208 protein-coding genes, 6 tRNA genes, 7 pseudogenes, 3 riboswitches and 2 other annotated features (2 of these 226 only partly in view) are annotated in these 230686 nt (G+C 36.8%); of the genes and pseudogenes, 164 read left to right on the forward strand and 57 right to left on the reverse strand.

Annotated features, from left to right (window positions below; genetic code table 11):
* Both D9782_RS23940 and D9782_RS06090 read right to left on the reverse strand, forming a co-directional pair.
* Positions 1-203, reverse strand: the 5' portion of a protein-coding gene (locus D9782_RS23940; RefSeq protein ID WP_026682884.1) for a thiol-disulfide oxidoreductase DCC family protein. The gene continues 181 nt to the left of window position 1, outside the view; the window shows 203 of its 384 coding nt (coding positions 1-203); the start codon lies at positions 201-203; its stop codon lies off the left edge, out of view.
* A complete protein-coding gene (locus D9782_RS06090; protein ID WP_026682885.1) occupies positions 203-460 on the reverse strand; it encodes a hypothetical protein in 258 nt (85 codons plus the stop codon). Before D9782_RS06090 ends, D9782_RS23940 begins: the two co-directional genes overlap by 1 nt.
* Before the next feature lie 421 nt (positions 461-881).
* Between D9782_RS06090 and D9782_RS06095 the strand changes: the two genes are divergently transcribed.
* Positions 882-1097, forward strand: coding sequence for a WYL domain-containing protein (locus tag D9782_RS06095; protein WP_026682886.1), 216 nt, complete (start codon positions 882-884; stop codon positions 1095-1097).
* Entirely contained in the window at positions 1097-1414 is a 318-nt protein-coding gene (locus D9782_RS06100) for a YolD-like family protein (protein WP_034679767.1), read from the forward strand. The genes D9782_RS06095 and D9782_RS06100 overlap by 1 nt, the downstream gene beginning before the upstream one ends.
* Positions 1415-1416: 2 nt before the next feature.
* Here the strand turns inward: D9782_RS06100 and D9782_RS06105 are convergent, their stop codons facing one another.
* Positions 1417-2103, reverse strand: a complete 687-nt coding sequence (locus tag D9782_RS06105) for a DUF421 domain-containing protein (RefSeq protein WP_026682887.1) — start codon at positions 2101-2103, stop codon at positions 1417-1419.
* 176 nt (positions 2104-2279) lie between these two features.
* Between D9782_RS06105 and D9782_RS06110 the strand changes: the two genes are divergently transcribed.
* Positions 2280-3464 carry a Ger(x)C family spore germination protein gene (locus D9782_RS06110; protein WP_121604321.1) on the forward strand — a complete coding sequence of 395 codons (1185 nt, stop codon included), beginning with the start codon at positions 2280-2282 and terminating at the stop codon, positions 3462-3464.
* Between the two features lie 330 nt (positions 3465-3794).
* Positions 3795-4010: a hypothetical protein gene (locus D9782_RS06115; protein ID WP_121604322.1), complete on the forward strand. Its 216-nt coding sequence runs from the start codon at positions 3795-3797 to the stop codon at positions 4008-4010.
* Between the two features lie 78 nt (positions 4011-4088).
* Here the strand turns inward: D9782_RS06115 and D9782_RS06120 are convergent, their stop codons facing one another.
* Both D9782_RS06120 and D9782_RS06125 read right to left on the reverse strand, forming a co-directional pair.
* Positions 4089-4538: an ImmA/IrrE family metallo-endopeptidase gene (locus tag D9782_RS06120; protein ID WP_034679274.1), complete on the reverse strand. Its 450-nt coding sequence runs from the start codon at positions 4536-4538 to the stop codon at positions 4089-4091.
* Between the two features lie 181 nt (positions 4539-4719).
* Positions 4720-5070, reverse strand: coding sequence for a helix-turn-helix domain-containing protein (locus tag D9782_RS06125; RefSeq protein ID WP_026681893.1), 351 nt, complete (start codon positions 5068-5070; stop codon positions 4720-4722).
* Between the two features lie 317 nt (positions 5071-5387).
* Here D9782_RS06125 and D9782_RS06130 point away from each other — a divergent pair, with 317 nt between their 5' ends.
* The 11 genes from D9782_RS06130 to D9782_RS06175 all read left to right on the forward strand — a co-directional run bounded on the left by D9782_RS06130 (position 5388) and on the right by D9782_RS06175 (position 14584).
* Positions 5388-5804, forward strand: a complete 417-nt coding sequence (locus tag D9782_RS06130) for a helix-turn-helix transcriptional regulator (protein ID WP_026681894.1) — start codon at positions 5388-5390, stop codon at positions 5802-5804.
* Between the two features lie 288 nt (positions 5805-6092).
* The gene (locus D9782_RS06135) at positions 6093-6614 is read left to right on the forward strand and encodes a phage major tail protein, TP901-1 family (RefSeq protein WP_026681895.1); all 522 of its coding nucleotides are present in this window, start codon (positions 6093-6095) and stop codon (positions 6612-6614) included.
* Positions 6615-6709: 95 nt separating this feature from the next.
* Positions 6710-7072 carry a tail assembly chaperone gene (locus tag D9782_RS06140; RefSeq protein WP_026681896.1) on the forward strand — a complete coding sequence of 121 codons (363 nt, stop codon included), beginning with the start codon at positions 6710-6712 and terminating at the stop codon, positions 7070-7072.
* A gap of 50 nt (positions 7073-7122) precedes the next feature.
* On the forward strand, positions 7123-7428 hold the full coding sequence (locus D9782_RS06145; RefSeq protein WP_034679276.1) for a hypothetical protein: 306 nt from the start codon (positions 7123-7125) through the stop codon (positions 7426-7428).
* A gap of 30 nt (positions 7429-7458) precedes the next feature.
* Complete coding sequence (locus D9782_RS06150) at positions 7459-9009, forward strand: phage tail protein (RefSeq protein WP_162986338.1); 1551 nt, start codon at positions 7459-7461, stop codon at positions 9007-9009.
* 12 nt (positions 9010-9021) lie between these two features.
* Positions 9022-10518, forward strand: a complete 1497-nt coding sequence (locus D9782_RS06155) for a distal tail protein Dit (protein WP_121604324.1) — start codon at positions 9022-9024, stop codon at positions 10516-10518.
* On the forward strand, positions 10515-12902 hold the full coding sequence (locus tag D9782_RS06160) for a phage tail spike protein (RefSeq protein WP_121604325.1): 2388 nt from the start codon (positions 10515-10517) through the stop codon (positions 12900-12902). Before D9782_RS06155 ends, D9782_RS06160 begins: the two co-directional genes overlap by 4 nt.
* On the forward strand, positions 12902-13072 hold the full coding sequence (locus tag D9782_RS22735; RefSeq protein WP_161629278.1) for a hypothetical protein: 171 nt from the start codon (positions 12902-12904) through the stop codon (positions 13070-13072). The genes D9782_RS06160 and D9782_RS22735 overlap by 1 nt, the downstream gene beginning before the upstream one ends.
* A 153-nt stretch (positions 13073-13225) precedes the next feature.
* Positions 13226-13501, forward strand: coding sequence for a hypothetical protein (locus D9782_RS06165; RefSeq protein ID WP_026681900.1), 276 nt, complete (start codon positions 13226-13228; stop codon positions 13499-13501).
* Between the two features lie 15 nt (positions 13502-13516).
* A complete protein-coding gene (locus D9782_RS06170; RefSeq protein ID WP_026681901.1) occupies positions 13517-13750 on the forward strand; it encodes a phage holin in 234 nt (77 codons plus the stop codon).
* Between the two features lie 66 nt (positions 13751-13816).
* The gene (locus tag D9782_RS06175; RefSeq protein ID WP_026681902.1) at positions 13817-14584 is read left to right on the forward strand and encodes an N-acetylmuramoyl-L-alanine amidase; all 768 of its coding nucleotides are present in this window, start codon (positions 13817-13819) and stop codon (positions 14582-14584) included.
* 601 nt (positions 14585-15185) lie between these two features.
* Here the strand turns inward: D9782_RS06175 and D9782_RS06180 are convergent.
* Both D9782_RS06180 and fabI read right to left on the reverse strand, forming a co-directional pair.
* Positions 15186-15857, reverse strand: coding sequence for a cupin domain-containing protein (locus D9782_RS06180; protein WP_121604326.1), 672 nt, complete (start codon positions 15855-15857; stop codon positions 15186-15188).
* 337 nt (positions 15858-16194) lie between these two features.
* On the reverse strand, positions 16195-16971 hold the full coding sequence (gene fabI, locus D9782_RS06185) for an enoyl-ACP reductase FabI (protein WP_121604327.1): 777 nt from the start codon (positions 16969-16971) through the stop codon (positions 16195-16197).
* 254 nt (positions 16972-17225) lie between these two features.
* Between fabI and D9782_RS06190 the strand changes: the two genes are divergently transcribed.
* From D9782_RS06190 to rocF, 19 genes are all read left to right on the forward strand, one after another.
* Positions 17226-17300: transfer RNA gene (locus D9782_RS06190), tRNA-Glu, on the forward strand.
* 27 nt (positions 17301-17327) lie between these two features.
* Positions 17328-17403: transfer RNA gene (locus tag D9782_RS06195), tRNA-Val, on the forward strand.
* Positions 17404-17407: 4 nt separating this feature from the next.
* A tRNA-Thr gene (locus tag D9782_RS06200) sits at positions 17408-17483 on the forward strand.
* Positions 17484-17528: 45 nt separating this feature from the next.
* Positions 17529-17613: transfer RNA gene (locus tag D9782_RS06205), tRNA-Tyr, on the forward strand.
* A gap of 10 nt (positions 17614-17623) precedes the next feature.
* Positions 17624-17698 (forward strand) — tRNA-Gln (locus tag D9782_RS06210).
* 213 nt (positions 17699-17911) lie between these two features.
* A tRNA-Lys gene (locus D9782_RS06215) sits at positions 17912-17984 on the forward strand.
* A gap of 299 nt (positions 17985-18283) precedes the next feature.
* Entirely contained in the window at positions 18284-19573 is a 1290-nt protein-coding gene (locus D9782_RS06220) for a hydroxymethylglutaryl-CoA reductase, degradative (protein WP_026681905.1), read from the forward strand.
* Positions 19570-20538, forward strand: a complete 969-nt coding sequence (gene mvk, locus D9782_RS06225; protein ID WP_121604328.1) for a mevalonate kinase — start codon at positions 19570-19572, stop codon at positions 20536-20538. Before D9782_RS06220 ends, mvk begins: the two co-directional genes overlap by 4 nt.
* 22 nt (positions 20539-20560) lie before the next feature.
* Entirely contained in the window at positions 20561-21535 is a 975-nt protein-coding gene (mvaD, locus tag D9782_RS06230; protein ID WP_026681907.1) for a diphosphomevalonate decarboxylase, read from the forward strand.
* Positions 21536-21547: 12 nt separating this feature from the next.
* On the forward strand, positions 21548-22651 hold the full coding sequence (locus tag D9782_RS06235) for a phosphomevalonate kinase (protein ID WP_121604329.1): 1104 nt from the start codon (positions 21548-21550) through the stop codon (positions 22649-22651).
* Positions 22652-23241: 590 nt separating this feature from the next.
* The gene (locus tag D9782_RS06240) at positions 23242-23439 is read left to right on the forward strand and encodes a hypothetical protein (RefSeq protein ID WP_121604330.1); all 198 of its coding nucleotides are present in this window, start codon (positions 23242-23244) and stop codon (positions 23437-23439) included.
* A 546-nt stretch (positions 23440-23985) separates the two neighbouring features.
* Entirely contained in the window at positions 23986-24810 is an 825-nt protein-coding gene (locus D9782_RS06245; protein ID WP_121604331.1) for a PHP domain-containing protein, read from the forward strand.
* Positions 24807-25601 carry a sugar phosphate isomerase/epimerase family protein gene (locus tag D9782_RS06250; RefSeq protein WP_051388220.1) on the forward strand — a complete coding sequence of 265 codons (795 nt, stop codon included), beginning with the start codon at positions 24807-24809 and terminating at the stop codon, positions 25599-25601. Before D9782_RS06245 ends, D9782_RS06250 begins: the two co-directional genes overlap by 4 nt.
* Positions 25598-26383 carry a 5'/3'-nucleotidase SurE gene (gene surE, locus D9782_RS06255; RefSeq protein WP_026679639.1) on the forward strand — a complete coding sequence of 262 codons (786 nt, stop codon included), beginning with the start codon at positions 25598-25600 and terminating at the stop codon, positions 26381-26383. Before D9782_RS06250 ends, surE begins: the two co-directional genes overlap by 4 nt.
* Positions 26384-27430: an ABC transporter substrate-binding protein gene (locus D9782_RS06260; protein ID WP_026679638.1), complete on the forward strand. Its 1047-nt coding sequence runs from the start codon at positions 26384-26386 to the stop codon at positions 27428-27430. It begins immediately after the preceding gene.
* Between the two features lie 25 nt (positions 27431-27455).
* Positions 27456-29195, forward strand: a complete 1740-nt coding sequence (locus D9782_RS06265; RefSeq protein ID WP_240455814.1) for an ABC transporter permease — start codon at positions 27456-27458, stop codon at positions 29193-29195.
* Positions 29192-30229 (forward strand): ABC transporter ATP-binding protein, encoded by a 1038-nt coding sequence (locus tag D9782_RS06270; protein ID WP_121604332.1) that lies wholly within the window; start codon positions 29192-29194, stop codon positions 30227-30229. The genes D9782_RS06265 and D9782_RS06270 overlap by 4 nt, the downstream gene beginning before the upstream one ends.
* A gap of 394 nt (positions 30230-30623) precedes the next feature.
* The gene (locus D9782_RS06275) at positions 30624-30821 is read left to right on the forward strand and encodes a hypothetical protein (RefSeq protein WP_121603754.1); all 198 of its coding nucleotides are present in this window, start codon (positions 30624-30626) and stop codon (positions 30819-30821) included.
* 318 nt (positions 30822-31139) lie between these two features.
* Entirely contained in the window at positions 31140-32042 is a 903-nt protein-coding gene (gene rocF, locus D9782_RS06280; RefSeq protein WP_026679754.1) for an arginase, read from the forward strand.
* 138 nt (positions 32043-32180) lie between these two features.
* On the opposite strand, the gene D9782_RS06285 is transcribed toward rocF, so the two are convergent.
* Complete coding sequence (locus D9782_RS06285; protein WP_080668607.1) at positions 32181-32333, reverse strand: aspartyl-phosphate phosphatase Spo0E family protein; 153 nt, start codon at positions 32331-32333, stop codon at positions 32181-32183.
* A gap of 148 nt (positions 32334-32481) precedes the next feature.
* Between D9782_RS06285 and sigW the strand changes: the two genes are divergently transcribed.
* The 11 genes from sigW to D9782_RS06340 all read left to right on the forward strand — a co-directional run bounded on the left by sigW (position 32482) and on the right by D9782_RS06340 (position 42739).
* On the forward strand, positions 32482-33045 hold the full coding sequence (gene sigW / locus D9782_RS06290) for an RNA polymerase sigma factor SigW (protein WP_026679755.1): 564 nt from the start codon (positions 32482-32484) through the stop codon (positions 33043-33045).
* A 6-nt stretch (positions 33046-33051) separates the two neighbouring features.
* The gene (locus tag D9782_RS06295) at positions 33052-33693 is read left to right on the forward strand and encodes a zf-HC2 domain-containing protein (RefSeq protein WP_345739469.1); all 642 of its coding nucleotides are present in this window, start codon (positions 33052-33054) and stop codon (positions 33691-33693) included.
* A gap of 190 nt (positions 33694-33883) precedes the next feature.
* Positions 33884-34705, forward strand: coding sequence for a diadenylate cyclase CdaA (cdaA, locus tag D9782_RS06300; RefSeq protein WP_026679757.1), 822 nt, complete (start codon positions 33884-33886; stop codon positions 34703-34705).
* Entirely contained in the window at positions 34698-35936 is a 1239-nt protein-coding gene (locus tag D9782_RS06305; protein WP_026679758.1) for a CdaR family protein, read from the forward strand. Before cdaA ends, D9782_RS06305 begins: the two co-directional genes overlap by 8 nt.
* 57 nt (positions 35937-35993) lie before the next feature.
* Positions 35994-37340, forward strand: a complete 1347-nt coding sequence (gene glmM, locus D9782_RS06310) for a phosphoglucosamine mutase (protein WP_026679759.1) — start codon at positions 35994-35996, stop codon at positions 37338-37340.
* A gap of 154 nt (positions 37341-37494) precedes the next feature.
* A complete protein-coding gene (locus D9782_RS06315; RefSeq protein WP_026679760.1) occupies positions 37495-38088 on the forward strand; it encodes a TetR/AcrR family transcriptional regulator in 594 nt (197 codons plus the stop codon).
* A 17-nt stretch (positions 38089-38105) separates the two neighbouring features.
* Positions 38106-38789: a YqeB family protein gene (locus tag D9782_RS06320; RefSeq protein ID WP_026679761.1), complete on the forward strand. Its 684-nt coding sequence runs from the start codon at positions 38106-38108 to the stop codon at positions 38787-38789.
* 123 nt (positions 38790-38912) lie between these two features.
* Entirely contained in the window at positions 38913-39602 is a 690-nt protein-coding gene (locus D9782_RS06325; RefSeq protein WP_026679762.1) for a response regulator transcription factor, read from the forward strand.
* Positions 39602-40975 carry a sensor histidine kinase gene (locus D9782_RS06330; RefSeq protein WP_026679763.1) on the forward strand — a complete coding sequence of 458 codons (1374 nt, stop codon included), beginning with the start codon at positions 39602-39604 and terminating at the stop codon, positions 40973-40975. Before D9782_RS06325 ends, D9782_RS06330 begins: the two co-directional genes overlap by 1 nt.
* Positions 40976-41042: 67 nt before the next feature.
* A complete protein-coding gene (locus tag D9782_RS06335; protein WP_026679764.1) occupies positions 41043-42080 on the forward strand; it encodes an ABC transporter permease in 1038 nt (345 codons plus the stop codon).
* Positions 42080-42739, forward strand: coding sequence for an ABC transporter ATP-binding protein (locus D9782_RS06340; protein ID WP_026679765.1), 660 nt, complete (start codon positions 42080-42082; stop codon positions 42737-42739). The genes D9782_RS06335 and D9782_RS06340 overlap by 1 nt, the downstream gene beginning before the upstream one ends.
* A gap of 529 nt (positions 42740-43268) precedes the next feature.
* Here the strand turns inward: D9782_RS06340 and D9782_RS06345 are convergent.
* Together D9782_RS06345 and D9782_RS06350 are read right to left on the reverse strand one after the other, a co-directional pair.
* Positions 43269-44405 (reverse strand): FAD-dependent oxidoreductase, encoded by a 1137-nt coding sequence (locus D9782_RS06345; RefSeq protein ID WP_121604333.1) that lies wholly within the window; start codon positions 44403-44405, stop codon positions 43269-43271.
* 318 nt (positions 44406-44723) lie between these two features.
* Positions 44724-44910, reverse strand: a pseudogene (locus D9782_RS06350) (recombinase family protein); the annotation flags it as partial.
* 394 nt (positions 44911-45304) lie between these two features.
* Here D9782_RS06350 and D9782_RS06355 point away from each other — a divergent pair.
* Together D9782_RS06355 and D9782_RS06360 are read left to right on the forward strand one after the other, a co-directional pair.
* Positions 45305-47285 (forward strand): annotated as a pseudogene (locus D9782_RS06355) (prolyl oligopeptidase family serine peptidase).
* A 515-nt stretch (positions 47286-47800) separates the two neighbouring features.
* A complete protein-coding gene (locus D9782_RS06360; RefSeq protein ID WP_121604334.1) occupies positions 47801-49591 on the forward strand; it encodes a S9 family peptidase in 1791 nt (596 codons plus the stop codon).
* Positions 49592-49732: 141 nt separating this feature from the next.
* Here the strand turns inward: D9782_RS06360 and D9782_RS23760 are convergent, their stop codons facing one another.
* Positions 49733-49855: a hypothetical protein gene (locus D9782_RS23760; protein WP_256365765.1), complete on the reverse strand. Its 123-nt coding sequence runs from the start codon at positions 49853-49855 to the stop codon at positions 49733-49735.
* Positions 49856-49993: 138 nt separating this feature from the next.
* Between D9782_RS23760 and D9782_RS06365 the strand changes: the two genes are divergently transcribed.
* The 3 genes from D9782_RS06365 to D9782_RS22740 are packed head-to-tail and all read left to right on the forward strand — an operon-like array spanning position 49994 to position 51794.
* Positions 49994-50323 (forward strand): PadR family transcriptional regulator, encoded by a 330-nt coding sequence (locus D9782_RS06365; RefSeq protein WP_026679704.1) that lies wholly within the window; start codon positions 49994-49996, stop codon positions 50321-50323.
* On the forward strand, positions 50320-51474 hold the full coding sequence (locus tag D9782_RS06370) for a DUF2812 domain-containing protein (protein WP_026679703.1): 1155 nt from the start codon (positions 50320-50322) through the stop codon (positions 51472-51474). The genes D9782_RS06365 and D9782_RS06370 overlap by 4 nt, the downstream gene beginning before the upstream one ends.
* Positions 51475-51509: 35 nt before the next feature.
* Entirely contained in the window at positions 51510-51794 is a 285-nt protein-coding gene (locus D9782_RS22740) for a DUF3953 domain-containing protein (RefSeq protein WP_152525392.1), read from the forward strand.
* Between the two features lie 46 nt (positions 51795-51840).
* On the opposite strand, the gene D9782_RS06380 is transcribed toward D9782_RS22740, so the two are convergent.
* On the reverse strand, positions 51841-52302 hold the full coding sequence (locus D9782_RS06380) for a carboxymuconolactone decarboxylase family protein (protein ID WP_026679702.1): 462 nt from the start codon (positions 52300-52302) through the stop codon (positions 51841-51843).
* Positions 52303-52403: 101 nt separating this feature from the next.
* Complete coding sequence (locus D9782_RS06385) at positions 52404-53279, reverse strand: RNA polymerase sigma-70 factor (protein WP_026679701.1); 876 nt, start codon at positions 53277-53279, stop codon at positions 52404-52406.
* Between the two features lie 341 nt (positions 53280-53620).
* Between D9782_RS06385 and D9782_RS06390 the strand changes: the two genes are divergently transcribed.
* The 9 genes and pseudogenes from D9782_RS06390 (at position 53621) to D9782_RS06425 (ending at position 64747) form a co-directional block, all read left to right on the forward strand.
* Positions 53621-54166, forward strand: coding sequence for a DUF2812 domain-containing protein (locus tag D9782_RS06390; protein ID WP_051388224.1), 546 nt, complete (start codon positions 53621-53623; stop codon positions 54164-54166).
* 504 nt (positions 54167-54670) lie between these two features.
* On the forward strand, positions 54671-56473 hold the full coding sequence (glmS, locus tag D9782_RS06395) for a glutamine--fructose-6-phosphate transaminase (isomerizing) (RefSeq protein ID WP_121604335.1): 1803 nt from the start codon (positions 54671-54673) through the stop codon (positions 56471-56473).
* Positions 56474-56830: 357 nt separating this feature from the next.
* A pseudogene (locus D9782_RS06400) lies at positions 56831-58519 on the forward strand (IS1182 family transposase).
* Between the two features lie 44 nt (positions 58520-58563).
* Positions 58564-59394, forward strand: coding sequence for a TnsA endonuclease N-terminal domain-containing protein (locus tag D9782_RS06405; RefSeq protein WP_121604337.1), 831 nt, complete (start codon positions 58564-58566; stop codon positions 59392-59394).
* Positions 59375-61414, forward strand: coding sequence for an IS91 family transposase (locus D9782_RS23525; protein ID WP_240455815.1), 2040 nt, complete (start codon positions 59375-59377; stop codon positions 61412-61414). Before D9782_RS06405 ends, D9782_RS23525 begins: the two co-directional genes overlap by 20 nt.
* Positions 61404-61580 carry a hypothetical protein gene (locus D9782_RS23305; protein ID WP_205388397.1) on the forward strand — a complete coding sequence of 59 codons (177 nt, stop codon included), beginning with the start codon at positions 61404-61406 and terminating at the stop codon, positions 61578-61580. The genes D9782_RS23525 and D9782_RS23305 overlap by 11 nt, the downstream gene beginning before the upstream one ends.
* A 2-nt stretch (positions 61581-61582) precedes the next feature.
* Complete coding sequence (locus tag D9782_RS06415; protein WP_121604338.1) at positions 61583-62575, forward strand: DDE-type integrase/transposase/recombinase; 993 nt, start codon at positions 61583-61585, stop codon at positions 62573-62575.
* Positions 62565-63149: a hypothetical protein gene (locus D9782_RS06420; protein ID WP_121604339.1), complete on the forward strand. Its 585-nt coding sequence runs from the start codon at positions 62565-62567 to the stop codon at positions 63147-63149. Before D9782_RS06415 ends, D9782_RS06420 begins: the two co-directional genes overlap by 11 nt.
* Positions 63146-64747: an ATP-binding protein gene (locus D9782_RS06425; RefSeq protein ID WP_121604340.1), complete on the forward strand. Its 1602-nt coding sequence runs from the start codon at positions 63146-63148 to the stop codon at positions 64745-64747. Before D9782_RS06420 ends, D9782_RS06425 begins: the two co-directional genes overlap by 4 nt.
* Here D9782_RS06425 and D9782_RS06430 read toward each other — a convergent pair.
* Entirely contained in the window at positions 64744-66099 is a 1356-nt protein-coding gene (locus D9782_RS06430) for an IS1182 family transposase (protein ID WP_121604341.1), read from the reverse strand. The genes D9782_RS06425 and D9782_RS06430 overlap by 4 nt on opposite strands.
* A gap of 112 nt (positions 66100-66211) precedes the next feature.
* Here D9782_RS06430 and D9782_RS06435 point away from each other — a divergent pair, with 112 nt between their 5' ends.
* From D9782_RS06435 to D9782_RS06495, 13 genes are all read left to right on the forward strand, one after another.
* Complete coding sequence (locus tag D9782_RS06435) at positions 66212-66403, forward strand: hypothetical protein (RefSeq protein ID WP_162986339.1); 192 nt, start codon at positions 66212-66214, stop codon at positions 66401-66403.
* Positions 66404-66421: 18 nt separating this feature from the next.
* On the forward strand, positions 66422-68284 hold the full coding sequence (locus tag D9782_RS06440) for a TnsD family Tn7-like transposition protein (RefSeq protein ID WP_162986340.1): 1863 nt from the start codon (positions 66422-66424) through the stop codon (positions 68282-68284).
* Between the two features lie 25 nt (positions 68285-68309).
* The gene (locus tag D9782_RS06445; RefSeq protein ID WP_026679818.1) at positions 68310-70151 is read left to right on the forward strand and encodes a TnsD family Tn7-like transposition protein; all 1842 of its coding nucleotides are present in this window, start codon (positions 68310-68312) and stop codon (positions 70149-70151) included.
* Between the two features lie 112 nt (positions 70152-70263).
* Positions 70264-71730, forward strand: a complete 1467-nt coding sequence (locus D9782_RS06450) for a type I restriction-modification system subunit M (RefSeq protein WP_026679819.1) — start codon at positions 70264-70266, stop codon at positions 71728-71730.
* Positions 71727-72878, forward strand: coding sequence for a restriction endonuclease subunit S (locus D9782_RS06455; RefSeq protein ID WP_051388238.1), 1152 nt, complete (start codon positions 71727-71729; stop codon positions 72876-72878). The genes D9782_RS06450 and D9782_RS06455 overlap by 4 nt, the downstream gene beginning before the upstream one ends.
* A 35-nt stretch (positions 72879-72913) precedes the next feature.
* Entirely contained in the window at positions 72914-76255 is a 3342-nt protein-coding gene (locus D9782_RS06460; RefSeq protein ID WP_121604344.1) for a DEAD/DEAH box helicase family protein, read from the forward strand.
* 79 nt (positions 76256-76334) lie between these two features.
* Positions 76335-77153: a Hachiman antiphage defense system protein HamA gene (locus tag D9782_RS06465; protein WP_026679821.1), complete on the forward strand. Its 819-nt coding sequence runs from the start codon at positions 76335-76337 to the stop codon at positions 77151-77153.
* On the forward strand, positions 77143-80262 hold the full coding sequence (locus D9782_RS06470; protein ID WP_121604345.1) for a DEAD/DEAH box helicase: 3120 nt from the start codon (positions 77143-77145) through the stop codon (positions 80260-80262). Before D9782_RS06465 ends, D9782_RS06470 begins: the two co-directional genes overlap by 11 nt.
* 314 nt (positions 80263-80576) lie before the next feature.
* Positions 80577-80960 carry a helix-turn-helix domain-containing protein gene (locus D9782_RS06475; protein WP_026679823.1) on the forward strand — a complete coding sequence of 128 codons (384 nt, stop codon included), beginning with the start codon at positions 80577-80579 and terminating at the stop codon, positions 80958-80960.
* A 14-nt stretch (positions 80961-80974) separates the two neighbouring features.
* Positions 80975-81745 (forward strand): ImmA/IrrE family metallo-endopeptidase, encoded by a 771-nt coding sequence (locus D9782_RS06480; protein ID WP_026679824.1) that lies wholly within the window; start codon positions 80975-80977, stop codon positions 81743-81745.
* Positions 81746-81794: 49 nt separating this feature from the next.
* The gene (locus tag D9782_RS06485; protein ID WP_240455816.1) at positions 81795-82364 is read left to right on the forward strand and encodes a hypothetical protein; all 570 of its coding nucleotides are present in this window, start codon (positions 81795-81797) and stop codon (positions 82362-82364) included.
* Between the two features lie 503 nt (positions 82365-82867).
* Entirely contained in the window at positions 82868-84223 is a 1356-nt protein-coding gene (locus D9782_RS06490; protein ID WP_121604341.1) for an IS1182 family transposase, read from the forward strand.
* 551 nt (positions 84224-84774) lie between these two features.
* Positions 84775-84990, forward strand: a complete 216-nt coding sequence (locus tag D9782_RS06495) for a hypothetical protein (RefSeq protein WP_121603973.1) — start codon at positions 84775-84777, stop codon at positions 84988-84990.
* A 195-nt stretch (positions 84991-85185) separates the two neighbouring features.
* Here D9782_RS06495 and D9782_RS06500 read toward each other — a convergent pair whose 3' ends face one another.
* Positions 85186-86544 (reverse strand): transposase, encoded by a 1359-nt coding sequence (locus D9782_RS06500; RefSeq protein ID WP_121604346.1) that lies wholly within the window; start codon positions 86542-86544, stop codon positions 85186-85188.
* Between the two features lie 402 nt (positions 86545-86946).
* Here D9782_RS06500 and D9782_RS06505 point away from each other — a divergent pair, with 402 nt between their 5' ends.
* The 5 genes from D9782_RS06505 (at position 86947) to D9782_RS06525 (ending at position 91366) form a co-directional block, all read left to right on the forward strand.
* Positions 86947-87324 carry a GntR family transcriptional regulator gene (locus tag D9782_RS06505; RefSeq protein WP_121604347.1) on the forward strand — a complete coding sequence of 126 codons (378 nt, stop codon included), beginning with the start codon at positions 86947-86949 and terminating at the stop codon, positions 87322-87324.
* Complete coding sequence (locus tag D9782_RS06510) at positions 87324-88205, forward strand: ABC transporter ATP-binding protein (RefSeq protein ID WP_026682095.1); 882 nt, start codon at positions 87324-87326, stop codon at positions 88203-88205. Before D9782_RS06505 ends, D9782_RS06510 begins: the two co-directional genes overlap by 1 nt.
* A complete protein-coding gene (locus tag D9782_RS06515; RefSeq protein ID WP_121604348.1) occupies positions 88186-88794 on the forward strand; it encodes an ABC-2 transporter permease in 609 nt (202 codons plus the stop codon). Before D9782_RS06510 ends, D9782_RS06515 begins: the two co-directional genes overlap by 20 nt.
* A 356-nt stretch (positions 88795-89150) precedes the next feature.
* Positions 89151-89738 carry a TetR/AcrR family transcriptional regulator gene (locus tag D9782_RS06520; RefSeq protein ID WP_026682097.1) on the forward strand — a complete coding sequence of 196 codons (588 nt, stop codon included), beginning with the start codon at positions 89151-89153 and terminating at the stop codon, positions 89736-89738.
* A gap of 146 nt (positions 89739-89884) precedes the next feature.
* Positions 89885-91366 carry an MFS transporter gene (locus D9782_RS06525; protein ID WP_205601751.1) on the forward strand — a complete coding sequence of 494 codons (1482 nt, stop codon included), beginning with the start codon at positions 89885-89887 and terminating at the stop codon, positions 91364-91366.
* Positions 91367-91730: 364 nt separating this feature from the next.
* Here D9782_RS06525 and blaI read toward each other — a convergent pair whose 3' ends face one another.
* From blaI to D9782_RS06540, 3 genes and pseudogenes are all read right to left on the reverse strand, one after another.
* On the reverse strand, positions 91731-92123 hold the full coding sequence (gene blaI, locus D9782_RS06530) for a penicillinase repressor BlaI (protein ID WP_026682098.1): 393 nt from the start codon (positions 92121-92123) through the stop codon (positions 91731-91733).
* Between the two features lie 95 nt (positions 92124-92218).
* A complete protein-coding gene (locus D9782_RS06535; protein WP_121604350.1) occupies positions 92219-93988 on the reverse strand; it encodes a BlaR1 family beta-lactam sensor/signal transducer in 1770 nt (589 codons plus the stop codon).
* 336 nt (positions 93989-94324) lie between these two features.
* Positions 94325-94474 (reverse strand): annotated as a pseudogene (locus tag D9782_RS06540) (IS110 family transposase); the annotation flags it as partial.
* 77 nt (positions 94475-94551) lie between these two features.
* Here D9782_RS06540 and D9782_RS23765 point away from each other — a divergent pair.
* The 3 genes from D9782_RS23765 (at position 94552) to bla (ending at position 97947) form a co-directional block, all read left to right on the forward strand.
* A complete protein-coding gene (locus D9782_RS23765) occupies positions 94552-94683 on the forward strand; it encodes a hypothetical protein (RefSeq protein WP_255637589.1) in 132 nt (43 codons plus the stop codon).
* 57 nt (positions 94684-94740) lie between these two features.
* A complete protein-coding gene (locus D9782_RS06545) occupies positions 94741-96816 on the forward strand; it encodes a peptidoglycan D,D-transpeptidase FtsI family protein (protein WP_121604351.1) in 2076 nt (691 codons plus the stop codon).
* A gap of 201 nt (positions 96817-97017) precedes the next feature.
* Positions 97018-97947, forward strand: coding sequence for a class A beta-lactamase (gene bla, locus D9782_RS06550; protein WP_026682102.1), 930 nt, complete (start codon positions 97018-97020; stop codon positions 97945-97947).
* A gap of 422 nt (positions 97948-98369) precedes the next feature.
* Here bla and D9782_RS06555 read toward each other — a convergent pair whose 3' ends face one another.
* Complete coding sequence (locus D9782_RS06555; protein WP_121604352.1) at positions 98370-99248, reverse strand: LysR family transcriptional regulator; 879 nt, start codon at positions 99246-99248, stop codon at positions 98370-98372.
* 101 nt (positions 99249-99349) lie between these two features.
* Between D9782_RS06555 and D9782_RS06560 the strand changes: the two genes are divergently transcribed.
* Positions 99350-100531, forward strand: a complete 1182-nt coding sequence (locus D9782_RS06560) for an MFS transporter (protein ID WP_026682104.1) — start codon at positions 99350-99352, stop codon at positions 100529-100531.
* A gap of 149 nt (positions 100532-100680) precedes the next feature.
* Here D9782_RS06560 and D9782_RS06565 read toward each other — a convergent pair whose 3' ends face one another.
* Positions 100681-101436: a metal-binding protein ZinT gene (locus D9782_RS06565; protein ID WP_121604353.1), complete on the reverse strand. Its 756-nt coding sequence runs from the start codon at positions 101434-101436 to the stop codon at positions 100681-100683.
* Positions 101437-101879: 443 nt separating this feature from the next.
* Between D9782_RS06565 and D9782_RS06570 the strand changes: the two genes are divergently transcribed.
* From D9782_RS06570 to D9782_RS06595, 6 genes are all read left to right on the forward strand, one after another.
* The gene (locus D9782_RS06570) at positions 101880-103058 is read left to right on the forward strand and encodes a multidrug effflux MFS transporter (RefSeq protein WP_121604354.1); all 1179 of its coding nucleotides are present in this window, start codon (positions 101880-101882) and stop codon (positions 103056-103058) included.
* 400 nt (positions 103059-103458) lie between these two features.
* Positions 103459-107658 carry an endo-alpha-N-acetylgalactosaminidase family protein gene (locus D9782_RS06575; protein WP_121604355.1) on the forward strand — a complete coding sequence of 1400 codons (4200 nt, stop codon included), beginning with the start codon at positions 103459-103461 and terminating at the stop codon, positions 107656-107658.
* Positions 107659-108026: 368 nt separating this feature from the next.
* A complete protein-coding gene (locus D9782_RS06580; protein WP_121604356.1) occupies positions 108027-108587 on the forward strand; it encodes a GNAT family N-acetyltransferase in 561 nt (186 codons plus the stop codon).
* Between the two features lie 83 nt (positions 108588-108670).
* Positions 108671-109594, forward strand: a complete 924-nt coding sequence (locus D9782_RS06585; protein WP_121604357.1) for a bifunctional helix-turn-helix transcriptional regulator/GNAT family N-acetyltransferase — start codon at positions 108671-108673, stop codon at positions 109592-109594.
* Between the two features lie 20 nt (positions 109595-109614).
* Positions 109615-110868, forward strand: coding sequence for an MFS transporter (locus D9782_RS06590; protein WP_121604358.1), 1254 nt, complete (start codon positions 109615-109617; stop codon positions 110866-110868).
* Positions 110869-111260: 392 nt separating this feature from the next.
* Positions 111261-111449 (forward strand): hypothetical protein, encoded by a 189-nt coding sequence (locus D9782_RS06595; RefSeq protein ID WP_026682110.1) that lies wholly within the window; start codon positions 111261-111263, stop codon positions 111447-111449.
* Between the two features lie 481 nt (positions 111450-111930).
* On the opposite strand, the gene D9782_RS06600 is transcribed toward D9782_RS06595, so the two are convergent.
* Positions 111931-112407 (reverse strand): GNAT family N-acetyltransferase, encoded by a 477-nt coding sequence (locus D9782_RS06600; protein ID WP_121604359.1) that lies wholly within the window; start codon positions 112405-112407, stop codon positions 111931-111933.
* A 144-nt stretch (positions 112408-112551) separates the two neighbouring features.
* On the opposite strand from D9782_RS06600, the gene D9782_RS06605 reads away from it, so the two are divergent.
* From D9782_RS06605 to D9782_RS23530, 4 genes and pseudogenes are all read left to right on the forward strand, one after another.
* Positions 112552-112986, forward strand: a complete 435-nt coding sequence (locus tag D9782_RS06605) for a MarR family winged helix-turn-helix transcriptional regulator (protein ID WP_026682112.1) — start codon at positions 112552-112554, stop codon at positions 112984-112986.
* Between the two features lie 15 nt (positions 112987-113001).
* Positions 113002-113136, forward strand: coding sequence for a hypothetical protein (locus tag D9782_RS23770; protein ID WP_255637590.1), 135 nt, complete (start codon positions 113002-113004; stop codon positions 113134-113136).
* Positions 113133-113516, forward strand: coding sequence for a VOC family protein (locus D9782_RS06610; protein ID WP_121604360.1), 384 nt, complete (start codon positions 113133-113135; stop codon positions 113514-113516). Before D9782_RS23770 ends, D9782_RS06610 begins: the two co-directional genes overlap by 4 nt.
* A 50-nt stretch (positions 113517-113566) precedes the next feature.
* Positions 113567-113965: pseudogene (locus D9782_RS23530) on the forward strand (zinc ribbon domain-containing protein); the annotation flags it as partial.
* Between the two features lie 187 nt (positions 113966-114152).
* Here the strand turns inward: D9782_RS23530 and D9782_RS06620 are convergent.
* Positions 114153-114596, reverse strand: a complete 444-nt coding sequence (locus D9782_RS06620; protein WP_026682114.1) for a VOC family protein — start codon at positions 114594-114596, stop codon at positions 114153-114155.
* Between the two features lie 80 nt (positions 114597-114676).
* Here D9782_RS06620 and D9782_RS06625 point away from each other — a divergent pair, with 80 nt between their 5' ends.
* Positions 114677-115615: a helix-turn-helix transcriptional regulator gene (locus D9782_RS06625; protein WP_026682115.1), complete on the forward strand. Its 939-nt coding sequence runs from the start codon at positions 114677-114679 to the stop codon at positions 115613-115615.
* Positions 115616-115653: 38 nt separating this feature from the next.
* Here the strand turns inward: D9782_RS06625 and D9782_RS06630 are convergent, their stop codons facing one another.
* Genes D9782_RS06630 through D9782_RS06640 form a run of 3 tightly spaced genes read right to left on the reverse strand, consistent with a single transcriptional unit; the run spans position 115654 to position 118743 of the window.
* The gene (locus D9782_RS06630) at positions 115654-116874 is read right to left on the reverse strand and encodes an amidohydrolase (protein ID WP_026682116.1); all 1221 of its coding nucleotides are present in this window, start codon (positions 116872-116874) and stop codon (positions 115654-115656) included.
* A 27-nt stretch (positions 116875-116901) separates the two neighbouring features.
* Positions 116902-118122 carry an amidohydrolase family protein gene (locus D9782_RS06635; RefSeq protein WP_121604361.1) on the reverse strand — a complete coding sequence of 407 codons (1221 nt, stop codon included), beginning with the start codon at positions 118120-118122 and terminating at the stop codon, positions 116902-116904.
* 24 nt (positions 118123-118146) lie between these two features.
* The gene (locus tag D9782_RS06640; RefSeq protein WP_121605834.1) at positions 118147-118743 is read right to left on the reverse strand and encodes an ankyrin repeat domain-containing protein; all 597 of its coding nucleotides are present in this window, start codon (positions 118741-118743) and stop codon (positions 118147-118149) included.
* A 296-nt stretch (positions 118744-119039) separates the two neighbouring features.
* Between D9782_RS06640 and D9782_RS06645 the strand changes: the two genes are divergently transcribed.
* The 5 genes from D9782_RS06645 to D9782_RS06665 all read left to right on the forward strand — a co-directional run bounded on the left by D9782_RS06645 (position 119040) and on the right by D9782_RS06665 (position 121938).
* Positions 119040-119936 (forward strand): LysR family transcriptional regulator, encoded by an 897-nt coding sequence (locus D9782_RS06645; protein ID WP_121604362.1) that lies wholly within the window; start codon positions 119040-119042, stop codon positions 119934-119936.
* A gap of 14 nt (positions 119937-119950) precedes the next feature.
* Positions 119951-120283, forward strand: coding sequence for a hypothetical protein (locus D9782_RS06650; protein ID WP_026682120.1), 333 nt, complete (start codon positions 119951-119953; stop codon positions 120281-120283).
* A 227-nt stretch (positions 120284-120510) separates the two neighbouring features.
* Entirely contained in the window at positions 120511-120696 is a 186-nt protein-coding gene (locus tag D9782_RS06655; RefSeq protein ID WP_026682121.1) for a hypothetical protein, read from the forward strand.
* 10 nt (positions 120697-120706) lie between these two features.
* Positions 120707-120961 carry a spore coat protein gene (locus D9782_RS06660; RefSeq protein ID WP_026682122.1) on the forward strand — a complete coding sequence of 85 codons (255 nt, stop codon included), beginning with the start codon at positions 120707-120709 and terminating at the stop codon, positions 120959-120961.
* Between the two features lie 122 nt (positions 120962-121083).
* Positions 121084-121938 carry a DUF72 domain-containing protein gene (locus tag D9782_RS06665; RefSeq protein ID WP_026682123.1) on the forward strand — a complete coding sequence of 285 codons (855 nt, stop codon included), beginning with the start codon at positions 121084-121086 and terminating at the stop codon, positions 121936-121938.
* 131 nt (positions 121939-122069) lie between these two features.
* Here the strand turns inward: D9782_RS06665 and D9782_RS06670 are convergent, their stop codons facing one another.
* The gene (locus tag D9782_RS06670) at positions 122070-122882 is read right to left on the reverse strand and encodes a C40 family peptidase (RefSeq protein WP_026682124.1); all 813 of its coding nucleotides are present in this window, start codon (positions 122880-122882) and stop codon (positions 122070-122072) included.
* 1607 nt (positions 122883-124489) lie between these two features.
* On the opposite strand from D9782_RS06670, the gene D9782_RS06675 reads away from it, so the two are divergent.
* The 4 genes from D9782_RS06675 to D9782_RS06690 all read left to right on the forward strand — a co-directional run bounded on the left by D9782_RS06675 (position 124490) and on the right by D9782_RS06690 (position 130958).
* On the forward strand, positions 124490-125773 hold the full coding sequence (locus tag D9782_RS06675; RefSeq protein WP_121603878.1) for an IS110 family RNA-guided transposase: 1284 nt from the start codon (positions 124490-124492) through the stop codon (positions 125771-125773).
* A gap of 409 nt (positions 125774-126182) precedes the next feature.
* Complete coding sequence (gene thrS / locus D9782_RS06680; RefSeq protein WP_121604363.1) at positions 126183-128099, forward strand: threonine--tRNA ligase; 1917 nt, start codon at positions 126183-126185, stop codon at positions 128097-128099.
* A gap of 253 nt (positions 128100-128352) precedes the next feature.
* Positions 128353-129684, forward strand: coding sequence for an NAD(P)/FAD-dependent oxidoreductase (locus tag D9782_RS06685; RefSeq protein WP_121604364.1), 1332 nt, complete (start codon positions 128353-128355; stop codon positions 129682-129684).
* A 260-nt stretch (positions 129685-129944) separates the two neighbouring features.
* Positions 129945-130958: a serine hydrolase domain-containing protein gene (locus tag D9782_RS06690; protein ID WP_026682127.1), complete on the forward strand. Its 1014-nt coding sequence runs from the start codon at positions 129945-129947 to the stop codon at positions 130956-130958.
* A gap of 169 nt (positions 130959-131127) precedes the next feature.
* On the opposite strand, the gene D9782_RS06695 is transcribed toward D9782_RS06690, so the two are convergent.
* From D9782_RS06695 to D9782_RS06720, 7 genes are all read right to left on the reverse strand, one after another.
* Positions 131128-132735, reverse strand: a complete 1608-nt coding sequence (locus tag D9782_RS06695; RefSeq protein WP_051388371.1) for a polyamine aminopropyltransferase — start codon at positions 132733-132735, stop codon at positions 131128-131130.
* 688 nt (positions 132736-133423) lie between these two features.
* Entirely contained in the window at positions 133424-133819 is a 396-nt protein-coding gene (locus D9782_RS06700) for a DUF350 domain-containing protein (protein ID WP_026682130.1), read from the reverse strand.
* A 50-nt stretch (positions 133820-133869) separates the two neighbouring features.
* Complete coding sequence (locus tag D9782_RS06705; protein WP_051388372.1) at positions 133870-134475, reverse strand: DUF4247 domain-containing protein; 606 nt, start codon at positions 134473-134475, stop codon at positions 133870-133872.
* A gap of 103 nt (positions 134476-134578) precedes the next feature.
* Positions 134579-135247 carry a PspA/IM30 family protein gene (locus D9782_RS06710; protein ID WP_026682132.1) on the reverse strand — a complete coding sequence of 223 codons (669 nt, stop codon included), beginning with the start codon at positions 135245-135247 and terminating at the stop codon, positions 134579-134581.
* 28 nt (positions 135248-135275) lie between these two features.
* Positions 135276-135785: a DUF4178 domain-containing protein gene (locus tag D9782_RS06715; RefSeq protein ID WP_121604365.1), complete on the reverse strand. Its 510-nt coding sequence runs from the start codon at positions 135783-135785 to the stop codon at positions 135276-135278.
* Positions 135786-136273: 488 nt separating this feature from the next.
* The gene (locus D9782_RS22750; protein ID WP_162986341.1) at positions 136274-136447 is read right to left on the reverse strand and encodes a hypothetical protein; all 174 of its coding nucleotides are present in this window, start codon (positions 136445-136447) and stop codon (positions 136274-136276) included.
* A gap of 67 nt (positions 136448-136514) precedes the next feature.
* A complete protein-coding gene (locus D9782_RS06720) occupies positions 136515-136862 on the reverse strand; it encodes a hypothetical protein (protein WP_152525439.1) in 348 nt (115 codons plus the stop codon).
* 449 nt (positions 136863-137311) lie between these two features.
* Between D9782_RS06720 and D9782_RS06725 the strand changes: the two genes are divergently transcribed.
* The 3 genes from D9782_RS06725 to D9782_RS06735 are packed head-to-tail and all read left to right on the forward strand — an operon-like array spanning position 137312 to position 138730.
* On the forward strand, positions 137312-137725 hold the full coding sequence (locus D9782_RS06725; RefSeq protein WP_121604366.1) for a VOC family protein: 414 nt from the start codon (positions 137312-137314) through the stop codon (positions 137723-137725).
* Positions 137726-137750: 25 nt separating this feature from the next.
* On the forward strand, positions 137751-138392 hold the full coding sequence (locus D9782_RS06730) for a pentapeptide repeat-containing protein (protein WP_162986342.1): 642 nt from the start codon (positions 137751-137753) through the stop codon (positions 138390-138392).
* A 26-nt stretch (positions 138393-138418) separates the two neighbouring features.
* Positions 138419-138730: a CHY zinc finger protein gene (locus D9782_RS06735; protein WP_026682137.1), complete on the forward strand. Its 312-nt coding sequence runs from the start codon at positions 138419-138421 to the stop codon at positions 138728-138730.
* A 300-nt stretch (positions 138731-139030) separates the two neighbouring features.
* Here D9782_RS06735 and D9782_RS06740 read toward each other — a convergent pair whose 3' ends face one another.
* The 5 genes from D9782_RS06740 to D9782_RS06760 all read right to left on the reverse strand — a co-directional run bounded on the left by D9782_RS06740 (position 139031) and on the right by D9782_RS06760 (position 144146).
* Positions 139031-139816 carry an energy-coupling factor transporter transmembrane component T family protein gene (locus tag D9782_RS06740; protein ID WP_026682138.1) on the reverse strand — a complete coding sequence of 262 codons (786 nt, stop codon included), beginning with the start codon at positions 139814-139816 and terminating at the stop codon, positions 139031-139033.
* Positions 139791-141455, reverse strand: a complete 1665-nt coding sequence (locus D9782_RS06745) for an ABC transporter ATP-binding protein (protein WP_121604368.1) — start codon at positions 141453-141455, stop codon at positions 139791-139793. Before D9782_RS06745 ends, D9782_RS06740 begins: the two co-directional genes overlap by 26 nt.
* On the reverse strand, positions 141452-142033 hold the full coding sequence (locus D9782_RS06750; RefSeq protein WP_026682140.1) for an ECF transporter S component: 582 nt from the start codon (positions 142031-142033) through the stop codon (positions 141452-141454). Before D9782_RS06750 ends, D9782_RS06745 begins: the two co-directional genes overlap by 4 nt.
* On the reverse strand, positions 142030-142638 hold the full coding sequence (locus D9782_RS06755) for a YkoF family thiamine/hydroxymethylpyrimidine-binding protein (RefSeq protein WP_026682141.1): 609 nt from the start codon (positions 142636-142638) through the stop codon (positions 142030-142032). Before D9782_RS06755 ends, D9782_RS06750 begins: the two co-directional genes overlap by 4 nt.
* A 116-nt stretch (positions 142639-142754) precedes the next feature.
* Positions 142755-142857: riboswitch (TPP riboswitch) on the reverse strand.
* A gap of 224 nt (positions 142858-143081) precedes the next feature.
* Positions 143082-144146: a DctP family TRAP transporter solute-binding subunit gene (locus tag D9782_RS06760; protein ID WP_026682142.1), complete on the reverse strand. Its 1065-nt coding sequence runs from the start codon at positions 144144-144146 to the stop codon at positions 143082-143084.
* Between the two features lie 449 nt (positions 144147-144595).
* Between D9782_RS06760 and D9782_RS06765 the strand changes: the two genes are divergently transcribed.
* The 12 genes from D9782_RS06765 (at position 144596) to D9782_RS06815 (ending at position 157168) form a co-directional block, all read left to right on the forward strand.
* The gene (locus tag D9782_RS06765) at positions 144596-146230 is read left to right on the forward strand and encodes an ATP-binding protein (protein ID WP_051388376.1); all 1635 of its coding nucleotides are present in this window, start codon (positions 144596-144598) and stop codon (positions 146228-146230) included.
* Positions 146193-146822 carry a response regulator gene (locus D9782_RS06770; RefSeq protein WP_371413991.1) on the forward strand — a complete coding sequence of 210 codons (630 nt, stop codon included), beginning with the start codon at positions 146193-146195 and terminating at the stop codon, positions 146820-146822. Before D9782_RS06765 ends, D9782_RS06770 begins: the two co-directional genes overlap by 38 nt.
* 111 nt (positions 146823-146933) lie before the next feature.
* Positions 146934-147926 carry a TAXI family TRAP transporter solute-binding subunit gene (locus tag D9782_RS06775; RefSeq protein ID WP_026682144.1) on the forward strand — a complete coding sequence of 331 codons (993 nt, stop codon included), beginning with the start codon at positions 146934-146936 and terminating at the stop codon, positions 147924-147926.
* A 17-nt stretch (positions 147927-147943) separates the two neighbouring features.
* Complete coding sequence (locus D9782_RS06780; protein WP_080668723.1) at positions 147944-148426, forward strand: DUF1850 domain-containing protein; 483 nt, start codon at positions 147944-147946, stop codon at positions 148424-148426.
* A 3-nt stretch (positions 148427-148429) separates the two neighbouring features.
* A complete protein-coding gene (locus D9782_RS06785) occupies positions 148430-150580 on the forward strand; it encodes a TRAP transporter permease (RefSeq protein ID WP_121604369.1) in 2151 nt (716 codons plus the stop codon).
* A gap of 407 nt (positions 150581-150987) precedes the next feature.
* On the forward strand, positions 150988-151353 hold the full coding sequence (locus D9782_RS22755) for a hypothetical protein (protein ID WP_162986343.1): 366 nt from the start codon (positions 150988-150990) through the stop codon (positions 151351-151353).
* Positions 151308-152075 (forward strand): membrane protein insertase YidC, encoded by a 768-nt coding sequence (gene yidC, locus D9782_RS06790; RefSeq protein WP_121604370.1) that lies wholly within the window; start codon positions 151308-151310, stop codon positions 152073-152075. The genes D9782_RS22755 and yidC overlap by 46 nt, the downstream gene beginning before the upstream one ends.
* 70 nt (positions 152076-152145) lie before the next feature.
* A riboswitch (PreQ1 riboswitch) is annotated at positions 152146-152192 on the forward strand.
* Positions 152193-152523: 331 nt separating this feature from the next.
* Positions 152524-153021: a preQ(1) synthase gene (queF, locus tag D9782_RS06795; RefSeq protein WP_026682147.1), complete on the forward strand. Its 498-nt coding sequence runs from the start codon at positions 152524-152526 to the stop codon at positions 153019-153021.
* Positions 153022-153144: 123 nt separating this feature from the next.
* The gene (locus tag D9782_RS06800) at positions 153145-153753 is read left to right on the forward strand and encodes a queuosine precursor transporter (protein WP_121604371.1); all 609 of its coding nucleotides are present in this window, start codon (positions 153145-153147) and stop codon (positions 153751-153753) included.
* Between the two features lie 316 nt (positions 153754-154069).
* Entirely contained in the window at positions 154070-155479 is a 1410-nt protein-coding gene (locus D9782_RS06805; protein WP_026682149.1) for an APC family permease, read from the forward strand.
* A gap of 558 nt (positions 155480-156037) precedes the next feature.
* Positions 156038-156235, forward strand: a complete 198-nt coding sequence (locus D9782_RS06810) for a hypothetical protein (protein ID WP_121603754.1) — start codon at positions 156038-156040, stop codon at positions 156233-156235.
* 150 nt (positions 156236-156385) lie between these two features.
* A complete protein-coding gene (locus tag D9782_RS06815) occupies positions 156386-157168 on the forward strand; it encodes an IS91 family transposase (RefSeq protein ID WP_240455817.1) in 783 nt (260 codons plus the stop codon).
* A 109-nt stretch (positions 157169-157277) separates the two neighbouring features.
* On the opposite strand, the gene D9782_RS06820 is transcribed toward D9782_RS06815, so the two are convergent.
* A complete protein-coding gene (locus D9782_RS06820; RefSeq protein ID WP_121604372.1) occupies positions 157278-158624 on the reverse strand; it encodes an IS4 family transposase in 1347 nt (448 codons plus the stop codon).
* Positions 158625-158890: 266 nt separating this feature from the next.
* Between D9782_RS06820 and D9782_RS06825 the strand changes: the two genes are divergently transcribed.
* From D9782_RS06825 to D9782_RS06860, 8 genes are all read left to right on the forward strand, one after another.
* Positions 158891-159088 carry a hypothetical protein gene (locus D9782_RS06825; RefSeq protein ID WP_121603754.1) on the forward strand — a complete coding sequence of 66 codons (198 nt, stop codon included), beginning with the start codon at positions 158891-158893 and terminating at the stop codon, positions 159086-159088.
* 187 nt (positions 159089-159275) lie between these two features.
* A complete protein-coding gene (locus D9782_RS06830) occupies positions 159276-159926 on the forward strand; it encodes a GntR family transcriptional regulator (RefSeq protein WP_034678521.1) in 651 nt (216 codons plus the stop codon).
* A 386-nt stretch (positions 159927-160312) separates the two neighbouring features.
* Positions 160313-160705, forward strand: coding sequence for a thioesterase family protein (locus D9782_RS06835; RefSeq protein ID WP_121604373.1), 393 nt, complete (start codon positions 160313-160315; stop codon positions 160703-160705).
* Positions 160706-160734: 29 nt separating this feature from the next.
* Positions 160735-161874, forward strand: a complete 1140-nt coding sequence (locus D9782_RS06840; RefSeq protein WP_026680045.1) for a Leu/Phe/Val dehydrogenase — start codon at positions 160735-160737, stop codon at positions 161872-161874.
* A 56-nt stretch (positions 161875-161930) separates the two neighbouring features.
* The gene (gene pdhA / locus D9782_RS06845) at positions 161931-162995 is read left to right on the forward strand and encodes a pyruvate dehydrogenase (acetyl-transferring) E1 component subunit alpha (protein ID WP_026680046.1); all 1065 of its coding nucleotides are present in this window, start codon (positions 161931-161933) and stop codon (positions 162993-162995) included.
* Positions 162996-162997: 2 nt separating this feature from the next.
* On the forward strand, positions 162998-164017 hold the full coding sequence (locus D9782_RS06850; RefSeq protein WP_026680047.1) for an alpha-ketoacid dehydrogenase subunit beta: 1020 nt from the start codon (positions 162998-163000) through the stop codon (positions 164015-164017).
* 11 nt (positions 164018-164028) lie between these two features.
* Positions 164029-165240 (forward strand): dihydrolipoamide acetyltransferase family protein, encoded by a 1212-nt coding sequence (locus D9782_RS06855; RefSeq protein ID WP_026680048.1) that lies wholly within the window; start codon positions 164029-164031, stop codon positions 165238-165240.
* Positions 165241-166674: a dihydrolipoyl dehydrogenase family protein gene (locus D9782_RS06860; protein ID WP_121604374.1), complete on the forward strand. Its 1434-nt coding sequence runs from the start codon at positions 165241-165243 to the stop codon at positions 166672-166674.
* A gap of 175 nt (positions 166675-166849) precedes the next feature.
* Here the strand turns inward: D9782_RS06860 and D9782_RS22760 are convergent, their stop codons facing one another.
* Positions 166850-167002 (reverse strand): hypothetical protein, encoded by a 153-nt coding sequence (locus D9782_RS22760; RefSeq protein WP_162986344.1) that lies wholly within the window; start codon positions 167000-167002, stop codon positions 166850-166852.
* 373 nt (positions 167003-167375) lie between these two features.
* On the opposite strand from D9782_RS22760, the gene D9782_RS06870 reads away from it, so the two are divergent.
* The gene (locus D9782_RS06870) at positions 167376-168143 is read left to right on the forward strand and encodes a GNAT family N-acetyltransferase (RefSeq protein WP_121604376.1); all 768 of its coding nucleotides are present in this window, start codon (positions 167376-167378) and stop codon (positions 168141-168143) included.
* A 19-nt stretch (positions 168144-168162) separates the two neighbouring features.
* Positions 168163-168711 (forward strand): Rossmann-fold NAD(P)-binding domain-containing protein, encoded by a 549-nt coding sequence (locus D9782_RS06875; protein WP_162986346.1) that lies wholly within the window; start codon positions 168163-168165, stop codon positions 168709-168711.
* A gap of 570 nt (positions 168712-169281) precedes the next feature.
* Here D9782_RS06875 and D9782_RS06880 read toward each other — a convergent pair.
* Positions 169282-170826 carry an ABC-F family ATP-binding cassette domain-containing protein gene (locus D9782_RS06880; protein WP_026680052.1) on the reverse strand — a complete coding sequence of 515 codons (1545 nt, stop codon included), beginning with the start codon at positions 170824-170826 and terminating at the stop codon, positions 169282-169284.
* Positions 170827-171310: 484 nt separating this feature from the next.
* On the opposite strand from D9782_RS06880, the gene D9782_RS06885 reads away from it, so the two are divergent.
* The 3 genes from D9782_RS06885 to D9782_RS06895 all read left to right on the forward strand — a co-directional run bounded on the left by D9782_RS06885 (position 171311) and on the right by D9782_RS06895 (position 173941).
* A complete protein-coding gene (locus tag D9782_RS06885; RefSeq protein WP_026680053.1) occupies positions 171311-171772 on the forward strand; it encodes a MarR family winged helix-turn-helix transcriptional regulator in 462 nt (153 codons plus the stop codon).
* A 149-nt stretch (positions 171773-171921) separates the two neighbouring features.
* A complete protein-coding gene (locus D9782_RS06890; RefSeq protein ID WP_026680054.1) occupies positions 171922-172830 on the forward strand; it encodes a DMT family transporter in 909 nt (302 codons plus the stop codon).
* 31 nt (positions 172831-172861) lie between these two features.
* Positions 172862-173941: a saccharopine dehydrogenase family protein gene (locus tag D9782_RS06895; RefSeq protein ID WP_026680055.1), complete on the forward strand. Its 1080-nt coding sequence runs from the start codon at positions 172862-172864 to the stop codon at positions 173939-173941.
* A gap of 420 nt (positions 173942-174361) precedes the next feature.
* Here D9782_RS06895 and D9782_RS06900 read toward each other — a convergent pair whose 3' ends face one another.
* Genes D9782_RS06900 through D9782_RS06910 form a run of 3 tightly spaced genes read right to left on the reverse strand, consistent with a single transcriptional unit; the run spans position 174362 to position 177727 of the window.
* Complete coding sequence (locus D9782_RS06900; RefSeq protein WP_026680056.1) at positions 174362-175570, reverse strand: DUF4129 domain-containing protein; 1209 nt, start codon at positions 175568-175570, stop codon at positions 174362-174364.
* 13 nt (positions 175571-175583) lie between these two features.
* Positions 175584-176783: a DUF58 domain-containing protein gene (locus D9782_RS06905; protein WP_026680057.1), complete on the reverse strand. Its 1200-nt coding sequence runs from the start codon at positions 176781-176783 to the stop codon at positions 175584-175586.
* 2 nt (positions 176784-176785) lie between these two features.
* Positions 176786-177727, reverse strand: a complete 942-nt coding sequence (locus tag D9782_RS06910) for an AAA family ATPase (protein ID WP_026680058.1) — start codon at positions 177725-177727, stop codon at positions 176786-176788.
* A gap of 139 nt (positions 177728-177866) precedes the next feature.
* Between D9782_RS06910 and D9782_RS06915 the strand changes: the two genes are divergently transcribed.
* A complete protein-coding gene (locus D9782_RS06915) occupies positions 177867-178733 on the forward strand; it encodes an aminoglycoside 6-adenylyltransferase (RefSeq protein WP_121604378.1) in 867 nt (288 codons plus the stop codon).
* A 76-nt stretch (positions 178734-178809) separates the two neighbouring features.
* Here the strand turns inward: D9782_RS06915 and D9782_RS06920 are convergent, their stop codons facing one another.
* The 3 genes from D9782_RS06920 to D9782_RS06930 all read right to left on the reverse strand — a co-directional run bounded on the left by D9782_RS06920 (position 178810) and on the right by D9782_RS06930 (position 181261).
* Positions 178810-179244: a VOC family protein gene (locus D9782_RS06920; RefSeq protein ID WP_026680060.1), complete on the reverse strand. Its 435-nt coding sequence runs from the start codon at positions 179242-179244 to the stop codon at positions 178810-178812.
* 21 nt (positions 179245-179265) lie between these two features.
* Positions 179266-180180, reverse strand: coding sequence for a hypothetical protein (locus D9782_RS06925; RefSeq protein WP_121605836.1), 915 nt, complete (start codon positions 180178-180180; stop codon positions 179266-179268).
* A 271-nt stretch (positions 180181-180451) separates the two neighbouring features.
* The gene (locus tag D9782_RS06930) at positions 180452-181261 is read right to left on the reverse strand and encodes a helix-turn-helix transcriptional regulator (RefSeq protein WP_026680062.1); all 810 of its coding nucleotides are present in this window, start codon (positions 181259-181261) and stop codon (positions 180452-180454) included.
* A 331-nt stretch (positions 181262-181592) separates the two neighbouring features.
* On the opposite strand from D9782_RS06930, the gene qoxA reads away from it, so the two are divergent.
* The 5 genes and pseudogenes from qoxA to D9782_RS06955 all read left to right on the forward strand — a co-directional run bounded on the left by qoxA (position 181593) and on the right by D9782_RS06955 (position 187404).
* The gene (qoxA, locus tag D9782_RS06935; RefSeq protein ID WP_034678523.1) at positions 181593-182567 is read left to right on the forward strand and encodes a cytochrome aa3 quinol oxidase subunit II; all 975 of its coding nucleotides are present in this window, start codon (positions 181593-181595) and stop codon (positions 182565-182567) included.
* A gap of 39 nt (positions 182568-182606) precedes the next feature.
* Positions 182607-184559, forward strand: coding sequence for a cytochrome aa3 quinol oxidase subunit I (qoxB, locus tag D9782_RS06940; protein ID WP_026680063.1), 1953 nt, complete (start codon positions 182607-182609; stop codon positions 184557-184559).
* Positions 184552-185148 (forward strand): cytochrome aa3 quinol oxidase subunit III, encoded by a 597-nt coding sequence (gene qoxC, locus D9782_RS06945; RefSeq protein WP_026680064.1) that lies wholly within the window; start codon positions 184552-184554, stop codon positions 185146-185148. Before qoxB ends, qoxC begins: the two co-directional genes overlap by 8 nt.
* Positions 185149-185433: a cytochrome aa3 quinol oxidase subunit IV gene (gene qoxD, locus D9782_RS06950; RefSeq protein ID WP_026680065.1), complete on the forward strand. Its 285-nt coding sequence runs from the start codon at positions 185149-185151 to the stop codon at positions 185431-185433. It begins immediately after the preceding gene.
* A gap of 226 nt (positions 185434-185659) precedes the next feature.
* Positions 185660-187404, forward strand: a pseudogene (locus tag D9782_RS06955) (IS1182 family transposase).
* On the opposite strand, the gene D9782_RS06960 reads toward D9782_RS06955, so the two are convergent.
* On the reverse strand, positions 187318-187563 hold the full coding sequence (locus tag D9782_RS06960; protein ID WP_026680066.1) for a hypothetical protein: 246 nt from the start codon (positions 187561-187563) through the stop codon (positions 187318-187320). The pseudogene D9782_RS06955 and the gene D9782_RS06960 overlap by 87 nt on opposite strands.
* Positions 187564-187719: 156 nt before the next feature.
* Here D9782_RS06960 and D9782_RS06965 point away from each other — a divergent pair, with 156 nt between their 5' ends.
* From D9782_RS06965 to D9782_RS06990, 6 genes are all read left to right on the forward strand, one after another.
* Positions 187720-188106, forward strand: coding sequence for an ArsR/SmtB family transcription factor (locus D9782_RS06965; RefSeq protein WP_121604379.1), 387 nt, complete (start codon positions 187720-187722; stop codon positions 188104-188106).
* A complete protein-coding gene (locus D9782_RS06970) occupies positions 188075-190192 on the forward strand; it encodes a heavy metal translocating P-type ATPase (protein ID WP_121605837.1) in 2118 nt (705 codons plus the stop codon). The genes D9782_RS06965 and D9782_RS06970 overlap by 32 nt, the downstream gene beginning before the upstream one ends.
* Positions 190193-190353: 161 nt before the next feature.
* A riboswitch (cyclic di-AMP (ydaO/yuaA leader) is annotated at positions 190354-190498 on the forward strand.
* Positions 190499-190728: 230 nt separating this feature from the next.
* A complete protein-coding gene (locus D9782_RS06975) occupies positions 190729-191391 on the forward strand; it encodes a potassium channel family protein (RefSeq protein WP_121604380.1) in 663 nt (220 codons plus the stop codon).
* A gap of 3 nt (positions 191392-191394) precedes the next feature.
* Positions 191395-192750: a TrkH family potassium uptake protein gene (locus D9782_RS06980; RefSeq protein WP_121604381.1), complete on the forward strand. Its 1356-nt coding sequence runs from the start codon at positions 191395-191397 to the stop codon at positions 192748-192750.
* A 192-nt stretch (positions 192751-192942) separates the two neighbouring features.
* Positions 192943-193233: a binding site (T-box leader), on the forward strand.
* Between the two features lie 142 nt (positions 193234-193375).
* Positions 193376-194608: an MFS transporter gene (locus D9782_RS06985; protein ID WP_026680071.1), complete on the forward strand. Its 1233-nt coding sequence runs from the start codon at positions 193376-193378 to the stop codon at positions 194606-194608.
* 121 nt (positions 194609-194729) lie between these two features.
* Positions 194730-194939: a hypothetical protein gene (locus D9782_RS06990; RefSeq protein WP_026680072.1), complete on the forward strand. Its 210-nt coding sequence runs from the start codon at positions 194730-194732 to the stop codon at positions 194937-194939.
* 86 nt (positions 194940-195025) lie between these two features.
* Here the strand turns inward: D9782_RS06990 and D9782_RS06995 are convergent, their stop codons facing one another.
* Positions 195026-195610, reverse strand: coding sequence for a YdhK family protein (locus D9782_RS06995; protein ID WP_026680073.1), 585 nt, complete (start codon positions 195608-195610; stop codon positions 195026-195028).
* Between the two features lie 361 nt (positions 195611-195971).
* Between D9782_RS06995 and D9782_RS07000 the strand changes: the two genes are divergently transcribed.
* Together D9782_RS07000 and D9782_RS07005 are read left to right on the forward strand one after the other, a co-directional pair.
* Positions 195972-197291, forward strand: a complete 1320-nt coding sequence (locus tag D9782_RS07000) for a sensor histidine kinase (RefSeq protein ID WP_240455818.1) — start codon at positions 195972-195974, stop codon at positions 197289-197291.
* Positions 197266-197941 (forward strand): annotated as a pseudogene (locus D9782_RS07005) (response regulator transcription factor). The gene D9782_RS07000 and the pseudogene D9782_RS07005 overlap by 26 nt, the downstream one beginning before the upstream one ends.
* A gap of 311 nt (positions 197942-198252) precedes the next feature.
* On the opposite strand, the gene D9782_RS07010 reads toward D9782_RS07005, so the two are convergent.
* Positions 198253-198576 carry a four-helix bundle copper-binding protein gene (locus D9782_RS07010; protein WP_026680076.1) on the reverse strand — a complete coding sequence of 108 codons (324 nt, stop codon included), beginning with the start codon at positions 198574-198576 and terminating at the stop codon, positions 198253-198255.
* 190 nt (positions 198577-198766) lie between these two features.
* On the opposite strand from D9782_RS07010, the gene D9782_RS07015 reads away from it, so the two are divergent.
* From D9782_RS07015 to D9782_RS07030, 5 genes are all read left to right on the forward strand, one after another.
* Complete coding sequence (locus D9782_RS07015) at positions 198767-199384, forward strand: NUDIX hydrolase (protein ID WP_121604382.1); 618 nt, start codon at positions 198767-198769, stop codon at positions 199382-199384.
* Between the two features lie 81 nt (positions 199385-199465).
* Complete coding sequence (locus D9782_RS07020) at positions 199466-199717, forward strand: hypothetical protein (protein WP_026683054.1); 252 nt, start codon at positions 199466-199468, stop codon at positions 199715-199717.
* A 102-nt stretch (positions 199718-199819) separates the two neighbouring features.
* The gene (locus D9782_RS22770; RefSeq protein ID WP_162986347.1) at positions 199820-199993 is read left to right on the forward strand and encodes a hypothetical protein; all 174 of its coding nucleotides are present in this window, start codon (positions 199820-199822) and stop codon (positions 199991-199993) included.
* A 346-nt stretch (positions 199994-200339) separates the two neighbouring features.
* Positions 200340-201851 carry an FAD-dependent monooxygenase gene (locus tag D9782_RS07025; protein WP_121604383.1) on the forward strand — a complete coding sequence of 504 codons (1512 nt, stop codon included), beginning with the start codon at positions 200340-200342 and terminating at the stop codon, positions 201849-201851.
* Between the two features lie 139 nt (positions 201852-201990).
* A complete protein-coding gene (locus tag D9782_RS07030; protein ID WP_162986348.1) occupies positions 201991-204054 on the forward strand; it encodes a heavy metal translocating P-type ATPase in 2064 nt (687 codons plus the stop codon).
* Between the two features lie 370 nt (positions 204055-204424).
* Here D9782_RS07030 and D9782_RS07035 read toward each other — a convergent pair whose 3' ends face one another.
* Positions 204425-205006: an ATP-dependent Clp protease proteolytic subunit gene (locus D9782_RS07035; RefSeq protein WP_121604384.1), complete on the reverse strand. Its 582-nt coding sequence runs from the start codon at positions 205004-205006 to the stop codon at positions 204425-204427.
* A 74-nt stretch (positions 205007-205080) separates the two neighbouring features.
* Positions 205081-205743 (reverse strand): RNA polymerase sigma factor, encoded by a 663-nt coding sequence (locus D9782_RS07040; protein ID WP_026683058.1) that lies wholly within the window; start codon positions 205741-205743, stop codon positions 205081-205083.
* A 301-nt stretch (positions 205744-206044) separates the two neighbouring features.
* On the opposite strand from D9782_RS07040, the gene helD reads away from it, so the two are divergent.
* The 8 genes from helD to ileS all read left to right on the forward strand — a co-directional run bounded on the left by helD (position 206045) and on the right by ileS (position 217718).
* On the forward strand, positions 206045-208339 hold the full coding sequence (gene helD / locus D9782_RS07045) for an RNA polymerase recycling motor HelD (RefSeq protein WP_121604385.1): 2295 nt from the start codon (positions 206045-206047) through the stop codon (positions 208337-208339).
* 443 nt (positions 208340-208782) lie between these two features.
* On the forward strand, positions 208783-209388 hold the full coding sequence (locus D9782_RS07050) for a hypothetical protein (RefSeq protein ID WP_121604386.1): 606 nt from the start codon (positions 208783-208785) through the stop codon (positions 209386-209388).
* 407 nt (positions 209389-209795) lie between these two features.
* Positions 209796-209993: a hypothetical protein gene (locus tag D9782_RS07055; protein ID WP_121603754.1), complete on the forward strand. Its 198-nt coding sequence runs from the start codon at positions 209796-209798 to the stop codon at positions 209991-209993.
* A 340-nt stretch (positions 209994-210333) separates the two neighbouring features.
* The gene (locus D9782_RS07060) at positions 210334-211341 is read left to right on the forward strand and encodes a FecCD family ABC transporter permease (protein WP_026680298.1); all 1008 of its coding nucleotides are present in this window, start codon (positions 210334-210336) and stop codon (positions 211339-211341) included.
* Positions 211334-212356, forward strand: a complete 1023-nt coding sequence (locus D9782_RS07065) for a FecCD family ABC transporter permease (RefSeq protein WP_026680299.1) — start codon at positions 211334-211336, stop codon at positions 212354-212356. Before D9782_RS07060 ends, D9782_RS07065 begins: the two co-directional genes overlap by 8 nt.
* A gap of 14 nt (positions 212357-212370) precedes the next feature.
* A complete protein-coding gene (locus D9782_RS07070; RefSeq protein ID WP_121604387.1) occupies positions 212371-213159 on the forward strand; it encodes an ABC transporter ATP-binding protein in 789 nt (262 codons plus the stop codon).
* Between the two features lie 76 nt (positions 213160-213235).
* The gene (locus D9782_RS07075; protein WP_121605839.1) at positions 213236-213994 is read left to right on the forward strand and encodes an alpha/beta hydrolase; all 759 of its coding nucleotides are present in this window, start codon (positions 213236-213238) and stop codon (positions 213992-213994) included.
* Positions 213995-214287: 293 nt separating this feature from the next.
* Positions 214288-214540: a binding site (T-box leader), on the forward strand.
* Positions 214541-214619: 79 nt separating this feature from the next.
* Positions 214620-217718, forward strand: coding sequence for an isoleucine--tRNA ligase (gene ileS, locus D9782_RS07080; RefSeq protein WP_121604388.1), 3099 nt, complete (start codon positions 214620-214622; stop codon positions 217716-217718).
* A 163-nt stretch (positions 217719-217881) separates the two neighbouring features.
* Here ileS and pdxK read toward each other — a convergent pair whose 3' ends face one another.
* The gene (gene pdxK, locus D9782_RS07085) at positions 217882-218679 is read right to left on the reverse strand and encodes a pyridoxine/pyridoxal/pyridoxamine kinase (RefSeq protein WP_026680303.1); all 798 of its coding nucleotides are present in this window, start codon (positions 218677-218679) and stop codon (positions 217882-217884) included.
* 152 nt (positions 218680-218831) lie between these two features.
* Here pdxK and D9782_RS07090 point away from each other — a divergent pair, with 152 nt between their 5' ends.
* From D9782_RS07090 to cydC, 5 genes are all read left to right on the forward strand, one after another.
* Positions 218832-219926, forward strand: coding sequence for a glycosyltransferase family 2 protein (locus D9782_RS07090; protein WP_121604389.1), 1095 nt, complete (start codon positions 218832-218834; stop codon positions 219924-219926).
* Positions 219927-220257: 331 nt separating this feature from the next.
* On the forward strand, positions 220258-221610 hold the full coding sequence (locus D9782_RS07095; RefSeq protein ID WP_034678641.1) for a cytochrome ubiquinol oxidase subunit I: 1353 nt from the start codon (positions 220258-220260) through the stop codon (positions 221608-221610).
* Positions 221607-222620 carry a cytochrome d ubiquinol oxidase subunit II gene (locus D9782_RS07100; RefSeq protein WP_026680306.1) on the forward strand — a complete coding sequence of 338 codons (1014 nt, stop codon included), beginning with the start codon at positions 221607-221609 and terminating at the stop codon, positions 222618-222620. The genes D9782_RS07095 and D9782_RS07100 overlap by 4 nt, the downstream gene beginning before the upstream one ends.
* Before the next feature lie 37 nt (positions 222621-222657).
* Positions 222658-224391 carry a thiol reductant ABC exporter subunit CydD gene (gene cydD / locus D9782_RS07105; protein ID WP_026680307.1) on the forward strand — a complete coding sequence of 578 codons (1734 nt, stop codon included), beginning with the start codon at positions 222658-222660 and terminating at the stop codon, positions 224389-224391.
* On the forward strand, positions 224388-226100 hold the full coding sequence (cydC, locus tag D9782_RS07110; RefSeq protein ID WP_121604390.1) for a thiol reductant ABC exporter subunit CydC: 1713 nt from the start codon (positions 224388-224390) through the stop codon (positions 226098-226100). Before cydD ends, cydC begins: the two co-directional genes overlap by 4 nt.
* 140 nt (positions 226101-226240) lie before the next feature.
* Here cydC and D9782_RS07115 read toward each other — a convergent pair whose 3' ends face one another.
* From D9782_RS07115 to D9782_RS07130, 4 genes are all read right to left on the reverse strand, one after another.
* Positions 226241-226636, reverse strand: a complete 396-nt coding sequence (locus D9782_RS07115) for a RidA family protein (protein WP_026680308.1) — start codon at positions 226634-226636, stop codon at positions 226241-226243.
* Positions 226637-226950: 314 nt separating this feature from the next.
* The gene (locus D9782_RS07120; RefSeq protein WP_026680309.1) at positions 226951-227523 is read right to left on the reverse strand and encodes a 5' nucleotidase, NT5C type; all 573 of its coding nucleotides are present in this window, start codon (positions 227521-227523) and stop codon (positions 226951-226953) included.
* Positions 227523-228629 carry a bifunctional diaminohydroxyphosphoribosylaminopyrimidine deaminase/5-amino-6-(5-phosphoribosylamino)uracil reductase RibD gene (ribD, locus tag D9782_RS07125; RefSeq protein ID WP_121604391.1) on the reverse strand — a complete coding sequence of 369 codons (1107 nt, stop codon included), beginning with the start codon at positions 228627-228629 and terminating at the stop codon, positions 227523-227525. Before ribD ends, D9782_RS07120 begins: the two co-directional genes overlap by 1 nt.
* A complete protein-coding gene (locus tag D9782_RS07130) occupies positions 228622-229377 on the reverse strand; it encodes a GTP cyclohydrolase II (RefSeq protein WP_026680311.1) in 756 nt (251 codons plus the stop codon). Before D9782_RS07130 ends, ribD begins: the two co-directional genes overlap by 8 nt.
* A gap of 316 nt (positions 229378-229693) precedes the next feature.
* Here D9782_RS07130 and D9782_RS07135 point away from each other — a divergent pair, with 316 nt between their 5' ends.
* The 3 genes from D9782_RS07135 to D9782_RS07140 all read left to right on the forward strand — a co-directional run.
* Complete coding sequence (locus tag D9782_RS07135; protein WP_121604392.1) at positions 229694-230128, forward strand: VOC family protein; 435 nt, start codon at positions 229694-229696, stop codon at positions 230126-230128.
* A gap of 280 nt (positions 230129-230408) precedes the next feature.
* Entirely contained in the window at positions 230409-230582 is a 174-nt protein-coding gene (locus D9782_RS22775; RefSeq protein ID WP_162986349.1) for a hypothetical protein, read from the forward strand.
* Positions 230579-230686, forward strand: the 5' portion of a protein-coding gene (locus D9782_RS07140; protein ID WP_026680313.1) for a TetR/AcrR family transcriptional regulator. Its footprint extends 492 nt past the window's final position; 108 of the gene's 600 nt are visible here — the first part of the coding sequence; it begins with the start codon at positions 230579-230581; its stop codon lies off the right edge, out of view. Before D9782_RS22775 ends, D9782_RS07140 begins: the two co-directional genes overlap by 4 nt.

Here is a 230686-nt window from a genome sequence, read left to right on the forward strand (position 1 = left end):
TCTGAGTATATATACATTTTATTAGAATTAATTAATATTATGCTATCCACGTTATCTCTAATTTGGTTTTCCATTTTAAAATCATTGTACCATTTGCTATTAAAACTTGTAATCCTTAGCGATTTGTTCTTGTTTATTTTTAAAAGAAATTTAATAAAGTTACTACAAAAGTTGCATTCTCCATCATAAACTAGAATCACCATTAAATTTCCTTCTCCTCTCTTTGAATACCTATATATTTCAAATTAGTAACTTTATCTTTAATATACTTAAAGCGATGGCTATATTCTCTATCACTCATAAATTGCAAGTCTAAAACAATCATAATAGCACCAAATGAACTAGACCCATAAAAACAATAATACTTAGATGAAACAGGATTGAGCCAAGTAAGCTTAAATAAGCGAGTATATTTATTGAACACAAAAAAAGGAAAGAATAACTGTGTGAATATAGCCAAATAAGCTCCTAATGTCAGTAATAATGGAGAATTCAATATTAAGTGCTTCAAACCTTCAAACTAATTCATGCTAAAGGCACCTATATTTAGAATATAATACAACGCTGTTCCATCGGAGTTGTTCTTATTAATCTAAAATTTATGTTTCTGATGAATTCTATATAGTAAATGGTTCAACGGATAATAGGGATTGTACCAATGAAAAGCGAAAACATACGCTAAGGAACTGTTCAGAAAACCAGAATTTCCAGCGTAATCCTTATATTTCTCCTTGTCTTATGCTCCTACTTCTCTAGTTTTTTTAATTACCAATCTTTTTCTATTTTCCATCATTCTGGGATAAATTGTCACTAAATAATACGTATATATGTTCGTTTTTTATGATATAATAAGAACAAACGTTCTTGGTGGTGACCTTATTATGAAAGGATTGCTGAATCGTTCTGTCAAAAGTAAGCAAAAAATAATTATTATTTATTTGGATAGCAATAATAATGTAACTGAGCGTTATATCCGTGTTCTAGAAATACGCGAAAAGAGTATTTTGGCTTATTGCTTCTATCGGAAAAAGGTGAGAACATTTACGCTAAAGAATATTCTTTCAGCAGGATTAGTTAGAAAGCGAGTGGGTGCGTAATGAGTGTAAATGATCGAGGAAGTATTAAATGGACCGCAATGATGATGCCGGAGCATATAGAGTTATTGAAGCAAACATGGCAAGAACAAGAGCGCAAACAAAAACCTATTATAGATGAACAAAAACAAGAGGAAATTAACTTGAAGCTGCAAATGGCAGTGAAAAATGAGCTAACCATCGATTTAAAGTATTTTTTGAATCACGATTTTTATAAAGCTAAAGGGAAAGTAGTCAGTATTGATAGACAGAACAGGTATATAAAAGTGGCAGGCCAATATTTACCTATAGAAAGTATTATTGATGCCTGGATTGATTAAATTTACTTTTTACTAGCAATATATAGTGCGCCATTTTGTTGAATTTCAGCATAAAAGACATCCGATATGGAAGGTACTCCCCTTAATTGAAGTTGCTTTTCTAACCAATGCTTATTTAGGTTTAAGGCAATTAAGTTATTTGTATTAATCTTTCCGTCAGCAATTACAGTCGTTGAGGTAGGTGGAATGCTATTCGTGGCTGGAGGAATGTTCATATCTTTTTTGGTTAACGATTGTTTCGCCTCTTTCTTCATGACGGATAGACTGCCATCTGTTTCAAATATTGCATATTCGACATCCGAGACAGCGAAAACGTTTTTCTTCCTCAATAAAAGGTTTAAATCGTCAATATCTAATCTACTTTTCCGAAGCTCATCCTCCACAATTTCTCCTTTTCGAATAAGAATAATTGGTTCCCCTTCAATAACGTAACGAACGCGTTGTGATTTTATATCTAAAAAACCAAGAAATATGGTAAAAGCACTCCAGCATAGTAATGATAATATTCCATGGAATAGACTGAGTGTAGGGTCAACTGCAAATGAAGCAGCTAATGTACCGATTGAAATAGCAGAGACAAAGTTAAAGAAGGTAAGCTTAGAAATTTCTTTTCTTCCCATAATTCTTGTTAATGCAAGTAAGATAGTAAAGGAAACAGCTAACCTTAGTACTAATTCGATAGTGGACATAATAAGCCTCCATAAACAAAAGGTGTTTTTAGTATTGTTCCAAACATTGGAATTAAAATGTATGAATTAGGATAATTAAAAGGTTGCAGTATAAACAAATAAGAGAAAATTATAGGTACCATCATCGACAGTTCGATACATCACTATTTGGCGATTGACAATTGGAAGGGAAGCAAATGAAGAAATATTATCTCTATATTTTTATTAGCTTGAGTATGTGCTTGTTTTTAACGGGATGCTGGGACCGCGTGGAGATTGAGAATCGAGGCTTTACCGTTGGTTCAGCGATTGATCTAGTTGAAAAAAAAGAAGATGGTACGTTTGAACTAATGCTTACCAACCAAATGGTTGTCCCCTCTGGATTAGGGTCTCCTTTACAGGGAGGTAGTGGTGAGCAAAAAGCATATAAAAATATAACTGCAACGGGCGAAAGTATTTTTGAGATTACCCGAGAAATGTCGACATTATCAAGCAAGACTCCTTTTTTCCAACATATGAAGGTATTAGTTGTTTCAGAAGACATCGTTAGAGAACCACATCTATTTGGAAATATACTAGATGTTCATATTCGCGATCATGAAATGCGTAGAGGGATAAGACTTGTCATAGTAGAAGGAAAAGCAAAAGAGGCGTTAAATATCCTACCCATAGATGAAAAAGTACCTGCACTATATATTGAGTCTTTGATGGAGAACAACTATAAAAATGCAAGCTCACTACAGCCAGTTCATATAGGACAAGTTCAAGAGTTACTGCTAAGTAAAAACAGCTACACGATTCCAGAATTACAGATTGTTAACGATCATTCCGTTAAGTACAAAGGAGCTGCTGTATTTCAAGGTGATACCAATCACATGATATACTCCTTATCTGATGATGAAACCATGGGGCTAAGCTTTTTGACTGATACGAAACAAAATGGACCGATAAAAATCAAGGTAAATGGACATATGGTTGTCATAGAACTAACAGATGTTAAACAAGATATATACTTTAAAAATAAGAAAAAGGAAAACTTACAGGTCGATATAAATATTGATGTTAAAGGGAATATTGGTGAGAGATATGGACTTACTAGTGTATTTAGTAAAAGCTATATAAATAAGGTGAAAGCGGCAACAGAGCGAAAGGTGCGGGCACTGGTTGAAGGAACTATCAACAAGGTGCAAAAAGACTTAAAAGTGGATGTGCTGGGGATTGGTGACAAGCTGTATCGGCGACATTATGATTTCTGGAATACGGTCAAAGACGATTGGGAGAAAGGAGAAAATTATTACTCCCAAAGTAATATTCGTGTGAATGTAAATGTGAAAATTAAAATGGTAGGCTCCTCAGACAAAGTAGAAACGATCAATAAATAAAAAAAACATGCATCCCAATAGCTGTTTGGGGAAGCATGTTTTTTTGTAAGTTAAGAAAGTATAAAATCAGTGCAATGACTGCGTTAAGCCAAGTAGTTATTTTGAAATGTTAGATGTATATTGGCAATGCTCCGACGAATTACTTCGCTTTCCGCGGGCACGGCCTCAACTAACTTTGCAAAGAAGAACACGTTGCAAAGTGGATTTTCGGCTCGTGCTAATCCCGCAGGAGTCTACGTAATTCGTCTCCGCTATGAGAAGGTGCACCAATTCTTGTCATAAGTAATAGGTTGACTTTTTTTACAATGGGTAAAGTGAAAATCGCTATCCGTGCGTATAAAAGCAGCTGTGTTACTTCATGCTAGCGTTGTAGAGCCTGATAATAGCGAAGGCCGGATACTTCAACTCCTGTGGGAAATGTTTGACCTGAAGATCCACTTTTTTGAGCGGGTTTTGCTAAAAAAGTTAGCTGAAGGACAAACCCCACGGAAAGGGAAGTGGGCAGCCGGAGTGGTGGTCAAGCAAGCAGTAGCTATTATTCCATAATAGCTACTAGAGAAAGCGTAAATCTGAGCATTTAGTGATAAGGATTGAGCGAATTTTGCTCAGTCTTTTTTGCAATTTTTATATAAATTTATTTTTATACATCTCTAATCGCTTGCATGCAAACTCGTATTCTACATTGAATAGGTGCATAATTTGATATGGGGATGCCTTAGGAATGCGTTGTAGCATGAACGTAGGTACACATAAGTGGTAGCTAAAATAATTTGCTTGCCACTCTTGCAGTTCAATGAAGGCTTGAGGTAAATATTCCTGACGACCAGCATGCCATAGGTTATGTGCTATTTCATGGGCAAATTCCTGCCATTGAACTTGTTCGTTATTAGTGGCATTTAAAAAAATAATGCATTTACCATTCTTGTACACAGTTTCGCTGCTAAATTCCCAAAAGTATACGGGTATTTTTAAGGAGTTAGATATATTCTCGATTCTTAGCTCAGTAGGGATCTTTATGTTAATTTTTGCTAATAAATGTTGGATGTAGTCTTCTGTCCTTGAATATAAATACATAGTAGCCCCCTTAATGGAATGTATGTTCGTTTTTGGTGTAAAATAGATGGTGCACAATGTTGTACACCTAGTATATTTCATGTATATGTGGAATCAGAAAAGGGTATATTTAGTGACCATGTAACTAAAGCTTACCAATTAATAATGCTCATACTCAATTAAAATATGATGAACTAAAAAATCATGTCTGATCCTCTTCTTTAAAGGCCTCCCAGATTCTTTTAAGTCTACGGAGGTCTTCTTCTTTATTTTTTGGTAATTCTTTATACCATCTCTCTAAAGATGGGTCATTACGAAAGGCTGCAAACGCTTCTTCTTCCGAAAGCCTAGGATCATCAGATCGCCCTAGTAAATAATCTGTTGTACTAGATAATACAGTTGCCAACCGATCCAATTCATGATCTTTGATCGGTCTATCTCCTAGTTCAATTCTGTTCATAACACTCACATTTAAATGAACACGTTTGGCAAGTTCGCGTTGACTCCAATTTCTACTTTCCCTTAACTCAATAATTCTTTTTCCTATATTCAACGTAAACACCACTTTCTATATCAGCAACTAAATCATATCATAATTTCCAAAAAAGAAACAATTCATTTCTTAAACAGAAATACTTTTTTTGACATTTCTAATATAGCAATGTATGATAAGAACACATGTTCTATTAATTAAAAATGAATGGCTGGGAGGAAGTAACATGTGTTCAAACAAAAATAGGAGTGTAAGGAACAACAATTGTGTTAAATGGGTAGTCAATGAATATAGGCGAGATAAGCGAACCGGTCCACTATCACCAATATCAAGAAGTAATTATGCGCAGCTTTTATTTGAAAAGGGGGCGGGCTTCCATGAACAAGGAACAAATCGAGAGTACGTTAAAAGATTATCATTGGATGATTAAAGAAATAAATCGACAACGTAAGCTTTTAAATGAGGATATTGGTACAAGGTTGGTAGCTCCTTCAGGGATAGAATCATCACTCCCAAAAGCACAGGGAACCGTAAGCGATCCAGTAGCACAGGAAGTAATAAGGCGGGATAAGAAGAGTTCTTGGATTGTTAAACTAGAGAAGAAAGTGTTATTTATTCAAGAAAGATTGCCAGCTATCAAAGACCCTAGAGAGGCTACGGTTTTAGAATGCATGCTTGATGGGATGACAATAAGTGCTATAAGTCAGCATATGGGACTTTCAAGAAGGCATATTTATAACATTAAAGAATCAATTGTAGACAAAATTTCACAGTTTACACACTCTTCTCAGTAAATGACAAGTTAGAATAGCTTGATGTAGACTAGAGTCAAGCAAGATAAATCAACAACGATTTCTCACAGATGCATGTCCGAAATGACGTAAAACTAAACATTTCTTAGCTATCGATAGATATTAAAAAGTCGTGAATGCGCCAATGCGTGTTTAGGGCTTTTTTTTATTGAAATGGTAGTGAAGAAAAAGGAGGTGAAATTCAAGAGAAGATGAATAGTGGTTTGTAGTTGCATTAAGGAAGTAGGAGAGGAAGTACTTACTATTTTATTTAAATTCGGAGGGAACAAAATGGCAGATAATCAAATTAAAATGCAAGAAGGAAAAAACAAAATATTATTATTTCGTTTGCTAGAAAATCAAAGTGAAGAAGCAGCAAAGTTAGTATTTCAAACAGAACATACGTTTAGCTACTCTCGTGAGTTAGAAAGGATTATAACAAAGGATGGTTCCTTAATTAATGTCGGAGAATTAGAGTCAGAAGTTAGCATTGAAGCAATTCAGGCAATGGGTGATCCAGTAGGTGATATGCTTCGCCAATCTGTTATTAAAGGACAAAAGCTTGAACTATGGGAAGTAACAGTAGATGAGGAATTAAAAACACCAGATAATAAGTATCCAGCTATCTATGCTCAAGGTTATTTAGACTCTTGGGAAGACCCGGCAAATGCTGAAGAAAATGCTACAATATCTAGTAACTTTACAGTAGAAATGGAGCCACAATTTGGCGAAGCTACGTTGACAGATGAGCAGCAAGCTGCAGTACAGTACGCTTTCCAGGATACGACAGTCGAAGCACCAATTGGAGAATAAAAACGTATAAGATGAAGCATATGAATTCGTCATAATAGGTGAATTCATATGCTATTTTTATCAATAAATTCAAACACATGGAAGGTGGAAAAATAATGGAATTTGTAATTAATGGAAAAAAACATGATTTAAAATTTGGAATTAAATTTATTCGAGAACTAGATAAGGAATATGAGGTGGATTACCAAGGAATGAAATTTGGTATGGGCGTAAATATGGCATTTATGAATCTACAACAGTTTAATCCAGTGGTCATACATTCTGTAATGAAGGCAGCTACTTCATATTTAGCTACACCACCAACGAATCAGCAGATAGAAATAGCTATTGAAAATTATGCGCAGGAGAATGACGGATTACATGACCTTTTTCTGTCATTGAAAGATGAATTGGGGAAGTCACCGGTCATGAAGGACACAATCAAACATTTTCAGAAGACAGCAAAAGTGAACAAATAGTAGATTCGGAACAAACATATGAGGAAATTATTATAAATTGCTTTCGATACTTGGCTTTTACCAGTCTCTATCACATTGAAGTTCTAACGTTACGGGAATATTTATTAAGACTACATGCATTTCAGTTACAGCAAATAGATAGAGAATATAACATGCATAAGCAGGCTTGGTTGAACCATCAAGTGACGCTAACAAAAGAACAAGGTAAAAAACAGGTTCCTATTTATAAGCGATTTAAAGACTTCTTCGATTATGAAAAATATTTGAAGGAGTTGAGAAAGCCGAAAATACGTTTAAACAATCAAATGAAGCGTATGGCAACTATTGCAAAACAAGTTAATTCTAAAAAGGGGTGAGAAAAATCTATGGAAAATCCTAAATCGTACATGGAAAGTTTTATGACAGACATGGGTACATTAAAGGATGTTAGTGGATCATTTACTACACTACAAGAAACTATTGATCCAGTAGTAACTCAACTATCTGAAATGGAACAATCACTTTCGTTTATACCAGATGTATCAGAAGGGATTACACAAGTGCAATCTGTTCTTGAGCCATTTCTGGGTGTTCTTGGTGGAACAGCTAATACTTTAAATACGATATCTTCTGCTGTAACAGGGTTTATGCCAATGATGCAGGAGCTACAGTCCATATTTAGTGGGTTATTTACCACTTTACTCAACAACCCGTTTGTTTTAGTTATTACATTAATTACCTTATTAGCAGCCACGTTTTTGTATTTATGGAGTACCAGTGAGACTTTTAGGGATATTGTAATTGGAGTTTGGGAATCTATTAAGGCATTTATGATGCCTATTATTCAGGAGATAGTTGGATTTGTAATGACTATATGGGGTTCCTTGACGACCTGGTGGATAGAGAATCAAGCCTTGATAATGCAGACATTTAAGACAATTTGGTCAGCTATTCGTACCGTCATAACTACGGTTATTGGGTTTTTACTCCCTTATTTAACAACAGCATGGCAGCTCATTTCAACTGCAATTACGAATGTTTGGAATGTCATAAAAACAACTATAACGATTGCTATGGAGATCATTAAAGGCGTAATTACAACGATTATGAAGGTGATTACAGGCGATTGGTCTGGTGCCTGGGAAACAATAAAATCTATGTTTTCTAATGTATGGGAGATTATGAAGTCGTTTGTTGTTATGAAAGCTACAGAAATCTGGCAGATGATAAAAAATAAATTCACTCAAATTAAAGACACGATTTCATCGTTAATGTCTAATGCCAAAAATGCGGTAGTCCAAGGGTTTATTACAATGGTGACAAATGCTATGACAAAGGCTCAGGAAATAGTATCAGCAGTGCGACAAAAATTTCAAGAAGTATTTCAAGCGGTTAGAACAAAGCTTGCAGCAGCAGTTGTAGAAGTAGGAACACAAATTGCAAAAATGCCAGGAAAAGTACTAGAGCTGGCTGGAAGAATGGTTTCAGCTGGTAAGGATCTCATTATGGGATTAATTAATGGTATTAAGGAAAAAGCAACAGGTGTAGCAACAGCAGCTCTTGATGCAGCAAAGAAAGCGGTAAACGGTGTATTAAGCTTTTTGGGAATTAAGTCACCATCTCGTTTATTTAGAACTATTGGTGATGATACGATGGCTGGGTTTGCTATGGGTATCGATCATATGTCTAAGAAGGTAGTCGATTCTGCAGTTGCTGTTTCAGACAAGGTGCAGGATTCGTTCAATCCACAATTTTCTATGCCAAATATCTCAGGACAGATTAGTAATGTAAATCGAGCGGCCAATCAAAGGATGGAAAATCATATGACAAATGAATGGGTTCATAAACAGCCAGCACATGTAAATGTAGCTATCGGTGGACAACAATTTAGTGCTTTTGTAGAGGACATAACGAAAGTACAAGGACGGCAGAGATTAATAAAAAAGAATTTTGAATAGAGGTGGTGTTTTATGTATAAATTTGTTAATCCAACTGATACTAACACAATTCAAAATGTAACTTCACTTCAAACATTATTCAATGGTAATAATCTAGATAAGGAGTTAAGTGATGATACAGGTAGTTTTGTAACATTAACAGTAAGTGGTCGATCAAATTTAAATCAGCGAATTAATACCATTGATGTACCTGGGTTAGATGGAACAAATGAGTATAGTAATCCAACTTTTGATATAAGAGAAATAACTATTAAATATAAGCTCACTGATCAAACGAAAGAAGGATTTAGGCAGCGTTATAATCGACTTAATTCTTTATTAGACGGTTCAAAGAAAGAACTCGCTTTTACAGATGAAGACGCTGTTTTTTATGCAACATTACAAACAAATGAGGTACCAGAAGAAGAAACGAATAGTGTTATTGGAAACTTAATCTTCTTATGCTCTGATCCTTTTAAATATGGTCCAGAACAACAAATCAACTTTACTGATAATGTAGCAACAGTTGTAAATGATGGTACAGTTGATACAAGCCCAATATTCCAGTTGGAAGTACTTTCTCCAATAACATTTGCCATGATTCAAAATCAAAACGGAGATTATATGATGATTGGTAAACCTTATGATATTGAGGGAATGGAGCCTACCGAACCTTATACAGAAATATATAATAATAAACTAAACAGTTTTACAGGATGGTCTAAGATTCCTGGTGGATATATATTTGATGATGACTTGTTAGGAGGAGTTGTGGATGGTTCATTAGCGATTGGGAATGGTCAATGGTATGTTAAAGATTATGGGAGTAATCCAAATGGTTGGCATGGACCAAGTAGAAAAACATCATTTGAAAAATCGATTCAGAACTTCCAAGTTAAACATTATATAACAAGTCTAAGCTATACTGGGCAACTTGGAAAGAATGCTTTATTTTTACTGGACGACAATAATAATATTGTTGCATCAATGGGTGTAGTTGATCAAACTATTTCTAAGTGGAATAATCATGTTGTGTTTAATCTTGCAGGAAACAAACAAATATTTAAATTTCAAGGTTTTAATAATACTCAGATGTGGCTAAGGTTAACAAGAAAAGATACATTATTCACAGCGGAAGTATATCAACTAGATAAGAATGGCAATGTGCATAATAAAGTAAGTAGAGTATTTGAAGATTTAAATGGTCAGTATCAAGCACCTATTACACAAGCCGCAGTTTACGTTTCTAATTATAAGGATTATTTTGCTATTCCGATGTATGTAAATCAACTACAAGTTAATCAAGTAAACAATATATCAGAAAATCAAATCCCTTTTATAGCTAAACAAGGAGACGTTATTACCTTTGATCATGATAAACAAAATCTATTAATAAATGGTGAAAGTAGAAAAGACCTTAAGGATTTCGGGGGAAGCTATTTTCGGTTATTAACTGGTCATAATGAATTATTTTCTTATCCAAAAGGATCTATTCAATCAATTTGTAATTATAGGAAGAAATTTTTATGACAGTAATTCATATCTTAGACCATAATACAGATAAAATCTTAGGGGACTCTACTACTTATTATGATGAAAATCATGTGGAGAATCTTAAAAGAGAAGAAACTTTGTACTTTATAGAACCTCCTAATAGTAAAATAACTTCATTCCTCAATAAAAAAAATCGTGTAGTAGTTCCTGTTGATAATGGTTTTTATCGTGAATTTATTATTGAAGAAGTAACTGGAGCTGAGGAAAAAGAAGTGTATTGCAGTGCATCACACATTGAGTTAAAGAACTTTAGACCGATATCACCAACGGTTTTAAACGGAGCAACAGTAAATACATCTTTAGATTATATTCTTAAGGATACGGGATGGAAAAGAGGAATTACAGATTATAGAGGAACGTGTAATGTTGTTTTTGATGAGTATATAACTCCGTATGATGCATTATTGCACATTTCTAATTTAGATATATATGATTTAGAGTTACAGTTTAGAATTGAAGTAGCTAATGGAAGAGTTTCGTCCCGATATGTAGATATGGTTAATAAGCGAGGTAAGTGGCGTGGGCGAGAAATTGAGTCAAAAAGGGATTTGATTAGCGCAAAACGGACCGAAATTACACGTGACGTAGTTACAGCACTTTATGGTATTGGACCAGAAAAGGAAGATGGTACTAGAGAAGTTGTTATTGTTGAAGATGATGAAGCCAGACAGGTGTGGGGGAGGAAGGTTAATGGAGTTATACATCACATTTGGGGTATATATATCCCCCCAAACTCCCAAGAAATAACCAAAGAAAGATTAAAAGAATTAGCAGAAAAAGAATTGGAAAAGAGGATTAATTCTGTAATTCAATATGAGGTTCAGGGAATAGATATTGAACAAATATTTGATATAGCAGAAGAGAAGGTAGAATTAGGTGATTATATTAGGATTAAGGCAACTGAGTATAATCCCCCTCTATTTCTTGAAAGCAGAATTATTTCTATAGAAGGTCCTATACGTAATAGATCACAGAAAAAATATACACTGGGGGAATTTATTGAATATACCGAAAGAGAGGTTAAGTATAATTGGGAAAACTTAAAAAATAAAATAAGTGAAAAAGTTAGTTTAATGCAATTAAAGAATTTTTCGGAGCCCAAAAAAATAATTAGCGATAAACCGCCTGTTAATGCACATGATGTAGTATGGGTGGACACTTCTCAAAATCCTTATGTGCCAAAAGTGTATAATTTAGGTATGTGGGAAAAAATGACACCTACTGTGGCGAAAGAAATAGGGGCTTATAATAAAACACAAGTTGATGATATTACAAGTGATGCAGATCGATTAACTAAGGGTATTATAGACGTTAGTGCAGTGACGTTGCGTACTTCAAGTGATGGTGCTCGTGTAGAATGGGACGGTTCGAAAGGATTAGTTCAATATAATTCAAACAATATTGCTACTTCATGGTTGGATTTAGAAGGAAATGCACATTTTGAGAATGGTTATTTTAATGGAGAAATACATGCAGAAAGTGGAACTTTTAAGGGAATATTATCAGGTGCGACTGGAACATTCTCAGGGAAGGTTGAAACCTCTCAATTAATTGTAGATAATCCAAATATTGAACAAGATGGAATGGTTGGATTACGGTTACAAACAGCAGCATGGCAAGCTAACGAACAACAACCTTTTCGAAAAACAGGTCATTTAGAATTTAACACATTAAACGATGCGTTGGAAATTTATAAAATAAACCTAAGTGGTGATGAAGTTCCTCTTGATGGCTTTAGAATTAATGTAAAACGGTCTGAATTTATTGGTGATGTAATTGCAAGTGAGAGTTTATATGCAAATAGATTGTTTACTAAGACAATTTACAGCAGTTGGGATCAAAGTAAATTTATTTTAAATGATTATCAAAATGGGAGTATTTCGATAAACGCTTTAGGTAACAACTTGTACTTGGGATATGTAAATACGTCAGAAGTAGTTTCCAATCGCCCTTTTCGAACGGTAGATTTATATGTTAACTCTATTAGAGCAAATACCTCAAGTAATGTTTATTTAAGGGTTCCGGATTCTGGAGGAGAAGTAGTTGTATCTTCTAGCACATCAACTGCTGATTATAAACCTATTCGAGCAAGTGACTTTATAAATTCATCAAGTGAAATGTTTAAAACCAAAATCCATAAATACAAAGGTAGTGCGTTGGAATTATTTAATCAAGCAGTTATTTATCAATATCTTAAAAACGGAGAAACAGAATATGGATTTATAACAGAAAGAGAGACACCGAAAGAAGTTATTAGAGGTAATGGGGTTAGTAGTTATTCAATTCAGGGATTAATAGTAAAAGCTATACAGGAATTGTTTGAGCAAATGAATCAAATGAAAGGGAGGTTGGGAATGTAATGAAAAAAATAAACGGAGATCGTCTATCTGAAATTCAAGCAATTGAATCAGCAAAAATAATAGCACAATTGCAAAGAGAAAAAGTTTATTTAATTGCTGAATTGGAAGAATACAAGAAAATGGAAATCCAAGAACAACAAGATAGCAATACAGAGAATAAAACTTATTAAGTGTTGTTTTTATTTCATAAAAAAATGAATTTGCATATTCTAGCTTTTTAAATGCTAATTTCACAATTTAATTGCTTAATTAAACATTATCGTTGCATTCTAATTTGTGTAGAAATAGGGGGGATAATAATAGTACAGCCAAAGGTAAGGGAAATGGAGAATAGTGAAAGGTTGGCGATAGTAGAAACAGAGTTAAAGCAACTTAATAAAACGATTACTGCCATGAATGAGAAACTGGATATTTGGAATCAAAGTTATCTTCCTAGAAATGAGATTTACATGATGTTTGAAGTACGTGATAAGGAAATCAAGGCAATTCAACAAAATATTTTATTGGAAGAAGAAAGTAAATGGAGTTTACGTCGCTTATGGCCAGCCTGGTTAGGTGTGGTTATAGCGGCTTTTTCATGGCTAGAAAAATTGTATTAACGGGGGCAGACAAACGTGGACAAAGGCACGATCATTCGTACGCTAGTATTGGCATTGGCGTTGCTTAATCAATTTTTGATAATTGCTAATCTAAACCCTATACCTGGAACAATGGAGACGTGGGGCGAAGCAATCTCTATTATATTTACTGCTACAGCAAGTACATGGGCTTGGTTTAAAAATAACTATATTACGTCAAAAGGTAATGAACAAAGGAAAGTATTACAGCAATCTAATCTGACAAGATAGTCAAGCGGCTAGTCCAAACGGGCAAGTCGCTTTTTTAATATAAAAATAATGAAGGAGGAATTTTTTATGACAAAAATTTTTATTGATGCAGGACATGGTGGTAGTGATCCAGGAGCAACTGGAAATGGATTACAGGAGAAGGATGTTACGTTGGCCATTGCTTTAAAGCTACGTGATATTTTAAACAGTGATTATGAAGGACATTCGGTTATGCTTTCGCGGACAACGGATCAAACATTATCCTTATCACAACGTACGAATATGGCTAATAGCTGGGGGGCAGATTATCTCGTTTCTGTTCATATTAATGCAGGTGGAGGTACTGGATTCGAATCCTACACTTACAATGGTAGCTATTCAGGCAAGGCTGAAACGAATCGATTACGTGCTATTGTGCATAATGCCATTGTGAATGAAACAGAGTTTAGGGATCGTGGAAAGAAGGAAGCAAACTTCCACATGGTAAGAGAATCTGCTATGCCAGCTGTGCTTACGGAGAATGGTTTTATTGACAATGCTGCAGATGCAGCAGCATTGAAGTCGGATGCTTTCCTAAATAAAATTGCTCGTGGTCATGCAGAAGGTTTAGCAAGTGCATTAGGTCTTACCCTTAAAGATGTAAATGATGGGCAAGGATATATTGAAGTAGTTGTTGATTCATTATGGACTTATAATACGGCAAATTGGAATGATAAGGCAGTTATAGTAAATCAAGGGGAAGTCTTTACTGTCATTAGGGACAAGTTCCCAGTAGATGGAGGTTATATGTATCAAATTAAGAGCGGATTGTATATTACTGCAAATCCAACCTATGTAAGGTATTATACGAAATAAAAAATCCGCTAAGGGTGTTGAATCCCCAAAGGTTACTAGATAAAAAAGATTAACCTTTGGGGTTCACCTCACTGTGAGGGAGGATCTTTAACTTTTGCTTATTCAAAATAAAGATCAAAACCTTCAAGTATTTCTCTAGCAGTTTTATTTTTTGCTTAATTGCTTTAAACCTCCACCATAGAAATTTTATCCCGCATATAACTGACAGTAAAACCCTCACTGATTGAAGTTTCACTTTATATAGGGTTGGGCGCCTCTGTTAGTCTGTCAAGGTGCTTATGATCGAACCCAGTTTTCCTTTTATGCACATTACTAGCTACATATTTATGTTCAAAAAGTTAATATGGAAATTGGAAACCAATATGATGCTTATGAGCTCCCGATATCTAAGCCAAAATATACCAATTCACATAGTATAATTAAAATTACTATTAACTTAAAAACAATCCTCAGTTCGTACTAATTTTTCCATTAATACCTTTTTAAAATATTTATGTTTAAGAAAATCTACTATAATTAAATTAAGAGGAAGAAGAATTCATAGTACTTGTCTAATGGTAAGGCTTTCTTTGTTATTTTTTGAATAGAGTTGGAAGTTTCCTTAACAATTGTAGCCAGGATAATAGCCAGGGTGGGGATGGCTGTATACATATTGCATCGGGTTATAAGGGTGTGGTAGCGGCATGTTTGGATAATGAACTGAAGTATAACCTTGGTTGTTATTTTTTGATTTGCGACTACATTCATCCGTTGGTCCAATAATAATGGTTTCGTTTTTTATCGGTGCAACGGCCTCTTTCCATGCTTCTGGATCTAAGCAATACGTATGAGCTATAACGTCTACAGGAGTTTTTGTCAAGATATCTGACCCTAAGATATATTCAGGATATGGCGCGTCAAAAATGGCTAGTAAATGTGTGTTGTTCTCTGACGCTTCTTCCCAATGCCACCATCCCTGAGGTATATTTGCAACTTGGTCTGGTGTGATTGGTATATTTTTAACTTCGTTATTGAAAGGGTTCATAAAGGAAACGACAGCTGAACCACTAATACAATACACCAATTCTGCTGCGTTTTGATGATAATGTGGCTCAACAACATGACCCTTGCTTAAATAGATATCAAGTATCGATACATTACTTAATGTATTTAATACATCTCTTCCTAACCGGTTAATATAATTCTCGGAATTCCTTGTAAATAATCGATTCGTATTTAAATCCGAGAAATATTCCACGTCAGGCTTCGTGTAATCCATGTAAGAAGTTACCATAAGCTTTTCTCAACTCCATATATTTAAAGTTATTCACATCATATCTTATGAAAAGCTATGGAAAGTGTGACAAATGCCTATATTGCTTACAACTAAAATTATGAGAAGCTTGCGAGAAAGAATACAAATGACATAGCGTTATGATGAATTAACGAAAGTATGGAACGTGATAGGGTGGCTATAGAAGTAATTCAAGCTAACAGGTAGGAATAAGTTTGATATAGTAGCCTAGCCATCGGTGTTCGTTTAGAAGGTAAATGACCATGTCTATAGGGTGATTGTTAATAATTTTTCTTTTGACATAAACAAAGGACGTACACGAATGCACGTCCCACTACTAACCGCCAATAATATGGTATCCAGAATCAACATGAAGAACTTCTCCGGTAATACCTCGGGAAAGTTCACTCATAAAGAATAGTGTAGCATCTCCAACTTGATCCTGATCCACATTTTTTCGAAGAGGAGCTTTTTCTTCGATCATCCCTAATTTTTCGTTGAAACCAGACACTCCTTTGGCTGATAGTGTACGAATTGGTCCGGCAGATACTGCATTAACTCGAACACCATATTTACCCATATCTTCAGCTAAATATCGCACGCTTGCTTCTAGAGAGGCCTTGGCAACACCCATAACATTATAGTTTGGAATAACCCTTTCTGCACCAAGATAAGTTTGTGTAACAATACTTCCACCCTCTGTCATTAGGTCCTTTGCGGCTTTTGTTACAGCTACTAAGGAATAAGCACTAATTTCCTGAGCTAGTAAAAAGCCATCTCGTGATGTGTCTGCATACTCACCTTGTAATTCCTCTCTGTTAGCAAAGGCTACTGAATGAACGACTCCATGAATGGTTCCAATCTTTTCTTTTATGGTAGAAAAAGCTTCAGTAATACTCTCGTCATTAGCTACATCACAGGATACAATCAACTTAGCTGTAATATCATGCTTATCAAGAAGCTTTGTCAATTTCTTGTAAGAACGATCTTGTCTATATGTAAATATTAGATTTGCTCCTGCTTTATGTAAGGATGATGTTATTCCCCATGCGATGCTTCGTTCACTTGCAACACCCATGATAACAATGTTTTTTCCTTCTAATAAATTCGTCATCAAAGTACCTCCATAATAATTCTTTTGTACATTATAACCTATCCCATAAATTGAAAGAAAGTCTTATCTATTGTATCATAGGACACTTCGTAATAAATCGCATCAAACCTTTGATCTTGTAGGGGTTGAAACGAAAAAATAAAAAAAATTAAATTCCCCCTTTACAAACCATTCATATCTGGGTATAATAAAATTCGTTGGTTTACGACAGAGTTTAACAAAATTCGTTGTAACATATGGCCAAATAAATGTTTGGCCCGTTGGTCAAGTGGTTAAGACACCGCCCTTTCACGGCGGTAACACGGGTTCGAATCCCGTACGGGTCACCAATATTATTTTAATATACGAGTGGTTTTGGAGGATTAGCTCAGCTGGGAGAGCACTTGCCTTACAAGCAAGGGGTCGCAGGTTCGAGCCCTGCATCCTCCACCATAAAGCCGGCCTAGCTCAACTGGTAGAGCAACTGACTTGTAATCAGTAGGTTGGGGGTTCAAGTCCTCTGGCCGGCACCATTTTTTACAAACCATGAATAAATTATAATATATAGTTAACAATATGGAGGGGTAGCGAAGTGGCTAAACGCGGCGGACTGTAAATCCGCTCCCTCAGGGTTCGGCAGTTCGAATCTGCCCCCCTCCACCATTTTTATTGTTGGGCTATAGCCAAGCGGTAAGGCATCGGGTTTTGATCCCGTGTACCCCAGGTTCGAATCCTGGTAGCCCAGCCATTTTTTTATTTATGGGTCTTTTTTTAAGAAGAGCCCTATTTTTTTGATGAATGAATTTTTCAACACGAGCCATTAGCTGGCCGCAAGCATCAGCGAATTAACTACTAGATGCAGGCCTGCGAGGAGTGTGGCATCAGCGAGTTGTCATTCAACACGGCGAGCACCATTTTTTGTCAAGCTAAAGCTTAACGTATAAATTATTATTTTCAACACGAGCCATTAGCTCAGTCGGTAGAGCATCTGACTTTTAATCAGAGGGTCGGAGGTTCGAATCCTCCATGGCTCATTTATATTAATAGTATAGAAACGTCATATAAAAGGTGGGATAAACAAGGTCGTTATGGAATGTAGCAGCCTTGTTTATTTGCATTTTAGAGTGATTTTTTACATAATAGTAACAGTTATTTTTTTATACATAGCATGGTATTATGATATCATGTTTTCTTGAGTGAAAGTCCTTAAAGAGAGACAACATTTTCTAATGAAAAATGGTACAATCGTGATATAATTTTACTATAGATAATGCCTGATAATAATTTATTCCGTACGAATTTCTATATACAACAATTAAAAGGATGATAGGCAATGGAGACCTCCAGAATTCCTGGTTTTTATAAGAAGTCGGTGGAAGAACGCAGAGATTTGCTGAGAGACATGCATGGGTTGACAGATCAAGATATAAATACCTTAGCTGAGAAGGAAGCGTTATCCCCTGATACAGCTGATAAGATGATTGAAAACGTTATTGGTACTTTTCCCCTTCCGTTAGGATTAGGATTGAATTTCTTAATTAATGGGAAAGAATATGTAGTACCAATGGCGATTGAAGAACCTTCTGTTGTTGCTTCTGCTAGCCATATTGGGAAAGTAGTGAGAGAAGCAGGAGGTTTTACAACTGAAGCAACAGAGAGAGTCATGATCGGACAAATTCAGGTTGTTGGATGCCCAGATTTGCAACAAGCTAAAGATAAATTGGTAGCAAAGAAAGATGTACTAATTGAAAATGCTAATGCTGCTTACCCAAGTATTGTGGCAAGAGGCGGTGGTGCAGAAGACCTTGAAGTACGCATACTAAATGAAGAATCCAACTCAGCTTATCAGCAAATGCTTATATTGCATTTATATATTAATACATGTGATGCAATGGGAGCGAATATTATAAATACCATGGTTGAATCGTTAGCTCCGATGGTTGAAGAATTAACACAGGGCAAAGTTTATTTGCGTATTTTGTCTAATTTTGCGGATAAATGCTTAGCACGCGCAAAGTGTGTTATTCCTCCTGAGCTTTTAAGAACTGGTGATTTTTCTGGTGAGGTAGTAAGAGATGGTATAGTAAGCGCCTATGAGTTTGCTGCTTCTGATCCCTACCGAGCAGTAACGCATAATAAAGGAATTATGAACGGTATCGATCCAATTGTAATTGCAACCGGAAATGATTGGCGGGCTGTCGAAGCTGGCGCTCATGCTTATGCGTCTCGAAATGGCCAATATGGTTCAATGACAACGTGGTCGGTTGATAAGTCTGGAAACCTTGTCGGTGACTTAGAATTGCCAATGTCAGTAGGAACGGTAGGAGGATCTATTCGTGTTCATCCTATTGCAAAAATTGCCCATAATATCTTAAATGTTGAATCTGCCCAAGAACTAGCACAGGTAATAGTAGCCGTTGGTTTGGCACAGAATCTAGGTGCGCTAAAAGCATTAGTTACAGATGGTATACAAAAAGGCCATATGGCTTTACATTCTCGTTCTGTTGCTATTGCAGCAGGAGCTACTGGGGAGTTGATCGATATCGTATCTGAGAAATTAGTAGAAATGAAGGAAATCCGTGTCGGAAAAGCTAAAGAATTGGTGGAAGAATATACAAAATGAGTGCAGAAAAGGCAACAACAACAGAAAAAACAGCTATTGGAATAGCTCATAGTAAACTAATTTTAATCGGAGAGCATGCAGTTGTACACGGACAACCTGCTATTGCTATTCCGTTTCCATTAGTAGGTGTAGAGTCCGTTGTGGAACAAGTACCAGGTACAGTGAAAATTGATACTACTTTCTACCATGGTCCACTTACGTTGGCACCAGAATCATTACATGGTATTGTGCAATGTATTCAAGGAACCTTAGAGTATTTAAATATGCCTTGTCAGGACTTGTTAATTCGCATTAAATCCTCTATTCCACCTGGAAAAGGACTTGGGTCAAGTGCTTCAGTGGCTATTTCGGTAGTCCGTTCATTATTTGCTTATTTTAATGAGGACTATACGGATGAGGATTTATTACGATTGGCTAATATAGCAGAAACCTTTGCACACGGTGCTCCAAGTGGTATTGACACGTTGACAATTACATCCCAATCCCCTGTTTGGTATGAAAAAGAGCATCCTATTGACTTTATAGAACTAAGTGATGATTTTCATTTTGTAGTCGCGGATTCCGGACGGATCGGCGATACTCGTTTGGCTGTTGAATCCGTTGCTCATCTAGTAAAGATGGCTCCAAAGAAAATTCATCGTAAATTGGAGCGCATTGGTAAATTAACACATCATGCAAAGCAAGCGTTGGAAAAAAAGGGTAAACATATTTTGGGACATATGTTAAATGAAGCCCAAAAAGAACTAGAGGCGTTAGGAGTAAGTGATGCTGGCTTAAATCGCTTAATTAATTTTGCCCGAAAAGAAGGAGCATTAGGTGCGAAACTAACAGGTGGCGGTAATGGAGGTTGCATTATTGCTCTTGCCCAAAATGAGGTACACTCCAGACAGCTCGCTGATAAATTAAGAAAATTTGGCGCTCATGCTGTTTGGCCATTTGTTCTAAAAGGAAATAAGGACAAATAATAGCATAGAAGGAGACTCATGCATGAAAGCAACTGCTAAGGCACATACAAATATTGCCTTAATTAAATACTGGGGAAAGCGAAATGAATCCATTATACTACCAACAAATAATAGCCTATCACTTACCTTAGACGGCTTTTATACAACAACAACCGTAGCGTTTGATGATTCTCTTTCTGAAGATCGATTTAAATTAGATAACCAACTGATAGCAGGTGATCAGTATAATCGTGTTACAGCATTTCTTGAACTGATAAGAAAAATGGCAGGGAAGCACATTTATGCAGATGTTGAATCGGTAAACGATGTTCCGACTGCGGCAGGCTTTGCTTCATCAGCATCTGGTTTTGCTGCATTGGCTGCTGCTGGTACGAAAGCAATTGGATTGAATTTAACCAATCAAGAGCTTTCTCAATTAACACGTCAGGGCTCTGGATCTGCTTGTCGTTCTATATATGGAGGCTTTGCGGAATGGGAAATGGGAACGAAAGAAGACGGTTCAGATTCATATGCTGTACCGATCGCACCAGCTGACCATTGGGATATCCGAGTCGCCGCGGTAGTGTTATCATCTACCAAGAAAAAGGTGTCAAGTCGTACAGGTATGAAGCGGACGGTAGAGACGTCGCCATTTTTCCAAGGGTGGATTGATAGTATCCCAAATGATTTAACACAGATTAAACATGGCATTCAAGATCGTGATTTTCAAAAAGTCGGGGAAATTGCTGAAGCGAATTGCTTGAAAATGCATGCAACAACTTTAGGTGCTAATCCGCCATTTACTTACTGGCATGATACTACACTAGCCGTCATGCAAACAATTCAAGAAATGCGTGCTCAAGGTATTCCAGCTTATTTTACAATTGATGCAGGACCAAATGTTAAAGTTCTCTATTTACCTGAGCATGAAAAAAATGTCGAACAGACACTTATAAATTTACCTGGTGTATCAGATATACGATTAAGTAAACCGGGTCAAGGAGTAACCTATTTGTAGGGGTTGAACGATTTGTCACAAACATCAATGACTATAAAAGTACCAGGAAAATTAATGATGGCTGGAGAGTTTGCCGTATTACAACCAAATAACCATTTGGTTGTAATGGCTGTTGATCGTTATGTATTTACGACAATCCAGCTAAAGGATACTAACAAGATTAGTTTAATGGATTTTCAATTAACGAATCTATCATGGAAATATAGCGATGGGAAAGCTGTCATTGCCTCTGATGATCCGCGAACCCGTTTTGTAGAAGAAGCTATGACAATTGCCATCACTTATTTGAATGAAAAACAAATTTCACCAGCACCTTTTCAACTAACTATCAATAGTGAGCTAGATGATGAATCTGGTGTAAAATATGGGCTAGGCTCTAGTGCTGCTGTAGTAACCTCAGTTATTGCTGCTATTTTAAAACAATTCCTCCCATTTGACCCTACTGCTCAACTAATATTCAAACTTGCATCGATCTCACATGTTATTACACAAGGAAATGGATCGGGTGCTGATGTAGCGGCATCTTCATATGGAGGTTTTCTTGAATATTCCTCTTTTCAAGCAGAATGGTTAAGAAAAGCTCATAAAGATGCTAAATCTCTAACTGAACTTTTGCAATGTGACTGGATATATTTTTCGTTAGAGCCGGTTCAATTGCCGAAAAATGTCTATATGTGTATTGGTTGGACAGGTAGCCCTGCATCCACACCGAAACTTGTCGATAAGATTTTACAATTGAAATCGGATAATTTGACACAATTTAACCATTTTCTCTCGGAAAGTGAAAAGGCGGTTTCGAAGATTTTAACCGGAATGAAGCAGAATAATGTAGAATCCCTGTTCGATGGTGTTAAGCAAAATCGACACGCGTTGGCAACGGTTGGACAACATGCAAAAATAGCTATTGAAACACCTCTTCTTTCTAAACTATGTGACTTGGCAGAAGCTTGTGGAGGTGCTGGTAAACCTTCCGGCGCAGGGGGTGGCGATTGTGGAATTGCTTTTATGCCCTCACAAGAACAAGCGCAGCAACTAATGGAGATGTGGGAAAAAGCAGGAATAAAACCACTGTCACTAAACCCAAGTCCATTTGGTGCAAAAATAGCTGAATCATGATGAATATATGGATGTTACCATAAGGTAGTATCTTTAGCTTAAAATGCAAGCAGTCTCTGGCTTATTTGCCGGGGATGCGGATATACAGAACAAAGTGAGACTCCCCTTTATCTGAAGGAGAGTTTTTTTATAGTTTAGAAAATTACATGTTGATAAATATGGGCGCTTTGAGTCGCGCCCAGAAACGAGGCGACTTCACGAATTCCTACGATAAGTCATCATCGACTCGCAAGCACTCCTTGATTCCTTTATCTCCGTTGATGCGCTCCAGTTGCTACATTTCTATCGGGAGCTTCCGCTTTTGTTCTAAGTTAAGAAAGTATAAAATCGGTGCAATGACTGCGTTAAGCCAAGTAGTTATTTTGAAATGTTTGATGTATATTGGCAATGCTCCGACTAATTACTTCGCTTTCCGTGGGCACGGCCTCAACTAACTTTGCAAAGAAGAACACGTTGCAAAGTGGATTTTCGGCTCGCGCTAATCCCGCAGGAGTCTACGTAATTAGTCTCCGCTATGCGAAGGTGCAACAATTTTGTCATAAGTAATAGGTTGACTTTTTTTACAATGGGTAAAGTGAAAATCGTTATCCGTGAGTATAAAAGCAGCTGTGTTACTTCATGCTAGCGTTGTAGAGCCTGATAATAGCGAAGGCCGGCCACTTCAACTCCTGTGGGAAATGTTTGACCTGAAGATCCACTTTTTTGAGCGGGTTTTGCTAAAAAAGTTAGCTGAAGGACAAACCCCACGGAAAGGGAAGTGGGTAGCCGGAGTGGTGGTCAAGCAGTAGCTATTATTCCATAATAGCTACTAGAGGAAGCGTAAATCTGAGCATTTAGTGATAAGGACTGAGCGAATTTTGCTCCGTTTTTTTTATGTTTTGCTGCTGTTAAAGGGCGCTTACCCCTTGTTTGTAGACTTCCTATTTAAAAACTCCTCTTATGATTAGAAAAAAGCTCCTACAATTTAAGCTTTAGTTAATAAGTACGCTCCATTTATTAACGGCTAGTAGCCTCTGTTTCCTTTTGTTACACAGACAACTCAAATTTACAATAATTTTAAATATAGCTCCTACATGAACTAGATGGTATTAATATAACGTAAATAATTTACTTCCCCTTTACAATTTAAGCTGACTATGACCATCCCTCTCCCTGTTAGAGCTTAAAACATCAGCATTTCTAATAACTTTCCATATATTGGGGTAAAAATAGATGATTAACTTTCATTTACAAAAAAACAGCTTTTATTTAATTATGGCTTTAATCTTCCTTTACATTTGGCTACTACAATAAAGTTAGACATCGAAATAAGTGTGTTGGAAAGGAGGATCTTGATGACTAAAACAGAATTACACATTCATTCGACATTTTCCGATGGAGGTTATAATCCAGCAGAAATAATAAACAAAGCAGCAGCAACAGGTATACAAATTCTTTCTTTTACGGATCATGACGCTATTGGTGCTTATGATGCAGCTTTACGCCATGCGGAAGCGAATCATATTACGTTAATTCCAGGGATAGAGCTCAATACAGATGGGGAAGACGGAGAGCTACACATCCTTGGGTATTTTTTTGATCCTCACCATAGGAAAATGTTTGAGTATACATTATGGCGCAAACAGGAGCGTACTATATGGACCAAAAAGATAAATACGCTGTTAAATCAGCTTGGTTATCTGATTACGTTTGAAGGTGTAACGCAGCATGTCCCTGGAGAGATTATCGTACGTACACATATAGCGGAAGCACTTGCAAAAGAAAAATATTTTACAACGGCAAGAGAAGCTTATGAGGAATTATTAATTAAAGGTAAGCCAGCATTTGTGGAGCGTGCTGCTTTTTCTGCAAAAGACGCAATTGCGTTAATTCATGACTGTGGTGGGGAGGCTTATTTAGCACACCCCGGAACGTATTCCTCTCCAGTTCCGATAGATAATTTAATATCGTATGGGATAGATGGGATAGAGGTATACCATTCTAAACATAGCGAGGAAGATATCCATCATTGGTTAGCGTATGCCAAAAAACATGAGCTGCTCGTTTCCGGTGGTTCTGATTATCACGGAACGGAAGCAAGGAATTCTGTTGCAATAGGAAGTGTGCAGTTGGATGAACAATCCAAACAACATTGGATGAAACGAGTTGATCAATTATGAAATTTTTTATATCTTCCTCTTTATGTTGGGATTACCACCCGAAAGAAGTAATAACACTTGCTAAGAAGTTTTGTTTTTCAGGTGTAGAAATGTGGGCTGAACATATCTACCATCATGATGCTAATGCTAAGGTATTGCGTGATTATGCTAAAGAAGAGGGTATTGCTTTAACATTACATGCGTCCAGCTGGGATCTCAATATTTGTTCCATTAATAAGGGGATACAGGAGCAATCAGTGAAAGAACTAAAAAAATCAATTGATTTAGCGTCACAATTACAAGTGTTACACATGACGTTTCATCCGGGCAGATTTACGGTGAAAGATTATCTTTGGGAATATCATCAGGATCGCTTAATTGAAAATACGCAGGAATTATTAGCGTACGCTGCCGATAAGCAGGTAACACTGTCGCAAGAGTTAATGGAACCTATTGCTAAAGAGATTTTAACCCAACCAAAACATATGAATGTGTTTCAAGATAAAGTGGGTACAGAGCTTCCGGTTACTTTGGATATTGCACATGTTCCTTTGCATGAAAGCTCGATTCAATATTTGGAGCAATTAAGGTTTGTAAATAGTATTCACCTTAGTGATTCTAGTAAAGAACAATATCATGTTCCTTTAGGTGAAGGAGAGGTAGAGCTTCAGCACATATTAGAAGTTCTATCTACTATGGATGTTCCAATTGTACTAGAAGGTATGGACACGTCACGTGAATTAACTTTTTTAAAAAAGCATATTCAATTTCTTTATAACCATAAGTGGATCGAGAGGAAGGTATCTATTTGAAAATATTAATTACAAATGATGATGGCATTTTTGCACCTGGTGTGCAGGCGTTGGCAGATTTGCTTTCCCATTTTGGTGAAGTAACCGTCGTTTGCCCTGAAACAGAAAAAAGTGCCTATAGCCATAAAATAACGTTAAGACAACCATTGAAGTTAAAAAAAGTTGATTTTGCCTCACATGCAGAAGCCTTTGCTGTCAACGGTTCACCGGCAGATTGTGTCAAGCTTGGTATGGAGGTCTTACTTCCAGAAAAACCGGATATTGTTTTTTCTGGAATTAATATCGGACCGAATGTTGGTCGTGATTTGTACTATTCTGGAACAATTGCTGCTGCGCAAGAAGCAATGCTCTATCAGGTTCCTTCTGTTTCTGTGTCTTTAGAAACATTTGATAGCCGAAAAATAAAATTTGATATCGTGAAACAATTACTTTATCAAGTTGTGGAGGTGATTGTACAGAATAAAATCCCCAAAAATTTAATGCTTAATGTGAACTTACCTTACACGTCAAAAGAGCTCTGTAAAGGTGTTCGGGTGGTTCCGATGGATTTATCGGTATCACGCTATAACTTTGCTGGATTAAATGATCCCCACGGTCACATTTATTACTGGCTGAAGGATCACTATCATGAATTAGAGCTAAATGAAGGAACAGATTATCATTTGCTACGAGAAGGATATGTTACTATCTCGCCTATTGAATTAGTGCACACACGAAAGAGAAGAATTGATCAATTAACACGCTGGTTTTATCAATATACAAATTTACAGGAGGAAAAATAAATGAAAAGAATGGTTCTTTTTATGACATTATCATTGCTTTTAATATTTCTTGCGGCTTGCGGTGAAAGTGGAACTAATTCGAATGAATCTGATAAAGATAAGGATTCGAATGCGAGTGCAGCTAGTGATATGAGTGGTGAAATAGAGTTTTACACTTCCCAGCCTGATGTAGATGCGGAGAAGCTGGTGGATGCATTTAATCAAGAATATCCAGATGTTAAGGTAAACATATTCCGCTCAGGAACAGAAGAAGTAATCAGTAAAATTAACGCAGAAAATCAAGCTGGAGAAGTACAAGCTGATGTTTTACTAGTAGCAGATGCTGTAACCTTTGAAGGTTTAAAGAAAGAAAATATGCTAATGAATTATATGTCTCCAGAAGCTGAATCCATTCCGAACGATTTTGTTGATCCGGACGGTATGTACACGGGTACAAAAATAATGGCTACTGGTCTGATTGTAAATACAGATAAGGTTTCCGCAGCACCAACCTCATGGCAGGCGTTAACATCAGAAGATGCAAGCGACCAAATAGTCATGCCAAGTCCATTGTACTCTGGTGCAGCAGCATATAATTTGAGCGTATTGACCCGTAATCAAGCATTTGGCTGGGATTTTTATGAAGCTGTACAAAAGAATAGTCCAATGATTACGGAAGGAAATGGAGCAGTAATGGAAAACGTATCATCCGGTCAAAAATCATATGGGATGGTCGTAGACTATTTAGCTGCTCGTGCGGCAAATGACGGTTCTCCAGTTCAATTAGTTTATCCAGAAGAGGGTGTACCTGTCATTACAGAACCAGTTGGCATCATGGCAGATACCGATCAAGAGGAAGTAGCGAAGGCTTTTGTTGATTTTATCTTGTCTGAAAAAGGGCAAAAAATGCAAGCAAAGATTGGATATACTCCGATTCGTGAAGGAGTTGAACCACCAAAGGGTTTAAAATCGCTTGATGAAATTAAGGTATTACAAGCTCCGATAGAGGAGTTATATGAAAGCCGTGCATCAGATAAAGAGAAATTTGATGAACTGTTCTCCAAATAAGGATTACTAATTGTAGGTGATTGTATTGAATAATAAGGATTGGAATACTTTAACTAAAATAGAAGGGATGCGCAGAGGCGCATTTCCTTCTAGGTTATTTAACATATCATTGAAAACAGTTGGCATTATACTGGTAGCTATATTTTTTATCGTTCCTATCATTCGATTGGTGATGATGAGCTTTACAACGGAAGAAGGATTTTCATTACAGTATTATCAAGAGATTTTGCAGGATCAGCGAACATGGCAAGTGTTAAAAAATACGTTGATAATTGTAACTGGATCTACCATCATTGCTTTTATACTGGGTACGTTTTTTGCTTGGATTGTAGCATATACAGATATTCGTATGAAACGCCTGGTACAATTGTTTGTTTTTTTACCTTTTGTTATTCCTTCCTATATCACCTCGTTGGCATGGGTTCAATTTTTTGGCCCTGGTGGATTAATGGAGCGTATGGTGGCTTTCTTATCATTACCGAGCCTTTCCTGGGATTTGTATAGTATGTCTGGAATTATCTTTGTCATGGGGATTAGTCATTTTCCACTCGTTTATTTATTTTCTATCCATGTATTTCGAAAAATACCTCGAGAAATGGAGCTGGCTGCCCAAATATCTGGATCAACGCGATGGAATACGTTTAAAAAGATCATTCTGCCTATGGCACTTCCTGGCATTGTAGGTGGTTCATTTATTGCATTTTTAGGAAGTTTAGACAATTTTGGAATACCTGCTTTCTTAGGTACACCTGCTGATATCCCTGTATTATCCACATATATTTATCAACAAGTGATTGGCTTTGGTACATCCGCATTTAATCATGCTGCGGTATTATCAATGATACTAGGGGGCGTGGCGGTGACTGGTCTATTCGTCCAATGGCTGTTATTAAGGAAATCGAAACAAGTAGAAACAACCAAATTAGATTATACGCCTCGTTATACTTTGGGGAAAAAGCGAATTGTTGTTGAAAGTATGATGTGGCTGTTCTTTGCTGTTACAAGTATTTTTCCATTAATTTCAATGGCAATGCTTTCGTTTTTACGTGCATATGGTCTTGATTTCCTTCCAGAAAATTTCTCGCTGAAAAATTATCAATACATTCTAACGAGTAATTCTACGATAGATGCTATTTTTACTAGTATGAAACTAGCTAGTGTGACTGCTGTTATAGGAATAATCGCAGGAACCATATTTGCTTATTTGCGTATTCGTAAAACGAACACCACGATAAAAGTGATGGAAACGGCAATTACAGTTCCTTATGCATTACCTGGGATGGTTTTAGCGTTAGCGATGATATTTGCATGGATGGAACCAATTAAAGGTTGGAACCCAGGTATCTATGGATCTGCCATCATCTTATATATTGCCTATATTACGAGATTTTTAATTTTACAGATAAGGAGTGGTGTGACAGCATTTCAGCAAATAGATATTCAGATTGAAGAGGCGGCACGAGTTAGTGGAACAAATGGTATAGGTAAGTGGAAGAAAATCTTGATTCCTTTAATTACACCAGGGATTTTAGGTGGAGCATTGTTAGTGTTTCTTAGTGCTTTATCAGAGCTTACTGTTTCTTCTCTACTATACGCTTCGACATCTGAGACGATTGGTGTGTCTATATTAAGCTTTCAGCAATCGGGCTATTCTTTATATGCTACGGCCTTCTCTAGTATTATTGTAGCTTTAATTGTGCTTGGATATTTAGTGCTATTTGCTGTACAGCGTTTTTGGAGCAGAAAGGTGGATAAAAGTAAATGAGTACAACTGTACAAAACGTAACCAAAAAATTTGGAAGTTATCAAGCACTTCATCGTATTAATCTATCCATTCAAGAAGGGGAATTTCTTGCGATTCTCGGTCCATCTGGATGTGGGAAAACAACACTATTACGCTTATTGGCAGGGTTTGAGTCACCTACCGATGGAAGTATTTTATTGGATGGTATAGAGGTAGCAAATGCGAAAACAGCTACTCCTCCAGAGCAAAGAAACGTAAGTATGGTATTCCAATCATTTGCCTTATGGCCGCATATGAATGTAAAGGAGCATATTCAATTTCCCTTACAGCATCACCGTTTTGCTGATAAAGCAATAAAGCAAGATGCCAATCAGCGAATTCAGGAGGTGTTGGAGATTGTTAACTTAACAAACTTTTCTGACCGAATGCCTGGTGAATTATCAGGTGGTCAGAAACAGCGTGTTTCACTTGCTAGAGCGATTGCTCCGAAGCCGAAATTATTGCTAATGGATGAACCTCTAAGTAATCTTGATGCAGAGTTACGTATGGAGATGCGACGGGAAATTCAAAACCTCCACCAATTAACCAAGGCATCTATAGTGTATGTTACGCATGATCAAGGAGAAGCTCTGGCAATGGCAGATCGAATTGTTGTGATGAATAATGGAGAGATAGAACAAATTGGTACGCCTGAAGAGATTTATTATCATCCAGAGACGCCGTTTGTTGCAAAATTTGTGGGAAAAGCTAATTTGTTCGAGGGTAGTTGGGAAGGAGATTCCTTTACCCTTAAGCATAGCAATGTGAAGTGGAAGGATTGGGGCATCTCCAATAAATTAAAGGAAAAGAGTATCTATCCATTGCGACCAGAGCAAATTACATTATCAAGAAAAGAGCACGGGGAGCTTACCGGTACTATTAAAACAAAACAGTTTCAAGGAAGGGATTATCACTATTCCGTAGCTGTGAATGATCAAGTTATTATCGGACATATACCGCTTAGTAAACCATTTGAAGTTGGTGAAAACGTCTCGGTTATCCCAATAGAAGGTTAGGTTGGGCATCATGCAGTTATTCTACGTAGATTTTTGGAGAATGGATGTGATCTGGATATCATATTATGTCAAAATCTTAAATAGTATGATCTATAGCGACTAATGCTTTAAATATAAGTCAAATACAGCCATTGGCTGTATTTTTTTTAAGCGAAGTAGTTATTTTGAAATGTTTGATGTATATTGGCAATGCTCCGACTAATTACTTCGCTTTCCGTGGGCACGGCCTCAACTAACTTTGCAAAGAAGAACACGTTGCAAAGTGGATTTTCGGCTCGCGCTAATCCCGCAGGAGTCTACGTAATTAGTCTCCGCTATGAGAAGGTGCAACAATTCTTGTCATAAGTAATAGGTTGACTTTTTTTTACAATGGGTAAAGTGAAAATCGCTATCCGTGAGTATAAAAGCAGCTGTGTTACTTCATGCTAGCGTTGTAGAGCCTGATAATAGCGAAGGCCGGCCACTTCAACTCCTGTGGGAAATGTTTGACCTGAAGATCCACTTTTTTGAGCGGGTTTTGCTAAAAAAGTTAGCGGAAGGACAAACCCCACGGAAAGGGAAGTGGGCAGCCGGAGTGGTGGTCAAGCAGTAGCTATTATGGAATAATAGCTACTAGAGGGAGCGTAAATCTGAGCATTTAGTGATAAGGACTGAGCGAATTTTGCTCCGTTTTTTTAGGTTTGCCCATTATGGCGTGGTGGGCTCCAATGGGGTGAAAGTCTCTCAGTACGACCTAGTAGTGATAAGTACATAGCCAAAAGCAAGGGTGTCCATGCTGCTGAAGGATCCAGTACTAGATAAGGGTGTAGGAAATATGACGTTATATTTGAGTATGCATATATATACAATCTAATGTCGAGTTGAGTCATCTTGTTTTTTCTGTCTACAATAGAGTAAAGGGGGCGCTTACATGAAGAACAAAATATCAATTATTGGTGTACCAATGGATTTAGGTCAAAGCCGCCGTGGAGTGGATATGGGGCCTAGTGCTATGCGCTACGCAGGCGCTATTGAAAAATTAGAAGAATTAGATTATCAAATCCATGATCTCGGTGATATCCCGATTAATCGTCCGGATAAACCTACGACGGATAATAGTAGTAATTTAAAAAATTTAGCTCAAGTGGTTGAGGCAAATCAAAAGCTAGCAGAAATGGTAGATAAAGAAATAGAAAAGAGACATTTTCCTTTAATATTCGGCGGAGATCATAGTATTGCAATTGGTAGTTTAGCCGGGATATCCAAGCATTATGAAAATCTTGGTGTGATATGGTATGATGCACATGGTGATTTAAACTCTGGAGAAACTTCACCATCAGGTAATATCCATGGTATGCCGCTAGCTGTTAGTTTAGGAATTGGTCATGAAAAGCTAACAAATATTTTAGGGTTTGCGCCAAAGATTAAACCAGAGAATATTGTGATTATTGGTGCACGCTCACTCGATCCTGGCGAAAGAGAGTTGATTCGCGACAGGGGGATCAAGGTCTATACGATGCATGAACTAGATCGAATGGGAATGCCAAAGGTTATGGAAGAAACGATTTCTTATTTGAAAGAACGTACGGATGGAGTGCATTTAAGCTTGGACCTTGACGGGCTTGATCCATCAGAAGCTCCAGGAGTAGGAACACCAGTTATAGGTGGTATTACTTATAGAGAAAGTCATCTGGCAATGGAAATGCTTGAAGAATCAAAACTACTGACGTCTGCAGAGTTTGTCGAAGTCAATCCAATTTTGGATGAAAAAAATAAAACTGCTACTGTTGCTGTCGGATTAATGGGATCACTTTTTGGAGAAAAATTGAAATAATAAAATGAATAGCAGTGGTGAAATTTTCGATCAATAAAAAAGACATTAAATTTCAAACTGGAAATTTGATGTCTTTTTTTACCCTAATTTCTCTATTTTTATTGTGTTGTAACGTGATGTTTTGTGAATACATACATATTATTTACTGTTATGAAGATATTCATTAATGAGCTGGTCTAGCTTCATACTAGAAGAGATGACAGCTTCGGAAGTTAATGCATGTGAGTTACTCAGAGATATCATTTCTTCTCGACATTTTTCGATTTTTTCCAATAAAACATAATTACTCACAAAACTATCCTCCTATCTAGTATACTATAATAGGAGAGTAGCCAAATTTTTGCAATCATAAACATAGATAATTTTTCTGTTATTTTTTGAAACCTTTTCGAGGAGTTATTCGTAACATGAATACCGCATAGTTGGCGGAGGTACCAATATGGATGAAATGATAAGAGAGAGAATAAAACAAGTGAAAAAAGGAGATCAATCAGCTTTTGAGGATGTGGTCTCATTCTTTCAAAACAAGATTTATCAGCATTGCTATCGAATGCTTGGTAATGCACACGAGGCGGAAGATATAGCGCAGGAAGCTTTTATTCGTGCATATGTAAATATCCATTCGTTTGATGACCGCAGGAAGTTTTCAACATGGTTATATCGTATTGCTACAAACCTAACGATTGACCGTATTCGAAAACGGAAGCCGGATCATTACCTTGATGCAGAAGTAAAGGGGACAGAAGGATTAAATATGTACTCTCAATTGGCTGATAACGGCCGTCTGCCAGAGGAAGAGGTGGAAGGGTTAGAGCTACAACGCTATATTCAACAGGAGATCATACAGCTTCCTCCGAAATATCGAAGTATCATTATGCTTCGGTATATTGAAGAATTTTCCCTTCAGGAGATAAGTGAAATCCTAGACATCCCTTTAGGAACGGTAAAAACCCGAATCCACCGAGGAAGGGAAGCTTTACGGAAAAAGCTTCGTCACGTGTAAAGGAGTGTGACTCACTTGAAATGTAATAATGAAGCTGTAGAATTAATGCATAAATATTTAGACGGTGATATTACCAAAGAGCAAGAGCAAACACTTAGTCAGCATTTAGAGAGCTGCGATGCATGCCAAAGGCATTTTCATGAGTTAAAACGAACCATTACGTTTATTCAAAGTGCAGAACAAATAAAAGCACCAGCGAATTTCACAGCTACTGTTATGGAAAAGCTTCCTACAGAAAAGAAACGAATAAAATATACAAGGTGGTTTAAGGCTCATCCAATGCTTACAGCAGCAGCCATCTTTTTCGTATTTATGCTAAGTGGAATGCTTTCCGTTTGGAATCAGGATAGTGAGCTAGTTGTTTCCAAACAGGAGGACTTGGTCATTAATGGGGATACAGTTATTGTGCCGCAGGATGTGACCGTAGATGGAGACTTACTAGTAAAAAATGGAAATCTCATTATAAATGGTACCATTGATGGAAATGTGACACTCATCAACGGTAAGCTGATAGAAGAACCAATTGAAGGTGAAGGACTGATGGCTTCAGTTGGAGAGGTAAACGGAGAATTAAAGCACGTTGATCAAGTTTTTGAATGGATATGGTACTCAATTAAACAACTGTTTCAAAGTGTTTTTGCATTATGAGGCTACAATAGATTAGTCTGAATATCGGCATTCCGATTTCAGGCTTTTTCTTATACCGTCAAAGTAGTTGATTACTTGCTTACTTTAGAGTGATATCATACATGTTACTGGTAAAATTATGTTATAATAATAACGTTATGGTCACAATGAAACTAGTGTTTAGAAATTTTTCGTAGAAGGATGTGTAATCATGCTTGATGGGGGATTCGACCTGATACAGCTCCTAAGGATAGGCGTAGATATTGCTCTCGTCTGGTATGTTATATATAAATTAATCATGCTAATCAGAGGAACGAAGGCAATCCAGCTTTTAAAAGGAATTGCTGTAGTATTGGCTGTATGGCTTATTAGTATTGTTTTAAATTTACAAACCGTTCAATATTTTACCAATCAGATAATTGAATGGGGACTTATTGTCATCATTATTCTGTTCCAGCCTGAACTGAGAAGAGCGCTAGAACAACTGGGTAGGGGTAATATATTTGGACGAAGCTCACGCTCAGAAGAAGAAATAATTGAACAAAATATTGAAGCGATTATTCAGTCTTGTAATTATATGGCAAAACGACGGATTGGTGCTCTCATCTCGATTGAACGCGAGACAGGCATTGGCGATTATGCGGAGACAGGTATCCCAATTGATGGCAAGCTGACACATCAGCTTCTTACAAATATATTCACTCCAAACACACCATTACATGATGGTGCGGTGATCTTAAAAGGAGATATTATCACTGCCGCAGCATGTTATCTACCATTATCGGAAAGTCCTTTTATTTCCAAAGAACTTGGTACTAGACACCGTGCTGCAATGGGAATTAGTGAAGTTACTGACGCTTTAACTATAGTTGTATCGGAGGAAACAGGTAATATTTCATGTACAAAAAATGGTGAGCTACATAGAGAGCTTGACCAAGAAGGTCTTCGTACATTATTACGAGAGAATTTGTCATTAAGCTTAAAAGCCCCTAGTAAAAAGTCAAAAAAGAGGAGGGGAAACAAAAATGGATAATTGGTTTAGAAGTAAATGGTTTGTCCGTGTCGTTTCCTTGGCCTTTGCGGTGTTGTTTTATGTCTTTGTGTCTGTAGAAGTACAAAATAGACCAAATAATGATGGCTTAACGTTTCCATCGGGGGACAGCTCTCAAGAATTACAGACTTTAGATGATGTGCCAGTAAATATTAAAATTGATAACGAAAAATATGTGGTTAGTGGTGTTCCTGAATACGTATCTGTTTCCATGGAAGGGTCTGCTGGCTTCCTCACTCCTACAATTAAAAATAGGAATTTCAACGTATATGTTGATTTACAAGGATTAAAAGCTGGAGAACATACCGTGGAATTACAACATGATATTTCTAGCGAATTAGATGTTTATATTGAACCAAAGCGGATTGATGTAACCATTGAAGAGAAAGCAACGAAAGAATTCAATGTCATGGTTGACTTCTTAAATGAAAGTCAAATTGCTGAAGGTTATGAGCTAGGTGATTACGAAGTTAATCCTAAAACCGTAACGATTACCAGTGCCAAAAGCGTAATTGATAAGATTGGTATTGTAAAAGCATATGTCGATTTATCTAATTTGGATAAGCCAATTAATAATCGGGAAGTACCTGTTAATGTTTATGATAATCAAGGTAGTGAATTAAACGTGAATGTTGAACCAGGGAATGTTATCATTTCTGCGGATATAGATAATCCGAGCAAGAAAGTACCACTAAGTTTAAAGACGAGTGGGAAGTTGCCGGAGGGCTATGCATTATCATCGATTTCTGCTAATGTAGAGGAAGTGGAAGTGTTTGCAAGCAATAGCTTGCTCCAAAATATTGACGAGATTACAACGGAAGACATCGATTTGTCGAAGATTGAACAATCAGGTACAATCGAGGCGAAGTTAGCCTTACCAGAGGGAGCAAGCGCACCTGGAGTAGAGAATATTAAAGTGGATGTAGAAATAGAACAAACGAAAACCATTAAAGCTTTACCAATTAATGTAGAATCTCTGGGAGATGGACAAGAAGTATCCTTTATCGATCCATCCAATGCAGAGTTAGACATCACAGTTACTGGAAATCAAGCAGACATTGCAAAGCTAAAAGCTGATGATTTCCAAGCATCAATAAATGTGGAAGGTCTGGACGTTGGGGAGCATGATGTCCCAATAACGATTGAAGGACCCGATGGAGTAACCGTTGAAGCTGAATTCGAACAAGCTACGATTGAAATAAGTGAATCTTAATATAGGATTGCTCTCGCTTGATAAACGGTGAAAAGGATATAAAGGAGAGAAACTCACATGGGAAATTATTTTGGAACAGATGGAGTACGCGGAGTAGCAAATAAGGATCTTACTCCAGAATTAGCCTTTAAGTTAGGGCGTATTGGTGGTTACGTATTAACAAAAGAAACGCAGCGACCTAAGATCATCATTGGTCGTGATACGCGGATATCTGGCCATATGCTTGAGGGAGCACTGGTAGCCGGATTACTTTCTATCGGTGCAGAAGTAATGAGACTAGGTGTTATTTCCACTCCAGGTGTTGCGTATTTAACCAAAGCAACTAGTTCACAAGCTGGTGTAATGATCTCAGCCTCTCACAATCCTGTTGAAGATAATGGAATTAAATTCTTTGGTCCAGACGGCTTTAAACTAACAGATGATCAAGAAAATGAAATTGAAGCGCTTATGGACGGAGAAGACGAGTTACCACGTCCGATTGGTGCCGATGTTGGGAGCGTCAACGACTATTTTGAAGGCGGTCAAAAGTATCTATCCTTCTTAAAAGATACGGTTGATAATGATTTTGGCGGATTAAAAATAGCTTTTGACTGTGCACACGGTGCTACATCAAGTTTGGCTACACATTTATTTGCTGATTTAGAAGCGGATATCTATTCTATCGGCTCATCTCCAGACGGATTGAATATTAATGATGGTGTTGGGTCTACACATCCGGAGAAGCTTCAAGCTTTTGTGAAAGAGAAAGATGCTGATATTGGTCTAGCATTTGATGGCGATGGTGACCGATTAATTGCTGTTGATGAAAAAGGAAATCTTGTAGATGGCGATCAAATCATGTTTATATGTGCTAAATATATGAATGAAAAAGGAGCCCTTCGTCATAATACGGTCGTTTCTACGGTAATGAGTAATATCGGTTTTTATAAAGCATTGGAAGAGAATGGCATGCGTAGTGATAAAACAGCAGTAGGGGATCGCTATGTGATGGAGGAAATGCGAAAAGGTGGATACAATCTTGGTGGTGAACAATCTGGACATATTATCTTTCTAGATTATAACACTACGGGAGATGGCATGCTGTCAGCGTTACAATTAGTAAATGTAATGACGGAAACTGGTAAGCCGCTGTCAGAGTTAGCAGAAGAAATGACCATTTATCCGCAAATACTTAAAAATGTAAGAGTCTCTGACAAGAAAGAAGCATTAAATCATCCAGAAATAAAGAAAGAGATTGCAGCAGTAGAAGAGGAACTTGGAGAACAAGGACGTGTCTTAGTAAGACCATCTGGTACCGAACCACTGGTGCGGGTAATGGTTGAATCACCAACGAAAGAAGAATGTGAGAAATATGTTAATCAAGTCGTAGCTGTAATTGAAAGACTGCTTGGAACAAATCATTAATTTTAAATAGTAACTACTAAAAGCCGCCGCTTAATGGGCGGCTTTTAGTATGTATGGATAGTAACTTTTCAATGTTCTTGACAACCATTTTTGTTCCTACTATAATTTGGTTGCTCAATCAAAAAAATGATCAATTGATCAGGAGTTGTGATATATGAATGATAGACAATCCTTTATTGCTGAAGCTAGAAGAGAACAAATTATAAAGGCAGCAATTGAAGTTCTTGAAGAGATTGGTTATGTAAGTGCCAGTTTATCTAAAATAGCTAAAAAAGCAAACATTAGTACTGGCCTTATTTCGTATCATTTCTCGGGAAAAGAAGATTTGATGAATAGTACGCTTGGTTATCTGATTCAGAACGAATTTTTATTCATTCGTAAAAGGGTAGAGCAAAATAGTAAAGCGGAGGAAAGATTAGCAGCTTATATAGATGCAAGTTTAGATTATCAGTTGAAGCATCTTTCAAATAATATTGCTCTAATAGAAATTGTTTTTCATGCACGCACAGATGAATATGTACCTTATTATCTGTTAGAGGAAGAAGAGGGAGATCCAATAACGATATTATTAAAGGATATCTTACAAATGGGACAGACGAATAATGATTTTGCTAAATTTTCCGTTAAAACAGTAGTAACTATTATACGAGGAGCTATTTCAGAGTTTATGCTATCCAATGATTCTAAACAAAGTACGGAACAATATGGAGAAGAATTAAAAAACATGGTATTTAAAATGGTGAAGTAGTGGAGGGAGGAAACAACATGCTAAATGAAGAGACAGTCTTAGGATTAAAGCGATTCGATAAGTTGTTTATCATTGTCATTTCTATTACCGTTGGTGGGCTGCTTGGCTGGTTTATTCCTGTCATCATTGATTGGGTATTAGAGCTGCCATTTGTACCGATGGAAGGTATTATTTCTATAATTGATTCATTAAATCATTTTTGGGTTTCGGTTGTTGCTACAATTGTAGGCGTTATTGCAGGTATCGCTTTTATAGTTTATGTCTTTCATGTAACGCTGAAGGTGAAGGTATCCGATAAACAGATTACTTTAATTCTTGGAGAGATGAGAAGGGATATTCATAAGCAGGCTATTTCTGCAATTTTTATGGAAAATAAAACCTTGATTATTCTTGGAGAAAATAGTAAAGAAATTTTCCGAGAAGACTTGGAGGTTAAAAAGGAAGAGGCAAAGGAAGCCTTTTTATATTATGGTTACCCTTGGAAGAACGAAGACCCTTTTATAAAGGATTATCAACGCTGGGAATTGGGTAATAATCAATATCCTTCCGATATTAATTCTATTCTATACGCTAGAGAACGAGCATTAAAGGAGGATAATGAGGAGGAAGCAAAGCAATTACGTGAAGATTTGGCCAAGCTAGGTGTAGTAATCCAAGATAAACAAAAAGCACAGTATATTCGTTTAATAAAACAGGGGTGAATAAATTCGTGCACCCCACAATGCATTCCAATTTTAGATAGAATCTACATGCTATTTAGCCCCACAATCTGTTCATCTTTCTATAATAGAGAAGAACAAAATGAAGACAGGAGGTAGTAAGCATTGATAACAATCTTAACCGTCGATGATGATGCACATATCCGTGAACTGCTTCGATTCTATTTACAAAAGGAAGGATATCAAATTATTGAGGCCGAAGATGGTCAAGCAGCATTGAAGCAATTAGCGAAGCGACAAGTTCATTTGGCAATTGTAGATATCATGATGCCGCAAATCGATGGATATCAGCTTTGTAAAGAAATTCGTACCGATTATGATATCCCTGTTCTGATGCTTACCGCAAAAGGTGAACTGACAGATAAGGAGAAAGCATATATGGCTGGTACAGATGATTATATTGTAAAGCCGTTTGAACCAAAGGAAGTTTTGTTTCGAATTAAAGCATTGCTCCGCAGGTTCCAAATGCAACATAATGAAAAAATACAACTTGGCAATACAGTGATTGATCGAAAAAGCTATGAGGTTCATACACAAGGGAAGACAATCATACTCCCATTAAAGGAATTTGAACTGTTGGCACAATTGGCGAGTTATCCGAATCGAATATTTTCTAGAGAACAGTTGATTGAATTGGTATGGGGATCAGATTATCCAGGTAATGACCGAACAGTAGATGTACATATTAAGCGACTTCGCGAGAGATTTACCTCAGTGCAGAACGACTTTTCCATTCAAACCATTCGAGGGCTTGGTTATAAATTAGAATTCATTCGTGATGCAGGTGTTCACTAATGCGGACACTTTATGTACGAATTATTGTTACAACGATGGCTATCATGATTACTAGCTCCATTATCGCATTTATTGCTAGTAACGTTTACTACCAGCATGTATTAAAACCAGAAAATGATAAAAAGGTTACTCATATGGCTAACAATATTGTTGATCTTTACAATGGTAGTGATCAATCGATTGGTCATTTTTTAAGGGATATGGCAGATTTAGGATACTCCTTTTATTTAATTGATAATGATGGCCAGAGCAAGACATTTGGCAAACCATTTGATACAACAGAATTGCAATCATCGGTTGTACAGGATGTCTTAAGCGGTAACATATACCACGGCATTGCAAATTATCCTTGGCAGCCCTTTGTAACCGGATTTTTTGATCATGCACTTTCAAATACCATTGGCTTGCCGATAAATGCTAATGACGATAGCTTTGCCTTATTTGTTCGACCAAATTCCGTGCAGCAATTTGGTGAAATGCGTATCTTTTTTGCAGTTATTATTGGACTTGCCTTGTTTTTTAGCTTCTTGTTTGTGCTTTTTAGTACACGCTGGATTGTAAACCCAATTCAGTCATTAACAGTGGCTACGAAAAAAATTGCAGCAGGTAATTATCATATAAAATTAGCTGTTAACCGTAAGGATGAGATTGGACGCTTGGCAAGAAATTTTTCAACCATGAGTGAGAGTTTACAAAAAACAGAAGAAAAAAGACAGGAATTTGTTGCAAGCGTCTCCCATGAAATTCAATCTCCACTTACATCAATTCAAGGGTTTTCACAAGCCCTTCAGGAGGAGAACCTTTCCAACGAAGAACGCATTCATTATCTATCCATTATTGAAAAAGAGAGCAAACGATTATCTGTACTTAGCAGGCAACTGCTTACCTTATCTCAGCTGGATCAAGGCAATAATGAGCTGGAGCGTATTCCATTTGATCTATCGGAGCAGATGAAGGAAATATTATTTACACTTGAATGGCAGTGGCGCCAAAAAAATCTATCGATAGAATGGGATGCTAAGCCAACGGTTATTAACGGCGATCCTAAATTATTACATCAAGTATGGATGAATGTTATAACAAATGCCATTCGTTATACATTGAAAGAAGGAAAGATATCAATAACTGTAAAAAAAGGGAAAGCGAATGTTGAAGTTATTATTACGGACACAGGTATTGGAATTTCTCAAGAAGATATCCCTCAAATCTTTGATCGGTTTTATAAAGCTGATAAAGCTAGAACGCGAAAAGCAGGTGGAACAGGTCTGGGATTAGCCATTACAAAGAAAATTGTAGAATTACATGCTGGAACAATCATGGTTAAGAGTGAAGAAGGGCAAGGAACAGCGATTATTATAACGCTACCGCAATAGTAACGAATCGTTCATCTTCTGTTCATACAAAAGGTCTATATTAGAAGCAGAAGAGGAGGGAAGTGCAATGTTTCTTGCAATTCGAGAGTTACTATTTGCGAAAACTAGATATATATTAATTGGTCTCATTATGGTTTTAACGGCTAGTCTAATCTTTATTATTTCGGGGTTAGCTCAAGGTCTATCTGCTGATAATGCGTCCTCGATTCAAGAGCTGCAAGCGGATTTGTTAATCTTAACAAAGGATGCAGAGGGAGAACTTACAAAATCCTTTATTCCAATGGGCGAGGCGCAAGAGATTGTAGACAATCAAGGTGATGAGCATGCTAGTACTTTAGCCATTCGGATGATGAATGCCACCAGAAATAACAGTCAACAGCAACTAGATATTGCAATGTTTGCAACAGAACCTGATAGTATGCTGATGCCAAAAATAACGGAAGGAGTTTCTCCAACAAATCAAAAACAAGTAGTAGCCGACACTACATTAAAGCAGGAGGGTGTAAAGCTTGGCGATAAATTGACAATTGGGGAAGCCTCTTACATTGTGTCAGCTTTTACATCAGGTCAACGATACAGTCATACTCCCGTTGTGTTTATTCATAATCAAGGCTTAGATCAAGTGAATGCAATTGCTGTACAAGGCGACGCCCATGTAGAAGGGTCATTTGATGTAATGACAAAAGAAGATGCACTTCAGGGGATTCCTAGCTATTCGCAGGAACAGGCATCGCTAAATATGATGATCATTTTCTTATATGTCATTGCTGCATTTGTGCTGGCTGTGTTTTTCTATGTCATCACACTACAAAAAAGGGAACAGTTTGGGGTGTTAAAAGCATTAGGTGCTAATAACAGCTACTTGATTCAGGGGTTAATGGGGCAAGTAGTATTACTTGCCGTTGTATGTATCGCATTAGGAGCAGCGATTACGGTTGGAATAGGTGCGTTATTCCCTAGTGATATGCCATTTCACCTCGAATTAGTTACAATGCTTAAGCCAGCCATTATTATGATGATTGTCTCCTTTATTGGAGCACTGTTATCCCTTTATCAAGTAACGCGAATTGATCCAATTGAAGCAATTGAGGGGGCTGCTGCATAATGACACTTATTTTAGATCATGTTACGAAAACTTATACAGATGGTCCAAATCGCTTTAACGCTTTGGATGAAGTATCCTTAGAAGTAAAATCAGGTGAATTTATTGCGATAGTTGGTCCTTCTGGATCAGGAAAAAGTACGATGTTATCAATTGCCGGGGCACTACTTTCTCCAACAAGTGGGAACGTGCTGTTGGCTGGAGAGAATATTACTGGATTATCATCGAAAGAAATAACGAAAAGACGGCTTGAAAAGATTGGGTTTGTGTTTCAAGCTGCTCATTTAGTTCCATATCTCAAGGTAAAAGATCAGTTGAATATTATTCAAGTGCTTGCCAAGAAACGAGTTAAACATGGGAGTGATTTACTTACTCATTTTGGCTTGCAGCATCGGTTGAATAATTATCCCAATGAGCTGTCAGGAGGTCAGCGTCAGCGAGTAGCAATTGCTCGTGCACTAATGAACGATCCGCAAATAATTCTTGCTGATGAACCTACTGCAAGCCTTGACTCCAAGCGAGGTCAGGATGTTGTAAAACTTTTGGCAGGCGAAATTAAAGATCGAAACAAGGCCGGAATTATGGTAACGCATGATGAGCGCGTACTTAGCTATGCAGATCGAATTGTAACGATTCGCGACGGAAAAATAGTAAAGGATTAAATAGTAAGAACTGCTCAGCAATAAAAACAACCACTCATATAATAAAAGAACGACCACAGTTCCAGCTATGGTCGATAGATACCCATCCTTATGATAGGGATTGGCGTTATCTAATTTAGAAAGAAAAAATAGCCCATACCCCTTTGTGGAACAGGTGGCTATTTTTTTGCGTTAAGAATAGCTACAACAACTGAATTAGCGTTACGATCATGCGTTTTATCAATACTATAATGAGTAAGTGTTAATGTATTTAACGTTACTATCTACTCTACTTTTGTCCCGTATATAACTGGCAGTAATCCCCCCACTGATTGAAGTTTCACTTTACATCTAACTGTTCTTTTAAAGCAGTAATTGATTGGATGTTCAAGAAATGGTTGAAGAACTTACAAAGGTGATGGCATATTTGGCTTAGATAAAAAGAGATGAGTATATGTAGAAAAAGAACGTGAAGAAAGTAGTTTACTTCTCTTTTGGATTGGTATCAACTACAAATTCTCCACGCTTTAGTTGATTTTGCAATAGATCCTCAAATAATATTTACAAGATCCTTTTTTGCTTTCTCTTTAACATTTAATCCATTAATCATTTCCAGAACCTGTAACGCACATCCCCATGAAAAAGTGATTCCAGAGCCACCATGTCCATAGTTATGTATAATGGATGAGTTAGGTACTCTTTCTAAACGAACACTTTTTTCACGGAAAGGCCTTAAACCAGTACGCACAGGTTCATAGGAATCAATAATTGCTTTTTCAAGCGGAGGGAAGAACGATTTACAACGATTATACATCTCTTCAATTGGTTGATAATTTTCTAAATTAACTTCTAAATCCCATTTATTAAGTTCAGCTAAACCTCCTAAAAGTAACATGTTTTCCCCTCTAGGAAGGATAAAAATAAAGCCAGGATCTTCACTAATTCCATCATGAGAAATACAATAAGCTTCATCTAATTTAGAGAATTGTTGCCCATCATTCACAACTCTAACTAATGCACCACGTAACGGGGTCATGTCATCATCAGTCAATTCAATAGCACCTAAACCTGTACAGTTTACAATTACATCCACTTGGTATTCCGCTTTTAAATTTTTTTCTTGTTGTTCTAAATTTCCTACAATTTTTTTCATTATAATATCACAATTTGATTTTTCAACCTTTTCTTGTAGCCACTTCATGTAGATATCCGTATCAATCATAGGAGCTAACAGCGTATATGCGTCTTTAATACCCATTTCTGGATTAACTCCTTTTTCTTCAATCAGTGATACACTATGGCGGAAACTACGAACATGTCTTTTTAATTCGTTCATTTTTTTTAAATCTTTAGAGTTATCCTTTATTAAATTTTTAAAAAAGAAAGTAACATCACGCATGTATACTCCACTTTCTTTGTTTTTAGATAAATCCGAGAATATATTATAAGAGAGTAATGACCATTCTTTTGATATCTTAATTGAAGCTTCATCTTGGTGGTTTCCACAAACAGCCGGAGGCCACTCCCACAATGCACCTGCGACTACGGAAGTAACTTCAGGAGCGAGCTTTTCTGTAACTATTTTGACTTGATGTCCTTCATTTTGTAAAATCAATGCTGTAGTTAGCCCTACTACCCCACCACCTATAACTAAAACTTTACTTTTTTCACTATGATTTATATTCACAACATCACTTCCTTATAATTTGTTTAACTATTAGAACAATTTGTCACAAAATTATATAACATAGCCCTTTCTAAAATATTGAAGTCTACCAATGGGTTTTCTGATAATAGTTCTGCATATTCTGATTTTTGTTGTTATTTTGATTCAAAACGATCGTCTACTACAGAATTGATGTATGAATCAAAATCTCCTTCTCTCAAAGAATTCAATGAGTCTTTTAGTGATTCTTCAGCCGACTTTAAAGAAGCGCTTACATAGTAAATAAATGCCATCAGTAAAGCTAACGCAGTGATAGAAACTAAAAACAATTTGCGTGATAACACTCATTTCTTCTAACCGTTGAATAATATTGAGGATATCCACCGTTCTAAACGGGAGATGCTCTCCACTACAACTGTATCGCCTTGCCTGATGACATTAAAAAGTTGATGAAGTCCTTTTCGATCTTTAATCGTACCTGTAAACTTCTTCTTAACTATTTTTTACAATCATATTGATTAAACATACCAATTTGCCGATCTAAGTTTTGATCAATAGTAGACACCCGAGCCGAGCATAATCAATTATCATTTGTAACCTTCAGTAAACCTATATATTTTTATTTTACTAGAAGGACTCTTATTGTAAAGGTATTTTTTGGTAATTAATAAATCTTAATAAAATCAAAGTTTAGTAGGATGAAAGAAAGCGTTACAAAAATACTGGTTTATGGTAATGGCATGTATTAACATGGAGATAAGTTCTAAATCAATCTGGCCAGATTGTTGTATAACATTTTCAAGTACAATACATAAATTAGGATATTAGTGAGATTAAATTCTGGTATTAGTCCTAACCTATGTGGTCAAACAATAGGTTTTACAATTTTGACAATAGTAACATTACGAGGTGGTTTATTAATGAAAAAGAATGAAAAAACATATCTAAGTATAGAAGAAATTATTTCATTACCAACCTTATCAGGTACAAACATAAGTGATAATGGCAAAAACGTAGCATTTGTCAAAAAGACAGCTAACTGGAAAGACAATAAATATCGGAACCATGTATGGATATATGAAAAAGAAAAGGGGCAGTGTTACCCATTAACAACTGGTGAAATAGATAGTACATACCCATTATGGTCTCCAGATTCTAGGAATATTGCATACCTTTAGCCCAGTTGGTGATGAGGAGAATAAGACAAATCAAATCTTTGTTAAGTCGATAGATGGTTATGACGGGGTTCAAATTACTAATGAGAAAGAAGGAGTCAGTAAATTCCAATGGGAGCCTAATGGCAAGGGTTTTTATTATGTTGCGCAGTTAAAAGAATGCGAGGAGATAAGGAAACGTAAGGAACTGTATGGAGATTTCCGTCATGTAGGTAATGAATATCAGAATAATTGTTTATGTTACATTGAAATAGATAAAGTGATACAAAATGATAAATATGAACACAAAAATAGCGTTGTTTATCAACTAACTGATGGTAAGGATTTTCATATCCATGAATTTGATTTGATATTTCAGATGATGGGAAAAAGGTTGTATTTATAGCTACACCAAGCCCAAATATGGAAGAGTATCTGAATGGAGATCTATACATATTAGATATTAAAGCGGAAGAGCTACAAAAGATGCATATAGATAAGTTGTTGGGAGGGAGTGTTTGCTTTTCTCCTGAAGGCAACAAAATATGTTACGCAGCAAGCATAAGGGAGAAGGATTACTATAAGACCCATATACAAGATATTAATTTAGAAATATATGATATTAATAATGGAGAGCTCATTCAACCTTTTAGCAAATTTTGATAGTACGGTAGTTCCATTACGCTGGACAACTAAAGGAATTTTAATTAGATGGTAGAATAAAACTAATTATCTTATTGGGTTACTAGCTGAGGATGGCACTGTGGAAATGTTAAGCGAAAAAGTAGATAGTTTTATAATGGATGCTTCTATAACAAGGGATGAAAATCATATATCCTATAATAAGGCTATAACAAATGAAATCTTTGAAATCTATTTAGACGATACAAAAATAACGAATGAAAATAGCTTTCTCAAAGGAAGGCTTAAATGTAACAGGGAAATAATTTCATGGATAAATAGTGATGGTCTTGAAATAGAGGGAGTTTTATCAACCCCAGTAGAGTTTGACACAAATGAAAAGTATCCCTTATTAGTGGTAATCCATGGTGGTCCAGCTTGGGCATCCTTTCCAATATTTTCAGATTGTTTTAATGAGAAATATCCTATTGAACAGTTTATTGGAAAAGGCTTTATCGTTTTAGAACCAAACTACAGGGGAAGTTCTGGTTATGGTAATGAATTCTTGAAAGCTAACTATAGAAAGCTGGGAATTGTTAATTACGATAATGTCATATCTGGAGTAGATAATCTAGTTGACAAAGGGATTGCAGATAAAGATAGAGTAGGGGTTATGGGATGGAGCAACGGAGGATATATATCAGCCTTCTGTTCAACATTTAGTAGTAGATTTGTGGCTATTTCAGTTGGAGGTGGAATTACTAATTGGAGTACCCATTATGTAAATACAGATATACCTTACTTTATTAGTATGTATTTAGGAAATAATCCATGGAATGATCCAGGGATATATACGAAAACATCACCAATGACATATATTAAAACTGCCTGTACTCCCACTTTAATCCAACATGGCGAAAAGGATGTAAGAGTTCCAACTCCAAATGCATATGAGCTATATCAAGGGTTAAGGGATATGGAAGTTGATACAGAATTAATTATATTTAAAGGAATGGGATATAGTTCAGACCAACCAGGAATTAATGTGGCTATTATGAAGCAGAATTTGATGTGGTTTTCACACTATATTCTTGGAGAAAGTATGAAAGATTTTAGGGTTCTATAATGGATATCCTCAAAGGATACATAAGGATGAATTTCTAATTTAAGTCGACTTTTAGTCTTTATTGTTTTCGTATCAATCACAGGTTTTTTTATACAAATAGATAAGATTTGGAACTATTGATGCAGTTTCTATATTATATAGAAGCTATATCTTTCGGGCGAAATCCTTTGTATCGAATCAGATGCACGTTGGCTAATTTCTTCGATTACAAAATCCTATGCAGTCGAATCGATGGGTTGCTGCATGGAGTTTCTTGCTCCCTTCTTTAATATGATTTAAATTATATGTTACTTGGGCATCTTCACTTCTTGATATGTTGGATTAACATCTCACTGCTCCTTCTCCTTCTAAAGGCTGAGAAGATTCTACTTCTCCTGACTGTGTTACAACAAACTGCTACGTGCTACTATTGGTATAGAAATACTATCGACCCTCATACAGATACGTTATACTACATATAAGTATTAATTTTCTAATAACTTAGAATGTAGGTGAAAAAAGATAGGAGGAGAGTAATGTTAAATTTTCCAAAGCCAACGGTGGAGCAGTTTTTTCGTACCTATACGATCACAAATTTTACAGTTAGCGTTGATGAGAAGCGGTTAATATTTACCTCGAATTTAAATGGTAAGATGAATTTATGGGCAATGGATCTACCAGACACATTTCCTTATTTATTTGCCCATCATGATGAAGCTTGTAGCTTTATCAAGGTTGATCCGAACAATCGATTTGTACTAGCAGGATTTGATAAAGATGGTGATGAAAACCACCATATATATGCATTGCCTGCTGAGGGAGGTCTGCCACAACCTTTAGTAACAGGAGAGGCATCGGAAAAATATTTCTTTTCGCATTTAAGTGAAGATGGGGAGCGATTATACTATATGACGTCTGAAGATAATCCCTCTTTTTTGAATGCGAGAGTCCGAGATCTTCGAACAGATACGGATCAACTTATACATGAAGGGGAGGAATCGCTTACAGAGCTAGCCGCTGTTTCCAAGGATGAAGAAGCATACGTGTATTTATGTTCGTTCGCAAACACCTATGTAACAGGGTATGTAAAATCTGGAGAGAATAAAAATTACCTCACACCAAATCCTGATAAAGTCCATGTTGTATTTGATCCGATATTTACAGATAATCAAACCATCTATTTTTTAACAGATTATGAGAGTGAATATAGTTATCTTGCAAAATTTGATTTGGGTTCGAAACAGTTTTCAAAAGTTTTAACGATTGAGAACGAGAGTATACAACTTTTAAAATGGCATAAAGAGAATCAATGCTTTTATTTGATAACGGAAAAAGGCGTTACGGATGTGATGTATCGCTATGAAGTAGCAAGCGGTAAGCTCCATACGTTAAAGTCTCCAGTAGATGTAATTGATCAATGTCATGTTACAACATCTGGTTCCATCTTTTTATTAGGACGAAGCGCTACAGTGCCTAGTAATATTTTTCAATCCGTGGATGGTGGGGATTGGCAGCAACTTACGAATAATGGAGTACTTGGTGTAAAAAATGAAGATATGGTTGAACCGGAAATTGTAAACTATTCCTCCTATGATGGGATGGAAATAGAAGCCTTGTTATTTAAAGCCCACCCAGAATATGATAACGGTCATACTATTTTTTGGCCACATGGTGGACCACAGGCTTCCGAGCGAAAGATGTTTCGTTCAATGTTCCAATGCTTCTTAAATCGTGGTTATTCAATATTTGCTCCTAATTTCCGAGGCAGCACAGGATACGGCGCCTCTTTTGTAAAAATGGTGGAGCAGGATTGGGGTGAAGGACCACGATTGGATTGTGTAGCAGGAGTAGAGTGGCTAGTTAACAACAAAATTAGCACTCGAGAGAAGCTCTTTTTAGTAGGGGGCAGCTATGGGGGATACATGGCGCTATTATTACATGGACGTCATTCTGAATATTTTAAAGCAGTTGTTGACATATTTGGTCCTTCTGATTTATTTACTTTTGTTAATTCAGTTCCTCCGCATTGGAAGCCGCTGATGGAACGTTGGTTAGGTGATCCAATTAGGGATGAAGAACGATTTACTAAAGATTCTCCAGTGACTTATTTGGACGGAATGACGAAGCCCATGCTAGTCATTCAAGGAGCAAAGGATCCCCGCGTTGTAAAAGAAGAATCGGATCAAATTGTTGCCAAGCTTAAGAAACAAGGGCGTGATGTGGAATATTTAGTATTGGAGGACGAAGGGCATGGCTTCGCAAAAAAAGAAAATGAAATAAACGTATATAAGCGGATGCTTGATTTTCTAGATCAACATCAATCCTAAGAAAACACAGCTTGTAGTGAGCTAGGAGACTCGCTACAAGCTTTTTTCGTAATCGAATAAAACTTACCCGCTTTTCACAGACATACACCCGACTCCAATCATCAAAAGCCATCTTAGCGTTTTTTACGCTGAAGTTCTGTACTATACATCCTCTTTATCCCGCATATAACTGGCAGTAAGCCCCCAACCAAGCAATAAAGTGAAGTCAATATGGAGAAGAGTGGGAACAACTGCCAGTAAATGTCCGATTGGTTCAACTATCAATCCGAAGCCCCGCGGATTGAAGTTTCACTTTATTCATAGTAGAAGAACATGGTGCATCCTTTATATCATCGTTGACCGATATGTCACGATGCGATATAGTCGAGTTGTGACATATCAAGTAGATAGTAGGTGGATGTGATGAAGCGTGAGAAACTGCTGAAAAGTTACATACCAATGACAGAGACAGCTTTTTATATTCTTATTTCTTTAATTGAACCAAGACATGGCTATGGAATCATTAAGCATGTCGAAGAAATAACCAATTATCGAATTCGTCTCGGGTCTGGAACAGTTTACGGTACGTTGACTAAGATGCACCGAGATGGGTTGATTAGTGTTTATTCAGACAGTAAACGCAAGAAGATCTATGAAATTACCCAGAAAGGTCAGAATTTATTACAGATAGAAATACAACGGTTAAAAGAATTGCATGCTAACGCAATAAAGTATGGGGAGGAGCTATTATGATTAGCGTATTCCGTCCATTTTGGAGTTATGATGTAAATGCGACAGAGAATTGGTTAACATATATGGCACAGCAGGGTTATCACTTTGTGAAGTTCAATCGGTTAACAAGACGGTTTTATTTTGAAAAAGCAGGTACAATCATGCAAACACCAACATATTGGATAGAACACGAGAAAAGGGGTAAAGCTGATCTATCGAAAGCATTACAGGAGGATGGCTGGAGACAAATTTATGCAGAGCGAAATTGGCATGTACTGCGTAACGAAAAAACATTACATGATATTACAACACTTCCAGCTAGGGAAGGAATGATACGGAGAAACGATACCCTTAGAAAGTTATTTTTCATACTATTACTCGCCTTGATATTCACTGCCCTTCCCCCCGTTTTGTTACTGGGAGTTTCGTTAGTAATGGCTGGTGTGCCACCATCTGTAGAGGGAGGGCCAGGATGGCTATTCACAGCATTAATCGGCTTATCGCTATGGATGTATATTCCATATTCTTTTTTCAAATTAAATCAATCGGTAAAGCAATTAGAAGCGTGCGACGTGTTAGAAAACAAACAGAGGTTGTCGCAAGAAAAGTATACGTCAGACTTTGTAAAATGGAGGTTAGGATGGATATATGCACCTGATAAGTTAGAGAAATGGTTAGAAGCGATGGCTAAGCAGGGGAAGCAGCTTGTAGCAGTTCGTACATTTGGAATAAGATTTTATTTCAAAGATAGTAGGCCGCAGCATATTCGATATTGTGTGGACTACCAGAAAGAGTTAAATCGCGCTTACTTTGATATGCACCTTGGTGCTGGATGGAGGCTAATGCATGCATCAAAAGGATTTATGAATAAATGGTCGATTTGGTCTATGGCCTATGAAGAGGGTGAAGAGTTGCCGCAATTATATAACGATACAGTCCATATGTTAGATCATGCTAAGCGAATTGCATTTTCTCATCTTTTCATGATGCTTCCGATGACTAGCATGTACGTGGTGCTTTTTTCAATGCAGTGGTCAGCGGATATGGGCAAAATGGATTGGTTTATGCTAATTGTTTTTGGTATAGCGGTTATTGAGTTTGCTACCTTTTCGCTTCAATCAGGTCTTTATTATCAACGGATTAGAAAAAGAGTTTCAAAGTTTTTCCCGTGAAGTCTTTACGTATAAAGGATTAACATCTAATCTTCGTGAAATGGAATTACGCATTTAGGGAAGTGGTTATCATCAGAGTTAGTAGAAGAAGCTTACAGTTAACGATTATCGTGTTATCAGGTTATCAACTTTTAACAGGAGATTTGCGTTTCATGCCATTAACTATTTTATTATTAGGATTGTTATTCATCGTAATGGGAATAAACGAAGTGAGAAAAGATAAATTGAATATATGGGGTTATGTTAGCTTCATTACAGCAGCATTTTTGTTTTTCGTAACATTACAGCTGCTACTTAACGTGAATACTTTAAACAAGTAGAGCAAGTACCTATACTTGTTGATAGAATACTTGCTCTGGTATCAAGCTATTTTGCGGTAACAGGGCTGTAATTTCCAGGTACATTATTAACGGAAATAGACAAACGATTCCAGCAATTGATGGTAATAATAAGGGCTACAAGATCAATATATTGCTTTTCATCAAAGTACATGCGTGTCTGTTTATATAGTTTATCAGGCACACCATTTACTGAGATAGCAGTCACAGCTTCTGCTAATGCTAAAGCTGCACGCTCGGTTTCTGTATAAAATGGTGCCTCACGCCAAGCTTGTAAACAATATATCCTTTGCTCGGTTTCTCCTATTGCCCGCGCATCCTTCGTATGCATGTCGATACAAAAAGCACAGCCATTCATCTGTGATACGCGAATTTTAATTAATTCGATTAATTTCAGATCAAACGCTGTTTTTTTCTTGTATTCCTCAAGCTGCACTAGTAATTTGACAATTTCAGGTGACGTCTTCTGATAATTGATTCGTTGTTCCATTCAAAATCACTCCTTTTAAATATTGGCCCTTCACTATATAGACAAAATAGCTAGCTGTTTTGTGACAAAAAAGAGAGAGCTGTGTGTGTGCTCTCTCATTATCAGTGTCTAGGTATTGAAATCCGGTTTAATTTATCCGGATTAGAAACAATATAAATGCGACTTATATTCTTTTGACTTCTATCTAAAGCAAAGGTAATGATTTTTACTGGACGACCATCTTTAACTTGTAAAATACCTTGTTGACCATTGACGATGACAGCGTAAAGTTTCCCACTAAAACTCCCCTTAGAGAAAATTCCTTTAAGGAAAGCTGATACACGGCGCTTATTTAGAATTGGATAGATGGCAGCAAGTACTTTCCCGCCCCCATCTGTAACTAGAACAACATCCTCTGTAAGCACATGAATAAATTCATCAAAATCACCTGTAGTTGTAGCATCAAGGAATGATTTTGTAAGGTTCTCGGCACGATCAGCGTGGTTTGTGTGGGCGGAAAATAAGTCGTTTTGTAATTTTTTCTTAGCACGACTATATATTTTCCTAGTGTTTACTTCTGTTTTATTTATGATATTAGCAATTTCAACATAATGATAGGCCATTGCTTCCTTTAAAACGAACACAGCTCTTTCTGTCGGAGTTAATTGCTCCATTAAAACTAAAAATGCATATGAGATTGCCTCATCTGTAATTACCTTGTCTAATGGCTGCTTGATAAAATGAACTTGTGGTTCAGGTAACCAGGTGCCAGTGTAGGTTTCCCTTTGTGTACGTGCAGATTTTAAAAAGTTAATACAATGATTGGTCGTTGTTTTCGCAAGGTACGATTTGAGATCTTTTATATGAGCCGTTTTTTGGTTCATTTGTAATAAGGAATCATGAACAATATCCTCTGCGTCTGTAACGGAGCCCAGCATTCGATACGCTATGGAAAATAGATAGGGCTGATATTCTTTATACATCTTCTTGAATTCCATTGGAACCTCCCCTTTTTTGTTGGATATAACAGGCAGTAGGATTCCACTTCAAGCGATATAAGTGGGGGAACGACTGACAGTAAATATCCAATTGGTTTAAAGGTCTTTAGGTCATACTGTTGTAGTATTTAGAGGATAAACAAAACCCCCAACTGATTGAAGTTCACTTTAATGATTTTCTATAGTTTACCGCAGGTTTTTGAGTAGTAAAACCCCAATATTTATTTTACGTTAAGAAGAACATCGTAAAAAAATGTAATAAATGGTCAATGGTAGCGTAATTATGAAATAAGGGGGTTCAAATAACTTCATGAAATAGGCTCAGAGGGAGGGTTAGTCCAATGAGAAAAAAATGGAAGCCATTTTGGAGTTATGATATAAGAAAAATGGAGAACTGGTTGCATGATATGGCATTAGCGGGTTATCGACTGACGAAGATCAGAACGAATAAGCGATTATTTATCTTTGAGGAAGCGCAACATCCTCAAAGGATTCACTATCATATTGTATATGATAAATCAATGGATTACCACCTGTCTGAAGCTATACAGAGTGAGGGCTGGAAGGAAGTGTGTCACCAAGGAAATTGGTATGTGCTTGCTAATGAAAAACCAGCAGAAGAACTAAGATGTTATCCAGTACGTGATGGTATTATTAAGCGAAATCGTAATATTTTATATTTTTATGGTGGAATATTTATTTACCTGCTTCTCACCTCCTTATTATTTTTAGTATTAAGCTGTATTACCATATTTTATTTCGGCGGTGTATTAACATTTGAGGAGAAGCCATTTTGGATAGCCACCCTTATCTTCGGAGGTATTCTATGGTTACTCGCTCCGTTTTCAACGATTCGGTTATATAAAACAAATAAACAGTTTTGGTAAAAGAGGTACTTCATACATGGTGCCTCTTTTCTTCTGCTAAGGACATGTAAATGGGAAGATTTTTAGAAGCATATTAGTCACATTGTATGAACAATGCCAATTTGTAATCATATAGTAATATAGCATCACAAAAAAATGATTGACGCAAATCAGAGAATAAGGTTAAAATGTGGTGTATCCTATTAGTAGGAAATTACGTTTTATTCTAGAAAAGAAAGGAGCATTAAAGAACGCTTTTATATGTTTTACAAAGCGCCAGGACTATTCTTTCCGAGCGATGGAAGATAGTTGACGAGGTTGGAGGTTATCGAATTGTTCGGCGGGTGCCTCCCGATTGCTCACCTCCATTGTAACGCTTTTTCTCAAAACAACAAGGTAACTTGTTGGCCAAAGGAAAAAAGCAAGGTGACATACAACAATCACGAGAAAGGGGCAGCACAACGCCCCTGTAACAATAAATTATTGGTTCGTTTGTCTGCCCCTTTATATAAGGAGGCCACAAACATGTGTGGAATTGTAGGTTATATTGGACAAAATGACACGAAGGAAATTTTATTAAACGGACTTGAAAAACTGGAATATCGAGGGTACGACTCTGCTGGTATTGCAATGCTTAATGATAATGGAATTAATCTTTTTAAAGTAAAAGGACGTATTGCCGCGTTAAGACAACGTGTAGATAGCTCTGTTCATGCAACTATGGGAATCGGCCATACCCGCTGGGCAACACATGGTGTGCCAAGTGAAGAGAATGCACACCCACACCAAAGCGCGTCTGGAAGGTTTACACTAGTTCATAATGGGGTTATTGAGAATTATCAGGATATAAAAAGAGAATACCTACAAGCTGTTGATTTTGTTAGTGAAACGGATACGGAAGTCATTGTTCAGCTTGTTGAACAATTTTTTGCAGAAACAAACGATACAGCAAAAAGTTTTCGTAAAGCAATGAGTCTATTAAAGGGGTCATATGCGATTGGCCTGATTGATAATGAAGACCATGATACGCTATACGTTGCAAAAAATAAAAGTCCTTTATTAGTTGGTTTGGGCGATGGTTTTAATGTTGTTGCAAGTGATGCAATGGCAACGTTAAAAGAAACAAATCAATACTTGGAGATTCATGATCAGGAAATCGTACTGGTTAATCGGAATTTTGTAGAGGTACAGAACCTGAACGGTAAGGTCCTTGAGCGTCAACCATTTACAACAAAAATTGATGCAAGTGACATCGAAAAGGGAACTTATTCTCATTTCATGTTGAAGGAAATAGATGAACAGCCATTTGTCATGCGCAAAATTATTCATGAATATCAAACAGAGAACAATGAATTAAAGCTTGATGCAAATGTACGTCAGGCTATGAAGGTTTGCGATCGTATTTATATCATTGCAGCCGGTACCAGCTATCATGCCGGACTAGTCGGCAAAGAGTTTATTGAAAAATTAGCGCATATTCCAGTAGAAGTCCATATTGCTAGTGAATTTTCCTATAACATGCCATTACTATCTGAAAAGCCATTGTTTATTTTCATTTCCCAAAGTGGTGAAACAGCAGATAGTCGTGCTGTGTTAGTAAAGATAAAAGAATTGGGACATCCAGCATTGACGATAACCAATGTACCAGGATCCACCCTTTCTCGTGAAGCAGACTATACGTTAAATCTATATGCAGGTCCGGAAATTGCCGTAGCATCCACAAAAGCGTATACGGCACAGCTAGCAGTCTTAGCTATTTTAGCTGTAGATACTGCAAAGGCAAAAGGATTGGATTTAGACTTTGATCCATTACAAGAACTTGCCATTGTTGCAAATGCGATGGAAGTATTAACAGATCAAAAAGAGGCAATTGAAGATTTAGTCCGTGAATATCTAGGAACAACACGGAATGCCTTCTTCATTGGCCGTAGTACCGATTATCATGTATGTATAGAAGGTGCATTAAAACTGAAGGAAATCTCTTATATTCAGGCAGAAGGCTTTGCTGGAGGAGAATTAAAACATGGCACCATTGCTTTAATCGAAGAGGGTACACCAGTTATTGCCCTTGCTTCACAAGATAATGTGAACTATTCCATCCGTGGAAACGTGCAAGAAGTAGTTGCTCGTGGAGCCAATGCATTAGTGATTAGCATGAAGGGACTTGAGCAGGATACGGATGCTTTTGTTATCCCACATGTACATGAATTATTGACACCACTTGTTAGTGTCGTACCTTTGCAGCTATTGGCATACTATGCTGCACTTCATCGAGACTGTGACGTGGATAAACCACGTAACTTAGCGAAGAGTGTTACAGTTGAATAAGTGAAGGTAAGATATCTAATATAAGTGTTAAAGACAAATAAAGTAGGAAACTAACAAAAAAAGATAGAAATTAACAAAAAAAGTTGGGAATTATACGTTTGTGGTTATTTTCACACTAACTGCTAATACTAAAGAAAATTACAAAGGATAATTGGTGAGAACATGAGTAATCGAATATTTACCCAAATAGTTAAATATGGTTTTAAAAAGGGGCTGGGACAAAACCCAGTAAAATTAAAAGTGGTACTCGCCAATAATTTGGTGAGTACCACTTTTTTTGAGATTTATGTACGCAAAAGGGATACCTTCTGGTAAAGTTAAAGTAATCACACCCAAACAGAACCGGAGGTATCCCTTATGTTTAAACATTATACCATGAATCAAGTCGTTTTGCCTTTAGATTTTGAAATGAAATTACAAGAAAATGATATCGCCTATGCAGTTAACCATATTGTAGAACATATCCCAGAGGAATCATTTGTGGGATTTTTGCGCGAAACAGGTTGTCCTGCATACCATCCTCGAATGATGATGAAGATTATCTTATGTGCCTATACCCAATCTGTTTTTTCTGGCAGAAAAATAGAAGGCTTACTTAAAGATAGTGTACGGATGATGTGGTTAGCACAGGGGTATGAGCCGAGCTATCGTACCATCAATCGATTCCGTGTTCATCCCGAAGTAAAAGAGTTACTACGCCAATGTTTTGTCCTATTTCGCTGTCAACTTGTTGAAGAGAAGGCAATTGAAGAAGAGGCCATTTTTATTGACGGCACGAAATTAGAAGCGAATGCCAATAAGTTCACTTTTGTATGGAAAAAATCCATTGAAAAATACAGCTCCGATTTAGTAGAGAAGTCGAATCAAATGTATGAGGAATTACTGGAAAAAGAAATTATCCCTGAAATAGAAAGGGAAAGTTCCGATGAACTTTCAAAGGAAGAACTCAGTGAAGTGGTTAAAAACCTAGATGAAAAAGTGAAGAAATACGATCAAGAAATCGAGGAAAGTGAAAAAGCAAAAGATCGCAAACAACTCCGTTCTATGCGAAAAGAACCCAAGCAATACCGTAAACAATTCCAAGACTATGTAATTCGTAAACAGAAATATCAAAATGATATGGAGATCTTTGGCAACCGCAATAGTTATTCTAAGACGGATCATGATGCCACTTTTATGAGAATGAAAGATGACTATATGAAAAATGGCCAACTTAAGGCGGGTTATAATGTACAAATTGCGACCGAAGGCCAGTACACATTAGCTTATGATGTATTTCCAAATCCTACGGATACTCGCACGTTTATTCCTTTTCTCAATAATATTGAAGAAAGGTACTTCAAGTTACCCAAGTATATTGTCGCTGACGCCGGTTATGGTAGTGAACAAAATTATAGTGAGGTATTACATCGAAATAGAACTCCACTCATTACGTATAATACCTATCGGAAAGAAAAGAAAAAGAAATATAAAGAAAATCTTTTTTATGTGTCAAACTGGGACTATGATTCAGACAACGACTTCTTTACTTGCCCAAACGGAAAGAAGGTACCTTTTCAATATCTATCGAATCGAACAGATAAAGCCGGATTTAAACGAACCTTTCGTGTCTATGAATGCGAAGATTGTTCGGGATGTCCATTACGCGTTCATTGTACCAAAGCTAAAGGAAATCGTAAGATTTTCTACAATGCCCATTGGGAACAGCAAAAAGCATATATAAGAGAGCAGCTTTCAAAAGAAGAAACGGGAGAAATCTATGGAAAACGTAAAATAGATGTAGAACCTGTCTTCGGATTTTTGAAGGCTAATTTGCGTTTCACTCGTATGTCAGTGAGAGGCAAATCGAAAGTGGAAAATGAATTAGGATTCGCCTTTATGGCGGTGAATTTAAGAAAGTACACCGCCTTCAGGTAAAATACAACCCTAAATTATAACAAAAAAGATTCCAGCTATCATTTTTTGATAACTGGAATCTTTTTTAACTTCATAAGGGCTAGTTATGTCCCAGTCCCTTTTTGCCTTACTTGGTTACATAAACTTTAAATAAGTCGTAAATAAAAAAAATGATAACAGGGAGATAAATAATCATGGCAAAGAGAAATCGATCAACTACTGCTGTAAAGATTGAAAAATGGATTAAAGAAGGTAGGGGAACTGGTGAAGGTGCAGATTATAAACCGTGGCTAACTATTCGGGATGTTCCTTCGAGAGGTATTGCAACAAGAAATAAAGGTTGGAAGACTAAACGAATACACCAACTAATGTCAAAGTTAGAGTTAAATTACCTTTATACCCTTGAATGGTCTGATGCAGTTATTGACATAAGAGAACAATATCCACTACTACCATTGGAAAGGACATTAGAGATAGCAGATGACTTCGGAATTAAGCATCCTACTGATCCTCAAACTAATGAAGAAACTGTGATGACAACTGATTTTTTAATCACAATTGCAACATCCAATGGTCTTGCGTTAAGAGCTAGAACAATAAAACCATCATCTGATTTGAATAAAAGGACTATTGAAAAATTTGCTATAGAGCAACAGTTCTATAAAGAGCAAGATATAGATTGGGGAATTGTAACAGAAAAAGATAAATCGGAGCAGTTCATACGTAATATTGATTTTTTGTATAACGCAAGATACATAGAAAATATTCCAGGTGTAACAGAAGAAAGACTGAAAAGTATTTCTTCTTGGCTATTACTGGAAATAACGAATAGTAGTGACCCTTTATCTGTAGTAGCACTAAATTGTGATGAGAGACTTGGATATAAGCTAGGTACTTGTTTGTTTATCGTCAAATATATGATTGCAAATAAAAATTGGTTAATTAATATTTATGAAGAAATTGATCCCCTGAAGAAAATTGACATAAAACCACGAGGTGATAAAAATGAACAACATATTCGTTAACTCAGTAATTGAGTGGTGTGACCAAGAAAATAACTTACTGTCCATAGAAAGAGTATTATGGGTTTCACCACAAACAAATGACGTTGTATTAATTAGGATTGATGAAGAACAGAAATCACTACCGTTCTTTAGAGACTACGCAGAAGTATTAGACGCATTAGAAACGCCGTATGTTAAAAAGTTAAATAAGGATCCTTTACGGGACTTATTAAATATTTGCGATGAATTTATTAATAAACATAGAGATAAGAGGGATAAGGCTTGGATGATTATTAAAGATTTAGTGGAGTTAGAACCATTTATATATGTAAAAGAAGAAAGAGGAGAATTAATAAGTGATTGTATAAAAAAGCATGGCGTAAGAAGTAAGTATATTTATAAAAAGCTTAAACAGTATTGGGTTGGTGGAAAAACTAAAAATTCTCTACTTCCATTATATAAAAATAGTGGGGGAGCAGGAAAAAATAAGAGGCTGGGCAAGAAAAAAGTAGGACGCCCATCTAATTTATCTAGAGAGTATCCCAGTATGATCGGAGTGAACGTTACCGATGAGGACAAAAAGGTTTTTAGAGCAGCTATTAAAGCGTATTATGTAAAATCAGATGCACCTGAACTGAAGGATACATACGATAAAATGATTAAATCCTTTTATCAAAAGATAAGAAAGTATAAAAATTTGGCTATACCAGAGTGTTTCTTACTGTGGTATTTTAAGTATATGGAAAAAAACATCTTGAAACGAATCTTTTTTGATAAACATCAACATTGGGAAGCATTTAAGAAGAAACATGGAGAGCGAATTCGTCCAATTGTCATTAAAGAGGTGGAAAAATTTCGTGACTGTGGAGATCCCAAAAATGGATTCAAACTCTATGTTTGTGAAGGATGCCATGACGTTCGACATGTCCCTTTTCGATGTAAAGGGCGTTTTTGTACAACGTGTTCTGTAGGAGAAAGTGAAGAATGGGGTCGCGTCCTTACAGAAGATATAGTACAAGTGAACCATCGGCATGTAATCTTTACGATAGATGAAAAATTACGGGCTATATTTCTATGGCATCGAGAGCTTTTGAAACCCCTTATGGATGAAGCTGCGAAGCTAATCACGGGTTATTTTCGAAAGAAGGCAAAAGTGAAACCGGGGATAATTGCCGGATTACATACATTTGGGTCAAGAGTGAATTTCAATCCCCATGTTCATATGTTAGTGACAATGGGAGGAGTTACGAAAAAAGGAGAATGGAAAGCGTACGACTATATACCGTTTACGATGCTTCGAAAGCAATGGCAGACGGTGGTGTTAAAATTCATTCGTAACCACTTGTCAAATAAGGAAAAGAAAAGAATTCAACCAAGATTACAACAGGCTTTTTCTAATAATGGGGAAGGCTTCTATGTGTATGCCCCAAAACAAAGAGGAAAGGTGAAGGACCAACTGCGTTATATTGGCCGCTATATTCGTCGACCAGCGATTGGGAACAATCGTATCGAGGAATATGATGGTCAACATGTGACATTCAAATATATGGATAAAGTAGACGGTAAAGAAAAACATGAGACCGTAACGGTAGAAGAATTTATTATTCGATTAATACGTCATATTCCTAATGAACAGTTCAAGACAATTCGTCACTATGGGGTGTATTCTAGAAGGAGTAAGAGCTTAAGCAAAAAGCTATTAGCTACATGGCAACAAGGTACAAGGAAATGGATAGTAAAAGTGAAGAAGACATTACGCCGCCAAACCTGGAGAGAGCGTATTATTTCTAGTGGTCAAAAAGATCCCCTTGTGTGCTCGCATTGCGACAATTACTATGAATACAAGGGAGAAGTGTGTCTAGAGAATGGGAAATTAGAAATAAAGATTGCATTCACAAAAGAAGCAAGGAATGATTTAGAAAGGTTGATTCACTATCGCACAGACCAACAAACGACGCAAAAAAGGGAAGAAGAAAAAAGGAACCGACCACTTACGTCCAAAGAAGACCTACGTCAACTATCATTGTTTCATGTGTCATGAAGAAGAAAAGATACCGTATAACGTAGTAGAAGAGTTTGATTTGATGGATGGCGGAGACCCAACTACGCCACCAAGATTCAGCTGTGAACAATGTGGAGGAGAAATGTATCCGGAGTATTATAAAGGAGTACAAGGACACGAATACAAACTATCGGATGTGCTCTAGCTATGGCAAACAGGAAAGGACCGGGCTGGTTTTTGCCCGGTTTTTCTTATGAAGGTTATTACTTTACTAAAAACGGAATTAAAGCACCGATACTCCCTAAGAGTGAAGATGTACCGACATATAGACAATTTAAATATTGGTATAACAATGAACACAATTCAAAGGAAAAGTACTTGAAGAAGGAAGGGGAAAGGAAGTACCAATTAAAAGCAAAACCAAACGTTGGTGAGGCTTCTAGAAGAGCAGTTGGACCAGGATCAATTTTTGAAATTGATGCAACCATCGCTGATGTATATCTTGTTAGTTCGTTATCACGTGACAGAATTATTGGACGTCCTGTTGTTTATATTGTAAAAGACGTTTTTTCAAGACTAGTAACTGGGCTTTATGTAGGATTAGAGGGCCCTTCATGGTTGAGTGCGATGCTTGTATTAGAAAATACCAGTTTGAATAAAAAAGAGTACTGTAAAGAATTAAACATAAATATTGAAGAGTGGGAATGGCCTGCTCATCACATGCCCACAGTAATTGCAGCAGATAGGGGAGAGATGGAAGGGTATAATGCAGAAAGCTTAATCGACTTACTTGGGATTATGGTTTACAATATGCCGCCATATAGGGCCGATTTAAAAGGAATTGTAGAGCAACATTTTCGAACAATAAACACAAAAATTAAAAAGTGGGCACCAGGAGCTGTTCACAAAGACTACCATGAAAGAGGCGGAAAAGATTATCGTTTAGATGCAAAGTTGACCTTAAAAGCATTTGAAAGAATCATTGTATTATCTATTTTAGAACACAATAGAAAGATCATTTCTAACTATCCTTTAACAAGCGGAATGATTGAACATAAGCTAATACCAACACCTATTGAACTTTGGGAGTGGGGGATTAAGCATAAACATGGTTATTTACAGGAAATTGATAGTGACTTAATTAGATTAGCTTTAATGCCGTCTAAACAAGCCTCTATTACAAGAGAAGGTGTGTACTAAGCGGTACTATTCTTCTGATTACGCAATAGAGCAGGGTTGGTTTGAAGAACCAGTTATAAAAGGTAGAAAAAAGATAAATGTGTCGTATGATCCAAGAAGCATTAATTATATATTTATTCGCAAAGAAAAAGGTGAATATGAAAAATTTAATATGCTAAATAAATTAATTGCTGATGGAGAACTTGAACCCCGAATTGAAGATTATGAAGAATACAGCTATGCGCGAAGTATTTCAGAAGAATTTATAAAAAGTGAACAAAGGCAAATATCCTCAGATGCAGACACACACATAGAACAAATAATTGCAGATGAAACTCATAAAACCAATGAGTTAAAAATACCTGGACAAAGTAAGTCAAGTCAAACAAAAGCAATAAAACAAAATCGAAAAGAAGAAAAGGAATCAATGCGAGAAAGTGAAAATTGGGATAACACTCTAGGTGGAACAAATGAAGATGGACAAGCTGATTTGTTAGAGTTTGATATGGAGCAAAGTAAAGACAATAGTGAAGGAAAGGATTCTCTTATAAATATGTTAAAACAGCAAAGTAAAGTAAGGAGATCGGCAAAATGAAAAAAGATATTGCTTTTGACGGGAGTATTATCTCTGTTCTGATGGGAAAGCAAATAACTGCAAAATATAATGAACAGGAGATACCGAAGTATAGAAAGAATCCTTTAATTGAAGCTTTACCTGCTATCAATTCACAAATTGATGTAGGAGAGCGATTATTAAATTTTCCAGACTACTATGCCGAAGATAGACAAAAGCCTCCTGAAATTAGGTTGCATTATATAGAGCAAGTTCGAGATTATATGCAACCGTTATTGGTTCACTTACAAATTGAGTCCAACCTTTCCATAATGATAAGAAGAGGTTATGTTAGCAGAAATCCTTTATCTCCATTTTATGCTAAACAGTTTGCAGTAGGAATAAAGGAGATACTTAATGTTGATTTGGATGAGGATGGTAAGAATATTATAGGAAATCAGTCTACAGCCAAGTCATACACAATAATTGGAATTAGCGGAATTGGTAAAACAACTGCTATTGAAAAAATATTGTTAATGTACCCCCAGGTTATAATTCACTCAGATTATAAATATAACGGGTTAGAATTAGGATATTTAAAACAAATAGTTTGGATTAAATTGGAATGTCCGTTTAATGGATCAAGAAAGTCTCTTTGTCAGCAATTCTTTTTAACTGTCGATCAAATTCTCCAAACAAACTATTATAAAAAGTTTGTTAAATCTAGAATTAATGAGGAAGATCTTATTATAGCAATGTCTCATGTTTGTTCACTCCATTGTGTTGGTGTTCTAGTAATAGATGAAATTCAAAGGATGAAAAAGGGAGAAGCAGGGCAACTAATGTTGGATTTTTTTGTTGATTTAAGCAATAAACTAGGTGTCCCCTTAGTCTATATTGGAACTTATAAAGCAATCCCTCTATTTAATAAATTGTTAGCTAATGGTCGTAGGGCAAGTGGTATGGGTTCTGAATTCTTAGATCCAATGACAAAAGAAGATGAATGGGATTTGTTCTTAAGTAATTTGTGGGAGTATCAATGGACGGAGAAAAAGGTGCCTTTAACAGAAGAGTTAAGTAATGCAATGTATGAGTTAACTCAAGGCGTTACGGATTTTGTAATAAATCTATTTATAAAGTCACAACAATACGCTATTGCCTATGGTCAGGAAGAATTATCAGTAAGGTTGTTAAAGACGGTTGCTAAACAAAATTTGAAATTAGTTCAAGGTGTGATAGATGCTTTACGCATAGGAGATAAAGAAAAAATTAAACAGTATGATGATATTAAACCTGGTTGGAATGAAACTAATGAGTACGTCAAGGCATTAGGAAATAGACTAGGGTTACATGGAAAAGTTAATTCTGAACATAAACGAGCAATAAATAAAAATAAATATGAGAAAAACTTCGAAATACTATTAAATTTCGCATTAAACTTTGATTTATCAGAAAAAGAGGCTAGAACTATAGTTGAAGATGCTATGAATTCTAATAAAGGAATGAAGGCTTTACATGAACAGCAAACAATTATTACACAAATGATAAAAAGTAGAGAAGTGACTCAATTTCATAATTACTTTTTTAATAAAATCAAAGAGCTGCAGAATTCTCAAAAATATTTTTTAAAATTAATCTAAGCAGCTATATTTTGATGAAGCATTGAATTAATACGATCACTGGCTAGTTTTGATGCATTATAAATAAGCGTTACGATGTCAAAATGAACCTTCGCTCGTTTTCCAGTACGGTAACGGATATTGTCTAGTTGATAATATTCCTTGAGATAAGCATTCACACGTTCTACAGCAGTACGCCGTTTAAAAATGGATTTCCATGCTTTTGACCCTCGTGCAGGTGCTGTATATCTTCGAAGGTTGGTAGTTATTTTCACCTTGTAAATCTTTTGACATAGACCTTCGGTTGCTAGCGGACAATCCTTACATTCCTTTGGTCGTGTGTATTTCAAGGTTTCATATTTGGTATCAAAGCTATCATAACGATAAGAATGTTCTCGAAAACAGGTAGGTGCAAAGTGTTTATCGAATCCAATGGGATCAGATTCATTTCGCTTATTGTAAGCTATTACTGATTGTTGCCCCATACGGTTTACTTGGACATAAATAGGATCATAATCATAACCAGCATCCATTGTTTGATAACGTAAAGATGAAAGAGATAGACGTTCATGAATGCCCTTCAATAAAGGAATGGCTGCTTTTCCATCATTTAAACTGCCTGAAGAAAACAAAGACTGCAAAATGTATTGACTTGATGTGCCAACTGCTAGATGTCCTTTATAGCCATACCAGAACACATTTTTACCTTCACTGTTTTTCTTTATGCCCCATTTCGGATCTTGAGGAACTTCGTTCCTCAGTTCTGTTAGTGGTACAGGTAACTGAGCTTCAATCTTTTTTTCGTAAAGTGGAAGGCTTGCTTCCTTTTTAGCTTGTTCTTCCAACCATTGTTCTCGTTCTGCCTTTGATTTACGACCACGTTTTTTCGGTTCTGTCTTTGTTTTTTCTTCTTTAGCTGGAGCTTGATCACGTGCTTCAAAATGAGTTGCATCGATTGCAACGGTATCATCGATAATGAAACCTTCTGCAATCGCTTGAAATAAAACTGTCTCTTGTGCTAATTCAAGTGTATTAGAATCACTGAGTTTAGTGATCAATCGAGAATAAGCAGCCTCCGAAGGAGTCTCATCAGATACAAGAAATCCGCAGTTCCATTTGAACAGTGGGTCGTCTTTCAGACGTTTAATCAAGTCTTTAATTGTTGGAATACGTTCAATTATACGAACGCATAATGAGATAATCATTGCGGCATAGTTGAGCTTGACCGGTGCTCCAAGCCTTGATTTCTTGTTCACTTGATATAAGATTGCGTCCACATCTATTTCTGAAATGATTGCTTCATAACGTTGGGTAGGTTCCATTTCCAATAAGTCATAGATGTCAAATAAGCTCTCTTGTCGTATAATAGACATAGGGAGTCCCTCCAGTCTTTTGGTTAGTTTGGTCACTTACCATTATACTAGACTTGGGGAGGTACTCCATTTTTTATGTCTTAAACCCATTGAGCCGCAAAGGCTCATAATTATGAAATTCACTAAAGTAAATAAAGATAATAAACTCAATAAAAAGTTAGTTCAAAGTAAAACAGTTAATCACTTTTCAAACAAGAATGATATTCGTCTAATTGCTGAAAATGCGAAGAAACAAAAAGTAGCCCTTGAAGAAGCGTTAAGAGATGCAAATATAGTTAAATCATTTGATGAATTTTTAAATTAAAGTAAAGTGGTGAGACATTTGTTAAGTTTTTTTCCAAGTCCTTATAAAGATGAACTTCTGTATAGTTGGTTGGCTAGGTATCACCGCAGAAGTGGAAATAAGAGTTTTAAACAAACCTTGGTTGATTTATACGGCGTAGAAACAAAGGTCCCAATAACTGATTTGCCAGGGAACCTAATGGATATTTGTAATCGTATTAACAACATTTATACTTCAAACTACCTCTTGGCAAAGCATACTTTATTTCATTACTATTCACCATTCCTACCTAAAGATAGGGAGAATATGTTAAAAAAAACAATGATTAATAGTGATGCGAGTGGTGTCCACATGTTTACAGGTATAACCGCAAGTGGGATAAAATATCCTAGATTTTTAAGATACTGTATAAAGTGCTATCAAGAAGAAGTTACAAAATACGGAGAAGCCTATTGGCATAGATCTCATCAATTATCCGGAGTTTTCATATGCCCGTTTCACCTGCAATCGTTAAATGAATCCAATATTCCTTTTAAAGTACCAATGAATAAACAAAGATTTTATGATTTAAATGAAATTGAAATAAATGATAAAGGAAAGGCGAAGTTGTTACAAAGTTCATGGAATCACTTAGAGTTTATTTCAAAACAATCACTTACAATTCTTGAACTGGAAATTTCCCCCTTAGGTTTAGAAAAGATTAGAGATTATTATGTGTATAAGTTACGAGAAAAAGGCTTTGTTACAGTATCATCTAGAATCAGGTTCAGGGATTTTTTACCTGAGTTTATTAAATATATAGGGAGTGAATTATTAAGTAAACTTGACAGTGATATAGATAAAAATGCTGAGGACACATGGATACATAAACTATTACGAAAACCCCGTGTTTCCTGCCACCCTCTAAGGCATCTTTTATTAATCAGGTTTTTAGATGAAGATATCGCAACATTAAATAATATAAAAGGAAATCATCTTCAATATGAACCTTTTGGCTCCCCACCTTATCCATGTTTAAACAAAACTGCAAATCATTATTTGGATAGCGTAATGACCAGACTTGAAATTACTAATTGTTACGAAACTGGAAAGCCGGTAGGAACTTTCACTTGTGGCTGTGGGTTTGTTTATTCTAGAAGAGGTCCGGATCAATTGGAAGAAGACCGATTTAAAGTGGGCAGAATAAAAAACTATGGGGAATTATGGGAAAATAAATTGAGAGAGCTTTATCAGAAGAAAGTACCGTTAGTAAAGATAGCAGAGAAGATAGGGGCTGACAGAAGTACAGTCAGTAAATATATTAAAAAATTAGATAGTGGTTATGTGCCGGAAAGAAGAAATGGAACGAACAAAGAGAAAAGGGATTTATATAGGGTTAAATGGATAAAACATAAAGAAAAAAATCCTCAATATAGTCGGACAAGACTTAGAGAAACGCTCTCATCTGTATATATATGGTTGTATCGAAATGATAAGTATTGGTTATTTGAAAATCTTCCTCCAAAAAAGGTGAACAAGCAAAAAGCTATTAGAGTTAATTGGAAAATGCGAGATGAAAAGTTATCCATGTTAATTAAGGAAGAAGGCGAAAGAATTAAAGGTAATGAAGATGATTTGGTTCGAGTAACTATTAGTGCAATTGGTAAACAATTAGGTATATTATCGCTACTCGAAAAACAATTAGATGTTTTGCCTAAATGCAAAGAGGCATTGAATGAAGTAACAGAGACTATCGAAGAATTTCAAATACGTCGGATTAAGATAAAAGCGTCACAGATGCGAAATCTTAATATCGAAGTTAAGGAATGGCGAATTATGCGCTATTCGGGGCTAGGCGAATGTCTAAATCCCGATGTTCTTAATGCAATAGATAAGGAAATAAATAAGGGGATTGATTTATAAATAGATTTAGATAAGGGGGGAAGTCTTGTTAGCATTTTTTCCATCAATTTACGAAAACGAATTAATGTATAGTGTATTTGCGAGGTATCATAATAGGTCGGGAAATAGATATTCTAAACATACTTATTTAGACTTATTTAATGAGAATCTTGTAAGGTCATATGCGGATATCCCGAGAAAACTAAGTATTTTTTTAAAAAATATATCTCATATGAATCATATCGACTTTAACAATTTGGTTAATAAACACACCCTATATTTGTATTTTACCAACTTTTCAAGGGAGGAAACAAAGAAGGAACTATTGACTATTATTGCAAGTGGTGGCGAAAGTAAAACTAGTAATGTAAGTCCGACAAATAAATATTTTAGATATTGTCCGAAATGTGTTAGTGATGATTACCTAAAATATGGTGAGACGTTCTGGCGAAAAGACAATCAGATTCAAGGTGTATTTTATTGCTTAAAACACATGGAACCACTTAGGGACAGCGATGTATTGTGGCAACCTAGATTCAAAGAAAAAAATATTTTTGAAGTAGCTTCACTTGAAAATTGCCCATTAGATAGGCCACCTGCAACTGCAATTAAAAAAAGTTCGGAATCTATTTTGCTTCAAGTTGCACAGGAATGCCTTAAAACGGCAAACCAAAATCTCCTTTTATCTTTTGACAATATTGTGGATGTTTATAAATATTTATTACATCGTGAAGGTTATCTAAAAGGTAAGATGGTCAACCATAAAGAATTACTTATGGATTTCCAAAACTATTTCGGAGAAGAAATATTGGATATCTTGGGAGCAGAATTTAATGGTTGCAAGAGAAGTAACTGGTTAAGTAGTATCGTAAAAAAACATAATCAAGTATTCCCTCCTATCAAACATGTATTATTAACGCTTTTTTTAAATGAAAATGTTGATACACTGAACCATTATAAAAACAAAATAATAAGTCCATTTGGTGAGGGGCCATATCCTTGTTTTAATCCGTTCTCTGATCACTATCAACAAATGGTTATTAATAACGCAGAACTCGGAACAAGCCCTGTAAACAAAACCGAAATAGGCATTTTTTCATGTGATTGTGGATTTACTTATACAAAATCAGATAACATAAATAATTTTAGTATTGAACAGATAAAATACATAGACCCAAAATGGGAAAGACAATTTGAGAGATTGTATAAAGAGACAAAGAAGAGGAATGGAGGCTATGAAGATAATATAGACAAATTACTTCACATTAAGCAAAAATATCTAGACTATTCAAATGGTAAAAAGCGAAGGGTATCATATCCTTTAGAATTAATAGAAGATTATAGGGAAAAGTGGCTAGAAATATTAAAAAGAAACCCTCAATATTCCTTAGAAAGAATTAAAAAGCAAGATATGAGTACATATGCTTTTTTAAATCGGCATGATAAGAATTGGTTAAGGGAGAACTCCCCTAATATCAATAATGTTGGATTTAAGAAAGTTGATTGGGAAAAAAGAGATAATGAAATGTTAAATGCTGTTAAAAAAGGGACAAAAATTTTATTGGACAAAGAAAAGCCAGAAAGAATTACATTGTATGCTTTAGGGAGGGTTGTTGAAAAACTGGATTTGTTAAAGAAGGATTTTTTACAAAAGATGCCTAAAACAAGTGAATATATAAATTGTGTTGTCGAATCCCATGAACAATTTCAGTTAAGAAGGGTAGAAGGTGTTGTTAAAAAGTTAATTGAATCTCGGAAAACTCTTACAGAGAGTCTTGTTAGGAGAGAGGCGGGAATAGCTAAAGGTAGATCTGAGGCAGTAGATCAAAAAATAGCTAAGTACTGTAACGAGTATTTAGATGTAAATATTGTTAATAGAAATTTATAAATGAAAAAAGGGACATAACAATAAAAGAAATCTACAGATTTTGTAAAAAGTAAAAGTGTTGTATAATTGTTAGTAACTATTATTCTATTATATAGTTGGTAGAGGTGTTTAAATGATAACAGGTGAAATGCGAAACAAAGTAGATAAAATATGGGAAACCTTTTGGACAGGTGGGATTACTAACCCATTAACTGTAATTGAGCAATTTACATATTTAATATATATAAAAGGGCTTGACGATCGAGAAAACCAAAAAGAAAAGGATAATGAGCTACTAGGTCTAGAATACGAAGGGATATTCCCAAAAGATAAACCTCAATTGCGTTGGTCGAATTTTGCAAATATGGGACCAGATGAAATGTTTAATGTTGTATCGCAAGAAGTATTTCCATTCATTAAAACAATGGGCGGAAAGGACTCTGCATATGCAAAATATTTAAAAGACGCCGTATTTGTAATACCAACACCTTCTTTACTGGCAAGAGTTGTTTCAGGTATTAATAGTCTTCCCGAAACAACAAAGGGAGAATCTAAGAAAGATACCCTTGGTGACTTATATGAGTATTTATTATCGAAACTTCAAACTTCAGGAACAAACGGTCAGTTTCGTACACCACGTCATATCATAGATATGATTGTAAAACTAATGAAACCAACACCTGAAGACATAATTGTTGATCCAGCAGCCGGTTCCGCTGGTTTCTTAGTGTCTGCAAGTGAATATTTACGTGAAAATCACAATGATATGTTTTATGTTCAAGGCTTAAGAGAGCATTTTAATAAAAATATGTTTCATGGTTTTGAAATTGATAACACTATGCTCCGTATTGGGGCAATGAATATGATGCTTCACGGTGTAGATTATCCGAATATTAACTATCGTGATAGCTTATCTGAACAAAACAAAGACCGGGAACTCTATACAATGGTTTTAGCAAACCCACCTTTTAAGGGCTCCTTAGATTATGATTCTGTTTCAGACGATTTACTAAGAATTACAAAAACAAAAAAAACAGAAATACTTTTCTTGAGTTTATTCTTACGTTTACTAAAAAAGGGGGGTCGTGCTGCGGCGATAGTACCGGACGGGGTATTGTTCGGAAGCTCAAATGCTCATAAATCAATAAGAAAAGAAATTGTTGAAAATCATAAATTGGAAGCAGTAATTAAAATGCCAAGTGGAGTTTTTAAGCCATATGCAGGGGTCTCAACTGCAGTCATAATATTTACAAAGACAGAAGCGGGGGGAACGGATCAAGTATGGTTTTACGATATGAAGGCAGATGGGCTATCTTTAGATGACAAAAGAAGTCCGATTGAGGAAAATGATATTCCAGATATTATTAATAGATTTAATAAATTAGAAAATGAGACAAGTAGGAAACGTACTGAACAATCTTTTCTAGTACCCTTAGGAGATATTAGGGAGAAGGAATATGATCTGTCACTAAATAATTATAAGAAAACAGTACACCAAGAGATTAATTACGAAGATCCTAAGCTAATTATTGAAAAAATTAAAAAAGATGAAGAAGAGATACTAGAAGCCATTTCAGAATTGGAGGAGTTCCTAAAATGAAATGGGTGAAGTTAGGTGATTTTACAAATATTAAGACAGGAAAGTTAAATGCCAATGCAGCTGAGGCTAATGGGAAATATCCTTTTTTTACTTGTTCAATTAATCCTTCTAGAATTAATAGTTACTCATATGATTCTGAGTGTGTATTAGTCGCAGGAAATGGTGATTTAAATGTTAAATATTACAATGGTAAATTTGATGCTTATCAACGGACATATATAGTTGAGTCAATTGATACTAAATTACTAAATGTAAAGTACCTGTATTATTTTTTAAAGATGTATGTTGAAAAATTAAGAGAACAATCTATCGGTGGAGTTATTAAGTATATAAAATTAGGTAATTTAACAAATGCTGAAATACCGTTACTTGATATAAAAGAACAAATTAAAATAGCTTACATTTTATCAAAGTCAGAAGATATCATAAAAAAACGAGAGCATCAAATTTCAAAATTAAATTCCTTAAAACAAAGTATTTTTTTAGATATGTTTGGCAATCCCATAAGTAATCCAAAAGGGTGGAAGAAAGAGAAGCTTGGTGAATATTTGGAACATATAGAAGGCGGTTGGAGTCCAAAGTGTCACTCATACCCAGCACTTAATGGTGAATGGGGTGTTTTGAAATTAGGTGCAATAACAAAAGGAATTTTTAAAGTAAAAGAGAATAAATCATTACCAAAATCTCTAACTCCAAAAGAGGAATTAGAAATAACAAAAGGTGATTTATTGTTTAATAGAAAAAACACACCAGAACTGGTTGGGACTAGCGCTTACGTATTTAATACACAAAAAAAATTAATATTTCCAGACACCATATTTAGATTAATTGTTAAAGAGAACGAACTTAACAAATTGTTTTTGTGGCAGTTGGTTAATAATTTTTCTGTTAAAGAAAAATTAAAAGACTTATCCAGTGGTAGTGCAAAATCAATGTCAAATATTTCAAAACAAAAGCTTAAGCAACTAGAAGTTGTAGTTCCAGATATTGAACTGCAAAATCTATATGCTAAAAGGGTATCAACTATTGAAAAACAAAAAACACAGTTAATATCTACTTTAAGAAACTATAAATTGTTATTTAATTCTCTAAATAGTCGTGCTTTTAAAGGCGAACTATTCAATGACGACACCGTAGAGCAACTTTAACCGACTAAAAATCGGAAGAGGAAGAGGTGCCCCAAATGTCTAACTTTGAGTTTTTAAAAAATAAAACCCAATATCAAAGTTTTTCTGGTGCTTGTGAAGAAGCTGAAAAAAGCCTTCAAGTAAGTCCGGCTACTTGTGCTATATTAACAAGACGTGCATTGGAGCTTGCGGTTAAGTGGATGTATAGCTTTGATAAGGATCTGAAGGTTCCATATCAAGATAATCTATCAAGTCTTATTCATGAGCGTACTTTTAGGGACATTATTGACAATGACCTCTTTCCACTTTTGAAGTTCATTATAAAGTTAGGTAATGTTGCGGTTCATACAAACTCGAAAATATCGCGTGAAGAAGCAGTGACCTCATTATATAATTTATACCAACTTGTTAATTGGATTGATTATTGCTATTCATTAGAATACACAGGCACAGAATTCGATGAGTCGATTCTCTTAACAGGTAATGAACCACGGAAAAGACCTGAAGAATATCAGGATTTATACGAGAAACTGAGTTCAAAAGATAAAAAGATAGAAGAGATGCAGAAGGAAAATGATGAACTACGTAAAAAGGCAACACAGAACCGAGTACGAAATACGGAGGATTATAATTATCAAGTTGATGAAATCTCAGAGTATCAAACTCGAAAGCTCTACATTGATCTTGAATTAAAACTTGCAGGGTGGGAGTTTGGTAGGGACGTTATTGAAGAATATGAAGTAGCACATATGGCGAATAGATCGGGTATCGGTTTTGTAGATTATGTCTTACTTGGAGATAATGGAAAGCCTATTGCTGTAATTGAAGCGAAGAAAACTTCAGTAGACCTATATCAAGGGAAACAGCAGGCAAAACTTTATGCAGATTGCATAGAACAAATGAGTGGCCAACGTCCTATAATCTTTTTCACAAATGGATTTGATACTCGTATCTGGGACGACTTAGAATATCCTGAACGTAAGGTGTCCGGTTTTTACACAAAGGGAGACATTGAACTCCTAATAACAAGAAGAAAATTTAAACGACCACTAGTTAAAATCAATATCAATGATGATATTACGAACCGCCCCTATCAAAAGGAAGCCATCACAAATGTTGCGGAAGCAATTCAAATGAAGGAACGGAAAGCACTCCTCGTTATGGCTACTGGGTCTGGAAAAACAAGAACGGCGATTTCAATTGTAGACATACTAGTCCGACATAACTGGGTAAAAAATGTGTTGTTTTTAGCGGATAGAACAGCACTTGTAAAACAAGCAAAGAATTCGTTTAATAATCTCCTTCCATCAATGAGCGTTTGTAACTTATTGGATAATAAAGATGACCCTGAATTAAGCAGAATGGTGTTTTCTACTTATCCAACAATGATGAATGCTATTGATGACATAAAAAGAAAAGATGGGAAAAGGTTATTTACCGTAGGACACTTTGATTTAATTATTATAGATGAAAGTCACCGTAGTATTTATAAAAAATATCGATCAATCTTTGAGTATTTTGATGGTATCCTACTAGGATTAACAGCAACACCAAAAGATGAAATAGACAAAAATACGTATGATATTTTTGGGTTAGAATCAGGGAACCCGACGTATGCTTATGAACTAGAGCAAGCGGTAAATGATGGGTATCTAGTCGACTACCGTACAATTGAATCTACTTCTACATTTCTTGATGATGGATTGCGTTACGATGAACTATCAGAAGAAGAAAAAGAACAATATGAAGATACGTTTGATGATGATGTAGGAGATTATATTGCTAGTGGAGCAATGAATGATTGGTTGTTTAATGATAATACAATTGATCAAGTGCTTAATGATTTGATGGAACAAGGAATTAAAGTTGAAGGGGGAGATCGCTTAGGGAAAACGATTATTTTTGCCAAAAACTCCAAACATGCAAAACGAATCGTTCAACGTTTTAATGACTTGTATCCGCACTATGGTGGTAACTTTTGTCGTCAAATCGATTATAGCGTTAATTACGTTGATACCATAATTGATGACTTTTCAACTAAAGATAAAACACCTCACATTGCTGTATCTGTTGATATGCTTGATACAGGAATAGATATTCCTGAAGTTGTAAACCTTGTTTTCTTTAAAAAAGTACGTTCAAAATCTAAGTTCTGGCAAATGATTGGCCGTGGAACACGCTTGTGTGAGGATTTATTTGGTCCAGGTCAAGATAAAGAGTATTTCTTAATTTTTGATTACCTACGTAATTTCGATTTCTTTAGAGAAAATTCAAAAGGAATTGAAGGTAGACTAACAGTCAGCTTAACCCAGCGAATATTCGAATTGAAACTAGATATTGTAAGAGAGTTACAGGCACTAGACTTTCAAGAAGGAGATTATATCAATTATCGTGAGGAATTGATTAAAGAACAGCTTGAAGAAGTTAATCGTTTAAATGAGGATAACTTTCAAGTACGGATGAATTTGAAGTATGTTCATAAATATAAAAATAAAAATAACTGGCAATCTTTATCGGTTTCTAATATTAATGAAATTAAAGAACACATTTCACCTCTCATTATATCAATCGACGATGATGAGATGGCAAAACGATTTGATAATGTAATGTTTACGATTGAATTAGCTTATTTAACTGCTAACAGTGCAACAAAGCAAATTCGTAGTGTTGTGAGTACTTCGGAAAAATTAAGCGAGCTTGGGACAATCCCTCAAATAAGCCAAAACAAGGAATTGCTTAACAAAGTACAAGATGATAAGTTTTGGGAAGAAGCACATTTGTTTGACCTAGAGGAAGTTCGAAGTGTAATGAGGGATCTCATTAAATTCCTTGAAAAAGAACATCAAAAAGATTATTACATCAATTTTAAAGACACGTTCCAGGTGATAGGTAGAGAAGAAAGCCCTATTTATGGTGCAAACAATTTACAAAATTACCGAAAACGTGTTAACCAATACTTGAAAGAGCATCAAGATCAGGTAGCAATTTTTAAATTACGAAATAATAAACCTTTGACGGAAAAAGATGTTCAATTGTTAGAAGAAATTTTGTGGGAAGAGCTTGGGACAAAAGAAGAGTATGAGAAAGAATTCGGTGATACACCTATCACAAGGCTCGTACGACAAATCGTAGGCTTAGATCGACAAGCAGCGAACGAAGCTTTCTCTGAATTCTTAGCAGAACAGCGGTTAAACAGTAGTCAAATTAAATTTGTAAAGCTTATCATGGACTACGTCATAAAGAATGGCTACTTAGAAAAAAGGGTGTTACAAGAAGATCCTTTTAGATCGTTAGGTAGTATTTCAGAGTTATTCCAGGATAATATCGATGATGCTAGAAAGATTATTCATATAATTGACCAAATTAATAACAACTCAGAATTTACAGAAGGGGCATAACGTTTAGGTTATGTCTCTTACTTTATTTTTTATTGCGTATTTAATTAGTTAAAAATACAATGGATAGAGAGTGATATTTATGCAAATGGTTAGTATGGAACACCTAAGATGGCTTGTGGACACAGGCGAAAAGTTAACTTTAGCTGATGGGGAAACAGTTGATGTATGGGTATTGAATCATGAAACAGATGATGAGGTTCTATCTACATGGGCTAGTCACTTCAGAAATCACTATTGTCTCGATGATGAAATAGATTTTTACAGGAGGGGTTACAATTTCTCAAGAGCAGAATACTTAAAAGAAATAAAATTCCCTGATTCTTCTGTGGCTCCTGGACCTAGTATTCGTGCGGGAGATTTTAGTGAAATATTAGTATCAGATTACCTTCAATATATCCTGAATTATTGGGTGCCTCGGACTCGTTATGGTGATAAGACAGTACGAAATGAGTCAACTAAGGGAAGTGATATTATAGGATTCAAAATTATAAGTGATAAACAGGATTCCTTAGATGATGCGCTAGCGATTTTTGAAGCGAAAGCAAAATTCACGGGACGTAAACAAAATAGACTTCAGGATGCGGTAAACGACTCAGCAAAAGATCATTCCAGGATAGGCGAGTCGCTTAATGCTATTAAGCAACGCCTCTTTGATAAAGGGATGCTTCATGATGCTGAACGTATCGAAAGGTTTCAAAACTTGGAGGATCGTCCTTATACAGAGGTTTATGGCGCAGTAGCCCTATTATCGACAGCTATATTTGATCCAAATGAAGAAATAAAAACCCAAACTAGTAGCCATCCCAACTCCAATAATTTGAAACTTCTTATTATACATGGTGATGAACTAATGGAACTGGTTCATGAAATTTATAGGAGATCTGCAGATGAAGCCTGATAATAAATCTCAACAATTATTAGGTGTTACTCGTTCAAAAGCAAAGATGTATGAGTACGGTGTACCAACAGAATATCACATACAAATATCCAAAGATCCTGCTAGGCTTTTTAATTTGTCAATTGGCATACTTGGTGATCTCGCTGCGCAAATAAATTCAGAGTCAGTAGACGAAAATAAAATTAACCAATTACATAAAAACCTTCAGTTTTCAGCTCGTTTTTTTGATTCTTATTTGCAATCACGTTTAAAAAAGGAACTTACACCTTACCTTTTAATGTTAGGGTCTGCATCTTACTACTTATGTGATTTACCCGGAAGTTCAATTGTACTTGCTGGGCAATTGGGTGATGAATGTCCTGATTTGGATGCAGAAGGACTTGAAAAATTGCTTTTTTGGCTTCTTCAAGGGGATTATTCTAAAAAGATGAGGGAAGTAGAAGGGCCATATGTAAAGATCGTTGATGAGATGTATAACCAAATGAATGATTATTATAATAGCGGAAAAGGACAAGATGTACTCATAGAAAATGCTCTTTATATTAGAAAAATTGCTTATGGTAATGGTACACCTCGCCAGTTACTTTTCGCAGATATCATTTGTGCAGTTATCAAGAAACGTATTTTAAACTCTGTATGGTACTGTTTACCACAGTACACTGGCATTCCTATTAATAGATGGGAAGAAATCTTGTATAAAAGTAGATCTATAAGAGAATTTTGGCCAGCACAGCACCTTTTGGGCAAACATGGAATTTTTAGAGGTGAGTCAGGAATAGTACAGATGCCGACTAGTGCTGGGAAAACTAAAGCAACTGAATTTATTATTCGTAGTGCTTTTCTCTCAGATAGAACTTCTCTTACTGTAGTTGTAGCTCCTTTTAGAGCTTTATGTAATGAAATTAGTAATAGTCTTAAGGATACTTTCCGTAATGAACCTGTAAATATTGATGAACTTTCAGATGTAATGCAGACTGATTTTGAGATTGATGAATTTTTACAAAGAAAACAAGTTTTAATTGTTACTCCTGAAAAACTTTTATATGTACTCCGTCAATTTCCGGAATTGGCAGAAGGAATAGGATTAATTATTTATGATGAAGGACATCAATTTGATAGTGGTAGCCGAGGAATTACTTATGAACTACTGTTAACATCTGTAAAGTCTATGATTTCGCGACCAATTCAGACTGTCCTTATATCTGCGGTTATAAGAAATGCTGAATCTGTAGGTAACTGGCTTAACGGAGAAGGGAATGAAATAGTTTCAGGGACTAACCTTATTCCTACATACAGGACTGTGGCTTTTGCAAGTTGGCTTGATCAACGTGGAAAACTTGAATTTGTGGAGCCAAGTAATCCTGAAAACGGAGAATTTTTCGTTCCGAGAATAATTGAGCGCTACCAACTTAACCTTAAAAATAGAGAAAGAAGGGAAAGGTTTTTTCCAGAGAGAACTGATGCTCAAACCATTGCTCTATACTTTGGTATTAAGCTAATTTTAAATGGAAGTATAGCAATATTTTGTGGCACAAAGTCATCTGTATCAAGTATGTGCGAAAAAATTGTGGATGCCTATGATAGAGGATTGGCACTATCTAAGCCTATTGAATACTCTAATTTTGAAGAAATCAGACGATTGCATTTTCTATATCAATGCAATTTAGGTGATAGTGCGGCGACTACAAAAAGTGCAGAATTAGGTATTCTTACTCATCATGGTAACACGCCACACGGAATTCGTCTCTCTGTTGAACATGCAATGAAGGAAGGAATGGCGAGTTTTGTCATTTGTACATCTACTTTAGCTCAAGGTGTTAATCTTCCCATTAGATACTTAATTGTAACTAGCCTCTATCAGGGTTCAAACCGAATAAAGGTTAGAGATTTTCATAATTTGATTGGTCGTACGGGTCGATCAGGAATACATACAGAAGGAAGTGTTATTTTTGCTGATCCAAATATCTATGATCAAAGGAGAGGATTTCGTACAAGATGGAAGTGGGGTCAAGTTAAGGAACTATTAGAGCCTGCTAATTCTGAACCGTGTGCAAGTACATTATTACAAGTTTTCGAACCTCTTAAAAGTGATACTCAAGGTTATACAATTGAGATAGACATGTTGGATGTTATCCAAGACTATTTAAATGACCCAAAAGCAATTGATGAAATCTTAGAGAATTTTGCCATAAAACACAATGAGAAAGGTTTTACGAAAAAAGGCTTAATTGAGCAGATGTCATACAAAATGAACATTATATCATCCGTTGAAAGCTACTTAATGACTCATGAGGATGACTTTGGTTTTGGCGATGAAGAGGTTGCGGAACTTGCTAAAGGAACCCTTGCATATTTCTTAGCAAGTGATGAAGAACAAACTAATATTGTTGAACTTTTCAAGCTTCTTACACAGCACATTGTTAAGAATGTTCCGGACATCTCAAAAAGGAAAATTTTTGGCAAAACTTTATATGGTGTTCAAACTTCTATTAATATTGAGAAATGGTTATCTGAAAACATTAAGACTATCACTACAAGTAACAATTCATCTGACTTACTTATAGCTTTATGGTCTATTTTATCAAAAAATATACATAATAATATTTTTAAAAAGTGCGATAAACCAGATGTAATAAAAGAAATTGCAATAGGCTGGATTGAAGGAAAACCATTTTATGAACTATATGACTTGGCTGAAAATTCGGATATGCGTCTTGTTAGTGGAACGCAGCGACGGCATGTCAAAATAGATCATATAGTTGAGGTCTGTGAGAATGCTTTTGCATATGATGGTACCCTTATTATAGGGGCTATAATTGAGCTGCTTGATCTAACTAGTATTGAAGAGACTGAAGATGTTATAAATGAATTAAAGTTACTACAAAAGAAAATGAAATATGGATTATCATCGTTGAAAGAAATAATGCTTTATGAGTCTGGTTTTTCTGATAGGGTTGTATCAAAAGATTTAAGCTCGCTGTTCAATAAGGATATTCAGCGAAAGCAAAAAATACGTCGAGATATAAAGCAAAAAAAGGAAAATGTTCGTGAGTTATTAAAAAAGTATCCTTCCTATTTTACTACTGTATTTGAAAACATTATTAAATAAATGTAGAAATATTATTTTAAACAGGATTTTAGCTCTATCTCTAAAAAGGATTACATTTTTATTGGATGATCTTTAAGATTAATTACATTTACATCTAACGTTATTCTAGTTAATGGGTTTATCCAGGATTTTTGTTGCCATCTTCACAAAGAGCACCCTTATGGAAGGTAGCAATTATTACTCCTGGATAAATACTGACTTATTAGGTTAAAATATTAATTGATTATCTTTTGATTTAAAACTTAGGCTTTCGTCGTTTACAAAAAGTGTTAAATTTAATATACTTAAAATAGTTAATGAAATGGAGGGATATTATGCCTAATATATGGGATAAAGTCCAATTAAACCCTTCTGAACGACCTAAATACACACGCTTTGAATTGGCTAAATTGGTTCAAGAGAGAAGAAATGAGCTTGGCCTTTCGCTAAAAGAAATATCAAATAAATACGGTGTTGAAGAATCATTTTGGAGAAGTATCGAAAATGCTTCAAGAGCATTTAATGTAAAAATTTATAAACTAATTGGTGAATTTTTGAATATGAGCAAAGATGAAATGCTAGCTATAGAAGTGGATGACATGTCTTCTCTAAGTTTTCGAACTAGTGATGAGAACCATCCAGAAATACAAGAGGCTATTGAATTCGCTAATATTGTTTTTGATGAAATGGTAATGCAGGAAAAATTTGCAACAAAGTAATCTGAGGTGGTTTTTTGTCACGTAAAAATAAATTATCTCCTAAGAAAAAAAAGGAGTTATATCAAACAGTTGTCCCAATTGCTGAAGAGTTTAGAAATCGTTTCCTCAATAAAGATGGACCTATTGAGGACACTTTCGACACATTAGAGCAGTTGGGATATTTTATTGTTAGGTTCCCAGCCCACAATAATTTGTCCGGCTTCTATATTAAAAAAGGTGAATACAACTGTATTTTTGTAAATAGTTCTCATTCCTTAGGAAGACAATACTATTCTGCATGGCATGAGGTTTACCATGCTTATACAGGTGATATAGGAGGAATCAGTCTTTTTGATGAAATTCAACATAGTGAGATGGAACAAAGAGCTGAATATTTTGCAAGCTGCATCCTTATGCCAGAAGACTTAATTCGAAAGTATATTCGTCAAAAAGGCTTGTCCCATTTAAAGTATGTCTCGTATAATGATTTGATTATTATGCAAAATTATTTTCGTGTTAGTTTTAGTGCTCTTATTACTAGATTAATAAAGTTATATCCCTCCTATCAAAAAGAATTATCAAACAGATACAATCTAGGTTTAATTAAAAATGCTCAAAAGCTACTTAATAAAATCCATGCTGTTGGTGGTGACGAGGCTTTAGTCCTTCCAACAAACAAATTTTCTGTATCCCAACGATTTTATGAACTCCTATATAGTAATTTAGAAAATGACCGAATAACAGCAGATAAGGCACAGTCTATATTAGAATTATTAGAAAGTATGAGACAAAAATATGAATCCTGATTTTTCTAAATATCCTATTTGTGATACAGATATGTGGGTGTATCTATATTTGAGTGATTTTTTGGAGCGAATATTGCAACGACACGAAAAACTAGTATTTGCTGACGTAGTTGAACAAGAAATATTAGCATGGGAGCAAAACAATGATAAATATAAAGACATTGCGGTTTATTTTAGGCAATGTAAAGAATCCGGTGTTGTTCTAGTTATTCAGCATGAAATACATATAGATAAAGAAGATCGCGACTTTTTAGAGCAGACACTAAGAGATTTACATTTTACAAATGGTTTAAAAAATAATCCGAAAGAACGTAATAAAGGAGAATTTGTATCTGCTTTGTATGCTGATCATTTTGAGATGCCCTTTATGAAGTCTAACGACAACACATTTCAGGTTGGAGGAAAAGGTAAATTAGCATTTCCAGAACTTGCTGTAAAAAATTGGTATGACATTGTTGAAGAGTTTGCTTATAATCAAGATGAAAAGATACGAATAAGAAAATTGGTTCATAAAGAGCAAAAGCAAATGGCTTATTATTATGAAAATCAAAGGGAAGAGAAGAAGAAGCAAGACATGCTGAGAATACTTGCTGAAAAGGTTAATAAGGGTCGCTTGTAAAATAATTAGTTCACTTAGCTCATGATATTAACTATGAAAAGAAACATAAAGATTGTATAAACTATGATTTTGCGATGTATAATACAGTTGTGAGTGGATTCGTCATATCTTTGATGAGTTTCCTGATGTATTCAAGAGCGAAAGAGTCCTGGATTTGGTTGTTATTATTTCAGGGCTCTTTCGTTTTTTTAATGAACTTTTCTATATTATCAATATTACTCCAAAGAAAATGTTAGTTGTGTGCTGTTTATATGATATTCTGTGATTCATAATCCAAAATATAAATTTCTAACTTTTTTTGTCAAACCATAATTGGGTACCTCAATTCCAATTTCCAACTTTATTTTTTCATACATAATTCTAAATTACTACTCAAATTAGTGAATTTCATAATTATGAGCCTTTGCGGCTCAATGGGTTTAAGACATAAAAAATGGAGTACCTCCCCAAGTCTAGTATAATGGTAAGTGACCAAACTAACCAAAAGACTGGAGGGACTCCCTATGTCTATTATACGACAAGAGAGCTTATTTGACATCTATGACTTATTGGAAATGGAACCTACCCAACGTTATGAAGCAATCATTTCAGAAATAGATGTGGACGCAATCTTATATCAAGTGAACAAGAAATCAAGGCTTGGAGCACCGGTCAAGCTCAACTATGCCGCAATGATTATCTCATTATGCGTTCGTATAATTGAACGTATTCCAACAATTAAAGACTTGATTAAACGTCTGAAAGACGACCCACTGTTCAAATGGAACTGCGGATTTCTTGTATCTGATGAGACTCCTTCGGAGGCTGCTTATTCTCGATTGATCACTAAACTCAGTGATTCTAATACACTTGAATTAGCACAAGAGACAGTTTTATTTCAAGCGATTGCAGAAGGTTTCATTATCGATGATACCGTTGCAATCGATGCAACTCATTTTGAAGCACGTGATCAAGCTCCAGCTAAAGAAGAAAAAACAAAGACAGAACCGAAAAAACGTGGTCGTAAATCAAAGGCAGAACGAGAACAATGGTTGGAAGAACAAGCTAAAAAGGAAGCAAGCCTTCCACTTTACGAAAAAAAGATTGAAGCTCAGTTACCTGTACCACTAACAGAACTGAGGAACGAAGTTCCTCAAGATCCGAAATGGGGCATAAAGAAAAACAGTGAAGGTAAAAATGTGTTCTGGTATGGCTATAAAGGACATCTAGCAGTTGGCACATCAAGTCAATACATTTTGCAGTCTTTGTTTTCTTCAGGCAGTTTAAATGATGGAAAAGCAGCCATTCCTTTATTGAAGGGCATTCATGAACGTCTATCTCTTTCATCTTTACGTTATCAAACAATGGATGCTGGTTATGATTATGATCCTATTTATGTCCAAGTAAACCGTATGGGGCAACAATCAGTAATAGCTTACAATAAGCGAAATGAATCTGATCCCATTGGATTCGATAAACACTTTGCACCTACCTGTTTTCGAGAACATTCTTATCGTTATGATAGCTTTGATACCAAATATGAAACCTTGAAATACACACGACCAAAGGAATGTAAGGATTGTCCGCTAGCAACCGAAGGTCTATGTCAAAAGATTTACAAGGTGAAAATAACTACCAACCTTCGAAGATATACAGCACCTGCACGAGGGTCAAAAGCATGGAAATCCATTTTTAAACGGCGTACTGCTGTAGAACGTGTGAATGCTTATCTCAAGGAATATTATCAACTAGACAATATCCGTTACCGTACTGGAAAACGAGCGAAGGTTCATTTTGACATCGTAACGCTTATTTATAATGCATCAAAACTAGCCAGTGATCGTATTAATTCAATGCTTCATCAAAATATAGCTGCTTAGATTAATTTTAAAAAATATTTTTGAGAATTCTGCAGCTCTTTGATTTTATTAAAAAAGTAATTATGAAATTGAGTCAAATCAATAATAACGGTAATTTTGGTTTCCAACTTTATTTGTCTTTAACAATAAGGTTTCCCTGTAATTGTTTTTTACAATTTGTGACTTAGCTTTACAACGAAGGGCAAGAAGATAGCGTATATATATGTTTCTGTGATATCAATTAGGATCGAGAACGTACCAAAGGTACGCTTTCTCGGTTCTTTTTTTTAAGTTAAGAAAGTATAAAATCAGTGCAATGACTGCGTTAAGCGAAGTAGTTATTTTGAAATGTTTGATGTATATTGGCAATGCTCCGACTAATTACTTCGCTTTCCGCGGGCACGGCCTCAACTAACTTTGCAAAGAAGAACACGTTGCAAAGTGGATTTTCGGCTCGCGCAATTCCCGCAGGAGTCTACGTAATTAGTCTCCGCTATGAGAAGGTGCAACAATTCTTGTCATAAGTAATAGGTTGACTTTTTTTACAATGGGTAAAGTGAAAATCGCTATCCGTGAGTATAAAAGCAGCTGTGTTACTTCATGCTAGCGTTGTAGAGCCTGATAATAGCGAAGGCCGGCCACTTCAACTCCTGTGGGAAATGTTTGACCTGAAGATCCACTTTTTTGAGCGGGTTTTGCTAAAAAAGTTAGCTGAAGGACAAACCCCACGGAAAGGGAAGTGGGCAGCCGGAGTGGTGGTCAAGCAAGCAGTAGCTATTATTCCATAATAGCTACTAGAGAAAGCGTAAATCTGAGCATTTAGTGATAAGGACTGAGCGAATTTTGCCCGGTTTTTCTTATCTATATTAAAACTGTTTTCGTTTTTTTTATCTTTTGAATCAATTTCATAATTGCTGTTTTTAAAAATGCATAGAGTTGTTCCTTGATGATTTTTAAGTTTTTTTAATAAAGATCAATTTTATTTATGCAGCTTTTAGCGTCTTATGTTTCATTTCTAGTCTAATCCGATCCGCGGCTAATCTCGAGGCATTATAAACAAGCGTCACTAAATGGAAGTGAAGCCTTGATTTTTTCCCGGTTCGGTGACGGACATTATTCAGTCCAAAGAATTCTTTCAAATAGGCATTAACACGTTCGACAGCGGTACGTTCTTTGTACAGTTCATCCCATTTTTTCGATCCCCTTGCGGGATTGGTGTACTTTCGGATATCTGTAGATTGTCTGATTTTAAAAGTCTTTTGACAAAGTGAGTCGTGTTGTAATGGGCACGTTGCACATTCCTTCGGACGTGTATATTTCAATGTCTTGTATTTTGGATCGAAGCTGTCGTAGCGATAGGAATGCTCTAGGACACAAGTCGGTGCGAAGTACTCGTCATAACCAACCGTCTCTCCTTCGTTACGTCGGTTATATGGAATGACAGCTTGTAGATCCTGATCGATTAATTGTTGATAGATTGGTTCATAATCGTAACCGGCATCGAAAAGGCCAGCAGTAAATAAAGACGGAAGATCGCGATTAATTTTCTTTAATAAAGGGATGGCTGCCTTTCCATCATTGAGGCTACCGGACGTCATCATCCCCGCAAGAATGTACTGGCTTTTTGTGCTAACGGCTAAGTGACCTTTGTAGCCAAACCAGAAGATGTTTTTTCCATCACTGTTTTTCTTGACTCCCCATTTTGGTTCGATGGGGGCTTCATTCAACAACACTTCCACTGATTCAGAAAGCTGATGAACAATTTCTTTTTCATAAATCGGACGCGCTTCTTCCTCGGCCTGTTTTTCTTTGAGCCATTGTTCACGCTCAGCTTTTGGTTTGCGTCCGCGCTTTTTCGGTGTTGTCCTTTCTTTCTTATCGGATGTATGAGCGCGATCTCTTGCCTCGAAATGAGTAGCGTCAATAGCGATGTTTTCTTCGCCGATATGCCCTTCATCGATGGCAAGAAAAATCAGCTCATCATGGATATGTTCCATCTCATCTGATTCACTGATGATAGTAACCATTCTTGAATAAGAAGCTTCAGAAGGAATTTGGTCAGAGTGAAGAAATCCACAGTCATATCGAAAAATAGGATCACGTTTTAAACGCCTAATCAGGTCTTTGATTGTTACAATTCGCTCCACCACACGAGCGATTAATGAGTAGATCATGGCACCGTAATTCAGTTCTCTTGGGGCACCAACTTTATTAGGTTTATCAAATAAATTCAAGATGGGATCCAAATTGATTGTTGAAAAAACAGCTTCAAAATGATGGGTAGGTTCCATCTCATATAATTCGTGTATGTCAAACAAGCTTTGTTGTCGTATAATAGACATAGGGGCATCTCACCTCTCTGTTTATGTTTGTGTGGTAACTAACATTATACAGGATTTGGGGAGGTGCTCTAATTTTTATGTCTTTAAAGTCTTGAGCCCCAAGGGCTCTATATTATGAAATTAACTCTTTTAATTTTTATTTTTATTTTCCTTTAATCCGTTCTCGCTTGATTTTCAGCCTCATTATTTGGCTTTTTACGTTTGACGTGTTTGTCTACGATATGCTTCCAGTTATTTTTCACGTTCCATCTATCCATTCATTGTGGTTCCACTATCAATTGTATCCGTTAACTGTAAGATAAAATTTTCTATTTACTCATTAAATAATATTGTAAATCAATTACCTTTTGTGTATTATGTATATAAAGTATATATACAATATATCTAAAAAGAGGTATTTGCATGCAAATTATAATTTCAAATAATGTAAAAGGACCTATTTATGAGCAGATTTATACGCAAATAAAGAAGCATATTTTGACCAATGAATTGCAAGCCGGACAGTCTTTACCTTCCATGCGTCAATTAGCTAAGGATTTAGACATAAGTGTCATTACAACTAAACGAGCATACGAAGAACTAGAAAAAAATGGTTTTATCTTTTCGATAGTTGGAAAAGGCTCCTTCGTATCTGAGCAAAATAATGAGATAATTCGAGAACGAAAAATGAAAGTGATAGAAGAGCAATTAATGGACGCCATTCAAAATAGTAAAGAAATAGGTCTAGAGTTAACAGAATTAGAAGAACTGCTTAGGATGCTCTTTAAGGAGGAAGCATAATGGAAAGTGTAATTGAGCTAAATCAGGTAAATAAGTCGTTTAACGGATTTCAACTAAAAGACTTATCTATATCGGTTAAGAAAGGCTTTATTACTGGTTTTATAGGTGGTAATGGGGTTGGTAAATCCACGACGATCAAGTTGATTATGAATTTATTACAACCCGATAGTGGAACTGTTTCCCTTTTCGGCTTGAATTACAAAACACATGAAAAGGAAATAAAACAACGAATCGGCTTTGTGTTCGATGGTAATATCTTTTATGAAAATAGTACATTGGCCGACATGAAGCAAATGATTAGCCCCGCTTATAAAAATTGGGATGATTCCATTTTTGTTCAGTATGTAGATATGTTTGAGCTGCCACTAAAGAAAAAAATAAAAACATTTTCAAAAGGGATGATGATGAAGGCTTCTTTAACCTTTGCATTATCACACCATGCTGATCTAATTATTATGGATGAACCAACATCTGGTTTAGATCCAATCTTTCGCCGAGAGCTGCTGGATATTCTTCATAATCTGATGCAGGATGGTGAAAAGACGATATTCTTTTCAACACATATTACGACAGATTTGGATCGGATAGCGGATTATATCACCTTTATTCATAATGGACAGCATCAATTTACAAAAGCGTATTACAAAATCGAAGAAAACTATGCAATTGTGAAAGGTGAGACAAACCTATTAGATCGGGATACAGAACAGGAATTTCTAGGGATTCGTAAGACAAATTATGGTTTTGAGGCATTGACGTCGAATAGACAACGTACAGAAAATATTTTTGGCGATACGGTCGTTATCGAAAAGCCGACACTTGAAGATATTATGCTATATACAAAGAAAGGAAAAGAACGTTATGCTAAATCTTATTCGTAAAGATATTTTATTACAGAAAAATGGAATCTTAATTCTGTTACCTGCCTTATTTATCTATTTGTTTTTTGGTACTTCTATTACCTGGGGAAGTATTGTATTTTCTATTGTAATCATTATGGATGTTTTTTCAAAGGACGAAAAATCGTCAACAAATTTACTGTTGAACGCTTTGCCTTATACACGAAATGAAATAGTTAGTTCGAAATATATTGGTGCCATTATATTAATGACTTTCGTTCTCCTAACTATTTCTGTTGGAAATTGGATTATACATAGCGAAATGGTGCAATGGAAGCAATTACTTTTGATTACAAGTATTGTCGTCATCTTTATTTCATTTGCTTTTCCTTTCTGTTATCTTTTTAAAAGTCGTTATTTAATGAATGCGTCTATTGTTTTGTTTTGTCTTTATCTTGTTATCGTTAATACATTTATCGTAGATTTGAATGATCGAATTAGAAATATCGTGCATACAATCTTGTCATTAGAAAATACGCAGCTGTATTTATTCGTGACCTTATCAGTCGTTCTGCTTTACGTTATCTCATGGATACTTTCTATTCGTATTTATAGAAGAAAAGTATTTTAATGGTGTTGAAAAAGGGGTATTTAACTTGTTTTCAACAGAACTTTAATTTTCCATATTGTAACTCAGTTAACGGTGATAATGGAGTAACAAAAGAGTAGTATGTCGTTTCATGTTTTTAATAACCTACGAACAGTGCAAAAAAGGAGTGAATTCAATTTGGACCCACTCCTTTTTCTAATCAATAGATTTCCATTTCCCTGTTTTATCCCGCATATAACTGACAGTAAGACCCTCACTGATTGAAAGCTTACTTTATTTACTCATAATGAAAACTTGACAAATAGCTTATGATGCATTAATATAAGAAAAAAACAATGTTAGTTGTTAATAACTATCATGAAAGGAGTAGTTGTTATTTGAATGAAAAAACTAAAAGTACCGCAGATAAAATCCTATCAGCGACAATCCAATTAATGTCTGAAAAAGGGTATAAAGCCGTAACAATTAAAGAAATTGCAGCAAATGCGGGTATGAGTGAAATGACTGTTTTTCGAACCTTTGGAACAAAAAAAGCAATATTAGAAGCCATAATCGATAACTACCTATACACAGGGCCTATAGAACAACAGATCCAAAAAAATATCACATTTAATTTAGAAGAGGATCTACTAATGATAAGTATGTTGTATCATGAACTATTGGCAAAAAATAGACAAATTTTCTTAATTTCCATTATGGAACGTAAAACAATGCCCGATATTCATGTGAATGTCCACAAGAATGCAGCTAAATTTCTAAAAGTAGTTATCGACTACTTAAAAGTGATGCAGGAAAAGGGCAAGGTAGTTGATGGAGACCCAGAAATTCAAGCGTTAACATTAATGCAATTTAACTATGGGAAGTTTGTTGCTGAAACACTACTGGAGGACTCGTCCTCTACATTACCACAGGAGGATTATCTTCGAGAGGCGATAACTATAATTGTTAAGGGATTAAAGCCTTAATTTTTTTTACGATTCAATGTTAGTTATCACTATCTAACATTGAAGTGTTTTCGTTTCTTTCCCTCATTACATAAACTTAATGTTAGTTTCTAATAACTAACTGACAATGTTTAACATAAATTAAATATATATAAGGAGTGTGTTGAATGAAAAGAATGGAAGATAAAGTTATTTCGGAGATTAGTGGGCAGCGCCGTTCATATCCTACTGTCACGCTCATCGTTGTGCTTGCTGGAGTGCTTGTCATAGCAATGTCAATTGCTGGAACAGCAGTAGCAGTTCCACAAATAGGCGTTGATTTGAGCGTATCCGGTGCCCCTTTGCACTGGGTGGTTGCAGCTTACAATCTAACATTTGCTGCTTTTACGCTAGTATTTGGATCGCTGGCGGATTTATTCGGCCGTCGGCGTACATTTATCATTGGATCGGCTCTTTTTGTCATTGGATCGCTTATTAGCGCAATCTCGAATAATATTTTTCTGATGGACGCTGCTCGTGCACTAGCTGGCATCGGTGGTGCAGGAGTGATGGCAAGTGGTGGTGCAATCCTTGCCACTACATTCAATGGTCCAGCTCGTATGAGAGCATTCGCTGCGTTAGGAACGATGGCAGGTGTAGGTATTGCCATTGGTCCATTTTTGTCTGGTTGGTTAGTTGGCGAGTTTGGGTGGCGTTCCATCTTTCTTATTTATTTAGCCATTGGCGTACTGATTCTGATTGGTACTTTGTTCATATCTGAGTCGCGAGGAGCTCAGAGCGTCAAAGTAGATTGGCCAGGGATGCTTACTTTTATCGTAGGGTTCACGCTAATAATGTTTGGCATCATGCAAGGGCCAGAGATTGGGTGGGGAAGCCCGGTAATTCTTACAGTGTTTGTGGTTGGAATAATATTACTTTCAATTTTCGTTTTCGTTGAGCGACGAAGTACACATCCTGTTCTTAACTTAAAGCTGATTAAAAATACAAGATTTATGGCTTGGTGTATTAGTACACTTATAACATCAGTTGGTTTTCTCGGTGTACTGGTCTTCCTTCCAGTCTACTTACAAGGGGTGAATCAGATCTCTGCTGAAGAGGTTGGTGTTATTATGCTGATACTAACGGCACCAGTATTAGTGATTCCCCAGCTTGGTGGCTGGTTAGTAAATCGGGGCGTTTCCACTCCGGCTCTTATTGGGCTAAGCCTTTTGTTAATAGCTGCTGGTAATGCCTGGTTAACGGTGATTCATCCAGGTGTAAGTACAAGTGATTTATTTGGTCCCTTGCTAATGATTGGAGTCGGAATGGGAATTTCATTTGGTATTACCGATGGCCAGGCTATGAGCCTCGTAGACCAAGAGCAAGTTGGAATGGCGGCAGGTTTCCTTAATACTATTCGAGGTGGTTCTGAAGCATTAGTTATTGCTGTGTTTGGTGCAGTATTAGTCACATTGCTTCAGGTACGGGTGAAATCAGCTGAGCTTGCAGAGCAAGTAGCAGCAGGGGTTATTACTAGTTCAGACTTAGGATTTCTCTCTGAACAGTTCACCGAAGCATGGCAAGTTACACTATGGGGCGTAGCTGCAATTTGTGCTACGATGGCAGTTGTCGTTTATGTAATGCTTGTAGTGCCTAAGCGCTATTCATAGGAATAGTAGTTATTCAAGATTTTAGTATACAAACTTGTAAATGATAAATCTAAAGGAATTTAACTATCGAGTCAATAAAATGTCGAAGATCTATAAATGTTACTATTTAATTTCCACTATAGGCGGAGGCTTTTCACATACTGCCTAAAAGCCTCCTTGTCACTTCTTACCTAGTCATGCTCTCCTGCGTATTTGGTTCCTATTTATAGTAACATTACAAAACTAATGTACTTCATTGTATGTTACAGTGATGATATTTGGTTTACTAAGAACGGTGGAATAAATAAATTAGCTACGGTTATACAAAAACTCTAAAAAATGTACGATTTGACTTATACCTATTTTTTAATAGTTTTCATGTACGTCATTCATTTTTCTTTTTTGTAGGCTTTTCATCCAGAATGGACCTTAACTCCTTAATATCATCTTCTGATAAAGAATCTTCCTGGATAAACTGTACTAGCATTGATTTTAATGTTCCACCATAAATTCGCTGAATAAAGGACTTTGCCTCTGCATGTTGACAATCATCCTGGGTGTAAAGCGGAAAAAAGGTGTATACTCTTTGGTTTTTATTTACTCCGACAACCTTTTTATGAGCAAGACGATCCAAAAGTGTGCGTACTGTTTTCGCCTTCCAGTCCTTCTGTTCCTGCAAGGATGAAATGACTTCGTTGGCTGTCTGTGGGGACTTTTCCCAAAGCACATTCATGACTTCCCATTCTGCTTCCGATATACTAGGTACTTTATTTGTCACACTAATCTCCTCCTGCTTAAAATGCGCCCGTTTAATGTACAAAAATTTTTAGTATGTGTATACTAGGCTTTTTCAATTAGCATTAACCTTAAAAGCTAATATATATCCTTATCTCTTAAAATGGATAATGTTATTTCAGCTGCCTTACTTCCGTAGGAGCTTGCTTCATTTTGTATGTTCGTTGCAAAGAAGAAAGTATCCGCTTCGGTCTCGACATATCCTATGAACCAACCACTAATATTTTTGCCATTGACACTACCTGTGCCAGTTTTTCCTGAGAGTATCATACCATCTTTTTCCTCTAATTTAATTGCATCTTTTACCGTTTGGATATTCTTATCTTTAAATCCATATTTGTTTGTATAAAAGTCTTTCAGTGCATTTACTTGTTCGATTGGAGATACTTTCAAGGAAGACTCCAGCCAATAGTTGGATAATCCAGCAGAAATATCTTTATTACCATAGTTTATTGTCTTTAGATAAGCTTGGATGTTGTCTTTAGAAACATGTTGATCCAATCTTTGAAAATACCAAGAAACAGAATTTTTCATTGCTGTAGTTAAATTTTGATCCTGATTCCAAGAATCATATGGATATTGCATCCCATTCCACTTTAACGTGGAATTTTCGTTTGTTATGACATTTGATTCTAGTCCAAATAATGCGCTATAAATCTTATACGTAGAATTAGGAGAAACTCTTAATGTGCTTTTCTCTTCATTATAAATACGATATGTCTCATCTTGTATACTATATAATACAAAGCTTCCTTCATAACCCACAAAATAGTTGCTTAAATCCTCGTAGATTGTTCGTTCATGCTTAAATTTATGATGATTATCTTCAGCTGTCGTAGCAGAAATGATCGGAATTTGACTCGTTACAAATAACCCTACAAGCATAAAGATAGCTAGACTTTTCAGCTTCAACAGCTTTGATTCGGTTGTATACGATGCAATACTTTCAATACGCCTTTTAATCTGCCTTTTTGACCCGTTTAGCTGATTTGTCAAAATAAAATGCTCTCTGCTCTGGGAGTTTTTATCAACAAAATTAATAATTGTATTTCCATAGACCCTATATTTCTGCTTATCTAATAACTTCAATACAGTAATATCGCAGGCAATTTCACGATCTAATCTCATTTCTTTAAAAGCAAACCAAACGAATGGATTAAACCAGTAAACAATTTGATACATGACAACAAGGTAATTTATTGCAATATCTTTATATTTATAATGATTCAGTTCATGTAGCAAAATGTATTTAATTTCCTCCATCGATAGCCATTTTTCAAAATGGCTTGGCAATACAATATAAGTTTTAAATAGACCAAATGTCATAGGGGATTTGACAAGCGGGGATATTCCTATATTTATTTGTTTTGTTACATTTAACCGTTGTTTACATTGTTCAAACAAACTTAGAATTTCATTATTCCCAATGCTATACGTAGCGCGCTTTATTTTTTTAAGTTTTAACCACGAATGGATTGTTAGCGCAGTGAAAAGCAGCATGCCTAGTATCCAAATTACGACTAGTATTTCATTTAGGGCTGTAAGATCCATTCGATTAACAGAGACTGAAAAGTCCTGCATCCAGTTTACCTCCGCTTGAGGTTCTTCAGCCAAAGTTGTAGATGATGGTGTTTGATTTGCTTGCTTACCATCCATCGACAAATAGTTTCCAACATGAAGGTAATGAGTTGGTATGAAAGGAAGCGTCAACGCAAATAGCAATAAAAACCATAAATGATATCTCCATTTGGCGGAGAGTTGGTTTTTAAACAATTTTCTAATTAACGTAATAACTACAACAGTAAAAGAAGACACCATAAAACTTATCATAAAGTGGATAAAATCCATGCTATTCTCTCCAATTCTTGACCATCTTAACTTTCGTAGCAATGATTACTAAAAGATAGAATCACATAATGAATATATAAAAATAGTAGCACTTCATGATTGGTTAAGCAATCTACCAAATTTATGTAAACAGTGCAATTACAAGAAGTAAACGTACAACCTATATAGTAGATCGCCCCTTCTAGATGATTGTCACAACCATATTTCAAGGGATCTTGTTTAATGATCTTTGTCCATTTGACAAAAATAGATTACGACTGTAGTATTAGACTACGGTTGTAATCTGTATGTAGTTACTTAGGTGAGAGATTGTACAAGAAGAATCTAAGCAAGCTAAGTAAAGACAAGAGCTCTTTTGTGTTGATGCTTCGGTACTTCTTCATACTTTTTCCCATAATATTCGCTATACTCAGGAATCAGCCTTCTTACCGAGTTAGCGACTTCAACTAGATAATATCGGAGATACTGATTTCCATTCGTCTTGAGACCCCACAGCGAACGTTTTTTGTGAGCAAAAGGCTCAAGCCATGCCCACGGAAAGCGTCCGTCAGGAATGAAAAGCAATGAAATGGTTTGGGAAGGATATCAGCAAAATGGACACAAAAAATCCTAAATTGCTTTTAGTAATGATGATTAAAGATGTCAAGCAGAGAGGAGGCACGGCTATGTTATCCCAAAATGGAGAAAATCCTTAAATCGCTTCAATAGGTGCCTATTAATAGAGTGATTTTTAAAGGGAGTTTGTTGAAACAATGGAAAAAAGAGATAAAAGAAAACATCCGTTTACCTTACGAGTTAGCATTTTATTTCTTCTTATATTCTTCTTATTTACAATATTAATTTTTCGGCTTGGGGTTGTACAAATTTTAAATGGAGACAGCTTCCAAGCAGAAATAGACCGAACAACTCAAGATACGACGAAAATGCCGGTACCACGTGGGAGAATATATGATCGTTACCATCGCGTTATTGTAGATAATCAACCACTATATGCGATCACTTATATGCCGGCAAAAGGGGTACAAGCACAAGAAAGATTAGAGGTCGCGGAAAAATTATCAACCTTTATTTCGATGTATCATGGCAAAAATAAGCAAGCTCAATTAGATACGCTAACCTTACGAGATAAAAAAGAATACTGGTATTTAAAGCATATAGATGAAGCAAAAAAACGATTAATGGAAAAAGAAGTAGCTAGCATGGACCCATCAGAACAATATAGTACGATTTTGAAGAGAATAAATAAAGAGGAAGTTAACGACATAACAGAAGAACAGTTAAACATTATCCTTATAAAAAAAGAATTAGATAAGGCGATGACCTTAACACCACACATTGTAAAGAATGAGGGGGTAACACCAAGTGAATTTGCCAAGGTTTCGGAACATTTACATGAGTTACCTGGAATTAATGCAACGACAGATTGGAAACGAGCATATCCTTATGGTGATACGATTAAAAAATTGTTAGGGTCCATTACATCTCATAAAGAAGGGATTTTAAAGGATAAAAAAGACTTTTATTTGACACGTGGCTATAGTCCGAATGACAGAGTTGGAAAAAGCGGATTAGAAGAGCAGTATGAGGCTGTTCTAAGAGGAAGAAAGGAGCAGATGAAGTATACGATCAATAAAAGGGGGGAAATAGTTGATTCCAATATTGTGGTTGAAGGTCAGCAAGGGAAGGATTTAGTTTTAACGATCGACATAGCACTCCAGGAAAAAGTTGATCAGATTGTACGTGATGAATTGAAAGCAATTATTAAAAAATATCCATATGAAAATCGTCATATGGAAGACGCGCTAGCCGTTGTTTTAAATCCAAAAACCGGTGAGTTGCTTGCCGTTTCTGGACAGCATTATGATCGCAAGCAAAATGCATTTCGTAATACTGCGTACAAAGCATTGTATGATCAACATATACCAGGTTCTGCTGTGAAAGGGGCAACAGTATTAGCCGGTTATCAATCGGCTGTAATAGCTCCGGGAGATACGTTTTATGATAAACCATTAAAAATTAAAGGAACACCAGAAAAAAGTTCGTATACTGATTCAAGCCTTGGCTTGCTTAATGATCAGGATGCTTTAAAAAGATCATCTAACGTGTATATGTTTTACATCGCCTTACGTATGGGTGGAGAATATCATTATCAGTATAATCAACCTGTTACATTTCAAAAAGAGGCGTTTCAAGAAATGCGGAATTATTTTTCTCAATTTGGACTTGGTGTACAGACTGGAGTTGACTATCCTTATGAGGGTACAGGATATAAAGGTCCTAATCCCGTAGCAGGTAATCTCCTGGACTTTGCTATTGGACAGTATGATACATACACCACTATGCAATTAGCTCAATATGTTTCTACGATTGCAAATGATGGATTACGTGTTCGGCATCATTTTTTGAAAGAAATTCGGCTCCCTAATCCTTCTGAAAAACAGCTCGGTTCTTTGTTTAAGAGCGTAAATACAGATGTACTGAATCGGGTTGAAATGAGTCAAAGTCAGATTAAACGTGTCCAAGAGGGCTTTCGACGTGTATATCAGGAGCCCGGTGGAACCGCATATCGCGAATTTGGTGATAAATCGTATAATCCTGCAGGAAAAACAGGAACAGCAGAAAATGAGATTAATGGCAATTATACGGAGAATCTCACTCTCATCGGATATGCACCATTTGATCATCCAGAGGTAGCTTTTGCAATTGTCGTACCACACACTGGTAAAGGCGAACATGTAAACAATAAAATAGGCGAACGAATAATGGATGCTTATTTTGAATTGAAAGAAGAACGTCGTGAACCAAAAGATAAAGAACAAACCGAATAAATGTCGATATGCTTTTGCATTAGCTAATAGTTACCCAATTATATATACACGCTTTTGCTACGATAGGCAATACTAAGACCCATATGTTGCATCTAATAATCTTGCCAATCACCTTCATGTCACGCTGTGAACGATGTAGGAGTAATCGACGAGAAGGAGTTATTAGGAATAAAAAACATATAGAAAGAAGGAAGATTTTTCATGAAAGTATGTACGCAGCTTTGCCGATCAAATAAATATAAGTGGACAGGAATTTTATTACTGTTAGCATTTATTGCTTTAGTAGGTTGCTCGAAAAATGAGGTAAGTAATCATAGTAACCAAAAGAAGCAAGAAACTGACATCAAGGCCACTTTTAGCAAACTTGAGAAAGAATTTGATGCCAGACTTGGTGTGTTTGCTCTAGATACTGGAACAAATAAAACGATAGCTTATCGCTCAGAAGAACGTTTTGCATATGCTTCAACGCATAAAGCCTTAGCGGTGGGAGCGCTGTTACAACAAAAATCAATGGAAGATTTAGAACAAAGAATTACCTATACTAAAGATGACCTTGTAAATTATAACCCAATCACAGAAAAGCATGTGGATACAGGGATGACGCTAAAGGAGCTATCCGATGCTTCTATTCGTTTTAGTGATAATACAGCAGCTAATCTTATATTCAATCAAATAGGTGGCCCTAGTGGATTGAAAGATACACTGAGGGGTTTAGGGGATGAGGTTACTAATCCCCAGCGAAAGGAACCAGCATTAAATGAATTTACACCAGGAGAAACAGCTGATACTAGCACACCAAAGGCACTTGTTACTAGCCTCCAAGCTTTCACACTTGGAGATGTACTTCCAGAGGAAAAACGAACGATATTAGTAGATTGGCTTAAGCGAAATACGACGGGAGATAATTTGATTCGTGCAGGTGTTCCAAGTAATTGGGAGGTTGCAGATAAAACGGGAGCTGCTTCATATGGTACGCGAAACGATATTGCTATCATTTGGCCAACAAAAGGTGATCCGATTGTTCTTGCCATACTTTCTGATCGGGATAAAGAGGATGCTGATTATAATGATAAGCTTATTGCACAGGCAACAAAGAAAGTAATAGAACTTCTCTATTTAGATAAAGAGTAGGTTGGAGCAATCTAAATATAACAGTAAATTTCTTTTAGACTAGAATCGGGACGTACTATTCGTATGTCTTCTCGATTCTTTTTTTGTTAGGTATGTTATAGTTTTATATTTCTTTATTTACGTATTAGAGATTTAAGCGTTGCATATAAAGGTAGTGAAAGATCTAATACTTGGTTATATCGCCTTGTGCCTATGAACAAGGGAAACGCTAAATCTTTGATCACGAACTACTTATGATAGGTATCCCATTTACCCCACATATAACTAGCAGTAAGCCCCTGACTTCAAGCAAAAAAGTGAACCCAATATTGGTAAGAGGGGGTTCGACTGCTAGCAAATGTCCGATTGATTCAATGGTCTTTAGGTCATTACTACCAATCAATGGGGATAAACAATCCTCCACGGATGGAAGTTTCACTTTATTATTTAGGTTGATCGAAAGTATGTTTAGCAACCTTAAGAAACTCTTTTACAGCGGGAGATGCATTTGAAATTGAACTGCAAGCTAGTGCAACTTCACGCCAATTAATAATATTTAATTTACCTATTTTAATAGTTTGCTGTGTTTTTAGAAATAGCGCTGGACCGATTGTAACTCCGAGCCCTTCCTGTACCATATTGGCTATTGTATTACAGTCATGTACTTCGAAGCGGATAACAGGTTTAACATTTGCTTGCTTAAACAACGCTTCTACATGTGCTTGGTACATACCTGTTGGCATGATAAAAGGTTCATCTTGTAAATCTTGCATATTTACCGTTTGTTTGTTAAAAAACTTATGTTCTGGATGAAAAGCGATAACCATTTCATCTTTTATTAGAGGTACAAGATCAAAGTCTGAGGTCGATCTATCCTCCACAACAAACCCTATGTCTATAATTCCTGAATTCAGCCATTCGGTAATTTCTTCGTATGTCCCCTCATAAAATCTAAATTCTATTTTAGGATGCTTTTTTTGAAATTTTGCAAGTATTTTTGGTAATAAACAAGAAGAGGCGCTCGAAAAAGTACCAATATGAATCGTGCCTATTTCTAGATTAGTTGCTAGAGCTACTTCCTGGTTTATTTTTTCTATATTATTTAGCACTTCTCTCATATGAGGAAGGATTTTTTGCCCCACTTCTGTAAGTGCTATCCCTTTTCGGCGATCACGAATTAATAAGGTCACACCCCATTCTGATTCCAGACTGGCAATAGCATGACTTACAGCTGATTGGGTCATATTTAACCTTTCCGCGGCTTTGGTAAAACTCCCCACCTCCATCACTTTCGTTATAATTTCAAAGCGAATAAGACTCATGAGTTATTACTCATCTCCTTCATTAAAAATATCAATTTTACTTATGTTATCACAGGGCATAAAATGAGAACAAGTCTTGAAGTGATAAGGAGCTGTAGAAATTGAATAAAAAACTAAATTTAAATATATTTTTACTTGCTTTAGGAGCATTTGTTACAGGTACTGCAGAGTTTGTTGTTTCTGGAATTTTAGAAATTATTTCTGTTGATTTAGATATAACCATTGCATTAGCAGGTCAATTGATAACCGTATATTCTTTGTCTTATGCTATAGGAGCACTCGTCTTGGTTATGTTAACTGCAACATTTGAACGAAAAAAAGTATTATTATATTCCATCTTTACATTTATCTTAGGAAATATAATTGCATGTTTTAGTTATGACTACGCTTTACTTATGATATCACGAGTTATTATGGCTATGAGTGGTGGATTGTATATTGTAGTTGCAACGAATTATGCTGCTCAAATTTCTACGCCTGAAAAAAGAGGTGGTGCCATAGCAACTGTTATCACGGGCTTTACCGTTTCGTTAGTACTTGGAGTTCCAATAGGAACATATTTAGCAGCTTATGTAGATTGGCGGTATATCTTTCTAATTATTGCCTTCATCACGGTCCTTATTTTATATTTCCTTTACAAAAGATTACCTTGGATTAAAGGGAATACGCCACTCCCTTTTAAGCAACAAATACAGATAATCAAGGATAAGCGACTATTTACAGGGTTACTAACTACCGTATTTTGGATTCTCGGATATACAATGGTGTTTGCATATATTTCGCCGTTATTAGGTACAACTGCTGGATTATCTATAGAGATGATTAGTGTCGTATTATTCGTTTTAGGTACGTTTGCTTTTATTGGCTCTCGATTTGGGGGGTATGCAGTAGATAAATGGGGTCCAAATCGAACGATATCAATTAGTTTATTCATTCACGCAATGGCTTTATTTTCTTTAACGTTTACAACGCAGTCAACAATAGGCGTTTTTATTACCGTAATGGTTTGGGGAGCAGCTACTTGGACAACAACACCTGCGAAGCAATTTTACCTTATTACATTGAAGCCGGATTCGTCTGAAACGATACTAAGCTTTAATACAGCATTGATGAATGTTGGGATGACTCTTGGGGCTGCTTTCGGAGGTATAATCATACAGTATATTTCCATTTTATATTTAAGTTGGATTAGTGGTTTATTTGTAGTTCTAGCTTTAATTTTCATTACATGTTCGTTTCACTTAAATAAAATAAAATCAACGAATGTACACATAGACAACTAGCACAGTAATGAAAAAGGGGTAATCGGATTATTGGATGGAAAGAGGTTAAGAGCTGGCTCTATCCTCGCAATTTTCCGAATACCCTAGTTATCAACTGCTACGACTATCATATTCTAATACATAATTTACATATGTCTAACCATGATTGGTTAATGTGCCATCATTTCATGGGCAATATCGTGACCATCCATTTCTGATGGATAGTAGGTTGGCCAGTTGTTGACTTCTTCCAGTAAATCTTCACGGCTGTCACCCCAATATAGGTGGTAATGCCCAGCTTCGTTCGGATAGATACTATGATCACTGAATTGAATATACTGAGGAAGCTCTTCGGTTTCTTCAACTAGTTTAAATATGTATCTTACTCCCCTATTTCCCGCGTCATATGTTAGGATTTCGTACCCATCATAGGTATATTCACCTGTATATTTATCGCCATTTTTGAAGAACGTTACCATATCCCCTTGAATTAGGATACGATCAACATCCGTTTGATAGCCTTTATTATAATATTTCTTATACGCTTCAGCTGTCTTATCACCTTCATTTTCAGCCTTATAAACGAATACCTCATCAAGCGTCCCATCTTGTAAATATGGATATACAGATTGCCAGTCACCTTCCCAATCTGAGAGTGAACGATCTTTCACTTGACTGTCTTCAAAATACCCTTCGTAAATTTGTTTTGTTTCTTCATCAAGTGCATGACTGTGGTCGTGATCATGGTCGTGATTATGATCATGCTCATTTGTATTATCAGTTGTTTGCTCTTGCTGTTTAGAAGTGTTGCCGGATGATGATTTTTCATTATCTTCCTTAGATGAGCCTGAATTTTGACACCCTGCTAATACTAGTAACGAACTAATGGTTACTATGCTAAACCATTTTATAAATGAAATACGCATAAATACTCCTCCTCATAAATCGTAATGATTACGATTTAGATTATACATATATGGAGTGCGAACGTCAAGACAAAATGTATCCATCCTTACTGAATGAAAATCTACTTTGCATAGGATAGGTGCCATGTCATCTTCATAGTCTTTCTTTTAGAAAGGGTTTTTGGATATGAGAGGTTAATAGATAACAATCCAAATATAAAAAGGGGAGAGTTAAATGAATACCTTTTAATTTGGGCTGTGACAAAACTAAAGAGGATAAAATAGCTCTTTCAAAAAAGGATAAAAACTCCTATAATATTATCAGACTATGCTCTCCTACTTTTATTGCATACGAAGGTGATTTAATAATGTTATTTTATAATCGTATATTAATAATGATACCGCCCTTCCCCTAGCTGGTCTCTTTGTTTTTAACATAGACCATGCTTGTAGGAGGGCAAAAAATGAAAAAATATACAGCACCATCTTTACTTTTAATGATTGTTCTGGTGGCTTTTCCACAAATTAGCGAAACAATCTATACGCCAGCTTTGCCGGATATTGCTAATGCGATTGGTGCTACAAATAATTCGGTGCAGTTAACCTTAAGTATTTACTTTATTGGTTTCGCCTTCGGGGTTTTCTGTTGGGGATGGGTCTCTGATTTAATCGGCCGGAGACCAGCAATGCTAAGTGGTTTAGTTTTCTATGTAATAGGAAGTGTGATGTGTTTTTATTCTGAAACCGTTACTTTCCTTCTTGTTAGCCGCTTCATTCAGGCTTTTGGGGCAGCTACTGGGTCAGTTATTACGCAAACCATTTTACGAGAAAGTATGTCTGGAAGTACAAGACATGTTATGTTTGCACAAATATCTGCAGTTATCGCTTTCACACCTGCAGTAGGTCCACTTATCGGTGGTTGGGTGGATCAGGAACTTGGGTTTAAGGCTGTCTTTTTAGTGCTTGTTATAATGAGTATTTTGTTGTTTATCTATGCTTTTTTCAGGCTACCGGAGACAACGAATGGTTTAACAAGAAAACGAGTCGCCATTTTGCCTGTTGCTAAACGAATTGTTTTTTCTCCACGTGTCTTTGTCTTTGGATTGCTAATTGGTGGTATAAACGGAATTTTGTTCAGCTATTATGCGGAAGCCCCCTTTATCTTTATGGAACACTTTCATATGTCTCCAGGTATGTTTGGTTTCCTAGGTATAATTGTGGCGTTGGCATCTATTATTGGAGCTATAATCTCAAGAAAATTATTAACCATATATCAGCCAGAGAGAATTATTCACCTTGGATGCTTCGTAATGATTGTAGGCTCTTTGTTATTAACATTGGCCGTTATTTTCACAGCTTCATTTAATCTAGCATTACTGCTAGGTATTTTAGTTGCAGTTTTTATCATGTTAATAGGAGCAGGTATTGCTTTACCAAACTGTTTGAGCCTTGCGCTTGTGGATTTTCAAGATGTTATAGGAACAGCCGGGGCAGTTTTCAGTTTAGGCTATTACATGTTAGTTAGTTTAGTAACGACGGGAATGAGTTTTCTTCATAATGGTTCATTGATTACGATGCCATTATATTTTTTGAGTATAAGTGTTGTTATGTGGGCACTTGGTAAAAAGTATATTTTGAGATAATAAAGAATTGAATTGAAGAGAAGCGCCTTGTTCCCAAGGTGTTTCTCTCTTTTTCTGTTTTAGTAACAAGTAATTAAACGGGATTAGGTAATTGGCTGCTTTTCAAATAAAAGATTCATAGAACTACTTCGCACTATCTCTTTAATGAACTAATAAATCTAATAATAAGAAATATTCATAAAAAATAGAACAACATCTTTGTTGTGAAAGCGTTTCAACAACGTTAACCTTAATTTGTAACCGTGCAATTGTAGGGAGGTTCCTGTTTTATCCCGCACATAATTGGCAGTAGTGAGGTTAAACAAAACCCCAACTGATTGAAGTTTCACTTTATGGAAATAAACCTACTTGTCCTCCCAATCTAATTTAAGTTATTAAAATAAAGGAGGTAAATGGATCAATGATAAAAAAATGTGCACAGAAAGTATGTACAGTGTTACTAGCATTTATGTTAACTGTTTCTTATCTAAGTATAATTAATCGCTCATCAGCTTATGCAGAAGGTTGGAATCAAGATACTTCTGCTGGAGATGAAACAACTGAAATCACACAGCAAAAGGGGAACAGCAACATGAGATCTGCAGTGGAGGAGAAAATTGGAAAAAAGGATAAAAATTCAAAAGAATCACCAAGCGGGGAGGGATTACAAACTATTGATTCTACTAGTAATCAGACAGAAATTAATGATGAGAACTTGGAAGAAGGGGACTTAGAAATTATTCAAGGTGACGGTACGATAACCTATCACGATGATGGGTCTGCAACATTTGGAATTACATCGAGCGGAAAAAATAAAATAGTCTATAAAAATATGGAAGAAATGAAAAATGGTATTTTTGAAGCAGACATTACATCAGATACAGATTTGAATCGTTTCGGAGTTATTTTTCGAGTACAAGATCCCTCTGCGTATACGTATGTGGGAACGGAGGATCAGAACAATCAGTACTTCCATGAGCTCTTCGGTCCAGTGAACAAATGGACTTCGCTAACGAAAGGGATGGCGATAGAGGCAGACCAAACATACCATTTGCGTGTACGATTTATTAATGATTCAGCAACGCTCTTCATTAATGATGAAAAAATAGGATCATGGACGCAGTCTGGTGGTGTAGATAAAGCGGGATTAATTGGCTTAGAGAAGAGCCGCGGAGCTGCTAATATTACGATTTCGAATGTGCATATGAAGGAGTACATGCCTCCAGATCCACCAGATCTAGAGCCAATAGAGCAGACAATAAGCTCAGATTATATGAATGTAACAATTGATGAAGTGTTTCCTAGAGTAATCAAATACTCTGTTGGTAACAGTGTAATGAATGGGCAGCTATCACCAGTTTATGGATTAAAAATAAATAATATGCTTTACTATCCTGAAGTAAGCTTTGAAAAGGTTAGTGATCAGGAAGTGATTTATACGCTAGCTGTTCAGGATAAGTTTGAGGACCTTGATGCTACGTTTACCCTTTCACTAAAAGTGAATGGCAATAAGGTTGTTTATAGCTTTGAGGAAATAAATAATAACGGGAATACCACCATTGAAACAATCGAATTTGCAGATATGAATTTTATCTCAGTAAATGCTTCGCAAGCTGATGCAAATGCTAAATTAACCAATCTCAGTAGTGATGTTACCAAGCCCGGTGATACGACTGTGAATGTAGACTCATCAATGGAGGAAATAGGAAGTTCAAAGGGGTACTATGCTGCCTTCCTGTCAACAAACGAACTAAGTGCAGGGGTATGGTCCAGTTCAGAAGTAGATGGCTACCATAACTTGATTGCCAACCGGTACGTAAATGGTAATGGTAATAAAGCGCTAGGTATTGCATCCAACGCTCTTTATTACCATAGGGAGTTTATGTCAGAACCATCCTCTAATAAGCCGACCATAAAAATTGCCATTGCAGAGGATTTAAACGCAGATAACAACGTAGATTGGCAGGACGGAGCAATTGCATACCGTGATATTATGCAGACGATTAAGGGATCGGAAAACGTAAACAATAATGTAGGCATGCGCATTGCCATGAATTTTGGCTCACAGACCCAGCAGCCATTTCTGAAAACGCTAGACAATGTTAAAAAGGTAGCACTTGCAACAGATGGATTAGGACAGGCTGTTCTGCTTAAAGGTTATGGAAATGAAGGACATGACAGTGCTCACCCAGATTACGGTGATATTGGCGAGCGTATGGGTGGTTCAATAGATTTAAACAAACTTATTGAAGAGGGTCATCAGTACAATGCGGAATTTGGTGTTCACATTAATGCCCAAGAAACGTATCCAGAAGCAGATGCTTTTAGTGACGATTTGATTAACGGTCCTAATGCCAAAGGGTGGGGGTGGTTAGACCAGTCATACACTATTGATAAATTGAAAGATTTGTACTCGGGTGCACGTGCTCAAAGATTGGATGAATTAAAAGCAGCCGCACCTGAACTTGATTTTATATACCTAGATGTTTGGTATCAGGATCAATGGGAGTCCGATCGGATTGCTGAGCAAATTGTGGACAGAGGGTGGAGGATGACAACAGAATTTGGTACAGCTGTTCCAAATTATTCCACATGGCAGCATTGGGCAACGGACAAAAATTATGGTGGCTCAGCAAGCAAGGGTATTAACTCTGAAGTGCTTCGTTTTATTAGTAATCATCAAAAAGATTCCTGGGTACTAAATTGGCCAGAAGTGGGAGGTACAGCGGATCATCCATTACTTGGTGGATTTGAGTTAGCTGGTTTTGAAGGATGGCAATCGGATAAGAACTTCGATCACTTCATTCGCATGACATTTGATACGAATTTACCGACGAAGTTTTTACAAAAATATTATGTAATGAATTGGGAAACAACAGAAGGTGACCCAACGAAAACCAATTTAGAAAAAGCAATCAAGTTAAAGGATCCAAGCAATGGAGATCAAGTTGAAGTGAGACGAAAAAATGATTCGAGAGAACGAATCATTCGTCTTAATGACAATGTCATACTTGACGGTCATACGTATTTGCTGCCATGGATCGAGCAGGATTTCGAGAAACCAACACCTGATTCTAATAAACTATATCACTGGAATTTGGAAGGTGGAGAGACTACATGGACACTTCCGAATGAATACGAGGATGCTGCGAGTCTAAAAGTTTATAAGCTAACAGATCAAGGTAGAACGGATATGCATGAGGTAGAGGTAGTTGATAATCAAATTACACTGAACGCGGAAGCAGCAACTCCTTATATTATTGTTGCTGGCGACGATCAACAAATAAAGGTTGAGGAATGGAGTACTGGTAACCATATTCATGATTCTGGGTTTAATACAGGGACAATTAAAGATAAGTTTACAAAGGTTAAAGGTGATAAGAAAGCTGTCAGTGTAAATAGAACAGACCAAGCAGAGGATGCTCGAAATTTAAGCAGTGGCGACTATTATTTGAATATGGACAGTCCGAAAAAAGAGACAATTGTAACTCGAACGATAACCGATTTAGAACCTGGAGCGGAATATGTAGCAGAAGTATATGTGGAGAACAATAGTGATGGGCAGGCTTCAATTTCTGTTATGGGTGGCGTAGAGGAGGTTAGCAATTATACATTGCGTAGCTTACAAAAGAACTACGTAAAAGCTGATTCACATGCCACAAATGATGGATACAACAGTAATATGCAGCGGATGCAAGTAAGTTTTATCGCTGAAAGTGATACAGCTATATTATCGCTTGGCCGTGAAGCCGGGGAAGGGAATACAAGATTTGATGACATCCGAATTGTGCAAAGTTCATTGAATAATTACAGCTCACCAGGTGTATTTGAACAGGATTTTGAAACAGTTGTCCAGGGAATTTATCCTTTTGTTGTAGGTAATACAGAGGGTGTAGAAGATAACCGCATTCACTTGGCAGAGCTTCATACACCATATACACAAAAAGGTTGGGCAGGCAAAAAAATAGTTGATGATGTACTTGAGGGGAAATGGTCTCTGAAGGTGAATACCGGAAACAGTGGATTAGTATACCGAACTATTCCACAACACTTTCATTTTAAACCAGGTGTAACGTATAAAGTGAGCTTTGACTATCAAACAACTGCTGATTCGTATCGCTTCATCGTTGGTGACCAAGCGATTGATGTTCGAAATATCGACAAGGCAAATGGATTAACAACGAATGAATTACTCCCAGCATCTATAAAAACAAACACAGCAGAGTTTACCATTACTGGCTCAGAAAATGGTCAAACCTATATCGGTCTCTTTAATGATGGCACATCCGTAAATATGGACACTGGGGAAGGTACATTTATATTGGATAATCTTCGCATCGAGCAGGCAGTACCAGTATCAACAATAGCCGATTTACGTGCATTAGTTGACTATTATGATGAAATTGGTGCTTTTAAAAAGAAAAGCACTGTGCATGCTTTGAACATACATCTGACCGTGGTGGAACGATTTGAACAGAAAAAAGAAGAAGAAAAGATTGTGAAACACTTGAAAGGGTTTAAGCGGTTACTTGATCGACAAAAAGACAGAGGTTATATCACAAATGAAGCTTATGGTGGCCTTATTTCTGGTACCAACAGTTTAATTGGAAAATGGCAATAGAAGACGGATTTTTACATGAGCAATTTGTATAATTTGCTTAGGATTCATTTCTTATAAATTGGCTTTGCATGCTTATTTTTATTTATATTAATTAAGGGGCTGGCATAAATGGCTTATAAGGAAAGCTTTTACTTGTGGAACACCAATTGAAGCTTTGGCAATACAATATTATTTATCTACAGAAACGGTTAAAAAAATAGTCTATTCTAGATGAATGAAAGGCACTGACAAATCACTTGTTAGTGCCTTTCATGATGTCAAAAACGTTTCATCATTGTTTTAGGCATAGCTATTTATAAAACGATCTATTTAAATAGAAGATAAGTTGATATGGTTAAGTAAAAATTATCAAAGAAGGGGTTATAAACATGATCAAAGGAAGTTATGTATACATAAGACCTATCTGTGATAGTGATATGGAAAGTATATTTAAGGGATGCCAAGAGGATGAAGGGTTATACATGACTGGCACACGTAACGTATTTACAATGGAGGAGGTGGTTAAAGCTTATAAAAGCTTTAGCCAAGATGAGACGCGTCATGATTTAGCTATTTGTTTATTAGAAAATGGCCAAATTATAGGTGATTTATCGATTCAAGAAATTGATGAACATAATAAAAAGGCAATGTTTAGAATAGCGCTTCATGGTAAGGACAACTATGGAAAAGGGTATGGGACAGAAGCTACACGGCTTGCACAAAAATTTACATTTGAGGAATTAAACTTAAATCGCTTAGAGCTGCAAGTCTTCTCACATAATATTCGTGGCATAAAGTCTTATGAAAAAGCTGGCTTTCAAAAAGAAGGCGTTTTAAGACAATCCTTATATTTGAAGAATACATATTCGGATGAAATTATTATAAGCATGCTTTACGAAGATTATGTAGCTAACTTGAGGTTCTACGAAGAGGGAGAAAAAAATAAATAATTGACTAAAGCAAGTATTTTGTTTAAAATTATGAAATAATTATGTATTTAATAAATTATTAGACTTTGGAAGAGGTGTGCAATATGAATAATGAACAAAATGAATGTGGTTTTGAGTTACGGAAATTCAACCGGTTTTACACAGAAATTCTAGGCTTTTTAAATGAACATATCTACGATAGTCCTTTTTCTTTAACGGAAACTCGTATTTTATTTGAGATTTATAACACTAGAAATTGTACAGCTAAACATATTCAAGAAAAATTAGATTTAGATGGTGGTTATGTAAGTAGAATTATTAAAAAATTCGAAATGGAAAAAATGATTTATAAGCAAAAATGTAAAGATGATGGTCGTAATTATCATCTATATGTCACGAATCATGGAGAATTAATATACAAAGAGCTGGAGAAGAAGGCTAATCAGCAAGTGGGATATATTCTTGAAGGTTTGGAAGATGGTCAAAAACGAAGGCTGATTTCTTCAATGAATACGATACAAGAAATTCTTTCTCATTCATTTCAAGATAAAGAAGAAGCCGTTACTATCCGGAGCTATTATACTTCGGAAGATATAAAAAACATGATTGAACAGCAATGGTTATTTTATAGCCAAGTATACAAATGGGATAAAAGTTTTTTAGCATATCTTCATGAGACCTTTGACTCTGAAATAGAAAGGATCTGGATAGCGGAAAGTTGTGGACAGTTTGCAGGCTGTATTGGTTTAGTAAATGATGGAAGCGAGACCGGACAGTTAAGGTGGTTCCTAGTAAATCCAGCATTTCAAAAAAAGGGAGTGGGCACTCAACTTATTAAATCTTTAGTTCAATATTGCAAAGAACATAATTTTGAACGAATTTTTCTTTGGACGGTTAGTGATATGGTAACTGCCAGACCATTATATAAAAAATTTGGATTTGAAATAACAGCAGAAAAAGAAGAAAAATCATTGTGGGGATCTACTTTAATAGAAGAACGTTGGGATTTAGATCTAAGGACCAAATAATTATTTTTTTAGGAGAAGATATGAAGATAAAATTTCATTATGGTTGGATTATCGTTTTTGTGACATTTTTAACTTTTTTAGCTGTTCAAGGTGTACGCCTTTCATTTGGTGCTTTTGTAGAACCATGGGAATCTGAATTTTCAATGGATAGAGGAACAATTTCCCTTATTTCAACTTTAAGCTTTATTGTTTATGGACTTTCCCAACCAATCATTGGCAGGCTAGTTGATAAATTAGGTGCTCGTATTATTTTATCCTTCAGCACTTTTCTAGTAGGAATAAGTATTTTACTTACTTCTTTTGTACATCACCCTTGGCAGTTATTTTTTCTTTATGGAATTATGGTTTCTCTTGGTGTAGGAGGAGCCTCTAATGTAGCTGCAACAGTGGTTGTAACTAATTGGTTTAATGAAAAGCGTGGCCTTGCATTTGGGATTATGGAAGCAGGTTTTGGTGCTGGTCAAATGTTTCTTGTTCCAGGTTCTCTCATGTTAATCCATTGGTTTAATTGGAAAATGACTGTTATTATTTTAGGTGCTTTTTTAATTTTCGTTGTCTTTCCAATTGTCCTTTTAATTTTACGAAATCATCCTAAAGAAAAGGGGTTATCCCCTATTGGCGGGGAAGTTATTGAAGAAGACATAGACGCAAAGAAAGCTTTAAATACAAACCTTTCGATATGGCAAGTATTTCTAAAAAGAGAATTTTGGTTCTTAATTTTACCTTTTGCTATTTGTGGTTTTACTACCACAGGATTAATGGATACACACCTAATTCCATTTTCACATGATCATGGTTTTTCAACAAGTGTCACTAGTGCAGCTATAAGTATACTTGCTGGATTTAATATTTTAGGAATCTTAATATCTGGTGTAGTAGCTGATCGTTGGAGCAGTCGGAAAATGTTATTCTTTCTATATGTAGTTAGAGCAATATCAATTTGTATTCTATTATATAGTCATAATTCTGGTTTACTACTTGTTTTTGCAGTGCTATTTGGATTAGTTGATTTTGCAACTGTAGCCCCTACTCAATTATTGGCTACTCAATATTTTAAAGAATATTCCATTGGATTTATCTTAGGATGGTTATTTCTAAGTCATCAAATAGGATCAGCATTAGGTGCTTATTTACCAGGGCTGTTTTATAGTGAGACAGGTAGTTATAACATTTCCTTTTACTTATCAATTGTTATTTTAGTAGGAGCAGCTATATTAAACCTTTTATTACCTGAACCTATGAAGTATGCTAAAAAGGGAAAACTACAAAACTGAAACCTTAGTGTAGGTCAATAAGTTGAAATTAAATAGGTGTTGTATTTTTGGTTAACTGACGATGTCTAGTCATCTTTGTTATATTCCCAAGTATAGCTTCAAGAATTTTTCTTAGTTCATTCAAGAATAGCTACGTAACCAAAAAATAATTCAGCCTTTTTATAAAACGATTAAATATAGTTAAATGAAATAAATAAGTTTACTGTTGTCAGTACTTGATTTCGCTTTTTTGTTGATAGTGGGCCACCTCTTTCAATTTTGAGTGTTTTTATTCATTCTAGTTCGTGTTTTTTTCACAATGACCCCATGTTTCGTATAATAGTAGCGTTTTGGGAAAAGGTGAAACTTAATTAATTAAAGGACGTAATACAAAATAAAGGGAGGTATATTCAATGGATTGGATAATAAGAATTGTTATACTCATTGCTTTTGTGCCTTTTATAATGTATTTTGTTGCTTTAGGAAAAAATGTTCGGAAAACAGAAAAGGATTACAATCGAGATATGACATATGAGTTAAATCCCTTTACTGGTACGAAAATGCCTGTAAATGACCATGACATAAAAAATAACGGTGACTGAAGAAAAAGAAGTACAGATTTGGATATACTACTATATAAAAATTTCTTTAAAGAAACGGCAGGAATAGCTGTTAAGCTTTAATCAAAACAAAAGCCAGTATTATTTGTAGAGTAGTTTAAAAAGATGGTGTGAAAACTATATATTCATCCCATCTTTTATTCTAGTCTAGGAAATTATAAAAGTGCCCATGTAGATATGGGCGTGTTGGGCGGCGTCCAGCACAGCACCCAGAAACTAGAGGACTTCACGAATCGTCCTAATCTAAATCATCATCGGCTCGCAAGCACACCGTGATTAATTATCTCCGTTGACTCGCTCCAGTCGCTACGTTTCTAATCGGGCACTTGCGCTTTTGTTTATTCCGCATATAACTAGCAGTAAGCCCCCCGTTAATTGAAGTTTCACTTTATGAAAGAACACTTCTTTGGTAATGATTGAAATTTATGGATGTATATAGCATTAAAAAGAAGTTTATTAATTACTAATTCAAATCTCTTATATACCACGCATTCATGGCGGAATGGTCAGAACCAGACAGTGGTTCATCCAAAAGAGAGAATCCAAATTTTTCATATAATATACATGCAGCTGTTAATTCATGCTGTGTTTCTAAGTAGCACTTTGAATAATGTTTAGATGCAAATGACAGAGCTGTTTCCATCAGGTTCCTTGCAAATCCTAAACCTTGCGTTTTTGGACTTACGTAGAGCTTTTGCAATTCGCAAACATGGTCATGTTCGTTAAACGGTGCTATACCAATTCCGCCAACAACTTCTCCTTCCATTTCTACCACCCAATAGTTCGCATGTTTTAACTCCGTATAATATTGGTGAAGATCGTTAAGTTGAGGGTCAAAATAAGCTGTACCAGGAATCGCTAAACCAAGTGATTTTAGTGAATCCTGTATGATCTTTTTTATTTGTGCATTGTCTTCTTGTTTAATTTCTCGAATAATCATATAATACCCCCTCCAAATAGTTCTCATTAAAGATTACGAAAGATTGTTAAACTGTTCTCCCCTTAAAAAGTTGACTAAGTCAACATTTCAAGGGTATAGTTATAGTAATATTAAAAGTGGACAAAGTCAACTAAAGGAGAACGTATGGATAAAGAAATTATTTATGATATCAGGCAATTCAATCGATTTTATACAAAGGTACTTGGTTTATTTAATAACCACATTCTAGATACAGATTATTCATTAACCGAGGCACGCATATTATTCGAAATTAGCGAAGAAACTGAATGTATTGCGAATAATCTCGTTCAAAAACTTAATATGGATAAAAGCTATATGAGCAGGATTTTGCGTAAATTAGAGAAGGAAGCATTAATAGAGAAAAAAAGCTCAGCAAGAGACAATAGAAAAAACTTTCTCTTTTTAACAAAAAAAGGAGAGGAACAGCTAGCTAAAATTAATATTCAGTCAGATCAACAAATAAATCAATTGTTTAGCGGACTATCTGAAAGTGAGATACATGAAATTCATACTTCGATGATGGTTATAAAAGAAAAATTAAATAAATATAATTTTTGAGGCTATGGAAACTGAATGGAAGTGGATAAGGAGTGTATATTTATTAGTCCTCCATTTATTCATGCAGTTCTAGATGAAATGAAAAGGATATTTGCGATGAATGTAGAAATAAATAAGGAGATGATAACAGATACGGAGGTAATAGAATGATTAATAAAGTAGGGCAGCTCATGCTGTATGTAAATAATCAAGATGAAGCAGTGCATTTTTGGAGAGAAAAGGTAGGTTTTCAGGTCATTACTGATGAAAATAATGGTCAGGGAATGAGATGGATTGAGATTGCTCTAACAATGGAAGCCGAAACAAGGATAGTACTTCATGATAAAAGCGTTATTGCAAAAATGGAGCCTGAATTAAATCTTGATACACCTTCCTTGATGTTTTTTACTGACAATCTAGAAAAGCTATATAAGGATTTATCTAGCAAAGGCGTCACAGTTGGTGAAATGGTACATATGCCTTCGGAAAAAGTCTTTAACTTTGCAGATAGTGAAGAAAATTATTTTGCAGTAATGGAAAAAAACGAATAACTGTTGCTATGAAATTAGGCATTGAACAGGACAATTTGATCCATGAGTAAGTACAGCTGTTCAAGATGCGAGCAATTCCTTCGGAGTACAACATCAAATCTTGTACCTTGTCTATGACTTCATCAGGAAAATACTATATTTCTATTCTTACAGAGTACGAGAAGGAGATAAAAAGGAAGGAAATTGAAAAAGTTGTTGGCTTAGATTTTTCAATGGATGGGGAATGTTCACTTCTTTCTTACAGTACAAACTAAAAGAACAAGGGAAACAACTCGAACAAGTTTGATAAATGGTTCCCATCTACCAAACTTGTTCGAGTTGCGGAAATACCCAACCAATGCCTATAGAAATTAGAACTTACGCTTGTTCGTGTGGGCTAAATCCCGAAAGAGATTAATTCAGCTCTCCATATCAAAAAAGAAGGCATTCGCTTATTAGCAAGTGCCTAATGAAAATATAAACTCTTGTAACAAGAGGGTTAGCTTGGTCCATTTCGTCAGCTACCAAAAGTGGCGATTACCCAAGAAGCCCCCACTTCAAGCAACCCGTAAGGGTGGTAAGTGGTGGGAGTAGTTCACTATACTGATTTCGTTATGTTCCATCCTCATTAGGTTTAGTCGCGTAGGCTTTAGAAGTCTAAAATTCATGTTTCGTTACGGCTAATTGAATAATCACTCCAAAGGGATCTCTTACAATACCATATCCAGAACTAAATGCATTTTTTTCAAAGGGTATTAAAATGTGGACGTCTTCATGCTTTAGAAGATTTGCATAGATAGTATAAATCGCGTTATAGTCCTTTGCTTGAACACATAAAGACGAGCTGTTATCTAACTGCCAGGAGCGGGTTTGATCCATTGCTTCCTCGGCAATCATCAGCTTGTTCGATCCAATTTGTAAGACAGAATGTGTAATATAGTCCTCTTGCCCTTTTGCGTACGTAAACTTTGGGTCCATGTCCTTCATTTCTTTATAAGTTTTTTTGAATAGAACCGTAGCCTCTAAATATTGCTCATAAAATGCAATTGCTCTTGCTCCTTGTCCGTTTAAAGATAGGAAAGGAATAACCTCAACATTCATTGAAATGCCTCCTTCGTTTGTTATACTGATGAGTATATAGAATAAAGGTGACAACTATTGGCACTATTAAGGGGGATTTTATGAAAAAAAGTGAGCGCTTAAATCAAATGCTTCGTTTCGTTAATCAACGGCAACGTTTTACACTAAAAGATGTCATCAATGAATTTCAAATTTCGAAACGGACTGCACTTCGAGATATAGCTTCACTTGAGGAGATGGGCGTACCTTTATACGCCGAATATGGGAGATACGGCGGATACCGTTTAGTAAAACCAATTACTTTGCCGCCGATTTCATTTTCAAGTCAAGAAGTGTTCGCGCTTTATTTTGCCATGCAGGCACTACAGAGCTTTACGAGTACGCCATTTGAAATATCCTATCGTTCCGTTCATGAAAAGTTTTTAGAAGGACTCACGACAAAACAGCGAAAGCAAATAGATAGCTTGCAAAAACGAGTCGCATTCTTTCATGCAGAGCAGCTACATGAATGTGCTTATTTAGAAGAGCTTCTATTAGCTTCGACTAATAATCAAATTTTGTCGATAGTCTATACCACAGAAAAGCAGACGACAATTCGCCGTATTCAACCTATTTCTATCTATGCTATGAAGGGCTATTGGTATTGCCAATCTCTTGATTTGAATAAAAAAGCGTATCGTGTCTTTCGCTGTGATCGGATAAAGTCAATAGAGGTAGTGGAGGATGTGGATATGATAGACGTAGAAGGTATCACTATAGAAAATGCACATGTTTTCTGGAAGCCTACAGATCAAGCTATTCCGTTTAAATGTGAGATAACAAAAACAGGCATCGAGCAATTCATACAGAGCCAGTTCCCCTCTATGAAAATAAAAGAAGAACATAATGATTATTATTTGGTCGGAACTTATGAGCCTACTGAAGTAGACTTTATCATTCGTTACCTAGCTAGCTTTGGAAAAACCATACGAATTGTTGAGCCTGTTTCGTTAAAAGAGCAACTAAAGGCGTATTATTTAGATTTAATTAATTATATATAAAGTGGGAGATTTTTTGGATGTAACAAGGGTGTTCCTGCTTAAAAAGTACCTGATACAATTTCTCCTTTAAACATCGTTGCTGCTCGCTGTGATCTTCTAGCTACTGCTTCAGCAGAACAGCTTGCGTCCACAAAAACCATATTCGCATCATCTCCAAGGCAAGGCCATATTTGCTTACCTTCAAGATTTAACGGTGTTTTGCCATCCGTAATATAGGAAAGTGTTTGTGCGAGTGCGGGTTCATCTATCCACGTAAAGATTTCTGCTAATCGTCCCGCTCGTTCTAATATATCGCCATTTCCAAATGGTGACCAAACATCAAAAATATTATCACAGCCAACTGCAACCGGCACATCTTTACTGTGTAATAAGTCAACAGGTGGAACTCTTCGATTAATGGGAACACTTGTAATAATGGTTATTCCTGCTTCAGCCAATTGCTCTGCTACTTCCATTGCCTCCGAAGGAGAGATTTCACCGAGACCAAATGCATGGCTAATAGCAACCTTACCTTGTAAACCGGCCTCCTTGGTTAGCTCTGCTAATCTTTTCATAGTGAAGATACCTAAATGGTCTGGATCATGTAAATGTAAATCGATACCTGCGTTACCTTCGACAGCAAGCTCGACCATGGCTTGTAAAGATGCTTCAATATCACCATCCACTGTCGCAGGATCAACTCCTCCTACAAACTGAGCACCTTGCTTTAAAGCTTCTCTAACTAAATGTTGTACACCTGAACGTAATAATCCATGTTGTGGAAATGCAACAATCTCAGACGTTAATTTTCCTGCAAAAGCTTGTAATATCTTCTGAACTTCTTCAAAGTGCTTTAGGCCAATTTCTGGATAAATATCTACATGGGTACGTACATGTGTAACACCATACATTAAATAGCGATTCAATAATTTTTCTGCTCTTTCTTGAATGGTCGTATCTAAAGTTTGTCGTGTTTCTTTTTCTAGTTTAAGTCGATCAAAAATAGTAGGCGCGGGGGTTGCTGAATGCCATTGGTCACCTAGTAAGGTCTTATCTAAATGACAATGTTGTTCAACAAAAGATGGTAGCATTAACAAGTGATTTACATCTTTTTTGGGAAGATGCTCAGGCAGTGATTCATTAGCAGATATAATTTTAGCGATTCTTCCGTCACAAATCTTGAGGTGAAATGCTTCCGTTTTGGTACCTGTAATTGAATTATTAGTAACCTGATAGCCAGTTTCCAATCTAGCATTGGTTAGCCAAAAAGTAGAACTCATATTTTTTCTATCCTTTCTCTTTAACGATTACATTGCTCCTGCAACAATCTTACCTTTATATAAAACTGCCATTCGTTGCGCTCTCCTAGCAACGGCTTCGGCAGAACAGCTTGCATCTACAAAGACAAAGTTAGCATCGTCCCCAGTTTTTGGCCAAATCATCTCTCCATTTTGATTTAATGGCGTGATTCCTCCAGTAATAAAGCCTAGTGCCTGCCCAAGTGATTGCTCGTCTTTGAGATGAAAGCGTTCGGCAAGTGTTCCTACCTTTTCTAGGCTGTCTCCTTTTCCAAAGGGAGACCAGTGATCGATGATACTATCGTCACCAAGTGATACCGCTACTCCTTTTTCTTGTAAAAGCGGGATTGGGATGGTTCTTCCAAGGGGTACAGAAGATGTGATTGAAATACCATGGTGTGCTAATAAAGCTGCGACCTCACTTACCTCTTCAGTTGCTATGTCTGCAAGAGCTAAGGCATGGCTAATAGTGACTCTTCCCTGCCAACCAGCTTCCTCCGTTAATGCTGCCAATCGCCTACATGTAAAAATACCAAGGTGACCAGGATCATGCAAATGTATGTCTATATCTGCATTAGCCTCAATTGCAAGGTCGAACACAGTTTGTAACGATTTCTCAATATGATTATCAATCGAGGCAGGATCGATACCACCTACGAGTGAAGCTCCAGTTTTTAACGCTTCTCTCATGAGAGATACGGCATCGCTACGTAATAGCCCGTGCTGTGGGAAAGCAACGATCTCCACAGAAGCTTTATCTTTGAACGTTTCTAGTGCTCTTAGCGTCGCTTCTAAATTATTCAGACCAATAATTGGATCGACATTACAATGTGTACGAATATGAGTGGATCCTGACTGCAGTAAGAGGTTGATTAATATTCCTGCTCTTTCTTCGACCACAGGTAGTAATTGGCGAAGTAATGTTTCCTCTTCTTCAAGTCTTGTCCATATCCCTTTGGTTGCCAGTGTTGGTGCTCTCCAATTACCCCCATAGTAAGTTTTGTCGATATGAATATGCATATCTCTGAATGCTGGTAGCATTAAATAATGCTTTGCATCGTGCCTTGGGACGTTCGTATCCAAAGGAATATTTGCTGGGATTATTTGATTAACCTTTCCATCTACAATACGGATATGAAAATGTTCTGTCTCCGTACCGATAATCATGCTATTTCCATAACGGTAGCCCGTTTCTAATCGGACATTTGTTAACCAATAATCATTTTTCACTTCTTAACTCCTCCTCTCATGATATTAATTAGCTGACTTTGCATTGCTTAGAATAGCTACTATATCTTGATATCCGTTATTCTGTGCATGTTGTAGAGCGGTAATTCCCTCTCTATCCCCCATATCAATGTCGGCACCATGATCAACTAATAGTTTTACAATTTCTTGATGCTCCTCTCCACCGTCACCTAGTATTACCGCCTCTAACAAGGCTGTCCAATGTAGATTATTAATATGGTTAACATCGGTATCCGAATGAGTCAGCAGTTCTTTAACGATATTGACATGGCCGCGTTCTGCTGCTGGGATCAGTGCTGTTCCACCAAATCGGTTTGTGAGATTGGTATCTGCTCCTGCTTCGATGGAGAGTTTTACAATTTCCAATAATCCTTCTGCTCCAGCATATAGAAGCACATTATTTAGGCTATCATCACGAATATCAATATCAGCACCTTGATTAATTAGGAGCTTTACTGTTGCTACTCTATTATGATAGGTTGCTGCAAGCACAGGTGTAGTTCCGCTTCTGTTTGTTGCATCGATGTTAGCGCCAGCTTTAAGCAGTTTTAGAACCTCGTTCGTATTTCCTTTCTCAGCTGCATCAAATAATTGTCGATTCAATGTGTTCACCTTCTTTTCTGTGGAGTGATGGTTGGAGGAACTTGGAAATTCATGGCATCCAATTAGCAGAAAGAAACATAATATTAGGATAAATAGATACATGAATATAACTCCTTTTTCCTTTTATCCCGACATATAACTGGTAGTAAGCTCCTCACTTGGGGGATAAACAAAACCCCCACTGAAGTAAGTTTCACTTTATACTTTTTATGCTACCATGGTGTTAGTTATATGAAAAATATTTAAAAAATTAATTTTACTTAACTTTTTCATATAATAAAAGTGGAGGTGTTAAAATGGATATTAGACAGTTGCGATATTTTATAGCGATTGTAGAGGAAAAAAAGATCTCTGCCGCTGCTGAAAGACTTCATATTTCCCAGCCACCATTAAGCCAGCATTTAAAAGCGATGGAAGAGGAGTTGGGTTCAAAATTAGTAGAAAGAAGTGGCAAGTTTTTTGAGGTAACCGAGGCAGGAAAAGCACTCTATAAATATGCCTTACGAATGAACCAATTAATGGAAGAGGCAAAAATGGAAGTGAAGGATGTAGGACGTGGATTATATGGAACGTTGACGATCGGTATCAATACCTTTTCTTTTGCCGGTCTCGCGGACATTCTTCGTCAATTTAAAAGACAATATCCGAATGTTACTTATAAAATTCAACAAAATGAATCGTTGTATCTTTGTAAATTAGTTAGGGATCGTAAGGTCGAACTAGCGATTATTCGTTTACCGCTTGATATGGATGATTTCTCTGTTGTTCATCTTCATGCAGAACCGTTTTATTTTATCACATCGAATAAGCACAATGTATTCACACATGAAGTATCGTTTGATGAACTTGAACATTATCCTTTACTACTACCAAGTACAGAAGGGTTAGGTGTGCATTATTTAATTATAGAGGCTTTTTCTCGATGTCAACTACAGCCAAATATGGTTGGTGAATGCTCGGATATTACCTTGTTAATGGATTTAATTTCATCTGATTTTGCTACATCTATTGTACCAGAGACCTTACTTAAACAGCATAGCGGATACCCGATACATGCTTATAAAATCTCTGATGCAGTTGGTTTATCTGGATCGGTAGGTTTAATATGGTTAAAGAATCATGAATTGTCGAAGACTGCGCAAAATTTTGTCCAAATGATAGAACAACAAAACACGAATCGTGCAAAGGAATAAGGAGGTTTATATATATGAGATGCTGTTGTGAAAATGGGAAAATAGATCATTTGAAAATGGAAGGTGATGAGGGTGCAGATCCGTTCTGGTGCAAAAAATGCGGCTGCAATCTTGATATAGAGGATATACCCATATCAGGAGAATTAACGAAAGAATTAACGCTTTGGATAGCAGCATATGGGAATTGGATAGATTGGGAAAACGATAAGTTGCGAATAGACGCAATTGAACTTGAGAAAAGATTTAATCAAACAGGTGTAAGATTAATGGAATGTGTAAAGAAGGAGCTTGGAAGCTCTTATACCATCGAATTTATTCCATCAACAACCGTAGTGATGTATTCATAGACGTTTTAAGCAGAGGGGAAGAAGAGATTCAACGCGTTATCCATTCTTTGTTTAGTTAGTTTGCGATAAATATAAATATATAAATACTTTCCTTAACGATTCAGTTGCATTCCGAATTAGGGATGCTTTTTCTTTTTGATATCCGAGTATTATCTGTGTTTCTTGAGGAATATCTTCACAAGAATTGGAGATACTAACCACGAATATTGCTGAAAGGAGTTTATGCCATGAATCAATTAACGCAGACGGAATTAGAGAACCTTCGAAAAATGATCGGCGAGCATGGAATGATAGCCAATAAGTTAGAGACCTACGCTCAATCAGCGACCGATCAAGAATTAAAGTCCATGTTACTTCAAGACGCTCAAGCAGCTAGACAAGCACAGCAACAACTTTTACCATTTTTACAATAGGAGGAAAAAGATGTTACAGGATAAGGATATTGTGAATGACTATTTAAACGGATTAAATGCGAGCCTGAAAAGTTATGCAGGCTACATTAGTGAGGCTAATAATGCACAGCTTAGACAAACGCTAATAAATTTAAGAAACGGGGATGAATCTCGCCAACGAAAAGTATATAGTTACTCGATACAAAATGGTTTCTATAAACCAGCACAAGCAGCATCCCAACAAGAAATTCAACAGGTACAATCGGAATTGAGTGCTGGACAATAAGCATGAAAGAGTATCAATAGTCCATCGACTATCCGGTACTCTTTCGTATACATAGATGTAAAGTTATATAGATTCAACTTAAAAACCATCCTGTGCTATGATGGAAGCAGGAGGGTAAATGGATGATTTACATAGGATTAACAGGGTGGGGGGACCACTATTCTCTGTATCCGCCACAGATAAAGCCGAAAGATAAATTACCTGAATATAGTAGCCATTTTTTAGTAGTAGAGGTTGATGCCTCTTTTTATGCAGTACAGCCTGTTCGTAATGCTCAAAAATGGGTGAGGGAAACACCAGATAATTTTCGTTTTGTTGTAAAAGCTTATCAAGGTATGACCGGGCATCAGCGCGGTGAAGAAAATCCCTTTGAATCGAAAACAGAAATGTTTCAAGCATTTATAGATTCCTTAAAGCCGTATCAGGATGCCAATAAATTAGCAATGGTTCTATTTCAGTTCCCGCCATGGTTTGAGTGTAATAAGGACAATGTGAATTATTTACGTTTTTGTAAGAAAATGCTGGGAGAGATTCCAGTCGCACTTGAATTTAGAAACCAATCATGGTTTAGTGACCAGTATCGTAACAGTACCTTATCCTTTATGAAAGAGGAAGGATGGATTCATTCTATAGTGGATGAGCCGCAAGCAGGTGATAGCTCAATACCAACCGTCCCTGAAGTAACGCATGAAGACCTGACACTCATACGAATGCATGGTAGGAACGTTCACGGCTGGAATAAACCAAGCAGTGCGGAAACGAATTGGCGGGATGTTCGTTATCTTTATAAATACAATAAAGCAGAACTTTCAGAATGGAAAAACAGAATTTCTGAACTACACAGGCATAGTAAGGACATCATGGTTCTATTTAATAATAATTCGGGTGGCGATGCAGCCGGTAATGCAAAGGAGCTTCAAGAAATGCTGGGAATACGCTATGACGGACTCTCACCAAAGCAATTAGGTCTATTTTAATGGTCAGTGTGATACGATGTATTCTGAAAAGATTGCGTAAACGAAAGGACATAGCCTATTAATCTAAACAAACAGGCTATGTCCTTTACTGTTCATATTCATATAAAAAGATTGTGTTGGACTAGTCTACACTAGTTAATAAAAGATTTGGCACCAATATAATGATTTTGCCAGTAGTCGATGCTAATATCTGCTACACGCACACCGTCATTTCCTGCGTGAATCATTTGATTGTTACCAATGTAAACCCCACTGTGCGATGCTCCTTCAGTATCATAAGTTCCCTCAAAGAATACTACATCTCCAACGTTAGGAGCGCCTACATGGACACCGTCATTCTCCCACATCTCACTATGGGTTCGAGAAACATCGATACCGACTTGCTTAAATACATAATTAATAAAACCACTGCTGTCCATGCCTTTCGTAGTAGTTCCACCCCACACATAAGGCGTGCCTATGACACTTTCTGCAGTAGCAACAATATCAGATTGAATGTTTGTTGAATTAGAATTTCCAGCTTCTGTAATAGTTAAATCACCAGATGGATTGCTTGCAGGTAATGCTAAAGCTTCAGATGTATTCGGCCCTACTAGTCCGTCAACTTGTAGTTTTTTGTCTGCTTGAAAATCTCTTACTGCTTTTTCAGTAATAGGACCAAATATACCGTCAACTGTATATGTATAGTAGCCCTTGTCATGAAGCGTTGCTTGTAAATCCTCTACTGCTTGTCCTGTATCTCCAAGCTGAATAAGTGAGAATTCATCTACGGTGGTTTTCCGGACATTAGGAATATTGCTCTCATTAATGGTAATATCCCCTTCTGAAGAGCCTACACCTGCATTGGCAAATACACTTCCACTAAAAATAGGAGTGAAAGCTAAGGAAGTTACTAATGCTGCAGAAATTGCATATTTTCTTGTTGTATGATTGGACTGTGCCACTGTTTTTCCTCCTCTATATAGGTTTATCTCGTTCAATAGTAAAACTGGCGAAACAGGGTCTGATATATTTCGACAATTTAACTATCCTAAATGTAACAAACGAAAATATCAGTGAGTTAACATAGAATTTAAGGGGAAATAACAAATTATGATAATAAATTACATTTATGTCAGTAACATTACGCTAATTCTCCTCCATTTAGTCAATGCTACACCGATAATAAATAGAGTAATAGAGATACTACAAGCCGCGAGTGTCCATTGAAAAACGGCTCTGTTGTCCTTGTACAAAAATAGCAATAACAGTCCAAAGAAATACAAATGGATATATGATATCTTCCTTCCCGATGAAAATGGTAATGGCTACGATGCTGACTGCAATTAACGTAATTTCTGTTCATCCCAATTCTCCTAAACTAAAAAAGGAAGTGAAATCATTTCTGGTGAGGTAAGTAAATACATTAACTTATACTAGCTAAAGAAACCCATCCCGAATAGATAGAAAAGGGAGTGCGATCAAAGAGACTGCTGGCAGAATTAGTATTAACACGATAATAAATCGAAATAATAGATAAAAGTAATAGGAAAATGATAACAGTTTAGAGTAAAATTTTTTCCTGAGTAAATGCTAAAATCCAAGCCCCATTTAGAATAAAGTTTATGAAAAAGGGATTAAAAAACTATGTGATTACCACTTGTTTTTTCCTTGGATTTGGTGTAGCATATATAAAAATTAAACGTTATGAAAAGGCAATGAAGAGGACATGAGTTACTTTAGACGGTTTCCAGAGAAGGAAGAAATGCTGAAAACTTCCTAACCTATAATGTAAGTTACCACCTCTGAGGCTGTATTGGGGAAATAAAGTATCCAGTACCGTGAAGCTACGTTACAGCGCCATAAGCCAATGAACGCCTATTGTTTATTGGGAAGTTGGGTGGAACCACGAATTAACACATTCGTCCCTATGTTAGGGATGGATGTGTTTTTTGTAGTCTCTAGGAAAATATAAAAAATTGGCCCATGTGGATAAATAGGGGCGTGTTGGGAAGCGCCCAGAAACGATTGGACTTCACGAATCGCTTTACGATAAGTTATCATCGGTTCGCAAGCTCACCGTGATTCCTTTATCTCCGTTGACTCGCTCCAGTCCCTACGTTTCTAATCGGGCGCTTGCGCTTTCGCTCTAAGCAAGTTAATTGTATGCGATCGAATGGCGATGAAGAGGACATGAATTATTTTTTGCCGTTACCAGAGAGGGAAGGAAAGCTGCGATCTTCCTAACGAAGGAAAATGATTTACCACCTTGGAAGCCGTATTGGGGAAATAAAGTATCCAGTACCGTAAAGCTACGTTACAGCACCATAAGCCAATGAACGTAAATGGTTCATTGGGAAAATGGGTGGAACCACGGGTAAGACACTCGTCCCTGTACTAGGGATGGGTGTTTTTTATTGTAGCCAAAATGAAAAGATAATGAATATTATTAAGGAGCATTCCTGTAATGAAGAAATTTGAGGGTTGAACAAAAAAGAGCCCCCTTGGTATAGTACAGGGTGTCAATGCGCATTGACCCCGAAATTAATAAATACCAAGGAGAGGACCCACTATGAATTATAATCAAAATCACAAACTATCGCAAATCACACCAGAAACATTAATTGTAGGAATCGACATCGCTAAAAACAAACACGTGGCACGTGCGCAGGATGACCGAGGGTTTGAATTTGGAAAACGACTGATCTTCGACAATCGCGTTCATGGCTTTGAACAGCTTTTAAACTGGGTCTCCAGACTTCAAAAAGAACACCGTAAAAGTGAATTAATCATCGGTGCAGAGCCAACAGGACACTTTTGGCTGAGCCTTGCTTATTATCTGAAAGCAAAAGATATTAACTTTGTGCTGGTAAACCCTATGCACGTGAAAAAGTCCAAAGAACTCGATGATAACTCACCAACGAAAAATGACACCAAGGATGCGCGTGTCATTGCACAGCTGATAAAAGACGGACGATACTCCGTACCAAATCTTCTCGATGGCATTTATGCCGAACTGCGGGAAGGGATCAAATTACGAGATCAACTCGTCAAACAGCTGATTATCATTGAAGGACGCATTCAAAACCATATTCAGCGATATTTCCCAGAGTTTAATGATGTATTCAAAGACTGGGAAGGCAAGACAGCTTTATTCAGCTTACGTAACTTTCCGTTTCCATCCGACCTCCGAGGCGTGACTCCGGAGGAAGTATTAGCACAATGGAAAACGACAATTAAGCGAGGCGTCGGAATCAAGCGTGCAACTCAGTTCATTGAGAAGGCAAGGAAGAGTGTCGGCATTGAAGTTGGATTGCGTTTCGCAAGAAAAGAAATACACAGTCTCTTAGACCAATACGAGCTCTATCAGAGCCAATTAACCGAACTGGACATGGAAATTACAGATCTCATGAAAGACATTCCAGGCGCCCAGGAAATGATGAATATTAAAGGGCTGGGGCCAATCACCATAGCCACCTTTCTCTCTGAGGTCGGAGACCTCAAAAAATATGACCATCCACAACAGCTGGTCAATATGGCAGGTTTGTCGTTACGAGAACATAGTTCAGGGAAGTTCAAGGGACAAACAAGGATAACAAAACGAGGGCGGAAAAAGCTGAGAAAAGCTTTATATCTGGCCGTTAGGCCATTAGTAGCCAGTAACTCGACGTTCAAGACCCTGCACAGATATTACACGACCCGATCCGTCAACCCGTTGAAGAAACAACAGTCATTGATTGCAATGTGCGGCAAATTACTACGTGTACTGTTTGTGATTGGCAGAAAACAATGTGAATTTGAAGGTAGCAAGCTATTACAAGGTTTAACTCAAATGAAAGAATTGCAGGCAGTTTAAGCTATTTCAAAGTAGTTGAAAAAATGCATCTAAGTTTTGGAATGAACAAACACCAATAATGCAGAGTCGGAGATTATTTATTCCATTCGGGCACCAGACCCAGCATAGGAGCTTTTTCCGACCTCCACCTTGTGGATACGCAGGACGAAGGAATGTATGGATTAAAATCCCGTGATACATGGGAGGGTGAGCGACCATAAGCGGTGTGGAGAATGAGGGCATGGTTATATCCCTTTTCAACCAAATGTACACAATTTGGCTGTTAGGATGGATAAAACCCGGTTAGAATATTCTGTACTCTGATTAAACGCTTTATCCATCAATACATTCAATGAAATGGTGCTTGATTAATTCTAAGAAAACAAGAGTATTTTGAAGATAATTAAAGTATATAGAGGGAGGATCTAAAATGAAAAATTCAATTCATATTCAATTTCCGGATGGAAAAGCAAAAAAATATCCGAAGGGGATTAGACTTACAGATGTAGCATCATCCATTAGTCAAAGCTTATCCAAACATGCAATTATAGGAAAGGTTGATGGTAGATTAGTCGATTTAAGCTACCGATTAGAAGCGGATGCATCTGTTGCTATATTAACAATGGATTCAGCTGAGGGTATTAAAGTTATGCGACATTCGACTGCCCATGTATTAGCCCAAGCGGTAAAAAGGTTGTTCGGAGGCGTGAAGCTAGGAATTGGTCCAGTCATTGACAATGGCTTTTATTATGATTTTCAACTTGACCATAGCTTGAGCTTGGATGATTTTCAGCTTATCGAAAAAGAAATGAAGAACATTATTCAGGAAGAGCTAGAAGTGAATCGAAAGGTAGTATCCTATGAAGAGGCTGTACAGGTATTTAAGGAGAAAAAAGAGCCATTTAAACTAGATTTACTAAACAATCTACCGAAGGATGAAGAAATAGCACTGTATCAGCAGGGAGAATTTATTGATTTATGCCGTGGTCCCCATGTGCCGCATACTGGCTTTATTAGAGCATTTAAGCTATCGCATATCTCAGGAGCCTATTGGCGAGGTGATAGTGAAAACGAGGTTTTACAACGTATCTATGGCTTTGCCTTTAAGAAGCAGGCAGATTTAGCCAATCATCTTCATTTCTTAGCAGAAGCCAAAAAGCGAGATCATCGGAAATTAGGAAAGCAATTAGAGCTTTTTATGTTTTCCGAAGAAGCACCAGGAATGCCGTTTTACTTACCAAATGGTCAAATCATTCGTAACGAATTAGAGAATTTTTCTCGAGAAGTACAAAATAAAGCAAACTATCTAGAAGTACGTACACCATTAATGATGAATCAACGTCTGTGGGAACAATCAGGACATTGGGATCATTACCATGAGAATATGTATTTTACAGAAGTTGATGATACGGATTTTGCACTGAAGCCAATGAACTGCCCTGGACATATGTTGATGTTTAAAAATAATCTTTACTCGTACCGAGACTTACCAGTTCGAATTGCGGAGTTTGGTCAGGTTCATCGCCATGAATTTAGTGGTGCTTTAAATGGAATGCTACGTGTACGTACATTTTGTCAGGATGATGCCCATATCTTTGTAAGGGAAGATCAAATAGAAGAAGAGATTAAGCAAGTGTTTCATCTGATTGATCATGTTTATCGTACATTTGGTTTTTCTTATTCGGTGGAACTCTCCACACGTCCAGCCAATTCTTTAGGGGATGACCAGCTATGGGCAGTTTCAGAAGGGGCATTATCAAATGTGCTTCATGATCTAAATATTGATTATCAGCTCAATGCTGGAGACGGGGCTTTCTATGGTCCGAAAATCGATTTTCATATTAAAGATGCCTTAAATCGAAGTCATCAGTGCGCAACAATTCAGCTCGACTTTCAAATGCCAGATAAATTTGATCTATCTTATATAAGTGAAAACAATGAAAAGGTTCGACCTGTAGTCATTCACCGAGCAATCTTCGGTTCTCTTGACCGATTCTTTGGTATTCTTATTGAACACTTTGCTGGTGCATTTCCAATTTGGCTAGCACCAATACAGACACAAATCATTCCTGTATCAAAGGTCCATGCTGATTATTGTTTTCATGTTCAAGCGAAACTTAAGGAGCTAGGGATAAGAGTAAAAATAGATGATCGAAATGAGAAGCTGGGATATAAAATTAGAGAGGCGCAGATGAAGAAGATTCCTTATATGCTAGTTCTTGGAGATAAGGAAATAGAAAATAAAACAGTAAATGTTCGTGCTTATGGTAAGCAGCAATCCGAAAGTATGGATGTAGATAAATTTATCGAAAAAATGATTCATCAAATAAAACAAAGAGCGCTATAGTAGATAGGATAAAATTTGACGTAATAAAAAGAATGACCTCAATCTGTTTTGGGGTCATTTCTAGATTTCTCGGGGAATGCTCTAAAATTTCTACTACTTCGTTAGTGGAAAATTCATGATATCACTCCTCTTATATATATGTAATTCGTTACATAAATAGTTAGAAAATAAAGCTTATTGATTATTTTAAAAAGGAGAGGGTTACCTTATACTGAGAATAATCAAAAGGATATAACGGAATGGGGAATGATACATGTTAAAGAGCGCAATTGTTATAGGTGGAAGTGTTGCTGGAAAACTAGCTGCAAAGGCCTTATCAAGATATTGTCAGAAAGTAATCATCTTAGAGGCAGGGCCAAATTGGGAGGAAAAAACACCAAGAAAGCGAGTACCGCAAACCTATCATCCGCATGTTCTACTAAAAGGTGGAGAAGAGGCCATCGAAGAATTGTTCCCGTGTTTTCTTGATAACTTAATTGCGGATGGGGGAATTATCAATAACTTTACTCGAGATTTAAAATGGCATCATTTTGGGTTTTGGAAACAGCGATTTACTGGGGAACTAGTGATGGTACAACAGAGTAGGCCATTGTTGGAATGGCATTTACTGCAGCGGATTAATCAGGTGGAAAATATAGAGGTCAAATATGAAACACGTGTTGAACAACTATTGGCCAATGAACGCTATAGCAAAGTTACAGGGGTTAAAGTAAAGTATCTGCAAACACAAGAGGAAGAATCCATTACTGCTGACTTAGTAGTTGATGCTAGTGGGTTTGGCTCTAGGAATATGGAGTGGCTAAAGCCGTTTCGTATACATGTGAAAGAGGAGAAGATCGCGATTAAGCTTTTTTATGCTACCCAATATTTTCGTTTGCAGCAGGAGGAAGAAATGGATTGGTGTAATCTATTGATCTCACCTAGCTTTCCTGAAAATCCCTATGGAGCTTTTATTCAATCTGTAGAAGGTGGACGATTTTCTATAACCTTTAGTGGTTATGCTAATGAACAGCCTCCAAAAACGGAAAAAGCATTTCATGCGTATGCCAAAAAAATACCAGTACCTGATGTTGCGCAATTTCTCGAAAAAACGCAGCCGATTTCCGAGATCAACATACATAAGATACCCTATCAAGTATGGCGAAGATTTGATTTAGCCAATGTACCAGCTGGTCTCTTGGTTGTAGGTGATGCCCATTGTCGTTTTGACCCAGTTTTTGGACAAGGAATATCCGTTGCTGCCATGGAGGCATTAGCACTCCAATCATGTTTAGCTGATCAGGAAAATATGGATCATAAATTTAATAAGGCATTTCATAGACGAATAGCTAAGCTCATATCTACTCCGTGGGATATGGCAACCACGGAAGTGTTGAGACATCCTGATATTAAGGGGGAGAGGTCTATTATTTTACCATTTAAGCAGTGGTACACGAGAAAGATTTATGAGTTATCCGCTATAGATCCTGATATTTATCTTCGATTAGTAAAGGTCATGAATTTGCTACAGCCTCCAATGCATCTTTTTCATCCAACAGTAGGAAATGCCATTTTGAAAAACAAGATAGCGCATAAGAATAAATAAAAAAACTAGCAATGCTATGCAACCCTAAAAAGTTTATCCCGCATTTAACTAGCAGTAAGCCTTCAATTTATTTTCGATTTTTTCCAATAATTTTATTGCGGTTGATATAAATCGATGATATCCTTTTCAAAGGAGGAGATCGTTATGAGATATATGATCATGAGAACGCTATAATCCATTTGCTTTTTTTCGGAGGTACATAATTATTTCCGAAAATATCAGTTATCTCAAGAAAAAAAGCAACTATGGAGGCGTAGACTATGAAACAATTAATAACCAATAAACTGACGGAAGTGCAAGAGAAGATTAATTATTCAGGGACAGTGCTTGTGAAAAACGAAAGGCAAGTCTTAGCAAAAATACAAGCAGGCTACAGAAATCGGGCAGAGCAACTGCCAAATGAAATGGATACTAAATTTGGTATTGCTTCTGGGTGTAAATTGTTTACAGCGATTGCTATTTGTCAGTTAGTGCAAGCTGGAAAGCTATCTTTTCATGATCATCTAAAGGATTGCATCGGGATGGAGCTACCACTTTGGGACGATACCATTACGATACATCAGTTACTTACACATACTGCTGGGGTACCAGACTATTTTGATGAAGAAGTGATGGATGATTTTGAAGAATTATGGAAAGAGCAGCCCATGTATCATCTAAGACAATTACGTGATTTTCTTCCTCTTTTTCATAATCAACCGATGAAATTGAAGCCGGGGGAGCGGTTCCACTATAATAACACGGGCTATATATTGCTTGGTTTGGTAATTGAACATATAAGTGGACAGGAGTTTACTGCCTATATAAACGACCATATTTTTCAAAGAGCGAACATGCATGATTCGGGATATTTTTCATTCGACCAGTTGCCTGGACAGACAGCTTTAGGGTATATAGATGAAGCAAATGGAAGCTGGCGAACGAATCACTATTCTTTACCTGTTCGTGGCGGGGCAGATGGAGGAGCTTTTGTAACCGTAGAGGATATGGCAAAGCTTTGGAGTTCCCTGCTCAACCATCAATTATTGAATCGAGATCTTACGAAGCTGTTATTTACTCCTCATGTACATGAGGAAGGAAATACGTATTATGGGTACGGGGTCTGGCTTGACAAACAGGATGACTCTATCTTCAAGTACCATGTAATGGGCTATGATCCAGGAGTTAATTTTAACGCTTGTTACTATCCGAAAAATGATATTATATTTGTTGCATGCTCTAATACTTCGACAGGATCATTTCATGTGATGAAGGAATTAGAAAATAATTTATAAAAAATTGGCAGTTCCGTCTAGGGCTGCCAATTTTTTATAGTATACTTATTTTACTTCCCACTTGTTAAGCAGCGATAACATAACTGCCCCTTGTAGTGAGGGTATAAGGGTGTCTTTAGAAATGCATAATGACGTGGTTTCTGACATAGCTGTATTTAGTCATATACACTTAGTAACTTCTCCACGCTTTCTCATATTTTTCAATGAGACTAGGGCGAATAAGTGTGTTTATGTCAAGTGCTACTTCATTCCCTTTATCGTCCGTTATTTCCTGATCTATATCCTTCCCGAATGTTGTAAGACCTTGTAACACCTCATTCGTAAGGAATTTGGTATCTACAGAGATGTCAGCATTATCTAGCTGGACCTCTTCCCGTTTTGCCAACACAAACCCCCAATCTCCAAAGCTTGGGATATCGACATGGAGGTTATCTGTATACAGATTAGCAGCCTGAACAGTCTTATCTATTGACCAATATACCTCTGTTGCAAAGGTCGGACTTGTTGCTTGAATCATAATGGATCCACCAGACCTTAGATGATTCCTGAGCAGCTGATAAAACTCAAGCGTATATAGCTTGTTTAAAGACTCATTATTAGGATCTGGCAAATCTACAAGAATGACATCATATAAGGTTTGGTCCTTTTTTAAAAACTGAAAGGCATCCGTATTGATAATTTCAACCCGCTCATCTTGAAAAGCATCTTTATTCAAGCTAGTCAATTCATGATTTGTTTTCCCTATTTCTGTTACTCTTGGGTCTAGATCAACCAATGTCATCGATTTTACTTCATCGTATTTTTGTAATTCCCGCAGTGCCAGTCCATCTCCACCGCCAAGAACGAGTACCTTGTTCTTGGATGATGATGTAGCCATAGGCGTGTGTACTAATACTTCGTGGTAGCGATATTCATCTTCTGAACTGAATTGTAGCTGTCCATCAAGAAATAATCGTAAATCCCCTTGTTCTTTTGTTAAAATGACTTGCTGATAGTCAGTTTGTTCATTGTATATGATTGGATCTTTGTATAGTTTTTGTTCAAACATAAATGCAGTTTTTTCACCAAATAAAACTCCTAGCACCAGAACAAATAAAATTATTATTCCAGCTATCAAATGACGCTTAAAGGTAATTATTTCTTTTTTAAAATAGATTAATATCCAAAGTGCTATTACAACATTTATAATTGCTACAATAAATGCGGTTTTAACTAATCCGAATTGTGGGCGAAACAGATAGACAAATAATAATCCACCAATTAAACCACCAGCATAATCGGAGAAAAGTACTCTTGCTGTACTCTTTTGTACAGTTACACCAATTTCGTTTGCCTTGCGAATTAAAATAGGCAGCTCGACACCAGTTAACCCCCCAACTACTAAGGTAATGAAATAAAGGAAAAATGCATCCATTCCAGAGCTTAAAAATGCAGTAACACCGAATAATACAAAGGTGGAGAACCCTGCAAGCATTCCAATGGAATATTCAATCCAAACAAAGGATAGGATTAAATTTTTTGTTACTTTTTCACTTACGGAAGCACCAATTCCCATACCGGTTAGGAAAAGGGAGATCGTAAGCGTATATTGTTTCACGCCATCCCCTAGCAGATAAGATCCAGCTGCACCAAATAATACTTCAAAGATAATCCCGCAAATGGATACAATACCAGAAGCCCAGTAGATGGCCTTGCTTTTTTTCATATTTAAATCAGTCACAAGTAGGTCCCCTTGTATAAAAGATCTTTTTGTTGTTGTGTAAAGTTTACCCTGCATACAACTGGCAGTAATACCCCGACTTCACGCAACAGTGAAACTATTATAGGAAAGAGGGGGTAACAACTGCCAGTAAATGTCCGATTGGTTCAAGGGCCTTTAGGTCATACCCTTGTGGTACTAGCCATCCTTGGGGGTTAAACAAAACCCCCAAGGAATGAGGCTTCACTATCTTGCTAGTTTAACTTCAAATATGAGACAAAGTCCAAACAATAGACCCACAAGTCTATTATGCTATCATGCGTATTTACGTGTTCCTTTTATTCTCCCAAACTCGGTTCTGTTTAGAACGTGAATAGCACATATTCATGTTTATAAATGGAGATGAGAGATAACTAAACCGAGCGTATATCTTAATAATGGGATGATTTCCACGGGTACGGCCTAAGCAAACTCGGCTAAGCAAAATTCGCTTAGCCGAGTGGAGCTTTAAACTCATGCTGTTACCGCAGGATATGGAAGGCTCCAGCAGCGATACATCGCACGCAGATAAAGCGTTCTTCTATTTTCAAGGAGTCACCCATATTTTACCTGCATAATGAACGGACTATTGTTTCCATTCTTTTGGTAGCGATCATCACCATTTGAACGATAAAACGCTGAACTACTATCTGGATATAACGTCGTATACTCGGATTATAGCTTCGGTTTCCTTTATTTTCACACATGATTATTCATGTATAAAACGTTATGTTATGGAAGCACCGATCACGAATCCTAGTCCGATAGAGACACACATGCTAATGATGCCAACAGAAATGTTTCCTTTTAATAGCTGCTCTTCCACAGAGAATTTACGTGTGAATAATTCAAATAATAAGTATGCAAGCATCTGCAGTACAATCCCAACCGCACCCCAGATAATCGTATCTACGATACTAGCACTATGATAAATGGAGAATGCTAAAATAATACAAATACCAACAATTTTTCCTCCGATAGATAATGAGACTGCATGATTACCTTTAAGTACTTCATCCCAATCCTTATATTTCCTTGTCATTGCTTCAAAAATAGCTAATCCGATTAAAACAATCGCGATAGCAATGAGGAAGTATACAACTGTTAAAATAAATGGCTCCATGTTATTCATCCTTTCTCTTGTTACTAATCAACTTTCTTACGTTTTTCAAACTACTTTCCAGCCCCTGGACCGCCTCCGCGAACAGAAGATGATCTAACCGATTTAGAGGAGTCACCTGAATTCTTGTAGAAACCTCCTGAGGAAATGTAGCCTCCGTAACAGTCATTTGTATTCTTACATTTATTTTTCCTTTTCTTAGCCCAATCGTCAACATCTAGTACTTCGTCCAACACCCAAAGTGCAAATAACCCGTTAAAAAAGTTTGGATTATAATTATCACGTACGAATTGTTGAGAGGCTATTTCAACGGTAGAGTTATCTGGATCATTCTCATCCTCTGTAATAATAATAAATAAATCATCATAGACGAGTGCTTGCTTTTGATCGGTCTTCTCACTTACCTTGTTGGGCTCTTGATACTCCTGTAACTCAGTAACTACCTCATCAATGCTTTTATTCTCTGCTATGTAAATCTCAGAAACATCAGAGGAACTTTCTTGACTAGTAACAACATCCTGAAATGTATAATTTGTATCGATAAATTCAGCAATCCCATCTTTAAAAAATGATCCGGTCGTTGTTCCAGCTTGACTATTACCACATGCAGATAGCAGGAGCATAACAGATACCAAGATAAAGAAAAGTGATCGTTTCATAAGTTTCACCTTCTTTTTTGGAAATCTATCTATTAGAGACACTCAGGAGGATATTCCTTCTGAGTGTCTAGAATATACTTGTTAAACGCTGTACGTGTTTGTATTATTCTTTACCTAATTTTTTTTTGAGAGCAGCAAGCTCATCATCGACATCGCTTTTCTCTAACGCTTCAAATTCATCATCTAAGCTACGGTTTGAACTGCGTAAATCTTCACTGGTTTCAGCCTCTGCTTCAAATTTTAATACTTTCTCTTCCATACGTTCGAAGCCTTGTTTTGATTCATCGCTACCAATCCCAGATAGGGTACGATTCATTTTAGTTCTAGTTTTTGCCGATTCAGCTCTTGCTTTTAATGAATCTTTTTTGAGCTTCATTTCTTGGTACTCTGCTTTCATTTCATCAAGCTTATTGCGTAATGAAGCGGAGTCTTGTTTAGCACGTTCATACGATTCTTTTAATGACTCAGCAGTTTGTTGATGCATCTTTTTGTCTTCTAGTGCGCGTTTAGCTAGATCGTCGTTACCTGCTTCGATTGCCTTAATCGCCTGTTCGTCTCGTTTTGTTACCATTTTTTGAGCATCTTCGTATTTCTTCTGCATCATTTTTTCATTGGCGATTTGTTTGGCAACAGCAGATTCTGCTTCACGAATATCCTCTTCCATGTCACGCATGAATTGATCAAGCATTTTCACTGGATCTTCTGCCTTATCTAAAACAGAATTTAATTCGGACTCAACAACGGTTTTCATTCGCTTAAAAAATTTAAACATGTTCATTCCTCCAAAATAGTATTTTATGTTACTTGCTAGCTATAATTTTCAACTCAAACTCTTCAATTTCGTAGCCTGTGCTAACTTCAATTTCATTGCCCCATTTTTCGATGGATAAGAATTTCTCTTCATCATCGTCGTAGTAATCAAAATAGTGACAAGTCATCCCTGATAGATTTTGACTACGGCCAACCCCTATTACTCTAGCGGTCCCTGATTCATCTAAGTAGTACGTTGTACCATCATATTCTAATTGTTTGGGGATCGGTTCTTGAAGCGGTAATTTTATCTTTTCATACATTCCGAGGTTGAGCTCATCATCCATTTCAACACTCAACCATATAGTTTTATGTGTACCCTCGAGCTGATATGCATGCCATTTAAAACCGTGATCATCGTAATTGATTTTTCCGACTACTTTATAGTCTTCTAGGTCAAAGGTTACAATGTCATTCATCTCAAGATTAAACATATTTCTCTCTTGTATTGGCTTATTGGTATCATTCTTTTTGCCAAATAAACGTCCCAATATACTCATCTATTCACCTCAACTTATCTTAGCATACTTTCATTATACTAGTACGAATGACAAATGTATAAGTTTCAGATTTTATCAAAATGTTGAGGACTTTTGTATGGGACAGCATTTCGTTAAGTGGATACGACAGAACTAATTTTGGCTTAGCTGGCCCTTCTAATATTTTGTGATTTGTGAGCCTTTAAATCTTCTTCTCCAAAAAATCGACAATTACTTTGCCAATCTTTGATCGGTTTAGAATCAACTTTATATATTCGGCCACATCATTAAGCGTAATTTGGCTATTGTTATAAAAATTTAAAATCTCCATTTATATTTCTTTCCAAACGCTATATTTTCTCATAAAAAATCTCCCCAGTAGGCAAACAGATTTATTTTTTCATCTGTCTATCTATCGGGGAGCATATTAGTTTTATTTAAAATATGACTTAGGGTACTTTTTTCTGTCTCTCATTCAGTTAGGTCTCGCCATGTTTACAAGATTTCTTTTATCTATTTTTTTGATCAAGTTTAGTTTTCCCTTTCAAACCGTAATATACTATCCAAAATACAATTGGAACAAATAGTGAATAAACTTTATTTTCTTCTGGTAATAAAAACAATAAAGCTACAAATATAATAATTGCTGGCACCAACAGTATAAAATACTTTCGTTTATCCATATAGAATCTCCTTATAAGTAAATATTTCCCTTATTTCAGTTTAACTGAAGGAGGGAGAATTTTAATATTAATATTTCACTTGTTTTTTATTAACTTTAGTGGTTATTTTAGTCGTAATTCCACCGCGTTTTTTAGTTGAACTTTTGGGCATAGATGTTTTTATAGATGACGCCTTTCCATACCACTCTTTAACAGATATCATACCACTTTGAATCGCAACATGAACTTTTTTTCCTTTTTTAGTTAATTTTAAAATTTGCTTTGCTCTTTTTTGAGACTCTAAAGTAGAAGCAACTCCCACTACTGAAATATAAGGACCTATTCCAGGGATAAAAGAGGCTCCAGCCCATGCAATTGTAGATTTATAACTAATATTCAACTTAGCAGCATATGCATTTGCATCAGCTTTAGTCATAAACATATCTATACCTTTACTGGTAGATTTATGACCTCCTACCTGATAAGTAGTTGTTGCAGCAACATAACCTCTTTTAGGTTTTTTTGCTGCTTCTACTTCGTGACTAAATGAATCACTAAAAGAAACAAAAGTTAAATAAAAGCTATTAGTAAGATTACAAAAAACTTCCCTAATTTCATAACCATCCCCCTAATTTCCATATTTATCTTTTTGCACATAAAATATTATAATATAAAAATGAAAATTTAGGGATATTTAAATGTTAAAATATTCCACATATTTTAACATTTAAATAGTCTGTTGGAACGCGAGAACAACCTATATATGAATCGTGTTTTTGGTAGTATGAGGAATTGATCCTTGTTTTTTTAAATTTTAAATGAAATATTCCATTTAAAATGTGCTATTGGTATGATGTAAGAAAATAATGAATAGGAGGAGTACAAATGAAAAAAATTGTACCCCATTTACGAATTAAGAATTGCAAGGATGAAATAGCATTTTATCAAAAAGTATTCGGTGGCGAGATCAGAAATACACAGATGTCAGATGGTATTGAGATGTTTCAGGGCCATGAAGGTAAGTATATTCATGCAGAATTGCATATAAATGAAGACTGTATTTTATATATGGCAGATGTATTTGATGAGGAGATTATTCAAGGTAGTGATGTCCTATTAGGTCCAGATCTAGAAAGTGAAGAGGAAATCACCAACATTTATGAAGCGTTAGCTAAAGATGGTGAGGTGAAAATGAAGTTACAAGATACCTTTTGGGGTGCAAAGCATGCAATGGTTACCGATAGAAACGGCATTTCATGGGAGTTAAATTATACGAAAAAAATTCAAAACGATGCTTGAGCGTAAGATATGGGAGGGTAAGCTAATGAAGCGAAAAGTAAGAACGATTCAACAGCCGCTATTACCAGAAGGTTTAAGTCAGATATCTTTATCGGATATTTCCAATGAAACACTAGTGGAAATCGGAAAGGTTACATATGTTGATGGTCCGATAGAAGCAGAGCATGTGCGGTTTGAGGAAGTTCATTTTAGAAATGTAAATCTAACGGGGTCAAAGCTGCCATTTTCTTCTTGGTCCAACAGTATCCTTGAAGATTGCGATCTGTCACATGTGGATTTTAGCAGGACCCGTTTTCATCGCGTATTATTCAAAAACTGTAAATTAGCTGGAACGGATTTTGATCAGACGGAACTTCGTGATGTTTATTGGCAAGAGTGTCAAGCTCCATATGCCTTATTTAATCAAACGGATATGCGTGATGTTTGTTTTACGAATTGTTTATTAAAGGGTGCGAATTTTTTAGATTCGAAATGGGACTATGTTCAATTCGGACATTCAACGATTGATGATGTCCAATTTACAGGTACGTCCTTAAAGAATGTTGATTTAAGCGATTGTCAATTTACAACGATTCATACGAATGCCGAAGAAATAAAGGGAGCAATCATTTCAGCTGAGCAAGCCGTTTCTTTTATCGAATTGTTTGGTGTGAAGGTAAAAGATTAGGGTACTGCATGAAGGAGAAGGTAAAGATGATACAGGTATTCGGTAAGGTCGTTGATTCTGAAACACGATGTATCCACTATCATTCCGAAAGAGATGTTATCGCCATTAAATGTAAAATGTGTCAAACGTATTATCCATGTTATTACTGTCACGAGGAAGCAGAAAAGCATACGTTTACTAGATGGAAGGAAGAGGAATTTTCTAATAAAGCCATCCTTTGTGGAGTGTGCAAAACGGAATTAACGATTAATCAGTATTTGCAAATGAGTAAATGTATGCACTGTGGATCTGTGTTTAACGAGGGATGTAGGCTACATCATCATTTGTACTTTGATTAAAGATAAAGAGAAATGTCTCCTAAAAATGTTAGATGAAGCAACTGGAATATGCGAAACTTCTGTGGTAATCGTAACGGTTGTGATGACCTCGTCATTATATCTCTACTCACGAGGAGGTTAAACTATTGCGCGGATATTCCAGTTGTGTGAAAAGAGAGCTAAGTTTTGGGATGTAGTATTTGTGTTCTTTTTTAGAAAAACACCCCGCTGTAAAGCTATAACGTGCTATGAAAAGTAAAAATGCTATAAAAATAACTACTGAAAAATATCTGATTTCTCTCTAGTTAAGGGACTCCTCGTCTAAAATTGTCCTTTATACCAGCTAAAATACCCCAACTTAATAGAAATCATAATAATAATGAAAAAAAGGAGAAGCATACCCACCAAAAAAGTCCAATCCTGCCATTTAACCGTAAATGTTCTATAAAAGGTGCGTTGCCTCTCGCCGCTGAATCCTTTAGACTCCATAGCTACTGCTGTTCGTTCTGCTTTGCGAATTGCTCCGGCAAGTAAAGGGATTGCATAGCGTTTATATTGTTGTATGGATTCTTTTATTCCGTTAGCTCTTCGTACCCCTCTTATTTGATGTGCGGCACGGATTTGGTTAAGCTCATCTTTCATTAAAGGTAAAAAGCGATACCCAGCTAATACCCCATAAGCTAATTTTGGAGATAGCTTGCATTGCTGCATGAGACTTAGAATGAAATGCACCATATTTGTCGTGAAGATAAACATAAATGATAAGGATGCGAAGGCAAGCATCCGCAATGTTAATGCTAACGCTACCGTAACATCTTCCTTTGGTATATCCCAAAATAGAATCTCCATGGTATCATGTGGTCGATTTGGTTCATCAGCAAAGGCAAGCGTTGTCCAAAGCATACCAACGGATAATAGGATGATAATTAAGAAATAAAGCATGTATCGTTTCCAAGCAATTTTTCCACATACGAAAGTAAGGAGGATGGTGAATAAGCAATAAACTAGTGGTGTAAATGGATCAAACACAAAGGTCAATAGACACACTAATAGAATAACGGTAAAAGCTTTAATGCTTGGATTAAGTTGATTTAATAGCGAAGTCATGCTGATTCACCTCCAAATGTTGTTGCAGTTGAATTCGGGTTGGGTAGTCTAAGTGCCATCTTCGTAAGTCCGAATCCTTCCATAATTGGTCTGGTGATTGATCTCTTATAATTTCTCCGTTTTCTAAAACAAGGACACGGTCCGCATATTTGTCGACGATATCCATGTCATGTGTAACCATGATAATGGATGTGCCTTTGGCATGCCGTTCTTTTAACATTTGCATAAGCTTTAAGGTAGAAGCGGCATCCTGCCCGAAGGTAGGCTCATCTAGAAAGAGTATTTTTTGTTCATCGACAATCATTGTGGCTACACTGAGTCTCCTTTTTTGTCCCTGACTTAGCGAATAAGGATGGCGATGCTCGAATCCTTGTAATTGGCAATTGACTAGGGTGTAATGTACTTTCTCTTCTATATATGATTCTGAATATGGATGCAGACGTAAGCTGTAGGCAATTTCATCAAATACAGTGTCTGTAATAAATTGGTGCTCCGGATTTTGAAACACGTATCCAATCTCTTTTCGCAATAATTTTTCCTTCCAATTACGGATAGGATGCTGACGTAGGAGAATGTCTCCGTGTGTAGGAGCTTCAATACCACTAAGTACTTTTGTTAACGATGTTTTGCCGCTTCCATTAGCTCCAATGATTGCTACAAATGAGCTCTCATACAGATCGAAATCAATTTGATGAAGTACCCTTTTTTGTTTTTTATTTTGAGTAACACGCGAAGCAGATAGTATAATGTCTGCTTGGTGAGCTGCTGGTATTGTCTTTTCTAAAAAGCTATTGTCCATATATGTAACTAATGATGGGGTATCCTTGATTGTTAACGGTGGACTGATATAAGCAGCTTTGTTTTGTTCGGCTGCTGTAAGTACAAGTTTTGTTATTTTTGGCAGGCAAATCCCCTCTTCTAGCACGCTTTCTTTATTATCCGAAATGATCCGTGCTAGTGGGCCATCATACATACATTTTCCGTCCTTAGATAATATGAAAGAACGGTCGATAAAAGATACCCAGCCTTCCAATTGATGTTCGATAACGATTATTCCCATTGATTTTTTCTGTTTAATGGTTTGAATAGTCTTGATAAATTCTTGAGTCGCTTGTGGATCTAAATTGGCAGTCGGTTCATCCAAGATAAGTATCTCTGGTTCTAGTGCTAGCACACAGGCTAATGCTAATTTTTGTTTTTGTCCTCCAGAAAGGGATGAAATGATAGAGTGCTTGTCATCCATTAAGTCAACCATTTGTAATACTTCGTCTATTTTTCTAGCTATTTCAAGCGGCGGTGTACAAATATTCTCTAGGCCAAAGGCAATTTCATCTTCTACCGTTAACATACAAAATTGGCTTTCTGGATCTTGGAATACGACGCCAACTTGTTTGCTAATTGTACCGGGATGTGCATCGTGTATAGATTGACCGAATATGGTAACATCACCTGTCATTTTACCGTCTAATTCGCGCGGGTATATACCATTTAAACAGTGTGTTAACGTACTTTTTCCGCTACCACTTGGTCCAAGTAGTAGCATGGTTTCCCCTCTGTCTAACTGAAAGCTCAGATTAGAGATGATTGGTTTATCATTATCTTCATGAAACCAGAGTGAAAGATTAGATACGTTGATCATGATGCGGAACGTTCCTTTCTGATTTGTTTACCAAGCGCAAAACTAGATAGTACGCCTGTTTTCGCGAGTGAATCACTAATTGCTTTTCCAAGCAAACCTGAAATGATTGCCCCACTAATCATTCTTATACATAACATACCTAATATGTATGGAGTACTTAAGGCAGCATAGCCTGATCTAAAATATCCCCAAACAAAACTAAATATAGCTGCTCCAACACCGGCTAACATTAGCACCCAAAGTGAATAGCGTTTCCATTTTGTTAGCGCAAAGGCAGCTTCTGCGCCAAGACCCTGTATAATACCCGTAATAATAATGATTGGTCCCATAGCATTACCGAGGAGCATTTCTACCGTTGCAGCAATTGTTTCTGACAAAAATGCAGCTCCGGGTTTACGAATGATATAAGCCGCAATAATGGATACAATAAACCAAATACCAAATATAAAGTCATATCCTATGGGTCCCATGAACGACACGAGAATTTTTCCAATAGGTAAAAATGCTAAATAAACGATACCGAAGACTACGGAAAGAACAGACATAACAATTATTTCCTTTAGCTTCCAATTATTCAAAGTATCTCCCCCTTTTTAGATGGGCTATTTGCAGATATGGTGGTTGTCATAACTAGATGTGATGAATAACTACTTTCTAAATTTGTAAAAACACGTTCAAGTCCATCGAATATAAGTTTTCCATCCCCGTCTAGCCTTGTAGCATAGTGGATAGAGCTAACCTTAACCCCATGGAGCTTCATTTCCTCAATTTGGTTATAAATGATGTTCATATAATTTCCTCCACCCAACGGATAAAGGGAAAATTTGCCGGCAACTTCTTGCTGAAGGTTATTTGTATTTAAATTTAATCGATGGTCGTCCGTTGATAGATATACATCCCCATCGGAGTCTCCCGGACAGCCGATGGAGTAGGTGGCACTAAACACGACATGGTGTCCTGTGCTAGCCGCATGCAAAAAAAGTGCCTTGGTTACATCAAAAACATGTGTGATCTTGCCACGTACACAGGTTTCTACATCTGTTGTTTTAATCCAAACCTTAGATGTATCTACGTTTTTCAGTGAAGTTGTAATTACATCTACAAATTGATCTGTCATTGGATAGATGGCAAAAGAGCAACCAGCAATCCGACTATTAATACAGTTCAATGCTTGTTCGTTCATATCATTTTCCTCCTAATAAATAGTCATGTCAGTGAAGTTATACATAAATAAAAAAGACTGCATTCTTTGGGAATGCAGTCTTCAAAAATATATGTAGGCTATGCCTATAAAACGATATATGAACGACTGCACTTCCCCACGCTAGTATTATCTAGATCGGGTTATAAGGGTCAGAGTAGTCTCTTCTCAGCCATGTACATAGCTCCCCTAGTGCAATTTAAAATAGATATGCAGTTTTTATGTATTTATATATACTACTAATAGAATAGTTCAATTAGTGCTTTTTGTAAATACGATAAGTGATATACTGTGAAATAAAGCAACTTATAGAACTGCTAGACTTTTTGACTTGATACCTCACATTGCAATGAAGTACATGAGCAATGTAATCAAAAGAGTAATAAGCTAAAATGTTGGGTGTATAAGAGAATAGTGAGCAGTTATCATTCTCTAGAATTATACTTATTCTGTATCCGATGTACCTCGTCCATTAACTCGTTGCCAATAATCGTAGTCATCTGATCGTATACAGCTTTCCATGCATTCTTCCATTGCTCTCTTTCTCTTGTTGTAAGAAAGTGAATAGTAACAACATCTTTTTTTCTTAATTCACGTGTATAATGATCATTCATCTCAATCGCGTGACGTTTCCCCCAATCCGTTGCTTCACTTAAGGCAGCTTGAATGGCTGATTGATTATATTCAGATAATGATTCCCAAAAAGGCTTATTAATAAAAACACCGTATCCGAGATAACCGTGATTGCTCATAGTTACAAACGGTTGATGCTCATAGAATTTTTTAGAGTAAATATTAGAAATCGTATTTTCCTGTCCATCAATAAAATGTACTTCCAAGTTTTGATAAGTTTTATTAAATGGTAAGCTACTTGTGCTAGCATGTACTTGATTAAATTGTTCCTTAATAACAGGACTAGGCATAATACGGAAATGGAGTCGGTTTACATCATCTGGTAGTTTGATAACGTGTACTTGATTCGTAAGCTGTTTATAACCGTTATACCAAAAAGTCAAGCCCTTCACGTTTGTATTATGAAGGTTTGCAAGCAATGTTTTCCCTATTTTACCCTCATATGCTTCCGTTACTGCCTCGTGTGTAGGGAATGCATAGGGGAGATCAAGGATACCCCATTTGGGAAATAGCTCACTTACCTTAGCTGTTGCCGGGGCAATCATTTCAACATTCCCATTTTGGATGGCTTCCCACTCATTGGTGTCATTATATAGAGACCCATTTGCATAAATGTGGACTTTGATTCTTCCATTTGTTTTTGCTTCTACAAGTTGAGCAAACTTCCGGGCTGTTTGTCCCTTTGGTGTGTCAGTCGCAACAACATGACTAAACCGAATGATGATTTGTTCACGTAATCCCTCTTGTTCATCATCATAATCATCTGTTCCACGAATTGTCTCGAAGTCAATTCCAATTACGACAGCGGAAACAAGTCCTGTTATAATAAATGTTAGAATTATAAAAAAGTTTCGCAAATAATTACCTCCATGAACTAAATAGAGAAAGTTCAGTGTGTGGTCATTCATCCCGCATATAACCGCAGTAAGCTCCCGCTTCAAGTAATAAAGAGAAACCAATATGGGCGATGGATCGACTGCCGGTAAATGTCCGATTGGTTCGGGCCTCCATGGAAGTAGGTCACAAAGGCGTTGCCACAGGAAGTGGCGAATGAAGCCTTTGTACGTATTTGTTTTAGTAAAAACGGACGGAAGTTTTACTTTATCCCGCATATAACTGGCAGTAAGATACCCACTTCAAGCAATAAAGAGAAACCAAAATGGGAAGTGTGGAACAACTGCCAGTAAATGTCCGATTGGTTCACCTAACCATCCGTGGGGATAAACAAAACCCCCCCACGGATGGAAGTTTCACTTTATTTTATCATAATATTCTATCAATCATTAAACTTAAGGAGAAGTGGGGAATGGTAAGTCTTCGTAAAATGCCAATTAGACTAAAGATTATGATTCTATCTTTTGGGATTGTTCTATTTACGCTCTTAATTGGTGGCATTATGCTTATCGGCAATCTTTTTCAAGGAAAAGAAGAAGGGCTTGGTGAGCGTGGACTTATGACAGGGAGGATCGTGGCGAACTTACCAGAAATAAAGGATTCAATTGTAAAAGCACGAGGCTGGAAAACAATCAATCCAATTGTTGAGCGAATACGTACGATTAATCAAGTTGATTACATTGTTGTTTTAAATATGAACCGTATCAGATTCTCCCATCCAATCGAAAAACAGCTCGGAACGGTATCGTCAGGGAAGGATGAAGGGGCTGCTTTTGCTGAGCATAGTTATGTTTCAAAAGCGAAGGGGGAACAAGGAACTGCTATCCGTTCTTTTGTTCCAATTGTTAATGATAGCTTTGAACAAATAGGAGTAGTGCTTGTCGGAAATATGCTCCCATCATTTTGGAACATACTTTTATCTATACGAGTAGAAATAATGATCATTGCTTTACTGACAATAGCCTTTGGAATCATTGGTTCTTATTTATTGGCAAGACATGTTAAAGAACAGACGTTTTGGATGGAGCCATATGAGATAGCGAGGGTGCTAAAAGAGAGAACAACAGTTTTTCAAGCAATGCATGAAGGCGTTATTGCTGTAGATCGTGATGAGCGGTTAGTTGTTTTTAATGAAAAGGCAAAAGAGATTTTACATATTGAAATGGATGTTAATGATGCTCTCATGAGTACGGTCTTGAAAGACAAAGTAATGGTACAGCAATTAAGAGGGCAGACGGCAGCTTATAATGAAACATTGAGAGTTCATGAGAAGCTAATTATGTTAAATCGGATTCCAATAGAAATAGAAAACGAACGGATAGGCTGTGTGGTGGTTTTTCAAGATCGGACAGAAGTTACAAAGATGGCAGAGGAGTTAACAGGTGTAAAAGCTTTTGTCGATGCATTACGTGTTCAAAATCATGAACATATGAATAAGCTTCATACAATTGCAGGATTAATTCAGTTAGAAGAAAATGAGCGAGCGTTGGAATATGTTTTCCAAACGACACAGAAGCAGGCGTCCTTAACAAGGTTCATGATGCAACGAATTAAAAGTTATAGTATTGCAGGTTTGCTTATTAGCAAGATACGTAGAGGTGAAGAGCTAGGAATTGATGTTAGAGTGGATGGTCAAACGTCAATAAAAGCATTTCCAACTGTGTTTAACAATCATGATATGGTGCTCATACTAGGGAATTTAATTGAAAACGCAATTGACGCATGTGCTATATCAGAGATAAAGCAAAAAAGGATTAATATCACAATTTATCAAAATGAAACGGATTGTATGATAAAAATCATTGATAATGGAATTGGTATCGTTGATACGGATCGAATTTTTGAAAAGGGCTATACGACCAAAGGGAAATCCGGATCAGGAATTGGCCTATATTTAATACAGCAAATGATATCCAAGGCAGAAGGGACTATATCAGTTGATTCAGTATTACATCAGGGGACACAAATTATTATAACGATTCCAATGATGTTGAGAAAGGAAGGGTTCCGTGATAAGAGATTCAGAAGTGAAAGTATTGCTGATTGAGGACGACCCTATGGTACAAGAAGTCAATAAAAGAATGGTAGAAAGGGTAGAGGGCTTTCACGTTATTGCAATAGCCGAAAACGGGAAGCAAGGCTTGGAATTATGTCAATACAACAATCCCGATCTCGTTCTGCTGGATATCTATATGCCTGAACAAGATGGTATCGCAGCACTTAAAGCGTTAAGGGAGTTAGAGTTGGATTTGGAGGTGATTATCATTTCCGCAGCTAATGAAATGAATATGGTTCGTAATATGCTACATCACGGAGCTCTCGATTATCGTCGCCAATTTAATGCAAGTGAAAAGGTAGATCAGCAAACGATTGATGTCTTAATGATGCAGAATGAACAGAATAGTAGACAAGGACATTTGCTGCCTAAAGGCTTAAATAAACAAACATTGAATCAAGTAATTGAATTTTTAGGCTCCCAGAATGAGCCTGCTTCAGCAGATAAAGCAGCTGAAAGTATAGGTATTGCACGGGTTACCGCAAGGAGATATTTGGATTACTTAGAGAAGATGGATCGCGTAGAGATTATCCTCCAGTATGGTGTGGTTGGTAGACCAGTTAATCGATACAAGCTTATTTAATGGCTATCTAAAAGACCAATATGAACAAAATGTACAATATGTTCATATTATTCTTAAAATAAAATGAAATCGTTATCATATAGAAAAGGATTTTAAAGGAGGGTACTTGTTTTGAAAAAATACCTTGTGTTGATATGTATGTTTTCAATTATTATCGCTTTATCAGCTTGTGGAGAGGAAGAAGCAGCCGAACATTCGGAGGAAGTTAGTGGTGATGGTCAACCAATTGTTTTTGGGACTGGCGGTACTTCGGGAACGTACTACCCCATTGGCGGAGCATTAAAGCCTATTTTTGAAGAAAGTGATTATATTAATAATGTCACTGTCGAGTCTACTGGTGCTTCCGTAGCGAATATTCAGAATATGCAGGATGGGTTAAATCAGATGAGTATTATTATGAGTGATGTAGGTTACGATGCGCTTCAAGGAAAGGGACAGTTTGAAGGTAATCAAGTGGATGTGCAAGCAATGGCTGGTATGTATCAAAATGTTGTTCAAGTTGTCGCAACAGCGGACAGTGGAATCGAAGCAATCGAAGATTTGGAAGGAAAACGTGTTGGTGTTGGTAAAGTTGGTTCAGGAGTCGAGCAAAGCGCTAAAAAGGTATTAGAGGTACTTGGATTATCATACGATGATCTTTCCAAAGTAACGCATACTGGTTATGCGGATAGTGTACAGGAAATGAAAAACGGAAATTTAGATGCAGCATTCTTCACCTCTGGAGTACCGAATAGTAATATAACTGATTTAATGCAGCAAAACGAAGTAGTATTTGTAGAAATTAACGGTGAAATTGCAAAAAAACTAATGGAGGCGTATCCATTCTATAAAGAATTTACGATTCCAGCTAGAGATGAGGCGATGTATAACCTAGATCGAAAGGTAAATACGGTTGGTATTCAAAACATAATTACTGTTTCTCCAGAGCTTAGCGAAGATCTCGTATATGATTTGACGAAACGATATTACGATTATTTAGGAAGCGAAGAGGTATCTATAAGTGCATTAAAACAACTCGATCGGGATGACTTGGCCGAAGGTTTGGTAGTCCCAATCCATTCAGGTGCTAAAAAGTTTTATGAAGAACAGGGGATTTTAAAATAAGATGCTTCAATAAAAGGATGTCGCGACTTAAATGGATAGTGATAACGATTATAATGGTTGGGCTAGGTGTGTTGCTCGTACCAGTAAATGCAATACTTGTATCACAAGGAACAACCATCACCTATGCTTTTCTTCAAAATGATGATGTTTTTTCTTTACAGTGGATTCATTCTGTTGAAAAGGAAGCCTGGGTGGAAAACTTCATAGTTGATGATCAAATTATTTCATTAGATTCCACCAAATTTAAAACATTTGGTGCTGGAGTTCCTACATGGTCAGAGCATTCAACCGAAGTTCAAGATGGTTGGGTATATATGCAGATAGATAGAGTGATTGGTGCCGAGCTAGTGCTAAGGTCTTCGCTAATGAATGATTACCAGTTGATCTATCAAAAGAAAAGATACCCTTTGGAAGCAAGTAATATGGCTTATATAATAGAGGCTAAACAAGCGCCTCTCTTCTTCATTCTATGGACAACAGTAAAAGAAATGGTGGGATGATATATGAATGAAAAAGCAAATTTGGAGGGGTTTGAACGGGAAAGCAATGTACGTACACAATACCCATTAGTTATAGGCATCCTAATTACCGTGTTAGCAGCTGGATTAGGTTTGTTTCATCTTTATACGTCATATGCTGGTTCACTTGTAGATATCAAACAACGTAGTCTTCATTTATACACATTAATGGTGTTAGGTTTTTTATTATATCCTATAATGAAAAAAAGAAAGCACAACGGTATCCCCGTCTATGATTATCTGTTTGCGGGGATATCCCTCCTACTTGGTATTTATATGCTTGCATCTGCTAACCGAATTATTGAATCTGGTGGTCAAATTAACGATATAGATGTTTATGTCGGTATTGCTGTCCTTATTATATTATTTGAGATTACAAGAAGGGTGACGGGGTGGGGACTAACGTTACTCGCATTTGGATTTCTTGCTTATGGGTTTTACGTAAAGTTATCCATATATCCTGAGCTAACAGGTCCCATTATATTAAGTGTTTCGGAAGGAATTCTATCTCATTTAATCTACATCACAGAGGGAATCCTAGGGACAGCAATCGGAGTATCTGCTAGTTATATTATATTATTTATTCTGTTTGGTGCATTTTTAAGTAAATCGGGAATGGGGCAGATGTTTAATGATCTGGCAATGGCGGTAGCTGGTCATACGAAGGGTGGACCAGCTAAGGTGGCTGTTCTGGCAAGCGGCTTTTTAGGTTCAATTAATGGTTCCGCTATCGCAAATGTAGTGACAACGGGTGCTTTTACGATTCCGTTAATGAAAAAAGTAGGATATCAGAAGAATTTTGCAGGGGCTGTCGAGTCTTCTGCTAGTGTTGGTGGGCAAATATTACCTCCAATAATGGGAGCAGCAGCCTTTATCATGGCTGAGAATCTAGGTATACCATATACAACAGTGATCTTAGCTGGAATTATTCCTGCATTATTATTTTATATTGGTATTTTACTCCAGATCCATATTAGGGCTTCTAAGCTTGGTTTACGTGGATTAAATAAGAATGAGTTGCCAACTGTGAAGGAGGTATTAATCCAACGTGGTCATCTCCTGATTCCAATGGCTATCCTATTGTATTTGCTATTTACAGGGAAGACGCCATTCTACGCAGCGTTTTGGTCGATTGTATCAACGATTATTATTACAGGTACTGGAAGAACGTTACTTATCGGAATGGCAGTTTCTTTATTTCTTATATTTGAATCTCAGATAAGAGCACTCCTATCAGGGATAAGTATGCCGATGTTACGTGATAACTGGTTAGAGCTTGGGCTAATTGTCCTGATACCTTTAGTCATTAATCTTATACGTAAAAAGGCAAAGGTGAAAGCAGAGGAAATAGATGTTCGGGATTTTTTTGGGGCATTGGAAAAAGGTGTTCGTACAACCATTCCTGTGGCAGTTGCTTGTGGTGCGGTTGGCATTATTGTAGGTATAGCTTCTTTAACCGGTGTAGCGCTTGAGATTGCAAGCTCCATCGTAAGTGTCGGTGAAATGATTCAGAGTCCCCTTGTTCAGCTTTTAATCACATTAGCGTTAACGATGGTCGCGTCGATTATTTTAGGGATGGGATTACCAAGCATTCCAACCTATATTATTACAAGTACAATGGCAGCCCCAATATTACTACAATTACCATATTTTAGAGAATTAGCTGGAACAGATGAAACAGCTATTTTTGTTGCACATATGTTTGTGTTTTATTTTGGAATTTTTGCTAATATCACTCCGCCAGTTGCGTTAGCTGCCTTTGCAGGTTCAGGTATTAGCGGTGGTGATCCGATGCGTACAGGCATGCAAGCAATGAAACTAGCAATTGCTGGATTTATTGTACCATTTATGTTCGTCTTTTCTCGTGAAATGTTGATGATCGATGCTACGATTAGGAATCTACTACTTATTACGGTGACTTCACTAACAGGGGTTTTTCTTTTATCCGTAGCAGCTGAAGGCTTTTTGAAGGATGCACTTCCCTGGTATATCCGAGTGATAGCAACCTTAGGAGCATTGCTGCTCATCTATCCTGGTATTTGGACAGATATGGCAGGCATATTAGCTCTTATTTTAGTTCTATCCTCCAACTGGCGAAAAATAATAGAAAGAGAGAGAGAAAATCAGGTCGGTTAATAGAAATAAATGATAAAAAAGATGTTAATTATCCATGCAAAAGCATCGATATCAACATCTTTTTTAATAGTCTAGGAAATTATAAAATTAGCCGTGGATAAATAGGGGTGTGTTGAGACGCGTCCAGCTCCAGCATCCAGAAACGAGGCGACTCACGAATCGTATTACGATAAGTCATCATCGGCACATCGTAATTTCTTTATCTTAGTTGACTCGCTCCAGTCGCTACGTATCTAGTCGGGTGCTTATGCTTTTGTTATCCCACAAACAACTGGCAGTAATACCACCACTTATTGAAGTTTCATTTTATATTTACTCATGCTCACCATTTCGGTAAGCTTCATTTAAGCTTTTGTAATCCTATGATATAATAGATATTAGACTGATAAAGGAGGTGAATATAAGTGATGATAGAATTATTAAATGAAGTAGTTAATGATGTGTCGCCATTCTATCTATATATTAGTATATTACTTACGATTGTATCTACCTATCAATTCTTAACAATAGATGCGCGAAATATTATAGAAAATAATAATATTTTGACAAGGGAATATCATAATCTACGTGTACGGTTATTGCCAATGCAAGAATTATTTGGCGAATGTAGAGAGGTTATTGAATGGTTAATTAAAAAGACAAATCGAATAGCATCGCCTGATGATGATACAGACAACGAATCCTTCTCGTTCCAAGCAAATGAATTATCAAAACGAGGAGGACAACAATGGATCGTCAATTTATATTCACATTCCTTAAGAAATATAGTGTAATTAGTATTATTCTTGTAATCTTTTTAACGGGTTGCCAAGGTGATACTAGCGCTGCAGGTTTTTTTAGTTTTGAAAATCCCTTTTCGCAGCTTATCAAATATATTGCCATACTGTTTGGTGGCGACTATGGATTATCAATCATCGTTCTAACGTTGCTTATTCGTTTGCTTTTAATGCCATTATCTTTAAAACAAACGAAAAGTGCTGCAAAGACGAAAGAAAAGATGAGCGAAATGAAGCCTGACATGGATGCTATTACGGATAAGTATAAGGACAAAAAAGATGCAGAGTCGAAAGCAGAGATGCAAAAGGAAATGATGCAACTCTACCAGAAGCATCAATTTAACCCTTTAAGCTCATTGGGGTGTTTGCCGATGCTTATTCAATTTCCGATTATCATAGCGGTTTACTATGCGATTAGGAATTCGCCAGAAATTGCCGCACATTCATTTCTCTGGTTCGATTTAGGACAGGTTGATTTGATTCTACCATTTGTCGCAGCGGCTATTTACTTTATTCAATCGAGAGTATCGTTAATGGGGATGGACGAAAAACAGAGGAAGCAGATGGCGGTTATGTCGCTCTTATCGCCTGTTATGATAGGGTTTATTTCCTTTAATGCACCTGCTGCATTACCATTATATTGGACGGTTAGTGGACTGTTTTTAGTTCTTCAAACATTAATAGCAAAAAGATTGTACTATCCGAAAATCCAACATTAAATAGCGTTGACATCCGAATGTATCCTATTTATAATTACTCGAGTGGAATGGATAGTAGAAAACATTCCGTGCGGGAGAGGTTCTTAGCTTTAACCCTCTATAAAAAACTAAGGACAAATGATGTGATAAAAAGTCATGTGCCTTAGGCCATGGCTTTTTGTTTGTCTAGAGAATTACAAAATTAGCCGATGGATAAATATGGGCGTGTTGAGCTCCAGCACCCAGTAACGAGGCTACTTCACGAATTGCCCTACGACAAGTCACCATCGGCTCGCAAAGCACACCGTGATTCCTTTATATCCGTTGACTCGCTCCGGTCGCTAGGTTTCAAATCGGCGCTTGCACTTGTTCGTTTTGGTGAATTATATTAAATGCTTTGTTTCTAAATGGAGTATTAAGTAGGTACGCACTTGTTTTAACGAAAGAATATTTAAAAGGAGGCTTCGCGATGGCTAGTAGAAGTAATGATGAGTTAACTGGTGTAACACAGCTAGGAAGTCAAGGAACGATGTATGCTTTTGACTACACACCGGACGTACTGGAGGTTTTTGATAACAAGCACCCGGGTCGTGATTATTTTGTTAAATTTAATTGCCCTGAGTTTACCACGCTTTGTCCTAAAACAAATCAGCCTGACTTTGGGACGGTGTATATTAGCTATATACCAGATAAAAAAATGGTTGAGAGTAAGTCACTAAAGCTTTATTTGTTCAGTTTTCGTAATCATGGTGACTTCCATGAAGATAGTATAAATATTATTATGAATGACTTGATTGATTTAATGGCACCCCGTTATATTGAGGTCTGGGGAAAGTTTACACCGCGTGGAGGGATCTCCATAGATCCCTACTGTAATTATGGTAAAGCGGGTACTAAATTTGAGAAGATGGCAGATCAAAGACTAATGAATCATGATCTATACCCAGAAAATATAGATAATCGTTAAAAAGTAGAGGGTTAGGTTTAGGTCTCTTCCTTTATAATCTCGTTTGCAGCACAGACTACAGATTTACAACGTAGTGAAGATTAGGACGTGCTGGCATATTAATGGACAAGGAAGAGGAGTTTTATGTTTATCTATCTTAATGCGTTATTTGTTGGGCTTTTATTACTATCAAATATATTAGCTGTTAAACTGTTTCAAATAGGAGAATTTATTTTGCCTGGGGCTGCGATTGTATATGTCGTGACCTATTTGCTTACAGATGTGATTGGAGAAGTATATGGAAAGAATACAGCTAGAAAAACGGTTCAGGCAGGATTTATAACCCAGTTGTTTGCGGTGTTTTTCATATTTATTGTTGTTCATTTACCGGCTGCACCAGCATTTGGTCTACAATCAGAATTCGAACAAATACTAGGTGGTAGCTTTCGTGTTATTGCAGCTAGCTTGCTCTCTTATATAGCAAGTCAACACCTTGATGTAAGTATTTTTCATCGTCTTCGTGCAAGCCATGGTGAGAAGAAGCTATGGATACGAAATAATGTCTCAACGATGACAAGTCAACTTATTGACACAAGTCTGTTTATAACCATCGCATTCTGGGGAATCGTGCCGCTACGAGTTCTATTGGGTATGATAGTCACCCAATATATATTTAAACTAATCATTGCAATAATAGATACGCCGTTTGCTTATTTGTTGGTTAAATGGGCGAGGAAGCTTGAGGCAAAGTAATAAAGTAACTTTTAATTGTTTATAGGATTTTATTTATTGTAAAGATAATCAAAGATTTATAAACTGTCAATTCCATTGACTTTGCTGAAGAATGAAAGCAAAACAGTAGATTAAAACCAGTTATATTGATAGGATCTCCTACTTCAGGTTCCTATCTTTATGGCCGGTTTTAATTTTCATGAATATATGAAAGGAAGGGTTGCGTATGCATCATTAAGTAGGCAACTTTATAAAAAAGAGATTCGTATAAGGTAATAATTCTGAATAATTAGTTAATATAATGGTGATGTAATTACAAATTGAGGAGGGGAAATGGATGGATGAATCGGATAAGCTATTAAAGATTCTTGGTAATAAAGATGTGCTTGCACTTGCTTTTGGAGCAATGATTGGCTGGGGATGGGTCGTTACGTCTGGATTATGGATTACAGAAGCTGGCTCCATGGGAGCGATGCTAGCCTTTGCTATTGGAGGGCTACTTGTTGTCTTAGTTGGATTAACTTATGCCGAATTGTCCTCAGCGCTGCCATTGGTTGGAGGAGAGCATGTATATACGTATAAGGCAATGGGCAGAGTAGCATCGTTTATTGCTACATGGGCCATTATTCTTGGTTATGTGTCTGTTGTCGCATTTGAAGCTGTTGCATTTCCTACAGTTTTCGAGTATGTCATACCTGGTTACAGCCAGGGGTACTTATATACGATAGCTGGCTGGGATGTAACAGTAACCTGGGCAGGTATAGGAATTCTTGGTTCGTTATTGATTGCTTGGATTAATTATCGAGGTATTAAGCTAACAACAGTTATTTCCTTTATATTAACATTAGTAATTTTAATAGCAGGTCTTATGTTAATAACAGGTAGCACATTTGGCGGGAATATAGCAAATATGAAGCCGTTAGTTGAAACTGGTGTAGCAGGTTTATTAACAGTTATCATTATGACACCATTTATGTTTGTTGGATTTGATGTCATTCCGCAAGCGGCGGAAGAGATTAATTTACCACAAAAGAAGATTGGTCAGTTATTAATTGTGTCAGTAGTACTCGCTGTTATTTGGTATATTGCCATTATTTTTGGGGTATCACGAATTTTAGATGCTTCTGAGCTTATGGCGTCCAACTTAGTTACCGCTGATGCAATGGCAAAAGCATTTGGCAATAGTAAATTAATGGGGAATTTTCTTGTGCTTGGAGGGATTGGTGGGATTTTAACAAGCTGGATTGGGTTTTATGTAGGTGGTAGTCGCGCTATTTTCGCTTTAGCAAATGCAGGTATGTTACCAAAGTCACTTGGAGAGTTGCATCCTAAATATAAAACGCCCCATAAAGCTATTCTATTAATTGCTGTATTATCTACAGCAGCTCCTTTACTTGGTCGGCCTGCTTTAGTATGGCTAGTTGATGCTGGTGGCTTAGGACTTGTAGTAGCGTGGTTAATGGTAGCAGTATCTTTTATTATTTTGCGCAGAACAGTTCCTAATATGAAACGTCCTTTTAAACTTCCTGGAGGGACTACAATAGGGTGGATAGCTGTATTAATGTCCGGAGGAGTTATGACCCTTTATTTGCCAGGTATGCCATCTGCTTTAATTTGGCCATATGAATGGATCATTGTAGGGATATGGATATTATTGGGCATTATACTTTATAACTACTCCATGGCCAAATATGGTAAAGGATATGCCGACGAGCACATGAAAAAAGAAATAAATCGGGTAGCGTAGAAGCAGAATGGAAATGAGAAAGAAGAAAGCTGTTACTAAAAAAATTTTAGTAGCAGTTTTGTTATAGTTATAGTCTAGGAAATTATAAAATTTGAGCCTGTATATAAATATAGGCGCGTTGAGAAGCATCCAGCTCCAGTGCCCAGAAACGAGGCGACTTCACGAATTGCCCTAACCTAAGTCATTATCAGCTCACAAGCTCATCGTGATTCCTTTATTTCCGGTGACTCGTTCCTGTAGCTACGTTTTTATTCGGGCGCTTGCGCTTTTGTTCTAAGTTAAGAAAGTATAAAATCAGTGCAATGACTGCGTTAAGCCAAGTAGTTATTTTGAAATGTTTGATGTATATTGGCAATGCTCCGACGAATTACTTCGCTTTCCGCGGGCACGGCCTCAACTAACTTTGCAAAGAAGAACACGTTGCAAAGTGGATTTTCGGCTCGCGCAATTCCCGCAGGAGTCTACGTAATTAGTCTCCGCTATGAGAAGGTGCAACAATTCTTGTCATAAGAAATAGGTTGACTTTTTTTACAATGGGTAAAGTGAAAATCGCTATCTGTGAGTATAAAAGCAGCTGTGTTACTTCATGCTAGCGTTGTAGAGCCTGATAATAGCGAAGGCCGGCCACTTCAACTCCTGTGGGAAATGTTTGACCTGAAGATCCACTTTTTTGAGCGGGTTTTGCTAAAAAAGTTAGCTGAAGGACAAACCCCACGGAAAGGGAAGTGGGCAGCCGGAGTGGTGGTCAAGCAGTAGCTATTATTCCATAATAGCTACTAGAGGAAGCGTAAATCGGAGCATTTAGTGATAAGGACCGGGCTGGTTTTGCCCGGTTTTTCTTAAAAGATAAGAAAGTATAAAAATTTGGCTATACCAGAGTGTTTCTTACTGTGGTATTTTAAGTATATGGAAAAAAACATCTTGAAACGAATCTTTTTTGATAAACATCAACATTGGGAAGCATTTAAGAAGAAACATGGAGAGCGAATTCGTCCAATTGTCATTAAAGAGGTGGAAAAATTTCGTGACTGTGGAGATCCCAAAAATGGATTCAAACTCTATGTTTGTGAAGGATGCCATGACGTTCGACATGTCCCTTTTCGATGTAAAGGACGTTTTTGTACAACGTGTTCTGTAGGAGAAAGTGAAGAATGGAGTCGCGTCCTTACAGAAGATATAGTACAAGTGAACCATCGGCATGTAATCTTTACGATAGATGAAAAATTACGGGCTATATTTCTATGGCATCGAGAGCTTTTGAAACCCCTTATGGATGAAGCTGCGAAGCTAATCACGGGTTATTTTCGAAAGAAGGCAAAAGTGAAACCGGGGATAATTGCCGGATTACATACATTTGGGTCAAGAGTGAATTTCAATCCCCATGTTCATATGTTAGTGACAATGGGAGGAGTTACGAAAAAAGGAGAATGGAAAGCGTACGACTATATACCGTTTACGATGCTTCGAAAGCAATGGCAGACGGTGGTGTTAAAATTCATTCGTAACCACTTGTCAAATAAGGAAAAGAAAAGAATTCAACCAAGATTACAACAGGCTTTTTCTAATAAGTTAAGAAAGTATAAAATCAGTGCAATGACTGCGTTAAGCCAAGTAGTTATTTTGAAATGTTTGATGTATATTGGCAATGCTCCGACTAATTACTTCGCTTTCCGCGGGCACGGCCCATAGCCGTCAAGCTAATAAAAAAGAAGTACGGTGCAATGAAAATATAAACATATTTTTCCAGTTTAATCCGTATTCTTTTATGGGTACTTGTTTTTCTTTTTTACACTTTTACTTACGCGGCACGGAAATGTACTTTATACGCAATGTTTAAGACATCAAAAGGACTTTTATGCTGACAACGATGATCTTTCCTTCCATGCCGGTATATGTTCTGGTAAATATTATCGATGAGAGCTTTCAAAGAAGAAAGGTGATAGAGTGAATACCCCTTCGTCTCTACTATTGCGTTTCTCGCATGGTTGATACATTTGTACTCACTCCCTTCTAGTTGATACCTTTCGTAAAGGCAGTAACGGCACTGAAAAGCAATCATCGAAGAAAGAAGAATATGAATTAAAGTCCCATACAAATGACAGTAAAAGCGGTCGGTATTCATTGCCTGCACATCATCAATTTCAAATAACGATTTCCATGTTTTAAAGAGAATCTCCACTTGCCAACGCAAGGAATAGATAGGATACAAGGTTTGCTCATCCATTTCTTCTTGTGTTATATTGGTAGCAAGAATTTGGATATGATTCTTCTTGTTGGCGGATTGGGTATGCCCCCCTTTCCGTCTTCTTTCTTTTAAATAGGTATCTCTCTGTTTTTGTTGCTCTTCGGTTAATCGTTGTACGACTACACGGGCATGAAATGTATTTTTTCCCTTAACACCTAATTGAATGAACCCATAATCCTGTATCTCTCCTGGAGCTAGATGCATGGCATCTTCTTCAGGCTTTATTTGGATTCTTCGTTGCTTGTCATCCAATGTCCAATAGGTCATATTGGCAGGAACACGAGTAATATAATAGGCTCCTGCTCGATCTATTTTTTTAAAGTGATCTCCTGAGAAATAGCCGAGGTCACGCAAGATAAGGTCCTCTTCTCCTATTGTATCTGCCAATTCTTCAGCTGCATCGTGATCACTGTCTCTTGGTCCATAGAACAACGTATGCAAAAAATTCCCTTGATACAGCTCATATTCTAATTGTATTTTCACTCCATCCCAATAACTCGCGTTGTTCTTTTTTACTTGAAAGGATGTGCCATCCAAGATACGGATCCGAGAAAAAGGATAATCAGATGGAGATGGTAACGATAATATCTGTTGTTTTTCCGCTAACTGCATAAAAACTTGTTTTAAAAAAGCCACTCCTTTCTCGTCTAATCGTTGATGTAAGGCTTGTTTAGATATGGATATTTCTGATTCACGAGAAAGGGAAGCACAGAGCTGTCCTAGCCCCTCCGTACCAACTTTTTCATGTAAGAAGGCACATATACTTAAGAAATCTTCCGGCATTATCTTCTTCAATCGTTGTACAAAACCTGATTCTCGAGCAACATTGCGAAGTTCAGAAATAGATAAAATATCGTGCACACTCTTTACAAACGAGTCAAAATGATATTGCTTAGCCATACGTAATCCCTCCAAATTATTCCATTTATAATGTCAGGATAACGAATAACTTTTTGGTTTTTAAAATATCCTGCTTAACTTGACGGCTATGGGGCACGGCCTCAACTAACTTTGCAAAGAAGAACACGTTGCAAAGTGGATTTTCGGCTCGCGCTAATCCCGCAGGAGTCTACGTAATTAGTCTCCGCTATGAGAAGGTGCAACAATTCTTGTCATAAGTAATAGGTTGACTTTTTTTACAATGGGTAAAGTGAAAATCGCTATCCGTGAGTATAAAAGCAGCTGTGTTACTTCATGCTAGCGTTGTAGAGCCTGATAATAGCGAAGGCCGGCCACTTCAACTCCTGTGGGAAATGTTTGACCTGAAGATCCACTTTTTTGAGCGGGTTTTGCTAAAAAAGTTAGCTGAAGGACAAACCCCACGGAAAGGGAAGTGGGCAGCCGGAGTGGTGGTCAAGCAGTAGCTATTATTCCATAATAGCTACTAGAGGAAGCGTAAATCTGAGCATTTAGTGATAAGGAATGAGCGAATTTTGCTCCGTTTTTCTAAATATTATTCTATTTACTATAAACACATTACTGGTATTTTGCTATAATGAAATCTATATATTCAGAACTTATTGATAACTGCTACTGCATAGGGAGGTAACGATGACTCGTATAGTGAAACCAGAATCATTACATTTACAGGCGTATCATATTTTAAAAGAGGAAATTGTGAAGGGGGAATATAAACCGTACGAACGTGTGGTTGAAGCAAGGTTGGCCAAAAAGTTAGGAATCAGCCGAGGTCCTGTTAGAGAAGCGATTAGAATGCTTATTCAAGATGGGCTACTTACATATAACGATGGTTATGTGAGAGTGTATAAACCAACTGTTAAAGATGTTGTAGATATATTTCAATGCAGAGAAAGCTTAGAGGCCTTAGCGATCCGTCTGGCGATTGAACATATTACAGAAGCGGAAGAGGAACAATTGCAGAAAAATTTACATGACACCATTAAGGCGTATGAGCGGGATAAAGTCATTGAATTAGGACAGCTAGATCAACAGTTTCATGATATTATTATTCACGCTTCCAAAAACAGTCAGCTATTGGCGTTGTTAGAAGCAATCAGGACAAAAATCCATTATATGCGTATTAGTATGGTTAAAGGCGATTTCTATCCATCCTTTGTGAAGGAACATGAACGTCTAATCGAGCTTTTGTTGAAGGGTAATGAGGATGATGCGATTGCTTTAATGAAACAGCATATTAACAAGGGTTTGGAAGGTGTGTTAATGCATATTAATCATCAATAATCTAAAATGCTTCACCAATTTAGGGTTTATCCCGCATATAACTGGCAGTAGTACCCCGACCTTTAAGTAACATTGAAACGAATATAGGAAAGAGGGGGAACAACTGCCAGTAAATGTCCAATTGGTTCAAGGGTCTTTAGGTCATATCCTTAGTGGTACTAACCATCCGTGGGGGATAAACAGAACCCCATGTATTGAAGTTTCCCTTTATTTCTTCATTTTAGTTAACAGTTTGCTGTTGACTAAAATGATTCAATATTGTAACATCCAAAATATATAAAATATTTAGATATATATGGAAAATCTATGTAGTGGGTGTAACAGAAGTTCTTTCTCGGAAAATATGTAAGCGCATACAATGAATGCTTAAGGGAAGGGTGGAATTGATGAAAGATGGGCTACAAGTAGGAGATACAGCGACGTTAACTGTAGAAGTAACTCGGGAAATGTTTGCGCAGTTTGGTGGGGAGCTAGTCCACCCTGCATACTCAACCGCTTCCATGGTATACCATATGGAATGGGCAGCTAGAAAGTTAATAATACCTTATTTAGAAGAACATGAAGAGGGAATGGGGGCAGCGGTTTCAGTACAGCATCTTGCCCCATCAGGTCTAGGGACAGTTATTCAAGTAACTGCGATTGTTACCCAAATTAGTAAGCGAGGGGTTACAGCAGATGTGACTGTCAAAAATCAACATGGCTTTATAGGAAAGGGGGAGGTTCAACAAGCCATTCTACCTAAAGCAGTTATTAACGAAAAATTATCAGCTGCCACGTAAATAAGGAATTAGATAATGGGGGGATTAAAATGAAACAACTTGAGCAATTCAATGCAAAAGAGGTCGATATGTTTCAAAAAATTTCGAGTCATGAGCAAGTCATATTTTGTAATGATCCTTCAACTAATTTACAAGCTATTATTGCTATTCATAATACAACGCTTGGGCCTGCATTAGGTGGTACTCGTATGTATCCATACACGGATGTAAGTGAGGCGTTAGAAGATGTCCTTCGTCTATCTGAAGGGATGACAGCAAAGTGTGCCGCCAGTGACGTTGATTTTGGAGGGGGAAAGGCAGTAATAATTGGTGATCCACAAAAGGATAAGTCTCCAGCTATGTTTCGTTCCTTTGGTCAGTTTGTCAATTCATTAAATGGTAGATTCTATACTGGGACTGATATGGGAACGACGATGGATGACTTTGTCCACGCTTCTAAGGAGACAAATTTTATTAATGGGATCCCAGAAGAATTTGGCGGTAGTGGGGATACATCAATTCCTACAGCTCAAGGGATGATCTATGCTTTAAAAGCTACTTGTCAGTTTTTATATCGCAATGATGATCTAAGTGGTAAAAGGTATGCTATCCAAGGCTTAGGAAAAGTTGGTACAAGAATAGCTGAACATTTATTACAATTAGGCACAGAGCTTTACGTTACAGATATCAATGAAAAACGGATAGATGATATCAAGGAAAAAGCCAAGGTAGCTGGAGCTTCAGTAATTGCAGTCGATAGCAGAGATATTTACACGGTAGATGCAGATATTTTTGTGCCTTGTGCAATGGGAGGAATACTAAATGAAAGGACGATTCCCCAACTAAATGTCAAGGCTGTAGTCGGTTCTGCAAATAATCAATTAGCTAGTAAGTTAGATGCGGAGAGACTACGAGAAAGAGAGATTATGTACGCACCTGATTTTATAGTTAACGCAGGTGGTCTAATCCAGGTAGCTGATGAACTATATGGATCAAATAAAGAGCGTGTATTAGTAAAAACAAAATCTATCTATAATTCCGTCTTAGATATATATAAGCAAGCGAGACTAGAAAATATTACAACAATAGAAGCTGCTAATAAAAAGTGTCAAAGACAATTGCAGGAACAGCATAAAAGAAATAATTTCTATGTACGAAATCAAAGACCGAAATGGGACTTTAAAAGATAATTCTTTTCATAACAGATAGATATGTTTTCTTAATCTTATTAAAAGGTGGGGTTGAGATGAAAGAACGGTATCCATTATTTCAAATTATGAATAAAAATGGCGAATTGCTGGATCATGCATATGAAACGGAGATAACTGTAGACCAGGTTAAGTCATTTTATTATCACATGCTACGAATTCGTACATATGACCAAAAGGGGGTAGCCTTACAGAGGCAAGGACGGATAGGCACATATGTACCATTCGCGGGGCAAGAAGCAGCTCAGGTGGGAAGTGCATTAGCATTAGCTGATAAAGATTGGATGTTTCCAACATATCGAGATCATGGCGCATCATTAACATTCGGTGCAGATTTAGATAGGATGTTACTGCATTGGAATGGTCGTATTGAAGGTTGTTTGCCCTCTAGGGAAAAACATATTATGGCCGCTTCCATACCAATCGCTACACATTTACCCCATGCTGCTGGTGCAGCAATGGCTGAGACATATAAAGGAACAAAAAATGCAGCGATAGCTTATTTTGGTGATGGAGCAACATCCGAAGGGGACTTTCATGAAGGCATTAATATAGCTAGTGTATTTAAAGCACCTGTTGTATTCTTTAACCAAAATAATGGATTTGCGATTTCGTTACCAGTGAACAAACAAATGAATTCCCAGACAATTGCCCAAAAAGCAGAAGCGTATGATATTCCTGGTAAACGTGTTGACGGGATGGATATTTTTGCGGTTCATTTTGCTGTGAAAGAAGCGCTAGAAAGAGCCCGTTTAGGAGAAGGGCCAACGTTAATCGAAGCTGTTACAGTAAGATTCGGCGCGCATACAACAGCGGATGACCCTTCCAAATATAGAGATCAGGAAGAGATAAACCGTGTCCGAGAAGAGATAGATCCCGTATTGCGATTAGAGAAATATATGAAGCATTACAATATATGGGATGGTGATTGGGCAGCTACAATTACTAACGAAATCAAAGCAGAAATTGATGAGGCTATCCAGAGAATGGAATCTTATCAAAAGCCGAATGCAGCGGATATGTTTGACTATGTTTTTGAAAAACCAACATGGACGATCGAAAAACAAAAGGAAAGCATTATCTCGACAGGGAGGCAAAGCTGATTATGGTGATGTCAAAGGAGTTAGAGAAGAGGTCAGGGGTTAAAACAAATTCACTTACAGTTATTCAGGCAATAAATAACGGGTTACAAACAATGCTAGAACTGGATAATGACATACTTTTACTTGGGGAGGATATCGGAAAGAATGGTGGAGTGTTCCGCGCAACAGATGGGTTGCAGCAGAAGTTTGGAGACCACCGTGTTATTGATACACCATTAAGTGAGGCAGGTTTTGTAGGAACAGCAGTTGGTATGGCCTTGAATGGGCTAAAACCAGTAGTTGAAATCCAGTTTTTAGGGTTTATTTATCCTGCTTTGGAACAAATCGCCACCCATGTCACTAGGACTCGTACACGTACGTTAGGACATTATCATATACCAATGGTGATACGCGCACCATATGGTGCAGGGGTAAGATCACCGGAAATTCATTCTGATAGTGTAGAAGCTCTCTTTACACATTTGCCAGGTATAAAAGTTGTTTGCCCTTCTAATGCTTATGATGCCAAGGGATTGCTTATTGCAGCAGTTGAAGATCCTGATCCTGTGTTATTCCTGGAGCCGATGCGTCTATATCGAGGTCAACGGGAAGAGGTACCTATGAATGCTTATCGGATTGAGCTTGGAAAGGGAAAAACTTTGCAAGCAGGGGAAGATGTTACTATTCTTGCCTGGGGTGCCATGCTCCCAATTGTAGAGGCTGCTGTAGAGGAAATGAAACAGTATCAGATATCCTGTGATGTCATCGATCTCCGGACATTATACCCGCTAGACAAAGAGATTATTGCCGGCTCGGTTCAGAAAACCGGTAGAGTTGTTATTGTACATGAAGGCCATGAGACAGGTGGCGTTGGAAGCGAGATTATATCTATTATCAATGATACTTCTTTTCTCTTTCTCAAGGCTCCGATTGAAAAGGTAACTGGCTTCGATGTGCCAGTTCCGTTATTCGCCTTGGAAAATGATTATTTGCCAACAAAGGAACGTGTGTCGAAAGCCATAAAACAAGTTTACGAGTTTTAGGAGGTGAGCTGGTGGTTCAAATAAAATTTACGGATATTGGTGAAGGAATGAATGAGGGTGAAATTATTCATTACTTTGTTGATGTAGGTGATGAAGTAGAGGTAGATCAGCCGCTTGTAGAGTTACAGACAGATAAAATGGTTGCTGAGATTCCTGCACCTTCAGCAGGAAAGATTAAATCAATCTATTATGCAACTGGAGATATTGTAACGGTTGGCACCGTAATAATGGAAATTGATACAGGCAAAGATGCTGTAATCACAACGAAAGCTGAACAGCAAGTATTGGTGGATGAAGGGGCAGCATCAGCTTTAGATAGTCAAAATTCATTCCGTAATCCCTATAATCGAATATTAGCAGCTCCTTATACGAGAAAGATTGCTAGGGAGCTAGGTATTGATATTGAACAGATTAAGGGAAGTGGTCCAGCTGGGCGCGTCTTAGAGGAAGATGTCTATCGATTCAGCAACCAGTCAAATGCTTGCAACGATAATCAAGGGGAATCACATACCGGTATAAGGGAGGATGCTGAGGGCACAACGATTCCTTTCAAAGGCATCCGAAAGCAAATTGCGACTAAAGTCAGCCATTCCTTGCTGACAATTCCACATGTTACCCATTTTGATGAAGTAGATGTGACGAACCTTAATGAGCTTAGAAAGACGTTAAAGCTATCAGGAGATAGTATTTCCCTCGCTGCATTTCTGGTTAAAGCAACGGTTATTTGTTTAAAAGAGCATCAGCTATTTAATGCAAGATTAGATGAGGAAAATGAGGTTATCCGACTTTTAACCGATTACCATATGGGGATAGCTACAAACACAGAAGCAGGGTTATTAGTTCCGGTCATTTATGATGTAGATCAGAAATCCATTCGAACGATTAACAAGCAGATGAAGGAATTAACCATAAAAGCAAGAGAAGGGAAATTAACAGCAGGCGACATGAAGCATGGTACCTTTACTGTTAATAATGTGGGCCCACTTGGTGGTACAGGAGCTACCCCAATTATTAATCATCCACAGACTAGCATAATGACATTTTATAAGACAAAAAGAATGCCCATTGTCTTGGATGATGATGAAATAGCAATTCGTTCGATAATGAATATATCCGTGTCATTTGATCATCGGGTTATCGATGGGGCTCAATCGATTGCCTTTACAAATCGATTTATTGAATTAGTTGAAAACCCAAACAAGTTATTATTGGAGTTGATCTAATTGGTAGTAGGAGAATTTGCAGAGCACCGCGAATTAATAATCATAGGTGGAGGACCAGGAGGTTATAATGCAGCTATTCGTGCAGCCCAGCTAGGAATCCAGGTAACCGTAATTGAACAGGACCAGCTTGGTGGTACTTGTTTAAATAGAGGGTGTATACCTTCAAAAGTTTTCAGCCATGCTGCCCAGCAAGTGGCTTCTGTAGCAGACTTCCAATCATTTGGCATATGTGTAGGAACACCAGCTGTAGACTTTGCTCAATTAATTTCGTATAAAGATCAGATCATCCAGCGATTGAGATCCGGGGTTGAGAATTTATGTCAGGCAAATAAAGTAGAAATTATTCGTGGAAGGGCAAATTTCATTAACGATAATCGAATTGGTGTGGAATTAGGGCATCGTTTTGAACTGTTTGATTTTAATCAGGCAATCATAGCTACTGGCAGTACTGCTGTAATGCCATCCACAATAGGTGAAAACGATCGGATTTTGGTTGGTCATACTGTATATGAATTGAATGAAGTGCCAGAGGAGCTGATTGTTTATGGTAGTGATGCTTATGCTTTAGAGGTAGCATGCAGTTTTCATAAGCTAGGATCTGCTGTTTCGATGGTGCTTGATAACAAGGATTTTTCATTTGACCATACGATTAATCGTGAATTAAGGCGAGTTCTAAAGAAGGACAAAATAAAAGTCTATAGGGGATATCAATTAGAAAAGGTAAGCTCGGATTCGAATTATGTCCAGGTGGGATTACTGAAGAATAATCAAAAGGAGATATCTCTTTCAGGTACACATCTTTATATGGCAACAGCATTGCAGCCAGCAACTACTTCACTGGAGCTTAATAGACTGGGGGTTAAATGTTCGGATCATGGATTTATACAAGTAGATAAACAATTGAGGACTTCGGTTCCATCGATATTTGCTATTGGTGATGTTACTGGTGGAACATTTTCAGCGACAAAGGCAATGAAACAAGGTAAGGTTGCAGCGGAAATTATTGCTGGGAAGCCAAGTGAGGTTGATCTAACGATGATGCCTACCATTGTTCGCAGTGTTCCTCCGATAGCTACAGTTGGGTTAACAGAAGAAGAAGCGAAAGAACAGGGGTTTCAAGTAAAAACAAGTCAATTTAGCTATAGTGGAAATAGTTATGCAATGATTTCGAATCAAAAAAGTGGCGTAGCAAAGGTTATAAAAGATAATAATTCGGATCTACTACTAGGCGTTCATACAATCGGTGCGAATGCAATAGAATTAATCGGTTCTGGAATCACCGCTTTAGAAATGGCTGGAAGAGATGAAGACTTAAGATTCCCCTTATATCCTCATCCTAGTTATAATGAGATATTGCTTGAAGCAATGGAGGGATTGTCGGATAGCGCTATTCATATGAAACCTGTAGAAAGCCAGCTAGAAAAAAGTAAATAAAGCAAAAGGGTTCTCTAGTTATAAGATAGCTAGATTATAATGAAATAAACAAGATAAAAATTGGCTGGCTCTGGCTTTTGCAGGGAGTCGGTTTTTTATTGTATAGGAAATTATAACACCGTGATTCCTTTATCTCCGTTGACTCGCTCTAGTCGCTACGTTTCTAATTGGGTACTTACGCTTTTGTTATCCCGCATACAACCGGCAGTAAGACCCCCACTTCAAGGAATAAAGTGAAACCAATATGGGTAAGTTGGGGATCAACTGCTGCCAGCAAATGTCCGATTGGATCAAAGGCTTTTAGGTCATACTCTTGTGGTACGAACAATCCGTGGAGGATAAATAAACCCTCCCTGATTGAAGTTTCACTTTAAGATAGCTAAATGAATAGGAGTCTCAAGTTAACTTGATTCTATAGGTAGTCAATAATTTTATCAAACTGTATGATTATTTTTGTATAATAGATATTGTGATTTATCTCGCATACAACTGGCAGTAAGACCCCCACTTCAAGGAATAAAGTGAAACCAATATGGGTAAGTTGGGGATCGATTGCTGCCAGTAAATGTCCGATTAGTTCAAAGGCCTTTAGGTCATACTCTTGTGGTACGAACAATCCGTGGGGGATAAACAAAACCCCACTGATTGAAGTTTCACTTTTTTTAACGTAAGGAAAAATAGGGATTGTTAGGAGAAAAGAGATGCGAAAAATAAGCTTTAATGATATTTATACGGAAAGTCACCTGGTAGTGGGAACTGAATTGTATTCGCATTATCATAACCCAGAGATGTTAATTCAATATGATAGTAATTATCTTCAATTTCATCGAATGCCCACGCTACAAGAGTTTATAGAGGCAGCAACGTATTTGAAGGAATTTCACCAGAAAAATGGACAGAAGCATGTTAAGTTTTATTTTCCTGAAAATCGTAAGCCATCAGAAGAATTAATTCAGTTTTTTCATCATCAATCTTTTGAGTATGGTTATTTAGAGTTATATGCTATTCAACCAGAACAATTTCCTATTACAGATAATCATCTCGATATTACGATACGAATCGTATCGGAAGTAAACTTCGATGACTATTTACAGGTACAATATGAACAGGATTTAGAATTCGGTGAAGAATTTGCAAAGGCAAAACCTGCTCTATATCGACGGCATTTTCAAGATGAAACGTTTATGCAAATTATGTCATATTATCAGGGTACAGCTGTCGGTTCGTTGGAAGTAATCATAAAAGAAGATACTGCTGAAATCGATGGGTTACACGTGCACCAGGCATTTCGTAAAAAGGGAATTGCTCAGCGATTACAAAAGTTTGTAATGGATCAATTCCCTAATAAAACCATTATATTAGTTGCTGATGGTGAGGATACTCCGAGAGAAATGTATATTCGCCAAAATTATCGTTATCTCGGATTCCAATATGAAGTACAAAAGGTTGATCTAAAAAAAGATGAATAACCTGGAGGGAAATCATTCCATGAAACATGTTTTGGTAGTAGGCGGAACAGGGATGCTAGCAGATGTAGTGAGCTGGTATGCTAATCAGTCAAACTATGTTTCTGTGATTGCTAGAGAGGAAGAAAAAGTAAAACGTATAAAGCATTCTACTAAACAGCAGAAACATATATATCCGATCTATGTTAATTATCGGCAAATAGAGAAACTAGAGGAACAACTTAAAACAGCAATTTTGATGCTCGGTCTGATACAACAAGTCGTTGCTTGGGTAAGGTCAGATGCCAAAGAAACATTAAAATCAATCATTAAAGTAGTTACTGATCAATTATCGGATTGGCAGCTCTTTCATATCATTAATAGTAGTGCAGATAGTGAACGAATAAAGGATTATTTATATGTGCCAGCAAATTGTCAGTATCGCCAAATACAATTGGGCTTTAAGGTCGTAAGCAACTATTCAAGATGGCTGACAAATCAAGAGATAAGCCAAGGTGTTATCGAAGGTATTCAGCAGGAAAGAAATACAATGTTACATATTGTTGGACAGGTAGAGCCTAGTGACAAATGACCATAAGTAGTGGGGAGTAATAATTTAAAACTTGAGTGTCTAGATATACAGGAAGATAGTTGTTTTTATATGACATGTTAGGGGAATACTTATTTTAGTAATCAGTGTGGGTGCTTATGAGACTTATTAAATGCAAATAACTTAGTTTAGAATCGAAAAGGGGCTGGGACAAAACACAACGTCTTTACTCAAAATACGAATAATCATATTATCAATAGGAGTATCATTACCACACCGTGAAACTATACGCGCTTTCCACGGGCGCGGCCCCAGCTAACTTGGTGAAGAAAAACATGTTACCACGTGGATCTTCGGACGCCTGCTATTCCCGCCGGAGTCTCGCTTATTTCGGGTGCTAAATGAATGATTTTAATCAAAAAGCGAAAAGATAATTAATTTAAACTAATTATCTTTTCGCTTTTTATTGTTTCTTCATTCTTTTGTCTCTGCTTCTGTTCTTAGCTGGGAGTTTTTGTTTTTAATTGTCAATACATAACATGTCAACGGTCATTAGTCAGCTTAGCTCTCATGCGAGTGATGTTTCCTTAATAGCAAATCATTGCAAATGTGTTATCTCCACTGCTCCATGTTCCATACTTGTGTTATCCAATTTTCATAAAATGTAGGTTCATGGGATACAAGAATAACACTTCCCGTATAGTTTTCTAGTGCTTCCTGAAGTGCTTGCTTTGTTACAACATCTAAATGATTCGTTGGTTCATCCAAAATGAGGAAATTACTCTTTGCTAACATTAATTTACATAAACGGACCTTTGTTTGTTCCCCTCCACTAAGTGAAGAGAGTGGTTGGAAGATATGTTCGGTTTTGAGTCCGCATCTTGCAAGGTTTTGTCGTACTTCCTTTTGTGTTAAGTGTGGAAAAGCTGACCAAATTGTTTCTAATGCAGTAGTTTTGGCAATGGACGGCATTTCCTGCTCGAAATATGCTGGTAAAACCCTCTCGCCGATGGTAATGGAACCATCTAGTGCTGTTAACTCACCAAGTAATGTTTTTAATGTGGTTGTTTTTCCAATTCCATTATGTCCAACAAGCGCTACTTTTTCACCACGCTCCAATTTTAAATTTACATTGGAAAACAATGGTTTATCATAGCCGATTTGTAGATTTTCAGTTTGCAGTAATTTATTGACTGGTTGGTGAGATACGGTAAATGAAAACATTGGTTTGGGATTATTTGTCGGTTTATCCAGACGTTCCATTTTTTGTAGCTTTTTTTCCCGACTTTTTGCCATCTTGGCAGTCGATGCGCGTGCTTTATTTTTTTGTACATATGTTTCAAGCTTTTGAATCTCTGCTTGTTGTTTTTCATATTGTAAATGAATTTGTCGCCTTCTTAATGCATAGGCCGCTGAAAATTGTTGATAGTTTCCTGTGTATCTTGTTAAGTTTTTATGTTCTAAATGATAGATCACCTGAACGACCTCATTCATAAAATGAGTATCATGTGTGATTAGGATAAATGCATAGGGATACGCTTGTAAATAATTGGTTAACCAATCGATATGTGCAGTATCTAAATAGTTTGTTGGCTCATCAAGCAAAAGTACATCGGGCTTCTGTAAAAGCAGCTTAGCAAGTAATAATTTAGTACGCTGTCCACCACTTAACATACTCACATCTCTATCTAGTCCTAATTGGGTTAGTCCGAGTCCTGCAGCAACTTCTTCGATAGAAGCTGGAATGGTATAAAAATCATGTTGATCGAGCAAGGTTTGTAGTTCACTATACCGTTTCAATATGTTATCCAAATTATCAGTATGAGGATTCGCCATTTGTTCACTAAGGTCTTCCATTTCCTTCTCTGCATCAAATAATGTTTGAAATGCTCCTTGTAGAAATAGACGAATACTAGTTCCAGAAGTTAAATGAATATGTTGCTCGAGATTACCGATATGTGCTTTAGGATGCCATTCGATGGTTCCCTCATCAGCAATTAATTCTCCAGTTAACAGTTGAAAGAGGGTAGATTTGCCTGCGCCATTTGGTCCAACTAACCCGATATGTTCCCCTTTTAACAGGCGAAATGATACATCTTTTAATACTATTTTATCTCCGTAACCATGTGTCAAAGCATTTACATCTAATAAACTCATAATACCTTTCGCTCCTTGTTAATTTTATCTAAAAGCCAGCAAGTACAAGGAGGGATATACCATAAGAAACAAAAACTGGACAGAGCGTATGGACGCCCTGCCCAGTGTATAAATGGTAAATACTTAAAAAGTATACACCATGGTTATCCAATGAGTTCAGGTGTTTATCCGCTGCTTGTAACTTGCGATTGGCTTGCTAAAAATGGGCATACGTATCCCGTATTTAGGCAATAGCAAGTTGAAGCACAGCAGATAAAAACATAAATAACCTTCACTCCTTTAATCATAGTACATCCAGATTACCACGATTGGTTCTCAAACGCAAGCCTAGTTGTAGTATTATGGGAGACGTTGGTTTAGGGTTTTAGGTTAGATAGGCTAGACAAAAACTAGGTTCTCACTTTGTGATTATTAACATGACCTTTAAAAATATAATTATGGGTAATAGTTGCATTTATTTAGTTTAGTATCTATACTAATTGGTATGAAGAATAATAATTATAAGCAATTAGAGGATAGTAGCCATAGTATTGGTAAGTTAATCTTTCAACTTCGACGCCTGGAACGTAATCCTCGAACCTTCAGTGATGCGGGTACTTTGACTCCAAGTGAGATTCATGCAGTAGATGCAATTGGAGAAGACAGAAATATACTAATGAGTCAATTGGCTGATCGACTGGGAGTGACAAAAGGTGCAATTACACAGGTTGTAGGGCGTTTAGAGAAGAAGGGGATTGTGTGTCGAACCCCACACCCTGAGGATTCAAGGGCTGTAGAGATTTCATTAACAGAAAAGGGAGTAGTAGCATATCAGGCACATAGGAGACTGCATCAGAATTTTTATCGAAAGCTGAGAGAACAATTAAGTTCAGACGAAATCGCCATTTTTGAAAAATGTGTAAAAACATTTACGAGTATATTAAACGAAGAAAATGATGGTGAATAGTCACGAGCAATCAGTGGCAATCAAAAACTGCTGATTGCAATTTTTTTAAACATTTAGTTTAGAAGCTAAACTAAAAAACTTGCGGGTCCATTTTAAGACTACATGGTGTGTCTTTTAATTCAATCTTATTTTTAAAGGAGGAGTATACTATGGGTGTTATTTTTGCTATTTTATCAGCCTTTATGTTTGCTGTTAACAATGTAGTTGTAAAGAAAGGAATAAAGCGAGCTCCTCATAGTGATAACGGCTTGTTTATAACAGTTCTGATAAATGTAATTTTATTAGGTGTTCTTTGTTTCATTGTAATGGGGTTAAGGGGGTGGGACTTTCATTTTTCATGGGAAGCTTTCTTCTTCTTTTTACTTGCGGGATTGTGTACTACTGGAATAGGTAGGCTAACATTGTTTTCAAGTATTTCCTATATTGGTCCATCGAAGGCTTCTGCTATTCGAAATTCTACTCCTATTTTTACAACTATATTTGCTCTCATTTTTCTTAATGAAGAGATTACATTATTACCGGGAATTGGTATGGTTCTATTACTTGCGGGAGTATTAAATGAGGGGTTTCGATTGAATAGGATAGAAGCATCGAAACATCAACGCGATCCAAAAAGGTATTCGTATATGGGATTTGGATTAGCGGTATTCTCTGCCTTGATCTTCGGAGTTGGCCAAGGAATTAGAAAACAAGGTTTAATCGAAATGAATGATGCTTTTTTTGGTGTATGGGTGGGGACACTGGCTTCTTTAGTTTTCGTTATTTGTTATCAATCCATTCGTGGAGAGTTTATTACTAATATAAAGAAAAATGTTAGGGTAATTAATCCTTACTACCTTATTTCTGGTGTATTAACAAGTATAGGTCCGTTGTTCTTCTTCCTAGCAACTCAAAGAATGCAGGTTTCATATGTAAGTGTTATTGCCGCTGCTGAACCAATACTAACTATATTCCTAACCACAGTAATTTTTAGAGGGATTGATTCAGTTACCAAGTATACTTGGATAACCATAACAATGATGTTCCTTGGAACAGTACTCATTGTAATTCATATCTAGCCATTTTATAAAAGAGAAAGGAAGAAACAATATGAAGGACCATATACTTGTCGTAGGTGGGTATGGCCATGTAGGAAGATTGATTTGCCAACAGCTGGGGAATTTATATCCTGACAAAGTAATCGCCGCTGGAAGAAGCTTTAGTAAAGCAAGAGAATTTTGCAGTACAACAAATGGCTCGGTGATACCTCTTGAATTAGATATAACAAAGTCGTTACCATCAGATTTATTTGAAACAGTAAGGATAGTAGTAATGTGCCTTGATCAAAAAGATACAGGTTTCATACAGGCTTGCTTTGCAAATAACGTAGATTATATTGATATTTCTGCAAATCATTCATTCCTATCGCGTATCGAAGAACTACAAACAGAAGCAATGAATCATAAAACAGCTGCAGTGTTAAGCGTTGGTTTAGCCCCAGGACTTACAAATCTATTAGCTCGTCATACAAAAAGCTACCTAGATAATACAGAGGAAATGGATATATATGTCATGCTAGGATTGGGAGATCGACATGGTAGGGCAGCGATTGAATGGACAATAGATAATCTGAATACAAGATTTCAGGTTTATTCAAATTGGGAAAAGGTCAATGTGGACACATTTAGCAGTGGGAAAACTACATATTTTGGTAAGGAGCTTGGAGAAAGAAAGGGATATCGTTTTTATTTTTCAGATCAAAATTCCCTTCCTCATACCTTGCAGATACCCACTGTATCTACTCGACTATGCTTTGATTCCAAAGTTATAACGTATGTAATCATGTTACTTAAACGAGTAGGAATATTTCGTTTAATAAAATATCAATCTATACGAAAAGTGATGGTATGGCTTTTCAGTAAAATCAGATGGGGAAAGGAGTTATATGCATTGAAAATCGATGCATTTGGAGAGGTTAGTGGTAAAAGAGTGAAAGCGGAGTGTAGCATTCAAGGTCGGCAAGAAGCTTTGTTAACTGCTAAGATAGCAGCTAAGCTTACAGAAAAACTATACACTATGAAAGGATTGAATGGAATCTATCATCTGGAAGAGCTTTTTGACATAGATTCATTCTATCCAGATGTCATAGCACCCCATGTTCGTATAACTGAATATAGAAATAATAGTTAATTTAAAGGCTACCAATAGCTATAACCAGTCATATCAGAAGTAGAAAGCAACAGAAAAATAATATTTTGCAAGCAGAAGATGTCGTCCTTAGCATGAGCTTACTGTAGAAAATAATAGTGCTTGTGTATAACCAATTCAAATCTAGTATTTTAACAGCTTTTTTTGAAAAGGGAACGGGACATAACTAAAATGGTCCATTCCAAAACACAATGTACTAGCCCGGAACTATATGTAGACTCCTAGAAAAGACGAGCGCTTTTTTCTGCTTGCGATGTATTGCCTAGCAAGGGGAGGGCTGACAGCCGCCAGAGGAATACGAAGTATATTTCCGGAACCGCTTCGCTGTGTTTGGGCACTTTTATACTCGTTTCTGTCGATTTTTGTTCCTATAGGAGCTGCAAAACAGATTGTTGACAAAGATTAGTCTAAAGCCAGATCTGATTGAAGCTTCTGTAAATGCGCTTCAAATGTTTTTCTTTCTTTATCTGTTAAATGATTACCGCCATACCGTACGGCTTGATAAAGATAAAGTGGTGCATGCTGTACGCCTAAACGTTGAAACCATTCTTCGATTGTTTCGGTCGGCTTTCTTCCAATACCTTTTTTCTGTGCTTTTTTTTCAAATTTTAGTATCTGCTGACGAACTTGATCAAGTGAATTTGTACGAAATGGCGTCAGAAATCGACCTTTCTTTTTATTTGCATTTTTCTCTTTACTATCTAAAGGAGTGGAGGTAAACGGCGGTATATTTTCCTGTTTGTACGTAAAAACAGGTTTCTTACGATAGTATAAAAACAGGGAAATAACTAAAATTGCTCCCAAAGTTACGCCGATTAGCCAAAGCCAAGGGTAAGATGATTGCCCTCCGTCAGCTGCTAAATTTTTTAATGCTTCGAACGGATTATCCTCTTCTGCCATTTTTGCTACCATTTCTTCGTAATTTTCTTTTTTGTTGTTTTGAAAGAATTCAGGGTCGAATCCGGCTATGTCTATACCATTTGCGAAGATAGTACCGATGAAAACAATTACTTGGCTTATACCAAACCAAAGGAAGCTAATTACTGGTACTACTCCATAAAACATAAAGAACAAGGTAACGCTGATGATTGAAATTGCAATGAAAATTCCGACGATATATTGTAAGGAACTGAGGGACTGCTGCTGACTGGCTTGAATATGACTTGAAACATACCCAGCAATTAGAATGAATAATAGTACAGCTGCCATCCAGAAGTGAGTAGTGTCAAAAAACCAAACGGAATCAATCAGAAAAAAGAAAGCTAACCATGTGATTATATGAATCTGGTTTTGTACATCAGGGACTTGTTGATGTTTGAAAAATCTCCACGTCATATATAGCGAAAAAGCAAGGCTAATTAAAATAGGATACGAAAATATCAACACTAATATTGCCCAGTTTATACTGATTGAAACAATAAAGAAGATTTGATTGTTCATAAATTTACTAAGTGTAGTCTGAATGATGATGAGCAGTACTACCGCAATAATGAAACTCCATGAAGGGACGGGAAAAGCAGACTGTACAAAAAAAGGGACTAAAATAAAGTACAAAAGAATTCCTTCATAGAATAACTGATAGTATTTTGTCATTTTAGTTTTTATCCACATGTTTTAAAACCCCTCATTTGGGAATTTGTTGGAGGGTGTTACTCTCCTCTGATCCTGCAATAAAATAACACCTCTTGCCTTGTGTATTCCATTTTCGAATGAGTAATTCACTAGCTGATGTGATTTCACCAACGAAGACAATTAAATTTGAATCTGCCATTTTTGTTGTAGCCTGATGCAGCACTTCCTCCATTTTCATTATATTAGAAGTTACTCCATCTACACGGGCAAGCATTTCCCATACTTTTTTTAGCTGATTATTACCTTGATTTAACTCAACATGGTAGGGTTTATTCCCATACTGTTTCAAATTAATATAAATGGAGAAAGGATACCCTTGCTCGGTAATACTTTGGCAAAGGAAAGCTGCTTTTGAAATGATGGACTCTAGATCTCCACTGGTATAGCGATTGCCAATTTGCGAAGTCAAGGAAATATTGACAAAAATGGTCCATGAAATATTACGGTTGCGTTCATATATTTTAGTTTGTAATTTGTTTCTTTTGGCTGATGCCTTCCAATGTACTCGAGAAAAGGAATCTGACGGTATATAATCCCTAGTGCCGAGCGGGTGAAGGAGATCCTCAAATGGCGACAATAAGGTCGCCTGGTTTCCGAATGTCATCTGTTTAAAGCTTTCCATTCCATGTACGGGCAATGGGGTTGGATAGATAATAATCTCTGTTTGATATTTTTGAAGGTACGTCAAGTGTATAGCTTCAAAATTCAGGAGGTGAGGAAATACGATACCAACATTAGAAACACCTGTGACACCACGTTCCATCGCTTTAATCGGTATAGCTAGCTTAACAGAACTTTTCCCTTTTAATACAAAGGGCACACGAAAGGAAATGCGTCTCATTCTTTCTGCTGCTATTTCCTTGTTTGTTCCAGCTACCTTTTGGTTTGTTTGCATCTCGAATGTACCGTTAAAATAGGGAAGGAAAGACTTGTTTTTTAGTACAATTTCAATAGTGGCTTCTTCTCCCTCTGTTAAGCGGAGTGTTCTTTTAGGATTCTCTATGATAAGTCCCTTTGCAATATTCCTATCATAGATCAATCCGAGAAAGATAAGCAATAAGATCATTCCAGCGAACATGAAGATAAAAGGCTGTTTTATCCAAACACTTAGGATAACCAGTATGAGAGTTAAAATAATTAACAGTCCTCGTATTTTCACTTTGTTATCAGTAGTGTTTATTTGCCATTGCATAATTAGTGAGACTCCAATTCCACAGGTACGTTAACCTGTCCTAAGATTTCGTACAGAACATCTTGGCTAGATTTTTTAATCGACCCTTCTAGTGTAAGCATCATTCGATGTGAAAGTATATATGGTGCCAACTCTTTTATATCCTGAGGATTAACAAAATTTCGAGCTTGTAAATAAGCATGTGCTTGGGCTGCTCGCATAAAGGCTAGTGCTCCACGTGTGCTTGCACCTAGTATACTATCAGGGTGGGTTCTCGTTTCCTGAATAATCTCTAATAAGTAATCCTTCACGACATCTGATACTTCTACGTGCATAATTTCCCGTTGCATCTTAATTATTTCTTCTGCTTGTAACAACGGTTGAATATTGTCAATTGGGTCATTCAACTGATTTGTAGACAAAATGCTTTTCTCCTGATTTGCTGTTGGGTATTGTAAAGGAATCTTCATTAAAAAACGATCTAATTGGGCCTCGGGTAACGGGAAAGTACCTTGATTCGATTCAATTGGATTCTGTGTTGCAATTACGAGAAAAGGAGAATTTATATGAATGGTTTCTCCCTCAATGGTTGTTTGTTGTTCTTCCATGACTTCCAATAGACTTGATTGCGTACGAGGAGTGGCACGATTAATTTCATCCACTAGTAATACATTAGTCTGGATGGGGCCAATCCTCATTTCAAATGACTGTGACTTTGGATTAAAGAATTGGATACCAGTAATGTCGCTAGGCAAAACATCTGGGGTAAATTGAACACGCTTGAAATCCACATTACTTATTTTGGAAAAGGACTTAGCAAGTTTTGTTTTACCAGAACCAGGCGTACTCTCCAGCAAGATGTGTCCCTTTGCCAATAATGAAACAAAGATAAGATGAACGACTTTTTCTTGTCCGATAATAACTTGGTTTAGTATTTCTTTTGCTCTGTTTACTTTTTCGATCATATTATGTACCTCCGAGTGATAGAATCCAAAAAATTAAACTGAGACTATTATACCACTACTAAACTTCTTTTTTCCATATTTTCTAACTATTTAAACGAAAGATGTTATACTTAAAGTATTTTAGAATGGAGGAGATAAGTTGCGTTCTGTGGATCAAATAATGAATCTAGTATTAGCTGTTGCTAAAGCGGATAATCGTATACGTGCTGTAGGAATGAATGGTTCGCGTACAAATGCGAATGCACCAGTCGATCCATTTATGGATTATGATATTGCTTTTTTAGTAAATGACATACAATCTTTTATGAAAGACACAGGTTGGATTGATGTGTTTGGTGAACGGATAATTATGCAAACACCTGAAGATATGAAGCTGTTTCCTCCAGAATTGGGAAATCGATTTTCCTATTTAATGTTATTTACCGATGGTAATCGAATTGATCTTACATTAGTACCCATTGAGGAGATGGAAATTTATCTAAATGAAGATTCGTTAACGAAGATAGTGTTAGATAAAGATAATCGTATCTCAGAACTACCATTTCCAACCGATCAGGATTATTGGGTAAAGCCACCAACAGCTGCATTCTTCGCTGACTGTTGCAACGAATTTTGGTGGGTAACAACTTATGTGGCAAAAGGGTTATGGCGTTGCGAAATGCTTTATGCGATGGGTCATATGAATCTTGTTCGATCGATGCTACGTAAAATGTTAGAGTGGCATGTCGGAATAGAAACAAACTTTAAGATAAGTGTTGGAAAAAACGGTAAATATTTAAAGCGATACTTGCAGGAAGATACGTGGTATCAGTTATTACAAACATATCCTGAAGGGAACAATGATTCATGCTGGCGAGCATTGTTTGTGATGTGTGAGTTGTTTGAAAAAACATCACAGCTGGTGGCAAACGTATATGATTTTACATATCCTCGTCAAGAAGCACAACAAGTGCTCGAATTTCTACAACATGTAAAGAAATTGCCTAATGATGCCACTGAAATTTAAGAATGCACACGGAAAGGAATAATTTCATGTTTAGGTATAGAGCTGTCATTGGACAGCTCTTAGCTCTGCCATAAATTTACTCATATCGGTTATATTCCAATTCCCATGCTGGATTCCAAACAATTTCCCAAAGGTGCCCATCAGGATCTTGAAAGTGACCAGAATAACCACCCCAAAATGTATCGTGAGCAGGGTCTGTTATGATAGCACCTGCATTTTTAGCTTGTTCCATAACTTCATCAACCTCTTCACGACTTTTAGTATTATGTCCAATTGTACATTCTGTTGAACTCGGTTCACCTAGTTCTATCTTGGCTTCGTGTGCAATATCCGTTCGTTTCCAGATAGCGAGCTTTATTCCTGCCTGCAATTCAAAAAAAGCAACTGCCCCATGCTCAAACTCACTACCAACAATGCCTTCTGTAGGTAGTCCAAGGCCGTCCCGATAGAATTGAAGTGAGCGTTCTAGATCATCTACGCCCAATGTAAGAACAGTTATAGATGGTTTCATATTTCCTACCTCCAGAACAAATTATATAGGAAGATACTTAAAATTCCTTAATATTCGTAATGCTTGTAATGTGAGTATGCCTTTCCATTCTTTTTCTGCTATGGGCCAATCGTTTTCATATTGGTGCCATTCCCAGTTAGGTGCCCATGCGCCATCGGTTGCCTGTTGACCTATTAGATGATCTAGTTCCATTGGAAGTATATTGGCGAATTTACGATAATGTGTTGATTTGGGCGAATCAATAATTTGTAATGGTCCTGCCACATATCCTTCTCTCTTTGCAGGATCTGCAATGACACAATTATTAATAAAGCGCTGTAGCCTATCCTCGATTTTTGTACGTTTCTTCGTATTTAGCTTAAGCTGTTCGTATAAGCGAAGGTAACAGAAAAGTTCATGCATCTCTGCTAAATCACAGGTCTCTAATAAATGCTGAATTGCATAATCAATGAGCATATCAAGTTTTTCGTAAGTTACTAGGTCCCGATATTGTATGAAGAAACCTACAATATCTGCATTTGGATTACCCCAATTGTCGGAGAATACACCATATTGCCACCAGATTGCACGTGGGGATCGCTCTGCCTCGACTGGAATTATATCCCATCCCGTATGATCATCTTGATAAGAAGTGATAAAGTAGTCAAGTGCTTGGCAAACAACATTCTTTTTTTCCTCGAATGCAGGTAATTCCCCAAGTATTCCAAGTGCATATGTCGTTGCTAATGCAGAGGATTCATTACAGCGAAGATCTGGTTCCAGTCCATGACCAAAACCTCCATCTGGATTTTGAAAAGCAATTAATTCTTGGAGTGCTTTTTTATAATTAGTAGCTTCAAACTCGTATTCATAAAGTGCTCGTTCAAGTGGTCTTGCATGATTTTTCATAAAATGTTGAGCGAGCTTGAAAGAACTTATATCCATTTTTTTTGTCATCGTGTTCACTCCTTTATATTGTGGTAAACACATAATAGCATAAGAATGAATGTACGTTATTGTAAAAAACGGACAATCGAATCTAAGTTTTACCCCGCATATAACTGGCAGTAAGCCCCCTACTTCAGGGAATAAAGTGAAACCAATAAGGCTAAGTGTGGAATCAATTGCCAGTAAATGTCCGATTGGTTCTAGAGCCTTTAGGGCATACCCTTGTGGTACTACCAATCCTTGGGGAATAAATAAAATCCCCAAGGATTGAAGTCTTCCTTTATTTTAATAGAATCTGCTTCGGTGACTGGCCGTAATGACGTTTGAATTGATGAATATAATGCGATTGATCGTAATAACCATAATTTGCTGCTATGTTAGATAACGATGAGGGATTATCATGTAGTTCTTTTAATGAACTTTGAAATCGAATAATATTAGAAAATGCTTTAGGACTGACACCTAATTCCTTCTTGAAGACCCTTCTAATCGTTCTTTCACTAAAATGGGTCTTTTCTGCTAGTGTGCGTATGGGGAAGATACCCAGATTTGTAAACAAGTATTGCATACTTGTTTCTAGTAATAAATCTGTGCGATGTGTATTTTTTGATAAAAGCTTTACTAACTTCATTTCAATTTTGTTAATTTTCTCTGGAAGGTTTTTCGACAATAGCAAATCTTCCTGCAAAAGCGAAGCCTCCTGCCCCCATATATCCTCAAGAAGTACTTGGGTATCCATTAATTCGGCGGGAGGATACATAATAAATCGGCGTGCCGTATCTGCATAAAAACGAATTCCTAACAGGTTTTGTTTTTGCCTGAGTTTCATTGTTTCAAATGTGGTCATTAAGCCGACAGCAAAGGAGCCCTTTGCTAAGGAAGTTGATTGAAGGTCGAATATAATATCGATACAGCCGTCTGGAACAATTCGATGTAATGGATAGGTATCTAACGGATGGTAATGGACAGACCAGTAACATACAACATAATCAGATAAAAGCTTACTAGGTAAATATTCTTGATATTGATAGTTTGGGTTTCCTAGGCTCTTTTCAAAGATTGGTGGTTGTAAAGGATAATAATTTCGCATGTTATTTCCCTCTCTAAGGAATAATTCGCAGATAGGACAACTTCATGATTCGATTTTGCTCTATTATATACCGTATCTCTATATAGTTCCATGCTAGCTTAGCTAGGAAAGAGAAGGTAACTTAATATTTCCTTTTACGTATTGACATATTTTATTCAATTAATGTTCATTTTTTTGTACCAAACTCCGTGAACATTTTCTGACAACCAGCACATTCTATTGTTTTTCACCGTATATGGTATTAAGATAGATGAATGGATTTTGTGAAGTATGTAACAAAAATATTTCAATACATTTCATATCAACAACATGCAGGGGAGGGTATCTCTTTATGAAGATTAAATGGGCGATACTAGCATCGCTATTCACATTATTAGCGGTGCTAACAGGTTGTGAGCCATTGTTAGTTTTGGATCCAAAAGGGCCACAGGCGCAAACACAAGCCAATGTCATTTGGATATCAATAGCAATTATGGCTGTGATCGTAATTGTAGTATTTGCAATGCTAGTATATATACTATTTAAATATCGTGCATCTAAACAACCAGATTCATATGAACCACCGTATATTAAAGGAAATATTATTGTTGAATCACTAATAGTAGGGATTCCAGTACTAATTGTAATTGTTTTATCCATTATCTCCGTCCAGAGTAACTACAAAGTGGAAGCAACTCCAGAAGGATACGAGAATGATGAACCTTTAGTTGTATATGCATCTTCATCCGATTGGAAATGGCATTTTAGTTATCCTGAACAGGACATTGAAACAGTAAATTATCTATATGTACCAACAGATAGACCGCTTGAATTTAGACTCTATTCATATGGGCCGATAACTAGTTTTTGGATACCACAACTTGGTGGTCAAAAATATGCTATGTCTGATATGATTACTACCCTTCATTTAGGTGCAGATGTACCAGGTGAATATATGGGTAGAAATGCAAACTTTAGTGGTGAAGGATTCGCTGAGAATACATTTAGTGTAGAAGCAATGCCTCAAAAAGAATTTGATGAATGGGTTGATGAAGTTAAACAAACTGCAGACCCACTTACTGAAGATAAATTTGATGAATTGCTGGAGCCAGGGCACCTGGGTCAATTAACATTTACTGGAACTCACCTAGAATTTATGCCTCCGCCAGAAGGTCATCATGGTGGACATAATCATGGTTCTACCTCGGAAGATGATCATAGTGAACATGAAGGTGATTCTAGTGTAGAGCAGGATGAACATGAACAACACAATTCGGATTCCGGTCATGCAGATGAGACAAATGAGCACACAGAAGATCATCATTAAGATTTAGTACATCGGGTTATCCGGAAAGGAGTAAGAAAAATGGACTTTTTTGAACGTTTTATGATCCCACATCCAAGTCCTGCGATATATGCTGCTATGGTTGCTATTGTCCTCACTTCAATAGCAATCGTAGTTGGTCTTACCTATTTTAAAAAATGGGGGTATCTATGGCGGGAATGGATTACAACCGTTGACCATAAAAAAATTGGAATTATGTATTTAATATCCGCCTTGCTAATGCTATTTAGAGGTGGGGTAGATGCATTAATGATGCGAGCACAGACAGCTGTTCCAGAGAACGCACTGCTGGACGCGCAGCATTATAATGAAATATTCACCACACATGGCATCGTTATGATTATCTTTATGGCAATGGCATTTATCATTGCATTAATGAACTTTGTTATACCGTTACAGATTGGTGCAAGGGATGTTGCTTTTCCTCGATTAAATGCAGTTAGTTTTTGGCTGTACTTTATGGGTGCAATGTTATTTAACCTTTCCTTTGTCATTGGTGGATCACCAAGCTCAGGTTGGACGTCTTATTTTCCACTTGCTGGAGATGAGCTAAGTCCGTCTGTCGGGACAAATTATTACATGCTAGCTCTGCAAATATCCGGGCTTGGTACGTTAATAACAGGTATTAACTTTATTGTGACGATCCTTAAAATGCGTGCACCTGGTATGACGCTTATGAAAATGCCGATGTTTACATGGTCAGGGTTAATTACAAACGTCATTATTGTATTTGCCTTCCCAGTTCTTACCGTTGCATTAGCGATGGGAACTATGGATCGTTTGTTTGCAACGAATTTCTTTACAACGACAGATGGCGGAATGGATATGCTCTGGGCTAACCTGTTTTGGGTTTGGGGACATCCAGAGGTTTATATTTTGATTCTGCCAGCTTTCGGTATTTATAGTGAGGTAATCTCTACTTTCTCTCGAAGGAATTTATATGGTTACAATTCCATGGTCGCTTCCATGGTCATTATTTCCTTACTTTCCTTTGTCGTATGGGTACACCATTTCTTTACAATGGGTCAAGGAGCAATGGTTAATAGTATCTTCTCCATTACTACTATGGCTATTGCGATCCCGACTGGAATTAAGATCTTTAACTGGTTGTTAACCATGTGGAAAGGAAAAATTCAGTTTACTGTACCTATGTTGTATTCGTTAGGGTTTATTCCGATCTTTACCATAGGTGGTGTGACCGGTGTAATGCTTGGAATGTCAGCTGCTGATTATCAATATCATAATACGATGTTTTTAGTAGCACACTTCCACTTAGTAATTATACCTGGTGTTGTCTTTGCGATGATTGCTGGTCTTACGTACTGGTGGCCGAAGATGTTTGGGTTTATGTTAAATGAACGAATTGGTAGATGGGCGTTTGGTTTTATTGCTGGCGGAACTTGCCTTGCCTTCTTCCCAATGTTTATTTCTGGATTAGATGGGCAAGCTCGTCGTATGTACACGTACTCTGAATCTACTGGCTTCGGATTTTGGAATATGCTCTCATTCATTGGAGCTTTAGGTCTTGCAGTTGGGTTTATCCTCATTGTATACAATATTTACTATAGTACACGTTATGCATCAAGAGATATTGGCGATGATCCATGGAATGCACGTTCATTAGAATGGGCAACACATAATCCAGTACCTGAGTACAACTTTGCCATTACACCACAAGTAAATTCTAGTCAGGCATTCTGGGATTCCAAGAAAAATGGTCATACATTATTTAAAGGTGGATATAAAGAAATTCATATGCCTAATAATAGTGGTGTACCATTTGTTATGAGTGTGTTTTTCTTCATCTTTGGATTTGCCTTTGTATTTAGCATGTGGATTACAGCGGTAGTTTCATTGATTGGTATATTTGCATGTATGCTTCATCGCTCATTTGAGAAAGATCATGGGCATCATATTTCCGTTGCGGAAATTGAAAGAACTGAATCGGAATTGCGGGGTGCTAGAAATGAATAAGGATAACACGCAACCGCTTGAATATAGTACAGAGCAAGGACGTATGAATATATTAGGTTTCTGGATATTTATTGGAGCAGAAATCATGTTGTTTGGAACACTATTTGCTTCCTATTTTACGTTGGAAGGTCGTACAGGAGCTGGACCAACAGGTGCCGAGATATTTGAAATCTCCCCAGTTCTTGCAGAAACGCTTCTATTATTAACTAGTAGTTTTACAATTGGTTTAGGTGTTCATGCTATGCGTCTCGGTAGACAGAAAGCAATGATGACATTTTTCATCATTACATTAGTACTTGGTGCTGCTTTCTTGAGCTTTGAAGTGTATGAGTTTATTCATTATGTCCATGAAGGTGCTGGTATACAGACTAGTGCATTCACATCTATTTTATTAACGACATTAGGTACACACGGCGCGCACGTAACATTTGGGTTGTTTTGGGGAATTATGATAATGATTCAAGTGATTAAACGAGGACTGACTCCAGAAACAGCTAATAAATCATTTATTTTCTCTCTTTACTGGCATTTCCTAGACGTTGTTTGGATTTTTATATTCAGCTTCGTTTATTTGAAAGGAATGATGTAAATGAAAGAATTATTCCCGATTAAGCATGTGATGGGCTTTGTTTTCTCGTTGATTTTGACTAGCGTCGCGCTGTTAGTATATATCTTGGATATGTCATTTGCTCTTGGGTTGACGATCCTGCTTATTACCGCATTTGCCCAAGCAGCATTGCAATTAGTCGTATTTATGCACGCTGGTGAATCTGAAGATAAAGGTGCGATTTATACAAGTGTGTACTACGGTATTATCATTGCTGTACTTACGGTATTTGGTACGCTATTGGCAATGATTTGGGGTTATGTATAAGAATAACGGCTATTGATACCTGAGCATATTAGGGTAGATCAGGTGCCTAAAAAATCAGTTATAACTATAAAAGGGGCTGGGACAAAACCCAGTAACTGAAAAAAGTGGTACGCCAATTTAGGGCGTATCACTTTTTTTACTTTTTTCAATATTTATATACGCAAAAAGGATACCTTCTGATAAAGTTAAAGTAACTACACAAAAACTTAGAAAAGAGGTATCCTTTATGTTTAAACATTATACCATGAATCAAGTCGTTTTGCCTTTAGATTTTGAAATGAAATTACAAGAAAATGATATCGCCTATGCGGTTAACCATATTGTAGAACATATCCCAGAGGAATCATTTGTGGGATTTTTGCGTGAAACAGGTTGTCCTGCATACCATCCACGCATGATGATGAAGATTATCTTATGTGCCTATACACAGTCTGTTTTTTCTGGCAGAAAAATAGAAGGCTTACTTAAAGATAGTGTACGTATGATGTGGTTAGCACAAGGCTATGAACCAAGTTATCGTACCATTAATCGTTTTCGTGTTCATTCCGAAGTAAAAGAATTATTACGTCAGTGTTTTGTCTTATTTCGTTGTCAACTTGTTGAAGCGAAGGCGATTGAAGAAGAGGCTATTTTTATTGATGGTACGAAAATAGAGGCAAATGCCAATAAGTTTACCTTTGTATGGAAAAAATCCATTGAAAAATACAGCACCGATTTAATAGAGAAGTCGAATCAAATGTATGAGGAATTACTGGAAAAAGAAATTATCCCTGAAATAGAAAGGGAAAGTTCCGATGAACTTTCAAAGGAAGAACTCAGTGAAGTGGTTAAAAAGCTAGATGAAAAAGTAGAAAAATATGATAATGCAATCGAAGAAAGCAAAGAAGCAAAAGAACGCAAACAACTTCGTTCCGAACGAAAAGAACCCAAGCAATACCGTAAACAATTCCAAGATTTTGAAGCTCGTAAACACAAATATCAAAAAGATATGGCAATCTTAGGCGATCGCAATAGTTATTCTAAGACAGATCATGATGCCACTTTTATGCGAATGAAAGATGACTATATGAAAAATGGTCAACTTAAAGCAGGTTATAATGTACAAATTGCGACCGAAGGTCAATACACATTAGCCTACGATGTATTTCCAAATCCTACGGATACTCGCACGTTTATTCCTTTTCTCGATAGTATTGAAGATAGGTACTTTCAATTGCCCGAGCATATTGTCGCCGACGCAGGTTACGGTAGTGAACAAAATTACAGTAATGTACTTCATAGAAAAAGAACGCCACTGATTACTTATAATTCCTTCGGATGGAAAAGAAAAAGAAATATAAAACAAATCCTTTTCATGTATCCAACTGGGACTACGATTCAGACGGAGACTTTTTTACTTGTCCAAATGGAAAGAAGGTACCTTTTCAATATCTATCGAATCGAACAGATAAAGCCGGATTTAAACGAACCTTTCGTGTCTATGAATGCGAAGATTGTTCGGGATGTCCATTACGCGTTCATTGTACCAAAGCAAAAGGAAATCGTAAGATTTTCTACAATGCCCATTGGGAACAGCAAAAAGCATATATAAGAGAGCAGCTTTCAAAAGAAGAAACGGGAGAAATCTATGGAAAACGTAAAATAGATGTAGAACCTGTCTTCGGATTTTTGAAGGCTAATTTGCGTTTCACTCGTATGTCAGTGAGAGGCAAATCGAAAGTGGAAAATGAATTAGGATTCGCCTTTATGGCGGTGAATTTAAGAAAGTACACCGCCTTCAGGCAAAATACAAGCCTAAATTATAACAAAAAAGATTCCAGCTATCATTTTTTGATAACTGGAATCTCTTTTTTACTTCTCCAGGCTAGTTATGTCCCAGCCCCTTTATTTATGGTAGGATTTACTAATCTCGATCTTCTTTGTTCGTTTCTTTATTACTTCTTCTGTTGCTACGAAGAATATACCCATTAGAAAGATAAACACTGCCCCCATGATTGTGCCAATGCCAATGCCGGTAACCACACTGTATCCGCTTACGAAAAATCCATATGCAAATAGTGCAATTCCAATGAATAATACAGTTGCCCCTACGTACTTAACGGCATTTAGCATTTTTTCATTTATTTCCATCTCGCTCATCCTCCTTATACTTATATTATTCACCTTGTTCACAAAGTTGTCAAATACTTTATGAAAAATTGTTAAAAAGTATAATTGACAAAACAGGTATTGTTTCCATACACTATAGTCAAACAATCAAATGATTATTTGAATGAGGTGTTCTTAATGGTTACAGAAAAACGTGTAAATTCCACTAATGATACATGTGAAACGTTTTGTTTTGATGAGGATAAGGTAAATCGAATGCAGCCAAAAATAAATAAAGTAGAAGGCGTGGAGCAGATTTTTAAAGCACTTGCTGATGCAACACGTTTAAAAATTGCGTATGCACTTACACTAGAAAAAGAATTATGTGTTTGTGATGTTGCTCATATCATAGGCTGTACTAAGGCAACAGCCTCTCATCATTTAAGGCTATTACGGAATATGGGATTAGCAAAATATCGGAAAGAAGGAAAGTTGGTTTTTTATTCGTTGGAGGATGAACATATTCATCAATTAGTAACAATTGCTACTGTGCATGCAAAAGAAGGTGTTGGAAGTGGAGAATAAACAGGTCTATCGTTTAGAAGGCTTATCCTGCACGAATTGTGCCGCAAAGTTCGAAAAGAATATTCGTGCTATTGATAGTGTAGATGATGTGCAGCTTAATTTTGGTGCATCCAAAATTACGGTACAAGGAGCAGCTTCTATTGCGCAATTAGAAAAAGCAGGGGCGTTCGATGGGATTAAATTATACCCAGAGCGACAACGAACGAAACCCAAACGGCCGTTCTGGAAAAAACGTGACAATATAGCCTCTATGCTTTCTCTGCTTTTTACAATTATCGGATATACACTGTTCTTCCAGCTAGGAGAAAACAACCCTTTAACTGTTGGAATGTTCGCTGTAGCGATTTTAACCGGTGGTTATCATTTATTCATAATTGGATTTAAAAATCTTGTCAAGCTGCAATTTGATATGAAGACATTAATGACAGTCGCTATTATTGGTGCAGCCATAATTGGGGAGTGGGCAGAAGGTGCCGTTGTTGTCTTTCTTTTCGCTTTAAGTGAAGCGCTAGAAGGATATTCAATGGATAAAGCAAGGAAATCCATTCAATCACTAATGGATATTGCTCCTAACCGTGCTACTATTAAACGTGGAGGCTCCTTGATTGAAATAGATGTTGAGGATGTGCAGATTGGTGATATTATGGTTATTAAACCAGGACAAAAGATTGCTATGGATGGGGAAGTAGTATCGGGAGAATCATCCATTAATCAAGCTGCTATAACGGGTGAATCGATACCCGTATATAAATCAGTTGGAGAGGAAGTATTCGCAGGTACATTAAATGAAGAAGGGTCGCTGGAAATTCGCGTAACAAAATTTGCAGAAGATACAACAATTGCCAAGATTATTCATTTGGTGGAGGAGGCACAAGCAGAGCGTGCTCCGTCCCAACAGTTTGTTGACCGATTTGCGAGGTATTACACTCCAGTAATTCTTATTATTGCATTGCTAATTGCTATTGTACCTCCATTATTATTTGGAGGGGTATGGTCAGAATGGATATACAGTGGTTTAGCAGTCCTTGTTGTAGGTTGTCCATGTGCATTAGTTATATCAACACCAGTAGCAATTGTAACAGCAATCGGTAATGCAGCCCGTAAAGGTGTTTTAATAAAAGGCGGTATTCATCTAGAAGAGGCCGGTAAACTCCAAGTAATTGCTTTTGATAAGACTGGTACACTTACAGAAGGGAAACCTGTCGTAACAGAAGTAGTATCAATTGGAGCCATGACTGATGGTGATGTGCTTGCATTTGCAGCGGCGATTGAATCATATTCGCAGCATCCGCTTGCTTCAGCGATTATACGTAAGGCGAAGGAAGAAAGGGTAGAAACATGGGATGCAACTGATTTTCGATCGTTTACTGGAAAAGGGGCAAGAGCAGTAGTCCAAGGTAAGCAATATATAATAGGTAGTCCAGCTTTATTTAAAGATATGATAAAGCTACCAGTTGAGACAGAACAAAAAATCCAACAACTCCAATCAGAAGGAAAAACAGTTATGCTACTTGGAACACCAGCGAGGATTGAAGGATTAATCGCTGTTGCCGACCAAATACGAAAAGACAGTCCTTCCATCATTGAAAGACTTGTTCAATTAGGCAAGTGTACGGTAATGCTAACAGGTGATAATCAAGCTACCGGAAAAGCTATTGCTCAACAAATTGGTATAACAGAGACAAAAGCAGAACTTATGCCTCAAGATAAACTAGTAGCGATTAAGCAGGTTCGTGAGCAATATGGAAGTGTTGCAATGGTAGGTGATGGTGTTAATGACGCTCCCGCATTAGCAGCAGCTAATATCGGTATTGCTATGGGCGGGGCAGGAACAGATACAGCATTGGAAACAGCAGATATTGCGTTGATGTCGGATGATTTAGATAAGCTTCCCTATACAATGGCGTTAAGCAAAAAAACGTTGAAGATAATTAAACAAAATATAATCTTCGCTTTCGTTTTAAAATTAGTTGCATTGCTTTTAGTTATTCCAGGCTGGTTGACTCTGTGGATTGCGATATTTGCGGATATGGGAGCGACGCTTATTGTTGTGTTAAATTCATTACGGTTAATGAATGCAAAATAATAAATCCATCTATATGATTTCTTGAGTTGTTCAAGTTTAAATGATCGGTAATTTTTATTGCGATGACATTCAAAAATTCTATTGACAACACCTTATAATCGGCGTAGATTATAACATATCTATTATGATTTATATTAGGTGGAAAATTAATATATCCTAATGCCTTTTATTCGCTGAATCCTTTGAGCGGGGGAACCATTTTTGATAGGATAAATTCCTGTCTTGGGGTGAATCTTACTAGTTAAGAAGGGATACTCTCAGTCCCTAATCCGACAGCTAACCTCGTAAGCGTTTTGTTAAATCTGGGGAGAAAGGTCCAAGGGTCATCCTTTAGACCATTCTGTTTGTAATGGTCTTTTTTTCGTTGATAACGTATTGTATGTTCAAACAGCGATGATAAATAGAATCTATGTTGTATATGCTTTGTGCTTCTTCAGCACTTATGAAGTAACAAACTGATTTAATCAAGCTTTGAACATCCTTTTGAGGTGACAGCGAATGGGTTTTACATAAAGGATATAGAGAAAGAAGGATGAATGTTGAAAAGGAAACAATTTGCAGTCATTGGTCTAGGGAGATTTGGCAGCAACGTATGCAAAGAATTATATCAATTAGGACATGAGGTATTAGCTATTGATGCAAATGAGTCTATTGTCGATTCGCTTAAGGAATTTTCTTCTCATGCTGCAGTGGCTAACGCAACAGATGAAAGAATGTTAAAATCACTTGGTCTTCGAAATTTTGATTTTGCGATTGTAGCCATAGGCGAGCATATTCAACCAAGCATTTTATGTACATTGTTATTGAAGGAAATGGGGATTAAGCAGGTGTGGGTTAAAGCGCAAAATATACAACATTTTAAAGTATTAGAAAAGATTGGAGCAGACCGTATTATACAGCCTGAAAAAGAGATGGCCATGCGGATTGCTCACCAACTTGATTCTGAAAAAATAATTGATTATATTGAACTGTCGAAGGAATATAGTATTGTGGAATTAGTAGCTACTAAAAAAATTAGTAATAATACAATTGTACAGCTTGATGTCAGGAAAAAATATGGCTGCACAATTTTAGCAGTAAAGCGAAGAGATGAAGTAAATATATCACCACTACCAAACGATTTCATATATCAAGGTGATATATTGGTTGTAATGGGACATAAGAATGATATTAAACGATTTGAAAATAGAGGTATGTAGAAGATGAGGAAAATCATTTCGTTACATCCGCTGCGAGGTAGTATTATTCATTTAAGTCCACCGCAAATTCTGGCGTTGGGATTCTTGGTATTTATCATCATTGGCACGGTACTTTTAAAAACGCCAATAGCAACTGAAGTTCCGATATCCTGGTTAGATGCCTTGTTTACTGCTACATCAGCTATTACTGTGACAGGTTTAGTCGTTGTGGATACCGGAAATGCTTTTACCATTTTTGGAGAGCTGGTTATTATGACGCTCATGCAAATTGGTGGCTTAGGATTAATGACATTTTCTGTTTTAATATTAATGATGCTTCGAAAAAAAGTCGGACTTCATCAACGAAAGCTAACACAGGAATCATTAAGCTTAAATGAAACATCGCTAGGAGGACTGCTTCGATTAGTGAAGCTATTATTTATATTTTCTATCTCTATTGAGGCTATCGCCTTTCTCTTGCTAACGATTCGTTGGGTTCCAGAATTCGGCTGGGAGCAAGGTTTACATCAAAGCCTTTTTCATAGCATATCCGCCTTTAATAATGCAGGTTTTTCTTTATGGTCTGATAGTCTTTCTTCATTTGTGGGGGACCCTATGATTAATGTTGTTATAACAGGACTATTTATCACAGGAGGACTTGGATTTACGGTGCTAGTGGATATATGGGATAAGAAGGGTTTTCAGAAATTATCCTTACATTCGAAGCTAATGATTGTTGGAACATTGAGCATCAATATCGTAGCATTATTTACTTTATTTGTGTTAGAGTATTCCAACCCAGCTACAATTGGTAATCTACCGTTAATGGATAAGCTATGGGGATCTTATTTTCAAGCAGTTACTCCAAGAACGGCAGGTTTTAATTCACTGGATATTGCTGAAATGACTGTACCATCTATTTTAGTGTTAATGATGCTCATGTTTATTGGAGCTGGTAGTGGTTCAACAGGCAGTGGTATTAAGGTAACCACCTTTATCGTAATGATTTTAGCAACGTTGTCCTACTTAAGAGGTAAGAATGAGACAACGGCTTTTGATCGAACCATTAAGCCACATGTTATTTTACGTGCTTTATCGATAATGATTATTAGTATATTAGTAATCTTTGTCGCTGTTTTTATATTAAGCATTACGGAGAAAGCACCGTTCCTAGTAATTGTATTTGAAGTCATTTCCGCTTTTGGTACGGTAGGTTTGTCGATGGGGTTGACAGGTGATTTAACATCATTTGGAAAATGTGTCATTATCATAATGATGTTTATTGGTCGAATCGGACCATTAACGCTGGCATTTGTATTCGCTAGACAAAGAAAGAAATCATCCATTCGTTACCCAGCAGAAGATGTGTTTACCGGCTAAGCTTATTAAGAGAGTTAGAAAATCAAAATCCTTTTCTATTTAGTAACCAAGGTTTTTCTTGAATTGAAGAGAACGCTACTCACTTTTTGTGAAAGGAAAATGAAAGGACAGGAATTTGTAAGTCATTCATTTTCTTAACGTGAAGTATTTACAAAGCCTCTATAATTCAGTAAGATAATAGAAATATTTTATGTAAAGGCAATGATGAGAAGAGTAGATGGATAAGAGCTTAAACAGAGACCTTTCGCTTAGCTGAAAACGAAGGAGTATCGAGTCCATTGAAACAAGGCTCCGAGCTGCGCATGGGAATTTCCTATTTTTTTATTATAGGAAAGGATCGTGTGACGGGATCTCCCGTTATAGAGATAGAGTATAAGCAGCATGCTATATTGTTTAGCTGCCGTACTTGATAAGATTTCTGTGGCGACACAGGAATAAAATGGGGTGGCACCGCGATTTTGGATTCCAAATCTCGCCCCCAAGATGACTGTCTTGGGAGGTGAGATTTTTTATTTACATCAGAGTTTAGTTACAGTGCCTGTATTTTAGAATTTCTTTAAAGTTTTAAGCTAGCGGAGGCACTGCCACTTTTCTTTTGTTTTAAATAAAACTGGGGGGATTCAAAATGGTGGTTGCGTTGCGTGAATGGAGGAATCCTTTATTACTATTGTTAGGTATAGGTATATCGAATCTTGGTGGCTGGATATATTTAATTGCACTTAATTTAATTGTGCTTGAATGGACAGGTTCACCATTGGCCGTTTCAATTCTATATATGCTAAAACCGATTGCTTCTATTTTTTCAAGTTTTTGGGCAGGTAGTTATATTGATCGTCTGAACAAACGGAAGCTAATGATTAATTTAGATATATGTAGAGGGATATTGATTTTAATACTTCCCTTTATATCCAAGCTCTGGATTATGTATGGAATCGTTTTTGTCATTAATATTGCAGATTCTATTTTCGGTCATACATCAATGGTTTACTTTACGAAGTTAATTCCTAAAAAGAATCGACAACGCTTTAATGCATTAAGAAATTTTACCTCGTCTTGTGGATTTTTACTTGGACCGTCGATAGCTGGATTGCTATTCCTGCTGGGTTCACCTTTTTTAGCTATTCATTTAAATGGTGTTTTTCTTCTACTATCAGCAGTAATCTTATTAATATTACCTAATGTTGATGCGAAAAATAACTCAGAGGTAGCTAGTGTATCATGGCAAATGATTAAATCAGATTGGAAAACAGTTGTGACTTTTAGTAAGACATCGATGTACATTGTTACTGTTTATTTGCTGTTTAGTGGGGTTACTGTTTTGATGACTGCTATTGACTCATTAGAAGCTGCTTTGGCGACAGATGCGTTGTCTTTTAGTGAGAGTGAATATGGTTTACTTGTAAGTATAGCTGGTGTCGGATTTATTATTGGTTCAATCGTGAATAGTGTAATAGCAAACTGGGTGAAAAATTATTATTTAATAGGTTTAGGAGTTTTGGTCACTGCCATCGGTTATCTTATCTTTGCTTTTTCAACTAATTATGGTATGGCTGCTATAGGTTTTTTCGTCATCATGTTTGCACTATCTTTTGCTAACACAGGTTTCATGACCTTTTATCAAAATAATGTACCAGTTGATTTAATGGGTAGATTTAGTAGTATATTTGGTATAGTAGAAGCTTTTTTTATTATTTTTTTGACAGGAGCTTTTGGTTTGATAGCAGAGTTAATTGCAATTCGACCAGTGATGATAACTGGATCTATCGTTTTATTAGTACTTGGGTTAATAATTTGCTCTGTTGTTTTAAAATCCTCAAAAAGACAATTTTATAAGCTAGATAAGGATGCAATTAGTTAGTTTAAAGAAATGAAATGAAATTTTAGAATCTCCACATAAATTCCATATGAATTACACAACAGTTCCATATGTTCCTTTTACTATAGAAGAAAGAATTGGTTGATAAATAAGGAGTATGGTAATGGAGAAACAAATGAAGTTCGTTTTTGATACAACAGATTATTATCGATTTATCCGGTTATTAAGAGAAATTACGCCATATCAGCTTAAAGTCGATAAAGCAAACGGTAATGAAGAAGTCTTGAATATCTCGGAAAGAATCATCTATTATCGGTTAAAGAAGGAACTGGATGATTATTATCAACAATTAGATAAGGCTTGGTTTAACTAATAACAATATAACAAATAAGATTCAGCTGTTTATCTGCTGAATCTTATTTTACATATGGTAATTTTATTTAATAGGTACGTGATTCTTTAGCTGGCGGGAGAAAGCTCATCCTCAGTTACCCATTTATGGTTTTTAACTTCTTCACCACTTGTGTTAGATATATAATCAACCATGTATACAGTTGTATCTTTAGCTGAATCGATGGTGGCAGTAGCTCCATCCATTCCTTTCATATGAGAAGCTTCTACTTTTACTTCTGATCCAGATTCCAGCCGCTTAGCTCCAGGGTTCATTAGCTCCTCATGTATCACCCATTTATGGTTCTCTACTTTTTTTCCGCCATTAGTCGGGGTATAGGTGATGGTATATACAGTAGTATCATATGCACCAGAAATGGTTGCTTCAGCACCTTTCATTCCTTCCATATGATCTGTTTCAATTATTGCTTTGCTGCCAACCTCATATGTTGGGTTTTTAGCTGTTTGTAAGCCTTTTGGTACGTATACAGAGCTAGAATGTTCCATTTGATCGTGCTCACTTGATCCCGATTCCGTTTCTGGATCCGCGTTTTCAGTAAGACTATCGTTATTTTCCTGTGTACTTCCACATGCTGATAGTGTCATTGCTACAATAAATATACCAATTGCCAATCCCCATTTCCGCTTGTTCATGAGACTACCTCCTTCTTGTTAGTGATATGTCTCTATTAATTTACCCAGTAAATTTGCAGATTTTTTGCAGTTTATATGACATATTATATACAAAAAATGTAAAATATTAGCTGCATAGCTCGTCTGCACAGAAAATCAATAATTTTTTAATACACTGAATAGAAGTGTTTAATATATGGGGGAGGTAATATAATGAAAAAATTTATAGATTATAATAAGTATACAGAGACTGTATAACAGATACAGTTATTACCGATTTCGAAAGGCGGTTAATATGGTTAATAAGCTTTCTCTAAAAATAGGTATGCTTTTCTTTTTCGTCATTTTAATAATAGAAGGCTTGCTCTATTTTATTCTCTACATGAATTTAGCCGGTGAGCGTATTGAAGAAATAATCAATAATTTACTTGCACGAGGTAATACACATAGTGAAGTGTTAGAGGACAACTTTGAGGCAACAACGCTTGAACACGTTGGGTTAATGGAATCTGCATCTGAGTTTGTCGTTATCATTACTGATGAAGCAGGAAAGATTCTAGTTCATTCAGATCCAGTTCAGTCGGAAATGACAGAGGTTATTGAGCGTACGAACTATGATTCCATACCTTCAGAAGGTGTTGTCATTGAAGAAAGATGGAAGGATAGACAGTTTATTGCTACGGATAGTCCCATCACGATAAATAAAGAGCATCGCGGGCATGTTTTTATGTTCGCTCATACCAATCAAGTCAAGCGGGTCTTAGATCATTTAAGTAATCAATTTTTATTTATTGGTATCATTACGGTGGTTTTAACGATTATTACCATTTTTATTCTTTCTCGATTTATTACACTGCCATTGATGAAAATAAAGCGTGCTACAGAACAGCTAAGTGAAGGGAATCATTTTATTGGATTACATACAGAAAGAAGGGATGAACTGGGTGAATTAGCACAGGCGATCACAAGCTTATCCAATGATTTAGACCGGTTGAAGAATGAAAGAAATGAATTCCTAGCAAGCATCTCTCATGAATTACGGACACCACTAACGTATATGAAAGGGTATGCGGATATAGTTTATAGTCAGGCGTTAACAGATGCTGATTTAAAAGAATATATTAGTATTATTCGTGAAGAGACGGAAAACCTATCTATTTTAATCAAACATTTATTTGAATTAGCGAAAATGGATCAACATTCTTTTCCTATAAGGCGTGAGAAAGTCTTTTTAAAGCAGCTTGTAACATCTATTGTCGACTTCATAACACCTGTGCTAGAGAAAAAAGATGTCGCGCTGTTTGTACGTTGTCCTAATCATATTTCATGCTACATAGATCCAAATCGCTTTCAGCAAGTTCTATTAAATATTTTAGATAATGCCAACAAGTATTCGGTAAAAGGTGGGGAAATTAAACTAGAAGTAAAGGACAGTGATAGGTATATTGAGATTATCGTTCGTGATCAAGGTGAAGGCATACCGAAAACGGATTTGCCTTATGTGTTTGATCGCTTATATCGTGTTGAAAAATCCCGTTCTCGAAAAAATGGTGGTAGTGGATTAGGTCTTGCCATTGCCAAAGAAATTGTTGAGGCTCATGATGGTATCATCCAAATATACAGTGAACAAGACGTTGGAACAAAGGTAATCATTAAAGTACCAAAGGGTGAGGTTATTGAAGAATGTACTTTTAATAGATGATGAACAAAGGATGTTGGATTTATTAGCGTTGTACTTGAAGCCACACAAATATATCTGTACAAAGGCGCAAGATGCTACAAAGGCACTAGAGCATTTAGAAAAAGAAAATTTTGATATTATTCTGTTGGACATCATGATGCCTGAGGTAGATGGTTGGGAGCTTTGCCAATCTATCAGAAAATTTTCTGATATACCGATTATCATGATAACTGCACGAGATCAGCAAGAGGATATTGTTAGAGGGCTTCGTTTAGGAGCTGATGATTATGTAACAAAGCCCTTTAATGCACAGGAGTTATTAGCTAGAATAGAAGCGTTATTACGTCGTACAGTACCAAAAAATGTAATAGAGGTTGATGGTCTACGCTGGGAAGAGGAACGGTTTGAATTAAGCTATGGTAATCAGGTGATTAAGCTGACGCCCAAAGAATTTTTTATGATTGGTCACTTAATGAAACACCCTAATAAGGTATTTACACGGGAGCAATTTATTGAATTAATTTGGGGTTATCATTCCGATACGGAAGGAAGGACCGTTGATTCTCATGTGCGCAATATGCGTGAAAAAATAAGACAGGCTGGGTTTTCCATAGATGACTATTTGCAGACTGTTTGGGGGGGTAGGTTATAAATGGGTGGTTCAAGATTAAGTAGATGTAAATAGGAGTTGGACTAAGCATATAACTTTGAAGTGATAAATGAGCGAAGTAGGAGACTGAGACAAAAGAATTAATTATCGTCCGTTTTTTGATTAGAATCATTCATTTAGCACCTGATATAAGCACGTGTCCGAAGATCCACTTGGTCACGTGTTTTTCTTTACCAAGTTAGCTGAGGCCGTGCCGCGGAAAGCGCGTATATTTTCACGGTGCAGCGATAATACTCCTATTGATTAATTCGTATTTTGAGTAAAGAAGTTGTGTTTTGTCCCAGCCTCTTGTCTTTAAATTAGCATTCTTCTTTAAGCTGATTTACAAGCATCCGCACATGCAAAGCATGCATCTGCACATCTCTGACAATGATCGTGTGCATGCTTTTTGCATTCGTTTCCACAGGCTTCGCAAATTTCTGCACAGACAGAGGTTAACGCAGCAGAAAATGGTGTCCCTCTGCAGATTGCTTGCTCCAGATAGCTGCAAATATCTGCGCATTCTCGATCTAAACGTATACAGTTGGTCATCATTTTGATATCTTCCTCCTGCAAGCAGGCGTCATAGCAATGATTGCATGCTGTCATGCATTCATGTAATGCGCGAATAAGCTCCTGATGCTGTTCATGCCCCATTATTTTTACCTCCTAAAGATGAAATTAGAGAATGGATCGCAGTAAATTCTCTAGCTAAGTTCATCATGTTATTTCATCACTAACACTTACGTTGCCCAACTTCTTATATAATAAACAAATTCCTTTCAAGGATTTGTTATTTTGATAAACTGTAGAAAAGGAAATGGATGAATAGAGGAGAGAGGTTCCGATGAGTTACCAATGGTTAGATTGGGCAAGAAGATTACAATCTATATCCCAAGCTGGTTTAACTTTCACGAAGGATATATATGATCGAGAGCGCTATGAAGAGCTACAGCAAATAAGTAAAGAAATAATAGAGAGTTATTCGGAAATAGAGATGCAGCAATTATCGAACTTATTTGCATATGAAAAAGGATATCAAACACCTAAACTTGATGTGAGGGGTGCAGTATTTAAAGAAGAAAAAATATTAATGGTTAGAGAAAAAATGGATGATAAATGGTCACTGCCTGGAGGCTTTTGCGAAGTGGGGTTATCACCTAATGAGAACATTGTGAAGGAAATATGGGAAGAATCAGGGTATCATGTCGTGCCAACAAAATTGCTTGCGTTGTTAGATATGAATAAGCACTCTCATCCGCCACAACCCTATCACTATGATAAACTATTTATTCGTTGTGAAATTGTTGGTGGAGAGGAGAGTACTGGTATTGAAACGAAAGGGATAGACTTTTTCGCAGAGGATCAGCTGCCAGTTCTTTCTGTCGGTCGAAATACCGTAGATCAAGTTAAAACCCTATTTGAATTTAGTCGTAATCCTACAAAACAAGCGATAGTAGAGTAGGTAGTTAAAATCATGTCTCTGCATCAAAGCAGGAAAAATTAGTACAGCTATCGAAATAGGATTGTATAGAAAGGAAAATTGATGTACTTACAATACTTATTTCATGAGCCAATTCAATATATTACTAAATTAACGCCTAGCTACGAAGATCAGGCAAGTGATGTTTCGTTTGTGCAAACGAAGCGTCAGGCAGTGGTTGTACGTATTACGAGAATGGTAGATGAGCAGAGTAATGATTTTGGGTGGAAATGTAAAAGAATATTTGGGATTGATCCAAGAAACGTATTTTCCTTAGAACGTATAAATAATACATTAAATAATCTAACTTCCTGACCAAGGGTTGTTCATAAGGGGAAATCGTTTAATAGAGAATTCGTAGTCGTAGAGAAGCTGGAAGGGAAAACGCTTGAATCGTTTGTTGAACGACCTCCTGCTGTGCTACAAGGTCTTTGGAAAAAGATTGGCAAAAATTTATTAGTATCAGCAATTTTTGTTCCAATGCAATTTTTAGCTGTTAAGAATGGTATAACAGGTTTAATTCGTACAGAGGCTTATGCCTATTGCACCAAGAGATTTAGACTTTATTGGATTGGAATACGTTCTAGATAATTCTTCTGCATTAAGTTTAGGAAGGGTTATGAGTCGATATGGGAGCTTCCTGATTTAAAGCATGTAGACGGTTATCCCACATATAATTGGCAGTAAGCCCCACTTCAAGCAATAAAGTGAAACCAATATGGATAAGTGGGGGATCGACTACCAGTAAATGTCCGATTGGTTCAAAGGCTTTAGGTCATACCCTTGTGGTACGAACAAGCAGTTGAGGACAGCAAAACCCCCACTGATTGAAGTTTCAATGTATCGTTAGCTATATTGATTATTAGCGGTACAAGGTGACATGGATGTGAAGGTATGACTAGATTATAAGGTGCTATTTTAAGGGAGGAAGACGAAGATGAATCCTGTTTTGATTGTCGGTGCGGGTCCAACAGGACTTGTATTGGCTTTAAGTATGACTAAGTTTGGGGTTCCAATTAAAATTATTGACAAAGCAGATGGACCAGGTACTTCTTCTAGGGCAATGGCCGTGATGCCTAGAACGTTAGAGTTTTACAATCAGCTTGGCATTTCCGGTGTAATCATTAATGAAAGTATTAAAATAAAGGAAATGCAGCTACATGTGGATGGGAAAAAAAGAGCTCGTATGCATGTTGGTAGTTTAGGAACAGGGTTAAGCCCATTTACATCTCCATACAGTTTTCCGCAGGATGAGCATGAAAAACTACTTCTTGAAAAACTAAACGAATTTGGTATAACTGTCGACTGGAACACAGAGCTTCTTTCTTTTCAAGAAGATCAAAAATGTGTAAAAGCAAAAATGCTTCAGGCTGGTCATGCTTTGGAAGAAGAATTTGCTTATATCTGTGGTTGTGACGGTGCTGGAAGTGCAGTTCGGCATCAAATCAACGCAGATTTTCCTGGGGGAACTTACGAACAGCTATTTTACGTCATGGATATTAAAGCTACAGGTAGACCGATAGACTCGCAACGAATATCGCTTTGTTTTAGAGGAGAGGAATTTGTTGTACTTTTACCTGTTCGTAGTAAGAATACAACGAGGGCGATTGGTATATTTCCAAAACAGCTTGTTAATAGTCGTGACGATGTTGATAAGCTAGTATCCTTCATGGAAGAGGCTTATCAGTTGGACATAAAACAGGTTAATTGGTTTTCTACATATAACGTTCATCATAGGGTCGCTAGTCATTTTACTAAGGGTAGAGCATTTCTTGTCGGTGATGCTGCACATATTCACTCTCCTGCTGGTGGTCAGGGAATGAATACTGGAATTGGCGATGCGGTTAATCTCGGCTGGAAGCTTGCTTCTGTCGTACACGGAAAGGCGAAGGAAGAGTTACTTCATTCGTATGAAGTAGAGCGGAGGGCTTTTGCCGAACGCTTGGTAAATACCACGGATCGTGCTTTTACAAGTGTGGTTTCTGGCAGTTTTATCAATCGATTATTACGAAAACAAATTGTCCCAAGGCTTATACCCCTTGTAGATCATTCCATGCGTATTAAAGAGCAGCTATTTAAAATTATTTCACAAACGCAAATTGAATACACTCAAAGTCCACTAAGTAGTGGCAAGTATATGGGAGTAGAGTCAGGACAACGGCTTCCATTTACTGGAGATAACTATCAAACATTACAAACCATGGATTGGCAGGTTCACGTATACGGGTCAGCTTCTGCTCAATTATTGAATTTTTGTAAGAAGCGTGGATTACCTCTTCATACTTTTAGTTTTGATTCAATTGCGGAGCAAAAAGGATTACAGAAAGAAGCGATGTATTTGCTTCGTCCGGATGGTCATATTGGTCTCGTTCATTCCTATCAGGATATACAACAATTACAGGAATACCTTGATAACTGGGGTATTACTCCGGTCCATGTCAAGCAGTAACAAAAGATAATTTGAAACATGGTTATCCCGCTTTTTTAGCGGGATTATTTTTATGGTTTTACAATTACTATAGGGGGGTATAGTATATTTGTGTTGGAAATAATAACTAAGCAAATGATAAGAGTGAGGAGGGTATTTTATGAAACAAAAACATCAACACCATAATCATGAGCATCATCATACACATGTAGATCGAGAAAGCAATCAAGATAAGCACATGCACAAGCATCATCATGAAGAGCACAGCCATCACGGTCATCATGACCACGGTGACATGGTAAATGATTTTAAGAAACGATTTTTTATATCATTGATTATCACTATTCCAATTCTAGTGTTATCTCCAATGATTCAGGGATTTATTGGTGTGAATTGGCGATTTCCATCTGATCAATATATTCTATTTGCGCTAGCAACAGTTATTTTCTTCTATGGCGGTTGGCCGTTTATCACAGGTGGCATCCGTGAATTAAAAGATCGTAATCCTGGAATGATGATGCTTATTGGCTTAGCCATTTTAGTTGCTTACGGGTATAGCTCTCTAACGGTCTTTGGTTGGGAAGGTAAAGACTTCTTTTGGGAGTTAGCAACATTAATTGATATCATGCTACTTGGTCATTGGGTAGAAATGCGTTCGGTGATGGGCGCGTCCAATGCTCTTGAGCAATTAGTCAAGTTAATGCCTAATGAAGCACATAAACTAGATGAAAATGATGAAATAGAAGATGTACCATTGTCTGAATTGGCAAGTCGTGATCGTGTACTTGTTAAGCCTGGAGAAAAGATACCCGTAGACGGTACCATCCTTGATGGAAAATCTGCAGTAGATGAATCCATGCTTACTGGTGAGTCAGTACCCGTTGAAAAAGTAAAAGGTGACGAAGTAATAGGTGGTTCTGTAAATAAAGAAGGGTCGCTAACTATTCAAGTGGAGAAGACGGGAGAAGCGTCATTTTTATCTCAAGTTGTTACGATGGTGAAAGAAGCGCAGGAATCAAAATCGAAAACGCAGGATCTCACTAATCGAGCTGCCAAATGGTTATTTTATCTTGCCTTATTTGCAGGGTTAGCTACATTAGTTATTTGGCTGCTGCTTGGGTACTCTTATGATATAGCCATTGAGCGAATGGTTACGGTTATGGTTATTACTTGTCCACATGCTTTAGGGCTAGCTGCACCTTTAGTCGTTGCAGTTTCAACATCCATCTCTGCAAAAAAGGGGCTACTCATTCGTAATCAAGCTAACTTTGAAGGTGCAAGGAATTTAAATGCGGTTGTCTTTGATAAGACTGGTACGTTAACCAAGGGAGAATTTGGCGTTACAGATATTATTGCAGATAAAGGGTATCAAAAAGATGAGGTACTTGCTTATGCTGCGAGTGTTGAGCAGAATTCAGAGCATCCAATTGCAGCCGGAATTATTGGAGCAGCCAAAGATAAAGCTATCTCATTAAACAAGGTAAATGATTTTGAATCGATTACTGGCAAAGGGATTCAGGGAAAAGTAGATGGCAAAACGATTAACGTTGTCAGTCCCAAATATGTACTTGATAATTATCTAACATTTGATCGGAAGCTGTTTAGTAAAATGTCGGAAGAAGGTAAGACCGTAGTATTTGTGCTGGTTGAAGAGGAATTAATCGGTATGATTGCGCTTGCTGATATGGTAAGGGATACAGCAAAAGAGGCGGTTAGATCGTTGAAGAAACAGGGTATTCATTCTATTATGCTAACTGGAGATAATCAGAAGGTGGCAGATTGGGTTGCTAAACAATTAGGAATAGAAGAGGTTTATGCTGAAGTATTGCCAGATGATAAAGCGAATCAAGTGAAAAAAATTAAGGAAAAGGGTTGGAAAGTTGCTATGACTGGAGATGGTGTCAACGATGCACCTGCATTAGCAACTGCGGATTTAGGAATTGCAATTGGTGCAGGAACAGACGTAGCTATGGAGACTGCTGATGTTGTTCTTGTAAAAAGTAATCCAAATGATGTGGTAGAACTAATGGATTTATCACGGAAAACGTACCGAAAAATGGTGCAAAATCTATGGTGGGCAACAGGTTATAATATATTTTCTATTCCGCTAGCTGCTGGCGTGCTCGCGCCGATTGGAATTGTTCTTAGTCCAGCGGTTGGTGCAGTGCTAATGAGTTTAAGTACTATAATCGTAGCAATTAATGCGAAATTATTAAAAGCATAAATGTAATAAAGCGGCTTAAGGTTCCTCCCAAGCTGAGTGATAAAAAAACTAGTATATATAAAGCCTAGTAATCATGTTATTCTTTCATCGTAAAAGGAAATAGCAGAGGGATGACTCGTGTTGTATTTTCGCAGGAGTCACCCCTTATGCCTCTACGTTATTAACGTGTTTTCCATAGGATGAGAATCATCACCATTTCAAAAAAATGAACGATAAAGGTTCGAACGACTTTCTGGAAATAACTTCGTATCTTCCGATTCATATCGTTTGGAGCTTCGTTCACTCGCACCCTTTTGAGTAATGTTAATATATAATGATCCGTAATACCGTTTCATAGGAATGTGTTCCCCATCGAAAAGTGTTTTCCAAATTAAGCTCCTAATATAGTATCGACAATACCGTATTCTTTTGCTTCCTTAGCGCTCATGAAGAAATCACGTTCTGTATCATGTGCTATTTTTTCATATGGCTGGCCGGAACGATCGGCAATTAATTGATTGATTTCTCGCCGTTGCTTAATAATGCGATTAGCATAGATATTCATATCACTGGCTTGGCCCTTCATCCCACCGTGCGGTTGGTGTATCATAACCTCTGAGTGAGGGAGTGCAATTCTTTTCCCTTTTGTTCCTCCTATAAGTAGCACGGCGCCAAAAGATGCTGCCATACCTGTACAAATAGTTTGAACATCAGGTTTAATATGGTTCATCGTATCTAAAATCGAAAAACCGGCTGATACAGAACCGCCTGGGCTGTTAATGTACATTGAAATATCTTTTTTTGGATCTTGAGATGCTAAAAATAGTAATTGTGCAGTTACTGCGTTAGCGAGTGTATCATCAATTTCAGAACCGATAAATACAATACGATCTTTTAATAACCGTGAATAAATATCATAGCTCCGTTCTCCGTGATCTGATTGTTCTACAACATAAGGAATTGGTACGTTCATACGTTAACACCTGCCTTTATCGTTTAAGAGGAGTAATTGAATGAGGTAAAGGCTGTTCCTTATTCAGAAATATGTTAAGCAGCCATTTTACTTTCCATGGTATTTGGTGTATGTTGTCGTTGAGCATATAAGGCGCGAACAGAAGCGTTATCTGTCAGTAAGTTTGCTAGTAGTTGAACATCATCGTTTTGTAATGCATAGGTGTATAATTGGATACGTAGCACCTGATCTTCATCTATTGGTGAATCAAAATCTAAACTTTTTCGAACCTCATCCTTTACTTTTTGTCGTGCTCGAAAAAGATTTGCCTTAACGGCTCCAATGCTTACATTTGTCAATTGAGCAATTTCTTTGAGACTGCATTTACAAACATCTGCGAGTAAGAAAAAGATTTGTTGGTTTATAGTCAATTTGGATACTAACTGATTTAATAGATGCACAAGATTTTGCGAAAGTATATCACTTGTCGAATCGGCAATTTGTTTTTCGTAATCCTCGTATGGGATTATTGGTAGCTTTTTTTTACGTAGCTCATCAATCCATGTGTTTCTGGCAATTGTAGAAAAATAAGCTTTTTTTAGTGATGTAGGTTGATGTTTCTTCCAATTCACATAGGATTTTACCCAAGTTGTTTGCATGAGATCTTCTGCATCATGGGTGTTCTGTGTGAAGTGCAAACAAGCCTTCCAAATAGAAGCTACACACTTATTCCAAGCTTGTTGAAAATCGTTATCCATGGAAAACACTCCTTTTTCAATCTCCCCTTTCACATGTATTAACGAAAAAACGGCATAAAAGGATACGGATAGTTTAAAAAAATAAAAAAAGAATACTATCTATGTAGTATTACAATGAATAGGATAATATGGGGAAATACGTAATTCAAAAACACCTGTTGCATCTATGAATAGAACATGATATGCTTAACAGGCTATGCAAAAAAATAATTGATATAATATTTTTATCCAATTATATTATATCAATTATTTTTTGTGAAGTCAACACAAATGAGTAAAATAGTTGAATGGGGTTGGTTAAATGAGTTCGAAACATGGTGATTGGGTGGTTGAGCAACAAAGAGTAGAAAAGGTGATGGAAGAAATTTATAAAAAGGAAGAAAAACTACTTTCAAAGACTTCGGAATTGAAAGATAGTGTTATCGACCTTCGTAAAACATTTTGGGACGATGTGACAGTTAACTTGGATGAACCAGATGATGTAATTGAAACAGAAGCTAGCATCAAACAACAAGCTGAGCTATTAGCTCAAAAGGAAAAAATTCATGGAAGCATGGCTAAAGAACTTCAAACGCTAAAACAATTAAAAAATAGCCCATATTTTGGAAGAATTGACTTTAAAGAAGATGATGAAAAGACAGCAGAACAGCTATATATTGGTATTTCCTCTCTTATGGACAGAGAGGAGAAAGATTTCTTAATCTATGATTGGCGCGCACCCATATCAAGCCTATATTATGATTACACCTTAGGTAAAGCTGCCTATCAAACGTTGGATGGTATGGTGATGGGGAATATATCATTAAAAAGGCAATTTATTATACGAAATGGTGAAATAAAGGGAATGTTCGATACCGGATTGACTATTGGAGATCAGCTGCTTCAGGAGGCGTTGGGAAATAATGCTAGCTCTACAATGAAAAGTATAGTTGCTACTATACAGAAAGAACAAAATAAAATTATTCGCAATGAAAAGAGCAAGCTTTTACTTGTACAGGGAGTAGCTGGAAGTGGTAAAACATCAGCAGCGCTACAGCGTATTGCATACTTAATGTATCGTTATCGTAGTGAATTAACCCCTGAGAATGTGGTTTTATTTTCACCTAATCCACTATTTACGAGCTATATAAATAATGTGCTTCCTGAACTAGGAGAGACTAATGTGAAGCAATTAACTTTTTTTGATTATTTACAAGATAAGGTTGGGGAGGCAATGAGTATTGAATCTCCTTTTGCACAAATGGAATATTTGCTCACTTATCAAGAAGATGCTAACCGTCATTTTCGATTAAACAATATTAAATATAAATCAACAATAGCATATAAGCATCTACTTGACGCATATATAGCTGACCTTCATGCGGAAGGAGTACAATTTAAAAATATTTCATTTCGTAAACGTATTTTAATACCGAAGGAGAAGGTGAAGGAATATTTCTATACGATGGATCCAAATATATCCTTGCCAAATCGAATAGAGTTAACCGTTAAGTGGCTATTGAAAGAGCTTTATCAATTTCAAAAAGAAGAACTGAATAAAGATTGGGTTGAAGAGAAAATAGGACTGCTAGATAAAGCCGCATATGTGAAAGCGTATTATGAAGCTCAGGAGCAGGATGGGGATAGTGCAGTTGATGAAGAGTTAATATTAAGGAAGGTTGTAGTAGCCAAGATGTTCGATTCATTAAAAAGGCAAATAAAACAGTTAGCCTTCGTAAACGTTTTAGCTACTTATAAGAGGTTCTACACGTGCTGGGAGTCAGATGAGCTACCAGAAGACTGGACGTCATTTTCCTCCCAAACGGCAAGTAATTTATCAAAAAACTTTTTGACTTGGGAGGATGCTGCTCCATACGCTTACTTCAAAAGTCAACTCCTTGGTGATGAGACAGACCGTGCTGTTCGCCATTTATTCGTGGATGAAGCACAGGACCTTTCCGAGTTTCAATTTGCTTATATAAAGCATATGTTCCCTTATACGAGGATGACTTTATTAGGGGATATCAATCAAGCAATTAATGTCCATACATCAAGGGATAATCCGCTACAAGCAATGGGCGAGGATAATACTGAACGGATAACATTAACAAAAAGTTATCGTTCTACCAAGCAGATTGTTGAATTTACAACGTGTTTTGCTCCAGGAAAAGAAGTAATTGAACCATTTGAAAGGCAAGGAAATAAACCTAAGCTGCTGTATCTTAACAAGACAGAAAAAGAGGTCCTACTTACCTCAGTAAATGAACTTTTAAAAATTGGGTACGAAACGATTGCTTTTATTTGTAAAACAAAAAATGAATGTGTGGCTATCTATAACTTACTCAGCCCATCTATTTCTGTTACTCGAGTGGATGAGGAGACATATTCCTTTAAGAAAGGAATACTTATTATACCTGTTTATCTAGCGAAGGGGATTGAATTTGATGCGGTTATTATCCCAGATGCATCAACGAATCACTATACGGAATCAGACCGAACAGTATTTTACACAGCCTGTACACGTGCGATGCATGAGCTAGTTATGGTAACAGCGGCTGAGCCGTGTTTGTTTATCCATGAAGCTAAAACGGATACGTATGTAGTGGCCAATGGATAAGAGTTGTTGCCTTAGTCTAAAAGATAAAAAATGAAGATACTCCGAACTGCAATCCGAGGAATACGAAATTTTCCCCACATATAACTGGCAGTAACTGCCAGTAAATGTCCGGTTGGTTCTAGGGCTTTTAGGTCATATCCTTGTGGTACTACCAATTAGTGGGGGGTAAACAAAATTCACTAATTGAAGTTTCTATTTAAAGAGGTGGAAAGATTTTTTCTTAATAAAGGAGCTAAAACGCTTGCTTTTTTTCTGAAAATAGTATAAGTTTCATATATGCAACATTATTAGTTGTATAAAATATTTGTTTCTTAGGTTAATTAATTTGTCTTAGAGACAAATTAATGATTGGTAGTTCAGGTATTTCAAATTGCTCTTCCGGGGTGGTAGCCGGAAGAGCGCCCCCTTTGCCGCAATTTATTAGAAAAAGGAGCAAATTTGAGATGTTCAGGCTTATGCGTGAATCACTGCAATGGAGTAGTAATATTAGCTTTTTAACATTTGGAATGGCTTTTTTGTTTGCGTTGATTTCAACATTATTTCAAGAAGGTTCAGGATTATTTCTTAGTCTACTCATTGTGTTTGTCTTTATTATGATAGGAATTATTGGCGATACGATTGGCTTAGCTGCAGCAACTTCACAAGAGAATCATTTTCATGCTATGGCTGCTAAGAAAGTCAAGGGAGCAAAGGAAGCAGCATTTATTGCAAAGAAAGCCCCTTTATTTTCAAGTCTTTTTAATGATGTTGTCGGTGATATTTCAGGAATCGTTACTGGGGCAGCTTCTACGGCTGTCGTATTCCAACTGGCTAAACTGGTTCAAACTTCCGAAGGTTCCATATGGTTTATTATTATATCTGTTGTATTAACAAGTATTATCGCTGCTTTTACAGTAGGGGGAAAGGCAATTTGTAAAACGCTTGCGATCTATCATTCTACGAATATTATTTTATATACAGGTAAAATGATGTATTACTTAAAAGCCTGTACACGTATATTTGCAATTTGGAAAAAGGAGAATCGTTCAGTACATATGCAAAGTCGTTAAGCTGACGTGTTGCTTCGCGGAAGGTGAAAATTCTATATTGCTTTTCGCTCCTTGAATAAAAAGAACGGGGAAAGTATCTCAACGGACTGCGGATGAAAGGGTATAAACCTTCATCCTTTTTTATAAGTTAAGAAAGTATAAAATCAGTGCAATGACTGCGTTAAGCCAAGTAGTTATTTTGAAATGTTTGATGTATATTGGCAATGCTCCGACGAATTACTTCGCTTTCGGCGGGCACGGCCTCAACTAACTTTGCAAAGAAGAACACGTTGCAAAGTGGATTTTCGGCTCGCGCTAATCCCGCAGGAGTCTACGTAATTCGTCTCCGCTATGAGAAGGTGCAACAATTCTTGTCATAAGTAATAGGTTGACTTTTTTTACAATGGGTAAAGTGAAAATCGCTATCCGTGAGTATAAAAGCAGCTGTGTTACTTCATGCTAGCGTTGTAGAGCCTGATAATAGCGAAGGGCGGCCACTTCAACTCCTGTGGGAAATGTTTGACCTGAAGATCCACTTTTTTGAGCGGGTTTTGCTAAAAAAGTTAGCTGAAGGACAAACCCCACGGAAAGGGAAGTGGGCAGCCGGAGTGGTGGTCAAGCAGTAGCTATTATTCCATAATAGCTACTAGAGGAAGCGTAAATCTGAGCATTTAGTGATAAGGACTGAGCGAATTTTGCTCCGTTTTTCTTATTTCTCATTATGTTGTCCATTAATATGGAATGGAGTCATATTTATTAAAAATCAGTTGACAAAAGGGGGTTAATCCCATATCATTTTAAATGAAATTAATAATCATTCTCAATTATATAGTGTGGGTAATAATCTAATTAGCAGAAAGTAACCCTGATCCTATTTTCTTATTATTTACTGAGAAGAAAATACTGGTCAGTCTATGAAGAAGCTAGTAGATTTAGTCGAATAAAGCATAAGGTGCGTTGGAAGTTATGGGAAAAACAAATAAAGTGCACGTAGTTATATTAATGACTGCACCCCTTTGGATTATACTTATTACTTGTTTATCAGTGGTTTTGGGGACAAAATCGATTGCTTTAACTACCGTTTGGGATGCAATTATTAACTATGATCCAGAAAATGTCGATCATGCAATAATCATAACGTCACGTATACCTAGAGCTCTTGGTGCATTAATAGTAGGTGCCTTTCTAGCGATATCGGGAGCGGTTATGCAGGGGATGACAAGAAACTATCTTGCATCCCCTTCCATTATGGGAGTTACCGATGGATCAGCTTTTGTAATCACTATTTGTATGGTGTGGATGCCAGGTATGTCATCGTTACAAATGATTCTTTATTCTATGCTTGGTTCCTTATTAGGAGCAGGAATTGTATTTGGCTTTGGTTCACTTTTACGGAATGGGTTGTCACCTGTGAGATTAGCTATTATTGGCACCGTTATTGGTACGTTTTTAAGCAGTATATCATCGGCCATTTCCACCTATTTTCAAGTGTCGCAAAATGTGAGCTTTTGGTATAATGCACGACTTCATCAGATTGATCCATCCATGTTAAAAATCGCAATTCCTTTTGGCATAGTAGGAATCTTGATCATTATATTTTTAGCAAAATCAATTACTATCTTGTCATTAGGTGAAGACGTATCTGTTAACTTGGGACAACGAACGAAGCTTGTTAAAGCGATGACTGTTATAGCTGTTGTTATGCTGACAGGTACCGCCGTAGCACTAGTTGGAAAGATAGGTTTTGTAGGTCTAATCATTCCTCATATCACTAGATTCTTAGTTGGTATAGATTATCGCTGGATCATTCCTTGTGCTGGCGTAATTGGCGGCGGATTCTTGGCGTTATGTGATGTGTTAAGTAGATTTATCAATTATCCGTTTGAAACGCCAATTGGTGTTATCACTGCTTTTATTGGAATCCCTTTCTTCCTTTATTTAATTCGTAGTAGGGGAGGAGAGAAGCATGCATAAAGCAGATAGACGTCGATATATTACAACATTATTGCTTATTTCAGTTTCGATATTAGTGGCGATTTACATAAGCATTACAAATGGATCGTTTGATATTACGGTATCAAATGTTTTTCGAACCATTTTACGTATTAACCCTACAGAAGATTATGATTTAGTTATTTTTGATTTTCGACTACCACGAATTGTTATTGCTGGTTTAGTTGGGTTTGGACTCGGTATAGCTGGTGCAGTTATTCAAGGGATTACTAGAAATGGTTTAGCTGACCCAGGGATACTTGGTATAAATGCCGGTGCTGGAGCGGCGATTGTATTGTTTATGTTTTTCTTTAAAGATAAGATAACGGATACGGGATTGTTAGCTATTATGATGCAGCCACTCTTTGGGTTAATTGGTGGTCTTATAGCGGCTACGATTATCTTTCTCTTCGCTTGGAAAAATGGAAAATTAGATTCCCAACGTCTTCTGCTTACGGGAATAGCTATTGGATCAGGTTTTGGAGCATTTTCCCTTTATATTTCGTTAAAAATGAAAGCATCTGACTTTGAGATGGCAACGGTATGGATTTCTGGAACAATATACAACGCTAATTGGATTTATATTCTATCTATGATTCCTTGGATTATTTTATTTATCCCAATCATCTATAAAAAGGCTTATTTATTAGATTTATTTCAATTAGAAGAATCAAATTTAAAAAGCTTAGGTGTTTCCGTAGAGAAAGAGAAAATACTACTTCTAATAAGTAGTGTTGCTCTTGTCAGCGCTTGTGTTTCTGTATCTGGAAGTATAGGTTTTGTAGGGCTTATGGCTCCACATATAGCAAGAAGACTCGTTGGACTACAGCATAGATATGTGATTCCTATATGTGGATTACTTGGTGTACTACTTGTCATCGTATCAGATTTTATAGCAAAAACGGTTTTTGCCCCAGCAGAGTTGCCTGTTGGTATCGTGATATCGATTATCGGTGTACCGTATTTTCTATATTTATTAGTAAAAACGAAAACATAGGGAGGGGAAGGCAAATGAGTATTTTGCAGGCGGAGGCATTGGAGACTGGTTATGAAAGACATACGGTGTTCAGAGATCTTCATTTACAGGTGAAGACTGGTGACATCACGACAATTATTGGACCAAATGGCTGTGGGAAATCAACCTTATTAAAAACAATGGGAAGAATTTTAAAGCAGCGTAATGGAAAAGTATTCTTACAAGGCAAAGAACTTAATCATATACCAACAAAGAAAATTGCCAAACATCTAGCTATGCTTTCGCAAAATCCTACTGCCCCTGGTGAACTGAAGGTGGAAGAGCTTATCACATATGGACGTTATCCACATCGGAAAAATGTCAATAAATTAACAAAGGAAGATCGTAAGGTTATTGAATGGGCAATGGATATTACCTCCACTACATCCTTCCGTGACCGTAAAATAGGTAATCTATCAGGTGGTCAAAGGCAGAAGGTTTGGTTGGCGATGGCACTAGCTCAGGAAACGGAAGTACTATTACTAGATGAACCGACAACGTACCTTGATTTAGCTCACCAATTGGAAGTCCTACAGATTGTACAACGGCTTAATAAAGAGCATGGTTGTACAATTGTAATGGTATTACATGATATTAATCATGCTGCTAGGTTTTCAAATGAGATTGTGGCAATGAAGTCTGGTGAAGTTATTTCTGTTGGAAGTCCTTCAGATATCATTACAAACGAAGTATTAAAGGAAGTCTTTGAAATTGATGCAAGAGTAATGATAGACCCATACGATAATTCCCCAGTATGTTTTGGATATGATAGTATACAAGCATAAATAAATGTAAGGGGGAAATAGGTTGAAAGAATATAAAACATCGCCTGTAATTACATCTGGAGCAGAGAAATGGTCGATGACTTCGAGGTACGGTAGGCGATACGATATTTACATCTCTATACCAAAACAGCCAGCTCCGGAATCTGGTTATCCAATTATCTATGTTTTGGATGGGAATGCTTTTTTTCATACATTTCATGAGACGGTGAAAGTACAATCTGCTCGATCAGAAAAAACAAAAGTGATTCCGGCTGTTATTGTAGGCATTGGTTATCCGGTTGATGCCGCTTTTGCATCTGAATTTAGAGTGTACGATTTTACGCCACCTACTTCTGTGGAAAATTTACCACCCAAGCCTGATGGTAGTGCATGGTCTGAAAATGGTGGAGCAGAGGAGTTCTTTCATTTTATTACGCAGGAATTACAGCCATGTATAGATCAACACGTTTCCATTGATCGACAGAAACAAACATTATTTGGTCATTCTTTGGGAGGATTATTTGCATTGTATGTTTTATTTTCAGGAACGTCTGTATTTCAAACCTTTATGATAACAAGTCCTTCAATATGGTGGGGAAATCGCGTCATATTGGAGCTAGTAAAGAACTGGGCCGCTAATACCGATATAAGTGAAAAGCGGGTGTTTCTTGCTGTTGGTGAATTAGAAAAAGATCATATGGTAAATGATGCACGTGATCTCGCTATTCGACTGGAAGAGCTAAGATCAAAAGGATTAACAACGGTATTTTATGAATTGACGGATGAGAATCATGTATCCGTTGTACCAACTGTGATAAGTAGAGCAATAAGGTTTTTACATATGCATTCAGGTTAAGCATACGATAGTTAGATTTATTCCACATATAAGCGGCCGTAAGATTCCAGCTTCAAGCAATAAAGTGAAACAATTATTGGTAAGCGAGGGATAGGCTGCCAGTAAATGTCCGATTGATTCAAAAGCCTTCAGGTCATACCCTTGTGGTACTACCAAACCATGGGGGATAAACAAAAATCCCCAAGGATGGAAGTTTCATTTTATTCCAAGTATGGAACCAGTTGTATGAAACCGTAAATATGTTTGACATTAGGAACGCTTTACTTTATGCTAAGCATATTATAAACAAACGGTTACATTCGTTGACGAGAATGAGTAGGTATAAATGTGGATCTTTAGAGAGTTGGTGATTTGCTGCAAGCCAATGTTCCCATTATGCTGAATATCCTCTCTGAGAAGGAAGGCTGAATATTCATTTAAGTTTTCCCGGGGACCCGCCGTTAAAAGGGGCGCGTATGATAGTACGTTGATGAGTGCTAGATAATTGTATTGCATATACATTATCTGGAATCAGGGTGGTAACACGGGTGGAAACTCGTCCCTATCTAGGGGCGGGTTTTTTTATGTATATAAAAGGATGACGATACGAACCGTATAATAGTAATCATTGAAATGGAGTGAGTTTATGAACGAATCTGTGCATAAAGAGACAGCGATAGAAAGGGAGAAAAGAATAAAGGAATGGTGGAATGAGGAAGGGATCTTTCAGGAATCCATTCGAAACAGAGATGGCAATGAATCGTTTGTTTTCTATGAAGGTCCGCCTACCGCTAATGGGTTACCCCATGCTGGTCATGTCCTTGGTAGAGTTGTTAAGGATGTAGTAGCAAGGTATAAAACGATGCAAGGATATCAAGTGGTGCGGAAAGCTGGTTGGGATACGCATGGTTTACCAGTAGAACTAGGTGTTGAGAAAAAAATTGGAATATCTGGTAAACAGGAGATTGAAGCATATGGGGTGGAGGCATTCATCGAAGCGTGTAAGGAAAGTGTATTTGATTATGAAAAACAATGGCGTTCCTTTACGGAAGCTATTGGATATTGGGTCGACATGGATGATCCGTATGTAACATTGCATAATAATTATATTGAAAGTGTATGGTATATCCTTGCAACGATTCATAAAAAAGGGCTGCTCTATCAAGGACATCGGGTAACGCCATACTGTCCTAGCTGTCAAACATCGTTAAGTTCGCATGAAGTGGCTCAGGGTTATAAGGACGTAAAAGATCTATCCGTAACAGCGAAATTCAAAATAAAAGATACTAGGAATGAATACTTCTTAGGCTGGACGACAACTCCGTGGACATTGCCGGCCAATATTGCTTTAGCTGTAAACCCAGAAATGAACTATGTAAAAGTAGAACAGAATAATAATGTTTATATTGTTGCAGAAGCTCTTGTCGATCAAGTGTTCACAGCTGACTACCAGATCGTGAGTCAACATACGGGGGTAGAGTTTGTTGGTTTATCGTATGAACCGCTCTTTCCTTATGTAGAAGTATTGAAAGGGTATGTAGTGATTGGTGCTGATTTTGTAACTAAAGATAGTGGTACCGGGATCGTTCATTTAGCTCCTGCTCATGGGGAGGATGATTATCAGGCTGTTCAGCGAAATGGTTTGGATTTTGTTCATGTAATCGATCAGGCTGGAAGGTATAAAGAGTCTGTTAAACCACTAGCGGGGAAATTTGCCAAGGACAGTGATGTATCCATCATAAAAATGCTGGCAGATAAGGGACGCTTATTTGCAAAAGAGAAATATGAGCATAGCTACCCACATTGTTGGCGTTGCGATTCACCCCTTATTTACTATGCTATGGAAGGATGGTTTGTAAAGACTACTGCTATCAAAGATATTATTCTACAGAACAATGAATCCATCGATTGGTATCCAGAGCATATGAAGTACGGGCGATTCGGTAAATTCCTAGAAAATATGGTGGATTGGAATTTAGGGAGAAATCGTTATTGGGGCACTCCTTTAAATGTGTGGATTTGTGATAGCTGTCAGCACGAGTTTGTGCCAGAAAGTGTTCAAGCATTAAGAGAACATGCAGAAAAAGCTATTCCAGATGATCTGGAGCTACACAAACCATATGTTGATAAAATTACGCTAAACTGTCCGAAATGTAAGGGTAGTATGTATCGAACAAGTGAAGTGATTGATGTTTGGTTTGATAGTGGCTCCATGCCGTTTGCTCAATATCATTATCCCTTTGAGAATAGGGAGCTTTTTGAGAAGCAATTTCCAGCGGATGTAATTGCTGAGGGAGTTGACCAAACGCGGGGTTGGTTTTATAGTCTATTGACGGTATCTTCCTTATTTACAGGGAAGCCTTCCTATAAACGTGTATTATCGTTAGGGCATATTTTAGATGAAGACGGAAGAAAAATGTCAAAGAGTAAGGGAAACGTTATAAACCCAATCGAACTTGTGGAAACATATGGCGCTGATGCATTGCGCTGGTCATTATTGGCGGATAGTGCTCCGTGGAATAATAAGCGTTTTTCTTCAAATATTGTTGCTTTAGCGAAGTCGAAAATGGTTGATACATGGATGAATGTTTATTCATTTTATACGTTATATGTGAAGATTGATCAGTTTAATCCAAGCTTGCACCAAGCTGGAGAGAGATCCATACTTGATAACTGGATCCTTTCTCGTCTACAGACAGCCATAACAGAATCACAATTATATATAGATAGCTATGACTTTACTTCTGCTACAAGAGAGCTAGCTGTATTTGTTGAACAGGTGAGTAATTGGTATATTCGCCGTTCCAGAGATCGTTTCTGGGGTAAGGGAATGGACAATTCAAAACTTGCAGCTTACCATACGTTATATGAAATTTTGACGACAACTAGTCGTCTACTTGCACCATTTATGCCGTTCATTACAGAAGATGTACATGTTAATCTTACTGGTAATAGTGTCCATGTTGCAGATTTTCCTAACGTCGATAAAAACTTACTTAATAAACAATTGGAGAAAGAAATGGGTGGTGTCCTACAGGTAGTTGAATTAGCACGTCATGCTCGAAATACGTCAGGTATGAAAACAAAACAACCACTGTCGGAATTATTAATAGTAGGTGACGATATCCAAACGAATTATTTAATGAACTATCAAGATATTATCAAGGATGAAATAAATGTGAAGCAGGTTAATGTACTAAATCAACCAATAGCTTCTGTTCGATATGAAGTTAAATTGAATTTTCCAGTTGCTGGTCCGAAGTTAGGCAAGAAAATTGGGGAGGTCCAAAAACGGTTGCAGCAATTATCTACGGAAGAAGCAAAAAAGATTGCGGAAGGTGATTTCCAGGTAAGGCTTTTATCAGGGGAGATTTTACAGTTAGAAGCAGAAGATCTTTTAATTCAACAGGTAACAAAAGAGGGAATAGAGATGGCTACAAATGAAAGCTATGCTGTATATTTAAATACGCAAATAACGAAGGAACTTCAACAAGAGGGAATGGCCAGAGAAATTATTCGTGCTGTACAGCTATATCGAAAAGAATTGAATTTACCAGTTGATAAACGTGTACACCTTATCTTCGATGCTTCAGACAATGTAAGGGAAGTTATTACTCAATTTCGGGGAATTATGGAAAGAAATTTATTGGTAAAGTCAATGGAATTTGGAAAAAAAGACACCATGAAAACAATTAACGTGGAAGATGAATCGATCGATATAGCTATAGATATAGAAAGTAACTAAAAATTTCAGGGAGCGTAGCCTTGATTATGCTCAATCTATTTAATAGTCAGTTATAGTTTATTCCAAATTGTCTGTTGGCATGGATGACTTTAATTACGCTATAGACTTAATGGAATACAAGAAATGCCATGGAGACTAGTAGCTCCATGGCATTTTTATTACATTATTTATTATAGGCTCCATGCATAACCGGTCCTACATATGCATTCAATTTCCATCCAGAAGTAATTGCTGCTGTTACAAAGTCCTTTGCATCTCTGACAGCATCTTCAACGGATTTTCCTTTAGCCAAATTTGCTGTAATAGCAGCAGCAAATGTGCAACCAGCACCATGATTATAAGTTGTATTAATCTTATCCTTTTCCAAAAGTGTAAAGGAGTTTCCATCATAAAAAAGGTCTAAGGCTTTTTCGTAATCAAATGCTTTTCCACCTTTAATAATGACATTTTTAGCACCTAGTTCATGGATTTTTACAGCAGCCTCTTTCATACCATCAACTGTTTTAATCGGTCCTGTTTGTGCAAGTTGTCCTGCTTCAAATAAATTTGGTGTTGTGACAATTGCATGTGGTAGTAAAAGTTCGCGCATTGCGTCCGTGTTCTCTGGCTGAAGGACCTCGTCATCTCCCTTACATACCATCACAGGATCAAGAACATAATTACGCAGTTGATATTCTTCAATCTTTCTTGCACCTAATTCAATAATATCAACAGAACCTAGCATACCCGTTTTCATAGCATCAACGCCAACGGATAGAATGGTATCCAATTGCTTTTCTACAATATTAACATCAATGGGTGAAACATGGTGGCTCCAACCATCAGGATTCATTGTCACGATTGAGGTAAGTGCTGTCATACCGTAAACATCATGCTCTTGGAATGTCTTCAGATCCGCCTGAATTCCAGCACCACCGCTAGAATCAGAGCCAGCAAGAGTTAAGGTTTTTTTCATTGTCATTTATATCGCCCCAAACTTAAGATTCTTCGTTCTTCTTATAGAATATAACAGAAATTCTGAGAATGAAAGTATTAGATGCTGTAGGAGCGTTATGAACAATTGCATGGATATAAATCATATAGTAATGGTAGCTAGATAAGGTGGTGAAATGAATGAAAACAATTAGTTTATGCATGATAGTAAAGGATGAAGAAGAAATATTAGAACAATGCTTAAGAAGTGTGGAATCGGTCTGTGACGAAATAATTATTCTAGATACTGGATCAAAGGATAATACTAAAGCGATAGCTTCCAGTTATACAAGCAAAGTCTATGATTTTGAATGGATCGAAGACTTCTCAGCTGCACGGAATAAAGCCTTTAGCTATGCAACGAAGGATTTTATCATGTGGTTAGATGCAGATGATATTTTGCTTCCTGAGGATATGGAAAAGTTAAAAGAACTAAAAAAAGAGCTCCATGATGGCATAGATGCAGTTTCCATGTATTATCACACTGCATTTGATGAACAAGGAAATCCTACTTTTAAATATCGAAGAAATCGGCTTGTAAAAAGAAGTAATCAATTTAAATGGTTTGGAGTAGTCCATGAGTATTTACAGGTAGGCGGAAATATTATTCCTTCACAAATAGCTGTAACTCACCGGAAATATGAGAAGAATAATACTTCGAACAAGGGGGATCGCAATTTAAAAATTTATGAAAGGCAATTGGAAAAGGGCAAAGCGTTTACTCCAAGGGATATGTTTTACTATGCTAATGAGCTAAAGGATCACGGGCGAATAGATGAGGCAATTACGTACTATCAGCGCTTCTTAAATACAAAGCAAGGATGGGTGGAGGATGAAATACGTGCATGCATCTATATGGCTGACTGTTTTAAAGCGAAACAGGAGTCAGATAAAGAATTGGAGGCTTTATTACAAACATTAAAATTTGACTTGCCGCGCCCTGAGGTTTCATGTAGGGTAGGGGACCATTTTAAAGAAAACGGATTATTCAAAAAGGCAAATATTTGGTATGCTTTGGCACTTACATTAGAACCTGAAAATGATAGCGGATTTACAAATACAGCATTTTCCACTTGGTATCCTCATTTACAGATGTGCTATTGTAACTGGCAATTAGGGAATAAAAAAGATGCCTATCATAATCATGTCATAACAAAAAAATATAATCCAACCAATTCACAAGTACTTCATAATGAAAAATTCTTTCAGCGCTTAGATAAAGAGGAGTTAAAATAAGCTATGAACTATTGATTCCCTGCATACATTTAACTTGTGTGTAGGGGTTTTTCATCATTTTTGCAATGAAAAATCTCAGTTTGAGGTGTAATTTGTCTACAATAGGGAATTATCTAAATGTAGACAGACATAATTTTGTCTTTGGTTTGTCAATGTTTTGTCATGGTAATCATCTTTTTTCTATATAAGTATAGTTTATACTAGCAGTAAAGTGGATAACAATAACATGCTTAAATCAGTCTAAGGATAAGGATGTATATGAATAGATATTCGCTTGATCAGTACTGAGCAAGTTGAGAGCTTGCATGAATAAAGGAGGAAAAACCGAATTATGATGGATATGGATCCGGTGCTAGTGAGTCGACTTTTAACTTCACTAACACTCGTATTTCACATTATCTTCGCTACTCTTGGTGTCGGAGTACCATTAATGATATCTATTGCTGAATTTATTGGAATTAAAAAGAATGATCCACACTATTCAATGCTAGCACGGCGCTGGACACGCGGATTCGTTATTCCTGTAGCAATTGGTGTTGTAACAGGTACAGCTATAGGACTCCAGCTATCATTGCTTTGGCCGCAATTTATGCAAGTAGCTGGAAATGTTATTAGCTTACCGCTTTTTATGGAAGTATTTGCATTTTTCTTTGAAGCCATCTTTTTAGGAATATACCTTTATACGTGGGATCGATTTAAAAATCCGATGACCCACTGGTGGTTTTCTCTTCCAATTGTAATTGGAGGTGCACTTTCTGCTGTATTTATTACTTCAGTAAATGCATTTATGAATACACCTGAAGGCTTTACGACAGGAGCAGGTGGTTTTGCGGCCATAAATCCAATCGATGCTATGTTTAATCCTGCTATGCCTTCAAAGGTATTTCATGTTTTAACTTCTGCTTATTTGACAGTGGCTGCAATTCTTGCAGCAATCGCTGCATTCAGTATGCTACGGAAGAAAAGAACAGAATATCATAAAAAAGCACTAAAATTAACGGTTACATTAACCTTTCTCTTTTCAATTTTGACAGCAATTGCTGGAGATGTGTCCGCAAAATTTTTGGCAGAGCATCAGCCCGAAAAATTGGCAGCTGCAGAATGGCATTTTGAAACAGAGGAAGGAGCAGATCTTGTCCTGTTTGGTTGGTTAGGTGATGAGAATACACCTGCTGGTGTACTTCGTTTCCCTGGGCTTTTAAGTTTCCTAGCTTATGGGGATTTTCAGAGTGAGGTAACCGGACTTGAAGAATTCCCTGAAGAGGAACGTCCACCTTTATGGATTCACTATATGTTTGACTTTATGGTGGTAATCGGATTCTTCTTATTAGGAGTGTCCTTACTATATATTTTATCGTGGAAAATTAAACGGTGGAATGAACATAATAAATGGATGCTATGGCTACTCGTAGCTAGTGGACCATTAGCGATGCTCGCTATTGAATTCGGTTGGATATTTGCAGAAGAAGGCAGACAGCCGTGGATATTACGGGGTTATATGTTAGTAGAGGATGCGGCAACGACATCTCCATATGTAGGTTTGATGTTTCTACTATTTCTTGGATTATATATCGTATTAGGAGTACTAGGTGTTATTGTATTAAGGAAGCTTTTTAAAAATAATCCGGCTGAAGAAGAACTAGAGAAGAAATACCCGACGATAGAAAAGGGTGATAACACATGAGTTATGAAATAATTGGGATTACCGTATTGTGGATCTTTTTATATGGTTATCTTATTGTTGCATCTGTCGATTTTGGCGCTGGCTTTTTTGCGTATTACGCAAAAATCACAAAAAAAGATCATATTATCAACCAATTGATTTCAAGATATCTGTCCCCTGTCTGGGAAGTAACCAATGTATTCTTTGTTTTTTTCTTTGTGGGCATCGTCGGGTTCTTCCCTGACTCGGCTTACTATTATGGAACTTCACTGTTAGTTCCAGGAAGTATTGCTATAATATTGCTAGCCATACGTGGCTCCTTTTATGCCTTTGAAAATTACGGATCTAAAAAAAGCAATGTGTATATGTTCTTATATGGAGCAACGGGTTTATTAATTCCGGCATCATTATCTACTGCTCTAACGATGTCTGAAGGTGGTTTTATTTTAGAAGAGAATGGTGTTGTTTCTTTAGACTATCTTGCATTATTTACAAGTCCTTATTCATGGAGCGTTGTATTTCTTGCTATTGTATCCGTGCTATTTATTAGCGCAGCGTTTCTAACATTTTATGCAGCAAGGGCGAACGACCAGGCAGCGTTAAAGCTTGTTCGTAAATACGCATTATTCTGGGCTACACCGACCATTATTGCTGCGCTGACTACATTTATTGCTTTAGGTCAGCATAATGAACGTCATTATCAGAATATGTTTGATTTGTGGTGGATGTTCGGTCTATCCGTTGGGTTCTTTATGATTGCCATGTGGTTAATTTATGAAGGAAAACGTTATGGATTAGCATTTATAAGTGTGATGCTGCAATTCTTCTTTGCCTTTTTTGGATATGGTGCTAGTCATCTTCCATATATTTTGGATCCTTATATTACGATTTACGAAAATGCGACGCATGAAGCAACAGGGATTGCATTGATTGTCGTATTTATCTTAGGCTTATTTTTGCTAATTCCTTCGCTAATTTTACTCATGCGCTTATTCTTATTTAATGCAGATTATGTGAAGGGAAAGAAATGAGGAGCTACAAAAGATTCTGTTGAACAGGAGCAAAATAATGCGCGATGTAAAAGAATTTTTAAATAGCAAAAAATTTAGCATGATCTATTTATTGGTGTTTGCTTTCATAACGGGTGGAGCAATTATTGGACAAGCTTATCTACTCGTCAGCATAATCGATGGTGTCTTTCTGGATGATCTAACCTTTCGAGAAATCCTCCCATTATTGGGAGGATTATTCATCATTCTCTTCGTAAGGACTATGTTTACTTACCTGAGCGGTAGGGTCGGTGTTCGACTGGGAGCAAATGCAAAAAGATATTTTCGATATATATTGCTTGCGAATTATACAGAAAACCCTGTTCAGGCTTCACTTAAGGGGCAGGCAGGTCAAAAGGTTAGTGTCACCATGGACGCCACTGATGAGATAGATAGCTATTTTAGTCAATATATCCCTCAAGTGATTCGCTCTTCAATTATTCCAGTTATGATATTAATAGTTGTATTTACCCAGCATGTAAATACTGGTTTAATTATGCTTATTACATTCCCATTTATCCCATTATTCATGGTTATAATTGGGATGCAAACAAAGAAAAAGTCAGAAGAACAAATGGAGAAATTGGCTGTATTTTCAGGTCGGTTTTTAGACACGCTTCAAGGTCTTGTTACTCTAAAATTATTTGGCAAAGCTAAGCAGCAAAAAGAAGCTATTCAACAAAGCAGTTTAGGGTTTCGGGATGCTACGATGGATATTTTAAAAGTAGCCTTTGCATCATCTTTTATGTTAGAGCTGATTTCTATGTTGGCAATCGGGATCATCGCATTGGAAGTTGCGCTGCAACTAATTATTTTTGATGGAATATCTTTTTTTACGGCATTTTACGTGCTCGTACTAGCTCCTGAATTTTTCACAGCACTACGTGAGCTAGGAACGGCTTTCCATAATGGAAGAAGCAGTATGGGAGCTATAAGAAAAATTGAAGAAGAGTTAGTGGATGGACCAGCTGTTCACTGGGGAGATAAGCCGATTCCGAAAACAGATATCCCAGTAAAACTGGAATTAATAAATGCGGGCTTTCAATATGGAGAAGATCAATTTGCATTAAGACAAATTAATACAAGCTTTTCACCAATAACCAAGAATGCGATTGTTGGTAAAACAGGATCTGGAAAGACGACGCTCTTGCATATGATTGCAGGTATTATCCCAACGCACGGAGGTGGTATAGCTATTGATGGTGTGCCTTTAACTAAATATAAAGAGGAAGACTGGTTTCATAGACTTAGCTATATTTCACAGGATCCATATATTTTTTCGGGGACAATTACAGATAATATTGCTATTGGAAGTAACCATCAACAACCAACAAAACAAGAAATAGAAGAAGCAGCAGAACAGGCAGGTATTTCGGATACAATCGCTTCATTTGAGCATGGCTATGACACAGTAGTAGGAGAAGGTGGAAGAGGCTTGTCTGGGGGAGAAAAGCAACGTCTAGCCTTAGCAAGAGCCTTTTTAAAGCAACCATCTATTGTACTATTTGATGAACCAACCGTTGGATTAGATTTAAAGACAGAACGAATCTTGCAGTCTTCCATTGAAAAGCTTGCGAGAACCGCCACGATTATTACAGTAGCTCATCGATTGCACACGATTAAAGATGCGGATAAGATCCTGTTTCTTGATGATGGAATGCTTATTGCAGAAGGAACACATGAACAATTAGTACAAACGGTTCCCGGATACCGAACAATGGTATCTGTACAACGGGGAGGGAAGGCTGAATGAGAGATCTAGTAATTGTGACCAGGCTTATGATGAAGGAAAAAAGAGATATTCTCCTTTCCATTTTTTTAGGGTTTATTGCTGGTCTAGCTACGGTATTACTGTTCTCGGCTAGCGGATATTTAATTTCAAAAGCAGCATTACAGCCGCCGTTTTATACGTTAATGATTCTGATTGCTTCTGTAAAATTGCTTAGTTTTATTCGAGCGTTCAGTAGATATGGAGAACGGTTTGTTTCCCATCGGGGTACATTTACGATGCTTAGTAATTTGAGAATGACTTTTTATCAAAAATTAGAGCCATTAGCACCGGGTATATTTAATAAGTATCGTAGTGGGGATCTTTTGGCAAGAATTGTTGGGGATGTAGAGAGTCTACAAAATTTCTTCCTGCGTGTGGTCTACCCACCAATTGTTTTAGGGCTCGTGTTTCTTAGCACAATTTTCTTTACATGCTTTTACTCTATCCATATAGCCATTATTCTGTTCATTGGACTATTACTCACAGCAGTTGTAATACCTGCTATTTTTGCTATACGTCAACAAACAATCAACAGCCAAGTACGAGATGAGCGAGCAAAGTTATCAACAGAAGTAACCGAGTTTCTGTATGGATTTCGTGATTTGAAAATTTATCAGCAAATGGATAATAAGCGAAATCAACTTTTAGAGACATCTAATACTTATATCATGGAACAGGAGCATGAGGGGATTAACACCTTGTATAATCAGTCAATTAATAATTTTGTTTCATTACTGGTAACGTGGAGCGTTTTGGCTGTTGGCGCCTATTTGATTGGGCAAGGACAGTTAGATGGTGTGTTATTAGCTATGTTGGTTATGCTTTCTATTACTGTATTTGAAGATGTATCACCCATGGCTGTATTTCCGATTCATTTTAATGATAGTAGACGAGCAGCGAATCGATTATTTTCTATAGTTGAGAAAAAGGATAAAAAAATGGTGGAATCAAGTTTATTTCAGCAAATCGTAACTGCACCTACTATCAACATGAAAGGTGTATCCTATACGTTTTTAAATGAAGGGCGACCAGCTGTACATGAAGTAGATTTGCAGCTTTCAGCTGGTTCCAAAACAGCAATAGTTGGTCCAAGTGGTTCCGGAAAATCAACCATACTACAGCTACTATTAAAGTTGGTCACGACAGATACAGGTAAACTATCCATGAATAATACGAATTTCGACCAGATCCAACAGGAGAGTATCTGGGAGGCTGCAAGTGTCGTTCTCCAAGAAAATCATTTCTTTTATGGTACGATTAGAGATAATCTGCAATTAGCGAATGATGGAGTAACAGAGAATGAGATGCATGCCATGCTTAAGAAAGTTCAATTAGATCATTTTGATTTAGATAGTCATGTATTTGAAAAAGGAGAAAATTTATCTGGCGGAGAGAAACAACGATTAGCAATTGCAAGAGCAATGCTTAAAAGGGGATGTTTTTGGTTGTTGGATGAACCTACTTCTTCACTTGATGCTGTAACAGAGCAGATTGTATATAACCACCTTTTTCAACAAGCAGCAGATGATACAGTTGTTTTGATCAGTCATCGTTTAACTGGTATGGAACGTATGGATCAAATCATTGTGATGGATCAAGGACGAGTAGTAGAAAAAGGAACCTTTACGGAGCTAATGGATAAGCGTGGATACTTCTATGAAATGAAAGAATTAGAGAGGAATTTGTTATAGCAGTATCTCGTACTAGTTTCGGATCACCCTTTTGTAATAATGATTAATGAGATGATCCTTTATAGTTTAATATAAAAGGAACCCTCTTTTGAGATAATTCTTCAAAAGGGGGTTCGCAAGAATGAAGTGTGTCGTTATTTTTATACTTTAGCTGCCCAAATTTCTAGTTCTATTTTTATTTCTGGCAAACCTAATTCTGTAATGTACCCGATAGTCATTGCAGGGTAATTGTTACCGAATAATTCTCCCCATTCGGAATACAGGTAATCCCAATCAATTTTTTCAGTTGCCCAAACATTTACTTTTATAATATTATTTGCTTCTAGCTGTTCAGATTCTAGTAATGTTTTAATGTTATGAAATGTATTGTTAATCTGTGCGTTCAAACTTTCTGGGAATGAACCATTCTGATCTACTCCGACCTGTCCGGAGCTTACATAAAGTTCCGAGTTCCTAGGTATTTTGGTTATATGAGTGTAATTACCGACTGGTTCCGGCATGTTTGCTGGGTTTTTTCTAGTTATTTTATTTTTCATTTTTATCGACCTCGTCATGTTTATTAGTATCTGCAGTTTTCTCTAAAAGGCATTTAGACACACTCCACCCTAGGAAATGTATCTTAGAAAAAAACAGCAGTAGAGTATCCATATCCTAAAGATAAAAATTCAAGTGATCTTTTCTTCATAATATGCATACTCCTTTCTTTACTGACAAGTTCGATGTTTGCTATATCGTAATCGAAATGTATAATTAATTATTGATCAATCTTCTAAATGAATTTTATCATTTTTTTTCATCACGATCAATGTAAAAAAGCGTTATAGCGACAGTGAGTGTACCTCGTATAAATTTACGGTAGTGTATCCAATAACTCCTTCAATTCGTACCAATCATATAGTCGAATAGCCTCTGTAAAATTCCTATTATAGGACTGATCTTTTAATAGAAGCGTTGTGTCACTATCTAACAATGTCTTAAGGACAGTTGGCTTGTCATCTACGTAGTAATCGAGATTTAATTCGTTAATGATGGTTATTTTTTCATGATCCTTCATTCCATAATAAAAGTTACCATCATCGATAGGGAAATCACGTTCGCTTAACCATTTTTTTGTTCGTTCGCCATGTTGAGAAGGACGGGCGGTAATATAATATATATCATGTCCCTCACGCTTAAGCCATTTTACTGTTTCTAATGCTCCTGGAAAGATAGGACAATCCGTATAATAAATAGATTCTAACGAGCTTCTCCACAATTCTTTTCCTTCTTTATCTGTAAGTCCAAAAGGTTCGTGAATTTCTACCCTGGTTAAACGATAGAATTCCTTAATAGGTACATGTTTATTTAATTTCTCTCTATACAAGTTAAAGGCATGTTCTCGTAAATTAAGTAACGTATCATCAATATCAAATCCAAAGTTCATTATACATCCCTCATATCCCTGTAGGCAGGATATCCCGTCCATTTAAAGTCTTTACCAATCTGTGTTATTTCTATATCCTTCAGTTCAATTGCATGTTCCATCTTATCTATGCCAGTCCCTTCAAGAAAAGTTGGAGCATGTTTTCCACCGATTAATTTTGGAGCCATATAAATAATCGTTTTATCTACCAATCTATTTTCAATAAAGGAGGCATTGATTACTCCTCCAGCTTCAATTAGTAATGATGATATACCATGTTCCCCTAGATATGTTATGACTTTCCCTGGATCAACAACGGTTGAATCGCCTGTGTTAATAACAGTAACACCAAATCCTTCTAATTCTTTTCGCTTATGTCTATCATGATTTTTGGTTGTAAAAATCCAAGTGTTTGCCTGCTTATCCTGAACAATCTGATAATCTAAAGGAATTCTCAAGGAAGAATCCATAACAATTCTTAGAGGGTTACGACCATTTGGAATCCTTGCTGTTAGCGCGGGATTATCCTTTAATACGGTATTTATTCCTGTAAGAATCGCCATATGTTCGGTTCGTAGTTGATGAACATCCTTCCTGGCTTCTTCAGATGTAATCCATTTACTGCTAAGCGTATGACTAGCAACTTTTCCATCTAAAGTGATTCCAGTTTTCAAAGTAATAAAAGGTCTCTTTTGTACAATATACGTATTAAATACTTCGTTCATTTTAATTGCTTCTGCTTCACGAATACCGATTTCCACTTCGATACCTGCTTTTTTTAAAATAGAAACTCCATTTCCAGAAACAATTGGATTTGGATCTAGGGTTGCAATAACAACCTTTTTAATCCCTGCTTGTACAATTGCTTCGGCACAAGGACCTGTTCGACCATGGTGTGAGCATGGTTCAAGTGTAACATAAATCGTTCCACCCCTTGCCTGCTCTCCAGCCATTCGCAATGCATGAATTTCCGCATGTGGCTCCCCAGCTTGCAAATGCGTGCCTAGGCCAACTATTCGATTATGATTAACAATGACGGACCCCACTAGAGGGTTTGGGTCCGTTTGTCCTTTCGTAGCTCGGGCGTTGTTTAATGCAATATCCATATAAAATTCATGATTAGTCATTGAAGCAATTCCCCTCTGCTTGCAAATGCCCTGACTTTGTCACTTTCGTTTGTAAGTATTTACGGTTGTATTCAGAAACATCACCCCATAATGGGGTTCTCCCTGAGACTGGTAGCCCAGCTTTTTCTAACGCTTCAAGCTTTTTCGGGTTATTTGTAATTAAGGTAACTGATTTGTTACGTAATTTTTTCAAGACTAGAATAGCGTCATCATAATCTCTAGAGTCATTAACAAAACCAAGAGCTTCATTGGCTTCAACGGTATCATAGCCGTTTTCTTGAAGGAGGTAAGCCATTGCTTTACTAAATAAGCCAATTCCTCTTCCTTCATGGTTCGATAAGTAGAATAGTGCGCCTGCACCATTTTCTTTAATTCGCTTCATGGATTCCTTTAATTGAAAGCCACAATCACAGCGTTTGCTTCCAAAAATATCGCCAGTATGACAGATGGAATGCATACGAATTAAGGCATTTTCAGCATTAGCGAAATCCCCATATACTAAAACACTGGATTGTTGGAAGTCAGCCAAATTAGAGGAAGCTAATTTTTTAATGATTTCTTCATAGTCCTCTGTAATTTGATCATAATTTAGCCAGCAATACCACTGGAATACAGTTGTCTCTCCATCTAGATTTACAGGTAGTTGAATTGGTCCAACTAAATATATAGCACGTTCATTCTTTTGTATGAGTTGAATTTTATCCTTCAAAATAGAAAAAACGTCAGATTTAAGCTTTATTTGTTCCATTTTGTAATCTCCTTTCATTTCCACTAAGTATAATGAAAAAAACGGATATCATCAATTTTTCGTTCTTTTAATGTTATCCAGTATATTTGAGAAATTTACTTGGTATAGGAGAACCTAGATCAGATAAACGATACGGAGGTAAAGCACGTCGTTTATTAATACGTTAGACCTGTTACTAACATATAGTATGTACTATATTTTCTTCCGATTGGGATAAAAATAGTATTTTATTAATTTTGAAGGTTCACTTTATTTCTCGTTTACATACATACTGTATGTATGTTAAGATGTAAAAAAATGATATAGGAGGATGTTTATGCGGGTATCGAGTTTTTATCCAGTTATCATGACAGATCAAGTGGAGATAAGTTCCACCTATTACCAAAACTATTTTAATTTTGAGGTGGTGTACGAAGCAGATTGGTATACTAGTTTAAAACGGGTTTCGAATTCACTAACGTATGAATTAGCCATATTAAATGCTACCCACACAACAATTCCAGAGGAATATCGAAAATCTGTACAGGGAATAATTTTAAATTTTGAGGTAGTGGATGTAGATATTATTTATGACAGGCTTATTACTGAGTTAAAACTTCCATTGATACAGGAACTCCGTGACGAAGAATTTGGGCAAAGACATTTTATTACAGAAGACCCAAATGGTATATTAATTGATGTAATAACAGTCATTCCTCCTTCTGCAGAAGAGACGAAACTGTATAAGCAACAGATATGGAATGAAGAGTGAAAGGATGTTCATACAATTGCTTTAAAATATTCATTTTCCAGTGATTTAGCCAAGCGTCTGACTGATTTGATCAAACCGTACTCCCCATTATTTGAAGAACAGTTATTTATCCCGCATATAACTGGTAGTAAGACCCTCACTTCAACCATTAAATTGAAACCAATATTGGTAATCCATTGAATAATTTATGTTTATTGGAACTTCTGATTAACGATCCTTCTTTATATGTTAGAAAGTCTGTGGCAAATATTAATGATTTAACAAAAGTAAAATAGATGGTATGGATTGGCTTCAAGCTCAAGAAGAAAAGGTAGAAATAAAGCTCATTTTAAGTGGTTTTTATAACATGGATTACGTTTTATTAAGAAAACAAAATGATCAACAGGCTATCATGCTTGTTGAGAAAGATAAAATACAGATTGAACGGAGAAGGATGGGAGTAAATAACGAATGAGAAGAAATAAAGAAGAAGCAATGAACACAATACACAACTTGATCGAAGTTGGGAGAAAACACTTTACTAAGCATGGATATGAAGGTGCTTCTTTAGAGGAAATT

This window comes from Virgibacillus sp. Bac332, assembly GCF_003667785.1.
GTDB lineage: Bacteria > Bacillota > Bacilli > Bacillales > Amphibacillaceae > Virgibacillus > Virgibacillus salarius.

What these genes read in the sequence shown, in the direction of transcription:
- D9782_RS06095 (WP_026682886.1), top strand. Translation starts at nt 882, where the DNA reads ATGAAAGGATTGCTGAATCGTTCTGTCAAAAGTAAGCAAAAAATAATT.
- D9782_RS06100 (WP_034679767.1), top strand. Translation starts at nt 1,097, where the DNA reads ATGAGTGTAAATGATCGAGGAAGTATTAAATGGACCGCAATGATGATG.
- D9782_RS06105 (WP_026682887.1), bottom strand. Translation starts at nt 2,103, where the DNA reads ATGTCCACTATCGAATTAGTACTAAGGTTAGCTGTTTCCTTTACTATC.
- D9782_RS06110 (WP_121604321.1), top strand. Translation starts at nt 2,280, where the DNA reads ATGAAGAAATATTATCTCTATATTTTTATTAGCTTGAGTATGTGCTTG.
- D9782_RS06120 (WP_034679274.1), bottom strand. Translation starts at nt 4,538, where the DNA reads ATGTATTTATATTCAAGGACAGAAGACTACATCCAACATTTATTAGCA.
- D9782_RS06130 (WP_026681894.1), top strand. Translation starts at nt 5,388, where the DNA reads ATGAACAAGGAACAAATCGAGAGTACGTTAAAAGATTATCATTGGATG.
- D9782_RS06135 (WP_026681895.1), top strand. Translation starts at nt 6,093, where the DNA reads ATGGCAGATAATCAAATTAAAATGCAAGAAGGAAAAAACAAAATATTA.
- D9782_RS06140 (WP_026681896.1), top strand. Translation starts at nt 6,710, where the DNA reads ATGGAATTTGTAATTAATGGAAAAAAACATGATTTAAAATTTGGAATT.
- D9782_RS06150 (WP_162986338.1), top strand. Translation starts at nt 7,459, where the DNA reads ATGGAAAGTTTTATGACAGACATGGGTACATTAAAGGATGTTAGTGGA.
- D9782_RS06155 (WP_121604324.1), top strand. Translation starts at nt 9,022, where the DNA reads ATGTATAAATTTGTTAATCCAACTGATACTAACACAATTCAAAATGTA.
- D9782_RS06160 (WP_121604325.1), top strand. Translation starts at nt 10,515, where the DNA reads ATGACAGTAATTCATATCTTAGACCATAATACAGATAAAATCTTAGGG.
- D9782_RS22735 (WP_161629278.1), top strand. Translation starts at nt 12,902, where the DNA reads ATGAAAAAAATAAACGGAGATCGTCTATCTGAAATTCAAGCAATTGAA.
- D9782_RS06165 (WP_026681900.1), top strand. Translation starts at nt 13,226, where the DNA reads ATGGAGAATAGTGAAAGGTTGGCGATAGTAGAAACAGAGTTAAAGCAA.
- D9782_RS06175 (WP_026681902.1), top strand. Translation starts at nt 13,817, where the DNA reads ATGACAAAAATTTTTATTGATGCAGGACATGGTGGTAGTGATCCAGGA.
- D9782_RS06180 (WP_121604326.1), bottom strand. Translation starts at nt 15,857, where the DNA reads ATGGTAACTTCTTACATGGATTACACGAAGCCTGACGTGGAATATTTC.
- fabI (WP_121604327.1), bottom strand. Translation starts at nt 16,971, where the DNA reads ATGACGAATTTATTAGAAGGAAAAAACATTGTTATCATGGGTGTTGCA.
- D9782_RS06220 (WP_026681905.1), top strand. Translation starts at nt 18,284, where the DNA reads ATGGAGACCTCCAGAATTCCTGGTTTTTATAAGAAGTCGGTGGAAGAA.
- mvk (WP_121604328.1), top strand. Translation starts at nt 19,570, where the DNA reads ATGAGTGCAGAAAAGGCAACAACAACAGAAAAAACAGCTATTGGAATA.
- mvaD (WP_026681907.1), top strand. Translation starts at nt 20,561, where the DNA reads ATGAAAGCAACTGCTAAGGCACATACAAATATTGCCTTAATTAAATAC.
- D9782_RS06245 (WP_121604331.1), top strand. Translation starts at nt 23,986, where the DNA reads ATGACTAAAACAGAATTACACATTCATTCGACATTTTCCGATGGAGGT.
- D9782_RS06250 (WP_051388220.1), top strand. Translation starts at nt 24,807, where the DNA reads ATGAAATTTTTTATATCTTCCTCTTTATGTTGGGATTACCACCCGAAA.
- D9782_RS06260 (WP_026679638.1), top strand. Translation starts at nt 26,384, where the DNA reads ATGAAAAGAATGGTTCTTTTTATGACATTATCATTGCTTTTAATATTT.
- D9782_RS06270 (WP_121604332.1), top strand. Translation starts at nt 29,192, where the DNA reads ATGAGTACAACTGTACAAAACGTAACCAAAAAATTTGGAAGTTATCAA.
- rocF (WP_026679754.1), top strand. Translation starts at nt 31,140, where the DNA reads ATGAAGAACAAAATATCAATTATTGGTGTACCAATGGATTTAGGTCAA.
- sigW (WP_026679755.1), top strand. Translation starts at nt 32,482, where the DNA reads ATGGATGAAATGATAAGAGAGAGAATAAAACAAGTGAAAAAAGGAGAT.
- cdaA (WP_026679757.1), top strand. Translation starts at nt 33,884, where the DNA reads ATGCTTGATGGGGGATTCGACCTGATACAGCTCCTAAGGATAGGCGTA.
- D9782_RS06305 (WP_026679758.1), top strand. Translation starts at nt 34,698, where the DNA reads ATGGATAATTGGTTTAGAAGTAAATGGTTTGTCCGTGTCGTTTCCTTG.
- glmM (WP_026679759.1), top strand. Translation starts at nt 35,994, where the DNA reads ATGGGAAATTATTTTGGAACAGATGGAGTACGCGGAGTAGCAAATAAG.
- D9782_RS06315 (WP_026679760.1), top strand. Translation starts at nt 37,495, where the DNA reads ATGAATGATAGACAATCCTTTATTGCTGAAGCTAGAAGAGAACAAATT.
- D9782_RS06320 (WP_026679761.1), top strand. Translation starts at nt 38,106, where the DNA reads ATGCTAAATGAAGAGACAGTCTTAGGATTAAAGCGATTCGATAAGTTG.
- D9782_RS06330 (WP_026679763.1), top strand. Translation starts at nt 39,602, where the DNA reads ATGCGGACACTTTATGTACGAATTATTGTTACAACGATGGCTATCATG.
- D9782_RS06335 (WP_026679764.1), top strand. Translation starts at nt 41,043, where the DNA reads ATGTTTCTTGCAATTCGAGAGTTACTATTTGCGAAAACTAGATATATA.
- D9782_RS06340 (WP_026679765.1), top strand. Translation starts at nt 42,080, where the DNA reads ATGACACTTATTTTAGATCATGTTACGAAAACTTATACAGATGGTCCA.
- D9782_RS06360 (WP_121604334.1), top strand. Translation starts at nt 47,801, where the DNA reads ATGTTAAATTTTCCAAAGCCAACGGTGGAGCAGTTTTTTCGTACCTAT.
- D9782_RS06365 (WP_026679704.1), top strand. Translation starts at nt 49,994, where the DNA reads ATGAAGCGTGAGAAACTGCTGAAAAGTTACATACCAATGACAGAGACA.
- D9782_RS06370 (WP_026679703.1), top strand. Translation starts at nt 50,320, where the DNA reads ATGATTAGCGTATTCCGTCCATTTTGGAGTTATGATGTAAATGCGACA.
- D9782_RS06380 (WP_026679702.1), bottom strand. Translation starts at nt 52,302, where the DNA reads ATGGAACAACGAATCAATTATCAGAAGACGTCACCTGAAATTGTCAAA.
- D9782_RS06385 (WP_026679701.1), bottom strand. Translation starts at nt 53,279, where the DNA reads ATGGAATTCAAGAAGATGTATAAAGAATATCAGCCCTATCTATTTTCC.
- D9782_RS06390 (WP_051388224.1), top strand. Translation starts at nt 53,621, where the DNA reads ATGAGAAAAAAATGGAAGCCATTTTGGAGTTATGATATAAGAAAAATG.
- glmS (WP_121604335.1), top strand. Translation starts at nt 54,671, where the DNA reads ATGTGTGGAATTGTAGGTTATATTGGACAAAATGACACGAAGGAAATT.
- D9782_RS06405 (WP_121604337.1), top strand. Translation starts at nt 58,564, where the DNA reads ATGGCAAAGAGAAATCGATCAACTACTGCTGTAAAGATTGAAAAATGG.
- D9782_RS23525 (WP_240455815.1), top strand. Translation starts at nt 59,375, where the DNA reads ATGAACAACATATTCGTTAACTCAGTAATTGAGTGGTGTGACCAAGAA.
- D9782_RS23305 (WP_205388397.1), top strand. Translation starts at nt 61,404, where the DNA reads ATGTGTCATGAAGAAGAAAAGATACCGTATAACGTAGTAGAAGAGTTT.
- D9782_RS06415 (WP_121604338.1), top strand. Translation starts at nt 61,583, where the DNA reads ATGGCAAACAGGAAAGGACCGGGCTGGTTTTTGCCCGGTTTTTCTTAT.
- D9782_RS06425 (WP_121604340.1), top strand. Translation starts at nt 63,146, where the DNA reads ATGAAAAAAGATATTGCTTTTGACGGGAGTATTATCTCTGTTCTGATG.
- D9782_RS06430 (WP_121604341.1), bottom strand. Translation starts at nt 66,099, where the DNA reads ATGTCTATTATACGACAAGAGAGCTTATTTGACATCTATGACTTATTG.
- D9782_RS06435 (WP_162986339.1), top strand. Translation starts at nt 66,212, where the DNA reads ATGAAATTCACTAAAGTAAATAAAGATAATAAACTCAATAAAAAGTTA.
- D9782_RS06450 (WP_026679819.1), top strand. Translation starts at nt 70,264, where the DNA reads ATGATAACAGGTGAAATGCGAAACAAAGTAGATAAAATATGGGAAACC.
- D9782_RS06455 (WP_051388238.1), top strand. Translation starts at nt 71,727, where the DNA reads ATGAAATGGGTGAAGTTAGGTGATTTTACAAATATTAAGACAGGAAAG.
- D9782_RS06460 (WP_121604344.1), top strand. Translation starts at nt 72,914, where the DNA reads ATGTCTAACTTTGAGTTTTTAAAAAATAAAACCCAATATCAAAGTTTT.
- D9782_RS06465 (WP_026679821.1), top strand. Translation starts at nt 76,335, where the DNA reads ATGCAAATGGTTAGTATGGAACACCTAAGATGGCTTGTGGACACAGGC.
- D9782_RS06470 (WP_121604345.1), top strand. Translation starts at nt 77,143, where the DNA reads ATGAAGCCTGATAATAAATCTCAACAATTATTAGGTGTTACTCGTTCA.
- D9782_RS06475 (WP_026679823.1), top strand. Translation starts at nt 80,577, where the DNA reads ATGCCTAATATATGGGATAAAGTCCAATTAAACCCTTCTGAACGACCT.
- D9782_RS06490 (WP_121604341.1), top strand. Translation starts at nt 82,868, where the DNA reads ATGTCTATTATACGACAAGAGAGCTTATTTGACATCTATGACTTATTG.
- D9782_RS06500 (WP_121604346.1), bottom strand. Translation starts at nt 86,544, where the DNA reads ATGTCTATTATACGACAACAAAGCTTGTTTGACATACACGAATTATAT.
- D9782_RS06505 (WP_121604347.1), top strand. Translation starts at nt 86,947, where the DNA reads ATGCAAATTATAATTTCAAATAATGTAAAAGGACCTATTTATGAGCAG.
- D9782_RS06510 (WP_026682095.1), top strand. Translation starts at nt 87,324, where the DNA reads ATGGAAAGTGTAATTGAGCTAAATCAGGTAAATAAGTCGTTTAACGGA.
- D9782_RS06515 (WP_121604348.1), top strand. Translation starts at nt 88,186, where the DNA reads ATGCTAAATCTTATTCGTAAAGATATTTTATTACAGAAAAATGGAATC.
- D9782_RS06525 (WP_205601751.1), top strand. Translation starts at nt 89,885, where the DNA reads ATGAAAAGAATGGAAGATAAAGTTATTTCGGAGATTAGTGGGCAGCGC.
- D9782_RS06535 (WP_121604350.1), bottom strand. Translation starts at nt 93,988, where the DNA reads ATGGATTTTATCCACTTTATGATAAGTTTTATGGTGTCTTCTTTTACT.
- D9782_RS23765 (WP_255637589.1), top strand. Translation starts at nt 94,552, where the DNA reads ATGAAATGGTTTGGGAAGGATATCAGCAAAATGGACACAAAAAATCCT.
- D9782_RS06545 (WP_121604351.1), top strand. Translation starts at nt 94,741, where the DNA reads ATGGAAAAAAGAGATAAAAGAAAACATCCGTTTACCTTACGAGTTAGC.
- bla (WP_026682102.1), top strand. Translation starts at nt 97,018, where the DNA reads ATGAAAGTATGTACGCAGCTTTGCCGATCAAATAAATATAAGTGGACA.
- D9782_RS06555 (WP_121604352.1), bottom strand. Translation starts at nt 99,248, where the DNA reads ATGAGTCTTATTCGCTTTGAAATTATAACGAAAGTGATGGAGGTGGGG.
- D9782_RS06565 (WP_121604353.1), bottom strand. Translation starts at nt 101,436, where the DNA reads ATGCGTATTTCATTTATAAAATGGTTTAGCATAGTAACCATTAGTTCG.
- D9782_RS06570 (WP_121604354.1), top strand. Translation starts at nt 101,880, where the DNA reads ATGAAAAAATATACAGCACCATCTTTACTTTTAATGATTGTTCTGGTG.
- D9782_RS06575 (WP_121604355.1), top strand. Translation starts at nt 103,459, where the DNA reads ATGATAAAAAAATGTGCACAGAAAGTATGTACAGTGTTACTAGCATTT.
- D9782_RS06580 (WP_121604356.1), top strand. Translation starts at nt 108,027, where the DNA reads ATGATCAAAGGAAGTTATGTATACATAAGACCTATCTGTGATAGTGAT.
- D9782_RS06585 (WP_121604357.1), top strand. Translation starts at nt 108,671, where the DNA reads ATGAATAATGAACAAAATGAATGTGGTTTTGAGTTACGGAAATTCAAC.
- D9782_RS06590 (WP_121604358.1), top strand. Translation starts at nt 109,615, where the DNA reads ATGAAGATAAAATTTCATTATGGTTGGATTATCGTTTTTGTGACATTT.
- D9782_RS06595 (WP_026682110.1), top strand. Translation starts at nt 111,261, where the DNA reads ATGGATTGGATAATAAGAATTGTTATACTCATTGCTTTTGTGCCTTTT.
- D9782_RS06600 (WP_121604359.1), bottom strand. Translation starts at nt 112,407, where the DNA reads ATGATTATTCGAGAAATTAAACAAGAAGACAATGCACAAATAAAAAAG.
- D9782_RS06605 (WP_026682112.1), top strand. Translation starts at nt 112,552, where the DNA reads ATGGATAAAGAAATTATTTATGATATCAGGCAATTCAATCGATTTTAT.
- D9782_RS23770 (WP_255637590.1), top strand. Translation starts at nt 113,002, where the DNA reads ATGGAAGTGGATAAGGAGTGTATATTTATTAGTCCTCCATTTATTCAT.
- D9782_RS06610 (WP_121604360.1), top strand. Translation starts at nt 113,133, where the DNA reads ATGATTAATAAAGTAGGGCAGCTCATGCTGTATGTAAATAATCAAGAT.
- D9782_RS06620 (WP_026682114.1), bottom strand. Translation starts at nt 114,596, where the DNA reads ATGAATGTTGAGGTTATTCCTTTCCTATCTTTAAACGGACAAGGAGCA.
- D9782_RS06625 (WP_026682115.1), top strand. Translation starts at nt 114,677, where the DNA reads ATGAAAAAAAGTGAGCGCTTAAATCAAATGCTTCGTTTCGTTAATCAA.
- D9782_RS06630 (WP_026682116.1), bottom strand. Translation starts at nt 116,874, where the DNA reads ATGAGTTCTACTTTTTGGCTAACCAATGCTAGATTGGAAACTGGCTAT.
- D9782_RS06645 (WP_121604362.1), top strand. Translation starts at nt 119,040, where the DNA reads ATGGATATTAGACAGTTGCGATATTTTATAGCGATTGTAGAGGAAAAA.
- D9782_RS06650 (WP_026682120.1), top strand. Translation starts at nt 119,951, where the DNA reads ATGAGATGCTGTTGTGAAAATGGGAAAATAGATCATTTGAAAATGGAA.
- D9782_RS06655 (WP_026682121.1), top strand. Translation starts at nt 120,511, where the DNA reads ATGAATCAATTAACGCAGACGGAATTAGAGAACCTTCGAAAAATGATC.
- D9782_RS06660 (WP_026682122.1), top strand. Translation starts at nt 120,707, where the DNA reads ATGTTACAGGATAAGGATATTGTGAATGACTATTTAAACGGATTAAAT.
- D9782_RS06665 (WP_026682123.1), top strand. Translation starts at nt 121,084, where the DNA reads ATGATTTACATAGGATTAACAGGGTGGGGGGACCACTATTCTCTGTAT.
- D9782_RS06675 (WP_121603878.1), top strand. Translation starts at nt 124,490, where the DNA reads ATGAATTATAATCAAAATCACAAACTATCGCAAATCACACCAGAAACA.
- thrS (WP_121604363.1), top strand. Translation starts at nt 126,183, where the DNA reads ATGAAAAATTCAATTCATATTCAATTTCCGGATGGAAAAGCAAAAAAA.
- D9782_RS06685 (WP_121604364.1), top strand. Translation starts at nt 128,353, where the DNA reads ATGTTAAAGAGCGCAATTGTTATAGGTGGAAGTGTTGCTGGAAAACTA.
- D9782_RS06690 (WP_026682127.1), top strand. Translation starts at nt 129,945, where the DNA reads ATGAAACAATTAATAACCAATAAACTGACGGAAGTGCAAGAGAAGATT.
- D9782_RS06695 (WP_051388371.1), bottom strand. Translation starts at nt 132,735, where the DNA reads ATGCAGGGTAAACTTTACACAACAACAAAAAGATCTTTTATACAAGGG.
- D9782_RS06700 (WP_026682130.1), bottom strand. Translation starts at nt 133,819, where the DNA reads ATGGAGCCATTTATTTTAACAGTTGTATACTTCCTCATTGCTATCGCG.
- D9782_RS06705 (WP_051388372.1), bottom strand. Translation starts at nt 134,475, where the DNA reads ATGAAACGATCACTTTTCTTTATCTTGGTATCTGTTATGCTCCTGCTA.
- D9782_RS06710 (WP_026682132.1), bottom strand. Translation starts at nt 135,247, where the DNA reads ATGTTTAAATTTTTTAAGCGAATGAAAACCGTTGTTGAGTCCGAATTA.
- D9782_RS06715 (WP_121604365.1), bottom strand. Translation starts at nt 135,785, where the DNA reads ATGAGTATATTGGGACGTTTATTTGGCAAAAAGAATGATACCAATAAG.
- D9782_RS22750 (WP_162986341.1), bottom strand. Translation starts at nt 136,447, where the DNA reads ATGGATAAACGAAAGTATTTTATACTGTTGGTGCCAGCAATTATTATA.
- D9782_RS06720 (WP_152525439.1), bottom strand. Translation starts at nt 136,862, where the DNA reads ATGACTAAAGCTGATGCAAATGCATATGCTGCTAAGTTGAATATTAGT.
- D9782_RS06725 (WP_121604366.1), top strand. Translation starts at nt 137,312, where the DNA reads ATGAAAAAAATTGTACCCCATTTACGAATTAAGAATTGCAAGGATGAA.
- D9782_RS06730 (WP_162986342.1), top strand. Translation starts at nt 137,751, where the DNA reads ATGAAGCGAAAAGTAAGAACGATTCAACAGCCGCTATTACCAGAAGGT.
- D9782_RS06735 (WP_026682137.1), top strand. Translation starts at nt 138,419, where the DNA reads ATGATACAGGTATTCGGTAAGGTCGTTGATTCTGAAACACGATGTATC.
- D9782_RS06740 (WP_026682138.1), bottom strand. Translation starts at nt 139,816, where the DNA reads ATGACTTCGCTATTAAATCAACTTAATCCAAGCATTAAAGCTTTTACC.
- D9782_RS06745 (WP_121604368.1), bottom strand. Translation starts at nt 141,455, where the DNA reads ATGATCAACGTATCTAATCTTTCACTCTGGTTTCATGAAGATAATGAT.
- D9782_RS06755 (WP_026682141.1), bottom strand. Translation starts at nt 142,638, where the DNA reads ATGAACGAACAAGCATTGAACTGTATTAATAGTCGGATTGCTGGTTGC.
- D9782_RS06765 (WP_051388376.1), top strand. Translation starts at nt 144,596, where the DNA reads ATGGTAAGTCTTCGTAAAATGCCAATTAGACTAAAGATTATGATTCTA.
- D9782_RS06780 (WP_080668723.1), top strand. Translation starts at nt 147,944, where the DNA reads ATGTCGCGACTTAAATGGATAGTGATAACGATTATAATGGTTGGGCTA.
- D9782_RS06785 (WP_121604369.1), top strand. Translation starts at nt 148,430, where the DNA reads ATGAATGAAAAAGCAAATTTGGAGGGGTTTGAACGGGAAAGCAATGTA.
- D9782_RS22755 (WP_162986343.1), top strand. Translation starts at nt 150,988, where the DNA reads ATGATAGAATTATTAAATGAAGTAGTTAATGATGTGTCGCCATTCTAT.
- yidC (WP_121604370.1), top strand. Translation starts at nt 151,308, where the DNA reads ATGGATCGTCAATTTATATTCACATTCCTTAAGAAATATAGTGTAATT.
- queF (WP_026682147.1), top strand. Translation starts at nt 152,524, where the DNA reads ATGGCTAGTAGAAGTAATGATGAGTTAACTGGTGTAACACAGCTAGGA.
- D9782_RS06800 (WP_121604371.1), top strand. Translation starts at nt 153,145, where the DNA reads ATGTTTATCTATCTTAATGCGTTATTTGTTGGGCTTTTATTACTATCA.
- D9782_RS06805 (WP_026682149.1), top strand. Translation starts at nt 154,070, where the DNA reads ATGGATGAATCGGATAAGCTATTAAAGATTCTTGGTAATAAAGATGTG.
- D9782_RS06815 (WP_240455817.1), top strand. Translation starts at nt 156,386, where the DNA reads ATGGAAAAAAACATCTTGAAACGAATCTTTTTTGATAAACATCAACAT.
- D9782_RS06820 (WP_121604372.1), bottom strand. Translation starts at nt 158,624, where the DNA reads ATGGCTAAGCAATATCATTTTGACTCGTTTGTAAAGAGTGTGCACGAT.
- D9782_RS06830 (WP_034678521.1), top strand. Translation starts at nt 159,276, where the DNA reads ATGACTCGTATAGTGAAACCAGAATCATTACATTTACAGGCGTATCAT.
- D9782_RS06835 (WP_121604373.1), top strand. Translation starts at nt 160,313, where the DNA reads ATGAAAGATGGGCTACAAGTAGGAGATACAGCGACGTTAACTGTAGAA.
- D9782_RS06840 (WP_026680045.1), top strand. Translation starts at nt 160,735, where the DNA reads ATGAAACAACTTGAGCAATTCAATGCAAAAGAGGTCGATATGTTTCAA.
- pdhA (WP_026680046.1), top strand. Translation starts at nt 161,931, where the DNA reads ATGAAAGAACGGTATCCATTATTTCAAATTATGAATAAAAATGGCGAA.
- D9782_RS06850 (WP_026680047.1), top strand. Translation starts at nt 162,998, where the DNA reads ATGGTGATGTCAAAGGAGTTAGAGAAGAGGTCAGGGGTTAAAACAAAT.
- D9782_RS06870 (WP_121604376.1), top strand. Translation starts at nt 167,376, where the DNA reads ATGCGAAAAATAAGCTTTAATGATATTTATACGGAAAGTCACCTGGTA.
- D9782_RS06875 (WP_162986346.1), top strand. Translation starts at nt 168,163, where the DNA reads ATGAAACATGTTTTGGTAGTAGGCGGAACAGGGATGCTAGCAGATGTA.
- D9782_RS06880 (WP_026680052.1), bottom strand. Translation starts at nt 170,826, where the DNA reads ATGAGTTTATTAGATGTAAATGCTTTGACACATGGTTACGGAGATAAA.
- D9782_RS06885 (WP_026680053.1), top strand. Translation starts at nt 171,311, where the DNA reads ATGAAGAATAATAATTATAAGCAATTAGAGGATAGTAGCCATAGTATT.
- D9782_RS06890 (WP_026680054.1), top strand. Translation starts at nt 171,922, where the DNA reads ATGGGTGTTATTTTTGCTATTTTATCAGCCTTTATGTTTGCTGTTAAC.
- D9782_RS06895 (WP_026680055.1), top strand. Translation starts at nt 172,862, where the DNA reads ATGAAGGACCATATACTTGTCGTAGGTGGGTATGGCCATGTAGGAAGA.
- D9782_RS06900 (WP_026680056.1), bottom strand. Translation starts at nt 175,570, where the DNA reads ATGTGGATAAAAACTAAAATGACAAAATACTATCAGTTATTCTATGAA.
- D9782_RS06905 (WP_026680057.1), bottom strand. Translation starts at nt 176,783, where the DNA reads ATGCAATGGCAAATAAACACTACTGATAACAAAGTGAAAATACGAGGA.
- D9782_RS06910 (WP_026680058.1), bottom strand. Translation starts at nt 177,727, where the DNA reads ATGATCGAAAAAGTAAACAGAGCAAAAGAAATACTAAACCAAGTTATT.
- D9782_RS06920 (WP_026680060.1), bottom strand. Translation starts at nt 179,244, where the DNA reads ATGAAACCATCTATAACTGTTCTTACATTGGGCGTAGATGATCTAGAA.
- D9782_RS06925 (WP_121605836.1), bottom strand. Translation starts at nt 180,180, where the DNA reads ATGACAAAAAAAATGGATATAAGTTCTTTCAAGCTCGCTCAACATTTT.
- D9782_RS06930 (WP_026680062.1), bottom strand. Translation starts at nt 181,261, where the DNA reads ATGCGAAATTATTATCCTTTACAACCACCAATCTTTGAAAAGAGCCTA.
- qoxA (WP_034678523.1), top strand. Translation starts at nt 181,593, where the DNA reads ATGAAGATTAAATGGGCGATACTAGCATCGCTATTCACATTATTAGCG.
- qoxB (WP_026680063.1), top strand. Translation starts at nt 182,607, where the DNA reads ATGGACTTTTTTGAACGTTTTATGATCCCACATCCAAGTCCTGCGATA.
- qoxC (WP_026680064.1), top strand. Translation starts at nt 184,552, where the DNA reads ATGAATAAGGATAACACGCAACCGCTTGAATATAGTACAGAGCAAGGA.
- qoxD (WP_026680065.1), top strand. Translation starts at nt 185,149, where the DNA reads ATGAAAGAATTATTCCCGATTAAGCATGTGATGGGCTTTGTTTTCTCG.
- D9782_RS06960 (WP_026680066.1), bottom strand. Translation starts at nt 187,563, where the DNA reads ATGGAAATAAATGAAAAAATGCTAAATGCCGTTAAGTACGTAGGGGCA.
- D9782_RS06965 (WP_121604379.1), top strand. Translation starts at nt 187,720, where the DNA reads ATGGTTACAGAAAAACGTGTAAATTCCACTAATGATACATGTGAAACG.
- D9782_RS06970 (WP_121605837.1), top strand. Translation starts at nt 188,075, where the DNA reads ATGCAAAAGAAGGTGTTGGAAGTGGAGAATAAACAGGTCTATCGTTTA.
- D9782_RS06975 (WP_121604380.1), top strand. Translation starts at nt 190,729, where the DNA reads ATGTTGAAAAGGAAACAATTTGCAGTCATTGGTCTAGGGAGATTTGGC.
- D9782_RS06980 (WP_121604381.1), top strand. Translation starts at nt 191,395, where the DNA reads ATGAGGAAAATCATTTCGTTACATCCGCTGCGAGGTAGTATTATTCAT.
- D9782_RS06985 (WP_026680071.1), top strand. Translation starts at nt 193,376, where the DNA reads ATGGTGGTTGCGTTGCGTGAATGGAGGAATCCTTTATTACTATTGTTA.
- D9782_RS06990 (WP_026680072.1), top strand. Translation starts at nt 194,730, where the DNA reads ATGGAGAAACAAATGAAGTTCGTTTTTGATACAACAGATTATTATCGA.
- D9782_RS06995 (WP_026680073.1), bottom strand. Translation starts at nt 195,610, where the DNA reads ATGAACAAGCGGAAATGGGGATTGGCAATTGGTATATTTATTGTAGCA.
- D9782_RS07000 (WP_240455818.1), top strand. Translation starts at nt 195,972, where the DNA reads ATGAATTTAGCCGGTGAGCGTATTGAAGAAATAATCAATAATTTACTT.
- D9782_RS07010 (WP_026680076.1), bottom strand. Translation starts at nt 198,576, where the DNA reads ATGGGGCATGAACAGCATCAGGAGCTTATTCGCGCATTACATGAATGC.
- D9782_RS07015 (WP_121604382.1), top strand. Translation starts at nt 198,767, where the DNA reads ATGAGTTACCAATGGTTAGATTGGGCAAGAAGATTACAATCTATATCC.
- D9782_RS07020 (WP_026683054.1), top strand. Translation starts at nt 199,466, where the DNA reads ATGTACTTACAATACTTATTTCATGAGCCAATTCAATATATTACTAAA.
- D9782_RS07025 (WP_121604383.1), top strand. Translation starts at nt 200,340, where the DNA reads ATGAATCCTGTTTTGATTGTCGGTGCGGGTCCAACAGGACTTGTATTG.
- D9782_RS07030 (WP_162986348.1), top strand. Translation starts at nt 201,991, where the DNA reads ATGAAACAAAAACATCAACACCATAATCATGAGCATCATCATACACAT.
- D9782_RS07035 (WP_121604384.1), bottom strand. Translation starts at nt 205,006, where the DNA reads ATGAACGTACCAATTCCTTATGTTGTAGAACAATCAGATCACGGAGAA.
- D9782_RS07040 (WP_026683058.1), bottom strand. Translation starts at nt 205,743, where the DNA reads ATGGATAACGATTTTCAACAAGCTTGGAATAAGTGTGTAGCTTCTATT.
- helD (WP_121604385.1), top strand. Translation starts at nt 206,045, where the DNA reads ATGAGTTCGAAACATGGTGATTGGGTGGTTGAGCAACAAAGAGTAGAA.
- D9782_RS07050 (WP_121604386.1), top strand. Translation starts at nt 208,783, where the DNA reads ATGTTCAGGCTTATGCGTGAATCACTGCAATGGAGTAGTAATATTAGC.
- D9782_RS07060 (WP_026680298.1), top strand. Translation starts at nt 210,334, where the DNA reads ATGGGAAAAACAAATAAAGTGCACGTAGTTATATTAATGACTGCACCC.
- D9782_RS07065 (WP_026680299.1), top strand. Translation starts at nt 211,334, where the DNA reads ATGCATAAAGCAGATAGACGTCGATATATTACAACATTATTGCTTATT.
- D9782_RS07070 (WP_121604387.1), top strand. Translation starts at nt 212,371, where the DNA reads ATGAGTATTTTGCAGGCGGAGGCATTGGAGACTGGTTATGAAAGACAT.
- D9782_RS07075 (WP_121605839.1), top strand. Translation starts at nt 213,236, where the DNA reads ATGACTTCGAGGTACGGTAGGCGATACGATATTTACATCTCTATACCA.
- ileS (WP_121604388.1), top strand. Translation starts at nt 214,620, where the DNA reads ATGAACGAATCTGTGCATAAAGAGACAGCGATAGAAAGGGAGAAAAGA.
- pdxK (WP_026680303.1), bottom strand. Translation starts at nt 218,679, where the DNA reads ATGACAATGAAAAAAACCTTAACTCTTGCTGGCTCTGATTCTAGCGGT.
- D9782_RS07090 (WP_121604389.1), top strand. Translation starts at nt 218,832, where the DNA reads ATGAAAACAATTAGTTTATGCATGATAGTAAAGGATGAAGAAGAAATA.
- D9782_RS07095 (WP_034678641.1), top strand. Translation starts at nt 220,258, where the DNA reads ATGATGGATATGGATCCGGTGCTAGTGAGTCGACTTTTAACTTCACTA.
- D9782_RS07100 (WP_026680306.1), top strand. Translation starts at nt 221,607, where the DNA reads ATGAGTTATGAAATAATTGGGATTACCGTATTGTGGATCTTTTTATAT.
- cydD (WP_026680307.1), top strand. Translation starts at nt 222,658, where the DNA reads ATGCGCGATGTAAAAGAATTTTTAAATAGCAAAAAATTTAGCATGATC.
- cydC (WP_121604390.1), top strand. Translation starts at nt 224,388, where the DNA reads ATGAGAGATCTAGTAATTGTGACCAGGCTTATGATGAAGGAAAAAAGA.
- D9782_RS07115 (WP_026680308.1), bottom strand. Translation starts at nt 226,636, where the DNA reads ATGAAAAATAAAATAACTAGAAAAAACCCAGCAAACATGCCGGAACCA.
- D9782_RS07120 (WP_026680309.1), bottom strand. Translation starts at nt 227,523, where the DNA reads ATGAACTTTGGATTTGATATTGATGATACGTTACTTAATTTACGAGAA.
- ribD (WP_121604391.1), bottom strand. Translation starts at nt 228,629, where the DNA reads ATGACTAATCATGAATTTTATATGGATATTGCATTAAACAACGCCCGA.
- D9782_RS07130 (WP_026680311.1), bottom strand. Translation starts at nt 229,377, where the DNA reads ATGGAACAAATAAAGCTTAAATCTGACGTTTTTTCTATTTTGAAGGAT.
- D9782_RS07135 (WP_121604392.1), top strand. Translation starts at nt 229,694, where the DNA reads ATGCGGGTATCGAGTTTTTATCCAGTTATCATGACAGATCAAGTGGAG.
- D9782_RS22775 (WP_162986349.1), top strand. Translation starts at nt 230,409, where the DNA reads ATGGATTGGCTTCAAGCTCAAGAAGAAAAGGTAGAAATAAAGCTCATT.